Source organism: Rossellomorea vietnamensis (assembly GCF_008180615.1).
Lineage (GTDB): Bacteria > Bacillota > Bacilli > Bacillales > Bacillaceae_B > Rossellomorea > Rossellomorea vietnamensis_D.
Window position 1 is genome coordinate 1 of record NZ_VTEH01000002.1, and the last position, 230,686, is coordinate 230,686.

At 43.4% G+C, this 230,686-nt stretch carries 199 protein-coding genes, 1 tRNA gene, 1 other RNA gene, 1 riboswitch and 5 other annotated features (1 of these 207 cut by a window edge); of the genes, 27 read left to right on the top strand and 174 right to left on the bottom strand.

The features are described from left to right. Window positions 1–95 precede the first annotated feature (95 nt). From ltrA to FZC79_RS23760, 3 genes are all read right to left on the bottom strand, one after another. Window positions 96–1,925 (bottom strand): group II intron reverse transcriptase/maturase, encoded by a 1,830-nt coding sequence (ltrA, locus tag FZC79_RS03395; RefSeq protein WP_187442651.1) that lies wholly within the window; start codon window positions 1,923–1,925, stop codon window positions 96–98. A 1,953-nt stretch (window positions 1,926–3,878) separates the two neighbouring features. Continuing rightward, window positions 3,879–4,664, bottom strand: a complete 786-nt coding sequence (locus tag FZC79_RS03400) for a phosphatidylserine decarboxylase (RefSeq protein WP_148945474.1) — start codon at window positions 4,662–4,664, stop codon at window positions 3,879–3,881. Between the two features lie 378 nt (window positions 4,665–5,042). Next, a complete protein-coding gene (locus FZC79_RS23760; RefSeq protein ID WP_286365352.1) occupies window positions 5,043–5,177 on the bottom strand; it encodes a hypothetical protein in 135 nt (44 codons plus the stop codon). A 195-nt stretch (window positions 5,178–5,372) separates the two neighbouring features. On the opposite strand from FZC79_RS23760, the gene sigK reads away from it, so the two are divergent. Further along, window positions 5,373–6,089: an RNA polymerase sporulation sigma factor SigK gene (gene sigK / locus FZC79_RS03410; RefSeq protein ID WP_148945476.1), complete on the top strand. Its 717-nt coding sequence runs from the start codon at window positions 5,373–5,375 to the stop codon at window positions 6,087–6,089. Between the two features lie 982 nt (window positions 6,090–7,071). Here the strand turns inward: sigK and FZC79_RS03415 are convergent. The 5 genes from FZC79_RS03415 to mtnN all read right to left on the bottom strand — a co-directional run bounded on the left by FZC79_RS03415 (window position 7,072) and on the right by mtnN (window position 9,138). Beyond that, window positions 7,072–7,209, bottom strand: coding sequence for a YrzI family small protein (locus FZC79_RS03415; protein ID WP_148945477.1), 138 nt, complete (start codon window positions 7,207–7,209; stop codon window positions 7,072–7,074). A 44-nt stretch (window positions 7,210–7,253) separates the two neighbouring features. Continuing rightward, window positions 7,254–7,391 carry a YrzI family small protein gene (locus FZC79_RS03420; protein ID WP_148945478.1) on the bottom strand — a complete coding sequence of 46 codons (138 nt, stop codon included), beginning with the start codon at window positions 7,389–7,391 and terminating at the stop codon, window positions 7,254–7,256. 43 nt (window positions 7,392–7,434) lie between these two features. Beyond that, window positions 7,435–7,572 carry a YrzI family small protein gene (locus FZC79_RS22945; protein ID WP_187442628.1) on the bottom strand — a complete coding sequence of 46 codons (138 nt, stop codon included), beginning with the start codon at window positions 7,570–7,572 and terminating at the stop codon, window positions 7,435–7,437. Between the two features lie 498 nt (window positions 7,573–8,070). Beyond that, complete coding sequence (locus tag FZC79_RS03430; RefSeq protein ID WP_148945480.1) at window positions 8,071–8,322, bottom strand: YrhC family protein; 252 nt, start codon at window positions 8,320–8,322, stop codon at window positions 8,071–8,073. Between the two features lie 120 nt (window positions 8,323–8,442). Beyond that, a complete protein-coding gene (gene mtnN, locus FZC79_RS03435) occupies window positions 8,443–9,138 on the bottom strand; it encodes a 5'-methylthioadenosine/S-adenosylhomocysteine nucleosidase (RefSeq protein WP_148945481.1) in 696 nt (231 codons plus the stop codon). Window positions 9,139–9,462: 324 nt separating this feature from the next. Here mtnN and FZC79_RS03440 point away from each other — a divergent pair, with 324 nt between their 5' ends. Beyond that, window positions 9,463–9,666 (top strand): DUF2536 family protein, encoded by a 204-nt coding sequence (locus tag FZC79_RS03440; protein WP_148945482.1) that lies wholly within the window; start codon window positions 9,463–9,465, stop codon window positions 9,664–9,666. Window positions 9,667–10,009: 343 nt separating this feature from the next. On the opposite strand, the gene FZC79_RS03445 is transcribed toward FZC79_RS03440, so the two are convergent. Further along, window positions 10,010–10,822, bottom strand: coding sequence for a YrrS family protein (locus tag FZC79_RS03445; protein ID WP_148945483.1), 813 nt, complete (start codon window positions 10,820–10,822; stop codon window positions 10,010–10,012). 117 nt (window positions 10,823–10,939) lie between these two features. After that, window positions 10,940–12,697 (bottom strand): peptidoglycan D,D-transpeptidase FtsI family protein, encoded by a 1,758-nt coding sequence (locus FZC79_RS03450; RefSeq protein ID WP_148945484.1) that lies wholly within the window; start codon window positions 12,695–12,697, stop codon window positions 10,940–10,942. A gap of 530 nt (window positions 12,698–13,227) precedes the next feature. Between FZC79_RS03450 and yunB the strand changes: the two genes are divergently transcribed. Next, window positions 13,228–13,980, top strand: a complete 753-nt coding sequence (gene yunB / locus FZC79_RS03455; protein WP_148937756.1) for a sporulation protein YunB — start codon at window positions 13,228–13,230, stop codon at window positions 13,978–13,980. A gap of 1,141 nt (window positions 13,981–15,121) precedes the next feature. Here yunB and greA read toward each other — a convergent pair. The 16 genes from greA to cymR all read right to left on the bottom strand — a co-directional run bounded on the left by greA (window position 15,122) and on the right by cymR (window position 32,305). Continuing rightward, a complete protein-coding gene (gene greA / locus FZC79_RS03460; RefSeq protein ID WP_148937757.1) occupies window positions 15,122–15,598 on the bottom strand; it encodes a transcription elongation factor GreA in 477 nt (158 codons plus the stop codon). A gap of 251 nt (window positions 15,599–15,849) precedes the next feature. Continuing rightward, entirely contained in the window at window positions 15,850–16,485 is a 636-nt protein-coding gene (udk, locus tag FZC79_RS03465) for a uridine kinase (RefSeq protein WP_148945485.1), read from the bottom strand. Window positions 16,486–16,569: 84 nt separating this feature from the next. Beyond that, window positions 16,570–17,205 (bottom strand): O-methyltransferase, encoded by a 636-nt coding sequence (locus FZC79_RS03470; protein ID WP_148945789.1) that lies wholly within the window; start codon window positions 17,203–17,205, stop codon window positions 16,570–16,572. A 202-nt stretch (window positions 17,206–17,407) separates the two neighbouring features. Further along, the gene (gene mltG, locus FZC79_RS03475; protein WP_148945486.1) at window positions 17,408–18,541 is read right to left on the bottom strand and encodes an endolytic transglycosylase MltG; all 1,134 of its coding nucleotides are present in this window, start codon (window positions 18,539–18,541) and stop codon (window positions 17,408–17,410) included. Window positions 18,542–18,699: 158 nt separating this feature from the next. Further along, a complete protein-coding gene (locus FZC79_RS03480; protein ID WP_148945487.1) occupies window positions 18,700–18,990 on the bottom strand; it encodes a DUF1292 domain-containing protein in 291 nt (96 codons plus the stop codon). A 13-nt stretch (window positions 18,991–19,003) separates the two neighbouring features. Continuing rightward, complete coding sequence (ruvX, locus tag FZC79_RS03485) at window positions 19,004–19,420, bottom strand: Holliday junction resolvase RuvX (protein ID WP_148937760.1); 417 nt, start codon at window positions 19,418–19,420, stop codon at window positions 19,004–19,006. A gap of 3 nt (window positions 19,421–19,423) precedes the next feature. Beyond that, on the bottom strand, window positions 19,424–19,690 hold the full coding sequence (locus FZC79_RS03490) for an IreB family regulatory phosphoprotein (RefSeq protein ID WP_113927454.1): 267 nt from the start codon (window positions 19,688–19,690) through the stop codon (window positions 19,424–19,426). A gap of 80 nt (window positions 19,691–19,770) precedes the next feature. Next, window positions 19,771–22,404: an alanine--tRNA ligase gene (alaS, locus tag FZC79_RS03495; RefSeq protein WP_148945488.1), complete on the bottom strand. Its 2,634-nt coding sequence runs from the start codon at window positions 22,402–22,404 to the stop codon at window positions 19,771–19,773. A gap of 371 nt (window positions 22,405–22,775) precedes the next feature. Next, window positions 22,776–23,849, bottom strand: a complete 1,074-nt coding sequence (locus tag FZC79_RS03500) for an AI-2E family transporter (RefSeq protein WP_148945489.1) — start codon at window positions 23,847–23,849, stop codon at window positions 22,776–22,778. Window positions 23,850–24,915: 1,066 nt separating this feature from the next. Continuing rightward, window positions 24,916–25,056: a DUF3918 family protein gene (locus tag FZC79_RS03510; RefSeq protein WP_148945491.1), complete on the bottom strand. Its 141-nt coding sequence runs from the start codon at window positions 25,054–25,056 to the stop codon at window positions 24,916–24,918. Window positions 25,057–25,064: 8 nt separating this feature from the next. After that, window positions 25,065–25,253, bottom strand: coding sequence for a hypothetical protein (locus FZC79_RS03515; RefSeq protein WP_148937764.1), 189 nt, complete (start codon window positions 25,251–25,253; stop codon window positions 25,065–25,067). A gap of 215 nt (window positions 25,254–25,468) precedes the next feature. Continuing rightward, window positions 25,469–27,859: an SF1B family DNA helicase RecD2 gene (gene recD2 / locus FZC79_RS03520; protein ID WP_148945492.1), complete on the bottom strand. Its 2,391-nt coding sequence runs from the start codon at window positions 27,857–27,859 to the stop codon at window positions 25,469–25,471. Window positions 27,860–27,889: 30 nt separating this feature from the next. Continuing rightward, complete coding sequence (locus FZC79_RS03525; RefSeq protein ID WP_148937766.1) at window positions 27,890–28,549, bottom strand: tetratricopeptide repeat protein; 660 nt, start codon at window positions 28,547–28,549, stop codon at window positions 27,890–27,892. A gap of 738 nt (window positions 28,550–29,287) precedes the next feature. Then, entirely contained in the window at window positions 29,288–30,403 is a 1,116-nt protein-coding gene (gene mnmA, locus FZC79_RS03540; RefSeq protein ID WP_148945494.1) for a tRNA 2-thiouridine(34) synthase MnmA, read from the bottom strand. A 137-nt stretch (window positions 30,404–30,540) separates the two neighbouring features. Continuing rightward, the gene (locus FZC79_RS03545; RefSeq protein WP_148945495.1) at window positions 30,541–31,683 is read right to left on the bottom strand and encodes a cysteine desulfurase family protein; all 1,143 of its coding nucleotides are present in this window, start codon (window positions 31,681–31,683) and stop codon (window positions 30,541–30,543) included. 202 nt (window positions 31,684–31,885) lie between these two features. After that, a complete protein-coding gene (gene cymR, locus FZC79_RS03550) occupies window positions 31,886–32,305 on the bottom strand; it encodes a cysteine metabolism transcriptional regulator CymR (protein ID WP_113927447.1) in 420 nt (139 codons plus the stop codon). Between the two features lie 743 nt (window positions 32,306–33,048). Here cymR and FZC79_RS03555 point away from each other — a divergent pair. After that, window positions 33,049–34,320 carry a replication-associated recombination protein A gene (locus FZC79_RS03555; protein ID WP_148945496.1) on the top strand — a complete coding sequence of 424 codons (1,272 nt, stop codon included), beginning with the start codon at window positions 33,049–33,051 and terminating at the stop codon, window positions 34,318–34,320. A gap of 44 nt (window positions 34,321–34,364) precedes the next feature. Here FZC79_RS03555 and FZC79_RS22950 read toward each other — a convergent pair whose 3' ends face one another. From FZC79_RS22950 to FZC79_RS03580, 6 genes are all read right to left on the bottom strand, one after another. Then, window positions 34,365–34,523 (bottom strand): hypothetical protein, encoded by a 159-nt coding sequence (locus FZC79_RS22950; RefSeq protein WP_187442629.1) that lies wholly within the window; start codon window positions 34,521–34,523, stop codon window positions 34,365–34,367. Window positions 34,524–34,680: 157 nt separating this feature from the next. Further along, window positions 34,681–35,631, bottom strand: coding sequence for an ABC transporter permease (locus tag FZC79_RS03560; protein ID WP_148945497.1), 951 nt, complete (start codon window positions 35,629–35,631; stop codon window positions 34,681–34,683). Next, window positions 35,624–36,550, bottom strand: coding sequence for an ABC transporter ATP-binding protein (locus FZC79_RS03565; protein ID WP_148945498.1), 927 nt, complete (start codon window positions 36,548–36,550; stop codon window positions 35,624–35,626). The genes FZC79_RS03560 and FZC79_RS03565 overlap by 8 nt, the downstream gene beginning before the upstream one ends. After that, complete coding sequence (locus tag FZC79_RS03570) at window positions 36,547–37,263, bottom strand: ABC transporter ATP-binding protein (RefSeq protein ID WP_148945499.1); 717 nt, start codon at window positions 37,261–37,263, stop codon at window positions 36,547–36,549. Before FZC79_RS03570 ends, FZC79_RS03565 begins: the two co-directional genes overlap by 4 nt. Beyond that, window positions 37,260–37,640 carry a GntR family transcriptional regulator gene (locus FZC79_RS03575; protein WP_148945500.1) on the bottom strand — a complete coding sequence of 127 codons (381 nt, stop codon included), beginning with the start codon at window positions 37,638–37,640 and terminating at the stop codon, window positions 37,260–37,262. The genes FZC79_RS03570 and FZC79_RS03575 overlap by 4 nt, the downstream gene beginning before the upstream one ends. A 2-nt stretch (window positions 37,641–37,642) precedes the next feature. Next, on the bottom strand, window positions 37,643–38,407 hold the full coding sequence (locus FZC79_RS03580) for a hypothetical protein (RefSeq protein ID WP_148945501.1): 765 nt from the start codon (window positions 38,405–38,407) through the stop codon (window positions 37,643–37,645). Window positions 38,408–38,583: 176 nt separating this feature from the next. Between FZC79_RS03580 and FZC79_RS03585 the strand changes: the two genes are divergently transcribed. Next, on the top strand, window positions 38,584–39,006 hold the full coding sequence (locus tag FZC79_RS03585; RefSeq protein WP_148945502.1) for a hypothetical protein: 423 nt from the start codon (window positions 38,584–38,586) through the stop codon (window positions 39,004–39,006). A 253-nt stretch (window positions 39,007–39,259) separates the two neighbouring features. Here FZC79_RS03585 and FZC79_RS03590 read toward each other — a convergent pair whose 3' ends face one another. From FZC79_RS03590 to FZC79_RS03620, 5 genes are all read right to left on the bottom strand, one after another. Then, window positions 39,260–40,021, bottom strand: a complete 762-nt coding sequence (locus tag FZC79_RS03590; protein ID WP_148945503.1) for a tRNA threonylcarbamoyladenosine dehydratase — start codon at window positions 40,019–40,021, stop codon at window positions 39,260–39,262. A gap of 1,111 nt (window positions 40,022–41,132) precedes the next feature. Continuing rightward, window positions 41,133–41,322, bottom strand: a non-coding RNA gene (gene ssrS / locus FZC79_RS03605) — 6S RNA. Window positions 41,323–41,385: 63 nt separating this feature from the next. Next, window positions 41,386–43,152 carry an aspartate--tRNA ligase gene (gene aspS / locus FZC79_RS03610; RefSeq protein ID WP_148945505.1) on the bottom strand — a complete coding sequence of 589 codons (1,767 nt, stop codon included), beginning with the start codon at window positions 43,150–43,152 and terminating at the stop codon, window positions 41,386–41,388. Window positions 43,153–43,165: 13 nt separating this feature from the next. Further along, a complete protein-coding gene (gene hisS, locus FZC79_RS03615; RefSeq protein WP_148945506.1) occupies window positions 43,166–44,437 on the bottom strand; it encodes a histidine--tRNA ligase in 1,272 nt (423 codons plus the stop codon). Window positions 44,438–44,527: 90 nt separating this feature from the next. Further along, window positions 44,528–44,757 (bottom strand) — a binding site (T-box leader). Window positions 44,758–44,826: 69 nt separating this feature from the next. Continuing rightward, the gene (locus FZC79_RS03620; protein WP_148937779.1) at window positions 44,827–45,003 is read right to left on the bottom strand and encodes an RNA polymerase subunit sigma-70; all 177 of its coding nucleotides are present in this window, start codon (window positions 45,001–45,003) and stop codon (window positions 44,827–44,829) included. 139 nt (window positions 45,004–45,142) lie between these two features. On the opposite strand from FZC79_RS03620, the gene FZC79_RS03625 reads away from it, so the two are divergent. Continuing rightward, entirely contained in the window at window positions 45,143–46,888 is a 1,746-nt protein-coding gene (locus FZC79_RS03625) for an SH3 domain-containing protein (RefSeq protein WP_187442630.1), read from the top strand. 540 nt (window positions 46,889–47,428) lie between these two features. On the opposite strand, the gene dtd is transcribed toward FZC79_RS03625, so the two are convergent. The 8 genes from dtd to FZC79_RS03670 form a co-directional block, all read right to left on the bottom strand. Then, the gene (gene dtd / locus FZC79_RS03630; RefSeq protein WP_148937781.1) at window positions 47,429–47,869 is read right to left on the bottom strand and encodes a D-aminoacyl-tRNA deacylase; all 441 of its coding nucleotides are present in this window, start codon (window positions 47,867–47,869) and stop codon (window positions 47,429–47,431) included. 15 nt (window positions 47,870–47,884) lie between these two features. After that, window positions 47,885–50,074, bottom strand: a complete 2,190-nt coding sequence (locus FZC79_RS03635) for a RelA/SpoT family protein (RefSeq protein WP_148945508.1) — start codon at window positions 50,072–50,074, stop codon at window positions 47,885–47,887. 1,170 nt (window positions 50,075–51,244) lie between these two features. Continuing rightward, entirely contained in the window at window positions 51,245–51,757 is a 513-nt protein-coding gene (locus FZC79_RS03645) for an adenine phosphoribosyltransferase (RefSeq protein WP_148937784.1), read from the bottom strand. A gap of 15 nt (window positions 51,758–51,772) precedes the next feature. Next, window positions 51,773–54,118, bottom strand: coding sequence for a single-stranded-DNA-specific exonuclease RecJ (gene recJ, locus FZC79_RS03650; protein WP_148945510.1), 2,346 nt, complete (start codon window positions 54,116–54,118; stop codon window positions 51,773–51,775). A 353-nt stretch (window positions 54,119–54,471) separates the two neighbouring features. Beyond that, on the bottom strand, window positions 54,472–54,819 hold the full coding sequence (locus FZC79_RS03655; protein WP_148945511.1) for a LapA family protein: 348 nt from the start codon (window positions 54,817–54,819) through the stop codon (window positions 54,472–54,474). 12 nt (window positions 54,820–54,831) lie between these two features. Beyond that, window positions 54,832–55,752 (bottom strand): cation diffusion facilitator family transporter, encoded by a 921-nt coding sequence (locus tag FZC79_RS03660; protein ID WP_148945512.1) that lies wholly within the window; start codon window positions 55,750–55,752, stop codon window positions 54,832–54,834. Between the two features lie 122 nt (window positions 55,753–55,874). Then, window positions 55,875–58,145: a protein translocase subunit SecDF gene (gene secDF, locus FZC79_RS03665; protein WP_148945513.1), complete on the bottom strand. Its 2,271-nt coding sequence runs from the start codon at window positions 58,143–58,145 to the stop codon at window positions 55,875–55,877. 142 nt (window positions 58,146–58,287) lie between these two features. Next, on the bottom strand, window positions 58,288–58,647 hold the full coding sequence (locus tag FZC79_RS03670) for a post-transcriptional regulator (protein WP_252183238.1): 360 nt from the start codon (window positions 58,645–58,647) through the stop codon (window positions 58,288–58,290). A 70-nt stretch (window positions 58,648–58,717) separates the two neighbouring features. Between FZC79_RS03670 and spoVB the strand changes: the two genes are divergently transcribed. Beyond that, the gene (spoVB, locus tag FZC79_RS03675; protein WP_148945514.1) at window positions 58,718–60,268 is read left to right on the top strand and encodes a stage V sporulation protein B; all 1,551 of its coding nucleotides are present in this window, start codon (window positions 58,718–58,720) and stop codon (window positions 60,266–60,268) included. A gap of 771 nt (window positions 60,269–61,039) precedes the next feature. On the opposite strand, the gene FZC79_RS03680 is transcribed toward spoVB, so the two are convergent. Continuing rightward, a complete protein-coding gene (locus FZC79_RS03680) occupies window positions 61,040–61,687 on the bottom strand; it encodes a DUF421 domain-containing protein (RefSeq protein ID WP_148945515.1) in 648 nt (215 codons plus the stop codon). Window positions 61,688–61,809: 122 nt separating this feature from the next. Here FZC79_RS03680 and FZC79_RS23765 point away from each other — a divergent pair, with 122 nt between their 5' ends. Then, the gene (locus FZC79_RS23765; RefSeq protein ID WP_286365353.1) at window positions 61,810–61,941 is read left to right on the top strand and encodes a hypothetical protein; all 132 of its coding nucleotides are present in this window, start codon (window positions 61,810–61,812) and stop codon (window positions 61,939–61,941) included. 409 nt (window positions 61,942–62,350) lie between these two features. On the opposite strand, the gene FZC79_RS03685 is transcribed toward FZC79_RS23765, so the two are convergent. Next, window positions 62,351–63,646, bottom strand: coding sequence for an ArsB/NhaD family transporter (locus FZC79_RS03685; RefSeq protein WP_148945516.1), 1,296 nt, complete (start codon window positions 63,644–63,646; stop codon window positions 62,351–62,353). 197 nt (window positions 63,647–63,843) lie between these two features. Between FZC79_RS03685 and FZC79_RS03690 the strand changes: the two genes are divergently transcribed. Beyond that, window positions 63,844–64,209 carry a TIGR04086 family membrane protein gene (locus tag FZC79_RS03690; protein WP_148945791.1) on the top strand — a complete coding sequence of 122 codons (366 nt, stop codon included), beginning with the start codon at window positions 63,844–63,846 and terminating at the stop codon, window positions 64,207–64,209. Between the two features lie 201 nt (window positions 64,210–64,410). Here FZC79_RS03690 and yajC read toward each other — a convergent pair whose 3' ends face one another. The 10 genes from yajC to safA form a co-directional block, all read right to left on the bottom strand. Next, window positions 64,411–64,671: a preprotein translocase subunit YajC gene (gene yajC / locus FZC79_RS03695; protein ID WP_113927422.1), complete on the bottom strand. Its 261-nt coding sequence runs from the start codon at window positions 64,669–64,671 to the stop codon at window positions 64,411–64,413. Window positions 64,672–64,726: 55 nt separating this feature from the next. Then, a complete protein-coding gene (tgt, locus tag FZC79_RS03700) occupies window positions 64,727–65,866 on the bottom strand; it encodes a tRNA guanosine(34) transglycosylase Tgt (RefSeq protein WP_148945517.1) in 1,140 nt (379 codons plus the stop codon). A gap of 21 nt (window positions 65,867–65,887) precedes the next feature. Then, window positions 65,888–66,913 carry a tRNA preQ1(34) S-adenosylmethionine ribosyltransferase-isomerase QueA gene (gene queA / locus FZC79_RS03705; protein WP_148945792.1) on the bottom strand — a complete coding sequence of 342 codons (1,026 nt, stop codon included), beginning with the start codon at window positions 66,911–66,913 and terminating at the stop codon, window positions 65,888–65,890. 287 nt (window positions 66,914–67,200) lie between these two features. Next, window positions 67,201–67,407, bottom strand: a complete 207-nt coding sequence (locus FZC79_RS03710) for a DUF2905 domain-containing protein (protein ID WP_148945518.1) — start codon at window positions 67,405–67,407, stop codon at window positions 67,201–67,203. Continuing rightward, a complete protein-coding gene (gene ruvB, locus FZC79_RS03715; RefSeq protein WP_148945519.1) occupies window positions 67,404–68,405 on the bottom strand; it encodes a Holliday junction branch migration DNA helicase RuvB in 1,002 nt (333 codons plus the stop codon). Before ruvB ends, FZC79_RS03710 begins: the two co-directional genes overlap by 4 nt. Before the next feature lie 24 nt (window positions 68,406–68,429). Beyond that, window positions 68,430–69,038, bottom strand: coding sequence for a Holliday junction branch migration protein RuvA (gene ruvA / locus FZC79_RS03720; RefSeq protein ID WP_148937797.1), 609 nt, complete (start codon window positions 69,036–69,038; stop codon window positions 68,430–68,432). Between the two features lie 367 nt (window positions 69,039–69,405). Next, window positions 69,406–69,969 (bottom strand): intercompartmental signaling factor BofC, encoded by a 564-nt coding sequence (locus FZC79_RS03730; protein ID WP_187442631.1) that lies wholly within the window; start codon window positions 69,967–69,969, stop codon window positions 69,406–69,408. A 345-nt stretch (window positions 69,970–70,314) separates the two neighbouring features. Then, window positions 70,315–71,037, bottom strand: a complete 723-nt coding sequence (locus tag FZC79_RS03735; RefSeq protein WP_148945521.1) for a YhcN/YlaJ family sporulation lipoprotein — start codon at window positions 71,035–71,037, stop codon at window positions 70,315–70,317. A gap of 690 nt (window positions 71,038–71,727) precedes the next feature. Beyond that, window positions 71,728–72,696 (bottom strand): aminoglycoside phosphotransferase family protein, encoded by a 969-nt coding sequence (locus FZC79_RS03745; RefSeq protein ID WP_252183250.1) that lies wholly within the window; start codon window positions 72,694–72,696, stop codon window positions 71,728–71,730. Then, window positions 72,680–74,230 (bottom strand): SafA/ExsA family spore coat assembly protein, encoded by a 1,551-nt coding sequence (gene safA / locus FZC79_RS23770; RefSeq protein ID WP_286365354.1) that lies wholly within the window; start codon window positions 74,228–74,230, stop codon window positions 72,680–72,682. Before safA ends, FZC79_RS03745 begins: the two co-directional genes overlap by 17 nt. A gap of 911 nt (window positions 74,231–75,141) precedes the next feature. Between safA and FZC79_RS03755 the strand changes: the two genes are divergently transcribed. Then, window positions 75,142–75,618, top strand: a complete 477-nt coding sequence (locus FZC79_RS03755; RefSeq protein WP_252183239.1) for a tetratricopeptide repeat protein — start codon at window positions 75,142–75,144, stop codon at window positions 75,616–75,618. A gap of 207 nt (window positions 75,619–75,825) precedes the next feature. Here the strand turns inward: FZC79_RS03755 and nadA are convergent, their stop codons facing one another. The 3 genes from nadA to nadB are packed head-to-tail and all read right to left on the bottom strand — an operon-like array spanning window position 75,826 to window position 79,363. After that, a complete protein-coding gene (gene nadA, locus FZC79_RS03760; protein ID WP_148945524.1) occupies window positions 75,826–76,932 on the bottom strand; it encodes a quinolinate synthase NadA in 1,107 nt (368 codons plus the stop codon). 36 nt (window positions 76,933–76,968) lie between these two features. Further along, window positions 76,969–77,802, bottom strand: coding sequence for a carboxylating nicotinate-nucleotide diphosphorylase (nadC, locus tag FZC79_RS03765; protein WP_148945525.1), 834 nt, complete (start codon window positions 77,800–77,802; stop codon window positions 76,969–76,971). Continuing rightward, on the bottom strand, window positions 77,771–79,363 hold the full coding sequence (nadB, locus tag FZC79_RS03770; RefSeq protein WP_252183240.1) for an L-aspartate oxidase: 1,593 nt from the start codon (window positions 79,361–79,363) through the stop codon (window positions 77,771–77,773). Before nadB ends, nadC begins: the two co-directional genes overlap by 32 nt. A gap of 122 nt (window positions 79,364–79,485) precedes the next feature. Between nadB and FZC79_RS03775 the strand changes: the two genes are divergently transcribed. Next, window positions 79,486–80,622, top strand: a complete 1,137-nt coding sequence (locus FZC79_RS03775) for an IscS subfamily cysteine desulfurase (RefSeq protein WP_148945526.1) — start codon at window positions 79,486–79,488, stop codon at window positions 80,620–80,622. A gap of 30 nt (window positions 80,623–80,652) precedes the next feature. Further along, window positions 80,653–81,198: a transcription repressor NadR gene (locus tag FZC79_RS03780; protein ID WP_148945527.1), complete on the top strand. Its 546-nt coding sequence runs from the start codon at window positions 80,653–80,655 to the stop codon at window positions 81,196–81,198. Between the two features lie 722 nt (window positions 81,199–81,920). Here FZC79_RS03780 and FZC79_RS03785 read toward each other — a convergent pair. From FZC79_RS03785 to FZC79_RS03925, 29 genes are all read right to left on the bottom strand, one after another. After that, window positions 81,921–82,391 (bottom strand): ACT domain-containing protein, encoded by a 471-nt coding sequence (locus FZC79_RS03785; protein ID WP_148945528.1) that lies wholly within the window; start codon window positions 82,389–82,391, stop codon window positions 81,921–81,923. 13 nt (window positions 82,392–82,404) lie between these two features. Next, the gene (obgE, locus tag FZC79_RS03790; protein WP_148945529.1) at window positions 82,405–83,697 is read right to left on the bottom strand and encodes a GTPase ObgE; all 1,293 of its coding nucleotides are present in this window, start codon (window positions 83,695–83,697) and stop codon (window positions 82,405–82,407) included. 53 nt (window positions 83,698–83,750) lie between these two features. After that, window positions 83,751–84,275 (bottom strand): Spo0B C-terminal domain-containing protein, encoded by a 525-nt coding sequence (locus tag FZC79_RS03795; RefSeq protein WP_187442632.1) that lies wholly within the window; start codon window positions 84,273–84,275, stop codon window positions 83,751–83,753. Between the two features lie 173 nt (window positions 84,276–84,448). Beyond that, entirely contained in the window at window positions 84,449–84,739 is a 291-nt protein-coding gene (rpmA, locus tag FZC79_RS03800) for a 50S ribosomal protein L27 (RefSeq protein ID WP_113930151.1), read from the bottom strand. Between the two features lie 12 nt (window positions 84,740–84,751). Then, window positions 84,752–85,087, bottom strand: coding sequence for a ribosomal-processing cysteine protease Prp (locus FZC79_RS03805; RefSeq protein ID WP_148937812.1), 336 nt, complete (start codon window positions 85,085–85,087; stop codon window positions 84,752–84,754). A gap of 12 nt (window positions 85,088–85,099) precedes the next feature. Continuing rightward, a complete protein-coding gene (rplU, locus tag FZC79_RS03810) occupies window positions 85,100–85,408 on the bottom strand; it encodes a 50S ribosomal protein L21 (RefSeq protein WP_006838655.1) in 309 nt (102 codons plus the stop codon). A 13-nt stretch (window positions 85,409–85,421) separates the two neighbouring features. Further along, window positions 85,422–85,503: a sequence feature (ribosomal protein L21 leader region), on the bottom strand. Window positions 85,504–86,044: 541 nt separating this feature from the next. Next, a complete protein-coding gene (locus tag FZC79_RS03815; protein ID WP_148945531.1) occupies window positions 86,045–87,502 on the bottom strand; it encodes an Rne/Rng family ribonuclease in 1,458 nt (485 codons plus the stop codon). A gap of 96 nt (window positions 87,503–87,598) precedes the next feature. Beyond that, window positions 87,599–88,465 (bottom strand): M50 family metallopeptidase, encoded by an 867-nt coding sequence (locus FZC79_RS03820; RefSeq protein ID WP_148945532.1) that lies wholly within the window; start codon window positions 88,463–88,465, stop codon window positions 87,599–87,601. Beyond that, window positions 88,458–89,228: a M23 family metallopeptidase gene (locus FZC79_RS03825; protein WP_148945533.1), complete on the bottom strand. Its 771-nt coding sequence runs from the start codon at window positions 89,226–89,228 to the stop codon at window positions 88,458–88,460. Before FZC79_RS03825 ends, FZC79_RS03820 begins: the two co-directional genes overlap by 8 nt. A gap of 1,118 nt (window positions 89,229–90,346) precedes the next feature. Continuing rightward, window positions 90,347–91,150: a septum site-determining protein MinD gene (gene minD / locus FZC79_RS03830; protein WP_148945534.1), complete on the bottom strand. Its 804-nt coding sequence runs from the start codon at window positions 91,148–91,150 to the stop codon at window positions 90,347–90,349. A gap of 1 nt (window position 91,151) precedes the next feature. Continuing rightward, on the bottom strand, window positions 91,152–91,832 hold the full coding sequence (gene minC, locus FZC79_RS03835) for a septum site-determining protein MinC (protein WP_148937816.1): 681 nt from the start codon (window positions 91,830–91,832) through the stop codon (window positions 91,152–91,154). Window positions 91,833–92,035: 203 nt separating this feature from the next. Beyond that, the gene (gene mreD, locus FZC79_RS03840; protein WP_148945535.1) at window positions 92,036–92,554 is read right to left on the bottom strand and encodes a rod shape-determining protein MreD; all 519 of its coding nucleotides are present in this window, start codon (window positions 92,552–92,554) and stop codon (window positions 92,036–92,038) included. After that, a complete protein-coding gene (gene mreC, locus FZC79_RS03845) occupies window positions 92,551–93,429 on the bottom strand; it encodes a rod shape-determining protein MreC (RefSeq protein WP_148945536.1) in 879 nt (292 codons plus the stop codon). Before mreC ends, mreD begins: the two co-directional genes overlap by 4 nt. Window positions 93,430–93,656: 227 nt before the next feature. Further along, window positions 93,657–94,661, bottom strand: a complete 1,005-nt coding sequence (locus FZC79_RS03850) for a rod shape-determining protein (RefSeq protein ID WP_148945537.1) — start codon at window positions 94,659–94,661, stop codon at window positions 93,657–93,659. Between the two features lie 129 nt (window positions 94,662–94,790). Further along, window positions 94,791–95,462 carry a RadC family protein gene (radC, locus tag FZC79_RS03855; RefSeq protein WP_148938124.1) on the bottom strand — a complete coding sequence of 224 codons (672 nt, stop codon included), beginning with the start codon at window positions 95,460–95,462 and terminating at the stop codon, window positions 94,791–94,793. Between the two features lie 73 nt (window positions 95,463–95,535). Then, complete coding sequence (locus tag FZC79_RS03860; RefSeq protein ID WP_148945538.1) at window positions 95,536–96,102, bottom strand: Maf family protein; 567 nt, start codon at window positions 96,100–96,102, stop codon at window positions 95,536–95,538. A 203-nt stretch (window positions 96,103–96,305) separates the two neighbouring features. Further along, window positions 96,306–97,301: a hypothetical protein gene (locus FZC79_RS03865; protein ID WP_148945539.1), complete on the bottom strand. Its 996-nt coding sequence runs from the start codon at window positions 97,299–97,301 to the stop codon at window positions 96,306–96,308. A gap of 103 nt (window positions 97,302–97,404) precedes the next feature. Next, window positions 97,405–97,845 carry a prepilin-type N-terminal cleavage/methylation domain-containing protein gene (locus tag FZC79_RS03870; protein ID WP_187442633.1) on the bottom strand — a complete coding sequence of 147 codons (441 nt, stop codon included), beginning with the start codon at window positions 97,843–97,845 and terminating at the stop codon, window positions 97,405–97,407. A gap of 28 nt (window positions 97,846–97,873) precedes the next feature. After that, the gene (locus FZC79_RS03875; protein ID WP_187442634.1) at window positions 97,874–98,662 is read right to left on the bottom strand and encodes a hypothetical protein; all 789 of its coding nucleotides are present in this window, start codon (window positions 98,660–98,662) and stop codon (window positions 97,874–97,876) included. Next, window positions 98,659–99,270 carry a PilN domain-containing protein gene (locus FZC79_RS03880; protein WP_148945542.1) on the bottom strand — a complete coding sequence of 204 codons (612 nt, stop codon included), beginning with the start codon at window positions 99,268–99,270 and terminating at the stop codon, window positions 98,659–98,661. Before FZC79_RS03880 ends, FZC79_RS03875 begins: the two co-directional genes overlap by 4 nt. Next, the gene (gene pilM / locus FZC79_RS03885) at window positions 99,270–100,232 is read right to left on the bottom strand and encodes a type IV pilus biogenesis protein PilM (protein ID WP_148945543.1); all 963 of its coding nucleotides are present in this window, start codon (window positions 100,230–100,232) and stop codon (window positions 99,270–99,272) included. The genes FZC79_RS03880 and pilM overlap by 1 nt, the downstream gene beginning before the upstream one ends. A gap of 18 nt (window positions 100,233–100,250) precedes the next feature. After that, window positions 100,251–100,994 (bottom strand): prepilin peptidase, encoded by a 744-nt coding sequence (locus FZC79_RS03890; protein ID WP_148945796.1) that lies wholly within the window; start codon window positions 100,992–100,994, stop codon window positions 100,251–100,253. A 12-nt stretch (window positions 100,995–101,006) separates the two neighbouring features. Then, a complete protein-coding gene (locus FZC79_RS23775) occupies window positions 101,007–101,456 on the bottom strand; it encodes a type II secretion system protein (protein WP_148945544.1) in 450 nt (149 codons plus the stop codon). A gap of 113 nt (window positions 101,457–101,569) precedes the next feature. Further along, window positions 101,570–102,781, bottom strand: a complete 1,212-nt coding sequence (locus FZC79_RS03900; RefSeq protein WP_148945545.1) for a type II secretion system F family protein — start codon at window positions 102,779–102,781, stop codon at window positions 101,570–101,572. Next, window positions 102,782–103,825: a type IV pilus twitching motility protein PilT gene (locus FZC79_RS03905; protein ID WP_148945546.1), complete on the bottom strand. Its 1,044-nt coding sequence runs from the start codon at window positions 103,823–103,825 to the stop codon at window positions 102,782–102,784. A 9-nt stretch (window positions 103,826–103,834) separates the two neighbouring features. Next, complete coding sequence (locus FZC79_RS03910; RefSeq protein WP_148945547.1) at window positions 103,835–105,496, bottom strand: GspE/PulE family protein; 1,662 nt, start codon at window positions 105,494–105,496, stop codon at window positions 103,835–103,837. A 29-nt stretch (window positions 105,497–105,525) separates the two neighbouring features. After that, window positions 105,526–106,944: a VanW family protein gene (locus tag FZC79_RS03915; protein ID WP_148945548.1), complete on the bottom strand. Its 1,419-nt coding sequence runs from the start codon at window positions 106,942–106,944 to the stop codon at window positions 105,526–105,528. A 23-nt stretch (window positions 106,945–106,967) separates the two neighbouring features. Beyond that, window positions 106,968–107,705 carry a PRC-barrel domain-containing protein gene (locus tag FZC79_RS03920; RefSeq protein WP_148945549.1) on the bottom strand — a complete coding sequence of 246 codons (738 nt, stop codon included), beginning with the start codon at window positions 107,703–107,705 and terminating at the stop codon, window positions 106,968–106,970. A gap of 10 nt (window positions 107,706–107,715) precedes the next feature. After that, window positions 107,716–109,326 (bottom strand): hypothetical protein, encoded by a 1,611-nt coding sequence (locus FZC79_RS03925; protein ID WP_148945550.1) that lies wholly within the window; start codon window positions 109,324–109,326, stop codon window positions 107,716–107,718. Between the two features lie 114 nt (window positions 109,327–109,440). On the opposite strand from FZC79_RS03925, the gene FZC79_RS03930 reads away from it, so the two are divergent. The 3 genes from FZC79_RS03930 to FZC79_RS03940 all read left to right on the top strand — a co-directional run bounded on the left by FZC79_RS03930 (window position 109,441) and on the right by FZC79_RS03940 (window position 112,618). Then, a complete protein-coding gene (locus tag FZC79_RS03930) occupies window positions 109,441–109,947 on the top strand; it encodes a type IV pilus modification PilV family protein (RefSeq protein WP_187442635.1) in 507 nt (168 codons plus the stop codon). Beyond that, window positions 109,889–110,530: a PilW family protein gene (locus FZC79_RS03935; protein WP_148945552.1), complete on the top strand. Its 642-nt coding sequence runs from the start codon at window positions 109,889–109,891 to the stop codon at window positions 110,528–110,530. Before FZC79_RS03930 ends, FZC79_RS03935 begins: the two co-directional genes overlap by 59 nt. A gap of 99 nt (window positions 110,531–110,629) precedes the next feature. Then, the gene (locus FZC79_RS03940; RefSeq protein WP_148945553.1) at window positions 110,630–112,618 is read left to right on the top strand and encodes a hypothetical protein; all 1,989 of its coding nucleotides are present in this window, start codon (window positions 110,630–110,632) and stop codon (window positions 112,616–112,618) included. A 328-nt stretch (window positions 112,619–112,946) separates the two neighbouring features. Here the strand turns inward: FZC79_RS03940 and FZC79_RS03945 are convergent, their stop codons facing one another. Further along, window positions 112,947–115,772: a VWA domain-containing protein gene (locus FZC79_RS03945; protein WP_187442636.1), complete on the bottom strand. Its 2,826-nt coding sequence runs from the start codon at window positions 115,770–115,772 to the stop codon at window positions 112,947–112,949. A gap of 241 nt (window positions 115,773–116,013) precedes the next feature. Between FZC79_RS03945 and FZC79_RS22955 the strand changes: the two genes are divergently transcribed. After that, window positions 116,014–116,196 carry a hypothetical protein gene (locus FZC79_RS22955; protein WP_187442637.1) on the top strand — a complete coding sequence of 61 codons (183 nt, stop codon included), beginning with the start codon at window positions 116,014–116,016 and terminating at the stop codon, window positions 116,194–116,196. Between the two features lie 62 nt (window positions 116,197–116,258). Here FZC79_RS22955 and FZC79_RS03950 read toward each other — a convergent pair whose 3' ends face one another. The 3 genes from FZC79_RS03950 to FZC79_RS03960 all read right to left on the bottom strand — a co-directional run bounded on the left by FZC79_RS03950 (window position 116,259) and on the right by FZC79_RS03960 (window position 122,274). Further along, window positions 116,259–117,968 (bottom strand): sensor domain-containing diguanylate cyclase, encoded by a 1,710-nt coding sequence (locus tag FZC79_RS03950; RefSeq protein WP_148945555.1) that lies wholly within the window; start codon window positions 117,966–117,968, stop codon window positions 116,259–116,261. A 146-nt stretch (window positions 117,969–118,114) separates the two neighbouring features. After that, on the bottom strand, window positions 118,115–119,410 hold the full coding sequence (locus FZC79_RS03955; protein ID WP_148945556.1) for a bifunctional folylpolyglutamate synthase/dihydrofolate synthase: 1,296 nt from the start codon (window positions 119,408–119,410) through the stop codon (window positions 118,115–118,117). A gap of 218 nt (window positions 119,411–119,628) precedes the next feature. Then, window positions 119,629–122,274, bottom strand: coding sequence for a valine--tRNA ligase (locus FZC79_RS03960; protein WP_148945557.1), 2,646 nt, complete (start codon window positions 122,272–122,274; stop codon window positions 119,629–119,631). A gap of 67 nt (window positions 122,275–122,341) precedes the next feature. Then, window positions 122,342–122,573 (bottom strand) — a binding site (T-box leader). A 161-nt stretch (window positions 122,574–122,734) separates the two neighbouring features. Between FZC79_RS03960 and FZC79_RS03965 the strand changes: the two genes are divergently transcribed. Beyond that, window positions 122,735–122,926 (top strand): hypothetical protein, encoded by a 192-nt coding sequence (locus FZC79_RS03965; RefSeq protein ID WP_148937843.1) that lies wholly within the window; start codon window positions 122,735–122,737, stop codon window positions 122,924–122,926. Between the two features lie 202 nt (window positions 122,927–123,128). Here the strand turns inward: FZC79_RS03965 and ysxE are convergent, their stop codons facing one another. The 9 genes from ysxE to hemA all read right to left on the bottom strand — a co-directional run bounded on the left by ysxE (window position 123,129) and on the right by hemA (window position 132,773). Beyond that, window positions 123,129–124,172, bottom strand: a complete 1,044-nt coding sequence (gene ysxE, locus FZC79_RS03970; RefSeq protein ID WP_148945558.1) for a spore coat protein YsxE — start codon at window positions 124,170–124,172, stop codon at window positions 123,129–123,131. A gap of 143 nt (window positions 124,173–124,315) precedes the next feature. Next, window positions 124,316–125,482, bottom strand: coding sequence for a stage VI sporulation protein D (spoVID, locus tag FZC79_RS03975; RefSeq protein WP_148945559.1), 1,167 nt, complete (start codon window positions 125,480–125,482; stop codon window positions 124,316–124,318). Between the two features lie 141 nt (window positions 125,483–125,623). Beyond that, window positions 125,624–125,971, bottom strand: a complete 348-nt coding sequence (locus FZC79_RS03980) for a hypothetical protein (RefSeq protein WP_148945560.1) — start codon at window positions 125,969–125,971, stop codon at window positions 125,624–125,626. 454 nt (window positions 125,972–126,425) lie between these two features. Next, window positions 126,426–127,715: a glutamate-1-semialdehyde 2,1-aminomutase gene (gene hemL / locus FZC79_RS03985; RefSeq protein WP_148945561.1), complete on the bottom strand. Its 1,290-nt coding sequence runs from the start codon at window positions 127,713–127,715 to the stop codon at window positions 126,426–126,428. A 124-nt stretch (window positions 127,716–127,839) separates the two neighbouring features. Then, window positions 127,840–128,820 carry a porphobilinogen synthase gene (gene hemB / locus FZC79_RS03990; protein WP_148945562.1) on the bottom strand — a complete coding sequence of 327 codons (981 nt, stop codon included), beginning with the start codon at window positions 128,818–128,820 and terminating at the stop codon, window positions 127,840–127,842. Window positions 128,821–128,822: 2 nt separating this feature from the next. Beyond that, window positions 128,823–129,620 (bottom strand): uroporphyrinogen-III synthase, encoded by a 798-nt coding sequence (locus FZC79_RS03995; protein ID WP_148945563.1) that lies wholly within the window; start codon window positions 129,618–129,620, stop codon window positions 128,823–128,825. Then, window positions 129,620–130,552, bottom strand: a complete 933-nt coding sequence (hemC, locus tag FZC79_RS04000) for a hydroxymethylbilane synthase (RefSeq protein WP_148945564.1) — start codon at window positions 130,550–130,552, stop codon at window positions 129,620–129,622. Before hemC ends, FZC79_RS03995 begins: the two co-directional genes overlap by 1 nt. 16 nt (window positions 130,553–130,568) lie before the next feature. Beyond that, window positions 130,569–131,402 carry a cytochrome c biogenesis protein gene (locus FZC79_RS04005; RefSeq protein WP_148945565.1) on the bottom strand — a complete coding sequence of 278 codons (834 nt, stop codon included), beginning with the start codon at window positions 131,400–131,402 and terminating at the stop codon, window positions 130,569–130,571. A gap of 15 nt (window positions 131,403–131,417) precedes the next feature. Then, complete coding sequence (hemA, locus tag FZC79_RS04010) at window positions 131,418–132,773, bottom strand: glutamyl-tRNA reductase (protein WP_148945566.1); 1,356 nt, start codon at window positions 132,771–132,773, stop codon at window positions 131,418–131,420. Between the two features lie 84 nt (window positions 132,774–132,857). On the opposite strand from hemA, the gene FZC79_RS23780 reads away from it, so the two are divergent. Both FZC79_RS23780 and FZC79_RS04015 read left to right on the top strand, forming a co-directional pair. Continuing rightward, complete coding sequence (locus FZC79_RS23780) at window positions 132,858–132,980, top strand: hypothetical protein (protein WP_286365355.1); 123 nt, start codon at window positions 132,858–132,860, stop codon at window positions 132,978–132,980. Between the two features lie 690 nt (window positions 132,981–133,670). Further along, window positions 133,671–134,156, top strand: a complete 486-nt coding sequence (locus tag FZC79_RS04015; protein WP_148945567.1) for a LiaI-LiaF-like domain-containing protein — start codon at window positions 133,671–133,673, stop codon at window positions 134,154–134,156. 662 nt (window positions 134,157–134,818) lie between these two features. On the opposite strand, the gene FZC79_RS04020 is transcribed toward FZC79_RS04015, so the two are convergent. The 20 genes from FZC79_RS04020 to FZC79_RS04120 form a co-directional block, all read right to left on the bottom strand. Beyond that, window positions 134,819–135,541, bottom strand: coding sequence for an amino acid ABC transporter ATP-binding protein (locus FZC79_RS04020; RefSeq protein WP_187442654.1), 723 nt, complete (start codon window positions 135,539–135,541; stop codon window positions 134,819–134,821). A 46-nt stretch (window positions 135,542–135,587) separates the two neighbouring features. Beyond that, window positions 135,588–136,235: an amino acid ABC transporter permease gene (locus FZC79_RS04025; RefSeq protein WP_148937854.1), complete on the bottom strand. Its 648-nt coding sequence runs from the start codon at window positions 136,233–136,235 to the stop codon at window positions 135,588–135,590. A gap of 256 nt (window positions 136,236–136,491) precedes the next feature. Then, window positions 136,492–137,292 (bottom strand): transporter substrate-binding domain-containing protein, encoded by an 801-nt coding sequence (locus tag FZC79_RS04030; protein WP_148945569.1) that lies wholly within the window; start codon window positions 137,290–137,292, stop codon window positions 136,492–136,494. 624 nt (window positions 137,293–137,916) lie between these two features. Further along, window positions 137,917–138,498, bottom strand: a complete 582-nt coding sequence (yihA, locus tag FZC79_RS04035) for a ribosome biogenesis GTP-binding protein YihA/YsxC (protein ID WP_148945570.1) — start codon at window positions 138,496–138,498, stop codon at window positions 137,917–137,919. Continuing rightward, window positions 138,485–140,818 (bottom strand): endopeptidase La, encoded by a 2,334-nt coding sequence (lon, locus tag FZC79_RS04040; RefSeq protein ID WP_148945571.1) that lies wholly within the window; start codon window positions 140,816–140,818, stop codon window positions 138,485–138,487. Before lon ends, yihA begins: the two co-directional genes overlap by 14 nt. 400 nt (window positions 140,819–141,218) lie before the next feature. Then, window positions 141,219–142,880 (bottom strand): ATP-dependent protease LonB, encoded by a 1,662-nt coding sequence (gene lonB / locus FZC79_RS04045; RefSeq protein WP_148945572.1) that lies wholly within the window; start codon window positions 142,878–142,880, stop codon window positions 141,219–141,221. A 595-nt stretch (window positions 142,881–143,475) separates the two neighbouring features. Next, window positions 143,476–144,750, bottom strand: coding sequence for an ATP-dependent protease ATP-binding subunit ClpX (clpX, locus tag FZC79_RS04055; protein WP_148937859.1), 1,275 nt, complete (start codon window positions 144,748–144,750; stop codon window positions 143,476–143,478). A 375-nt stretch (window positions 144,751–145,125) separates the two neighbouring features. Next, window positions 145,126–146,412, bottom strand: coding sequence for a trigger factor (tig, locus tag FZC79_RS04060; RefSeq protein WP_148945574.1), 1,287 nt, complete (start codon window positions 146,410–146,412; stop codon window positions 145,126–145,128). Window positions 146,413–146,599: 187 nt separating this feature from the next. Continuing rightward, window positions 146,600–147,613 (bottom strand): tetratricopeptide repeat protein, encoded by a 1,014-nt coding sequence (locus tag FZC79_RS04065; protein WP_148945575.1) that lies wholly within the window; start codon window positions 147,611–147,613, stop codon window positions 146,600–146,602. A gap of 1,212 nt (window positions 147,614–148,825) precedes the next feature. Further along, window positions 148,826–148,902: transfer RNA gene (locus FZC79_RS04070), tRNA-Arg, on the bottom strand. A gap of 122 nt (window positions 148,903–149,024) precedes the next feature. Further along, window positions 149,025–149,534, bottom strand: coding sequence for a metallophosphoesterase (locus tag FZC79_RS04075; protein WP_148945576.1), 510 nt, complete (start codon window positions 149,532–149,534; stop codon window positions 149,025–149,027). Further along, window positions 149,531–150,142: an XTP/dITP diphosphatase gene (locus FZC79_RS04080; protein ID WP_435873898.1), complete on the bottom strand. Its 612-nt coding sequence runs from the start codon at window positions 150,140–150,142 to the stop codon at window positions 149,531–149,533. Before FZC79_RS04080 ends, FZC79_RS04075 begins: the two co-directional genes overlap by 4 nt. Before the next feature lie 109 nt (window positions 150,143–150,251). Beyond that, a complete protein-coding gene (locus FZC79_RS04085; protein ID WP_148945578.1) occupies window positions 150,252–151,334 on the bottom strand; it encodes a GerMN domain-containing protein in 1,083 nt (360 codons plus the stop codon). A gap of 947 nt (window positions 151,335–152,281) precedes the next feature. Then, window positions 152,282–153,082: a glutamate racemase gene (gene racE, locus FZC79_RS04090; protein WP_148945579.1), complete on the bottom strand. Its 801-nt coding sequence runs from the start codon at window positions 153,080–153,082 to the stop codon at window positions 152,282–152,284. Between the two features lie 18 nt (window positions 153,083–153,100). After that, window positions 153,101–153,541 (bottom strand): MarR family winged helix-turn-helix transcriptional regulator, encoded by a 441-nt coding sequence (locus FZC79_RS04095; protein ID WP_148945580.1) that lies wholly within the window; start codon window positions 153,539–153,541, stop codon window positions 153,101–153,103. Between the two features lie 198 nt (window positions 153,542–153,739). Then, on the bottom strand, window positions 153,740–153,964 hold the full coding sequence (locus FZC79_RS04100) for a helix-turn-helix domain-containing protein (RefSeq protein WP_113930207.1): 225 nt from the start codon (window positions 153,962–153,964) through the stop codon (window positions 153,740–153,742). 194 nt (window positions 153,965–154,158) lie between these two features. Continuing rightward, on the bottom strand, window positions 154,159–154,629 hold the full coding sequence (locus FZC79_RS04105) for an acyl-CoA thioesterase (protein WP_148945581.1): 471 nt from the start codon (window positions 154,627–154,629) through the stop codon (window positions 154,159–154,161). 568 nt (window positions 154,630–155,197) lie between these two features. Beyond that, entirely contained in the window at window positions 155,198–155,962 is a 765-nt protein-coding gene (gene sdhB / locus FZC79_RS04110) for a succinate dehydrogenase iron-sulfur subunit (protein ID WP_148937867.1), read from the bottom strand. Between the two features lie 2 nt (window positions 155,963–155,964). After that, window positions 155,965–157,725: a succinate dehydrogenase flavoprotein subunit gene (gene sdhA, locus FZC79_RS04115; protein WP_148945582.1), complete on the bottom strand. Its 1,761-nt coding sequence runs from the start codon at window positions 157,723–157,725 to the stop codon at window positions 155,965–155,967. 78 nt (window positions 157,726–157,803) lie between these two features. After that, window positions 157,804–158,412: a succinate dehydrogenase cytochrome b558 subunit gene (locus tag FZC79_RS04120; RefSeq protein ID WP_148945583.1), complete on the bottom strand. Its 609-nt coding sequence runs from the start codon at window positions 158,410–158,412 to the stop codon at window positions 157,804–157,806. Window positions 158,413–158,918: 506 nt separating this feature from the next. Here FZC79_RS04120 and FZC79_RS04125 point away from each other — a divergent pair. Continuing rightward, window positions 158,919–159,362 (top strand): YslB family protein, encoded by a 444-nt coding sequence (locus FZC79_RS04125; RefSeq protein WP_148945584.1) that lies wholly within the window; start codon window positions 158,919–158,921, stop codon window positions 159,360–159,362. Window positions 159,363–159,468: 106 nt separating this feature from the next. On the opposite strand, the gene FZC79_RS04130 is transcribed toward FZC79_RS04125, so the two are convergent. The 16 genes from FZC79_RS04130 to zapA form a co-directional block, all read right to left on the bottom strand. Further along, on the bottom strand, window positions 159,469–160,713 hold the full coding sequence (locus tag FZC79_RS04130) for an aspartate kinase (protein ID WP_148945585.1): 1,245 nt from the start codon (window positions 160,711–160,713) through the stop codon (window positions 159,469–159,471). A 142-nt stretch (window positions 160,714–160,855) separates the two neighbouring features. Further along, window positions 160,856–161,034: riboswitch (Lysine riboswitch) on the bottom strand. Window positions 161,035–161,701: 667 nt separating this feature from the next. Then, window positions 161,702–163,474, bottom strand: coding sequence for an excinuclease ABC subunit UvrC (gene uvrC, locus FZC79_RS04135; protein WP_148945586.1), 1,773 nt, complete (start codon window positions 163,472–163,474; stop codon window positions 161,702–161,704). 110 nt (window positions 163,475–163,584) lie between these two features. Beyond that, window positions 163,585–163,761, bottom strand: coding sequence for a hypothetical protein (locus tag FZC79_RS22960; protein ID WP_187442639.1), 177 nt, complete (start codon window positions 163,759–163,761; stop codon window positions 163,585–163,587). Window positions 163,762–163,955: 194 nt separating this feature from the next. Continuing rightward, window positions 163,956–164,270 (bottom strand): thioredoxin, encoded by a 315-nt coding sequence (gene trxA / locus FZC79_RS04140; protein WP_148937873.1) that lies wholly within the window; start codon window positions 164,268–164,270, stop codon window positions 163,956–163,958. A 367-nt stretch (window positions 164,271–164,637) separates the two neighbouring features. Next, window positions 164,638–166,353: a thiol reductant ABC exporter subunit CydC gene (gene cydC, locus FZC79_RS04145; RefSeq protein ID WP_148945587.1), complete on the bottom strand. Its 1,716-nt coding sequence runs from the start codon at window positions 166,351–166,353 to the stop codon at window positions 164,638–164,640. After that, entirely contained in the window at window positions 166,350–168,080 is a 1,731-nt protein-coding gene (gene cydD, locus FZC79_RS04150) for a thiol reductant ABC exporter subunit CydD (protein WP_148945588.1), read from the bottom strand. The genes cydC and cydD overlap by 4 nt, the downstream gene beginning before the upstream one ends. Before the next feature lie 479 nt (window positions 168,081–168,559). Next, window positions 168,560–169,540, bottom strand: a complete 981-nt coding sequence (locus FZC79_RS04155) for an electron transfer flavoprotein subunit alpha/FixB family protein (RefSeq protein ID WP_148945589.1) — start codon at window positions 169,538–169,540, stop codon at window positions 168,560–168,562. A gap of 94 nt (window positions 169,541–169,634) precedes the next feature. Further along, window positions 169,635–170,408 carry an electron transfer flavoprotein subunit beta/FixA family protein gene (locus tag FZC79_RS04160; RefSeq protein WP_148945590.1) on the bottom strand — a complete coding sequence of 258 codons (774 nt, stop codon included), beginning with the start codon at window positions 170,406–170,408 and terminating at the stop codon, window positions 169,635–169,637. A 106-nt stretch (window positions 170,409–170,514) separates the two neighbouring features. Continuing rightward, on the bottom strand, window positions 170,515–171,288 hold the full coding sequence (locus FZC79_RS04165) for an enoyl-CoA hydratase (protein ID WP_148945591.1): 774 nt from the start codon (window positions 171,286–171,288) through the stop codon (window positions 170,515–170,517). Between the two features lie 26 nt (window positions 171,289–171,314). Further along, window positions 171,315–171,902 carry a TetR/AcrR family transcriptional regulator gene (locus FZC79_RS04170; RefSeq protein WP_148945592.1) on the bottom strand — a complete coding sequence of 196 codons (588 nt, stop codon included), beginning with the start codon at window positions 171,900–171,902 and terminating at the stop codon, window positions 171,315–171,317. A 187-nt stretch (window positions 171,903–172,089) separates the two neighbouring features. Continuing rightward, window positions 172,090–173,787, bottom strand: coding sequence for a long-chain-fatty-acid--CoA ligase (locus FZC79_RS04175; protein ID WP_148945593.1), 1,698 nt, complete (start codon window positions 173,785–173,787; stop codon window positions 172,090–172,092). Window positions 173,788–174,037: 250 nt separating this feature from the next. Continuing rightward, the gene (locus FZC79_RS04180; RefSeq protein ID WP_148945594.1) at window positions 174,038–174,445 is read right to left on the bottom strand and encodes a DUF350 domain-containing protein; all 408 of its coding nucleotides are present in this window, start codon (window positions 174,443–174,445) and stop codon (window positions 174,038–174,040) included. Window positions 174,446–174,795: 350 nt separating this feature from the next. Next, window positions 174,796–177,150: an endonuclease MutS2 gene (locus FZC79_RS04185; protein WP_148945595.1), complete on the bottom strand. Its 2,355-nt coding sequence runs from the start codon at window positions 177,148–177,150 to the stop codon at window positions 174,796–174,798. 19 nt (window positions 177,151–177,169) lie between these two features. Then, on the bottom strand, window positions 177,170–178,891 hold the full coding sequence (polX, locus tag FZC79_RS04190; RefSeq protein ID WP_148945596.1) for a DNA polymerase/3'-5' exonuclease PolX: 1,722 nt from the start codon (window positions 178,889–178,891) through the stop codon (window positions 177,170–177,172). Window positions 178,892–179,819: 928 nt separating this feature from the next. Then, window positions 179,820–180,362 (bottom strand): CvpA family protein, encoded by a 543-nt coding sequence (locus tag FZC79_RS04195; protein ID WP_148945597.1) that lies wholly within the window; start codon window positions 180,360–180,362, stop codon window positions 179,820–179,822. A gap of 7 nt (window positions 180,363–180,369) precedes the next feature. Then, a complete protein-coding gene (zapA, locus tag FZC79_RS04200) occupies window positions 180,370–180,630 on the bottom strand; it encodes a cell division protein ZapA (protein ID WP_148945598.1) in 261 nt (86 codons plus the stop codon). Between the two features lie 181 nt (window positions 180,631–180,811). On the opposite strand from zapA, the gene rnhC reads away from it, so the two are divergent. Continuing rightward, complete coding sequence (gene rnhC, locus FZC79_RS04205; protein ID WP_148945599.1) at window positions 180,812–181,741, top strand: ribonuclease HIII; 930 nt, start codon at window positions 180,812–180,814, stop codon at window positions 181,739–181,741. A gap of 115 nt (window positions 181,742–181,856) precedes the next feature. Here rnhC and FZC79_RS04210 read toward each other — a convergent pair whose 3' ends face one another. The 4 genes from FZC79_RS04210 to FZC79_RS04225 form a co-directional block, all read right to left on the bottom strand. After that, window positions 181,857–182,822, bottom strand: coding sequence for an arsenic resistance protein (locus tag FZC79_RS04210; protein WP_148945600.1), 966 nt, complete (start codon window positions 182,820–182,822; stop codon window positions 181,857–181,859). Window positions 182,823–183,077: 255 nt separating this feature from the next. After that, window positions 183,078–185,495, bottom strand: a complete 2,418-nt coding sequence (pheT, locus tag FZC79_RS04215; protein WP_148945601.1) for a phenylalanine--tRNA ligase subunit beta — start codon at window positions 185,493–185,495, stop codon at window positions 183,078–183,080. A gap of 15 nt (window positions 185,496–185,510) precedes the next feature. Beyond that, window positions 185,511–186,548 (bottom strand): phenylalanine--tRNA ligase subunit alpha, encoded by a 1,038-nt coding sequence (pheS, locus tag FZC79_RS04220; RefSeq protein WP_148937889.1) that lies wholly within the window; start codon window positions 186,546–186,548, stop codon window positions 185,511–185,513. A gap of 62 nt (window positions 186,549–186,610) precedes the next feature. Further along, window positions 186,611–186,846 (bottom strand) — a binding site (T-box leader). Between the two features lie 56 nt (window positions 186,847–186,902). Continuing rightward, window positions 186,903–187,664: a TrmH family RNA methyltransferase gene (locus tag FZC79_RS04225; protein ID WP_148945602.1), complete on the bottom strand. Its 762-nt coding sequence runs from the start codon at window positions 187,662–187,664 to the stop codon at window positions 186,903–186,905. A 161-nt stretch (window positions 187,665–187,825) separates the two neighbouring features. On the opposite strand from FZC79_RS04225, the gene sspI reads away from it, so the two are divergent. Continuing rightward, window positions 187,826–188,035 (top strand): small acid-soluble spore protein SspI, encoded by a 210-nt coding sequence (gene sspI, locus FZC79_RS04230; RefSeq protein ID WP_148937891.1) that lies wholly within the window; start codon window positions 187,826–187,828, stop codon window positions 188,033–188,035. A gap of 110 nt (window positions 188,036–188,145) precedes the next feature. Here sspI and FZC79_RS04235 read toward each other — a convergent pair whose 3' ends face one another. From FZC79_RS04235 to FZC79_RS04245, 3 genes are all read right to left on the bottom strand, one after another. Beyond that, complete coding sequence (locus FZC79_RS04235; protein ID WP_148945603.1) at window positions 188,146–188,853, bottom strand: hypothetical protein; 708 nt, start codon at window positions 188,851–188,853, stop codon at window positions 188,146–188,148. A gap of 113 nt (window positions 188,854–188,966) precedes the next feature. After that, the gene (locus FZC79_RS04240) at window positions 188,967–190,052 is read right to left on the bottom strand and encodes a M42 family metallopeptidase (RefSeq protein ID WP_148945604.1); all 1,086 of its coding nucleotides are present in this window, start codon (window positions 190,050–190,052) and stop codon (window positions 188,967–188,969) included. 127 nt (window positions 190,053–190,179) lie between these two features. Further along, the gene (locus tag FZC79_RS04245) at window positions 190,180–190,668 is read right to left on the bottom strand and encodes a dUTP diphosphatase (protein ID WP_148945605.1); all 489 of its coding nucleotides are present in this window, start codon (window positions 190,666–190,668) and stop codon (window positions 190,180–190,182) included. Window positions 190,669–190,851: 183 nt separating this feature from the next. Between FZC79_RS04245 and FZC79_RS04250 the strand changes: the two genes are divergently transcribed. Continuing rightward, entirely contained in the window at window positions 190,852–191,253 is a 402-nt protein-coding gene (locus FZC79_RS04250; protein ID WP_187442640.1) for a sigma-w pathway protein ysdB, read from the top strand. A 48-nt stretch (window positions 191,254–191,301) separates the two neighbouring features. On the opposite strand, the gene FZC79_RS04255 is transcribed toward FZC79_RS04250, so the two are convergent. Both FZC79_RS04255 and FZC79_RS04260 read right to left on the bottom strand, forming a co-directional pair. After that, complete coding sequence (locus FZC79_RS04255; protein ID WP_148945606.1) at window positions 191,302–191,874, bottom strand: TVP38/TMEM64 family protein; 573 nt, start codon at window positions 191,872–191,874, stop codon at window positions 191,302–191,304. Between the two features lie 83 nt (window positions 191,875–191,957). Beyond that, window positions 191,958–192,245, bottom strand: a complete 288-nt coding sequence (locus FZC79_RS04260; RefSeq protein ID WP_148945607.1) for a DUF1294 domain-containing protein — start codon at window positions 192,243–192,245, stop codon at window positions 191,958–191,960. A 169-nt stretch (window positions 192,246–192,414) separates the two neighbouring features. Here FZC79_RS04260 and FZC79_RS04265 point away from each other — a divergent pair, with 169 nt between their 5' ends. Further along, window positions 192,415–193,092, top strand: coding sequence for a hypothetical protein (locus FZC79_RS04265; protein WP_252183241.1), 678 nt, complete (start codon window positions 192,415–192,417; stop codon window positions 193,090–193,092). A 771-nt stretch (window positions 193,093–193,863) separates the two neighbouring features. Here the strand turns inward: FZC79_RS04265 and rplT are convergent. Genes rplT through infC form a run of 3 tightly spaced genes read right to left on the bottom strand, consistent with a single transcriptional unit; the run spans window position 193,864 to window position 194,978 of the window. After that, complete coding sequence (rplT, locus tag FZC79_RS04275; protein ID WP_113928487.1) at window positions 193,864–194,223, bottom strand: 50S ribosomal protein L20; 360 nt, start codon at window positions 194,221–194,223, stop codon at window positions 193,864–193,866. Between the two features lie 32 nt (window positions 194,224–194,255). Further along, window positions 194,256–194,453 carry a 50S ribosomal protein L35 gene (rpmI, locus tag FZC79_RS04280; RefSeq protein ID WP_113928486.1) on the bottom strand — a complete coding sequence of 66 codons (198 nt, stop codon included), beginning with the start codon at window positions 194,451–194,453 and terminating at the stop codon, window positions 194,256–194,258. 21 nt (window positions 194,454–194,474) lie between these two features. Continuing rightward, a complete protein-coding gene (infC, locus tag FZC79_RS04285; protein WP_113928485.1) occupies window positions 194,475–194,978 on the bottom strand; it encodes a translation initiation factor IF-3 in 504 nt (167 codons plus the stop codon). 107 nt (window positions 194,979–195,085) lie between these two features. Continuing rightward, window positions 195,086–195,219, bottom strand: a sequence feature (ribosomal protein L20 leader region). A 190-nt stretch (window positions 195,220–195,409) separates the two neighbouring features. Here infC and FZC79_RS04290 point away from each other — a divergent pair. Further along, complete coding sequence (locus FZC79_RS04290; protein WP_187442641.1) at window positions 195,410–195,886, top strand: YusW family protein; 477 nt, start codon at window positions 195,410–195,412, stop codon at window positions 195,884–195,886. Window positions 195,887–195,953: 67 nt separating this feature from the next. On the opposite strand, the gene thrS is transcribed toward FZC79_RS04290, so the two are convergent. Both thrS and ytxC read right to left on the bottom strand, forming a co-directional pair. Then, on the bottom strand, window positions 195,954–197,885 hold the full coding sequence (gene thrS, locus FZC79_RS04295; protein WP_148945610.1) for a threonine--tRNA ligase: 1,932 nt from the start codon (window positions 197,883–197,885) through the stop codon (window positions 195,954–195,956). Between the two features lie 582 nt (window positions 197,886–198,467). Further along, window positions 198,468–199,328: a sporulation protein YtxC gene (gene ytxC, locus FZC79_RS04300; RefSeq protein ID WP_148945611.1), complete on the bottom strand. Its 861-nt coding sequence runs from the start codon at window positions 199,326–199,328 to the stop codon at window positions 198,468–198,470. 552 nt (window positions 199,329–199,880) lie between these two features. Between ytxC and FZC79_RS04305 the strand changes: the two genes are divergently transcribed. Then, window positions 199,881–200,312, top strand: a complete 432-nt coding sequence (locus tag FZC79_RS04305; protein ID WP_148945612.1) for a hypothetical protein — start codon at window positions 199,881–199,883, stop codon at window positions 200,310–200,312. Between the two features lie 105 nt (window positions 200,313–200,417). Here the strand turns inward: FZC79_RS04305 and dnaI are convergent, their stop codons facing one another. The 18 genes from dnaI to citZ form a co-directional block, all read right to left on the bottom strand. Continuing rightward, window positions 200,418–201,350, bottom strand: a complete 933-nt coding sequence (dnaI, locus tag FZC79_RS04310) for a primosomal protein DnaI (RefSeq protein ID WP_148945613.1) — start codon at window positions 201,348–201,350, stop codon at window positions 200,418–200,420. Window positions 201,351–201,360: 10 nt separating this feature from the next. Then, a complete protein-coding gene (locus tag FZC79_RS04315; RefSeq protein ID WP_148945614.1) occupies window positions 201,361–202,752 on the bottom strand; it encodes a replication initiation and membrane attachment family protein in 1,392 nt (463 codons plus the stop codon). 93 nt (window positions 202,753–202,845) lie between these two features. After that, window positions 202,846–203,301, bottom strand: a complete 456-nt coding sequence (gene nrdR, locus FZC79_RS04320; protein ID WP_148945615.1) for a transcriptional regulator NrdR — start codon at window positions 203,299–203,301, stop codon at window positions 202,846–202,848. A gap of 93 nt (window positions 203,302–203,394) precedes the next feature. Next, window positions 203,395–203,748, bottom strand: a complete 354-nt coding sequence (locus FZC79_RS04325; RefSeq protein ID WP_148945616.1) for a cytosolic protein — start codon at window positions 203,746–203,748, stop codon at window positions 203,395–203,397. A 797-nt stretch (window positions 203,749–204,545) separates the two neighbouring features. Next, window positions 204,546–204,926 (bottom strand): adenosylmethionine decarboxylase, encoded by a 381-nt coding sequence (gene speD, locus FZC79_RS04330; RefSeq protein WP_006837820.1) that lies wholly within the window; start codon window positions 204,924–204,926, stop codon window positions 204,546–204,548. 641 nt (window positions 204,927–205,567) lie between these two features. Continuing rightward, window positions 205,568–206,590 carry a glyceraldehyde-3-phosphate dehydrogenase gene (locus FZC79_RS04335; RefSeq protein ID WP_148945617.1) on the bottom strand — a complete coding sequence of 341 codons (1,023 nt, stop codon included), beginning with the start codon at window positions 206,588–206,590 and terminating at the stop codon, window positions 205,568–205,570. 1,095 nt (window positions 206,591–207,685) lie between these two features. Continuing rightward, window positions 207,686–208,288 carry a dephospho-CoA kinase gene (gene coaE / locus FZC79_RS04340; protein WP_148945618.1) on the bottom strand — a complete coding sequence of 201 codons (603 nt, stop codon included), beginning with the start codon at window positions 208,286–208,288 and terminating at the stop codon, window positions 207,686–207,688. Between the two features lie 22 nt (window positions 208,289–208,310). Continuing rightward, window positions 208,311–208,943 (bottom strand): sporulation membrane protein YtaF, encoded by a 633-nt coding sequence (gene ytaF, locus FZC79_RS04345; RefSeq protein WP_148945619.1) that lies wholly within the window; start codon window positions 208,941–208,943, stop codon window positions 208,311–208,313. A gap of 160 nt (window positions 208,944–209,103) precedes the next feature. After that, entirely contained in the window at window positions 209,104–209,928 is an 825-nt protein-coding gene (mutM, locus tag FZC79_RS04350) for a DNA-formamidopyrimidine glycosylase (RefSeq protein WP_148945620.1), read from the bottom strand. A gap of 21 nt (window positions 209,929–209,949) precedes the next feature. Further along, complete coding sequence (polA, locus tag FZC79_RS04355) at window positions 209,950–212,577, bottom strand: DNA polymerase I (RefSeq protein WP_148945621.1); 2,628 nt, start codon at window positions 212,575–212,577, stop codon at window positions 209,950–209,952. Window positions 212,578–212,898: 321 nt separating this feature from the next. Continuing rightward, window positions 212,899–213,834: a protease modulator HflC gene (gene hflC / locus FZC79_RS04360; RefSeq protein WP_148945798.1), complete on the bottom strand. Its 936-nt coding sequence runs from the start codon at window positions 213,832–213,834 to the stop codon at window positions 212,899–212,901. Beyond that, on the bottom strand, window positions 213,827–214,789 hold the full coding sequence (hflK, locus tag FZC79_RS04365; protein WP_252183242.1) for an FtsH protease activity modulator HflK: 963 nt from the start codon (window positions 214,787–214,789) through the stop codon (window positions 213,827–213,829). Before hflK ends, hflC begins: the two co-directional genes overlap by 8 nt. A 295-nt stretch (window positions 214,790–215,084) precedes the next feature. Next, complete coding sequence (pnpS, locus tag FZC79_RS04370; RefSeq protein ID WP_148945623.1) at window positions 215,085–216,866, bottom strand: two-component system histidine kinase PnpS; 1,782 nt, start codon at window positions 216,864–216,866, stop codon at window positions 215,085–215,087. Further along, window positions 216,863–217,582, bottom strand: a complete 720-nt coding sequence (locus FZC79_RS04375) for a response regulator transcription factor (RefSeq protein ID WP_113928465.1) — start codon at window positions 217,580–217,582, stop codon at window positions 216,863–216,865. The genes pnpS and FZC79_RS04375 overlap by 4 nt, the downstream gene beginning before the upstream one ends. 1,220 nt (window positions 217,583–218,802) lie before the next feature. Continuing rightward, entirely contained in the window at window positions 218,803–219,279 is a 477-nt protein-coding gene (locus FZC79_RS04380; protein WP_148945624.1) for a MaoC/PaaZ C-terminal domain-containing protein, read from the bottom strand. 201 nt (window positions 219,280–219,480) lie between these two features. Continuing rightward, entirely contained in the window at window positions 219,481–220,419 is a 939-nt protein-coding gene (gene mdh / locus FZC79_RS04385) for a malate dehydrogenase (RefSeq protein WP_148945625.1), read from the bottom strand. Window positions 220,420–220,666: 247 nt separating this feature from the next. Next, window positions 220,667–221,935, bottom strand: coding sequence for an NADP-dependent isocitrate dehydrogenase (gene icd, locus FZC79_RS04390; protein ID WP_148945626.1), 1,269 nt, complete (start codon window positions 221,933–221,935; stop codon window positions 220,667–220,669). Window positions 221,936–222,082: 147 nt separating this feature from the next. Beyond that, window positions 222,083–223,201, bottom strand: a complete 1,119-nt coding sequence (citZ, locus tag FZC79_RS04395; RefSeq protein WP_148937916.1) for a citrate synthase — start codon at window positions 223,199–223,201, stop codon at window positions 222,083–222,085. 655 nt (window positions 223,202–223,856) lie between these two features. Between citZ and ytvI the strand changes: the two genes are divergently transcribed. After that, window positions 223,857–224,981, top strand: a complete 1,125-nt coding sequence (gene ytvI / locus FZC79_RS04400) for a sporulation integral membrane protein YtvI (protein ID WP_148945627.1) — start codon at window positions 223,857–223,859, stop codon at window positions 224,979–224,981. A 113-nt stretch (window positions 224,982–225,094) separates the two neighbouring features. Here ytvI and FZC79_RS04405 read toward each other — a convergent pair whose 3' ends face one another. The 4 genes from FZC79_RS04405 to accA all read right to left on the bottom strand — a co-directional run. Further along, on the bottom strand, window positions 225,095–225,481 hold the full coding sequence (locus FZC79_RS04405) for an FxsA family protein (protein ID WP_148945628.1): 387 nt from the start codon (window positions 225,479–225,481) through the stop codon (window positions 225,095–225,097). 1,054 nt (window positions 225,482–226,535) lie between these two features. After that, entirely contained in the window at window positions 226,536–228,296 is a 1,761-nt protein-coding gene (gene pyk, locus FZC79_RS04410) for a pyruvate kinase (RefSeq protein WP_148945629.1), read from the bottom strand. Between the two features lie 55 nt (window positions 228,297–228,351). After that, window positions 228,352–229,311, bottom strand: coding sequence for a 6-phosphofructokinase (gene pfkA, locus FZC79_RS04415; protein ID WP_148945630.1), 960 nt, complete (start codon window positions 229,309–229,311; stop codon window positions 228,352–228,354). A gap of 451 nt (window positions 229,312–229,762) precedes the next feature. After that, window positions 229,763–230,686, bottom strand: the 3' portion of a protein-coding gene (gene accA / locus FZC79_RS04420) for an acetyl-CoA carboxylase carboxyl transferase subunit alpha (RefSeq protein ID WP_148945631.1). 57 nt of this gene lie beyond the right edge of the window; only the last 924 of its 981 coding nucleotides appear in the window; its start codon lies beyond the right edge, outside the window; the stop codon is at window positions 229,763–229,765.

A 230,686-nucleotide genomic window follows, 5' to 3' on the forward strand; every position in this document is an offset into this window, starting at 1 on the left:
TTATTCATGACAGATAGGTAAGGGTTTGAAGTTATCGCTCCCTTTTCCCCCTGCTAGCACCGTACGTGCGGCTTTCACCGCATACGGCGCCCCAACTAATCCAATTCATTCATTTCTATGTAATTAATAGAAGCACTTTGATTCCAATTTATGATTGAGTCGTTTCCGCAATGTTTTCGGAGTTCATTTACCTTTTGGATTTGTTTTTTATTTAACTCTAGAGTTTTCATTAAATCTTTCATCTTTTCAATATCCTTTAAATGAACCAGGCGGTGGACGATTTCATGCAGCACAATCAAATTTGAGTACGTGTCATCTCTGGAGAGATGATACGGGACTTTATGATGACAGTGCCAATCATGTTTGCCTAGTTCAATACCTGTAACGGCACATTTTCCATATTGGGCAATGAACTTACTTATGCGGTTATCGTTGTACTCAATTGTACGATTAGGAATGAAGTTTTTCATGATGTAACTAAGTACGCTTTTGTCAATCGCTTTTAAGTTATGGTGTATTTTATCTCTTCCTTCTGCTGTATAATTGCAGATTTCTTGAGAGAAACATAGATTTGTTTTATGCCGTTGGGCATAAATGGGGACAAAAACCATTTGTTGAATCTTATAATATTTTGGTTTATACCCTTTATAGCGTTGTTGTAGTGTACTTGTCATATCAGAGAATTTTGCTTCTTTTCTTAGATTCTTTAATCGATTGTATAAAGTCTTGTTTAACAGAGAGGTTAACTCACTTAGATTATTTGTGATGTTGGTTGCAGGAGCGTAGTAGTTTTGGATTCCCATGACAACCTTATTAAAGTGCCAGACGGTTTCGGCACAAGGGTTCTTTTGAACAGTCTTAATTGCATCTTTAATTTTAGAGAATGATTGCGATTTCGCTTTCCTCGTCATATTGGACTTCGCAACGTACCCAAACCTTGCTTTCTTTTTCCGTTGAACTTTCATAGAAAACCCCAGGAATTCTGACGAATTCTTTTTTAAGTTCACCACTTTTGACTTTTCATCGCTCGTCTCAAGGTGTAATCTTTTTTTAAGAAAGTCTTTGATAGCGTAATTCATTTTAATGGCTTGTGTCCGAGTACGGCAGACGACTTTAAAGTCGTCTGCATACCTTACAATGTAGCATTCTTTTAGGTTAGACCGTTTTTTCAGTGCTTGATATTTACTGCCAATGAACTTATATTTAAAATCACTTTCAAATGTTTCCCATTGATTACTTACCCACCAATCTAGTTCATTAAGGACAATGTTTGATAAAAGTGGAGATAAAATGCCGCCTTGAGGAACGCCTCGTGATGGCACACCTTCACCCTCGATTTCAGCTTTTAAAAGTCTTGAAATGATGGCTAATAACTTCTTATCTTTTATTCCCAATGACCAAACTTGTTTAAGCAATTTTCCATGATGAACATTGTCAAAGAAACCTTTTATATCAACATCAATACAGTGGAAGAGTCCTGTTTGGTTGATTAGAAATTCGAATCTAGCTTTCGCATCATGCGTGCTTCGATTCTGTCTAAATCCATAGCTGTGATTGTGAAATTTTGCTTCGCAAATCGGTTCAAGAACTTGTAGGATGCATTGTTGAAGGATTCTATCCCAAATGGTCGGAATTCCTAATGGTCTTACTTTGCCATTTACCTTCGGTATAAACACACGCCTTACTTTTTGTGGCTTATACATTTCAAACATACCTTGAACTTTTCCAATCACTTCTTCAACCGTCAGGTTCTTTACATTATTAATTGTTAATTTATCTGTGCCCTTTGTTTTACTCCCTGTATTTCCTTTAATGTTTCGATAAGCAAGACGTATATTTTCATTGGAACATATTAGATCCATTAAGTCATAGAAATTTTGACCATTAACACTTTGAGCATACAAGTTATCAAAGTATCTTTGCATATCATAATACTCATTGTGTCTCAGTTTCTTCCGTTTCAACAAGTCGGTGACTCCCTTAGGAGTTGAACCTCTTTTAGTCTTACAAGAACCTTATTATTCGATAAAGAACTGTCTTACATGGTTGAATGATTCTTCATTAGTCTAGTGGCTATCCCTCCAGGTTGATTAGACCGTTCATTGGTACTGTGCCACCACTTTCACTGATATAAAGAGAAGTTATACAACAACTATTATCATTATTGCTTTCCTTATCACCGTTTCATTAGGAGTAAGCCCTCCACGTTATCAGCTTACAACGTTGAATTATATCTATTATAGATTGAACTTAGGTGCTTCCTGTAAGCCTGTTAGCATTCATACGCCTGTAACGTATCATGGATTTTAATATTAATTAATCTTACTCACCCATATCTAACCTCACAATTTGGTGATATACACATTTCTATGTATCGCAGGTATAGACCCGTACATCCAGAAGTTTGTCAGCTTAACCTTTTCTTTAGGTCATTTAAGCATTCTCACCATATTCAATCAACCCAAGCATCATGATTTACACCACCCCCGCGGGTAGGCTTTCGTCAGCTCATTTTAGCTGATACGGTAAATTCTTACGCCTTTTCACCGAGCTCTTAACACTATCTTTCTTACTAAATCCAGTGCTAATCGACTAAGAGAGAACCCTTCCAAGCGTTACCTCTTCATTTGATTCTTCGATATAATCCTTCAATTCCATAAGGAATTGTCTACCTTTTACCTGAGTAATGTGTAACCACTCTCAGCTGTAGTAGAAACATTTCGCACAATTANTCAATCAACCCAAGCATCATGATTTACACCACCCCCGCGGGTAGGCTTTCGTCAGCTCATTTTAGCTGATACGGTAAATTCTTACGCCTTTTCACCGAGCTCTTAACACTATCTTTCTTACTAAATCCAGTGCTAATCGACTAAGAGAGAACCCTTCCAAGCGTTACCTCTTCATTTGATTCTTCGATATAATCCTTCAATTCCATAAGGAATTGTCTACCTTTTACCTGAGTAATGTGTAACCACTCTCAGCTGTAGTAGAAACATTTCGCACAATTAACCTGCCCTTTAATTGAACAATCCCTTTATCTATATATTAACATAAAATCCCATAAAACCTTTAAAAAATCCTCTATTATGAATAAAAAACGCACAGATAACCAATCACTGTGCGTTTTTTAGTGTGAATTTAGTGAAAATTATACAGCTATTTGGGTAGCGAATAGGGCTGTTATTTGACATTTTGTACTCCAAAACCGAACCCGTTACGTTTATCGTCTGTTTTTTTATTTGCCTGTTTTCGCAAAGATTTTGGCTTTCTTAATCATTATGGATTTCCGCTTCAGGCGGACGACTCCGCGGGGCGGGCGGTGAGCCTCATCGGCTTTGCCTGCGGGGTCTCACCTGTCCCGCTAGTCCCGCAGGAGATCGTACGCCTTCCGCTTCAATCCTCCTACGTAAAGGATGATGATGGTATAAGCGCATTCTATATCAGCAAAGTTAGCAAAGAGACTTTAAATAGACTGTATTCGCTTTTAATTGCTTTCAGCAGTATCTACCTTCGGACACTAAGATTTCTCTCTGGACCGGTGAGCCGCTCATTTCTTTTGGCTACAAGAATATAATAGCGTTATCTAACAAATTGATAATAAAACAGCAGCAAAGTTTACGAAAAGAGCCTTTTATTCAGATAGAAAAAGATGGTGGAATTCATCTGACTGATCCTTCTCTCGGAGATTGGAATTTTTGGTTTATAGACCAGTATCCACTGCTTTTGTCTTTCTCTTAGAGCATATTTTTCAGTTTACCAACCAGTAAATGCTGCTTTCCCCTTCTCATTCACGCATTCTCTGCTTATATAACACGTGTAATTTTCACGCCCTTAGTGAACAAGAAAAAAACTCCCCGAATAAGACAAGGGAGCCGTTAGTTCCTCGATATCTTTCCAATGAGACCGCCCATTTTAACTTTCACGGGGACCTTTAACTCTTCATTTAGGTGGAATTTCCCTTTTTCAAAAAGAAGGATGACGGTTGATCCGAAAGAGAAATATCCGACTTCCTCTCCCTTTTCCCATTTCTCACCCTCGTGAGTATACTCTATGGAGTTGACGAACATCGCTCCTACTTTCACAAGGCACATTCTGCCTGTCCCATGGTCTACTTCAGTCATTGACCTGAAGTTCTTTGCCAGTGTGCGGACTCCATATTTGAGGCCGAGTTCATTGACGGGGTAACTATGGCGCCCAAGATCCCATCTATCGATGACTCTGCCGCTCAGCGGGCTGTGAATGCGGTGGTAATCTGCCGGACTCAGATACAAGATCATATATTGTCCGCCTTCATAGGCTTCAGCCTTCTCGCTGCTTCCGAGCATCTCTTCAATTGAATAGTCTTTTCCTTTCACCTTCATGTTCAGCGATTTGGAAACTATTCCTGTATCAGCAAGCATGCCATCCACCGGACTGATGACATCACCTTCCGCTCCCTCGATGCTTCTCATTCCCTCTTTTAAGTTTCTGATAAAAAAGGAGTGCAGATCAGGATACGCTGCTGCCTCTTTTTCAAATTCGGCTATATTGATGTTAAAGGTTTTTATATAAGAAGGGATGAACCTTGCACTTATGCCTGATTGCACAAATCTTCTCAGCAAAAAGGATGTCCACCTTTTATTTGTCAGTTCAATAAAAGAACGATAAAAAAACTTTCTCACCATTGCAGCTCCTTCAATGTATAGTAGTACTTATTATTATACACTTGTCCCGAAACGTCCACCTTTTTTTAAAGGACTGCTTTCGTAAATATTGGGGATTTTGGAAGAAACTGATTTCCGTTCAGCATCACGATTCCTCGGGCCGGAATCCCGGCCTCCTTGGCTTGCCTGTATAAAAAGTGAAAGCGCCTTGCTCAGCATCGAACAGGCAAATGTTCTCAAGAAAAAAAGGAGCTTTTCCCTTTTATTCTCTTGAGGTTATTTGACCCCTAGGGGCTAGGCGCTGGAACTAGACGTCATCAAAAATGGAAGCCCCAGTCAGCCCGGATAGCAAAAACAAAAAAACCGGGCTGTCTTTTCACCCGGTTTAATCTCTAACTAATAGTGATAATATCGCCAGCAGCCGAAAAGGAACAGCAGAATGATCAGGACGACAGCCAGAGCCAAGTAGAACCCCCCATAACTTCTCGGTGGATATACAGGAGCATAATAGTACGGATAACCGTAGACCATTTTGGAATCCCTCCTATCTTTGTTGTTATATCTATCTTATGCGGATTGGGAAATTCGTGTATAGGCCGAAAAATTTCTCTACTCCTCCAAAAGAATCCTTTCGGAAAACAAACTAAATTGTAAGGACGTGCAAGGACAGAACATTTTAAACATATGATTCATTATAGGCTGAAGTCCTTAAATGGAGGTGAAAGTATGTCCGCGATCGCTACTGCTATTGGCTATTTTCTGAAAGAGCTTATCTTTCTTGTATCTTACGTGAAAAATAACGCTTTTCCACAACCGCTTTCATCACAAGAAGAAAAAAAATACTTAAGAAAGATGGCTGAAGGCGATGAGAATGCAAGGAATATTCTCATTGAGCACAACCTTCGTCTCGTCGCACATATTGTCAAGAAATTTGAAAACACCGGAGAGGATCCGGAAGACCTCATCTCAATCGGTACAATAGGATTAATTAAAGCCATTGAAAGCTATTCGGAAGGCAAAGGAACAAAGCTTGCGACTTATGCAGCAAGATGTATCGAGAATGAAATACTCATGCACCTGAGAGCCTTGAAAAAGACCAAGAAGGATGTTTCTCTTCATGACCCGATTGGCCAGGACAAAGAAGGCAATGAAATCAGTTTGATTGACATCCTTAAATCCGACGCAGACGACGTTATTGAAACCATCCAATTAAGCATGGAGTTAGAAAAAGTCAAAAAATATATATGCGTGCTCGACGACCGTGAAAAAGAAGTGATCATCGGCCGCTTTGGCCTGGATATGAAAGAGGAAAAGACACAAAGGGAAATTGCAAAAGAACTGGGCATCTCAAGAAGTTATGTATCACGAATTGAGAAGAGAGCATTAATGAAGATGTTTCATGAATTCTACCGTGAAGAAAAAGAGAAGAGGCAGTCCTCATAAACAAAACCTGCCGGCAATATAAAAAGCGCAAGCGGCCCTTTCAGCCCCGACAGGAAAATGTTCCCTGGAGAAAAAAAGGCGGTCTTTCCTTTTCTTCTCCGGGGAACATTTGACCCCGAGGGGCTGAGTCCGTTCCGGTGGTACGGACCCTCGGCCGCCGGATTCAGAAACGCTGACTAATTATTAATCTTAGAGCAGGCAGCCAACGAGGCTGCCTGCTCCTTTTCGTAAGATTATTATCAATTATTAAAGCGGAAGCCATATGGCTGGAGAAATGAGTAAAAAAAAGAGACCATCACAAGGATCATCTCTTCAGCACGATGGATCGCCAATATTAGTCGACGCTTACTTCAGCAGCAATGATAATTCCAATGGCAGTTGTCAGCAATAGCCCCATAATCATTGAGAACATGTTCTCCACTCCTTCGTTTTGAATTACTCTATTTCTTACTTCTATTTTATTACAAGAAACTTTCCTTCAACGGGGAGAAAGTGAACAGTTATTTACTATGCAGTGACAACTTTGTGAAATGGTTCACTCCCCTCTTAACAGGTTGTTTAAATTTATTTGGGAACACATCCACGACGCTAAGCACCGTCAGGCAGATAGTTGAAGAGAGCTTCGAGCATTTAACCAAAAGGGCTGGCGCTGAAGAGTAAATGGTTACATAGAAAAAACCTATAAAAAATGCCCGAGTAGATTAAAGTCTCATTCGGGCATTTCTTTATTTTCGCTTTTTTCTTTTTATTACCAAAGTCAAAAGGGTTACATTCAAAAACATACATTTCACCTTCCCAAAAATAGTTGTTTTGTGTTAAGTATCTTACTCTCAACAATGACAACTTCTATATTTGGTGAAGAGAAACAGAGTCTGCAGCATAGTTATGCAGAGTCTTTCTCCACCCAGATTGCATTTAGACGTTTCACCTGATAAAAAACCATATGTTTTTCTCCTCTCCATTTTTATATTTCCTTCTTTTTCTAGAATAACCGAACGGATTCTTGCTTCAATCTGTTTTTTTCATACTGCTTAGTTACCATCTGATCGTGATCATACTCATTGAACGAGGGCTTATGCTTTTTAATGGTTATGCTCATGAATAATATATTTAACGTCATACGAACACCTCCCTTTTCTTATTGATTTGCCTGACATCTTTATGTTAGTACAAACGGACCGAATCTTGCTTTAACCTGTTTTCCTGGTAGTGCCTGGATACGATTTCATCATGATCGTACTCTTCTACAGAACGATTTCGTTTCTTGACTGTTATGCTTATGAACAGAATATTCAGCGTCATATTATCACCCCCTATTTCTTTCTTGAAAAATTTGCTGCTATCCTTATAACATCTTGAAGGTTTGCTGCTTTAATTTGCACTCCTCGTATTGCTTGAATACTGCCAAGTCATGATTGCATTCTTCAACGGAACGACTTTGTTTCTTGAAGGTAACGCTCAAGAAAAAAATATTTAATGTCATCCGAACACCTCCCTCTTTTTTATAGTTCATACCATAAAAAAAGCCGCAAAGAGATACCTCCCTGCAGCAGACACAAAAAAGCCGCAGGAATGTACACACTCCCGCGGCTTGGTATGATATTGATTGTAGTTTCATTCCATTACGAAATAATCAATCCACCGGCGATCGAATGTGTAAAACAATATTCAGTTGATGAGATTGCTTTTTGCACTGCTTTGATTTTCATCATTTCATTCGACCTCCTTTTCTGAATGTTATTTCCTTACAGAGGTAAGTATATCCAATTCAACAGGAAATGTAAACCATTTTTCTGCCCTTTTTTCCAGATTTTTTTATCAGACAATTAAAAGGGATTTTGGAATGCTATACCAGATTAAATAAAAAACTCTTACATTCCTTTTCCCGGAAGCAAAGCAGGCTTGAGAGAAACGATGCACATACTTCACTAAATGGTGCACAAAAAAGACCGGAAAGGGATTTCCCTTTTCCAGTCTGGTTTCACATATTAACCTGCTCATCATCCATTTCTGTCAGCTTCTTCTTCAGCCTTGCCGCCTGGTAGAAAAAGAGTCCGGAGAACCCCAGCATGGTGACCGTTCCCCCCATGAGCATGTAAGTTTTAAATAGTGTTTTTTCTTCTACTGGGAGTACCGCGCCAAGATAAAGAAAAACACTGAGCGATATCAGCACAAACGCAAATCTTTTATAATCTATAATTTTATCATTTATATTCTTTTTGATCGTTTCCAAATAAGATCCCCTCTTTCCATTGGGATTTACAAAAAAGGTCTGTTTTCACTGTAACACAGAAAGCAGGACAATTATCCATGTAAATCACACCAAGTATGGAAAGAAGGGAAAGCCATTGGGTTATTTTAGTTTAGATACCATTTTCATGACCAGGTTGGCTGAATTAACTGCTGCGGTTTCCAGGTATTGATCAAAAGACACGTGTGATTCTTTTCCGGCAATATCAGAAAGAGATCGGATGATGACAAACGGGACATCAAACTGATGAGAAACCTGAGCAATCGCCGCTGCTTCCATTTCAACCGCCTGCAAATTATCAAACTTATCACGGATAGCTTCCACACGGGCAGGGTCATTCATGAACGAATCTCCTGTAGCAATCAGTCCTGACACTACTTTGACATCAGATGTTTCTTTCGCACTTTGGGCAGCTGTCTCTTTCAATCGTTGGTCTGCTGTGAAAGCTGCAGGCAGCTGTGGAACCTGTCCATACTCATAACCAAAGGCAGTTACATCAACATCATGATGTCTGACATCAGTGGAAATGACGACATCTCCCACATTCAGGTCCGCATCAAATCCGCCTGCAGAACCGGTATTGATCACCGCATCCGGTTTGAACCTTTCAAGAAGCACGGCAGTACTCATAGCCGCATTCACTTTCCCGATTCCAGAACGAAGCAGGACAACCTCCACATCATGCATCCTTCCTGATGTATATTGACTCCCGCCAATGACCTCTTCTTTCGCATCCTGGATGTTTTCCCTGAGCAGTCTTACTTCTTCTTCCATCGCTCCGATAATAGCAATTTTCATATTGGATACCCTCATTTCATTCACCTTATTGTATACTCATAATGTGAGTCAATTTTATAACCAGCCTTCTGACAATGTTAATAGCCTAATTAGTATTATAAAATTATTTAATGTAGCTATTCTAACCCAAGTGATGATGATTTTCCACATTTCGCTTATGGATTATACACTAGAATCCTGGCTGAAGGAAATGATGGTTTGTTCTAGGGCTGATTTCCGGGCGGCGGCTGCTAAAAGAGTTTGTTTCCACTCCAGCTGCTTTGTACAAGAGGCATGAATCTTCATAAAAAATGAAAAAATTATCAACTTTACTAGGAGGCCCATATGAATATTGAATTTGATTTGATTCAGGACAAAATTGAATTTTTTGAAGCAAGAGATCTGCAGACATTAGAGAAAAAAATCAACGAGCAGATCGGACATAATAAAAGCATCCTGCTTGCTGTCCATTCTGTTTCCCACAATGTAAGTCTTGATGAAAAAGGCCACCGCCTGTATTCTGCTGTAGTTCATTTTAAAGTTAAATAAAAAAAGCGCAAGCGCCTTGATCCGCCCCGACAGGAAAATGTTCCCTGGAGAAAAAAGGCGGGCTTTCCTTTATTCTACAGGGGTTATTTGACCCCGGGGGGATTGGAGCGGAAGGCGCACGATCTGATCTCCTGCGGGACTAGCGGGACAGGTGAGACCCCGCAGGCGAAGCCGAGGAGGTTCACCGCCCGCCCCACGGAGTCGTGCGCCTGCAGCGGAAGTCCCCTACTTTTAAACAGCTAAAATCTATACGGATACAGCTTATAAATAACATCACCATTAACTAACAGAGCCTTAAATAAAAAATGCCCTGTGCTGAAAATCAGTACAGGGCATTTTTCTATCAGTCTTTATCATTCTCAATAAGTTCCAGCATTTTTACAGGTTTCCAGCCTTTTCCGTCTACCCACTGAAGATATACACGGTAAGTCGTCGATTGGTCTTTAGGTGCTACAGTACCGATCGCTTTATCTGGTCCGCCGTTTCTTTCCAGCCACCAAACCGTCATGTTATCTTCAGAAAGACCGGTAGCATAAGAAAGAGCTTGAACCTTTTCTTGCCAATCCGCTGAATTCTCCTCATACTTTGCTACATGTTCTCCTGTTTGTTCAGTACCGATAGGCTTCCAGCTTGGATTTACAATTTCCTTTTTTACATTGGGTTCGTCACTGTTTTTGACGATTTTTTCACCATTATCAGATGATGTTTCTTTTTCATCTTCATTCTTTTTGTCTTTCTCTTCTTTCTCTTCTTTTTCTTCTTTTGGCTCTTTGCTCTCTTCATCGCTTGCTAGATCTTCACCGTCTGCGACTGGTGTCTCTCCATCGGCATTTTCAGAATCAGTATCAGATTCCTCTTCGGTTTCCGGCTCTTCAGAAGAGTTTTCGTCCTCTGATGCTTCCTCATTTTCTTCAGTGTCTTCATCGGTGGAAGCAGGTTCTTCTGTTTCCTCGTCTTCTTCTTCAGAAGCACTGCTGTCTGCTACATCAGTATCGGAAGCTGAGCTGTCTCCTGCTGCTTGTTCTGTGTCATTCCCCAGAAAAATCGTGGCACCGACCACAACGATCAGCAGCAGGACAACCCCTATCAGGCTATTTAAAATCACATTTGATTTTTTCTTCGCCCTTTTATCTAAACGTGAATTATATTTCGGCATACAAATTACACTCCTCTAAATTCATAATACCTCTATGAAGGCTCTTTTTCTCTTTTACCCATTCTATCACGCTTATAAATTCATCAAAAGAAATTTGATAAAAATAAGAATGTTTTCCTATTCGTTTTCCGCTTCCTTGGATAGATGAATCATATCTGTAACATCTTTAAACACCGGATAAATACCGCCTTCGTTTTCCATGACATCCATGTTGACAACCGCTAAAGCATATTTAGGATTATCAAACGGAAAGTATCCTGCAAACCATTTATTATATAGTTCCTTATCACCGCTATATTGGCCGGTCTGTGCTGTTCCGGTTTTCCCAGCAATCTCATAGGCAGACGTCTGCAGAAATGCAGCTGTTCCAGATTCCCCTGCTACAACATTGCGGAGATATTGCTGCATTTTCATCGCTGTGTAGGGAGAAATAGCCTGGCTGTCTTCTTTTTGTACAGGAAAGTCTATCAACTCTGTACCATTTTTATATCTTATTCCACTCACAACCCTCACGCTCTGCTTCCTGCCGCCTCTGGCAATGGTAGACATCATGTTGGCTACCCCGATTGGAGTCACACGGACTTCTCTTTGCCCAATCCCGGTTTGAGCGGCAAAATTTGCATCTTTTCGTTCATCATCATTAATGAAGACTCTTCCACTATCAATCTGGAGCTGCTGGAAGTCTTCATAATGAAAGACACTCCCTTTCCAGCCAATATCCCCTATTAAGCCAAGTTTTTCTGCATAATCGTCAAGAGTTCTCGCATTTTTTTCTGTAAGGTTTTTGGAAATTTCGGCGAAAGTGCGGTTGCAGCTGACTGCAAAGCTCTCATTGATATTGATGGTTCCATGCGGTTTATCAGCAGGCACACCATAAATATCCTCATCACAATTAAACACTTCATTTTCATTAACAAGATTAAGATCAATCGCAGCAGAAGCCACAACGGTTTTGAAGACCGAACCAGGCACGATTTCTGAAGCCATCAGGTTCTTAGCACCATCATCTTGAAAAGGTGTGCCCTTTTGAACGGATGGCCTGGAAACGCTGGCTACTATATCCCCTGTTTCTATATCCAGGAGCACAGCCCCTCCTTTTTTGATAGAGTGCCGGTCTATTAATTCTTCCATTTGTTCTTGTAAAGTGGAATCTATCGTTGTCACAATATTTAAAGGATAAAAAGGGTTTGCAGGCGCCAAGTATTTTACATCAACACCGAACAACGGCCCTCCTCTCGCATCCACATGATAAATCAACTTTGATTCCTGCTCGGCTATCAGCCACTCATCAAAGGATCTTTCCAGGCCGGAAATTCCAATTTTTTGAGTAGCACCTTTAACTCTATCAGGATATCTGGCATGAAATCTTTCTTCATTTTCGCCAGTCAACCCTATTAACTGCTCTGCAATGATTTCTTCCTTAGGGTATTTGCGCTTCAAGGCAAACACACCTTTCAGCTTTAAGTTATTAATTTCACTCATCTGGTTTTCGTTCAGTATGTATGGGGTTTTGCCTCCATATACAAACGGAGCTTTTGCCTCTTCAATCTCAGTGTGCAGTGTTTGTTTTGGAATCCCCAGGATATCTGCGACTTTAGCTGCATCCCAATCCATTCTTGCTAAAAAAGGAAATAATATGAGAACATTCTTGCTTTCATAATTGATAGATTCCCCGTTCTTGTCAAGGAATGTACCCCTGCCTTCATCTATGGTCAGCTGTTGAGTTCTTTGATTCACACTATTTTCAATTAAATTAATTTGATTTTTAGAGAAAGACTCTGCTTCCAGTAATTGAATTTGAACGAGCCTCAGCAGCAGTCCTGCCATTCCAAGCAGAACCAAACCACTGAAAAAGTATATTCGCTTCTTTTTCATCTAAGAACACCTCGTAACCATTGTTGACGATTTGAGGAGAAACATACTTCAGTTGATAAAAGCACTGCATTTTCGCATGGATCAGCAGCCAGAGTTATTGCTGCTATTTCAGCCAGGGAGGAAGAAATCTGTGCAGGGACGACCGGCTGTTTCCTAAAAGCAAGCTAAAAGAATTCCTTCTTCACGAACCGGCTATGCAGTTCTAAGATTAGCCGCATTCTTATGCAAAAAGAGCGCCGGCAGAAAGAATCTTAGTACAAAAAAACGAGCCGTTTTATAAGGCTCTTTTCCTAAACTTTGCTGCTATTGGATACTACTCCGAAGAAATATCATTACCAAGAAGGAAATATACAGTAAAAACGAAAAGAAAAGAGCTGCTCTTCACCGATAAGATATAAAACTCTTAGTATCCTGAGAAAATCCGGCTCTTGTGAATTTTTCTAAAACAACAATATATGCGAAAACAGCCTTTTATAAAGAAATAATTATGGACTTACTGCATATGTTTTGTATGAAGAGAGGTGTTTAAGTTGTACAAAAAAATAAAAAGAAAAGGTGCCGCTCCTCTGCCGCTCAGATATGTATTCCTGATATCTCTCGTTATATTTATTTTTTTAACCTCACAAAGCTTGTTTATCATTAATAAAGGAATCGAACCCGCTTTAATTGAGATCGCCGAAACGCGTACCCGGCAAATAGCAGCTCAAGCCATCAATGATGCTATTTCAAAAAAGATTGCCGAAGGAATAGATATCAATAAGTTGATTGTGAAACATGAAGCCAATGATGGAACTGCCTATAGCTTCGACCCTACTATATATAACAGGGTCATTGCAGAATCCACCGAAAGAGTTCAGCAATATTTGGATTATGTAGAAAGTGGAGAATTTGAAAAACTGCAATCATTTAAATCCGGAATTGATATTGATTATGAGGAGAGCAAGGAGAAAAAAGGAATTGTTTATTATATACCCCTCGGATTAGCAACCAATAATACTTTACTTTCGAATCTGGGCCCGCAAGTTCCCGTTCAATTTGAAATCATCGGGGATGTCCAATCCAGTGTTGCAACCGCCGCAAGAGAATTAGGAATAAATAATACTTATATGGAGGTCTACATTAACATTTCTGTTGAGATGAATGTCATTATTCCAAGACGCACCGAAACCATAGTAATAAAAAATAAAATTAAAGTCGGCGATTTATTTATTCCAGGAAAAGTACCGGAATTTTATAACGGATCAGGTGAGGGCGCTTCACCATCTATTGAATTGTCTCCTTAATGGTGAGCTATAGAAAACGTAGTATATGAAGTTGAAAAAATGAAAAAATCCTGCTGCTTAATCGCAGCCGGTTTTATTTATATGTATAGACCTACAATAGTAAGGAGGATGTATCTCGCTTACCGAGCGAGGTAGATAATCATTCGTTTTTTCCGTTTTGATGTACCCCGCTTTCCGAGCGAGGTACATTATCTTTTATTTTTTCCGTTTTGGTAGTGTACCTCGCTTCCCGAGCGAGATACATCATCTTTCGTTTTTTCCTTTTTGATGTACCTCGCTTACCGAGCGAGGTACATCATCTTTTGTTTTCCTCGGTTTGATGTACCTCGCTTACCGAGCGAAGTACATCATCTTTTGTTTTCCCTGTTTTGATGTACCTCGCCTCCCGAGCGAGATACATCATCTTTCGTTTTCCCTGGTTTGATGTATCTCGCTTCCCGTGCGAGATACATCCTCTTTCGTTTTTTCCGTTTTGATGTACCCCGCTTCCTAAGCGAGGTACATCATCTTTCGTTTTTTCCGGTTTGATGTACCTCGCTTACCGAGCGAGGTACATCATCTTTTGTTTTCCCCGTTTTGATGTACCTCGCTTCCCGAGCGAGATACATCATCTTTTGGTTTTTCCGTTTTGATGTACCTCGCTTTCCGAGCGAGGTACATTATCTTTTGTTTTCCCCGTTTTGATGTACCCCGCTTCCCTTGCGAGATACATCATCTTTTGGTTTTTCCATTTTGATGTACCTCGCTTCCCGAGCGAAGTACATCATCTTTTGTTTTCCCTGTTTTGATGTACCTCGCTTTCCGAGCGAGGTACATTATCTTTCGTTTTTTCCGGTTTGATGTTCCTCGCTTACCGAGCGAGGTACATCATCTTTTGTTTTCCCCGTTTTGATGTATCTCGCTTCCCGTGCGAGGTACATCATCTTTCGTTTTTTCCGTTTTGATGTACCTCGCTTTCCGAGCGAGGTACATCATCTTTTGTTTTCCCCATTTTGATGTTCCTCGCTTCCCGAGCAAAGTACATCATCTTTCGTTTTCCCCGTTTCGTTGCCCCTAGCCTATGATCCAGCTGGATAGTTCTTCCCACTTATAACTAAAAAAGTGGTGAAGGCAATCAAGCCCTCACCACTTTTACATGATATTAGTTAACCGCTGTAATTTTAACGCTCATATCTCCGCCTGGAGTATTGACGTTTACTTTACTCCCGACCTTATGGCCAAGAAGGCTTTTGGCAATTGGAGAATCATTCGAAATCTTTCCTTCGAATGGATCAGCCTCTGCACTTCCGACGATTGTATAAGTCTCTTCGTCACCATCTGGAAGCTCGATGAATGTAACCGTTTTACCAAGTGTTACTGTGTCGGAATTCATTTCGTCTTCTTGGATGATTTTTGCGTTGCGGATCATATTCTCAAGAGTGGAAATCCGGCCTTCAACGAATGCCTGCTCGTCTTTCGCTGCATCGTACTCGGAGTTCTCTGATAAGTCGCCAAAGCTGCGGGCAATCTTGATTCTTTCTACCACTTCTTTACGTTTAACGGACTTCAGCTGTTCTAATTCTTTTTCTAACTTTTCTTTACCTTCTGCTGTCATTGGATATACTTTTTCTGCTGCCAAAATACTTCACTCCTTATAAAAAGTATAAGAACCTCCCACCGGTCCTTTATGTACATAAGCGTGTACCTTGTGCTGGGGAATTCAGCCTCAGCTTATTCTTCTATTGCAATTCAGGGAATGGACATGAAAGGCGGGTGTCACTCCTTGTACCTTTTGTCCATTCCCTTAAAAAGAATATTTTCTTGAGGTTGATCCATGGGGATAATAAACATTTTTGAAAATCGCTGTATGTTTTTATCTATGCTATCGTATTACAAAAATGATTTTTGTTCAAGAATTGTTTGAATTTTTGTTACCATTAAATCAATTGCGACGTGGTTATGCCCGCCTTCCGGAATGATGACATCCGCATAGCGCTTTGTCGGCTCAATGAACTGATTATGCATAGGGCGTACCACATTGATGTATTGGTCAATGACTGAATCAATGGAACGTCCCCGCTCCTTAATGTCCCGAAGCATGCGGCGGATGATTCTCAAGTCAGCATCCGTATCCACATAAAGCTTGATATCCATTAAGTTACGCAATCTTTCATCTTCTAATACCAGTATTCCCTCTAAAATTATGACGTCCTTTGGTTCAACCAGTAAAGTATCGTCTGAACGAGTATGCATCTTGTAATCATAAAGCGGCTTTTCAATGCTTTCGTTTTTCAATAACTTCATGAGATGCTTGATCAACAGCTCATTATCGAAAGCCAATGGATGGTCATAATTCGTTTTCAGTCTTTCCTCGAAAGGCAGGTGGCTTTGATCTTTATAATAATAATCCTGCTGGATCATCAGGATGGAATGTTCTTGAAATGATTCATATATAGAGCGGGTTACACTTGTCTTTCCAGACCCCGATCCTCCGGCTACACCGATAACAATTGGCTTGTGTTTCATTGAATAGTGGAACTCCCTTCATCTCCGTGCTGCAGACCCGCATATGTCCAGCGGGCCATTCATTGGCGTAATTTAGTGTCTATGTTATTTTTTCCTGCTGACAGCCAGCCCGTCACCCACTGGGATGATAACCGTATGATAGTCAGGATGATTCATCAGCCAATCGTTGTAACTTTTCAGCTTTTTGACCATATTGCGGATTCGCTTATTCTCTACATTTTCCTCTGCCACCATTCCTTTAAACAGAACATTGTCAGAGTATATGACTCCGCCCTCTGCCAGGAAAGGTGAATAGAGATCAAAGAACTTCTGGTATTGTCCCTTCGCTGCATCGATGAACAAGGCATCAAACGGCCCCTTCGATTCTGCCTCCTGGACTGTTTCCAATGCGTCGCCGAAAATGATATCGAGCTGATCATTCTGTGGAGAACGTTCAATAAAATGCAACGCCTGCTTATAACGGTTCTCATCCCTTTCAATCGACACAATCGCAGCATCCGGAAGGGCTTCAGCCATTCTTAGCCCCGAGTAGCCTATTGCCGTGCCGATTTCAAGGACTCTCGCCGGTCTTTGTATTCTCAAAAGCTGGAGCAGGGTTTCAATACCCGCAAGTTCCATGATGGGTACGCCTTCTGCTTCGGCAAAAGTTTCCATCTCGCTTAACAGTTCGCTGCGGTCCTTTATTAATGACTCAATATAACCATTAACAGCATTATCCAAGATATTCACTCACTTTCCTGCTTTAGGAGGCGATTCCGCTGACTAGTCTGGCTGCCTCAGCTGTAAGCCTACATAAAAGTAGAAAGCCCGCAAGCTTTCCACCTGATTTATTAATAAAGTTTGTTATGTTTATCTAAAAAACACTTGTACTATTTTATCACATAAAAAAGAGGAAAGCGAATAACTTTCCTCTTTTGCACTATTATTCAGAAGTGATATATTCCGCCTTTTTCTCATTATGTTCATCCAGCGTTTCAGAATAATAAACTGTTCCTTCCTTGGAAGCCAGGAAGTAGAGATATTCCGTAGTATCCGGCTGAAGTGCAGCTTCAATGGATGTTAATCCTGCATTGGCGATTGGTCCAGGCGGAAGTCCTTGATTCTGATAGGTATTATAGGGAGAATCTACTTCAAGATCCTCATATAGTGTCCTGGATTTGTGTTCACCGAGAGCATAAAGAACGGTTGGATCCGTCTGCAGCGGCATTTCTTTTTCTAAACGATTATAAAACACGCTCGCTATTTTGCCGCGGTCAGCCTTTTCTGTTGCTTCTTCCTCTACCAAAGAAGACAAAGTCAGCAATTGATGGACTGAAAACTCCCTGTCTGCCCTGGATGCTTCGTATTGAGTCAGCACATCCTGTGTCTGGGAAATCATCTTTTCAATGATGGTTTCCAACGAAGGTTCTTCCTCATAGAAAGGGTAGGTAGAAGGATAGAGATAGCCCTCAAGCGGATGTTTGACATTTTCATGGAGGATATCCTCTTCTATCAACAGGTCAGGATACTTCCCGATAAGTTCTTCAATAAAACTTCTATCATCCAATTTCTTGACGATTTCTTCTGTTTCATATTGAGATTTTTCGGCAATCTTTTCAGCTATCTGCTCCAATTGGTAACCTTCTGGAACTGTAATGTTGAATTCTGCCTCCATCATGACTTTTCCTGTTTTCAAGCTGTTAATGAGTTCATCTAATGTCATTGCAGGCGTAAGATCGTAGTTTCCAGCCTGGAATCCTGACTCATTATTAAATTTGACATAGTATTTAAAGACATGGGCGTTTTTAATGATACCGTTCTCTTCTAATATATTTCCAATGGAGGTCACCCCGGAACCAATGGGGATTTCCACGTTAACGGACTTATTACTATCTTCGTCCACTGGCTTTAGCGCTGATTTAATATATAAATAGCCTCCGACAGCTGTTCCCCCAATGATGATAAACAAGGCAAGGACGATAAATCCTACAATTTTCCGTATGACTTTAGCTTCTTCTTTTCGCTCTATTAGTTTGGATAAGAGAATCTCTCTTTTTGATTTTTTATTTTCGTTCATTTCATATTTCCCCCTCTCGAGCAAAAAACGGGGTTCCCCCTTAAAATTCGACATGCATCTTTTATATTATACTACATTTTCCACCCAAAAAAAGAGGACATTCTGCAAAAAAGGAATCTTCTTCCCTTTTTCAGAATGCCCCCTTTTATGGGTGCTTCTTATTCTTCTTCTTCTTCCTCGTCAAGGAACGTCTCAAGCATTTCTTCGATCATGTCCCACTCTTCTTCTGTTTCGATCGGCTTCAATTCTCCTTCTTCGCCTTCATCTCCTGGAGAGAATGCAGAAGCATGGATTTCGATTTCTTCCTCTTCAGTCTCTTCCGCACCTAACGGATAGTAAAGTACATAGGATTTATTGAATTGATCTGATTCAAAAGTGAACAATACCTCACAAAGCTGTTCATTTCCTTCTTCGTCAATAATTGTAATTTGCTTTTCGCCATGTTCCATTTTTATACACCTCTTATTTTTGGCTGTCCAAGTACCCTTGCAGGATAAAGGCGGCAGCCATTTTATCGATTACTTTTTTGCGTTTCTTCCTGCTTACGTCTGCTTCAAGCAAAATTCTTTCCGCAGCCATAGTCGTTAAGCGTTCATCCCATAAAATTGTTGCAACACCGAGCTTGTCCTCCAGGAGTTTCGCATATTTTTGTGATGCTTCCCCCCGGGGACCTACAGTATTGTTCATATTTTTCGGGAAACCGATAACCACCTTGTCAACCTCATATTCCTTGATCAGCTCATCCACCCGCTTCAGGCCGAATTCTGATTGGTTTTCATTGATGGCTATCGTTTCGATGCCCTGGGCTGTCCAGCCCATCGCATCGCTTACTGCTACGCCGACCGTTTTCGAGCCGACGTCAAGTCCCATAACGCGCATGTTTTACCCCTCTTTGTGCTGCTTTAAATAAGATTTCACCAGCACTTCAATGATCTCATCCCGCTCTAAGCGGCGGATGATGTTACGTGCATCCTGATGTCTGGGAATGTACGCAGGATCTCCAGATAACAGATAACCTACAATTTGATTGATTGGATTATATCCTTTTTCCTGCAAAGCATTGTGAACCTGGAGCAAGACCTCGTTAACATCCTGTTCAAATGGTTCCTCCGAAAAATTAAATCGCATTGTTTTATCAAAAGAGCTCATATTTCGCACCTCTCTTTAGGCTTGGTGTATTCTGGCAAACCTGTCTTATTACCTTCATTGTACACCACTTTAGTGTCGATTTAAACGGATTTGATCCATTCTTCTACAAACTTCAGGGCTTCATCCAATTTTTCGGGATTCTTGCCGCCTGCCTGAGCCATATCCGGACGGCCTCCGCCGCCTCCGCCGCAGATTCCTGCAACTTCTTTTACAAGCTTTCCTGCATGGTATCCTTTTTCGATCAGATCTTTAGTCACCCCTGCGGTAATGCTGACTTTATCATCCTGTGAAGACCCCAGCACTACTACAGCCGACCCTAATTTTTGCTTAAGATCATCGACCATGTTTCTAAGGGTATTCATATCCCCTCCAGCGATTTTAGCTGTAAGGACATTCACTCCTTCGATTGTTTTCACCTGGTCTGTCAGACTGCCGGCTTCAATGTTGGATAACTTGCTGGAAAGTGATTCATTTTCGCGCTGCAGATCCTTCATTTCAGCAAGAAGGCTGTCGATTCGGGAGACGATATCTTTTGGTTTGGATTTAACCTTATCAGCAGCTTGTTTTAATATGCCGACTTGTTCATTGAGGAGATTATAGGCACCTTCTCCAGTCACCGCTTCAATTCTGCGTGTTCCTGCCCCTATCCCGCTTTCTGATACAATTTTGAACAGGCCGATTGCGGATGTATTGCTGACATGGCAGCCCCCGCAAAGTTCAAGACTGAAATCCCCGATAGAGACTACACGGACAGTATCCCCATATTTCTCTCCAAATAAAGCCATTGCGCCCATTTCTTTTGCTTCTTTCAGTGATTTATAATTCGTGCCTACTGAAATGCTGTTCCACACTTGTTCATTGACGATTGCTTCAATCTTTTCCATTTCCTCAGAGCTTATACTTCCGAAGTGAGAAAAATCGAAGCGGAGGCGATCCGGTTCCACTAGTGATCCAGCCTGGTTGACATGTCCGCCGAGCACGTCTTTAAGCGCTTGGTGCAATAGGTGAGTAGCTGTATGGTTCTTGATGATTTTACTGCGGGAGTCTTCATTCACCACTGCCTTTACTTCCTGGCCTTGCTTCAGTGTACCTTCTTCTACAACAGCACTGTGAAGATTCTGGCCATTAGGAGCTTTCTTGACATCCTTGACAGCAACTTTTACGCCATCAGCCAGTAGCACCCCTCTGTCTCCGATTTGCCCACCGCTTTCAGCATAAAATGGAGTCTTATCCAGGATGAACTGAATTTCAGCACCTTTTTCCGCTTTTTCAACCAGCTCATTGTTAAAGACTATTGCTTCAACTTTGGAAGCCGCTTGAAGTTCATCGTAACCAACAAATTCACTTCCAACTTTGATGTCTCCCAATACTCCGCCTTGAACCTGCATAGAACCGGTATCCTGGCGGGCAGAACGGGCACGGTCGCGCTGAAGCTCCATCTCTTTTTCAAAGCCTTCCTGGTCGATACTCATGCCTTCTTCTTCTGCGTACTCTTCTGTCAGTTCGACAGGGAATCCATATGTGTCATAAAGGCGGAAAACATCTTTTCCGGAAACAACTGTTTTCCCTTCGTCTTTTTCTTTTTTAATTACAGAAGAAAGGATGGTAAGACCTTCATTCAAGGTTTCATGGAAACGTTCTTCCTCGTTTTTGACCACTTTCTGGATGAACTCTGTTTTCTCTTTCACTTCAGGGTAGAAGTCCACCATGATTTCTGCAACAACCGGAACCAGCTCAAACATAAACGGGCGGTTGATATTGATTTGCTTTGCGAACCTTACCGCACGGCGCAGGAGCCTTCTTAGAACATAGCCGCGGCCTTCATTCGATGGAAGTGCTCCATCTCCCACAGCGAATGAAACGGTTCTGATATGATCGGCAATCACTTTGAATGCAACATCTTTCTGATCCTCGGTGCGGTATTTTTCTCCGGAAACCTTCTCTACAGCTGAAATAATCGGCATGAAAAGGTCTGTATCAAAATTAGTCGGAACTCCTTGAGCGACACATGCCATCCTTTCAAGACCCATTCCAGTATCAATGTTCTTTTTCGGCAGCGGAGTATACGTGTTATCAGGATTATGATTGAATTCAGAGAATACCAGGTTCCACACTTCAAGGTAACGGTCATTTTCGCCGCCTGGATATAATTCAGGATCCGCCGGGTCATCTCCATACTGGGGTCCGCGGTCATAAAAGATTTCGGTGTTCGGTCCGCTTGGCCCCTCTCCGATATCCCAGAAGTTACCCTCGATCCGGATAATTCTTTCAGCAGGCACGCCGATTTTATCTCTCCAGATTTCAAACGCTTCTTCATCTTCAGGATGGATTGTCACTGACAGCTTCTCGGGATCAAACCCTATCCATTTTTCATCTGTAAGGAATTCCCATGCCCATTCCATTGATTCCACTTTAAAGTAATCGCCAATGGAGAAGTTGCCAAGCATTTCAAAGAAAGTATGGTGGCGGGCTGTTTTCCCGACGTTTTCAATATCATTGGTTCTGATTGATTTTTGAGCGTTTACAATACGCGGGTTTTCAGGAACCACGCGGCCGTCAAAATATTTCTTCAATGTTGCGACACCACTGTTGATCCACAGTAAAGACGGATCTTCATGAGGAACGAGTGATGCACTCGGCTCAACCCTGTGGCCTTTTTCTTTAAAAAAGTCTAGAAACTTTCTTCTGATTTCTGCACCTGTCAATGATTTCAAGTGAATTTCCTCCTTCATTTTTTCAATTTCAACCAAAAAAGCATACAAAAAAGCCCCCATCCCTGGTCAGGGACGAGAGCTTGCTCGCGGTACCACCCTGGTTATGAATTCAACAATTGAATTCATCACTCTGGAGCCTTAACGCGGCGAACGGCAGGTTTGCTGCACTCTGGATTAGCGTTCTGTTATCCTTCATCTGGAATTTCTTTCAGCCGGGGAAATTCCTCTCTTCCGTGCGCGAAGCACTCAGATGGGCTATAACATACTCGATCTTTCGTCGATTTGGTTAATGTTTAATTGTATAAGTCGAATTATAGAAATATCACAGCCATTTGTCAATCTGAACTGCGAGAAAAATAAAAATATATTCATCACGGTGTTTCTTTTACAGAAAAATGGGTGCGGGCATGGATGACAGCCACTCTCAGCATTGCCAAAAGCGGGACGGCTACAATCAGTCCGAGCACCCCGCCTATTTCGCCGCCGACAATCAGCGCTCCCATGATGAATAAGGGATGCATATGCAGGCTTTTCCCAACGATGAGCGGGGAAAGAACATTTCCTTCAAGGAACTGCAGGACTAACACAACAACCACCACTTTGAGGATCATGTCAGTCGATATCGTACTGGCTACAATCGCTGCCGGGACTGCCCCAATTATCGGACCGAAGTAGGGGATGACATTTGTGATTCCTACAATAAGCCCCAGCAGCAGCGGATATTTCATGCCGAATAACCAAAAAGAGAGAGTGGCAAGTGCTCCTATCAAAAAGCACACTAACAACTGCCCTCTAATGTATCCCCCCAGTGATTCATCCAGGTCTTTCAGGAATTCCCCCGCGCTGCATCTCCACTTCTGCGGTGTGAGACTGGTCGCAGCTCTCTTCACTTTCGGGAAATCTTTCAGTAAGTAAAAAGAAATAAAGGGCACAATCGCAAACAGCAGCAGGCTGTTCATGACCTTTAATACTCCGGACAAAAGCAAAGCGACAATTCCATTAAGCCACGCTTCAAACCTTTCTATTCTCGATTCCAATTCATGCTGGATACCGTCCGGCCAAGTGGAAGTCTTGTTTTGTATGTACTCCAGCCAGCGCTGATACTGATCCGTGTAAAGAGGGGCATTTTCAGCCAAGTCCTTTAATTGATGAATAATGACAGGAATCCCTTTGTAAACCGCATAGCCCAGGCCGCCAAAAAAGAGAATGTAAATCAGCAGAATGGCAACTCCCCGGTGAATTCCCGCCTTGAACAGTTTCTCAACCACTGGATGCAGCAGATAGGTAATGAAGCCTCCAAGCAAGAAAGGAATCAATGCAATGACCACTACGCTTAAAACAGGCTTCCAAACCGGCTGCAGCAGATAGAAGACATAAAGCGTAATCACGGCCAAAAGGGTGATTGCCAGCCTGTACAGCCATCTGACATAGAGGCGGTTATTCATCTGTCCACTCTCCTCCCTTCTTTGGTCTGGGTTCTGTTCGTAAAATTTGCTGCCTTTTGATTTAAATTTTAAAAACTATTTGCCATGATTGAGCTGAAACAACCTGTTAAGCAAGAAAGAACAGTGCTGCTCCCCCTGTTCAAAAATAAAATTTCAGATTCCAGGGGAAAATCCGGCACTTGGTTTTTTCCGAAAGCAACACAATTTATAAGTAAACAGCCATGGTCTTTGATACTCCTTAATGTGGGCAAAAAAATGGAAACCATTCAGGTTATAGGGTGGGATATATAACGAGGAAAAATTCAAGGGATGATGTTGTACTTCTGGGTAAATTAAGATATTTTAAATTTGAAAATAGCTGGCTATGGGTATCTAGGGAGATTTTAGAGATTCGATGGCATCGATATTTGCTGGGCATGGGTCTTTTGAGCACCCTTAGAGACCTGTTGGCTTTGAGATTTGCTGGGCTTGGGTCTCTTGGGCACTTTTAGAGACCCATTGACGTAGGAAGTTCCCGCGAAGTGGTCTTTAGAACACGCTTAGAGACCCATTGGCGTTGGGATTTACAGCGAAGTGGTCTCTTGGGCTTGCTTAGAGACTCATTGGCTTTGAAATTTCCCGCGTAGTGCTCTAAGACATTCTTAGAGACCCATTAGCGTTTGAAATTGCAGCGAAGTGGTTTCTAAGACATTCTTAGAGACCCATTGGCGTTAGAAATTGCAGCGAAGTGGTCTCTAGGGGCTTGCTTAGAGACCCATTGACTTTGAAATTTCCCTCGAAGTGGTCTCTTGGGCTTGCTCAGAGACCCATTAGCGTTAGAAATTGCAGCGAAGTGGTCTCTTGGGCTCGCTTAGAGACCCATTGACGTTGATATTTCCCTCGACGTGGTCTCTAAAGCACGCTTAGAGACCCATTGGCGTTGGAACTTCCCGCGAAGTGGTCTCCAGGACAAGCTTAGAAACCCATTGCCATTAGAATATCCCGCAAAGTTGTCTCTTAAGAATACTTAACTCTCAGCAAAAAGCTGCAATCATAAAAAAACAGAGGGAAACAATCCCCTCTGCTCTTAAAACATCTTTTTCATTTGTTTGCGCATTTTTTTCATACTTTTTCCGTTCATCATGTTTGAACGGCGAGAAGCCACTGTCGCAGCTATTCCCGCTCCGAATCCAAGCATAGAGACCATTGTTTTGTTCAAGGTGCCCACCTCTTCCTTTAACTTAATTGGCGGTCTTCCTCATCAAACAAATCATCTAATGAACTTAACGTTCCATCTTCCTCGACCTGATGGGTGTGTATGACACCCTTTGTGATAGAAAGCTCAATAAAGCACTTCCAGCAGTAATACTGGTTAATGCCAATTTTGCCTATATCCTTGCTTTGACAATTTGGACATTTCATCATTCGGCCACCCCTTCAAATCCGTGGCAGAAACTGCTTTTCAGGCTTTTTGACAAACCTTGGATAAAAGTAGTTTTTTGCCCTGTTTTCCAGTAGCCATTATGCCCAAATTGTACAAAGCCTATTCAAATTCCTTTCAAACGAGGAAGAACGGCGCCAGTAGTTTCTAAAAAGCACCCGAAAGCTGCTGCTCCCGGATACTTATATAGTTTGCCTACTTAAAGAAAATCATAAGGTGTAACGTTTTCCATTCCGATCATCGGGTCGGCTTGAAGCATTTCCTCCAGCGGATTTTTCATCTGTTCTTCTTCAGACTCCAAATCCTCTGTCACTTCAGACCCTATCTCCTTAAGCTTTTGGTAAAGAGTAGTCAGTCTTTGTACGTCTTCTTCTCGTTCCACACCCATTTTCAAGGCTTGTTCCTCACCGCAGAGGACCAGCGCGTTACGGCTCCTTGTGATGGCTGTGTACAGCAGATTGCGGCGGAGCATCCTGAAGTAGCTTTTCACCACAGGCAGGATGACAATCGGAAATTCACTTCCTTGTGACTTATGTATGGAACAGCAGTAAGCCAGTGTGATTTGATTCAACTCCTGGCGGGTGTAGGTAACTTCATTTCCTTCAAAAGAAACGAGTACCATGTCCTGTTTTTCCGTATTTTCCTTGGCATAGAAGATAGAAATTACTTCACCTATATCGCCGTTAAACACATTGCTTTCCGGCTGGTTTACAAGCTGCAGGACTTTGTCGCCGATCCGGTATTTTGTGTCACCGAAAGTAATTTCCTTCCGGGTGCCGTCATTGCTGTTGAAGATTTCCTGAAGCATGACGTTAAGGTTGTCGATTCCCGCAGGACCTCTGTACATCGGGGCGAGCACTTGGATATCCTTCGCACTGTACCCTTTCGTTTTAGCATTGGTGACCACTTTTTCCACCACTTCAGCAATCTGGGCGGTCGTGCATTTGATAAACGAGCGGTCTTTCTGAGGCTGAAGCAGGTTCGTTGGCAGCCTGCCTTCCTTCATTTCATGAGCCATCTCAATGATGGAGGAGCCTTCTTCCTGACGGTAAATATCTTTTAAACGAACTGTCGGAATCACTTCTGATTTAAGGAGATCTTTTAAAACCTGCCCAGGACCGACTGAAGGCAGCTGGTCTTCATCTCCAACAAGAATGACCTGTATATCATCAGGAAGTGCCTTGAACAGCTGATTGGCAAGCCAGGTATCGACCATGGACATTTCATCGACGATCAGCAGCTTGCCTTTAATTGTACGTTCTTCATCATAATCAAAACTGTCGGTGCCATTCCAGCCCAGAAGCCTGTGAATCGTACCAGCGGGAAGGCCGGTTGACTCTGTCATTCGTTTGGCAGCCCTTCCTGTAGGGGCGGCCAGCAGGACAGGAAATGGTTCATCCTTGTATTCTTTGGGATCAAGCGAACAGCCGTGCAGTTCAGCATACAGCTCGACGATTCCTTTAATAACCGTGGTTTTCCCTGTACCGGGACCTCCAGTCAAAAGCATCATCGGGGACATTAGAGCCGTCTCGATTGCTTCTTTTTGAGTTGGTGCATACTGGACGTTCAATCTCTCTTCCAGCCCGCCGAGCGCCATCAGGAACTCAGACTGAGGGAATTGATCCGTATATTGATCTTGAGAGAGCAGCTTATCAATGTTGGTGACCAGCCCTTTTTCAGCAAAATAAAGAGAAGGAAGGTACACCCTTTGTTCTTCGCCTTTAATTTTCCCCTCTTCTTCCAGTTTGATCACTTCAGCAGAGATATCATCAAAATTGATTCGTTCACTTTGGCTCTTTTCGAGCAGAGCTTTGACGTTTTTCAACAGTGTTTCCGCTTCAAGATATACATGTCCATCCTGCAGGCAATTTTGCTCTAGCGTATAGAGGCACCCAGCTTTAATCCGGTCAGGGTGATTTCCTGTGAGACCCAGCTTGCTGCCGAGTTCATCCGCGCGCCCAAACCCGATCCCCTCAATATCCTCTACTAATTTATAAGGATTTCTCTGAAGAATTTCGAGAGTCTGTTCTTTGTATGCCTGATAAATCTTCATGGAAATCTGGGGACCAAACCCATATCCATTCAAGCTGATCAATACTCTTTCCAGCCCCTGATGTTCCACTAAGGAGTCATAAAGAGACTTGGCCTTTTCGGGAGGAAGTTTTGGAATGTCATCAAGAAGGGAGGGACATTCCAAAATCTTGCTGATGGCATTTTCACCCAGCTGCTCCACAATTTTTTCAGCTGTTTTCTTTCCAATGCCTTTGAATAATTCACCGGACAGGTAGTCAACGATCCCCTGCTTCGTCTGAGGGATCTCTTTCTTGAAACGCTGTGCGAGGAATTGCATGCCAAACTTCGGGTGGTCCTTGAATGCTCCATGAAAGACATAGGTTTCCTGTTCATGAATTTTAGGGAAATGGCCGGTGACTACGGCTTCCTTGTCTTCATATTGTGCATTCGTGGACTCCACCCTGATCCTGATGACAGAATAGAGGTTGCTTTCATTGTGGAAGATGGTGACAAGATGCTTGCCTTTAACATAGATTTCATTTTCATCGAAAAGTTCTAAGGAGTCTTGCCTGCTCATTTAGAAACCTCCTTGTTTCCAAGTTAATTCTTAACTGTTAAGCTGATCGATCATTTTTAAGCCGTACCCTGCCAGCATGTGATCCGGCTGGACTTCAAGAGCTTTCTCAAAACAGCTTCTGGCTTTTTCGGCGTCATCAGAGTAGCCGGCATGTGCAACTCCGAGGTTATAGTAAGCATCTGCATGCTCAGGATCTTGTTCAACCACTGTTTCCAGTTGTTCAATGGCTTCTTTATAGGCTTCCGTTTTCGCCAGGCACAGGCCGTATTGAAAACGTGCTTCCGTATCTTCGCCGTTCAATTCGACACTTCTCATAAGGTAAGGAAGCGCAAGTCTCGGCTGCTCCAGATTCACAAGGCTGAGGCCCAGCATGAAGAAGACATCTTCGTTCTCCAGCCCTTTTTGGACCGCTGTCTCAAAAGCCTCTTTGCTAGCATCAAAATTTTCTCCATTGAAATAAAGGTTGCCAAGAGAGTAATAAGCGGATGCAGCATTCCCATCAAGAGATATCGCTCTCTTTAAGAATTTCTCGGCCTTCTCATTTTCTCCTACTGAAAGCAGGACATTTCCAAAGTTTATGTAGGCTACCGGATCTGTTGGGTTTTCTTCAATTGCCTCTGTAAAAAATGAGACTGCCTCTTCGATTTTTCCTTCTTGAAGCAGTTCGATTCCTTTTAAATTCTTATCCATATGTAAACACCTCTGGTTTGAATTATTTGTTACCTGTTTATGTCCCTAGTATATCATAACCGCTTACTTCACTAAGAAAAGCAGTATTCAAAAAAACAAGGTTAACCAGATCAAGAATCTGATTAACCTTTTGGGCCCCTTCCAAACTTTTTTAGTTGTTTTGGAGATATTGCAGCTGTAAGGAAAAATGGATTTCCGCTCCAGCCGTCCGACTCCGCGGGGCGGGCGGCGAGCCTCCTCGGCTTCGCCTGCATATAAAGTGGAAGCGCCCTGGTCAGCCCCGACAGGCAAATGTTCTCAAGAGAAAAAAAGGCGCTTTTTCCTTTTATTCTCTTGAGGTTATTTGACCCCGAGGGGATGGGCGCTGCAACTGGATTAGGGGTCTCACCTGTCCCGCTAGTCCCGCAGAAGATCGTACGTCATCCGCTCCAATCCCTCTTCAAAGAAGGAAGAATGTAAAATGGAAATTAAACACAAGTTTTTTTAGTAAGGCTGTTTTCGCATATATTATTGCTTTCCGAAAAATCCCAAGTGCCGGATTCCCTCCCAGATACTAGGAGTTTTATCTCATTTTGAGGGAGAGTAGCTCTTTTCTTTTCGGTGATACCAGTTTTACCCTCTTAATATGTTTTTTCCGACTAAGTATCAAATAGCAACAGAGTTCACAAAAAGATCCTTTAGTAAAGAACCTCTCTTAGTACCTATTTATAAATTTAATAAATTCTTGCTTGTATGCTGTCAACCTACAAAATCAAGTTTTTTTCCATCCTTGAATATTTCATCAATTGTGCCGCCGCCCAGGCATTCGTCGCCATTGTAGAATACGACTGCTTGTCCAGGGGTTACAGCTCTTACAGGTTCTTTGAATATCACCTTGGCATTGCCGTCCTGCAGGAGCTGTACTTTGACAGCATGGTCCTCCTGGCGGTAACGGAACTTGGCTGTGCATTCAAATTCTTCCAGCTTCGCAGTATCGGATGTCCAGCTGATATCCACCGCTTGAATGCTGTCCGAATAAAGAGCAGGATGGTCAAATCCTTGCTCAACGAAGAGGATGTTACGATCAAGGTCCTTGCCGATAACAAACCAAGGGTCACCAGCTCCACCGATTCCAAGCCCCTGCCTTTGGCCGATTGTATAGTACATCAGGCCGTCATGCCTGCCTTTTACTTCACCGTCCAGCGTTTCCATATTGCCTGGCTGTGCCGGCAGGTAGTTGCTTAGAAATTCTTTGAAATTTCGTTCGCCGATAAAGCAGATGCCTGTACTGTCTTTTTTGGATGCTGTCGCAAGCTCTGCTTTCTTAGCAATTTCCCTTACTTCTTTTTTATCAATGGAACCAATCGGGAACATTACTTTTTCCAGCTGCTCCTGTCCCAGTTGATTAAGGAAATAGGTTTGGTCTTTATTGGAGTCCTTGCCGCGAAGCATTTTGTACTCTCCATCACGGTATTCGACCTGGGCGTAGTGCCCGGTAGCCAGGTAGTCGGCACCAAGCTTTAGTGCATGTTCCAGGAATGCCTTGAACTTGATTTCTTTATTGCACATAACATCAGGGTTCGGAGTGCGCCCTGCTTTATATTCATCAAGGAAGTAGGTAAACACCTTATCCCAATATTGCTTTTCAAAATTGACGGCATAGTAAGGGATGCCGATCTGGTTGCAGACCCTGATCACATCTTCGTAATCTTCAGTCGCGGTACAGACTCCGTTTTCATCGGTGTCATCCCAGTTCTTCATGAAAATGCCGATAACATCATATCCCTGTTCTTTCAATAAAAGTGCTGCGACGGAGGAATCCACGCCTCCTGACATGCCGACGACCACTCTAGTATCTTTAGGTTCCTTCTTCACAAAAGGCACCTCCTTTATCTATTATAAAGGCAAAATAATCACACGTTTATTGCCTATGTTCTTTTATGCTTTGCTTTCAAAACAATAGAAAGATTTTAATACAAAGAAAGCAGTTAGACAAGAGAATGAACTCTGCCTTATTTTCTCAGACGGTTGACAATCTTGCTGACTTCTCTTCCGGCATAGATGATATCTTCCTCGGTATTGCCGATGCCGAAGCTGAAGCGGATGGAATTCCGCAAGCGCTCAGAATCCTTGCCGAACATGGCGAGCAGTACATGAGAAGGTTCAATTGACCCGGCCGTACACGCTGAGCCGCTTGATACCGCAATCCCTGCAAGGTCCAGATTCACAAGCATCGATTCGACGTCAGTGCCCGGAAAACTCAGGTTGAGCACATGGGGAAGCGATTGTTCCAGGCTTCCATTCAGGTAAAATTCAACATTCTCTTCTTTTAGAGTATCAATCAGGATACCCTTAAACCCTATATATTCTTCTGTCTTTTTATCCATCTCTTTCTGGGAAAGCTTGATCGCTTCGGCCATTCCGACTAATGAGGGCAGATTTTCGGTTCCTGCCCGCCTTTTTCTCTCTTGTTCCCCGCCGAATGTCTTGGCCTCAAGAGGTACATTCTTTCTGGCATATAGAAATCCGACACCTTTTGGACCATTGATTTTATGTGCGGAAATGGAAAGCAGGTCGATGTTTTCCTCTTCCACATCAATTTTTTTCATACCAAAAGCCTGTACGGCATCTGTATGCAATAAACTGCCTCTGCTTCGGACCAATTTCCCGATTTCGGAGATCGGCTGTACGGTCCCCACTTCATTATTGCCATACATGATGCTGACCAGGATGGTATCCTCTCTTAAAGCAGACTCGACATCCTTGATAGAAACACGCCCTTGTTCATCCACAGGCAAATAGGTTATTTCGAACCCTTCCTTTTCCAGCTGTGCACAAGTGTGGAGAACGGCATGGTGCTCAATTGAGGAAGTAATGATATGCCTTCCTTTTTCTTTGAGAGCATGAGCAGTACCGGAAAGAGCCAGATTGTCTGCCTCCGTTCCTCCGCTGGTGAAGATGATTTCATTGAAACCGGCACCAATGCTTTTGGCGGCAGCCATGCGTGCGCTGTCAAGCTTTTGTCTGGCATCTCTTCCTGAAGCATGTATGCTGGATGGATTGCCGTACGTCCCTTTCATTGCTTCTGTCATTACATCGATTACACGGGGATCCATTGGGGAGGTTGCCGCATTATCGAGATAAATCGTCTTCATTGTCATTCCTCCCATTAAATATGGCTGTTTTCGCATAGATTGTTGCTTTCGGAAAAATTCCAAGTGCCGAAGTTTTCCCCGGATACAAAGGATTTCTTCTATAAACGGTGGATGCAGCGCTTTTTTTTCTTACCAGGATATTTCAGTGGAATTACGGCGTTGTTTTCCGAATTTCATATAAAATAATAGCAGTGAAAAGAGCTTAAATATAAAACATATAGGCATCTGACTCGCCTTCGTCCGTATAGCCTGCCAGATCTTCAATTGTTGTATTGTCCAATACTTCTTTTACAGCGTCCCTGATCCGCATCCACAGTTCACGCTTTGCCGGTTCCTCGTCTTCTATTCCTTCAACCGGGGAAATCGGGCCTTCAAGGATCCTTATAATATCTCCGGCTGTAATCTCGGAAGGTTCATGACCAAGCACGTACCCTCCATAGGCGCCTCTGATACTTTTGACCAGTCCTGCATTTCTTAATGGTGCCACGAGTTGTTCAAGGTAGTGTTCAGATAAGTTTTGAGCCTTAGCAATCGACTTCAGGGATGTTGGTCCCTCTCCATGGCGCTTTGCCAGCTCTATCATAATTGTCAAACCATAGCGTCCCTTGGTAGAAATCTTCATAGTTTTCGCCCCTCAATCTATCTTTATACAATGCTTTTTACGTAAAATGTTATATGGTTGATTTCAAAAAAAATATTCTTCTAAAGTGGCTATTAAAAACGAGTTGATCCCCTCTCCAATCAACGACATGAAAAAACAGATTGGAATAGTGAACAGCAACATTCAGTAAAGAACCTAAGAAATTCTGCATTGTGCAAAACATCTATTATACAAATGAAAGATATAAGTAATTTTCTCTTAGTAACTTTTGTCATTATAGCATAATCAACGGTTGCTGTTAAAAATCGTTTTTGATAAAGGCTTTTTTAAAAATTTGTGCTATGTCTATATAATCTCAAAAATAAGATCATAAAAATCCTGCTAAACATGGGTGAAAAGAGCTGCTTACCCCATTTAGAGAGAAGAACCTTAGTATTCAGGGTAATCCCAAAATTTGAAAACTGCATTATTAAAAGTCTGTTGCTTTTAGATACTATTTTACCTCCTCCCTTTTTGCTTAGAGAGATTGGAGCGGAAGACGTACGACCTCCTGCGGGACTAGCGGGACAGGTGAGACCCCGCAGTCGAAGACGAGGAGGCTCACCGCCCGCCCCGCGGAGTCGTGCGGCTGGAGCGGAAATCGTTTTCTTTCAAGAGCCGAATCTTTGTAAAAACAGTCGCATTAAAAGAGCCTTCATTTCAAAAAAAGCCGGCAGTATGATAAATTAGTACAATAATGAGAACGCCAGTTTGGAGAGATGAAAATGAGTATCAAACCGTTGGCCTACCGGATGAGGCCCCGTACAATCAGCGAAGTCATCGGCCAGCAGCATCTCGTTGGCGAAGGGAAAATTATTGACCGGATGGTGAAGGCCAGGCAGCTTTCTTCCATGATCCTCTATGGTCCGCCGGGCATAGGAAAGACTTCCATTGCCAGTGCCATAGCAGGCAGCACCAATTATGCCTTCAGAACACTCAATGCCGTAACGAATAATAAAAAAGATATAGCCGTAGTTGCGGAAGAAGCCAAAATGTCGGGAAAGGTCATTCTTCTATTAGATGAGGTGCATCGCCTGGATAAAGCGAAACAGGATTTCCTGCTGCCTTATCTGGAAAACGGAATGATTACCCTCATTGGAGCAACAACCAGCAACCCTTATCATGCGATTAACCCTGCAATCCGTTCACGCTGTCAGATTTTCGAATTGAAGCCGCTCTCTGTCGATGACATGAAAACAGCCTTGGAAAATGCAATTAGGGATGAAGAACGCGGACTTGGCAAGCAGAATGTTTCGGTCGGAGAGCAGGCTCTCACGCATCTTGCTCAGGCAAGCAACGGAGATGTAAGAAGTTCATTGAACGCTCTTGAATTGGCTGTACTTTCAACTCAACCTTCCGAGGATGGAAGAATTGAAGTCACAGTTGGAATCGCAGAAGAGTGCCTACAGAAAAAGAGCTTTTCTCACGATAAAGATGGAGACGCGCACTATGATGTATTAAGTGGTTTCCAGAAATCCATCAGGGGCAGTGATGTGAATGCGGCCCTCCACTATTTAGGCAGGCTTGTTGAAGCAGGAGACCTGCCGAGCATTTCAAGGAGACTCCTGGTCATCGCCTATGAAGATATCGGACTCGCAAGCCCACAGGCAGGACAGCGGACATTGGCAGCGGTAGAAACGGCTGAAAAAATCGGATTTCCTGAAGCAAGGATTCCGCTTGCCAACGCTGTCATCGAGCTATGCCTGTCTCCAAAATCCAACTCTGCCATCAGTGCCATCGATGCTGCTTTAAAAGATATCCGAAGCGGCCGTAACGGAGAGGTGCCTGCTCACTTAAAAGATGCCCATTATGCAGGTGCCAAAGAGCTTGGAAGAGGAATAGAGTATAAGTTTCCGCATGATTATCCGTCAGGCTGGGTCAAGCAGCAGTATCTTCCTGACGTTTTGAAAAATGCCCGCTATTACGAGCCAAAAGATACAGGGAAATTCGAATCAGCCATATCGCAGGTGTACAAAAAGATTATGGGACAAAAGTAATTTAGGAGGGTTCAGGCAGCCCTCCTCTTTTTTTGTTTTGTGAATTATCGGGTAAACCACCAAACGAAAAATAAAATAACTGCTGCAATGAACCAGATAAGTGCGGCAATATGTTTCCTTTCCGTTTTTTTCTTTTTAGAAAACCCAGCGGCTGCACCACTCATTAAAGCAATAGCTATTGCTGTCCAAGTCCAAAATGACATAGAACTTCCCCTTTCTTAAAATCCATAAGAATACTTGTTAAGTATCCATCCAAAAACGAGTAAGATTTGAGATAAAAACAAAACGCCCTGCACTAAATCACAGGACGTTTCAAATGTCACTTATAGGTTAGCCACTCCAAAAATGCGTCTAACTGCTTTACGCCGCCACGTCGCGCTTGTTAAAGACGATAAACGCGAGAAGATGGAAAATGACAAAGTAGATGAGCAAGACCGTAATAGAAAATCCTAAGGTCATATCTTCCACTAGTTTCGGCATAGCCCCCGTATACATTCTCATTTCAGTATTCGCAAACAAACTGTATTTTGCCCAATCGTATTTCATAGCAATAAAGCCAGTTGCGGTACTTCCCATGAACAAGAGGAACAAGGAAATACCAATGGCAAGGGAACTGCTTCTGAATACTGCCGAAATCATGAACGCCATTGTCGCCATCATCGTAATACTGATAGTACTTAGCAGATAATTTTTGATAGAGAAAAACAGCATACTTTGTTCTTGCACGGTCCCATCAATATAAACAAGATGAGGTTGACTGCCTCCTCCACCAAAAAATATTGCGCCCACAATTGCCGAAAGAACAAACAAGGTGGCTAACAGGGCCGCTCCAAAGAGCAGGACAGTAATATATTTGGATAGAAGGATTTTGGTTCTCGATATTGGTCTTATCAGCAAAAGCTTGATCGTTCCCCATGTGAATTCACCTGCAACAATCCCTGCAGCAATAATTATCGCAAATAGTCCTACAATATCGATAAAGTTGGCATTAAAGTTAACAAATGACCACATATTTTCTCCGCTTACAGGCTCGATATCATTCTCAAGTCTATATTCATTGATGGCAATTCTCTCTTCCGTCAACTGTTTGTTAAAGGCCGGCATACCTTGACTTTCTTCAAGGATCTGCTTATCACCTTCAATGTTCGCTTGAGCTTCCTGCTTCCAATCTCCTTCAGGTGCATCGGCTGCTCCAATAAATTTCATGGCGGATCCTGCACCAATGACTAACAAAACGAGGAGTCCAATCATAACATAAGTTCCAGGGCGGCTGAATATTTTAATCCACTCATTTTTAATCAGGTTAAACATTTAAGGTGTCCCCCTTTTCATTCGTAATTTCCAGGAATCGGTCTTCAAGGGTTTTGCTGACCGCCATCACGGAATAGATATCAATATTATGCTGTACCAGGGTACTGATCAGTTCAGGTACTTGCTCTTTTGCTAAAGCGACTTGCACTTTCCCCTCTGTGAGTCCGTGCTGAAGGTCCGGGTAGGCATCGGTAATTACAGCCGCAGCTTTTTCTGCTTCTCCAAGTTCAAGCTGATAAACGAGCTCAGTGCCCTGCACAAAATCCTTCACTTGCTGAACATCGACAAGTTTTCCTTTTTGTATGATCCCAATCCGGTCACACATCATTTCCATTTCAGAGAGCAAGTGGCTTGATACAATGACCGCCATACCGGTCTCCCTTGCCAGCCTGCGGATATAATCACGAATTTCGCGGATACCGGCTGGATCAAGTCCATTTGTTGGTTCGTCCAGGATCAGCAATTTAGGATTGTGAAGCAGACATTGGGCAATCCCGAGCCTCTGCCTCATTCCCAAAGAATACGTCTTCACTTTATCGTGAATACGGTCTGAAAGCCCTACGAGTTCCACCACTTCTTTTATTCTCTCGTCTGTAATGCCTTTGTGCATCCGGGCAAAATGTTTCAGATTTTTATACCCGGACAGAAATTTATACAACTCAGGGTTTTCCACGATTGCTCCAATGTCTTTTATGGCCCCTTCATAGTTGCTTTTTACACTGACTCCATTGACCGCGACATCACCCTCAGTAATCCCCATAAGGCCCACGATCATTCTGATTGTCGTCGTTTTACCGGCTCCATTCGGTCCTAGAAATCCAAACACTTCGCCTTCCAAGACGCTAAATGAAAGTGAATCAATGATTTTCTTGCCTCTGATCACCTTGGAAACGTTTTTTAGTTCTAATACTGTTTTCAATTTTCTTCCCCCTTATATTCATTGTTTGTATTTGACTTCAGCCACTCCATTACCGATATTCCTCTTTCTTCTCTTAACTCCTCAACAATGCAGTGACCTTTTACAATTCCATCCTGAAGGATATAGGCTTCATCCAGAAGAGCCTCAATTTCATTTATTTCATGAGTCGCTATGATGACTGTCTGGGTTTCAAAGTCGATAAAAGATAAAAGACTTCTGACAATCGAATCCCTGACCATTGGGTCCAAACCGGAAAATGGCTCATCAAGCAACAGAAGGTCCGTCTTTCTCGAGAGAACGAGGACAAGCTTCAGCCTTCCTCTCTTTCCTTTTGAAAGCTGCTTGATTTTCACTCTTGGCTGGAGCTCCATGTATTCCAAAAGTTGGAGAGCTTTTTCTTTGTCAAAATCGTGAAATTGGGATTCATAGAAATCAATCATATTTTCAACAGAGAAGGTATCATAAAACATATCAAGTTCTGTTAAGTATCCAACCTTTACTGCTGCTTTTCTCGTCACTGCCTCGCCATCAATCGCCACTGTGCCCGAAGAAGGATATACAAGGCCGGCCAGGAGCTTAAGCGTGCTGGACTTGCCGCTTCCATTTGGTCCAAGCAAACCGTAAATCTTGCCGGTTTCAAATGACAAATCCACATTTTTTAATGCGAAGCTGTTTCCATATTTCTTGCTTACATCAATTAATTCTGCACTCATGAGCTCTTCCCTCCTTCACCCTTTATATAAGAGGAAAGATCGTCGAGTATTTTTTCCTCCGTAATCCCCAGCTGCCGCATGCTGTCAATAAAACTGTCCATGATTTCCCGCTGGACTTTATTTTTCAACTCCTGAAAAAGTTCTTCTTGTTCTGTCACAAAGGTCCCCTGCCCCCGCTTTGTTTCCACCACTTCCATCCTCTCCAACTCACTGTAAGTTCTTTGAATTGTGTTCGGGTTGACTCCCGACTTAACAGCCATTTCCCGGACAGACGGCAGTTTCTCACCCGGAGTAAGTTCTCTTCTAACGATGCTGACGATGATTTTATCTGCAATCTGCATATAAATCGGTTTTGCTGCTTTGTATTCTTCTGTCATGACTAAACCTCTACCTTTCGTTCCAGTATCCAGCTGGCTGCCAGAAAGATCACTGCCGCCAGAATGGCATACAGCAGAAAAGGAATCACAGGAAGATGTATAAAGTCACTTCCGGTTGTAAAGTTTTCCGGTCCCACTTCAATGAAGAAGTGCCCCTTAACTTTTACAGTCCATAGATTGGTGAATTCCCTGAACCAATCCAGAGTCAAGGCGAGCGATGCAATGACTTGATACAAGGCAAAAATCAATACCAGGATAATCCAGCGGAATCTCTTCAGCAGAGGTGATTTCCCCAAACCGTAATACACAGTCCAGTAAAAGAAAACCCAGCAAGAGAAATAAATCGCGCTTGAAATGACCGCTACATTAAAAAATATGCTTTCTTTCCACGGCAGAAACAGGATATCATCGCTCTGCCATGCTAAGCTGATGACTCCCAGAAAATCAACCAGCAGAAGAGATAGAACTGTATAGCTAAAGGCGACAGTCAATTTGGAGAGCAGCAATTTCCATCCTGATTGAACTGTGTAGAGCCATAGCTGCGTTCTGCCCTCAATCATCAGCATACTTAAAAGAATCAACGGCATAAAAATAAGCTGTGATAGCCCCTCCATGAAGACAACCATTATAGAAAATTCCATGATGTGGTAATAAGCTGCAAAACTAACTCCTACTATATAGAAAAAAATAAGCAGCGCTAACCAGCCGAAGAACCAGAACCGCGATATCGAATAATCTTTCCGAAGCAATCCAATAAATGCTTTCATATTTGCCTCCTGTAGTAGTGTTCTAGTTAGATAGTACACCGATACACTATATCAAGTCAATAACAGTTTGCATTTTTTTTCAAGTTACTTCTGAAGGCTGTGAATAGCTGCCGGAATAGCTCAATTTATTTTTCACATAATAAAGGGACAGCCGCTTATGTATTGGAGGTGTTCCTATGGATAAGGCTGCAGAAAAAAAGAAAAAATGGACAGAGGAAGAAGAAAGAATTCTCTCCGATATCGTCCTTGCCTTCACTAATGATGGAAAGACACAAAGAGAGGCATTTGAAAAGGCTGCTCATACTATTGGACGAACACCGGGAGCTTGCAGTTTCAGGTGGAATAATAAATTGAAAAGTAATTTCAATACTGCCGGAGATACCAATGTATTGAAAGAACCCACATTGGCAGACTGTATTTCTTTTCTGGAAACTTTCGAGACGGATGAAGTTTTGATTGCAGAGAATACAAGGTTGAAGGAAGAGCAGGCTGAACTTAAGAAGAGGCTGCATAATGCAGAGGTAACGTTCGTTGAATTGAAAAAAAGGCATAAAGTATTGCTGTTTCAGATTGATACTCTGGATACTTCACTTCAGTAAAAAAGCTGTTTTCTCACGAATTGTTGCTTTTGGAAAAACAAGTGCCCGGATTTACCCCCATTGAAATTGAAGTTTTTCTTTCTAAGAAGGAAGATCGGCTGGAGCAGGGTGTTTTCGCTCTAATCGCATGCTAGTTACTCACTTCTTTCAGATTACAAGGTTATTTTTGCTCTATTATGGCGATCATTTCAAAATTGATATGAATGTTTACAAAAAGATTCTAAAAAAAGCTGCCAATGGCAGCTTTTTTGCATCAATCATTTACTCTTTTAATTTCGATGGAAGAAAGAAGTTCACTGATCACATGGCTGGCAGCGATCAATCCGGCCACTGAAGGAACAAATGCGTTTGAGGATGGCGGAATCTTCGCCTTCCTGATCTTAGCATCTTCTTTACCGACTTCCTGCCTGATTTCCTCTCTTATGACAATCGGGCTCTCATCTGAAAAGATAACTTTAACCCCTTTGTGGATTCCTTCTTTTCTTAATCGGGTACGGATCACTTTCGCAATTGGATCTGTATGTGTTTTGGAAATATCCTTAATCATAAAACGTGTTGGATCCGTCTTATTGGCTGCTCCCATAGAAGAGATCAAAGGGATATCCCTCTCGAGGCATTCTTTAATCAGATGGATTTTATACGAGATAGTGTCAGAGGCATCCACAACAAAATCCAAGCCATAGCTGAAGAACTCCTCATAGGTTTCTTCTGTATAGAACATTTTCAAAGAAATCACTTCACACTCAGGATTGATATCCTTTATGCGTTCTTTCATAAGATCCGCTTTAGGCTTGCCGACTGTTGAAAGCAGGGCGTGAAGCTGTCTGTTGATATTCGTTATATCCACGTCATCTTTATCTACAAGAACAAGGCGCCCTACTCCAGAACGTGCAAGAGCTTCAGCTGCGAAAGAGCCGACACCGCCGATTCCCAGAACAGCCACAGTGCTGTTCTTCATAATATCCAAGCCTTCTTTACCGATTGCTAATTCATTTCGTGAAAACTGGTGTAACAATTAAATCATCTCCGTTATAAGAAGTTTCAATGTATGATTACTGAAATAAGAATAAACGATGGTCCGCTTTAATGCAACCTATCCTATAGGAATAATGTTTCTAATGCATTTTTTTAAAAGGATGTGTTTCCAATGAATGCTACTTTAAATGAATTGATTTCCGCTCCAGTCGCACGACTCCGCGGGGCGGGCGCTGAGCCTCCTCGGCTTCGCCTACGGGGTCTCACCTGTCATCAAAAGTGGAAGCGCCTTGCTCAGCCCCGACAGGCAAATGTTCTCAAGAGAAAAAAAGGTGCTCTTCCCTTTTATTCTCTTGAGGTTATTTGACCCCGAGGGGCTAGGCGCTGGAACTAGACGTCCGCTACTCCCGCAGGAGGTCGCACGCCTTCCGTTCCAATCCTTTTCGAAAAAGCATTGGAGGGTAAAAATAACATAGAAAAGTAACAATCTTTTAGAATGAACCTCTTAAAATTAAATACGCCTATACAATAAACATATACTATACTTCCTGGCTGAATGGTATTCAGCTACAGACATATCTCATCTGGAAATACTATCTCCTGACCGAAGCGGATCGGACTTCACACACATCTCAGCGGAAAATACTCTCTCCTTACCGAAGTGGCACTGACTTCAGACATATCTCACCAGGAAATCGCCTTCTCCTGTCCTATGACGAAGAAACTACAGACACATCTCAGCGGAAAATGTTCTCTCCTGTCCGAAGTGGAACCGACTTCAGACATATCTCACCAGGAAATCGCCTTCTCCTGTCCGATGACGAAGAAACTTCAGACACATCTCAGCCGAAAATACTCTCTCCTGACCGAAGTGGAACCGACTTCAGTCATATCTCACTAGGAAATCGCCTTCTCCCGACCGATGACGAACAAACTTCAGACATATCTAAGCCAAAAATTCTATATCCTGACCGATGCCGGCCGACTTTCAAGCTTTTCTCCATTATTTCATTCACTCATATATATATCCATAAAGCAAAACCGGAAATTAACATTATTTTCACTGCACTACATCTTCATTTTACCCTCAGCAGACACAAAAAAACCCCTTGCCGAAGCAAGAGGCAGTAACATTCAATATAGTAGTTTAACAAAGTCCCGATTGTGCCGTCGCTGAGGATCTATCGTTTTGAACCCGCACTCAGCAGGTGGGTGCCTTGTTCCAAAGCTTTATTAGTCCTCCAGCCAGAGGCATTAACGCCGCTTGAAAACGTCAGGCTCCCGTAGATAGAAATGTTCGGTCAAAACTAATAGGTAAAACAACGAACACATCAGGACTTTGTTAAGCTGTTGTAAAGATAATATCACAATTATCAATTAATATCAATTTTAACCGGTTAGGTCTTATTCACCATTTTTTAGTCTTAGCCCAAGTTCGTCCAGCTGGGCTGTATCTACTTCACTTGGAGCGGCTGTCAGCAGATCACTTGCGCTCGCTGTCTTAGGGAAAGCAATTGTGTCCCTTAGATTGCTTCTGCCGGCGAGAAGCATTACCAGTCTGTCTAGTCCAAGTGCAATCCCCCCATGAGGAGGTGTCCCGTATTCAAAAGCTTCCAGCAAGAAGCCGAATTGTTCCTGAGCCTCTTCCTTAGAGAAACCAAGGACTTCAAACATTTTTTCCTGAACGTCACGCTCATAGATACGAAGTGACCCTCCGCCGAGCTCATAGCCATTCAGAACAAGGTCGTACGCTTGGGCGCGAACTTTGGCCGGCTCTGTCTCAAGCATCTCCACTTCACTTCTTACCGGCATCGTGAATGGATGATGGGCAGCATAGTAGCGGCCATCTTCTTCATCATACTCAAGCAGCGGCCAGTCTGTCACCCATAGGAAGTTGAACTTGCTTTCGTCGATTAGACCCAATTCTTTTCCCAGTTTCATTCTCAAAGCACCTAGTGCGTCTGCAACAACTGATTTTTTGTCAGCAACAAACAGCAGGAGGTCGCCTTGTTGAGCAGATGCATACTCTCTTAAAGAAGATTGTTCTTCTGAAGAGAAGAATTTTGAGATAGGTCCCTTCAGTTCCGCTTCTTCAACCTTCATCCACGCAAGGCCTTTAGCGCCGTAACGGCTCGTGAATTCAGTCAATCCATCTATGTCTTTGCGGGAGTACTTTTCAGCTCCTCCCTTAACATTAATCAATTTAACCTCTCCGCCGTTGGCAACTGTGCTGGCGAATACCTTGAACCCTGAATCTTTAACTGATTCAGAAACATCGACCAGTTCCATAGCGAAACGAGTATCCGGTTTATCTGAACCATACCGGCTCATGGCATCCTGGTAAGTCATCCGAGGAAATGCCTCAGTGATGTTCATTCCTTTTACGTCCTTCATCAGCTTCTGCATCATCTTTTCAACCAGCGCGATGATTTCCTCTTGATCCATGAAACTCATTTCGATATCAATCTGAGTGAATTCCGGCTGGCGGTCAGCACGTAAATCTTCATCGCGGAAGCAGCGGGCAATCTGGTAGTAGCGGTCGAAGCCGGAAACCATCAGCAGCTGTTTAAAAATTTGCGGCGACTGAGGGAGTGCATAAAATTCACCAGGGTGCACTCTGCTTGGCACCAGATAATCACGTGCGCCTTCCGGAGTGCTCTTAGTCAGGATCGGCGTTTCGACATCTAGGAAATCATTTTCACTTAAGAAGTCACGGAATGACTTGGTTACATTGCTTCTCATCTGGAACGTGTCCAGCATCGCTTTTCTTCTTAGATCCAGGTAGCGGTACTTTAATCGAAGTTCCTCAGAAACCTCTTTTCCATCTCCAATGACAAATGGAGGCGTCTTGGCTTCATTGATGATTTCCACTTCTTCCACATGGATTTCAATTTTGCCGGTCTTAAGATTTTCATTCACTGTTCCTTCTTCCCTTGCTGAAACAATGCCGATTACAGAAAGAACGAATTCGTTCCTGATTTTTTCAGCAGAAGCCAATGCCTCGCTTGATGTTTCCGGGTTGAAAACTATTTGAACGATGCCTTTCCGGTCCCTCAGGTCGATGAAAATCAAGCCTCCAAGATCTCTCCGTTTTTGCACCCATCCCTTTAGTGTCACTTTTTCACCGATGAATTTCTCAGTCACTTCTCCGCAATATACTGTTCTTCTCATATGCTACTCCTCCTTAACCGCGATGTTTTTTAACCTCTTCAACAAATACATCTAAATCTACCAGCTTTTGTTCACCTGTGCTCATGTCCTTCAGATTGATTTTGTTTTCTTTCAACTCATCTTCACCCAGCACAGCTACAAGCTTGGCATTCATTCTGTCGGCAGATTTGAATTGCGCTTTAACTTTGCGATCAAGATAGTCCTTCTCTCCCGATAATCCAGCCTGGCGAAGCTTATGCAGCAGTTTCACTGAATAATCCTTCGCTTCCTCGCCCATCGTGACGATGTAGCAGTCCAGTTGGGGCTGAACGGGCAATTCCACCCCTTCTGCCTCCAAGGCGGACAACAGCCTCTCGATACTGAAAGCAAATCCAATACCCGGTGTCGCAGGACCCCCAATCATTTCGACAAGACCATTATATCGGCCGCCTCCGCATAAAGTGGTGATGGCACCAAACCCTTCAGCCTTGCTCATGATTTCAAATGCTGTGTGATTATAATAATCCAGCCCCCTCACGAGTGTTGGATCCACTTCAAAAGGAATTTCCATTGCGTTCAAGTATTTTTGTACCTTCTCAAAATATTGCTTAGAATCTTCATTCAGAAAATCCAAAATAGAAGGTGCTGTTTTCATCAATTCGTGATCACGGTCTTTCTTACAATCCAAAATTCTTAATGGATTCTTCGCGAGCCGGTTCTGGCAGTCGCTGCAGAACTCGCCGATCCGCGGCTGGAAGTGAGCCATCAGGGCTTCACGGTGCGCGTTTCGGCTTTCATTATCTCCCAGTGTATTGATTACAAGCTTCAGCTCTTTCAAGCCAAGCTTACTGTAAATTTCTATTGCAACCGAAATTACTTCTGCGTCAATAGAAGGATCTTCACTGCCCAGCGCTTCAATCCCGAATTGAACAAACTGGCGGTAGCGTCCTGCCTGTGGTCTCTCATAACGGAACATCGGTCCAGTGTAGAACAGTTTAACAGGCTGGCCGGCATAGCCAAACATTTTATTCTGTACATAGGAGCGAACAACAGAAGCTGTTCCTTCAGGCCTTAAAGCAAGGCTTCTTCCACCCTGATCTTCAAAAACATACATCTCTTTCTGGACGATGTCTGTCGTATCGCCCACACCTCTCAAGAATAATTCGCTTGATTCAAAGATTGGTGTGCGGATTTCTTCATATTGATAGTTTGAACAGATATCGGCTGCTGTTTTTTCAACATACTGCCATTTGACTGAATCTGACGGCAGTATATCCTGCGTACCGCGAGGAATTTGAATAGACATAAAATGGATCCCCTTCCCTGATTAACAAAGTAATTTTCCCACACTTTGGAAAAAACCAACAAAAAAAGCCCTCCATCCCTTGTAAAATATACAAGGGACGAGAGCTTTGGATTCCCGTGGTGCCACCCTAATTGAAGCAATGAATTGCTTCCACTTAGCCAGTTAACGCCTGGTACGTTCCCGCCTTGGATATAAATCGTTCAGCAGGAATCCTCCGGAGTGTTCATTCACTGAACCAGTATGCAGAAATGCTTTCAGCCGAGGCATTTCCTCTCTTTACACCTGTTATTTCAGTTACTATGCTCCATCAACAGTATAGTTTGTATAGTTATTTTATTTCTATAATAATACGGATGGCTCACTGAGTTGTCAAGGGATTCTACAAATATTTACGACCGCTCCATTTTCTTTTTTAATTGACGGACCCCTGCCAAGGTTAACCCGAATTCTGAAGCCAATTCATAGCTGTCGGCATTCTTCTCTTTTTCCAAGAAACTATGGAAGTTGACGCCAAACAACTGATTCTCCCCGTTGAAACTGCTTAAGCCTTTTTCACTCGCTCTCATCTGGTACCCACCCTTTCCTCTTATCTTGTTACATATCATTTCCAAACCAGAGAAATTTCTTTCATCTAAAAGGATTTTTCTTATTTACGAAGAATTATTCATTAGACTATACTGGATAAATATCCCGAGAGATCAGGTGGTGTTTTTAATCAAAAAATTTCTTTACTCATTCATCATTTCATTTTTGCTGGTGAGCTCGGTTCCTGTTCTAAATACTGAAAAAGCTATTGCACAGGAAAAGGCTATCATCATCAATACTGAATCGCTGAATGTCAGGAACGGTCCGGGCCTGAGTTTTTCAGTAGCGAAACAAGTACGTAAGGGAGATGAGTTCCAAGTCATTTCCAGTGAGAAAGACTGGTACGAAATCAAGCTGAATTCCTCCAAAACAGGTTGGGTCGCCAACTGGCTGGTTACGCTTAAGGCTGGCTCAAGTGCCAAGAAAGGGACTGTCACCGAAGACGGCCTTAGAGTCAGAGATGGAGCCGGAACAAACTACTCAGTCGTTGCGACCCTGACTAATGGAGAAGAAGTCAGTATCATCGAGGAACAAGGGAACTGGTATAAAATTTCTGCAGACTTAATTGCAGGATGGGTCCACAAAGATTACATAGCAGGGGATGCTCCCGAAACAGAGGATTCTGAGACAGTGAGTAACGTGCAGCCTGATAATTGGACTGGCATATCAACCGACAATTCGTTAAATGTCCGAAATTCACCGGGACTCCATGGCAGCATCATCGGAAAATTGAACAAAGGAGATAAAGTTTCGGTCACCGGAAGTGTATCAGGATGGTTCCGCATTGAATTCGGCGGTATGGAAGGATGGGTAAGCAGCCAGTACATAGAAAAACCATCGTCAGCCAGCAAACCGCCCGCTAACCAGGTATCTTACGGAAAAGTTATAATTAACTCCTTAAACATCAGGGAAAATGCCAATTTAAATGGGAAAGTAGTCGGTTCAGTCAAACAGGGCGAGGTATATGAAATCCTTGAAGAAAAAAATAATTGGTACAAGCTTTCGCTCAAGGGTGGCAAAACAGGATGGGCTGCTGGCTGGTATATGGAAAAAACAGTTGCAGAAAAACCTCAAAAAGAACAGAGCACCAGCAAAGCGGAAGAGGTTCAAATTCTTTATAACGGAACGAATTTAAGAAGCTCAGCGTCTACTAATTCAGCAATCGTTGCCAGGGCTTCTTCAGGAGAAACTTTTCCTATCAAGAAAAAGACAGGAGAATGGTATGAGGTTTCGTTAAAAAATGGACAAACGGGATTTGTAGCAAGCTGGATTGTTTCTGTGTCTGGATCTCCGGATTCAGCGCCTGTAAACAAGCCGAAAAGTGGAGGCCTTAAAGGAAAGACCATCCTGATCGACCCGGGTCATGGCGGCCGTGACAGCGGGACCATCGGCTATAGAGGCACATTTGAGAAAGAGCTTACGCTGTCCACCTCTCAAGTACTCTATGATCTGCTGAAGAAGGCTGGTGCCGATGTAATTCTAACAAGAAATGACGATTCATACTCCTCTCTGAACACCAGGGTTGCCCTGGCACATTACCACGATAGCGATGCTTTCATCAGCATACACTATGACAGTATCAGTGATTCATCCGTTAAAGGATATACAGCCTATTATTATCATCAATATCAAAAGGAACTATCTCAAACAGTTCTGGGGAGCCTTGCCAAAAGCCTCTCATCAAGAAACAGAGGACTGAAGCAAGGAGATTATTTTGTAATAAGAGAAAACAAACAGCCTGCTGTACTATTGGAATTGGGATACCTCAGCAATCCATCAGAGGAAGCATTGACGAGGACACACAGTTTTCAGGATATGGCCGCAAGAAGTATCTATAATGGACTGGATGAGTATTTTTCTGAATAAAAAAACGCAAGCTCTAAGGTAACATACTCAGCCGGGTACGCTGAAAGTTTGAAGGGGCTTAATTTTTTTTAAACAGTAAATCAAAACCACCAGTGCGCGCATTGGTGGTTTTTTCTGCGGCTGGAGGCATCTGAATATATCGTCCTAGCAATTTATTCTCTATGATAGTTTTCGCGAAATAAGGGGAGAAATTCCGCTTATTTAAGAAATTGCACGAGAAACAGTTAAATTAAGCGGAGGAATTCCCCTTATTCTCCTAAAACATGCGAAAATGGCTCATGTCACTGTGCTTAAGGGGAAATATTCCGCTTATATACCCCAAAATCAATTATAATCCCCAGCTTAAGCGGAAAAATTCCGCTTATTTTTATAGGTTTATTCATATCCTTCACAGGCATACTTTCTGCTGAAATGAATCCCCAGGGAAACCTGCTTTAATACCTCGCTGTAAGCTATCTAGAACCCCCTGCATAGCTAGAAAGTTTTCAGGACCATAAAAAGGGATGAAGAGTATTAATCTTCATCCCTTTTTATATCATATCATGGACTCTCAATAATCAAGGTTACAGGGCCGTCATTCGTCAGCTTCACATCCATCATGCTGCCGAAGACACCTGTTTCCACCTTGACCCCTTTTCTTGTTAATTGTTCATTGAAGTAGTCATAAATCTCTTCTGCCTGCTGCGGCTTAGCCGCTCCCATGAAGTTAGGACGCCTGCCTTTTCTGCAATCACCATACAAGGTAAATTGAGAAACAGAAAGGATCTCTCCTCCCGCATCAAGAAGAGATCGATTCATTTTTCCTTCTTCATCTTCAAACACTCGGAGGTTTACAATTTTATCAGCCAGCCAGTCTGCATCTTTTTTGTCGTCTTCATGAGTGACACCAACCAGCAGCACAAAACCCGATTTGATTTCACCGCTCAATTTTCCTTCTGCAGTCACAGAGGCTTCACGGCTTCGTTGAAGTACTACTTTCATTTCATTTAAAACTCCTTAGTTCATGATCCTTCTAACAGCATAGATATCTGAAATCTGCTTGATTCTTTCTACCACTCTATGCAAGTGGGAAATATTTTGAATAGAGATTGACATATTAATCGTTGCCATTTTGTTTCGGTCCGATTTCCCGCTCACTGCAGAGATATTGGTCTTCGTTTCATTGACTGCCTGAAGCACTTCATTCAGCAAGCCTCTGCGGTCAAATCCGGAGATTTCAATATCCACGTTATATTCCTTGCGGTTTGGAAAGTCACTTTCCCATTCAACAGGTATCAATCGCTGCTCTGCATTATCAGCTGAAACGTTTGTACAGTCTGATCGATGCACCGAGACGCCGCGGCCCTTGGTTATGAATCCAATGATCTCATCTCCGGGAACTGGATTACAGCATCGGGAAAGCCTGATCAAGAGATTATCAATCCCTTTTACCTGAACTCCTGCATCCCGCTTGCGCTTAGCAGGCTGTGCTTTCAGCTCGGTAATAGTATCCTCAAGGGACTCTTCCTGGTCGCGTTTCTTTCTCAGCTTTTCTGTCAGCCTGTTCGCTATCTGAGCAGCCGTAATACCACTGTAGCCAACCGCCGCGTACATATCCTCTTCATTTGAAAAGTTGAATTTTTCCGATACACGGGAAACATTTTCCGGAGTCAGGACTTCTTTAAGGTCGAATTCAAGATTCTTGATTTCTTTTTCAACAAGCTCCCTGCCCTTTTCAATGTTTTCTTCACGCTGCTGTTTTTTGAAAAATGTTTTGATTTTGTTCTTCGCTTGTGATGTCTGCGCCAGCTTCAGCCAGTCTTTGCTCGGACCATAGGAATGCTTAGAAGTAAGAATTTCTATAATATCCCCGGTGTGTAGCTTATAATCAAGGGTTACCATTTTACCGTTCACTTTAGCCCCGATCGTCTTGTTTCCGATTTCCGAGTGAATACGATAAGCAAAGTCAATCGGTACTGAGCCGGCTGGCAGTTCAATCACGTCGCCTTTAGGGGTAAAAATAAAGACCATATCAGAAAATAAGTCGATTTTAAGGGACTCCATGAATTCTTCAGCATTGGCAGATTCATTTTGAAATTCAAGAATTTCTCTGAACCACGTGAGCTTCTTCTCCAGTGTCGCTTTCTCATCGACATTCTGTCCTTCTTTATACGCCCAGTGAGCAGCCACCCCGTATTCTGCAATCTGATGCATCTCGGATGTCCTGATCTGGACTTCAAGAGGATCGCCTTTCGGGCCAATGACCGTTGTGTGCAGGGATTGATACATATTTGGTTTTGGCATAGCGATATAATCTTTAAAGCGGCCCGGCATCGGTTTCCAGCAGGTATGGATGATACCCAGGACTGCATAACAATCCTTGATGCTGTCGACGACAACCCGAACGGCGAGTAAATCATAAATCTCATTGAACTGCTTATTCTGGAGGGCCATCTTTCTGTAGATGCTGTAAATATGCTTCGGCCTTCCTGAGATATCCGCTTCAATGTTCACTTCACTCATGCTTGTTTTCACTTCATCGATGACTTCATCAAGATACTGTTCCCGCTCTGCTCTTTTCTTCTTCATCAGATTGACAATGCGGTAGTATTGCTGTGGATTCAAGTAGCGGAGAGCCGTGTCTTCCAATTCCCACTTGATTTTTGAAATTCCGAGCCTGTGGGCCAGCGGAGCAAAGATTTCCAGCGTCTCATTGGATATCCTCCGTTGTTTTTCGCTGGGAAGATGCTTCAAGGTCCTCATATTATGAAGGCGGTCTGCCAGCTTGATCAATATGACACGGATATCCTGAGCCATGGCCACGAACATTTTCCTGTGATTTTCAGCCTGCTGCTCTTCCTGGGATTTGTACTTGATTTTCCCCAGCTTTGTGACACCGTCGACGAGCATGGCAACTTCTCTACCAAAGCTGTTTTCCATTTCTTCAAGCGTAATTCCGGTATCTTCGACTACATCATGCAAAAATCCCGCAGCTACCGTAGAAGGATCCATCTCAAGATCTGCAAGGATCCCCGCTACCTGGATCGGATGGATGATATATGGCTCGCCGGATTTGCGGAATTGCTCTTTATGGGCTTCCTTGGCAAACTCATATGCCTTTCTTACCAGTTTGACATCTTCTTCTGTCAAATATTCACTTGTGCGTTTTACGACCTCTTCAGGGGTCAATATCTGATCTTTTGCCATCAGCAAAATCACCTTTGCAATATATTAAATTCAATCTTTCATCCCGATTTTCACTTATTACAAATGTCCCGGCACGAAAAATGAACTCAGGTTCATAATAAAAAAGCGTATTGTATACTATTATCAAAAAAAATAGAAGATATGTAAAGCCTTCACCCCTAAAAAAGGCTGTTTTTGTCGAAAAATATTTACCATTTCTTAATAAAGCGCTTTCTTTCATAAAAAGTGGAAGCGCCTTGATCAGCCCCGACAGGCAAATGTTCTCAAGAGAAGAAAAGGCGTTTTCCCTTTTATTCTCTTGAGGTTATTTGACCCCGAGGAGCTGGCCGCTGCAACTGGATTGATTAAAAAATGGAAGCGCCTTGATCAGCCCCGACAGGCAAATGTTCTCAAGAGAAGAAAAGGCGGTTTTCCCTTTTATTCTCTTGAGGTTATTTGATCCCGAGGGGCTAGGCGCTGGAACTGGATTGATTAAAAAGTGGAAGCGGCCCGAACAGCTCCGACAGGCAAATGTTCTCAAGAGAAAAAAAGGCGGTTTTCCCTTTTATTCTCTTGAGGTTATTTGACCCCGAGGAGCTGGCCGCTGCAACTGGATTGATTAAAAAGTGGAAGCGCCTTGAACTGGCCCGACATGCGAACGTTCACCTTATAGTAAATTTCGATAATAACAAACTTATTCCTGCAATCCGGTAAGTATATTAGCTCTGCTGACTAACAAACCAATTTTTTTAGCTTTATCAATGGCTCCCATTATTAAGAGATATGAAAAAATTAATTTTTATCAGCAAGGAAAAGGGAAATCAGCTGGGAAATGATGCCGGTAAGCAGACCGCCCAGATTTGCATTTATCCAGCTAAGAAGTCCATATCATCAAAAAAATAGGCTCTTTTCTAAAAGATTGTTGCTTTTGATGCTATTTTATCCTCTCTTCATTTTCACCTGAAAGGATTGGAGCGGAAGGCGTGCGACCTCCTGCGGGACTAGCGGGACAGGTGAGAGGTGAGACCCCGCAGGCGAAGCCGAGGCGGCCGGGCGCCCGCCCCGCGGAGTCGCGCGCCTGGAGCGGAAATCCATTACTTTTAAAATAGCCACAATCTTAACGAAAACAGCCAAAAAATAAAAGGACTGAGCATGCCCAGTCCTTTTATGAGTGCTATTCAATTAGAAAACTTAGTATTGCATAAGTGTCATGATGTCATAGCCGTCCAGCTTATCGCGGCCATCCAGGTATGTCAGTTCGATAAGGAATGCAGTACCCGCGACGATGCCGCCTAATTCTTCAACCAGCTTGATAGTGGCTTCAATTGTTCCGCCGGTAGCCAGCAGGTCATCGGTGATGAGAACGCGCTGACCTGGCTTAATAGCATCCTTATGGATTGTCAGCGCATCTTTGCCATATTCAAGGCCGTACTCGACTTTGACCGTTTCACGAGGCAGTTTGCCCGGCTTGCGGACAGGTGCAAATCCTACTCCAAGTGAATAGGCAACCGGACAGCCGATGATGAAGCCTCTTGCCTCAGGACCGACAATCAGATCGATTTCTTTTTCTTTTGCATATTCAACGATTTTATCAGTAGCATATCTATACGCATCGCCGTTATCCATCAACGTAGTGATATCTTTGAATCTAATGCCTTCTTTCGGCCAATCCTCGACGATTGTTACGTATTGTTTTAAGTCCATGCTTAAAAATCCTCCTCATATGTTGCAGACCATTTCAGTCTTCTTATCAAACCAGTTTTTGAGTTCTTGATAAGATGAATACAACAATTCATTCTCTAGATTATATTGTTCCTGCTTTTGCCGGTAAGTAATCGATTCTTCCAAATCTCTCTTAACTTTTACAGGATTGACGGAAATTAATCCATTGTTTATTGTAACAAAATCCAGTTCAAAAAACACCTTTGACATGAATACAATTGTTTCTTTTGACCAGCCTTTATGTTGAGCAAGCTGGCCGCCATGTTTTTTGAGATCGAAAGTCTCCCTCTTTAAAAGAAATCCATAGTACCACTTAAAGTGCTCACGCTTCGGCACTGTGCTGAAAAAATGGTCTTCTTCGTGGTCAAAGTGTGCATAGATTCTTTCCGGTTCTGCTTTTCTTACCACTGCCTCCAGCCATTCTGCGGCAGGCGGCAGATCCAGCAGTACAATACTCTTTGCTGCCTGAAGATTGGCTTCTGCTTCTTCGCTTGAAGAAATCAATAGCAGGTCATCGCGGTAATCTTCAACCGGAAGGCGGTCAATCGTTCCCTGATTAAAAGCAATGATTCTTCTGTCCTGTGAAGGTACTTTTTCAAACCATCTTTTGAACGGCTTGATCCCCCTCATGTCAAAGAGCTGCCAATGAGCGACAGAGAGGTCTTTTAGAAACAACTGCGGCTTCCTGATATTATTCCATTCATTTATGGAAAGCTCACCAATAACCGATAATTCTGCAAGCGGTGAAATGTGATCGGCAAATTCACCCATTCCGAAACCAATACTGTCCAAGGTGTGGACATCTTTCTGAAGGGAAAGCTTTAAATGGTCCTGATTGCCGCCAATCTTCCTCATTCCACCTATCGAAACCCCTTCAATAAGCAGCTTAGGCTTGGGATTCCCCATGCCGAATGGAGCAAGCATCTGCAGAGACTCAATCGTCTCAATATCCACATCTTCAAGACGGATAGAAGCATCCAGCTCTGTGAGAGGAATGAAGTCTTCCTCGGTCAGCTGTTCATTGGCATATCCATTCAATCGGTTTCTCAATTCTGCTACATTCTCCAAATCCAGTGTCATTCCGGCCGCCATTGGATGGCCTCCGAAATGAGGAAGAAGCTCGCGGCATTGAGATAGATTTTTGAATAAGTCAAACCCAGCAATACTGCGGGCAGAACCTTTCGCCTGTCCTTTTTCACTATCGAAGCTTAGAACGATGACCGGCCTGTAGAATTTTTCTACAAGTCTGGAAGCAACAATACCGACAACTCCGGAGTTCCAGCCTTCTTTTCCAATGACCAGCACAGAATTGCTGGAAAGAGGAAACTCGGTTTCAACCATTTCAACGGCCTCTTGTGTCATCTCATTAACGATGTTCTGCCTTTCTTTATTGATAGCGTCGATTTCCTGCGCTATGGCCATGGACTCTTCCATATCCTGAGACAGCATCAAGTCCACTGCCGGGTCGGCATCCCCCAGTCTGCCGATTGCATTGATTCTCGGTGCAATGGCAAAGCCGACCGTTTCTTCCGTAATCTCGCTCATCTGGGCATTAGCCGTTTTACAAAGGGCTGCAATTCCAGGACGCTTGCTTGTCCGGAGCTTTGCCAGGCCTTGTTTGGCGATAGCCCTGTTTTCCCCTTTTAAAGGAACAAGATCTGCAATGGTTCCAATAGCTGCGAGATCAAGCAGATGCTCTGGGAATTTCCCGTACAGAGCATGAGCGAACTTAAACGCTACCCCTACACCAGCAAGGTCGGCAAAAGGATATGTACTGCCTTCCCTTTTTGGGTGAAGAATCGCTAATGCTTCAGGAAGCTGTGGTCCCGGCTCATGGTGATCAGTGATGATCAAGTCCATCCCCAGTTCCTTGGCAAGCCCAGCCTCTTTCACTGCAGCTATTCCGGTATCCACTGTGATAATTAAAGAGAATCCTTCCTCGGATGCCCAGCGGAAAGCATTTTCATTAGGACCGTAGCCCTCTGTGAAGCGGTTTGGTATATAAAAATGAGCTTCTGCACCTAAATCAAGAAGCGTCTGCATCATGGTGGATGTTGAACTGACACCGTCTGCATCATAATCCCCGAAAATTAAAATCGCTTCTCCATATTCAATGGCTTTTTTTACCCGTTCTACCGCTTTGTCCATATCCAGCATTAAATAAGGATCATGGAAAGGCTGCTCTCCGCCATGTAAAAAGTCCTTCGCTTCTTCTATATCATGTATCCCCCTGTTGGCCAGAAGCTTGCTGACGATAGGAGGTAAATTTAACTTTTGCTGCAATTCAGTACTGTGCGCTTCACTATGATCTTTAATTAACCAACGTGATTTTGATTTTAACATACGTTCACCCCTCAGCCTTTCCTATTATACAAAATGGGGGTATGCCTTTCAATCAGAGAAACATGGAAAGAGATACTTTAAGCTTTTAATTTATTTTTCGGCGATAATTATAGCTCTTTAAAAGAACTACATTTCTGCTTCGGCTCCGTGGGACATGATTTTCTGTTTTTCTTGAGTTCATGACCTCGCTTCGGTCCCGGAGGACATCCTCTTCATCCATTCAATCCACGTATGCTGATTATCCGCTAACCCGGCAGAGGTCTCCGCGCCATCCACTTTAACTTCAAAAAAAGAGGACAAAATCACAAATGATTTCATCCTCTTCTTTTCCCATATTTTTTTCCGAAGCAGAGTTACATCCTTGTTTCTCTTTCTTCATGGATGCTGCCGCTATCTTGCACTCCGTCTTGAGCTGCATCATTGACTGGAAGGGCTTCTTTATCTCCTGCTATCCCCTTTAGTCTGTCGTTCTCTTTTTGAAGAGCCTTAAGCTTTCGTTGTATAACGTATAAACGAAACAAACCAACGGAGCCTACAATCAGGCCTCCCATCAGAACCGAGCCGATGATGACCAAAATCAGCGGCCATTGAGCTTCACCAAAAAGATAGTTCACTCTTACTGGATCAACATTAATCACTGCAAAAATCGCCACAATCAGAGCGAATATAAGTCCTAAAATTAAATTCCATTGAATCTTCACTGCTTCCCCCCCTTACGTCAAATCTACTTTTTCATCTGCCTCATCCGCATTATATGGGTTAATGTGTATGAAAACATCTTGGACATCAGGGTCTTCCAACAATCTTTTCTTTACTTTTTTTCCTACCCGGTGGCCTTCTTCAACAGTAATATGCGGATCCACGCTGATCTTCAAATCCACTATGAGGTAATGTCCGTGCTCCCTGGCGTGAAGTTCATTAATGGCCAGCACTCCTTCTACTTCACTTACCGATTGTCTCAATTCCTGCGTATCTTCATCATGCAGGACATGATCGAGAGTATTATGAATGGATTCAGCACCCAGTTTCCATGCCATTCTCAAAACAAGAAGTGATACAAATACCCCGGCAACCGGATCTCCATATTCCAGCCAGCCAATTCCAAAAACTCCTCCCAGCATGGCAGCACCTATACCGATGAGAGCAGCAATGGATGAATAGACATCCGATCGATGCTCATATGCATTGACAATCAGGGCATCACTTTTCAGTTTTTTACCCAACTTATACTTGTACTGAAACATTATTTCCTTGACTACTATCGAAAAGATAACTGCATAGATCGCAATGGAAGTCGGCGGTTCGATTGGCTGAAAAAATGACTCAATGGAAGATTTTCCGATTTCTATTCCGACCAAAAACAAAAGAACAGCCACTATGATGGCGGCGATGGATTCGGCCTTTCCATGTCCGTATGGATGGTCTTCATCCGGCGGCTGCTTGGCTGCACGAAGACCTATGTATACTGCGAAAGAGCCTGCAACATCTGAGGCTGAATGGACCGCATCGGCAATTAGTGCTTTACTGTTTCCTGCAACCCCTGCCCACCATTTGATGCCTGCCAGCAGAATGTTCCCTACAACGCCTACCAAAGCGGCAAATTCAGCTTTCTTAAAACGATCGTCAGTACTCATGGTTGTCCCCCCTTATTCCACTTTATTGTAACCCATTTACCGCTAAACTATCTCCTGAAACGCTTAAAAGGACGAGCACCCCAGGCACAGCCGCCTGGCATACTCGTCCTTTAGCATTAGAATCAGACTTGTGGTTCGTCTGAAATTTTCTTTTTCTCTTTAAAGGTGATAATTGTCCCTTTTTTCTTCAGTTCCTTCTTCTTCAGCACAAGCCAAATTTGAGAAGCAATGAATACGGAAGAGTAGGTACCTGAGATCAACCCGACAAGCAAGGCAATTGAGAAGTTCGTGATAGACTCACTTCCGAATATCATCAAAGCGATAACCGTAAACACTACAGTAATTACAGTGCTGACAGAACGGGTAAGCGTCTGGCGTAAACTTTTGTTCACGACTTCTTCTATATCTTCCACAGTTTTCAATCTGCGCTTCTTCTGAAGGTTCTCCCTCATCCTGTCAAATGTAACAATCGTATCATTGATCGAGTAACCTACAATGGTCAGGACGGCCGCAATGAATGTTAAATCAACTTCAAGGCGTGTCAAGCTGAAGAACGCAATGATGAAGAACGCGTCATGCAGAAGGGCTGCAATCGCCCCGATGGCCATGGATAGCTCAAATCGAAGGGTAACATAAATGATAATCCCTACCGAAGCGATAGCTACAGCAAGCATAGCGTTTTTCGCAAGCAGTTCACCTATGACCGGCGAAACAGTACTGATATTTGGTTCTGCATCATACGCTTCCGTGAAGTAGTCCTTCAGTTCAGCAATTTCATCTTTATTTAAGACTTCACTGTAGCGGACAACCCCGATTTCGTTATTGTCACCTGAAATAACAACCTCATCGGATGGGTATCCTGCCTCTTCAAGCTCTTCAGTCAAACTGTCACCTGTCAATCCGGATTCAGACAGGATTTCCATTCTGGTACCAGCAGCGAAGTCAATGCCAAGGTTCAATCTGAAAATGGCCAGAATGACGAGACCAGCAGTTATCAATATCCCTGATATCGCAAAGAATTTTTTACGTTGTTTCGCAAAATCGAATTTATCATAAGCAGTAGGTAAATCCAATGTATCATAATTTTCAGCGATATCTTTAATATCTTTCGGGTTCACTCCAAGCCAGGACGGCTTCTTGTTGAATGCACCGCTGTTGACCCATAACCCAAGCAGCAGGCGTGATCCCCATACCGCTGTCAGGAAGCTTGTCAGGATACTGACAATCAGCATTGTTGCGAATCCTTTAACAGAACTTGTCCCAAAATAGAACAGGACAGCACCGGCAAGAATGGTCGTCACGTTTGCGTCCAGGATGGTCATGAAGGAAGATTTGTTCCCGGCCTGGAAGGCTGCGCGGACACTTTTTCCGACCTTCATTTCCTCTTTGATTCGCTCATACGTGATGATGTTGGCATCAACCGCCATACCGACCCCGAGAATCAAGGCCGCTATACCCGGCAGTGTCAGAACCCCGTTCATCATGTCAAATACCCATAGGATGACGAATATGTACACTGAGAGAGTAATCATGGCAATTACCCCTGGGAAACGGTAGAAAATCAGCATGAATAAGAATACAATCGCGATACCAATGATTCCGGCAGTCACGGTTTTATCCATTGCCTGTTCACCGAATTGGGCTCCTACTGATGTAGAATAGACTTCTTCCAATTTCACAGGAAGAGCACCAGCATCGAGAAGCGCCGCCAGGTCTTGGGCTTCTTCTATCGTGAAGCTTCCAGTAATTTGGACTTCATTGGAATTGATAGGTTCTGAAACTTGAGGATCTGATAAGAATTTAGGATTCTCTTTTGTCATTTCCTCTTGATAGGAGTCGACTCCCTCTTCAAAGTCAAGCCATATGACCAGCCTGTTTTCAGGAGGAGGCAGCTGGGAAAGCTCGGTTGTTAGGTCATAAAATTTACTGCGGTCTTTTAGTTCCAAAGAAACTAAAGGGTCATTATTTTGGCCGAATGCCTGCTGTGCACCGCCTGTAACCAGGTCGGAACCATCAAGCCTCACTTCATCATTAATATCCCGGAAAGTCAGATTAGCCTGAGTCGAAAGAATCTCCCTGGCCTGATTCTGATCTTCCACGCCGGCAAGCTGGACACGGATTCTGTTGCCGTCTTCAATCTGGATGTTCGGTTCACTTACCCCGAGAACGTTGATTCGTTTATCCAGTGCATCAGCCGTGTTGGCAACTGTTTCACTGGTGATTTCTTCATCATCACCATTCAATGATTGAACATCGTAGAGAACTTCAAAGCCTCCCTGCAAGTCCAATCCAAGCTTTATGTCTTTCAAAATGTTGTTCGTTGTGCCTCCGATTAATCCTCCTAGTAAAAGAACGATTATAAAAAAGGCGACAATCCTACTTCGTTTTACCATTATGTATAAGTCCTCCTTGCATATGTACAGGGCAATGCCCCTCGATATTAAATTTTCCGGTCCAAATGCCATGGGTTGTACCAATATTCCCATTATGAATTAGCAGCAATTTACTGTCAATTCAATATTATACCAATAAATATCAGGATTTCTTGTTCGGTTTCAGTAATTCTTTCAGTTCATCCTCATTCAAATCGCTGAACCAATTGGGAGAACGGTAGGCTTCCACCGTTTCAAAGCTCATATATTCCCCTGCTTTGACGCTTAAAATGTCACTTACTAATTCAAACATCCTGATTTCCTCTTTCGGTTTCTTCCATTTCTTCTTTAACAGGTATGTCCACAAGCTTTCAACAGTTGCTTTGCCATAGCCAAGTACTTCAAATTCCTCAACCTTGCTGATCAGTGCAGGCTCTACATCATCATAAAAGTGACTGTACGGATGTTTCAAAACGTTCATATATTTCCCCCGCTCCATTTCTAATTGCCAACAACTTGTCATGCTTTGTCCATCCTGTTGCATATAGATAATTGTATACGATATTACGATTTTTGAGAAGGCAGGGAATGAAATGTCCAAATTTTTGAAAGGCACGATGATTTTAATGGGTGCTGCCTTGATAACCAGGATTCTCGGATTCATCAATAGGATTGTAGTGGCGAGGTTCATAGGTGAAGAAGGTGTCGGTCTCTTCATGATGGCATTTCCGACCTTGATTCTCGTTATTACCATTACACAAATGGGACTGCCTGTTGCCATATCAAAGAGTGTCGCAGAAGCTGAAGTACAGGGAGACCTCAAGAAGGTCAAAAAAATCCTTGCCGTTTCGCTGGCCATCACTGTTTCCCTGTCCATGATCTTTACTCCTGCTTTGATCTTGCTCGCCCCATACTTATCAGAAACACTTTTTACAGATTCGAGGACCTATTACCCACTAGTCGCGATAGCTCCGATTATCCCGATCGTCGCGATTTCATCGGTCATCCGGGGCTACTTCCAGGGAAGGCAGAACATGAAGCCTGCCGCTATCTCCCAAGTCATCGAGCAGATTGTCCGAATTTCACTGATTGCTGTCATGACGAAGACATTTCTTCCTTATGGGATCGAATATGCAGCAGCTGCAGCAATGGTTGCTTCCGTCCTGGGTGAACTGGCTTCTCTTCTCTATATGTTTACAGCCTTTAAATTAAAGAAAAAGTTCAAAGTCCGCAGGAATTTTTTCGGAGCGGTCAAGTCCGGCCGTTCCACTTTAAATGAATTGATGAGTGTTGCCTTGCCGACTACAGGGAGCCGGATGATCGGGTCCATCTCCTGGTTTTTCGAGCCGATTGTAGTGGCTCACAGCCTTGCTTTAGCGGGGGTAGCCACCTCTCTCGCAACCAAGCAGTATGGATCATTGACGGGCTTCGCTCTACCATTACTATTTCTGCCGTCCTTCATCACTGTTTCACTTTCAACGTCGCTGGTGCCCGCCGTCAGTGAGGCAAATAAGCAAAACAACTTTGTCCTGATTGAGCACCGGCTGACGCAAGCATTAAGATTCTGCCTGATCACCGGCGGCGTCGCTGTCGTTTTATTATTCATATTCGCCGAGCCGCTGATGACCGTCATGTACGGCAGCAGCAGCGGTGCAGGGTTCATTATGATCATGGCGCCATTTTTTCTTTTCTATTACTATCAAGGACCTCTTCAAGCCGTGCTTCAAGCATTGGATTTGGCAAGGGCAGCGATGATTAACAGCTTGATAGGCGCAATCGTGAAAACAGCCATCATCTTTGTTCTCGCCTCCCAGCCTGCTTTCGGAATCAACGGAGCCGCATTGGGCATTGTAACAGGAATGATGCTTGTGACACTCTTGCATTTTGCAACCATCTTAAAAACCATCCCGATGACCGTCTATGTAAGAGATTATGCCAAGTTTGCAGTTGTAATGGCCTTTACCGGTTTAGGCGGCCATTATCTTAATACCAGTATCCTGCAAGGCATGCCAATTGGACTCCGCCTGCTGACAGGAGTCATCTTGACAACGATTTTGTATGTCTTTCTTTCCATTCTCTTAAAACTCATCCGGAGAGACGACATTAAAAGAATCCCCTTTATTGGGAAGCTGGTCATAAATTAAGGCTGTTTTCGTAAAGATTGTGGCTGCTTTATACGAAATGGATTTCCGCTCCAGGCGGACCACTCCGCTTCGATCCTCCTACGTAAAGGGGCGGTGAAAGTAAAATCGAATTCTAAATCAGCAGTTAATTAGAAAAAGCCTATTAAATAGACAAATCTGTTTTCGAGAAAAAGATTAACAATTGCACATCAAAAGGAATGTCAAATCGCATTGATTTTGGCACTCCTTTTTTGTTGATTCAAGGGTATTCTAATAGCAAATGACAGAACTTTTTGTTCTACAAAATTTGTGGCACAAATTCCTATACACATTCAACCCCAATATTAATACAAAGGAGAGTAGTAATTTTAAAAAATCTAGTAATGATATGATTGGAACGGAAGGTGCGTGACCTCCTGCGGGACTAGCGTGACAGGTGAGACCCCACAGGCGAAGCCGAGGAGGCTCACCGCACGCCCCGCGGAGTCACGCACCTGGAGTGGAAATCAACAGAATTGTTTTCGGCTACTAATTAGAAGTTTGTACTTCAAAACAGAACCCGTTAATTAAATAGACTGGTTTCGCATTAATTTTGCTTTAGGCAGTATTACCCTCCAGACACTAAGAGTTCTTTCTAAGCTGGGAAAAGTACATTTCTTTTGGCTTAGCAGAATATAAAGCCGTTATCTAACGAAGTTAATATAAACTAGCAACAAAGTTTACGAAAAGAGCCTAAATTTAATCAACAAAGCCATCACCTGCTTGTTCAGGTAATGGCTTTGTTGACTGATTTTATTTATCCCGAAGGTCTACATAAAATTGGCCATTTTGAAAACTGCAAAAAGAAATCTCCTCCAGGTTGTGGTATTCCTTCTCCCTCAGCCTCTTTCGCAGCCAAAATTCATTTTTGCCGATCATCTCCAGGTGATTTTGCTGAATGACACCGTCCAGGATCAATGGCAGCGTTAATGACCCCTGCCCCTTTTTATCTTCTTTTTTAATAACAGAAAGCGTCCCCGAAGGCTCCAATATGGCAAATTCCACATCCGCTACATTGCTGACATCCTTCTCTCTCAGCTGCAGAAGCAGATCGTCAAAATTGTATCTCTGCTGCCTCATCGCCTTCTCATCAATTTTTCCATGACTGATCAGGACGGTCGGCTTCCCATCGACCAGTTCCCTGAACTTTTTGCTTTTTATCGATAAGAAAGCAGTGGTAATCTGAATGAGCATCAGGACCCCCATCGGAAGCAGCGTATTCACTAATTCACTCTTCGGCTCTTCAATAGCCAAAACAGCCATTTCCGCTATCATGATGAAAACAACGAGATCGAGGAGACTCAATTCACCGATTTCCCTTTTGCCCATCACCCGAAAAATGAATAAAATGACTGCATATAAAAAGATCGTCCTTACAATGATGATCAAGTACTCCTCCACGTCCCTCTCCTCCTTCAGGTCCGTACGTTTCGCACACTTTAGTATGCTCCTGGCGAATGGAAAGATTAGAGGTAAGTTTTTCTATGGATGGTTAATGGTGCCTGAGGTGGATGAGGACAGCATTGATTTATGCTTTTGGGAATTCGATGATGGCTGTCAGGCTTTCTGGCTGCATCGATTTTTGTTTGGCGGGACTCGGAGACGGCTGCGGTGCTTTCTGGCTGCATCGATTTTTATCTGGCAGGATTCAGTGATGTCATAATTCGCTATAAGTGCATTTTTCTCATTTTTATTGAATTAATTTAGTTCAACCATTTTTGTACTGCATCATCTTCCACTTTCCGAGTATTTCATGCTGTTTAAACCGCCTTTTTACTGCATCATTTTTCACTTTCGGAGTATTTAATGCTGTTTAAATCACCGTTTTACTGCATTATCTTTTACTTTCCGAATATTTTATGCTGTTTAAATCACCGTTTTACTGCATCATCTTTCACTTTCGGAAATTCCATGCATTTAAACCGCCTTTTTACTGCATCATTTTTCTCTTTCGGGAATTTCATGTTGTATAAACTCTGTTAATCCACTCGTCACGGCACCCGCTTCTCTACCTGCTGATAGTATGCAGGCTGCCCTTCAAAGGAACACCCATCACGGATATCCTTAATGCCCCACAAACGGAATTATATACTTAAAATAAACATAAACCGTACAGACCGCCAATGAAATCAGGGTAATTGGGATCCCTATCAATAAGTAATGATAAAATTTAATTTTTACGCTTTCTTTTGAAGCAAGACCGACGATCACCAGATTTGAAGAGGATCCAAGCAGAGTCCCGTTGCCTCCGAGACAGGCTCCTAATGCGAGTGACCACCATAGAGGGTCCATATCGACCATACCGAATTCCTGAAACTCTTCGATCACAGGGATCATTGCGGCCACAAATGGAATGTTGTCGACGACTGCGGAGAGTAAACCAGTGCCCCATAAGATGACAAATGCGGTTGTCTTCATATCTCCTTCCGTCAATTTCATGATTTCCCGAGCAAGCTCGTCAATGAATCCCGCCTCTTCTATCCCGCCCACTAGCAAAAAGAGACCTATGAAGAAAAAGAGTGTTCCCCACTCCACTTCTCTTAAGATTTCTTCAGGGTCATAAATTTTCTCCAGCAACAGCATGATCAGCACGGCTCCTGCCAAAGCGACAGAAGTGACATCGAGGTGAAGCACCGGATGTAAAGAAAAGCCAGCCAGCACCAGGCCGAGCACACTGATAGCTGCTATGAGTCCATTATTTCTTTTTAAATAGGTTTTGGCATCAATGCCTCTCAATAAGAGCTTTTTATCTTCTCTTACAATCAAAATATCTTTATAGATCAGACAGATGATGGTGATGGTTATCAGCAGGATCAGTGCCGAAACAGGTAAAAGATTTTGCAGGAAAGCATTGAATGTAAAATGTTTTACCGCCTGGCCGATCATCATGTTCGGGGGGTCTCCGATCAGTGTTGCAGTCCCGCCGATATTACAGGCCAGAATCATCATCACTAAGTAAGGCAGCGGCGGCAGGTCCAGAACTTTTGTTAACGTAAACAATATCGGCACCAAAAGCATGGCGATTGTCACATTGGCTAAAAAGGCAGATCCCACAGCTGATAGGAGCGAGAACACAACGAGGAGGGCCAGTCCATTGCCATTGACCGCCTGGGCCAGCCTGATTGCCAGAAATTCAAAGAAACCAGTCTTACTTGTCACTGTGACAATCAGCATCATGGAAAACAGCAGGGCGATCGTCTTCCAGTCAATATAGGTGAATAATGCTTTTTCGATGGAAAAAGCCCCGATCAAAAGCATCGCTACTCCTCCGGCTAAGCTCGCGAGTATCCTGTTCCATTTTTCGGTGATCAATAAAATATAAACAGCAATGAATACCGCCAATATAATAAAGGGTGACATACATCCCTCTCCTTTAGGTTCTATGTATATTAAAACTGCAAAAAACAAATCGAACAGACTGCTTGTATCATTGTATGAAGCTTGGCCGCCAAAAATTATAGTCTATTTTTTTCTTTCACGAATATGCTTGTACTAGGAAAAGCTTGCAATTTTCATGTTTGAAAGGAAAGGAGAGGGAGACTATAGAAGCCAAGAAAATGGGAAGCGCGATTTTATTTGGAACTGGGACCATCTTGGTTATTGCCGCTGCTGCAAGTTTAATTTTTGCTTTGATGCTTCGTTTTACAAGCTTGGAAGAAAGTTCAATCAGCTTAGCGGTCACAATCATTTCATTTCTTGCTTTATTCGTCGGTGGATTCATGTCAGGCGGGAAGGGCAAAGAAAAAGGATTGGTGCTTGGAGGTCTTACTGGACTGTTATTTTCTGTAGGAGTTTTTTTATTTCAGTATCTGGGGTATGACTCCTTGTTTTCAGTTAAACAGTTTGTTTATCATGGCTGTTTTATCGTCACCTGTATGATGGGCGGTATATTAGGAGTGAATGTCAGCGGGGGCAAGTCTTGATGGGCGCTGCATCTAATGGATGCAGTGCTTCAGCTTGTTTTTTAAAAAGGAACGACTGAGGCTGCTGATCTTTTTTGATATAGCTTGCTGCTTTCGTCCTTCCCCTGGGTGCGCCATCTTGTTTATTAGGAATTCTCATTATTTAAATTTAAGAAAATAGCCATAGAAAAAGAGCTGCATTTTTCATTGCAGCTCTTTACATTATGCTTTGATGACTTCACGTACAGCGTTCCTGTCGTATGTAAGACGGCTTCCATCTCCACATTTCACGACGATGGCACCTTCTTCGATTGCATCGATGATTCCGTGCAAACCGCCGATCGTGATGATCTTGTCCCCTTTTTGCAGGTCATTCTGCATTTGCTGTACCGCTTTCTGGCGCTTTTGCTGCGGACGGATCAACAAGAAGTAGAACAGTACGAACATAAGCAGTAAAGGTATTAAAGTAGCAAACGTATCCATTTTTCAACCTCCTTTCGAGTGAGGATGTTTTATTCTTATGAAAGACATCCCAAAATCAGAAGTTTTTTGCATCAGGACGATTATATCCATACGCTTCAAAAAATTCTTCTCTAAAGTCCCCCAGACGATCTTCACGGATCGCTTGTCTGACTTGCTCCATTAATTTTAACAGAAAATGAAGGTTATGATAAGTCGTAAGCCTAATCCCAAAAGATTCGTCGGATTTAATTAAGTGGCGGATGTAAGCCCTGCTGTAATTGCGGCATGTGTAACAGTCACAATTTTCATCAATCGGATTAAAATCACGGGCAAATTTAGCATTCTTCACGACCAGGCGGCCCTTGCTCGTCATCAATGTGCCGTTTCTGGCAATGCGCGTTGGAAGCACACAGTCGAACATGTCAATTCCTCTGATTGCTCCGTCAATCAAGGCATCCGGTGAACCTACTCCCATTAAATATCTCGGTTTGTTATCAGGAAGCAGCGGAGTCGTAAATTCAAGGACTTTGTTCATAACATCCTTGGGCTCCCCAACAGAGAGGCCGCCGACTGCATAACCCGGGAAGTCCAGTGAAACAAGGTCCTTGGCGCTTTGACGGCGAAGGTCCTCATATTCCCCTCCCTGTACAATCCCGAACAATCCTTGATCCTGTGGACGCTGATGCGCTTCAAGACAACGCTCTGCCCATCTTGAAGTCCTCTCGACCGAGCGCTTCATGTATTCATGCTCTGCAGGGTAAGGAGGACATTCATCAAATGCCATCATGATATCTGAACCAAGCGCATTCTGGATTTCCATCGCTTTTTCCGGGCTGAGGAACAATTTGTCACCGTTTAGGTGGTTCCTGAAGTGGACTCCTTCTTCTTCAATTTTGCGGAACTCGCTTAAACTGAAGACTTGGAATCCGCCTGAATCTGTCAGGATAGCGCGGTCCCAGTTCATGAACTTATGAAGGCCGCCCGCTTCCTTGATGATTTCATGGCCGGGTCTCAGCCAAAGGTGATAGGTGTTGCTGAGAATGATCCCGGCTTCCATGGCTTTTAAATCTTCCGGGGACATTGTCTTAACCGTAGCCAGCGTTCCAACAGGCATGAATACCGGTGTATCAAAAGAGCCGTGCGGAGTATGCACTCTCCCTAAACGGGCTCCAGTTTGTTTACATGTTTTAAAATGTTCATAACGAATTGCAGTCAAATCGTCTAACTCCTTCCAATATTACAGAATCAGCATGCTGTCGCCAAAGCTGAAAAATCTGTACTTTTCCTCTACAGCCGTATTATAAGCGTTCAAAATGATTTCCCTGCTTGTAAAGGCGCTGACAAGCATGATCAACGTGGATTTCGGTAAATGAAAATTGGTGATTAACCCGTCAATAGCCTTAAATTCATAACCAGGGTAAATGAAAATATCTGTCCAGCCGCTTTCTTCCACAAACTTTCCATGCTTAGAAGCAATGGTCTCCAAAGTTCTGGTAGAGGTTGTACCGACTGTGATAATCCGGCCGCCGCTTTCTTTGACGTCATTAAGAAGGCGTGCGGTCCCTTCGGTAACTTGGTAAAACTCCGAATGCATGTCATGTTCATCAATACTGTCAACTGATACAGGACGGAAAGTCCCCAGACCGACATGCAGAGTGATAAAGGCAACATGAACGCCTTTTTTCCGGATGCTGTCAAGCAGCTCTTCAGTAAAATGAAGCCCGGCTGTCGGTGCAGCCGCAGACCCTCTTTCACGGGCAAAAACCGTTTGATAGCGGTCCTGGTCGTCAAGTTTCTCGCTTATATATGGAGGAAGAGGCATTTCCCCGAGTTCATCAAGGACTTCATAGAAAATCCCTTCATAATGGAACTCCAGAATCCGTCCTCCTTGTTCCTTCTCTTCCGTACACACGGCACTCAATTTTCCTTCTCCAAATGAGATCCTGGTCCCGACTTTCACTCTTTTAGCCGGCTTGATAAGGGTTTCCCAAGAATCACTTTCCTCTTGTTTCAGAAGAAGCACCTCTATTTTGGCGCCGGTTTCTTCTTTGACCCCGAACAATCGGGCAGGAAGGACACGAGTGTCGTTCAAAACCAGACAGTCCCCTTCTTTCAGGAAGTCTGTTACATCTTTAAATGTTTTATGCTGCAGATCTCCACTCTTGCGGTCGATGGCCATCAGTCTGCTCTCTGAACGTTTCTCAAGAGGAGTCTGGGCAATCAGTTCTTCCGGCAGATGGAAATCAAAATCTTCAACCTTCAAAATTCTCACCTTACTTTTTATAATATTCATTCATAGAAGCTCTATTCGTTGGGCTGTTGCCGCAAAGATTGTTGTAATTCAAAAAATGATTTCCGCTCAAGATGAACGACTCCGTTCCGTACTCACATGAAGGAACCTTTCTTTTTCGAGTAGCAATAGGAATTTCTCTGATTAAGCTTAGCAAAGAATGATGTCCCACAACAAAGCCGTAACTATCGGATAAAATATAAATGCTTAACTTTTTCAGCAGAGATGCGTAATATGCTATCTTCCACCTTTAATGTATCCTATCTAAACCGGCCGATAATGTAAAAAATTAATGATAATACAATACTGGCGATTATGGATGTCACCACTGGAAAATAAAATGTTGAATTTTCCTTCTTAATGATGATATCGCCCGGCAGCCTTCCCAGTTTCGTAAATGCCATTAAGAAACCAAGAATAAGCAGCACTGCACCAGCTATCATCAAGAACTTAGGAAGCCCTGTCATGCGTTGGGAACCTCCAATCCAAAATGGTCGTAAACAAGAGAGGTGACCGTTCTTCCTCTTGGTGTCCGCTGGAGAAACCCGATTTGAAGCAGATACGGTTCATAGACATCTTCAATGGTATGAGACTCTTCTCCGATACTTGCCGCTATTGTATCGAGCCCAACCGGTCCGCCTTTGAATCTTTCAATGATGCCCTTCAGTAATTTATGGTCAATATGATCAAGTCCAAGTTTATCTACCTGCAGCAGTTCAAGGGCATGATTTGCCATGTCGGCAGTGATTTCTCCATTGCCCCGTACCTGGGCGAAATCCCTGACCCTTCGCAAAAGGCGGTTGGCAATCCTGGGAGTCCCCCTTGACCTTTTTGCGAGCTCCACCGAGGCCAGGCCGTCAATTACTGTATCGAGGATTTCAGACGTCCGAATGACAATTTCACGAAGCTGTTCCTCATTATAATACTCCAGCCTGCACAATACCCCAAAACGATCTCGGAGCGGAGCGGAAAGGGCACCGGCTCTTGTCGTTGCCCCCACCAATGTAAAAGGAGGCAGGTCAAGCCGGACAGAACGGGCACTAGGACCGTTACCAATCACAATATCTAGGCAGAAATCCTCCATTGCAGGATACAGGACTTCTTCTATTGACCGCGGAAGCCTGTGAATTTCGTCTATGAAGAGGACATCCCCGGGTTCCAAAGAAGTCAGGATTGCCGCCAGATCCCCAGGACGTTCGATTGCAGGCCCTGAAGTGGTCCGTAAATTGACGCCCATTTCGTTTGCGATGACAGCCGCAAGGGTCGTTTTCCCAAGACCCGGAGGCCCATAAAGGAGTACGTGATCCAGGGTTTCCTGCCTCATCCTGGCTGCTTCAATGAAAATACCGAGGTTATTCTTTACTTTATCTTGTCCAATATATTGATTTAATGTCTGCGGCCTTAAGGAAAGTTCAAAGGAATGATCGCTTGTTTCTGCTTCTGAAGATACAACTCTCTCTTCCAACAGCTCCGCCTCCTTTCTTGATCACTATTTCAATAATAATTTCAAGGCATCCTTGATGAGCTCATCAGTCGTTTTCCCCTGAGAAGTCAGCTTCGGTGTGACCTTTTTGATTTCTCTTTCTGAATAGCCGAGTGCCTTTAATGCAAGAGCGGCTTCCTCGATCAGTTCATCATTATTTGAGACAGCCTCATGCTTCCCTTCATTAAACAGGTTAGGAAAGTAATCAGGCACAACATCCTGCAGTTTCCCTTTCAAATCAAGGATCATCTGCCTAGCTGTTTTCTTTCCAACGCCTGGAAATTTTGTCAAGAATCCCTCGTCTTCTCCTTCGATTGCCGATATGACCTGTTCAGGAGCACCACTGGCAAGGATGGCAAGAGCACCCTTCGGACCGATCCCGGATACGTTCAGCAGCTTAATGAAAAGCAGCTTTTCCTCCATTGTCAGAAAACCGTACAGCGCCAAAATATCTTCTCTCACGTGCTGATATGTATAGATCGTTTTCTCTTGATTCTCATATTTCGAAAACAGGAATGGATTGCTTGTGAAAATCTGATAACCGATACCGGCATTTTCAAGCACCACATATTCCGGCCCCACTCTTTTTACAGTTCCATTTATATATTCATACATGTGATATCTTCTCTCCCTTAATCACTTCATTGTACCATAAGAATGACGGTTTTCGGGCTTTCTGATAATTCCTATATCACCACCCGAAACATCTGTTCTTATTCTACCAAAAAAACAGGAGAAAGACATAACTTGCCCTAAAATAACTTCATTCACAAAAGCGGAAGCGCCTTGTCCAGCCCCGACAGGCAAATATTCCACAGAGAAGAAAAGGCGCTCTTCCCTTTTATTCTCTGTGGGTTATTTGACCAAGAGGGTCTAGGCGCCGGAGCTGGACGTGGATAATATAGTTAAAAGTTGTTCTCAAAGATTAATTCTAAAACTTCCTATGCAACAAAAAATAACCGGCTCAGTTATTCAGCCGGTTTTACTCAAAAGAAGCATCTTCTTTCAATGAATAAGGTTGAAAGCTTTGAATGACTTGTTCATAACTTTGCTTTGATTTCACTGGTATTCCTTTCACCAGTTCATCACGCTTTCCGCTTTCAAGCTTTTGTATATCAAGTTGAAAAAAGGATTGGATGATTTCAGACTGGCCGGGCCTTCCATTAAAGATAGAAAGCACTCCGTCATCTGAAATGCCAAAGTAGCCGTTTGATTTCAACAAGGGAGATATATCATCAACATCCTGGCGGAAAACGACTTGCTCTTCGGTCATATCAACGAGTTCCCAGGCGGCGTAGCCTGCCCAGAAATCTTCCATGGACCAAATGGTCTCAGACTTGATTTCTTCACTGACCTCGCCATCAAGATAGACACGCTCCAAGATCACATCTACCTTATGCGGATCGGGTGCTGTATCAACCTGTTCAGCCGCCTGCGGATTCTCTGCGGCTTCTTTCTCGATCTTTCCGTCATCATGAAAGAAAGTGAAATAAAACGCGCCGATCAGCAGCATTACCATAAACACGACTCGAATTTTAACCGTCATCGTGATCACCTCAAACTTGTTAGTTTATTGTCCGTGAATCAAACGGAAAATGATACATTTCTTTAATCACTGATTATAGTCTGACCATTTTTTAACAAAACTATCCCTCTTAAAGGTATATTTTTCTATAATTTCTCTGCATAAAGCAATGCTCTTCTTCATTTGTTAGAATTCCCAAAACTGTCGCAGGATTCACCGGGAATAGCTCGATAAGATGAAAGAATCCTTTGAATAGAAAAGCCCATGTGTCCAGGTATAACCACAAATAACTATCAACCCGCTAAGAAATTTCTTCATGAAATTTACATTCCAGCTGCAACACAAAAAAGCGGGGAAATCCCCGCCTTATCCTTCGCCTCTTATCGACCTTAATATATCGTGTATGTCCATTTGAATAGCTTCCCGGGGACCGCCATCCCGCAAATCGTTGTCGATGTTACGAATACGGCTGAATGTTCCTTCGTCAGACGCCACAGTGACTGTCCTGCCTTTTAAATATGGCTGTACGGCCCGCTCGATTTTTTTCTCTGTCTCATCAAACCTGTTGTCGTCTTCGAGGTCAACCGCTATCAAGACATTGGTTCCGTAGGTGACCGAGCGGACATCATTGACATTCTCAATGGAAGCAGTGACGTCTCCTATTTTTTCGGCAAGATCGCCTTCATAAGCCGTGTAGTAGGAACGCCGCGCTTCCCTTGTATTATCATCCAGATGGCCGTGATAATTGGCATCTCCATGGCTCGCTCTTTCATCCCGCAGGAAAAAGTTACGATCATCTTCTGCAAGAGGTTTGGAAGGGTTTTGCGGATTCCCATCCGTATCTCTCACATGAAGGTATCTCCTCTTTCCTTCTCTGATTGCCTGCCCTTCCTGCCCGATTGAGTGATCATACCATTCTGTTATCGGGCCGTCCCGGTCTTCGTTTTTGTCATTCCCATGTCCTTCATTGGAATAAAAACCCATAGGTTCGTAAGAATCTGCACCCTGTCCGCCTGCAGCATCATCGGCTCCGTTACAAGCTCCGAGAAGGATCGCAGATAAAGGAATCAGCAAAAGCTTTTTATGCATTGAAGCCACCCTCTTCCGCAAACTTTGAGCATAATCGCTCCTTGTTAGCTTGCGGAAACCTTTTAAGGATGATTCTGTTTTGCAGGGACAAAAAGCTGGACACGTCTCCTGAATTTGGATGGGTCCCTCCTCAAAATTTTGCTGATAAACTAGAACTAACGTTGTATGAAAAAGGGAGATTTCGGCTTGGCAAAACTATTATCTTATACACTTTAAATCGTACTTATACTGTGAGGATGACTATAATAGCTTTTTTAAAGATAGATGGTGGCGGATCTGCCTTCTTGGGAGTTTTTATAAAAGATTGTTGATTTTGAATGATTTTTCCCTCCTTCCCTTTTACGTAGGATGATTGGAGCGGAAGGCGTGCGACCTCCTGCGGGACTAGCGGGACAGGTGAGACCCCGCAGGCGAAGCCGAGGAGGCTCATCCAGCTCCAGCGGCCAGCGACTAGCAGATTTCGGTCTCTCTCCTTGCGATAAGTCATCATCGAATCGCTGTCGCTCTTCGTGATTCCTTTATCTCATGCGAGAGCCCTAAAATCTGTACGTCGCTGAACGGCCGCTTCCACTTTTGCTTCACCGCCCGCCCCGCGGAGTCGTGCGCCTGGAGCGGAAATCCCTTCGATTAGAAAAGCCACAATCTTTGCGAAAAGAACCTTTTATTTAGTCTGATTCCCACTAGCTGCCTTCACAATTTCTTTTGTATTTCCCTGCAGCACCTCATTCTTGATTGAAACTGATACAGCGTCAGGTCAATCAAGTAATACCAGACGCTTTTCTGGTAGCTGTAGTTTTCACGAAAGAACCGATTCCATTCTCTGTAGATGTCTGATGAATAAAGAATACTGTGTAAAAAGGTACTGCTTTCTTTATAGTTGGAAAGCTGCACATGTTTCCATAACAAATCCGGCGACCAGTTTATATGCGGAAAAATTCTGTTGGCAAATTGAATATAATCCACTTCGGGGGGACCTGAGGATATTAAATCCAGATCAATGATGAATAGCTTATGATTGGTATCGCGCAGAAAATTATGATGCGCTAAATCTCCATGAAGAATGCAAGGTTCTTCACTGAAACCGGATTTGACCATGCCTGCCAGAGCTTGCTCCCCCAGCAATATATAAGTATCAATGACTTCGAGCGGAACCAAAGAACTCAGCTGTTGTCTGTTTCCAACGAATTCATCCAGCCTTGCCCTCCATTTTTCCAGCAGCCTCTGGCCCTTCAATGATTTAAAGTCCTTCCTCATCAAAGCAGTGCGTGAGTTGTAATGAAATTTCTCAAGGACAGCAAGTGCTTCCTGTCTTTGGGAATATGTGTGGTATGTGAAATTGCCGCCTGTAACGATCCATTTCGTTAGACCAGCCGTTTTTCCATCTATTACAATACTGTCAGTCTGATGAAGAGGATGAAAAGAAGGAATTTTTGTAAAACCTTCTTTGCTGAGCTCTTCCATCACTTCTTTTTGCAGCTGAAATCTTCGGGAAGAAGAATAAAGCTTTAAAAACCAATTCCCCTCATCTGTTTGGACTTTCCATTTTCCTTCTTTAATCCTTTTTAGAGTGATGGTTTGGCTTCCAAGTTTGTTTTTTAATAAAAAAAGGAGACGATTTTGAAAACCGTCTCCACTTGTCATATCAATCTTCGAAGTCATCTTCAAAACGCGGCATCCCGAATGCTCCCTGACCGTACATTCCCGGATTACCGGCTCCCTGCTGCATCATTCCCGGGCCATATGGAGACATCATACCCTGCCCGTGAGGCATACCTTGCATTCCTTGCATTCCTTGCATCATCCCAGGTCCATATTGACCGGTAAGCTGTGGACCACCGCAGCCGCAGCCTCCCTGCTGCATTGGCATTCCATGCATTGGCATACCTTGCATTGGCATTCCATGCATTCCAGGTGATTCTTCCATCATGGCACCCTGTACTTGCGGCATCTGCCCATAAGGGTTTCCGTAACCTCCGCCAGGATTGCCGTATCCAGAAGGCGAAGCCATTCCTGGATTTCCAAAGCCGCCTGGACCTCCGAATCCCTGATTGCCAAAGCCAGGTCCCGGCATTACAGGAGATACAGGATAACAATCATCCGGCCCCATCATTCCTGGTCCCATCATTCCTGGATATGGACCCATTCCCTGCGGCATTCCGCCCATTGGCATCTGCCCGGCCGGGAATCCACCGTCATCTTGTACTCCGGCCACAGCTGAAGGAGAACCCATCGGCCCCATCATTCCTCCACCCATCGGAGCTCCCATCTGCTGGGGCATATAAGGCATGAAGGAAGACGATTCTTCATCATAACCCATTGGCATTTGCTGCATTCCCGGCAGTCCTTGAGGCATCATTGAAGCACCTTGCACTTGCCCCATCGGCCCCATTGGGTAGCAGCCGCCCTGCATTGGATATCCTCCATGCATCGGCTGTCCGCCGTGCATCGGTCCTAATCCGCTTCCAGGCATAATAGGTGATGCAGGTACACACCATTCCTCCATCGGCTGTGAATAAGGCATTGGCTGTCCGTATGGCATCTGCTGTCCGTATGGCATCTGCATCTGCGGACTTTCCGGACTTTCTTCATCCTGCACTCCTCCAACAGCACCCGGCATATCCTTAGGTTTTGGCAGAGTCGGTGCTTTGGATGCTTGAGGCAAAGTTTGTGGAGCTTTAGGAACTTGCGGCGCTTTTGGCGCTTGAGGTGCTTTTTGAGCCTGCGGTGCTTTAGGCATCTTTTGTGGAGCTTTTGGCGCCTGCTGCATCGGCTGAGTCTGCATTTGCATATTCGCCATATTCATCATGTAATAATTATTGATGTCGATTTCCGGAATGACCGGCTGCGGCATTTTTGGCGTATATGGTTTTTTCGGCATTTCCTTGATCGGCATTTCTTTCTTAGGCGCTGGCTTGATTGCTTCTTTCGGAGATTCCACCGGCATGGCATTCGGCTTTTGCTGGGCAAAAGGGTGCTGTGCTTTCGGCATCTCTTTCATTGGCATTTCTTTCTTCATTGCCATTTCTTTTTTTACCATCCCGCCCGATGTTGGAACTTTTATCTTCATACCAGGCATAATCATGTCGGGGTTAGACAGCTGGGCATTCATCTTTTTTAACTCTTCGAAATTCACGCCGTATTTTTTGCTGATATTCCAAAGAGTATCTCCTTTTTGTACAATATGGATTTTCACTATTTATTCCCTCCTCAGGCATAAGTCTATATATCCTATGTCGCTAAATAGGCAAAGTGCTAACAATCTACATAAATACTTATGAATTTTTGAAAATAAATATACCTCTGCAGAGCTTTCCTGCAGCTATGTTTCCATGACGCAGCTGGGTGTATTGAGGGCGAATATCTTTTTTAACAAGAAAAGATAGGCGGGTTGAATTGCTCTTTCTATTTGAGTAAACAGAAGACTCACGCAAGGACATGAGTCGGCGGTTTTCGGCAAAGATATGTACCCAGACGGCGCGGGGGAGGACATGGGTTGACGGTTTCAGGCAGAGATGTGTACCCAGAACGCGCGGGTGAGGACATGAGTCGATGGTTTTCGGCAAAGATGTGTACCCAGAACATGCGGGTGAGGACATGAGTTGGCGGGTTCCGGTAACGATATGTATCCAGAAGACTCACGTGAGGACATGAGTTGCAGGTTTCAGGCAGAGATATGTACCCAGAAGACGCTCGTGAGGACATGAGTCGGTGGTTTTCGGCAGAGATGTGTACCCAGAAGGACCGCATGAGGACATGAGTTGCAGGTTTCAGACAGAGATATGTACTCAGAAGGACCGTATGAGGACATGAGTTGCAGGTTTCAGACAGAGATATGTATCTAGAAGACTCACGTAAGGACATGAGTCGGTGGTTTCCGGCAAAGACGTATACCTAGAAGGACCGCATGAGGACATGAGTTGGACTTTTCGGAAAAAGATATGTACCAAGAGGAGAGCCTACTTCCACCCTCTCGCAAAGTATTCTTTAGTGAGTATAATTTTAAGCCGAACATCAGCGATTATACTTTTTGTTTAGCAGTGACTGAATTTTTGCTAAAATAAATGCACTACTCTTAAAACTACAGAGCCGAATGGAGGCAACCTTATGCTTAACGAGGCAATATCTAAATTGGAAAACAAAGATTACGAAGAGGCAAAGATGATACTCGAAAAACTTGTTCTGCAGTCACCGGAAGATCCAGAAGTTAATTTTCATCTTGCATCGGTGAATGACTCAATGGGATTGGAGACCAGTGCCATACCGTATTACCGCCGTGCAATCGAAAATGGAATACAGGGGGAAAGGCTTGAGGCGGCTTTTATCCAGCTTGGCAGCAGCTATAGATGCATTGGTGAATATCAATTTGCAAAAGACGTATTGAGCACAGGGATGGAAAAATTTCCAAACAATCCTGCTTTGAAAGCATTTTACGCCATGACACTCTATAATTTGGGAGAACATAAAGAATCCGTTACTCTTCTTATAAAAACACTTATCACTTCTTCTGATGATGAGTGGCTGAAGAGGTATGAAGCTGCTTTGAAGTTTTATAGTGAAGATATTGATGGGGTGTGGAATTAAAAATGTATTAAGAAGGGGTGAGCTGCCTCAAAGAGTGTGCTCTAATGAAAATGGGTATCAAGAGGAGTTTTTGAGTTTAGACTTTAAGCCAGCAAATAAAAGAACTGACCTATGCCAAAACATAGGTCAGTTTTAATGTCGTTTATACAAAAAACACCCAAAAACGGAACCTTTTAAAGTTTCACTAAGTGTATCTTGTGATAATTATTAAGCCCTTGCCAGCATCCGTTCAAGTGCAAATATAGCGTTCTGTGCTGTTTCACTGTCTACTTTGATGATATTCTCCGGTTTGTTCTCAACGATGTTCTCTAGAGACCACAGTAAATGCGGCAGGTCGATGCGGTTCATCGTCAAGCAGGGACACATATGGGGATTCAACGAAATGATATGTTTGTCACTGTGTTCATTGATCAGCCTCTTGACCAGGTTCATTTCTGTGCCAATTGCCCAGGAGGTTCCCGGTGCAGCCTTTTTGATCGTATCAATTATATACTTCGTTGAGCCGTTATCATCTGAGGCTTCAACCACTTCTCTCCGACACTCCGGATGAACGATAATATTCATTTCCGGATACTGTTCCCTCACGTCCGCTATGTTTTTCAGGGTGAAATTCTCATGGACGGAACAATGGCCTTTCCAGAGAATCACTTTAATGCGCTCGGCATCTCCTTCATGAATCAATTCATTTCTGATGGGATCCCAGACAGCCATATCATTCAGGTCGATTCCAAGGTCAGCGGCTGTATTTCTTCCCAGGTGCTGGTCAGGAAGGAATAAGATTCTTTCCTTTTGACAGAGTGCCCATTCCACCATTTTATGGGCGTTGGAGGAAGTCACTGTTGCCCCGCCATTTTTACCGACAAAAGATTTGATTGCTGCTGTTGAATTCACATAAGTCAGCGGCAGGATGGTATCCCCGAATTGATTCTGAAGCATTTCCCATGCTCTTTCTGTTTGATGAATGTCCGCCATATCGGCCATCGAACAGCCCGCTCTCATGTCTGGCAGGATGACTTTCTGGTTTTCATTTGTAAGAATGTCCGCTGTTTCTGCCATGAAATGTACACCGCAGAAAACAATGTATTCCGCTTCACTGTTCGCAGCGGATACCTGCGCCAATTGAAGCGAGTCTCCTGTTGTATCCGCGAATTGGACAACCTCATCCTTTTGATAATGGTGTCCTGGTATGAAAAGCTTCGTGCCGAGCTCTGCTTTGATTTCCCTGACTCTTGCTTCCATTTCCCCAATGGACAAATTCTTATATTTTTCCGGCAGTTCATAAGTATTCTGCTTTAATGTCTGTAAGATACCCATAGTCGATTACCCCTTTCCTCTTCCCGCTGCCCTATTTCAATCGAGCACTTTTGCGCTGATATCAAGTCCTTTTATGCTGTGTGTCAAAAAGCCCAGCGATATATAGTGAACACCAGATTTTGCATAGTCGGCTACATTCTCAATCCCAATTCCGCCGGACGCCTCTGTGATAATATGCGGCGGAACATCCCCAATCCATTCTGCGATTTCCTCAGGTGTGCGGTTATCAAACATGATGATATCCGCACCACTGTCTACAGCTTCCCGGAGCCCATCGCGGGTTTCAATTTCAACCTCCACTTTCACTGTATGGCCAAGCTTGCTTTTTACCTCTTTTACAGCAGAGGAAATCGAGCCCTTGAATGAAATGTGATTATCCTTCAGCATAACTGCATCGTAAAGGCCGCTGCGGTGATTGTAGCCTCCCCCGCATCTTACGGCGTATTTTTCGAGCATGCGCAGACCAGGAGTCGTCTTTCGGGTATCACAAATGCGGACAGGATAATCCTTCACCAGCTCCACGACCCTTGCCGTCTGTGTCGCAATCCCGCTCATCCGCTGGACCAGGTTCAGGATAACGCGTTCAGCCTGCAGGAGGTCGGCTGCAGGTCCGAAAGCTTCTGCTATCACAGTTCCGGCTTCTACTTTTTCACCGTCTTCGCTGTAAATGTTCACTAATATCTCCGGGTTCATCACTTTAAAACCGGTCAGGATTACTTCTCTGCCGCAAAATATACCGGCTTCTTTCGCAATAAAATGAAATGTACTTTGATTTTCATGTGTAAATAATGCTTGAGAACTGAGATCTCCATCCCCCAGATCCTCAAGGTAAAATTGCTCAAGCATAGATTTTAGTTTTAACTTGTTCATCCAGCCACGTCCTCATCTCTCCGTCTTCTAATGAATGCACGATCCGCCTCTTCATCCAGAAGAAATCGTCTTCTTCCTGGTAATCACTTCTGATATGCCCTCCACGGCTTTCCGTCCGTAAAAGTGCAGCTCTTGTAACAATCAAGCTGTTGATCCACATGAAATACTTTCCGATGTCTTCTGGATTCAGTTCATCCAGTTTTTCGTCCAGTCTGAATTCTATGTTCTGGAGCCAATTCAAATGTTCTTCAAGCTTCTGCCCATTCCTGATGATCCCCGCAGATTCCATCATCCGCTCTTGAAATTCCTTCACATTAAAGGGAGCAGCTGCTTTTCTGCCAGACTTCTGCTGTTCAGCGTCCTGCATTTTTTTGGGATTAATGCTAATCGATTTCTTTTGAGCGTTGATCCAATCAGCAAGTCTCTTTCCGTATACAAGCCCTTCCAAGAGAGAATTACTGGCAAGCCTGTTGGCGCCGTGGACGCCGCTGCACGCTGCCTCCCCTACTGCATAAAGCCCTTCTACATTGGTTTTTCCTGCTGAATCTATCACAATTCCGCCCATTATAAAGTGGCAGCCAGGCGAAACCGGGATCCTGCCGAGGGACAAATCGATTCCGTTCTCTTTGCACATAGCACTGATGGAAGGAAATTTCGTTTCAAACTCATTTATTAGTTTGATAGATAAATAGATATCCCTGCCCATCTGCCTCTGTTCAAAAATCCGCTGTGCCACCACATGTCTGGGAGCAAGCTCTTTAAGCGGGTGAATGCCCTCCATGATTCTTTCGCCGGCATCGTTAAAAAGGTGTGCCCCTTCTCCCCTGACAGCTTCAGATACCAGCCCTTTCGTTTTTCCGTCCACATAGAGAAGCGTAGGATGAAATTGAATGAATTCCGCATCTGCAATATAAGCTCCCGCTCTAAACGCCGCCGCCATTCCGTCACCTGTCACGGTAGGATGGTTGGAGGTGGATGAATATAATCCTCCTGCTCCACCTGCAGCCATTACAACGATTGGTGCATAATACGCATGAACGGCACCCTGCCGATTCATGGTTTTCACTCCAATACAAGCACCCTCGCTGTTCTGCAGCAATTCAAAAACCATCTCTTCTTCGACCCAGCTGATATTCCCTGAAAGGGTTTTCAAAAAATGCTCGATCAAAAATCTGCCTGTCTCATCTCCTCCACAATGAAGGATACGCTTCCTGCTGTGAGCCCCTTCCATTCCTAAGCTCAGTGTGCCATCATTGTTCCTATCGAATGGAGCTCCTTCATCAACAAGCTTCTGAACAATCCGCTGTCCCTCTGTCACGAGCGAATGAACTTCCTCCTCGATCTGATGCCCGCGCCCAGCTTCCAGTGTATCTTCAAAATGCCTGGCTATATTATCATCCTTTGCCACAACAGCAGCAATGCCGCCCTGTGCCATATACGAATTACTTCCTCTTCTTGTTCCCTTTGTGATAATCATCACATTCAATTCCGGATTTAACTCTCTTGCGGTCTGCAAGGCTGCAAGTCCGCTTCCGACTATAATTACATCTGCTTTTTTCACATTGACCCCTCCACAATATTTACAGGTGTCTTGACACATATATTTACACATATTTAAACTAATGACAAGAGTTTTTTCTTCTCTAAAATTATTTAGAAAATTCGAAAAAGGAGTTTCTGCTATTGAAATACTTTGATTATGCTGCAACGACACCCATGGAACCAGAGGCCCTGCAAGTTTACATAGAGGCTGCCACCCATTTTTACGGCAATACCTCAAGTCTCCATGACACCGGCGCCAAAGCAGCCCAGCTTCTGCAGGAATGCAGAAATACATTGGCGGGATTATTAGGGGTCGCTTCTGAGGGGATTTATTTCACATCAGGAGGAACAGAAGCCAACCACCTCGGGATTCTTTCACTTGCGCTGGAGAATAGACACCGCGGATGCCATATCATTACCGGGATGGCTGAACATTCGTCTGTCCATTCAGCCATGGGATTTTTAAAAGAACAAGGATTTGAAATCACCACCCTGCCTTTCAACAGTGACGGCATGATCTCTCTGGAAGACTTGGAAAAATCAATCAGGCATGATACGATTCTAGTTTCGATTGCGCATGCCAATGGGGAAATAGGTTCAATACAAAACCTTAAAAAGATCGCTAGCACCTGTAAAAATAAAGAAATTCTTCTTCATACCGACATGGTCCAGTCTTTTGGAAAACGAGATGTTTCAGAACTGGCACCATTGGTCGACAGTCTCGCCGTCTCTTCTCATAAAATTTATGGTCCAAAGGGAGTCGGAGCAGTTTATATTCATCCCAGGCATACAGCCAGGTCGATTTTTCCCAATCAGACGCATGAAGGAGGCCTGAGAGGCGGCACAGTGAACACGCCGGGAATCGCCGCTTTTATCAGTGCCGCTGAGAGCGCCTGCAGCGGCTTTAAGACAGCGAATTACGGAGAGCTCAGGGATTTATTCATCGAAGGCATAAAAACTCACCTGAACGAATCTGTGATGATATTAGAAGCTCCTAAAGGAAAACAGATGCCGCATGTTATTGGATTATGCTTAAAAGGGCTCCAAGGCCAGTGGGTCATGTTAGAATGTAATAGAAGAGGATTCGCCATTTCAACCGGAAGCGCATGCCAGACCGGCAAACAAGCCCTTTCCAAAACAGTAAGTGCACTAGGCCTTCCGGAAGAAGCCGGTAAAGAATTCATCCGGATATCAATGGGAAAAGATACAACGAAAGAAGATGTTACAGAGCTGGTAAAGGCTCTTGCCGATATTGCTGAAACACACTGCGAACAATAGCTTTCTGCTACGCTGGAGAGGAGAAATACAATGTCAAAAGGCAAGAAAATACTTGGAGAAGAACGAAGGAATCTTATATTATCCAAACTTCAGGAAGAAGGAATCCCAATCACCGGAGGAGACCTTGCCAAATTCACGAATGTCAGCCGGCAGGTCATCGTCAGTGACATCACCCTGCTGAAGGCCAGAGAAGAACCTATCATCGCCACAAGCCAGGGCTACCTCTACCTGCAGCCGAAACAACCTGAAGGCACTGTCGAAAAAACCATTGCCTGCAGGCACACACCGGACCGCACAGAGGAAGAACTGAACCTCCTGGTCGACCACGGAATCCTCGTCAAAGACGTCAGGATCGAGCATAAAGTTTACGGCGACCTGACCGCTTCCATCATGGTCTCCAACCGCCAGGAAGTAAAACAGTTCATGAACAAAATCAAAGAAACAAACGCCTCCTACCTATCCGAGCTGACAGACGGCATCCACCTGCACACCATCTCGGCACCGAACGAAAAAGTAATGGCCAACGCCGAAAAGGCACTGAAAGATGCTGGTTTCCTGATTGAAACTACTTCTTGATTACGAGGATGCCCCATAGAGGGTATCCTTTTTTGGTTTGTCTTTTTTTATATGGCGGGGCTAGTACTCGGATTTGGGGTAGTGGTCTTGAGATCGGGATATGCGGGGGAGTGTCAGCACTCATGCGGCTGCGGAGTTTTGCGTGGGTTCGGAGGGGATCGTTCGGCGTGCTTTGCTTCCTATCAATCGGGTTGATGTGATGGTTCTATCAATTTCATTAAGATATCCTGCTCTCACTCGGAAACACATTTTAGTCCTGTTATGCGAAGGGAAACGAGCTCTATCGATGAGTTTACCCTTTCTATCGCCGTTCTTCCTTTTAATTGCTTTGTCTTACCTGTTTATATTTTGGTATCAAGCTGCTCGCGGTCAGCGATGGCAATCTATCAACGATTTTTGCAGTTCTATCAACGAATTTAAGTATCCTATCCACGAATTTTTGTTTCTATCAACGATTTAGCGTGTTCTATTAACGAATTTGCCCTTTCTATCAACGAATGCCCTTAATCCAGCAAATCATATCCCGGTTTACATCCGTCATGCAGGACTTCATGGTGCTCTATCAGCGACTATTGCTGGTCTATCAACCAGTTCCGGGATTCTATCAACCGGTTTAGCCGTTCTATCAACCCAAAAGCGTCTTCTATCAACCGATTTAACGATTCTATCAACCATTCAGCTCTTCCTCACCGATATCAACCCAATAACAAGACAAAAAAATGCTAGGCACCTGAGCCCAGCATTTCGACTTTTTCCACAAATTCAAGTTTTCTCAAGCTGTTCAGCATTTCTTCGATATCCACCATAATATCAGCTACATTTAGGGAAAGTGTGACGTTCGCTCTTCCCTGCAGCGGAATCGTCTGGTGAATCGTTAGAATGTTGCAGCCCGTTTTGGCCACTTCGCCCAGCAGGCAGGAGAGTGTCCCTGATCGGTCTTCCAGGTGGAAGAACAAAGTGATGATCCGTTCCTTCACAATTCTGTGAAACGGAAATACAGTGTCGCGGTATTTATAAAAGGCACTCCGGCTCAGGTCGATGCTGCGGACAGCTTCCCAGACTGAACCGGCTTTACCTCTCTCAATCAGCTCTTTGGCTTGCAAGGTTTTCTTCATGGCATCAGGAAGCACGTCTTCCCTTACCAGATAAAATTTTCCGTCCTGTGCTTTTTTCTGCAAGGCTGGTTCCCCCATTACAAAGCTTCAATCAATCGACGAAGTCAAATTCAAAGTCAAGCAGTCTGACAGTGTCTCCGTCTTTTGCTCCTCTTTCTCTCAGTGCCTCGTCGACTCCCATGGTGCGCAATTGACGTGCGAACCTTTTTTGAGATTCTTCACGGCTGAAATCGGTCATTTTAAAGAGTTTCTCTATCTTAGCACCGTTGACAACGAATGTGCCATCCGGTTCTCTTGTGATAAAGAATTCAGCCTCAGCTTTTTCATGTTTATAAAGGACGCGCTGATCTTTTGTTTCTTCTTCCTCTTCTTGGAACATCGCAAACTGAGGCGTTTCTTCCAGTTTATCAGCAATGGCAAACAACAGATCACGAAGACCTTGTCTTGTCACGGCAGAGATTCCGTAGACAGGATAGTCCTCTTTCAGTTGTTCCTTGAAGTTCTTAAGGTTTTCTTCTGAATCAGGCATATCCATTTTATTCGCTACAATAATTTGCGGACGTTCTGTCAAACGAAGGTTGTAAGCTTCCAGCTCCGCATTGATTGTCTGGTAATCTTCGTAAGGATCTCTTCCCTCAAGTCCGCTCATATCAATGACGTGAACGATGACACGTGTGCGTTCGATGTGGCGGAGGAACTGATGTCCCAGACCTACACCTTCCGATGCGCCTTCGATCAATCCTGGAAGATCAGCCATAACAAAGCTGCGTCCGTCTTCCGTTTCAACCATTCCCAGGTTAGGAGCGATGGTTGTAAAGTGGTAATCCCCGATTTTCGGCTTGGCTGCTGACACGATGGACAGCAGAGTCGATTTTCCTACACTCGGAAAACCTACAAGTCCGACATCAGCAAGAAGCTTCAATTCCAGCACGATATAACGTTCCTGGCCCGGCTCCCCTTTTTCCGATAACTCTGGAGCTGGATTGGAAGGTGTCGCAAAACGGGTATTTCCTCTTCCGCCGCGTCCGCCTCTGGATATGACCGCTCTTTGACCATGCTCCGTCAAATCGGCAATCAATTCTCCTGTATCATCATCCTTGACAATGGTACCAGGCGGAACCTTGACCACCATGTCTTTTGCATTTCTTCCGTGCATATTCTTGCTCATCCCATGCTCTCCGCGCGGCGCTTTAAAGTGGCGCTGATAGCGGAAATCCATCAGTGTGCGAAGACCTTCTTCCACTTCAAATATCACGTCGGCGCCATTTCCGCCGTCACCGCCAGCCGGACCTCCGTCCGGGACGTATTTTTCACGGCGGTAAGCAACCATTCCGTTACCTCCGTCGCCGCCTTTTGTATAAATCTTGACCTGATCGACAAACATTTATTTTCACTCCTTAAAAAAAGAGGACCACAAGATGGCCTGCTCTCCATAAATTATCTATTTAGATTCAAGGATATTAGAAATCCGTTACTATCCATGGTCTCAACCGCAACACCGGGACTGTTTTTTACCAGCCAGTCCTGCAGGCTTTCTTCATCTACTATTATCCCATTAAAATCCAATTCAAACCGTGCTTCCTGCTGGCAAATCTTGATGGTTACCATCATATTGTTTTCTTCATAGGGTTTCACGCAGTTTTCAAGAACTGAAAAAAGCCCTGTGAACCAGCCAAATAACGTATCATCATTCACATCTGGTTCTTCTGCTTCCAGCACTTCGAATTCCAGCTTGATAAAATGGGTCTGCCAGTTATAGGTCAGCATCCACTCAGAAAACTTAGGCACCTTAAGATTAGAAAGCTTGGATTCATTCTGGGACTCGGCAACAATTTCTTCAATGATCTGTTTCGCCCGATCCATTCTCCCTAAATCCATATTGCCTTTGATTAATTGTAATCTATTCATCCAGTCATGGCGGGCATGCCTCAATGCCTCTACCAGGTTCCATTCATTATTCATCATAAAACTCCCTATAAAACGGACTTTTCTTATATGTAGTATATCAGAAAAGAATAGGGGAACGAAAAATTTTCCTGTTAAAAAGACAAAATTCGACTGAACTGTTAAAATTGATCTCCATAAAACAAGAAAACTCTAACCGAATATACGGCTAGAGTTTTCTTTAAAAAGCATTATGCTTCTTTAACTACAGGGTATACGCTGACTTTTTTCTTGTCACGGCCCATACGCTCGAAACGTACGATTCCGTCAACTTTAGCGAATAAAGTATCGTCACCGCCGCGTCCAACGTTAACTCCCGGGTAAATTTTAGTACCGCGTTGACGGTATAAAATAGATCCGCCAGTAACCTCTTGACCATCAGCACGTTTAGCACCAAGACGCTTTGAGATAGAGTCACGACCGTTTTTAGTCGAACCTACCCCTTTCTTCGATGCGAAAAATTGAAGATCTAATCTTAACATGTGTTCCACCTCCTACGCTTTGAAGGTTATTTTTATAAACTTGCTATATTCACGTTCTATCGTCTGTAAAGAGACAATCATCCCTTGTAAGAGAAGCTGGACCTTTTCCTCTGTTTCATCCGGCAGGCCTGCCGGGAATTCACAGTGAAGGTAACCGCCATCAGGCGACTGGTCAATCTCGGGTTGAACCCCGGTCAATGACATGATCGCATTAACGGCACCAAAGGATACAGCCGATGCTCCGGCACAAACGATATCTTGACCATTCTGCGCAAAATTTGCATGACCATCCATGGAAAAAGAAGAAATTCTTCCTCCCGGATCTTTAGTGAAGTAAACATTAATCATTTTTCAAACGCCTTACGCGTTGATTTTGTCAATCGTTACTTTAGTGTAAGGTTGACGATGACCTTGCTTACGACGATAGTTTTTCTTAGGCTTGTATTTGAAAACGACTAATTTCTTAGCGCGGCCTTGTTTTTCAACTTTAGCTGTAACAGTAGCTCCATCAACTAATGGACTTCCTACTTTTACGTTGTCGCCACCTACGAAAAGTACTTTGTCAAAAGTAACTGTTTCGCCTTCGTTTCCTGCAAGCTTTTCAATGTAGATAGATTGTCCCTCTTCTACTTTGATTTGCTTTCCGCCAGTTTCGATAATTGCGTACATGAATGGCACCTCCTTATAAACTCAGACTCGCCAAGTACAGGCGTCTTGTTTTGCAACAAAAGCTTACTGCCTGAATTGAGCGGTTGTAGCACGGGTGCTACAAAAACTATAACATAAGAATCCTATCATAAAATCAAGAATGGTGTCAATAGCTTTCATGGGAATTAAAATGATTCAGGAAATTGATTCATAAATAAAAACCAGAGTTCTTTGGTCTCCGAGGGGCGTGTACTTTGCACCAGCTGGACTGGACGTCACGCTTGTCCTGCAGGAAATCGCTTCTGCTGCTGTCCCTCTACGTAAAAAAGAACTACATGGATTAAAGTAATTTAGAAAAAGCAAAATTAAAAGTTATGTCCCGAGGAGCAAAAAAATAAGGGGAGATTTTCCCGCTAAGTTCATCTTTTACCTCTTTTAACTGGTAAATAGGGGGAACTTTTCCCCTTATTTAGAGAAAATGCCCCTGTTTTCTAGTGCTTCGAGTCTAATAAGGGGAAATTCTCCCTCTATTTCAGCTAATTTTTGACACTGCATATTAATTAAGGGGAATTTTTCCCGCTATTTCAAAAAGCGTAAAGCTCCTTGATCAACTCCGAGAGGGTGAACGCTGGAACTGGAACCATCAACAGGGTTATACTACCGGTTTTCCAATCTTTTGATTTTATAATACGGTTTGCTCTCTTTAACAACTTGGAACTCAATTTTTTTGTGAATCGTATTTTCCATCTCTTTTAGATAATGAGAATTCTCACCACGGAATGCCCGCTGTACATCTTCTGTCGCTTCGATAACTACTTTATCTTCATCTGCAGGATAGAGCTCATAAAGTTCTCTCTCAAGCCTGTAGGCCATGGATTCCGCACTAAGCACTCTGCCCTGTCCGCTGCAGGATGGGCAGGTACATGTCGTATACTCAAGCAGCGGCGGCTTTGTCTTCTTCCTCGTCAGCTGAAGGATTCCCAACTCCGTGAAGCCGACGATGGTGGTACGTTTACCATCATCGCTGAGTCCAGCCTTTAAAGCAGCGATCACTTCTGTCTCCTGCTGTTCACTCTTCATTTCAATGAAGTCTATGAGTATGATGCCTGACAGGTTCCTGATTTTCAGCTGCCTGGCGATTTCCTTTGCAGCCATTTTATTGGTTTTCAATACCGTTTGGGAAAGACCGCTTTTACCAGTGAATTTGCCAGTATTCACATCAATGACCGTCAAGGCTTCGGTAGGTTCAATGACAATAGTCGCTCCTTTTTCCAGCCAGACGACTCTTTGCATCGCTTTTTCAATTTGTGTTTCTACCCGGTAATGATTGAAAATATTCTCGTGGCCCTGGTAATGGAAAATCGGAGAAGACAGCGATACTCCGTGCTGCTGGAAATAGACCTGAAGCTCTTCTTTCCATGCAAAATCATCCGTAATGATTTCAACTTCCTTGATTTTTTTTACTTCCTCCAAGATATCATCCGCCATGACATCCTGCCCGTGAAGCAAGAATGGAGCTTTTCGATTGAGTGATGAAGCATATAAATTTTGGTACTGCTTTCTTAATGCCATGAATTCTGTCGTAATCTCTTCATTTGATTTTTGCAGGGAGGCTGTCCTGAAGAGAATGCCTTCCTGGTCCTCTTTCAGTTTCGAGCCAAAGCGGCGCCATTTTTTCTTCTGTTCTTCATCGGACGCTTTTTTCGAGACAGCCACATAGCGGCCCTGGGGCATATAGACAATGGAAGCCCCTTTCAGTTCTATCACACCTGTGAGCCTCGGCCCTTTTGTTCCTGCAGGGTCCTTTTTCACTTGAACGAGCAGCTTTTGGCCCTGGTGGAGAAGCTTGCTGATTTCTGCAGAGTTTCTTTCCGGCTCCTCCAGGGATACATACTCTGCCAGATCATCTATATGTAAAAAACCATTTTTATCTTCGCCAATATTAATAAAAGCAGCATTCAGGCCCTTTTCAACTTTATCGACACGACCCAGATAAATGTTTCCGACGATCGATTCTTTTTCAGGTTGATAGACATGAAGACTCTCCATAATTCCATCACGCAGGCGGGCCCATCTTTTTTCCCGTCCCAATGCATTTACGATAATTCTGTTCATCAAGAGCTCCTCATTTCGAGTACAAATAGAATAAGACTAACCGCAAGCCGGTCAGTCTTTTCATCATAATATGGAGAGAAACTTTACGCAAACGTTTCAATATAAATACAGAAGGTCACGGGACTTAGCCGTTGTCATCTTTTCAGTAAAATAAGCATGAAGAATTTCATTCTCGTCCAGCTTGCCGGCTTCTTTGCCATCAATATAAACAATGAGCGGATGCTTGAATCCTCTATGGAATTTCTCCAGTATAGAGTAAATGGTTTCCTCCCCATCCACCTTGAGAGGTTTTAAATCCCGGACGTCTCCGCTTTTACCGTAGTACCTTTCTAATAAAAATCGTATGAAGGTAAATTTCCTCTGCTTCCATTCTGTCCATAAAGAAAAATACAAAAAGGACAGGATGATCCAGAGATTAAGATGGAAAGGAACCGTCATAAGGACTACCGCATGAAACAGCAGAAGCGCAGCCAGTGACAGGATCAACGTCCACTGATAGGCGGTGATGAACGTGAACCTGTGCCCAAGCCCAACTGCGAGAAGTTTCCCTCCATCCAGAGGCCAAATGGGCAGCAGGTTAAACAGCAGCACCATCAAGTTCAATTGAATGAAAAGCTCGTAATGATAAGGAGGCATCAGCCCGGCGGAATAGAGAAGCTTGGCTCCCCCCATCATCCACAAATGCTGAAGCGGACCGGCTGCCACCACAATGAGTTCTTCCTTCAATGACCGGTTTCCATGCTCATCCATCTCCGCTACTCCCCCAAATGGCAGGAGGGAAATCCTCTTAATCCGCCAAGAAAAAACATGGGCCGCACCCCCATGTCCTAACTCGTGTATCAATATAATGATAAACAGCATGATCAGCTCAACGAAATGGGCGGTCAGAATCGCCAGTCCGGCCGCCGCCCACAGCAGCGGATGAATGTGAACCTTCTTCAGCAGTTTTCCGAATTCATTCAAATGTTATCACCTGGATTGGATCTATGAAAGCATCCTCTTTTTTGATGGCAAAATAAAATTCTCCAGTCGATGCATTCTCTTCGTCCGTCACAGTTCCGACCGGATCGCCTGCTTTCACTTGTGCATATTGAGTGACCTCGATTGTATTCAGATGCCCGTACCAGGACTCAGACTTATCACCATGCTGAATGATGACAGTCTGCCCGAGATCCTCTTTCTTTCCTGCAAAGGTGACCAATCCGCCTTTCATGGCTTCCACTAGGGAACCTTTCCCTGTTTCCACCATAATGCCCTGCCCATTGCTTTTAAAATTTTCAACGACCTTTGCTGAAGCAGGCAGTGCATAATCAGCTGTCTCCGTCGCTTCAGGCGGGGTGCTGTCTTTTCCCTCAGGAAGCAAAGCGAGAGGCTTCCCGAATTGATCTTCATACCATGTGGCAACCGCCGCAAACTGAAATTCCTTCGTCATTGTCTGCTGTACATATGAACGCGCTTTATCAAACCCAGGTACCTGATTCTGAAAAAGAATAGCCGTGCAAAGAACAATGACACTGGTCCCAAGGATCTTCAGAATGAACATTTCTTTGCTGAACAGGGGATGGGTTCCTTCAGAAGGTCCCCCTTCGTAAGATGAAAACCGTTCCCCGCCATACCTTTCTTCGTCCGTTGGAAGCAGCATGCCCCGGGATTCAGAAGAATGGGTGCTGCTCATCCGTTTTCTCTTAGCTATCCGCTTTCTGATTTCATCCGCTCGATTCCCCATATACCATTCCCCTTTTTGTATGCTGGAACGCGTACAGCCTGGAGTCTGTAACGATCGGCTTTCGGTGCAGACTCTTCTCCCTGTATAGTACAAGTCCCTTTTGCTATCAATGTATGACTTGTCCTTTGGAAATATGTCTGTTGAAGAGTTTGTTGAATGAAGCGGCTCCCTTGTCAGCAGAATGATGCAGTCCTTTCTCTACGAGGTGAATCATTTTTTTCCCTTTGATGTACTCCGCTCGCCCGGCGAGGTACATCATCTTCTCATTTTTCTCTTTTGATGTACTTCGCTCGCTTAGCGAAGTACATCATCTTCTCGTTTTTTTCTTTTGATGTACCCCGCTCGCTTAGCGAAGTACATTATCTCCTAGATTTTCTCTTTTGATGTACCTCGCTCGCTTAGTGAAGTACATTATCTTCTCGATTTTTTCTTTTGATGTACCTCGCTCACTTAGCGAAGTACAATATCTTCTCGATTTTCCTTTTTGATGTACCTCGCTCGCTTAGCGAAGTACATTATCTTCTCGATTTTTTCTTTTGATGTACCTAGCTCGCTTAGCGAAGTACATTATCTTCTCGATTTTCCTTTTTGATGTACCTCGCTCGCTTAGCGAAGTACATTATCTTCTCGATTTTTTCTTTTGATGTACCTCGCTCGCTTAGCGAAGTACATCATCTTCTCGTTTTTTTCTTTTGATGTACCTCGCTCGCTTAGCGAAGTACATTATCTTCTCGATTTTCCTTTTTGATGTACCTCGCACGCTAAGCGAGGTACATCATCTTCTCGGTTTTCCTTTTTAATGCCCCCCGCTCGCCCGGCAAGGTACATCATCTTCTCGGTTTTCCTTTTTAATGTACCCCGCTCGCCCGGCGAGGTACATCATCTTCTCGATTTTCCTTTCTGATGTACCCCGCTCTCCCTGCAAGGTACATCATCTATTGATTTCCCACATTTGATGTACCTCGCTAACACATCAGATGCTTCCTTCACCGTTTCTAAACTTTTTTCCACCTATCCTCCCGCCGGCAAATCTGCAGCTTATCAACTCCTTCCCCCCAACTACAGAAAAAACAAAAAAGCCGCTCTGCAAAAATGCAGGACGGCTTTCTTTGATTCTATTAAGCTTTTACACCAAAGAACTTTTTGAGCTTGGTGAATACGCCTTGTTTATCATCATCCAATGATTGAAGCGGCACGGACTCTCCAAGGATTCGGCGGGCGATGTTGCGGTAGGCTATAGATGCTTTGCTGCTTGGATCCATGGCAATCGGCTCGCCTCTGTTGGAGGATTTAATGACATTGTCATCATCCGCCACAATGCCGATCAGGTCGATGGACAAGTGAGTCGTGATTTCATCGACGTCCAGCATTTCGCCGCTTTTCATCATATGAGTCCTGATGCGGTTGATGATGAGTTTCGGAGGCTCGATATCTTCTTTTTCGAGCAGGCCGATGATGCGGTCTGCGTCCCTGACAGCGGAAATTTCAGGTGTGGTTACCACAATCGCCCTGTCAGCACCAGCAACGGCATTTTTGTAGCCTTGTTCAATTCCGGCAGGACAATCGATGATAATATAATCATAGTCCTGCTTGAGTGTTTCGATCAATTTCTTCATCTGCGGAGGAGAGACCGCCGATTTATCGCTTGTCTGTGCGGCCGGAAGCAGGAAGAGCTTATCTTCGAACCGTTTGTCTTTTACAAGGGCCTGATGGATTTTACAGCGTTCTTCCACGACATCGACCAGATCATAAATAATCCGGTTTTCAAGCCCCATAACGACATCCAGGTTCCGCAGGCCGATATCGGTATCCACCAAACAGACTTTTTTCCCTTGCAGAGCTAATGCCGTTCCAACATTCGCGGATGTAGTCGTTTTACCTACACCGCCCTTACCTGAAGTGATTACTATAGCTTCACCCACATTAGCGTCCCCCTTTAAAACTGGTTATATTTGGTCTAAGATGCTTCAAAACTTGCAATCTGTCAATCACGATTTGATTCGATTCATCTATGTAGGCGCATTCCATTTCATGTCCTTCTTCTTTATCGAAATGATCAGGAGCCCTGTTCAGGCAATCGGCTATCCGAAGCTGCGAAGGCGTCATTTGTGATGCGACTATCACCGCTTCATTGCTGCCCGTGTATCCTGCATGTGCAATCCCTTTCAGTGCACCCATTACATAAAGGTTGCCCGCGGCTTTAACGGTGCCTCCTGGGTTGACGTCTCCTACAATAAGCAAATCGCCCGGAACTTCAATTACTTGTCCTGAACGGATGACACCGGCAATTGTATGGATTTCACTTTCTTCTTTCATCTTTAACGCTTCATCGTTCGTCACGACATTAGAGGTAATCTCCTGGACTGTTAAATTGCGTTTCTCACTTACAATCTCCTGGAGTTCCTCTTTCTGACGTGAAGTCAAATATCTATTTCCCGCTTGTATTTTTACAGTTATCAGAGGAGTCCCCTCGCTCTGCCGGTATTGCGCAGACAGCTTGTCCTTCAATTCACTTTTCAATTCCTCGAGTGAGCATTGATCATTCAAATGAAGAGTCAACCCATCTTTTGTACCTTTGATCATAACGTTTTGCCTTTTTTTCATGTCGGAATAATTCACCTCAGTCATCATTTAATTCGACAAATGCATGCCTGTTTCCTTTTTTAAAACGTGCTTTTTAAAAATTATTGAGGATGGGCTGTGAGGTGAATGTAAATGTGCATTCCTGCCATTCCACCCGGCTCCTTACCTGCTGAAACAGCTGTTGCAGCAAGCTCCAGAAACAGGCAGCGGCGGAAACAGCTCATTCAGTCTTCCAGTCTCTCTTTTTCAAGCTTCAAAAGCAGTTGTTTTAAAGGATAAGAGAAGATGATGATAAAAACAGCATTCAGAACAAGTGTCGGCCATAGGCGCAAATCGGCAAATGCTGCAATATCCCAGTCCGTCTTACCTATCAGGAAATTAATTTCATAGACAATAAACTCAAGAAGTGACACATTCAGCAGGATTACTATACTGGTGACAATCCAATTGTTGTTTAAAACTTTCATGATCCGGGATGTCAAAAAGGTGACAAATGGGAAAATGAACAAGTACACACCGAGTACCTCTGTATAAAAAGAATCATAGAGAAATCCGAAGATAAAGCCGTAAAGAACGGCGGTTGTATTATGATAATAGACGCTCATCAACAAGATGAAAATAATCAGGAAGTGCGGAACCAGAACCCTGTCACTACTGATTATATCCAATGGCAGGAAGGTGACGAATACGCTGGAGCCATAAAAACAAAGCAAGGCAATCAGCGGAAGGAGAAGTCTCTTCATTCCTCATCCTCCGCTTCTTCCGGCTCCTCCAGGTCGATGCTGACTTTGCTTCTGTCCACAACGATCACATGCTCGAGATGATACAAATCTGCCGTTGGTTCGACATAGGCTGTTTGAGTCAGCCCGTATTGATCTGACTCAATTTCCTTAACTTCGCCAATCGGCAGGCCTTTTGGAAACACTCCGCCGAGGCCGGAAGTGATCACCTTGGAGCCTTCTTCTACCGGCATATCATTAGGGATTCGCTTAACAAGAAGCTGATCCCTTTCCGTGTCATATCCTTCGATGGAGCCGATGACATTTTCTTCTCCCTGGATAAGGGCAGAAATTCTGTTGTTCGGATTTTTATTGCTGAGAAGCTCGATTGTTGACGAAAACTGCTTAACGCTTTTAACTTTTCCTATTAACCCTTGGGCCGTGATGACCGCCATGTTGGATTGAACTCCCTGAACTTTTCCTTTATCAATCACAAGCAGATCTTCCCACTGCCCCGGGTTTCTGGCAATGACGGTTGCCTGGATAGGATCAAAGTCTCTCAGATTTTCTTCCTTGCCGAGTATCTCGCGCAACTCATCATTATCTTTTTCAAGGTCTTTGACCATTGTTTCCAATTTCACAAGTTCTTCAAGCCTGGACTTCAGCTTTTGATTTTCGGTGTACGTATTTTGCAGATCATTAACATTTTCAAAGAAGCCTGCAACAGCACCAACCGGTTTGGATACCAGCGACTGCCCAAATCCGACAATATCTCCTACAAACTGTTCCGGCCAGGATATGTTATCCCTTTCACGAACAGAATATCCTATCAATGCCACCAGCACGATGATGCTGACAAGAAGGATGATCAATCGTTTATTCAAAAAAAAGCGGGGCATGAAAGACACCTCTATCTTTTACACTTATTTTCTCTCCTGATGTATGCAAAATATTAACTCTTCTAGTACACTTCTTAATCTACCATTTTTCTTAAAAATGAAAAAGAGCCTTTTATGTAAAAGCTCACAGAGTCGAAAAGGATACTTTTACCATTCACAGCAAACAAGAAGGGACTGCCCACTAAACCTTTCAATGAGTGCAGCCCCATCCTGAATGTTCATCCAGATTATTTCTTATTTTTAAATAAATCGATATGGTCCAGAGCTTTTCCTGTTCCGATTGCCACACAGTCAAGCGGATTTTCCGCGATAAGGACAGGCATTTTCGTCTCATCACTGATGATTCTGTCCAGATTGCGAAGCAAAGCGCCGCCTCCTGTGAGGACGATTCCGCGATCCATGATGTCCGCAGCCAATTCCGGCGGAGTCTTCTCAAGTGTACTCTTCACGGCATCCACAATGGAGTAAACGGTGTCCCTAAGTGCAGCCGCGATTTCATCCGCTGTGATTTCAATTGTTTTTGGCAGTCCTGTCAACAGGTCACGTCCGCGGATATCAAGAGTATCAATACCTTCAGAGTCACCGGCAGAACCGATTTCAACTTTGATCGTTTCAGCTGTACGGTCCCCAATCATCAAATTGTACGTTTTGCGGATATAGTTGATGATGGCTTCATCCATTTCATCCCCTGCTACACGGATGGACTGGCTTGTCACGATTCCGCCCAGGGAAATAATCGCAACTTCCGTCGTTCCGCCTCCGATATCCACAACCATGCTTCCAGTTGGTTCCCATACTGGAAGATTTGCGCCGATAGCCGCTGCAAATGGTTCTTCGATTGTAAAAGCATCCCTCGCTCCTGCTTGCCGCGTAGCGTCAATGACAGCACGTTCTTCAACTGCGGTGATGCCCGATGGAACACAAATCATCACATATGGCTTGCGTGAGAAGGAACCTCTTCCATTCGTCGCCTGTCTTATGTAATATTTCATCATTGTAGCAGTAGTTTCGTAATCTGCGATGACACCGTCTTTCATTGGACGGAGGGCCACTACGTTCCCTGGAGTTCTTCCGATCATATTTTTAGCGTCGTTGCCGACAGCGACAATTTGCTTGGAATCCGTCTGCATTGCCACAACTGATGGCTCGCGGACGACGATTCCTTTTCCTTTTACATATACGAGCGTGTTAGCCGTTCCTAAGTCTATTCCAAGATCCTTTGTACCAAACATTGTTGTATCTCCCTTTCTAATTCGGAATGGGGTCATTCCAATCTATATAAGTTCTTTCCCTATATATCGAACTGAGCGTGCAAAAAGCATAAACAATATTATAGCTTAACCCCTACAAAAAACAAAGCCTCATAAGTAGCCTTTTTCCTTTAAGCTGACATATTTCTTTTCACCGATGATTAAGTGGTCAAGAACGTCTATCCCTATGATCTTGCCGCATTCCACCAGCCTCTTCGTCACCTCTATGTCTTCCCTGCTCGGGGTAGGGTCCCCGGAAGGATGATTGTGTATGCAGATGATGGAAGCGGCGGACCTCCGAAACGCTTCCTTAAAGACTTCGCGCGGATGAACGATAGAGGCATTCAGGCTGCCTATAAAAATCGTCTGTTTATGAAGCACCTGATTCTTGGTATTGAGATAGAGGCAGACGAAATGCTCCTGTGAAAGGAATCTCATATCATTCATCACATAATTGGCTCCATCTTCAGGTGAACGGATAGAATAACGGTCATCGAATGCAAGGTTGCTGATCCGGCGCCCGATTTCAACAGCAGCCATGATCTGCACTGCCTTAGCCAGACCAATTCCGTTAATTTCCGTAATTTCCTCAAGCGATGCTTCCTTCAACAGCCTGAACCCTTCAAATGTGGTAAGGACCCTGTTGGACAATTGGAGGACAGACTCAGATTTGGTGCCTGTCCTTAAAATGATTGCCAGCAGCTCCTGATTCGACAGGCTTGCAGCACCGCTTTGGACCATTCGTTCTCTCGGCCGTTCGTCAGTCGGGTAATCCCTGATCATCAATTTTGTCTCTGTCAAATGATTCAATACCTCCTAATTATAACGCATAGGAGGAAAAAGAGAGGAAATATGCTTATGGGTGATAACCCATTTCTTTCAAGCTGCGGTATACCTGGGAAATCGGCAGACCGACAACGGAGAAGTAATCACCCCGGATCTCCTTCACCAGGAAGGCGCCCAGTCCCTGGATGCCGTACCCTCCTGCTTTGTCGAGTGGTTCACCGGAAGCTGCATAAGTATCTATTTCCTCTTCTGTCAGCTCCCAAAACGTTACATCTGTTTTTTTGTAAAACATTTTTTCCTGTTCATCTTTTACAATGGCTACTCCGGTATAAACAGAGTGAGTACTGCCGGACAGCTTTCTTAACATATCCTTGGCATGGCTGGAATCTTCTGGTTTTCCAAGGATTTCGCCATTGTGGACAACTACTGTGTCCGAGCCGATGACAAAGGAACCTGGATGGCCTGCCGCCACCGAGGCTGCTTTTCGTTTACTCAGTTCCATGACGACTTCGTCCGGCTGAAGTTCTTGCGGGAAAGTTTCATCAGCGTGGCTGACTTCAATAGAGAAAGAAAGTTGGATTTGTTGTAGAAGTTCTTTTCTGCGGGGAGAACCTGAAGCTAAAATGAGGTTTGACAATTCATACACCTTTCCCTTCTTCCGTTTGATTGGGAGATACTAGTTCATCGTACCAAATACTTGTCTCAATCACAACTAATAACCGAAGAGTATTAGGGTGAGTTAAGGTATGTGGATAACAAAATAAAAAAGCAGAGCCAACTGATCCTGCTCTGCCACTTTATTATATATTTCCCGGAAAATATCCATTATACGAGATAAGGTTACAAATTGTGATAGGCCTCCAGGTAATTAAGAAGAGATTGCTGGGAAGCAACCAGCTTGGTGAGCTCGGAAGAAGACTTGTACTCCTGCAGGTTAAGAGCAGCTGCCTCCAGGTTTTCTCTCAGCCCTTTCATGCTTTCTCCCGTCTTAATAGCTGTGATGTCTTTCAAGAGTGTATTGATTTCAGCCAACTTTTCGTCATTCACACTTCCTGAAGTATATGCACTTGTACTTTCGGCAGCTAACTCAGTATAAAGGGCTGCAGACTTTTCAAGAAAGTCACCGTCAGCTTTCGACCCTTCAATTTTCTTTTCCGAAAGTACAATATCCTTGGCATACACTTCGACGTTTTGCTCAGTCAGCTTTTTTCCCATCGACTTGGCCGATTCCAGATCTCCTGAGGTTCCAAGGAAAAGGTACTGATTACCTTCCATCTCCATCAGCATGACCGGTAGTCCCTTTGCTTCCAGAGATGCTTTCATGGCATTTGCTGAGTCAGCAGCGGAAAACACACCTCCCTGTAATACTGAGGTATTCAAACTCTTTATTGAAATACTTCCTCCGCCTGCAGAAGGTGTGGCAGCTTCACCAGTATTTGAACTGCCGGGTTCCTGAAGCTTGATGGCAGGTGCAGACTGCTCTCCTTCCGTGATTACATTAAGAATAATAAAGCCAAAAATAAGCGAAATGGCTACTGCACCTACCAGTGTATAGATGATACGGGCAATCCCCGGAGTAATGCCTCCTCCGCTGAAAGTCCTTTTTCCTTTTTTCTTATTCTTTTGAACATAGTTGATTTTCTTGAACTCTTTAGGGACCGGATCTTCATCAGGCAGAACCCATTCAAAGGACTCATCTTCTGCCCGTTCTTCCGCAGCTGCAGATTCCTGTTCTCCTAATTTCCAATTATGTACAGGAAGATCTTCCTGGAAATCTTTTTTATCGCCATTGATTTTGATCGTGATGCCGGCATTTTTCTTTTCCCGCTTGTCCACTTTTGACCCCCTCCTTTTTGTCGTTTTTTTCATGCTATCACAGCGCATAAAAAAAAGAACAAGACTTTTGTCGTCTTGTCCAAAGAGGTTTTCGTCAATTTTTTCAATTGGATGATATCAGGCTCTCATTTAGATCTTTCATTAAAACAGGTGTAAAGTTTTCCCCGTCTTTTCCGCACAGCTTTTTGGTTTCTCCGATGAAGCAGATAGACACAATGCTTTCTTTATTTACAACAACAAATGTGCCATTATCTTCCGGATCCAAGAGGTTTTTTGTAAAAGGGTCCCGAATCTTTTCTATCATATTGTTTTCATAAAGAGTTTTATAAGAGATTTCGGTAAGTTCATTATCATGCAGCAGGGATTCTTTTGCATACAGGGTGGCTGCATCTTTTAACGTATGGGCGTTGGCTACAAATGCCTGATGCTTTGATTTTTCTATGATCTGGCCGATGGCGAGGACAGCGATCATCCCGATGATCCCCATGATGACGATCACTGCGAGCAGCTCGACCAGCGTCAATCCTTTTTGATTCAGTTTCACTATATCCAGCCCCTTTGCAGGCTATCTTTTATTCGTCGTCTTCCTCTTCCAAATCACCGTAAGAGCTGAAAGGATTCACCTTATTCGCTGGAGGCGGCGACTTCAGACCAGGCATCTCTTCTATCAATTGAATCAAGTCAGGCAGGTAGAAAGCAGCTACCACAAGTTTGTAGCTGACTTTATCGTAACTGTCTCCCTGAGATGTCGATTCTTCCGGTCCTTCGAAGGCGACTTGTTCAATTTCTGTTATTCTATCAAGATCTTCAAGTACTTCCAGGAATCTTTCCATTTCGAAATAACTTGGAGATTCTACTGACAGGGTCGCGCTGATTTTCTTCAGACCTTGAGGGAGAAGCTCCTGCGGCTGTGCTTCTGTATCAACTTCAGCCTCTGCTTCTCCATCGGTACTTTCATCGCCTTGGGCAGATGAAATATTTTCTATGTCTTCTTCTGCGCTTTGTGAAGTCAGGGGAAGTGTCACATCGCCCTCTGCAAACTGGATGCTTGATACGAAGCTGTCAGAAATCGTTTCCGCTTTTTCCAAATCAAGCAGAAGTTTTTCTGTCATAGGTTTGACAGGAACCTTTTTCTGAAGAGAGATTGAACTTTCAAAGGTTTCCTGTTCGATATTGCTTGTCTTTTCTTGGAGCAGGGAAATCAGTTTCTCTTCTGTTTCCAACTCCTGCTCACGAAGGCCGATTTCCTTTTGAATTGGGTTATACAGCAGGAAATAGACTACTGTTAAAATTAGGATTCCAAGCAGTAAAGAACCGGCGATAAGGAGCCACTCTCTTTTATCAAATTGGAGGTTCATCATTCATCCCCTCCTTCATTTTCAGCAAGCTCATTTTTGATGGCAGCCTGGTTGAGGGAGATTTCGTACTGCCCCAAGTACCTCGGCATGATTTTATCTTCAGGAAGTACAATGGTGTCCTCTGCTGTTTCGCCCTGCGATGTTTCAACAGATGTCAGCTTTGCTTCCCCTATCCACTTTGAACTTTTCAAATCATTAAGGAAGTAGGCAGCCTGTCTGCTCGTATCAAACTGGACGTTGAGGTTAATCATACCTTCTTCCGTGTAATTGAACGACTTGAAGAAACCTCTTTCCGGCAGCAGGGCTGTAAGGTGCTCAAGAACAGGCACCGTATCTATAGGATACTCTTCCGCCCACTGTACGGCCGTTTGAAGCTCCTGCAGGCCATCGGATGATTGAATGCTGTTCATGGCAGTCTCTTGCTGAAGGCGAAATTCTTTCTTCATATCAAGTTCTGTAGTCTGATTCTCTAATTTTTGTTGAGACAGATTCGTATGAATCAGCAGGAATGCTGTCCCGATGATCGTCAGAGCAATCGAAGCAATCGCAATATAAATTGGCAGCCTGCGTTTACGTTCTTTCTGTGGAAGTAAATTGATATCTATCAGCATCACAGCACCTCTTTCAGCGCAAGGCCGACAGCCAGGTCATAGTAACCCGGTACAGCCTGCCCTTTAGCATCAAGCATGGAATCCTGTGGTGCTCTATGTACAGCTGCGCTCAGTCTTTCTGTCAAACTTGTATATATTTCACTGAGATAGGGATGGTCTCCAGTCAGAATGACATTGTTGACATTGACCTCGCCCTTATTCAATGAGTATTTATAAAAACTGAACACTTTCTCAATCTCTTTGAACGTATCTTCCAAGTAAAATATCCCTCCGCGATCAAGATCTGGAGATGAGTCCGGAAAATCGACATCACCTTGGAAGGAAATCGGCCTGAGAAAGATCGGCTGATTCCTATGGAAAATGGAAATGGTCAAAAGTGTTTCATCAAACTGAAGAATCATTTCGTGGTCGGCGCTTCTCACCATATCAGTTTGATAAAAGAATCTGTAGAGAGCCAATGGTGAAATGTCAGCGGCCACCGGCTTCAGCTTCACTTCATCAAGGATATCTCTGTAGGAATGGATAACTTCTTCAGGTGAAGCGACCAGCAGGATCTCCTGCTTATCGTCTTTATTCCCAAGCTTGACGACATCGAATAGAGGATCTTCGAAAGGAAGATGAATGCTTGTGCCGATTTCCATGAACAGATACCCTTTCAATTCATCCTCTGCGATATCCCCTGGAACAAGCACTCTTTTGACTATGATGGATGTGCTGGGAACAATGAATCGGACCTGCCGTTTCTTGATCCCCCAGTCGTAGATACACTCCTCCAGGATCATGGCAAGGGAGTCATATTCAATGATCTTTCCATCTGTAATGACGCCTTGAGGAAGAAGCTTCTCTCCATAGTTCTGTACGATCAGCGGAGATCCCATCTTCAAATCTGCGTACCGGATTGCTGTATCAGTGATGACAAGATTCGCTATTCTATTGTTATTTCCAAACAATCCAAAGTTCATTGAATATAACCCCTTTACCTAAAAACCCATTAAGAGTGATAAATACAAGTCTATAATACTGTCATAATAAAAATAAGAAATTAAAGCACCTGCCGCAATGAATGGTCCAAACGGAATCGGTTTCTTTCTTTGGAAGAATCCTGCCGCCAACCCGATCATTCCGATCACAGCTCCCAAAAGTGTTGCGAGGAAAAACGCCAGCAGAAGGGGGCCCACCCCCATAACGAAGCCAATGAGCGCGTATAGTTTAATATCGCCGCCGCCCATTCCGCCTTTGCTGACGACAGCGATCAGCAGAAGCAGGCTGAATCCGATGGCACTTCCAGCCAAAGAATTCCACCACGGGTCCAATGGGATAAATAGTCGTTCTAACAAAAAAAGCCCCGAGAAAAATAACAGAACTTTATCCGGGATGATCATGTATTTTATATCAGAAACAAAGATGATGACAAAAAGCGAAACAAGTGTGAGAGCAACAATAAGTTCCGGCTCCCATCCGATGATAGAATACGAGATTAGAAATAGTATGGCGGTTGAGGCTTCCACTAAAGGATAAAGAGGAGAAATGCGCTCCCGGCAGCGGGAACACTTTCCTCCTTGAATGATGTATGACAGAACCGGAATCAATTCCAGTGCCGTCAGGGTATGACCGCATCCCGGACAAGAGGAACGCGGCTTGACGATTGATTGGTTAAGCGGTACTCGCAGGCCTACTACGTTGTAGAAGGAGCCTAGGAGGAGGCCGTAAAAAATCAGGATCATACTCACAATTTATTAAAGATCAACATCTGCTCTTGTAATAACGTCTGGATCTTCTCCATTGAGATGAGTCACCGGACTTGTATCGGCATTTCCAATCAATGTAACTGTATAAGTAAAATTACCAGAGGTTGCATTTTCTGTAATTGTAACTATACTTGTTTCATCATTATAACCAGCAGAATCAGAAGGATTGTCAAATTCCTCTAAATAACCTTGATCAATTAATGTGCTCATTTTTACAGCACCAGGGTCAGCTTGATTTCCTGCTACTGCCAACCTCGCAGCGTTAACCATCTGCTGAGCATTCGCAATATGTGCATCCTTCTTCGAGTTATTAATCAACCCACCAATACTAGGGATGGCAATAGCAGCAATAATTCCAAGGATGACAACGACAGCAAGCAGTTCGATAAGGGTTAACCCTCTTTGGTCTTTCATTTTTTGACCGATTTTCTTAAACATTCTCCGTACCTCCTATGGTTCTTTTAGATTAGGTAAATAGTATATCTGTTTTAATTATACATGACATTTTTGTCAGATAAAGAGCCATTTTGTAAAATTTTTAAAGAAATTGTTTAATAGCCCTGAACATTGTTGAAGATTTCGAACATCGGCACCATGATGGACGTGACGATGGTCCCAACCAAAGCGGCGAGGAAGACGATCATCAGCGGCTCTATTAGTGATTTTAAGCGGTCTGTGCTATTTTCGACTTCTTTCTCATAGAAGTCTGCGACTTTTCCGAGCATGGAATCCAGTGAGCCGGTTGTTTCTCCGATTGCAATCATTTGAGTGACGAGCGGCGGAAACGCCCAGTGCTTTTTCATCGGCTCTGTTAGCGATGTCCCTTTCTCCAGGGAATCTCTAGATTGGCGGAGAACTCTGGCGACCACTTCATTCTCGACGACCTTCTCGACGATAGCCAAGGCCTGCAGAATCGGAACCGAGCTGGAGAATAGCGAGCTGAGTGTCCTTGTCATTCGCGCTAATGCCGCTTTTTGGATCATGCTCCCGAAGATTGGCATTCGCAACATTGCATAGTCAAAATAATATTTCGTCTTACTGTTTCTCTTTATCGCCATGATGCCGGCTGCAAATGCTAGCATGGACGCCGTAACCAGATACCAATACTTCTGCATGAATTCACTGGAACCCAGCACGAATTGCGTGATGGCAGGAAGCTCGCCTCCGAAGTCTGAAAGCATCGTGACAAAGGTCGGTACTACGGCCACCAGCAGGAAGATGACGACCGCAATTGCGATGACTCCCACCACCGCTGGATAAGCAAGGGCGGAAACGATCTTCTGCTTTGTCATATGCTGCTTTTCATAGTGTGTGGCAAGGCTCTCAAGCGTTTCGTCCAGGCTTCCTGATGCTTCTCCGGCCCTGATCATGTTGATCAGCATCGATTCAAAGATCCTTCTGTGCTTGGCAAGTGCATCCGAGAGCGGGTTTCCGTCTTTCAATTCTGACTGCACTTCAACCAGCGCTCTGCCTAAAGGTTTGCTTTCTGTCTGCGAGGAAAGGATGTCCGTTGCGTCCACAACGGTTACCCCTGCCTGCAGAAGGGTCGCAAACTGTCTTAAAAAAATGACCATGTGCTGAAGCTTGACCGGGTTTCCGATCGCAATATCCTTGGTCAGCAAGGTTTCCGGAACTTCACTCATCTCGATGACCCGGATGCCCTGGTTCTTCAGTTTGAGCATCGCTTCCCTTGTCGAGCCTGCTGTTAATATCCCTGACTTCTTGCCCGTCCGTCCGCGCCCTGTATACTTAAAGCGCGCCATCTAGGTCGTCTGCTCCATTTCGATATAAGGAAAGGCCGATTCCCGGGAGATGATACCGGATTCATACAGGTTTCTGATGCTGGACGACATGAGATGCATCCCCAACCCTTTTGAGGTTTGCAGAATATTATCAATCTGGTGGACCTTTTCGGAGCGGATCAGGTTGGCGATCGCCGGATTATTGACGAGAAGCTCGGTTGCCGCTCTCCGCCCTTTTTTATCAACCGTCGGAAACAGCCTTTGCGACAGAATAGCAACAAGTACAGAAGCGAGCTGGATCCTGACCTGGGCCTGCTGTTCAGGAGGAAACACATCCACAATCCGCTCGATCGTTGCTGCCGAACTGGACGTATGTAAGGTAGCAAATACAAGATGCCCTGTTTCAGCAGCCGTGATCGCCGTATGAATCGTTTCCAGATCTCGCATTTCTCCAACAAGAATGATGTCCGGATCCTGGCGGAGCGCACTGCGGAGCCCTCTAGAAAAATTTTTCGTATCAAACCCGACTTCACGCTGGTCGATGATGGAACTGCCATGTTTGTGCAGATACTCGATAGGATCCTCAAGTGTAATTACATGCTTGCGCATGGTCCGGTTCACATGGTCGATCATCGACGCAAGCGTAGTCGATTTTCCGCTTCCCGTCGGACCTGTCACAAGGACAAGACCCTGCGGCTTTTCGGTGATTTTTTTCAGCACCGGAGGAAGGGATAAGTCATCAATGCTCGGGATGCTTGTCGGCACAATCCTGATGGCAAGCGAAATGCAGGAGCGCTGCTGATAAACGTTGATCCGGAAACGTGATATACCCGGAATGCCATAGGAAAAGTCAAGCTCGCCCTGATCCATAAACATCTTCCAGAGATCTTCTGGGACGATTGACTTGGCCATTCCCTCTGTGTCAGCGGGCTTCAGAATGTCTTTGCCATATTTCTTCAGGTCTCCATGAAGACGGAACACAGGAGGCGCGCCGACAGTCAAGTGTATATCGGATGCCTTTAGCTCGTATGCTGAACGCAATAAATAGTCGATTTTTTCTTTCACTTCTATCACCTATTCTGAAATGGCTACCCGAAGGATCTCTTCGGTTGTCGTCAAGCCTTGTTTTACTTTCAATAATCCATCATCGACGAGGAAGATGGTCTTGTTTTTGACTGCATGCTCACGCAGCTTGGAAAACGATTCGCCATTTAATATGACTTTTCTCATGTCTTCATTCATCACAAGGACTTCATGGATGGCCAGGCGCCCTTTATAGCCTGTCATATTGCAGGAAGAACACCCTTCGCCCCTCATGATTTTATCGATCTTCATTCCTCTTTTAGCAAAGATTTCGACTTCCCGTTTACTCGGCTCATGTTCTCGGCCGCAGTCACGGCATACTTTCCGGACAAGACGCTGAGCGACAATTCCGCTCAATGAAGAAGCGACAAGGAATGGCTCCACTCCCATGTCCAGCAGCCTTGTGACGGTTCCGAGAGAATCGTTGGTGTGAATGGTGCTAAGTACAAGGTGTCCTGTCAAAGAAGCCCTGATCGAGACTTCCACTGTTTCCTTATCACGTATTTCCCCGACCATGATGATGTTCGGATCCTGACGGAGAATGGCCCGCAAGCCCTTGGCAAATGTAAGACCGACGTTGGGGTTTACCCCAATCTGGTTGATGCCTTCGAGCTGGTACTCAACAGGATCTTCAACCGTGATGATATTGACTTCTTCACTGTTCAAGTGGTTTAAAGCCGCATAGAGTGTTGAAGACTTACCCGATCCGGTTGGACCTGTAATCAGGACAATTCCTGTCGGCTGCTTGATCATATCCATGAACCGCTTGAAATTCAGTTTGTTGAATCCAAGCTGACTGATATCATTTAATGCAGAGCTGAGATCAAGTATCCTCATGACGACCTTTTCACCGAATACGGTTGGCAGTGTGGAAACACGGAGATCGACCGGCCTGTAATCTACATTGGTTTTGATCCTGCCGTCCTGCGGGACCCTGAACTCTGTGATATCAAGGTTGGCCATGATCTTGATCCTGGCAATCAGCATGCTTTGCATATGCTTCGGCAGATTTCTTTCTGTTCTCAATACACCATCAATTCGATAACGTATCGCTACCTTCGTCTCCTGGGGATCGATATGGATATCACTTGCCTTCTGGGTCACTGCGTTCGAAAGGAGCTGATTGACAAGCTTAACGATCGGCGAATCCTGGTCGACAATTGTCTGTTCTTCTATATTGCTCTTTTCAGGTTTATCATTGACCAGTTCTTCAAAGCCTTCTTCGGTATCATAGTACTTGGTGACAGCCCTAAGGATATCATCTTTCGTTGCAATTGCTGTTTCAATTTGAAAGCCTGTCGACAGCCTTAGGTCCTCTATGGCATAGAAGTCCATGGGATCTGACATGGCGACATAAAGCTTCTCACCTTCTTTTTTCAAAGGAATCATGAGGTTCCGTTTAGCCTCTTCCTTTGGGATCAGGTGAAAAAGATTTGTATCAAAAGGATAACGGTATAAGCTGACGTGCGGGATACCCAGCTGAAACTCGAGGACCTCGATCAGCTGCTGTTCGGTAATATATCCCTTTTGCAGCAGGGCATCTCCAAGCTTTTGCCCCGGTTCTTTTTCCTGCAGGGCCATATTAAGTTTTTCTTCTGAAATTAAGCCCGCTTCCACTAAAAGATCTCCGAGCCTCTTCCTGGTCTGTACCATCCAATCACCAGCTTATCTAATTTTCTAGTTCATTTTTTTTTTTCTTCGTCTGCTTTTTCATCTTTTCCATTGGTCTCGGCTGTACCTGTATCATTTTGAGAGGAAGCTGATCCCTCGCTGGCTTTTCCGTCCGCGGAAGATCCGCCCGCATTGTCATCCTCTGATGAATTATTCTCATTAGTAGAGTCATCACTGCTTCCTGAATTCGGCGGAGGTCCGCTTGTTTCTGTGGAATCTGATTCTTCATTACTATCTGTCAAAGGAGTATCGACAATATCTTTTTCATCTACATCTTCCGGCGCTTCTTCCAGACTATGAATCTCGATTCTATGTACAGGCGGATAAAAATCTTCCGCAATCAGTTTTTCTTCCATTACTTCCCCATTTTCACCGATACTCTGGCGGAACACTTTGATCAGGACGCCTTTCCTTCCTTCTTCAGGCACCTGCACCACATTCTTCTCGAGAAATGGATTGTACTGGACGATTTTCTTTTGAGGAAATTCCTCTTTGTCCTTCAGTGATACCTTGTAGTCCGTTGCCAATGGAAAGCCGATCAGCTTGGCGTACAGCTGATTGTCGAGAAGCTCAAGGGCAATGAGGTAATCGTTATTATTTGGATTGGCAAAAACAAAATCCTGGCTGCTTGCACTATCGATTTTTGCCTCGTAGCCGAGCTCTATTTCTGCAGGCAGGTCCGGGCTGGTATTTCGTTCAATGATAGAAAAATTGGACTGCAGGACCAGCTTATAGAAAAGCGAAGTGATGACACTGAGTTCTTCACCCTTTTCATTGCCGGTAAAACCGTTTTCCTCCAAGTGACGGAGGAACGAGAATTCTGTGCCCTGCTTCACAGTAATCTGCGGAAAGGCTTCTACGAATCTCTTAATTTCGGGGGTGACCGTGATTTTTTCCGAAAGAGCTTCGGCTGTCACTTCCTCCACACTTCCCTTTTCAAAATAATCACTGAGGGAAATGACAGAGCTGCTTGGCAGCATGGACGCCTGGCCGATCAGGTCCTGCTCCAACGAAGCGGTATCCATTTCTTCAACAGACATATCGGGATAGGCTGTTTTCAATTGGTCCATAAGTGTTTCCATGTCTACAGTGACAGCCAGAGGAGTGGTTCCTCCCCCGCTGGCATTCTGCATGCTTTGATTGATATCAATGGAAAATAGAGCAAGATCTATATCCGTTTCCACTCCGGAAAGTTCGGCTGTCATGATTGCTGATGCTTTCCATTCGGCTGCCGCTAGCGCAAGGGCCTCTTTAGCCTCCTGCTGGGACTGCCCTCCTACATTGATGGAAGCCACCATTGTGGACGGCTGAAACAAATCTGCCTCTGTAAATTTATTCAGTGCAAAAGAGCCTGCATGGGAAAAACCGAAAATAAAGACGGTGGCAGAGAGTAGCGGGATGAATACTTTCTTAATTGGTCTGTTCTCCATGTCAATTTAACGCTCCTTTTACATTATTCTTGTGTATTCATCGTCAATTCAACGAATACGGACGGTCCTTCACTTTGTGCTCTGGAGATGTCCTCTTCAGTCAGGATGGTACCATTCGAGATGATGGTTTCTCCTGAAACACCCAGGATATCTTTAGTGACACGCTTTCCTTTCAACAGGCCGGCCTGCTTGTTTCTGATGTTTTTTAAATCGCTTGACGGGTTCTCTTCAAGATTCAAATCAGGCTCTTCTTGAGTTTCAGGAAGCAGTTCTTCCACAGAATCCATAAAGCGGCCTGCTGAATCTTCCTTGACGATCAAGATATCTTTTCCGTAAGTGAGGATTTGTTCGGATGACAGCACCTTTTCACTTTCTTTCATACTTACAAGAATACCGATGATATATCCTGTTTCATCATCCACAAAGTACTCTTTCGCTTCACCGATCAATTGGCCTTTTCTAGACATGACCTTTGTATCATTGATGCGGATTTTCTTGTTCACCAGCGCGTTTGCGATCGGAATTTCATTCAAGTCGATGACAGCATTCCCGTTTTCAACGGTGACTGCATATTCCCCGATGCCGATTACTTTTTTAAAAGGGATGGCTTTAACGCTTACCTGCCAATCTTCATGCTCGATCGTAAGGAAGTCGACTGATCCTTTTTCAGGATTCACAACAAGGGATTTAACACTCCCAATTTCCACTCCATCGGCGATACTGATAATCGGCAAACTTAAAATCTCTGTACTCTTCTTCATATTACTGCACCTATTCCCTTCCGTTTAACAACTCTTGTTTTATGATATTCTTCCATGCCATTTCTTTATAATCATTCAATTCACTCTTCAACAGCGGGTAAGTCATGAATCTCTCTTCCATTCCTTCTATAAAAGCTTTCATCTTCTTGAATTCCCGGGATTCATGATAGCGCTGAATCAATTGCTGTGATAGAACATAGAAATCCCGGTCATGAAGTTCAGGCTGCATATACTGCGCTGCTAATGCTTCAAACTCTTCAAGAGACATCTTGTTTCGATAGTAAGCCAGTTCTTCCGCTATGGTTTGGATGATCAAGGTCTGCAGCTGGGCGTTCTCTCGTTTCTGCTCCTGCTGAGTTTCCTCCTCAATGCCCTCCTCAGCGTGATCCTGGTGAGAATCAGCCGGCAGAATCATCATCTCGCCATCATCAGTCAGGTCTGATAAGAGAACAGGCTGGAGTTCTTCCTCCTGCTCTTCAACCACTTCCGCTGATTCGCCGGAAACCTGAATTTCATTTTGGTCTGACCTGATTTTATCTTCAGACTCTTCTATTTCTAAAAGGTCTTCGGCCAACACTGGCTCTTCTGGTTCTTCGATTTCATTCATGCTTTCTTCCAGCGGGCTGAGCACTTTCAATTGGGGTTCATCCTCAGATGGAGACGACATTAAGAATTGAGCTTCTAATTCAGTCAATTCTCCTAAATCATGCTCCTCGGCGGAAACTTCAGCTTCTTCAGCCTGTATCTCTGCTTCATCGTCAATACTGTGCTCAAAGTCCATTTCTAGTATTTCCGATTTATCTTCAGCAGGTTCTGATTCATCCGACAGCTCAATCAACAACTCGATTTCACTAAGCTCTTCATCGTCTTCCTCAACATCCACTGACTTCCACTCCTCGACAGTATCGTTAAGTTTAAGTTCATCGAGTGGCTCTTCTGCCTCCACGACTGCTTCATCGTGATTTTGATTATGTATAGGTTCTGCAAGTTCCCCTTCTTCCTGACTAATCAGCATTTCAATTTCACTTAAATTTTCATCGGATGAAGGTTGAAATGAAACCTCTTCAAGTATGCTTTCTTCTTTATCTTCAATGTCTTGTGCAGCATCTTCTTGGATTTCCGGCACGTCAGCCTCTTCCTTTATATCGTACAAAGTGCTTTCGTTTTCAGTAAGCAAAGGAATTTCTTCAAGATCTTCGTTTATGAATTCCACTCTTGTCTCGCTTTCTGCCGGGGCTTCTTCTTGAGGAGCTTCCGGTTCTTCCAGAGTGCTTTCGGCAAACCCTGGTTCTTCTTCCGCTGATGTAAAGAGAACCTTCTCAGGTCTGTCTGCAGCGGTATCAGCCTCAGCGTTATTTCTATCCTGCACACCTTCTTCTGCAAGCAAAATAGGGCCAAAACGGTTTCCAATCATAACGGAGGATACAATGACTAAAATGAATAATATAATGGCAACCAGCCCAAGTGGATATTGGTTGGAGGCAAGCAAACCCAGAAGAGAGATCAAAAGCCCTCCCCCAGCTATCCAGACCTTTCCTTTCCTGGTCATCGCACCAGGCATGAATAACAGGACAGGCAGCAATAAAACAAATGCTATTAACGCAAAAATATATTCCTCCATTTTCTCACTCCCTTCAGCATGTATTAATTTTCTATGAAATTAGTACTACTTCTACATTATTCGACTCATAGTTATTGTATAATAAACTTAGGCAATTTGAAAGAAGGTGGCGGAATGAAACTGTCAAATATCTTCAGAAATAACCAAGGTTTGACACTAATTGAGGTTTTAGTCTCAGTAACTCTATTGAGCACGGTGCTATTAGTCTTTTTAAATTTTTTCTTCCAGGCAGGTACATATACCAATATGAATCAAAAAAAGACAGTGGCCGTCAATGTTGCCAGAAACGCCTTGATGCATATGGAAAGCCAGAGTTTTCTTGAAGTTAAAAGAGAATTTTCCGAAGTCAATGAAGGCACCGCCTCTCCTGATGACCACTTATTGAATCTGAAACTATGTGATGATACTAGATATGAGACTTTCGGAAATGAAGAAAGTCCCCCTGATACTTGTGAAGATATTCCTATTAATGGAACTTCCTATAAAGTGACTATAAAATCCAAAGCTTCTCAAGAGCTGGATTACTATATACCGATCACGGCAGAAGTGAGGTGGACGGCAAATGATAAGGAATTCGATACATCGGTTGGCGGAACGGTTAAAAGCGAAGACATTCGATGAAGATGGCTTCACACTCATCGAACTGCTTCTCACATTGGCGATTTCGGCCATACTGCTTCCCGTTATATACGGCACCTTTTTGACAGGATATAAGATTTACGAAAAGGTCAGCATAGAAGGCCAGCTCAGGGAGGATGCCGACTATGTTTCGGCCATGCTGATGAATTCACTGTATTCGACTCCTTTTGACTATGTGGACGAATGCGGGGACGAGGATAACTGTCTTATTTTCGTCGACAATATTGCGACTGCTCAAAACCCCTACAATCCTGAGGTAATAGATCAGGATAAAGAGAGAGAAACAGACGACATAAAGTCCTTTAAGATACGATTAATAGAGAAGGACGGAATACAAGTATGGGAAACAAGCAGCGGAACAATTAACACCCCTTCTGATTTCCGGGACTCTGAAATCAGTTTTGCTTGTTCGAACCCTAATCAAGACGATTTTGAAGACGATGAGGACGAGGATACAAAGAAAGAAAAATGTACCAATGCCATTATTAAGCTGAACTTCTCAATAGCTCATGAGAATGAGGACCGAAATGAACAGCTCATTCTTCGAAGCCAATTCGGATTTTAGATACAAGCTGCTTCTGAAATATCATTGTCTCATAGTGTTCCGCTATAATCTTAGACACCAGCAAAGTAACCAAAACAGCCTAAAGAAAGGAGGATACTCATGGTAAACAACCAGAAGGGAAACACGCTGATCACCGTCATGATCACCTCCCTTGTCGTCATAACGATCGGCATGGCAGTTCTAACGGCATCCATCGGAGGAGCTAAAAGAACGGAGGTAAGGGAAACGGATATCGATATTACATACGACGGGCTGAGGCTGGTAGATGAAATGACGGCCGACCTATCTACCCGCCTGGTACAAGATAATTTCAAAATTGAAGACTTATCTCCGACAGATTTAAGTTCAAAGCTGACAGCATACTTTTCTTCCCAGGCAGCCTCTGCACAATTCGACGACAGCATTTCTTGTGTTAATGTTGTGGATGTGACAGGAGCAAATCCGAAGTATCTTATCCCGGGAACGGAAAATCAGTGCCTTGGCAGCGGCCTTGCGAACCTTGACACCTTTAACATCGACACTTCCCTTCAATTGGCAAGAGTCCTTGATTTTGTGGTAACGGTCAATACACCGGATGGCCAGCAGGGAGAAGTGAACAGAACGGTACGGAAAAGGGTGATTCTGTCTCCACTGCCTGGATTCCTTAAATATGCTGCAGGTGCTGGTAATCAGACCATCCTGAACGGCTCTCCAAATATTGCAGGGAACGTTTTCGGCAAAGAAATTGTCATTGACAAGAACGCTCATTACCAATTAACGAGTGGAGACCAGGAAGAAATCGAGACGCCTTTTTCTTCGATTTTTGGTGATATCTATATAAATTCTTCCGAATCAGATTATAAGGCTGTAATGGAATATCTGACTGCAGATAAGTTTTATCACCAGCAGCTGCCTCAGCTTAAGAATGACAGCCAGTTCACAGCAGTGAATTTTGATAAAACTTTCCTGGAAAGAATAAATGAGATTAGACAGGATCAGGGATTTGCTCCCACACCTGCTATACAGAATCTTTCCCAGCAATTAAAGCAGTCCATCAAGGGACAATATACATTTAGTCAGAGCGGCCTTCCAGAAGCACTGACAAGCCCGTTGAATGAAGCTGGAAGCGGGCTGGATGCACTTCTTGGACAGAACCTATACAATGAAGTAAATACTCTCGGGTATAAACTGATCGACACCAGCTTATCATCAACCATTGAAGTGCCGGGTGACCTTATCATATCCAGTATTTCTTCCGCACTCACCTTTTCTGGAAAAATTATTGCGGATGGAGACATCTACATTATTGGAAATAAAACAATCACACTAAATGATATAATCGCTACTGGAGATATACATTTGATCAATCTGGATGGAGATATCAATGTTGAGGGAAATATCCTTTCCGCAGGTGAGATTAATATCCAGACCAACAATGGGTTTTCATTTAACAATGATACTGAAACACCAGGATATATGCTGGCAGGAAAGTCTCTTACAATTGAATCCCTAGATAGCCAGTCGACCATCATCGGCAATCTTGTTGCAGGGGAAAACCTTCTCATCCAGGGAAACAGCAATGAAACCGACCTTCCGGAAGACGATGTAGTGTTATTCGACTCTGTCATTTACAGCGGGGGAGAAGCCTTTATCTCCAATTTGAATATTTTAGGAAGTGAAGATGACGATATTCAAAAACAGCTTATCCTTCTGTCTGGTGAAAATCTGACAATGACCCGGATGAACGAGTATAAAAACTTTGTTCCGAGTGGCGAAGATATTAATTATGCGGGAAAAATTTCTGATGAAACTGTACAGCCGTTAAAAGCATTCTTCTACACAAATCAGAAAGCTGAACTTTATGGTGTTGGTTCTCTATTCCATATTGATGGCGGAGTCTTCGCAAATGATACCCTTGAAATCAATGCAATTAGAGGCGATATAAACAGCATTCAGGATGCCGACCTTTATTCGACCAAAATTGATCAGGACAACCACTACTCCCGCTTTAACATTAATTACAACCGTGATATTCTTCTACAAAGAATTGATGCCCTTCCTAAAACAGAATTTTTGTCATTATTCAGTGATGAAGTGTCTGTTCAGTAAAAAAGAATGCAGGTTCTGTTGGGGAAGAACCATTAAAACAAATAATTTATTAGTAAAACCCGTTCAGATAAATTCTCTGGACGGGTTTTACTGTTGGTTTAAATGATTACTGTTTAAGCAAACCTTGATAACTATGACACTTACAAACTCCAGTCTCATTCGCACAGAATGCTCATTATTTTTTAAGGTTAACTTTGACCTCTGGTTAAATTGGATTACTAAAAAAGAAGGGCGGCGGATCATCTAAGATCCGGCCGCCCTTCTTTAATGATGTGATGCAATAGTACTTCGAAAACGATTGAGATGCCATTATATGATGGGGCTTAGTTTACCATCTTCCATCAATATACGGATTATCATCTCCGCCTTCTTCAGGCGTAACCACTTCAAATACTGCTGAATCGGTTAAGGAGTTATCTTCGTCCGCTGTGACTGTAACTGTTGTAAAGCCGAGTTCTTCTGTTCTGATATACCACTTTCCATCCTTTTCTACTGCTTCTATTGCCGGTGCAGAAGAGACTGTCTCTGCCAGCTCTTTATTAGTCGCATTAGATGGGTTGAAAATCAGGAAAGTCTCGATTGGTATGTCCTGATCATTTAATGGCAGGTTGATTTTTGCCTGCTTGAATTTTACCTCTTCAAGGGCAATAAAAGGGTCAATCACTTTGACGGGAACAATAATTCTCACTCCGGAACCATCATTCGCTTCAATGACCAGCTGATCCTCACCAGGTTCGATCCCCAGTATCCGGTGATTGCCTGATCCCTCTTCGGAATAGCTGGCGATTTTCCCATTGCTATTTAGAAGCTGGACTGTAACACTCTTATCGGTTGCATCCAGAGGCAATACTTCAATTTGGAACGAAATCGATTCTCCTGCATTAACTTCAATTGGATTAGGTGTTACATTGATTTCACTAACTTTTTCAACGATGACGATATTCTTTGAAACCGGCTGCTCATTAAGCGTGAAGCCGCCCTCGGTTTTCACCTGAATCTCTATATTGCCAATTAGATCTGTTGAAAGGGGGACCGGCTCATCTGGCTGGAATTGTTCCCATCCGCTGTCCTTTTGTCCCGATATGGTCTTGTAGTAATAAGTAACATCTTCTCCGCCTACTTTTTTACTCACTTTGAATAAGGCAGGTCCTGTGGTCTCTTCATTATTGCTCAGTACTTTTTCAGTATTGGTTTCATAAACCGCAAAGTCCGTTTTCAGGTATACGTCGTGGAACGAATCATCGTTGTAATGTACCCTGATCGTATTGCCGTCCTTCAACTCTAATCCTTTTACAGGCAAAGTCTTAGGGGTGGCTTCGGCCTTTACTTCATTAGTAGAATCTACTTTCTTTGTCAGTTTGCCAGTATGATCTCCTATATAGGTAGTATTGTCGGCCAAGCCATTCAAAATAACCTGAAGGCCGATATAACCTGAGTGTGAAGTAAGAGTATGGTTCTGGCTGCTGAAGTTTGAGTCAGTATAATGGATGGCTGCCTTTGGCATTTTCACCAATGACATGGCAAAATCGGCTTGGAGAACAGCTTTCATGTTCAACCGGGCTGGAGAGAATTGATTTCCATTATAAGTAATCGTTTTCCCCGCTTTAATCTCAAGTACCCTTTGGCCATTCTGAGTGGTTTCCCTGGCAGTGGCCCCCGCCAGTGACCCGCTTAGGTTAGTCTGGAGAGCAGAGCTCTTCAGGCTGATCCCATCAGGCAGCGGCTGGATGATTTTTATATTTTTTAAATTTCCTGACTTGTTCGCTTGCAGGACTGCGGAAGGAGTTATATCATACTCAATTGAAAACTCGTTATGTTCATTGTTCTGCATTCCCATTTTCACAAGATTTTCAGGAGCGTGATACTGATTGCCGTTAATCTTTACAGCGCTCTCGAATTTAGGCGCTGCTTCATCCACAATATTGATCGTAACGTTTTCATGAGTTACAGCCGGCAAAGTCTTGCCGTCAAAATCTTTTTGTATGAGTTTGATGTTATCAAAAACATACTGTCCCTGTTGGGTAAACTCCAGCGGCAGGCTCAGCTGAATGTTTGCCGGAGAAGGACTTTTGCCGATAGGGTAAGTGAAGTTATACTTCATGTGAACAACATTCTGGTCATCCATATAAGCATCTGAATTCGGTGCAAGCTTTACTTTTCCATTGAATTTGCTTAAGTCGATTTGTACTTCCCCTTCAATGGAAGGAGAATTGAACTCTTTCGAAATATCTGTAAATACATTGGAAAGGCTGTTTGGATTTGCCTGAATGGCTCTTCCGCCTGTTTTATTCGACATAGTTTCTAACAATTGATAGTTGACTTCGCCTGGCTGGGCAAAAGCGATGCTGAACATCGTTACATCGTTGCGGCCAAGCTTTTCAGCAGATAAGACTGCTTGATTTTGAATTACATTCTGTACACTGCTGTAAGGCTCACTTTTGTTGCCTACCTTAGCTGTACCATTCGTATACAACGTATACTCTTCACCTTGATACTTTAGAGCAGTGGGTTCTCCATCTGTAAGGAAAATAATATACCGTTTGGAATCACGCATTCCGGAAAACTTTTGAAGAGCAAATTCAAGAGATTGCGTATAATTGGTCCCGCCAACACTGAAATCATAATACTCATCAGTCCAATACTTTCCATACCACCAATGGTTTCTCTGGACACGGTATCTTTCTCCGTAATCAAGATTCTCTGCCATCGACTTAATCTGGGTTAAGCCCTCAGCAGGCTCAATTCTCTTGCCATTGAAATTCTTATAACTCACATCACTATCAAAAGGAACAAAATAATATTTATCCCCACTTTGTTTATTCTGCTCAAAAAATGCAAGAGACTGTTTCAACGCATTTTCTGCACTCGTAGCTTTTTTGGCACCGCCATATGTATCTGCCATTGATCCCGAAGTATCATGAACGAACACGACATCAATCGGCTTTCTCTCTTCATTGGTGGCTTGTCCCTTTGGGGTCAACTCAATATCGAGCCGGCCCTTGGCGTCTCCATTTTGGGGCTTAACGTATTCATTAGCGCTTGGCTGTACGGAAAATTCAATTAAAGGCTGTCCTGATGCATTTGCTAAGGAGGTTTGTATCATGAAACTGAAAATAATAGTAAAAATGACTGCTGCAGAAAACCTCTTTTTCAAATCCTTCCCTCCTCTTTTTGTCATTAATTGTCAATTTTAATTGAGAAATTACTACTTATCTACTATTATAGCAACCTATTCTCTCTTTACATAGACCAAAGTACTAGATTCGATAAAAATTTACACACTAAAAAGCGGAAAGGCCCCGCTCAGCGGCGTACGGACTGTACCAGCCCCGCATTGAGATAAAGGAATCACGAAGAACGAAGTGATTCGATGATGACTTATCGCAGAGGAGGGGATGGGCAGTACGCTAGCCGCTGGGGCCTTGGAGCTGGATTGCATAAAAAGCGGAAGCGCCCTGTTTAGCCCCGACAGGCAAATGTTCTCTGGAGAAGAAAAGGCGGTCTTTCCTTTTATTCTCCAGAGGTTATTTGACCCCGAGGGGCTGGGCGCTGGAGCTGGATTCAGAAACGCTTCCTAATATCCAATCTATAATGTTAATACTTTTTAACTAATTACAAAAACCCCGTATTAAAAACGGGGTCAGGAAGACTTCACATATTCAGCCACTCTATTTCTTCCAGCTTGTTTAGCACCTGTATAGAGAGCTCTGTCAGCATGCCTGATCAACGACATGCTGTCATCTGCATCAAGCGGGGCTGATGCCACTCCGATACTCGCGGTTACTTTAAGGTTCACTGTTTTTCTCTCGACTTCAAGATTACTGTGTAAAATAAACGGCCTGTCCGCTATTGTTCTCCGGACAATTTCAGCTATTAGAAACGCATCTTCCTTGGTCGTGTCAGGAAGCAGGATGATGAATTCCTCACCGCCATAGCGGGCAACGGTTCCTTCATCCCCAATCAGTGTTTCCAGCCGTCTTGCCAATTCAAACAGAATTTCGTTGCCGCTTTGATGGCCATAGTTATCATTAACCGATTTAAAATGGTCTATATCAAGCATAATGAGAGATAAACATGTTCTTTCTCCGTTGTGCAGCGCGCTGAATTCAGTAGACAGCAGGTTTTCAAAATATCTGTAATTGTACAGTTTGGTTAAGGCGCACCGTTCACTGCTTCTCTTGGTTGCTTCATAGTGGCGGGCATTGGCAATGGCCACCCCAAGATACGAGCAGAGAATGTCCACGATCATGAGCTGATATTTTCGATAAGCCTTTTTCTTTGAAGAAGCGAGTAGCAGGACTCCCCTTACCTTTTGATTCCGGACTATTGGAACCGAGAGTACGCTTTCCACATTGTCAGGCATATACCCCTTAGCTACCTCTGTCCAGTCTGATCTATTATGAAACAGGGCGGACTTCCCTGTTCCCCATACAAGCCCGCTGATCCCTTCATTTTTCTTCATTGGAGGCAGGTTGATTGATTTATTTTCATTGTTCTCGACTCTGCGGAGAAGGACCAGTTCATCGCCCTTTACGTCCAGTATGTATGCGTACTCTACAGGAAGAGTTTGCAGGATTTTATCAAGAAATAACTGCAGCACTTCATTTACCTGCAGGCTTTCTGTTAGCTGATGCCCGATTTCCACCGATTTTTGCAAGTATTGGTTAATCTGCTCTGATGAATTATAAAGCCTCAGTATCATCGCGCCCGATAAGAATGGCAGACCAATAAGGAAGAGCGCAATTGGACCAATATGGTATTCCAGAAAAAACAGGCCAAGGCCCATCGGAAACATGATCAGCATGGCCGAAAAGTCCCACTTGAGATCTTCACCGAAAAGTTTGATTTTTTTATTAAGAAAAACATGGAATCCTATTAAAAGCACCTGGTTCAATAGAATGGAAGATACCTGATAGACCAAAGCAGGAATAAACAAAGCTTCCACCGAGGAAAATCCGATTGTGCCTCCAATGGCATAATAGACCACCCCGCTGAAAACGGACATCAGGAAAAACATGATGGAATTCCATGGCACACGGTAAAAGTCATTCTTCCCGATACGCAGTCTGATCATAAAGGAAACGATCGCCACTTGAAGCAGGACCACTTCAAAGAAGAGGCCGAATTTCAGGAAAGCTGCAAGAGAAACCCATTGAATCAGTAATATAGGAAGTCCGTTGATGATAATCGGCATGACCGAAATGATAATGGCAAAAAGAATAAACGCCGACATACTGAGTACATCAGCGTTCACAGGAGGGAAAAATTGATAGGTAAAGTAGATCCCTGCAGGCACAAGCAATGCCCACACTATCCAGATAATCATTTCCTGAGTTCTGCTAATCCCCATCAAACTTCCCCACCTTTCCCGCCTATTGAATGATTCTTTTCTCTATTCCCGAGGAATCTTATAGCAGCACTTAGTTAAAAAGTCACAAGTTTAAGAATATTTTATCAAAGTATACCGTAAATGTCATGAAAAATTTACAAATACTTTCAGTTGCTTACAATTTCCGGTCTGACTTCTGACAAGAAATACAGCGACCCTGTTATGATCAGGATATCTTCACTGCCGGCCGTATTTATATACACTTTCAGGTACTTCTTCCACTCCTTTACCGTGTGGTGTTTATTTAATAAGAAGTACCTTTCAAGCTCTTCAGGAGATGCCGCCCTCGGAAAATCAAACGTCGTCAATGAGATGCTGGAAACCTTTTTTTCCAGTTCTCTTACCATGGTTTGCAGGTCCTTATCTTTGAGAGCTGCAAATAAAATATGCACTGATTTTTCTTTAAATCTTGTTTCAATCGTCCGGATTAATGACTGCATTCCTTCTGGATTATGTGCTCCGTCGAGATAGATTGCAGGCGTTTCACTGACCTTGTCCATCCTGCCCGGCCAATAAGCTTCAGCCAATCCACGTTCTATAGCACTCTCTTTAATTTTATAGGAATACATTTTCTCTAGTAAATCTGCAGCTTTTACCGCCAATGCCGCGTTTTCTGTTTGATGCCTTCCGATCATCCCGATTTCATACGTTCTCTTTCCGTCTGTGCCTATGTAGTCGAATATCTCTCCATCTGCTGAAGCCCCTTTATACTCCGCCTTAAAATCCCGGTTGTGCAAATAGAGGTCAGCGTTCATTTGTTCTGCTTTTGAACTAATCACTCTTTGGGCATCAGGCTGGGAGGCCGCCGATACGACCGGCTTTCCTTCTTTGATGATTCCGGCCTTTTCAAAAGCAATATCATTGATGGTATCACCTAAAATTTGAGTATGGTCTAGCCCGATGTTTGTAATAATGGACAGCATTGGATCAATGACATTTGTCGAATCGAAGCGGCCGCCAAGTCCTACTTCAAGCAGGACAATCGGGACCCGGTTCATCCGGGTAAAGTAATACAAGGCCATACAGGTAATCACTTCAAATTCGGAAGGTCCCCCTAATTCGGTTTCCTCTAGTTCCTCCGCCAATGGAATAATCACATTTACGAGTTCCAGGATCTCTTCGTCAGAAATCGGTTTGCCGTTAACAGAAATCCTTTCATTGAAAACTTCAAAATACGGCGAAGTGAACGTACCTGTATCATATCCTGACGCTTCCAATATGTTTCGCAGAATGGTTAGGGTCGACCCTTTTCCATTGGTACCGCCAATATGGACCGCTTTCAATTCTTTTTCCGGGTGGTCCAGCTTCTTCATGATCCATTCCATCCGGCTTAAACCAGGCTTGATGCCCAGCCTTAGCCGGGAATGAATCCAGTCGACTGCTTCCTCATATGTTTTAATCAACACTGTCACTCCTTTTCTAGAGGCAATTTCACATGTGTAGATGTTCTTTCAGCAACCAGAATCTCTTGATTAGAAAATGCACCTCGTACACACTGATTGCTTATCCCTGCACATTCGCCTGGATTTTATGTATATTGCATATTATTCATTTAAAAGCGGGACTGTCCCGAAGAAGTATATCCACTTCCTTCTGGACCAGTCCCGATGATGGTATTCTCTTATTGGCCTTTCAGTTCCTGTATGCGGGCTTCAACCGTGCTGCGCTTTTCGAGATAATCCGCTTCTTTGGCGCGCTCCTCATCTACTACTTTTTGCGGAGCTTTGCCGACGAACTTCTCGTTGTTCAGCTTGCCTTGTACCCTGGCTACTTCTTTGTTCCACTTCTCATACTCTTTTTCCAAACGGGCGATCTCTTCGTCGATATTGATCAGCCCCTCCAGCGGAAGATAAAGCTCCACTCCTGTTGCTACAGCTGTCATAGCTTTATCAGGTGCTTCAATATCCTTAGAAATTGTCATCTCTTCCGGGTTACAGAAACGTTCAATGTAAGCTTTGTTCTTTTCGAGTGTAGAAAGTGCTCCATCGTCCTTGGCTTTCAGAAGCAATTTAATTTGCTTGCTTAAAGGCGTATTCACTTCTGCACGAATATTGCGGACAGAACGAATGATTTCTACAAGAAGCTTCATTTCCTCGGCAGCTGCTTTGTCAGTGAACTCCTCCTTCACAGCCGGCCATGCAGCAGTCGTGATGGATTCGCCTTCATGCGGCAGGTTCTGCCATATTTCCTCGGTAATAAACGGCATAAACGGATGCAGAAGTCTCATAGTATTATCGAGAACGTAGGCAAGAATCGATCTTGTCGTCTTCTTGGCTGCTTCATCTTCTCCGTATAGAGGAAGCTTCGCCATTTCGATATACCAGTCACAGAAATCATCCCAGATGAAGTTATAAAGGATGCGGCCCACTTCGCCGAATTCATAGCGGTCAGCCAGTTTCGTTACCGTTTCGATCGTTTCGTTCAATCTGGTCAGAATCCATTTATCCGCAACAGATTTTTCACCTGTCAGGTCGATTTCTTCATATTTCATTCCGTCCATATTCATAAGAGCAAATCTTGAAGCATTCCAGATCTTGTTGGCAAAGTTCCAAACTGATTCAACTTTCTCTGTTGAATAACGAAGGTCCTGACCTGGAGAACTTCCAGTGGAAAGCATGTATCTTAAAGCATCTGCACCATATTGATTGATCACTTCCATCGGATCTACACCATTGCCAAGGGACTTACTCATCTTGCGGCCGTCCTCAGCTCTTACTAGACCGTGAATCAGAACATCTTTGAAAGGGCGTGTTCCAGTAAACTCAAGTCCTTGGAAAATCATCCTTGAAACCCAGAAGCCGATGATATCATAGCCTGTTACAAGAGCATCTGTCGGATAGTAGCGTTTGAAATCTTCCGCTTCTGTATCCGGCCAGCCCATTGTAGAGAACGGCCATAGTGCTGAACTGAACCATGTATCCAGTACATCTTCTTCCTGTCTCCAATTTTCGATGTCTGCTGGTTCTTCTTTTCCAACATGGATTTCTCCTGTTTCTTTATGGTACCAGGCCGGAATACGGTGTCCCCACCAAAGCTGACGGGAGATACACCAGTCACGAGTGTTTTCCATCCAGCGCAGATAGGAAGTTTCAAAACGGTCAGGAACGAAATTTACCTTGTCCTCAGCATTCTGCAGGTCAATCGCTTTATCTGCAAGAGGCTGCATTTTAACAAACCACTGTGTGGAAAGATAAGGTTCTACTACAGCTCCGCTTCGCTCTGAATGGCCCACTGAATGCATGTGGTCTTCAATTTTGAAGAGGACACCGGATTCTTGAAGGTCCTTCACGATCTGTTTGCGGCATGCGAAGCGGTCCATTCCCTCGTACTTTCCTGCTTTTTCATTCATGGAACCGTCTTCGTTCATAACCAGGATACGCTCGAGATCATGGCGGTTTCCGATTTCAAAGTCGTTAGGATCGTGGGCAGGTGTGATTTTAACGGCACCTGATCCAAATTCCATATCAACATAGTCATCTCCGAGAATCGGAATTTCTCGTCCGGTGATTGGAAGTGTTACCTTTTTGCCTATGAGGTGCTTGTAACGATCGTCTTCCGGATGTACCGCAACGGCCGTATCACCAAGCATTGTTTCAGGACGGGTAGTTGCGATTTCAATGTGCCCTGATCCGTCAGTCAGTTCATATCTCATATGATAGAATGCTCCTTGAACATCCTGATGGATTACTTCAATATCGGAAAGAGCCGTCTTTGTTGCCGGATCCCAGTTAATGATATATTCTCCGCGGTAAATTAAGCCTTTCTCATACAGGTTAACGAACACTTCATTAACAGCCTCTGAAAGACCTTCATCAAGAGTGAAGCGCTCCCTGCTGTAATCCAGCCCAAGCCCGAGCTTCGACCATTGCTGGCGGATGTGCTTTGCGTATTCTTCTTTCCATTTCCATGTCTCTTCAAGGAACTTTTCACGGCCAAGATCATAGCGGGTGGTCCCTTCATTGCGGAGCTTCTCTTCCACTTTAGCCTGAGTTGCGATTCCGGCGTGGTCCATCCCCGGAAGCCATAAGACATCATAGCCCTGCATCCGTTTCATTCTAGTCAGGATATCCTGCAGGGTTGTATCCCAAGCGTGGCCCAAGTGAAGTTTGCCGGTTACGTTAGGCGGCGGAATAACGATGGTGTAAGGTTCCTTCTCTTTATCATTTTTTGCTTCAAAAAACTTGCCATCGAGCCACCATTGATAACGGCCGCTTTCAATAGATTGCGGATCGTACTTGGTCGGCATGCTGATTTCATTGTTTTCCATGATTACTTCCTCCTTAGAGATAATATTATGTGTTTTTTCTCTGAAAAATAAAAAAACTCCACTCGTCTAAAAGGACGAGGGAGCTGATTCGCGGTACCACCTTTTTACACAGGCTTAAATATAGTTTCAAACCTGGCACTTCATTGAGATAACGGCTTTAAACCGGATTCCGCTACTGCTCTTCACGGAATCTGCTCAAGGGCGACTTTCCTTTGTCTTTGCCTGGGAAATCTTTCAGCAGGTTGATTTCCCTCTCTGGAGGCGAGTTTCAAAGTACTACTCCCTATCTTTGCATTTGGAACGTATATACTATTATTCAATATAGTATCGGATTTTAATTCTGTTCGTCAATCATTATCGCCCATTTTTTCAAAAATAATTCAAAAAAATTTGGACAGATGCGGAACTAAAGAAAACCTAGGCACATAGAATAATATAAATCGTATCAGGAGGAGATTCAATGCGGAAAAAATATAATCCTTATGTACTGCCTCCCTGGCTCCGTACCTGCCGGAATGTATGTAAGCAGTTCAGTATACCATTTTGCATTTTCCAAGGGATACGAACCATCCTGATCCCGACTACTTTTGATGTGTTGCTGCTGGCGGTTTTCATCGGCCTCGCCCTTGCCTTTTACTTTGAATGGCTGTAAAAGGCTTTTTCGCTTATGTTGTTACTTTCGGAAAAACCCAAGAACCGGATTTTCCCTTTTAATACTCGGTTTCTCTTTCTTAAAATGAAGAGCAGCTCTTTTCTTTTTAGTTTACCAGGAATTAATGGCCTATATTTTTTGAATTTATATTTTATAGCAGCAAGTTTTGTAAAAGAGCTTTATAAAAAGGAGCTTCTCCCCGCTATGAGGATGAAGCTCCTTCTTGTGCTTGCTGCTGGGCTTCTTTCTTGCGCTGCTCCCGCTCTTCCCACTTCATGACAATATACTCGGTATTCTTGAGAAGCCAGTAGTGCTGCTGCAATTTCCTCAAGAACTTTATTTCGTTCCGTTTGTCCTTTGGAGTATCGTGATATTTTTTTACAACTGAAATCAGTCCGCTTGGATAAGCAAGATAGCTCAGGAATAGCAGCTTTTCTTCACTTCTGAACGAAAAGTGGCTGCAGTAAGTCATCAGCCAATCAAAGCATTCATCGTATGCTTTGGGATAGGTTTTAAGAGTCCGGGACAAAAATGGAAGAAGATCATGGATCGGAGAAGCGATCCTGGTCTGTTCAAAATTTGAGAAAAACCCTGAGCCCCTGTCGTCATAAAGAAAATGCTCGGAGGAAATTTTCCCGTGAACCACTACACTACGAACTTTTTCCAAATCCTTTGACTCTTCATACCAGCTGTCGAATTTTTTCCTGGCAAACTTCAGAGCCTGAGAAGTATCAGCGTAATACATACAGTAAGACAACTGAAAAGGAGACATATACAATTCTTTCTCACACAACTCTATATATTCTTCCAGGAAGTTTTGCTCCTTCTCCCATCTTGCATTCACTGTTTCATAATGTTCTTCACGCTCTTCTTTTCCTATCTTCTGTTCTTTGGAAGATAGGGTATGAAGCCTCGCCAGCTCGCGAAAAAGGGTTTGATGCCTTTCAAACCGATTCTCTTTCACTTCATTTGTCAGCCAGGGCATAACGTAATACAGGTCGTTGTCCTGCCAAACTGCATATCTTCCATCCATGGTGGGATAAATCGGGACTATCCGGTGGTAGCCTGATTGAAAAAGATGCTGTACATTCCTTACAAAATCAACCCCCGTCCCCGCAGGAATCCTCTTTACAGCAAGTGTGCCTTTTTCTGTATACACCTTTTTCACCTTACCGAAATCCTCCGCAAAATGCGGCTGGACACCATAAGCCTTCAAGACATTCGTTAAGTTTTGGTCAATAGCCATTCCTTTCACCTGCTTTATTTTTTGCCGTAAAATCGTCTCTGTCTTAGTGAGAAAACCTAATTTCACTATGTTATCCAGAGGTGCAGAATTTCACCTTAAGAAAAAGACAGAAGAGCAAGGAAGAGACCCTTGCTCACCACAACCTAATTTTTGAAAACCGCTTCTTGAGGAATATACAAGACATGGCCTTCTGATACATCCTGATGCGCCTCCAGGTGATTGACACGAAGTAATTGCGGAATCGATAAATCATACTTATCGGCGATTAATTCAAGTGTTTCTCCTTCCTGGACGATACAGACCTTCATTTTCGCCGCTCTGCCTTCATCTTTACGGGCAAAAAAGTCGGTTAAAGAAATACTTTCATACTTTTTCTTGAATAGTGGTTTTTTCTTGGCTGCCTTTTCCTCCGGAGAACTGCTTTCGTCTTCGAACATCACGGAAGAAGATTCTTCTTCAATCTCCTGCACTTCTTCTGCAGCCACTTCTTCTTCAACCACAATTTGTTCGCCTCTTGCATACTCGAATTCTTCCTCATCATACGAAAAGACCGGATGATTCTCCTGTTTCGCTTCATAGGAGATCGGAATAACCACTTCTTCCTCTTCTACAGGAGCCTTTCTGCCCTCGACAACAAACGGTTCATAAACATCTTCTTCTTCTTCCTCAGCCCCATCATCTTCATAATGGACTTCTGTCTCTGTTTCTTCTTCGATTTCTTCTTCTCTATCATCTTCGTAGTCTAAGTCTTCCAGTTCTTCATAAGTCTCCTCTTCTGTATCCTGAAAAACTTCAGCAGCAGGAGCGGCACGATAAACCGGTTCAATCACCTGGTCTTCTGCGAGTTCAATTGGGGCATGAACCTGCTGTTCTCCATAAATGCCAGAGATTGTTAAATCGGCATTCAGCTTCAGGCAGGCATTTTCGGGAACTACATAATCAAAAGAATCGACATATACATCGATTTCATCCAGGTTGGCAATCCGGTTCTTTGGAATGGTTACATCGACAGGAAAACTATGTGTGAACTCACATTCTCCTTTTTCCCTGAATTCCACACGCTGGACGTACTTTCCGTTATGTTGGAAGTCGTACCAATTTTCCGGCTCTTCTTCAGGCTGAGAACCTGAAGGCAGATACTCTCCTGTCAAATCCAATGTTCCCCGGATCAATACATATTGTTCCTGCTCTTGGATCGTTATATGGGGATCTAAAGAGATGGAAAGTAATTCTTCTACTTCCTGTCCTTTTTTAAACCAAACAGCTTCTTCCAAAGAAAATCGCAAGCACGATTGTTGTTCTTGTGACAAAGAAAACTCCTCCTTTCAATTCCGTTACAAGGTATATCAATGTCATTATCAACTTATGAGGAGGAGTGGAAGAATATGAATTGAAATTTTAAAATGATTTTTTTTACAATACTGTTTCCACAGTGGTTGTGGGGAAGTACCTTAGTGAACCCCCTCTTCAAGCTTGTTTGGTTGAAGATGCGGCATTTCCTGTCCATTGATTCGCATTGTCATACATACCTTGAGGAAAATCAGACGATCGTGACCGAAGTAACTCGCACTTCGTACATATCTCACACAAATTACTCGGCTCCCGACCGAAGCAGCACCAGCTTCATACATATCTCCAGCAAATTCACCGGGTCCCGACCGAAGTAACACCATCCTCATACATATCTCCAGCAAAATTCTCCGGCTCCCGACCGAAGCAGCACCAGCTTCATACACATCTCCAGCAGATGCACCGGCTCCCGACCGAAGTAACACCCACTTCAGACATATCTCCAGCAAATTCTCCGGCTCCCGACCGAGATAACCCCAGCTTCATACATATCTCCAGCAAATTCTCCGGCTCCCGACCGAAGCAGCACCAGCTTCATACAYATCTCCAGCARATTCACCGGCTCCCGACCGACGTAACACCCACTTCAGACATATCTCCAGCAGATTCACCGGCTCCCGACCGACGTAACACCCACTTCAGACATATCTCCAGCAAATTCACCGGCTCCCGACCGACGTAACACCCACTTCATACATATCTCCAGCAAATTCACCGGCTCCCGACCGAAGTAACCCAATCTCAAACATTTCAAAATACCTCTGAGAATAAAAAGTAACCAGGCTTTTGTATGAGAGCTTCGTAGAAAGAGGGAACAGATTGTTTAAATAAGTATCCTGTGTAAAAATCTGATAAAAATCAAAAAAGACAAAGCCACAATTACTGGCTTTGTCTTCAATATCATTAACCCTTAATTTTCTGGAAGGCTTTCTCTGCAGCCTGGATGGTTTTCTCGATGTCTTCGTCCGTGTGAGCTGTGGAAAGGAAAAGACCTTCGAATTGTGATGGCGGGAGGAATACCCCTTCATTTGCCATTTCACGGTAATAGGATGAGAATAACTCTAAATCTGAACTCTTCGCACCTTCATAATTTTTGACTTCCTCGTTTGTGAAGAAGATGCCGATCATGGAACCAGCACGGTTGATGGTGTGCGGAATTCCAAACTTTTCAGCTGCCGCATGAAGGCCTTCTTCGAGTCGGTCGGCTTTTCGTTCAAACTCTTTATAGCTTTCTGGTGTCAGCTGGCTTAAGGTTTCAAAGCCTGCTGTCATCGCAAGCGGATTTCCTGACAGTGTACCCGCTTGGTAAATAGGACCGCTCGGGGCGATTTGTTCCATAATTTCCGCTTTACCGCCGTACGCTCCAACTGGAAGGCCGCCGCCGATAACTTTTCCAAGGCACGTCAAGTCAGGTGTAACGCCATAATATCCTTGAGCACAATTGTAGCCGACACGGAAGCCTGTCATGACTTCATCAAAAATCAGCAATGACCCGTATTTCTCTGTGATTTCACGAAGAGACTCCAGGAATCCAGGCTGAGGAGGAACAACGCCCATATTTCCTGCCACCGGTTCTACGATCAACCCAGCAATATCGTCTCCGAATTGTTCGAAAGCATATTCCAGACTTTCTAAGTCATTGTAAGGAACCGTAATTGTGTTCTCTGCCACTCCGGCAGGAACTCCTGGACTGTCCGGCAATCCCAATGTAGCCACTCCGGAACCAGCTTTGATCAGCAGAGAGTCGCCGTGGCCATGGTAACAGCCCTCGAATTTAATGATCTTGTTCCGCCCGGTATATCCTCTTGCAAGGCGGAGCGCACTCATTGTCGCTTCTGTACCGGAAGAAACCATTCTTACAATTTCAATAGAAGGTACACGCTCGATTACAAGCTCCGCAAGCTTGTTTTCAACCAGAGTCGGTGCCCCGAAACTTGTACCGAGTTCAGCCACTTCCTTAATCGATTGAACTACTCTTTCGTTGGTGTGTCCCAAAATTAATGGTCCCCAGGAAAGGACATAGTCGATATATTCATTTCCATCGATATCATAGATTTTGGAGCCTTTTCCTTTTTCCATAAAAATCGGGTCCATATCAACGGATTTAAATGCACGGACAGGGCTGTTCACTCCGCCCGGCATTACTTTTACCGCTTCTTTAAAAGCCTGTTTTGACTGGTCATATTTTCGCATGATAAGTTCCTCCGTTTTCTTTAAATTTCGTCATTTTCTTCCTTACAGAAGGGCTGGTTTTTAAAACAGCGTTTAGAAAATGTACTTATTTAATTCTTACTGAGTATGAGTCTGATCCAGGAGACTACTCACCTTTTATCCAGGCTGCTGCATCTTTGGCTGCATAAGTGATGATGAGATCAGCTCCTGCTCTCTTCATGCTTGTCAGTTTTTCCATGACCATCGCTTTCTCATCGACCCATCCGTTAGCTGCCGCCGCTTTAATCATGGAGTATTCGCCGCTGACATTATAAGCTACGACCGGTGCATTGAATTGATCTTTGACGTCACGGATGATATCCAAGTATGAAAGGGCTGGTTTAACGATCAGAAAGTCCGCTCCTTCTTCGATGTCGGATTGAGCTTCACGAAGGGCTTCTCTTCTGTTAGCAGGGTCCATTTGATACGTTCTGCGGTCTCCAAATTTCGGTGAACTGTGGGCAGCATCCCTGAATGGCCCGTAGAAGCTGGAAGAGTACTTCACGGCATAAGACATAATTGGTACATCAAGGAAACCGGCCTCATCAAGCCCTTTTCTGATGGCTGCCACAAAGCCGTCCATCATGTTGGATGGAGCAATGATATCCGCTCCTGCTTCCGCCTGGCTTACAGCTGTTTTGGCGAGCAGGTCGAGTGTCGGGTCGTTAAGGATCTTGCCGCCCTCCACAATACCGCAGTGTCCATGGCTCGTATATTGGCAAAGACATGTGTCGGCCACCACGACCATTTCAGGATAGTGTTCTTTTACATGGCGGGTTGCCTGCTGGACGATTCCGTTTGCATCATAGGCACTTTTTCCAAGCTCATCTTTTTCCGCAGGTACACCAAACAAAATGATGGAGTGAATGCCAAGTCCATTCAATTCATCCAGTTCAGCTTTCAGGTAGTCCATGGATATTTGGTAGACACCCGGCATGGATGCAACAGGGTTCTTTACATTTTCACCCTCCACAACAAAAAGCGGATAAATTAAGTCTTCCGTCCTAAGAAAGTTTTCACGGACCATCGCTCTCATGTTTTCTGACTGGCGAAGGCGGCGGTGACGGTTAAATTTCAAGTCTGTCATGCTTATTCCTCCCTTTTCTTTTTTAAAGCGAAATAGCCTGCTAACTCTTCTATCATCTCTTCAACTGTATACTTTATGGGAACAACTTGTACAGCCAGACCATTCTGATCCGCTGCCTCTTTGGTAACAGGCCCTATACAAGCGGTAATCAAGCCGTCGAGGCTATATTCAAGATGATTCTCCCTGACAATCTTCATGAAGCTCCTTACGGTCGAAGGGCTTGTAAAAGTAATAGCAGCCAGTTCTCTGTTTTCTAATAATGTAATTAAATTTTTTTCATGATCTTTTGGGAAGAAGGTTTCATAGGTGACCCATTCATCAATAGTTATACCCGTTCCCCTTAATCGAACAGCTATTGTGTCTCTTGCTAAGTTTCCTTTTGATAGAAGAATCGGTCCAGTTTCTGTGACTTTTTCAAGAAACTCTTCAGAAAAGTCAGCTGCAGAATAGAATTTCGGCACAAAATCAGCTTGAATTCCGTAACTATTAAGTGCTTTACATGTTTTTTCCCCGACTGCAGCGAATTTGGTTCCGCTTCCATTAAGGGTAAGACGGTGCTTCTTCAATTTTTCAAAAAAGAAGTGCACACCGTTTTTACTAGTAAAAAAAATCCATTCATAGGATTTCAGTTTTTCTAAATATGTACTTTCTATATCATCTTTATAAGGTCTGAATGATATAAGCGGAACTATATGGGGGATACCGCCATACTTCTTGATGGTATCCGCCATTCCTTCCGCATTCTTTGCTTCTCTTGTCACTAAGATACCACTGCCTCTTAGCGGTAAAGAGGCAACCATTACTGATCAAGCTCCTCTTTCACCTTATCAATAAGGGCTTTGGCACCTCTTTCAGTCAACAATGCTGCTGCTTCTTCACCGACCTTCACAGGATCTGTACCTGTGACTGTCTCTTTGTAAATATCTTTTCCATCCGGAGAGGCAACAAGCACCGTCAGCTCTACATCATCACTGCCTATAAGTTCGGCATAGCCTGCAATCGGCACCTGGCATCCACCCTCCATTTTATGGAGGAACGCCCGCTCAGCTGTAACTGTCTTAGTGACATCTGCAGAGGCAAATTTACTCAGCAGTCCAAGAAGTTCCTTGTCATCTTCACGGCACTCTATGGATAGAGCCCCCTGCCCCACTGCCGGCACACAGAACTCCGGCTCAAGGAATTCTGTCACGACATTGGATGTCCAGCCCATACGGGACAATCCGGCTGCCGCTAAAATAATGGCATCATAATCTTCTGTTTCAAGCTTTGAAAGACGTGTATCGATATTACCCCTGATCCACTTTATTTCCAGCTCAGGACGTTGTGCAAGGATCTGTGCTCCTCTTCTCAAGCTGCTTGTTCCTACAATCGCTCCCGCAGGAAGATCGCTCAGCTTGATGTGGTTTTTGGAAATGAAAGCATCACGGTGATCTTCTCTTTCAGGAATACAGCCGATACACAAACCTTCCGGCAGTACAGCTGGCATATCTTTCATGCTATGTACTGCCATATCGATTTCTTTATCCAGCATCGCTTGTTCGATTTCTTTTACAAAAAGACCTTTTCCTCCGACTTTGGATAGAGTGACATCCAGGATCTGATCTCCTTTTGTGACAATTTCCTTTACTTCAAACTCAAAAGAGGGATCCAATTCTCTCAACTTATTGATGACCCAATTAGTTTGTGTTAATGCAAGTTTGCTTCGACGTGATCCTACTATAATTTTTCGCATTACGAACCTCCTAAGCTTATGAATACCAGAAATGAAATGATGAAAGCCTGCTGACAAGAAGAAAGTTGATCAAGATTACTAAAAAGGCGCCGGTATTCAAAAACGCCAGACTCTTGCCATATACCTCTTTGCGAATACGTAAATATAAAAAGACGCTGTATATAATCAGTACAAAGAATGAACCGATGATCTTCGGATCGTACCAGAGAAAGTCAGGCAGTTTGATAAAGGCCCATTGAAGGCCGAGTATCAAACTCAATAACAGCATGGCCACACCTATCGCATTTAATATGTAAGCCATCTTCTCTAGTTTCGACAAATCACTGATCCTCCATAACCTGGACCCCCATTTTTTCTGTTTCAGCAGTTTATACTGCAGCAGATAGAGAAGGGAAAAAACAAAGGACAAGGAAAATGCCCCGTATGAAAGGATGGCCATGGTGATATGGATCAGCAGCAGTTCAGAGACAAGCTGCTCTGCCATCGCATTGGATTCAACCTGCACCGGCGCAAATGTATGTATGGCCATGATGATGAATCCGAGAACATTGGTGAAGAATACTGTGAAATCCACACGAAGGACTCTATTAATGGCAAGAGACAACGTGATTAGCACCCATGCATAAAAATAAAGTCCCTCAAAAATGGTGAGGACCGGAAATCTGCCTGTTTTCATCATATAAAGAAACAAAAAGATTGTTTGAAGGACCCAAACAATCGCAAGAAGCCAGAAGGCAAACAAATTTGCCTTCCGGTTTTTGTTTAAGAAATCTATGAAGTAAAACAGAATGCTTATAGCGTACAGAACAATCATCAGTTCATGCAGCCTTGTCATCGTTTGTTCAAACATAGACAACACCCTCGCTTATGATTGAAAAGAAGGCTGGAGTTTAGGTGCCGGAACTGCCTGCTTTTCTTTCCCCTTACTCTCAAGTGCATCCGCCTGGAGCTGCAGCTGTTCTTCAATATTGAAGATTTTAATGAATAGGTCAAGCTTTTCCTGTCCGTCAGGCAGTGCCGCTAATTCCTTGGCCTGAAGAATCGGGTCTTTTAAAAGCTGATTGATGATGCTCTTCGTGTGTTTATTTAGAATTTTACGTTCACGGTCAGAAAGGTTGGGCATCTTTCGCTCAATGCTTTCCATGGTCTGCCCTTGGATCGTTAAAGCTTTCTCTCTTAAAGCTGAAATTACTGGTACAACGCCAAGCATATTGAGCCATTCTTTGAAAGCCACAATTTCAGCTTCAATCATGATCCCAATCGCTTCAGCCGCTTTTTGCCTTTCAGCCATGTTCGCCTGAACGATGCCTTCCATGTCATCTATATCGTAAAGGAAGGCACTCTCAAGGTTCTCAATTTCAGGATCGATATCCCTTGGCACCGCAATATCAACCATGAACAACGGACGGCCCTTTCTCATGCGTTCCACCAAGACCATCTGATCTTTAGTAATGACATAATCCTTTGCACCTGTAGAGCTGATCAGGATATCTGCTTCTACAAGGGCACATTGAAGCTCTTGCAGAGTTTTGGCATTTCCGTTAAATTTCTCAGCCAAATCCACCGCTTTTTCAAAAGTACGATTGATAACAGTGACCTTGGTTGCCCCGCTTCCGTGCAAATTCTTGATTGCGAGCTCACCCATTTTTCCAGCCCCGAGAATCAGGACATGCTTCCCTTTTAAATTACCAAAGATCTTTTTGGCAAGTTCAACAGCCGCATAGCTGACAGAAACAGCGTTTGAACCGATTTCCGTTTCAGAATGAGCTTTCTTTGCAAGCGTTACTGCCTGCTTGAACAAGTGATTAAAAACCGTTCCCGTTGTACCGGATTCCTGTGCAGCCAGGAAGCTGGTCCTGATCTGGCCAAGGATCTGCGTCTCTCCGACAACCATGGAATTCAAACCGCACGTAACATTGAACAAGTGCTCAACAGCACCATCCTGCTCATATATGAATAAATAAGGAGAAAACTCCTCTTTATCAAGTCCAAACCATTGAGATAAAAATTCTTTAATATAATAACGACCTGTATGAAGCTGATCCACGACCGCATATACTTCCGTCCTGTTGCATGTAGAAACGATCACATTCTCAAGAATACTCTTCTTACCCTTAAGTGTATCCATCGCTGTTTGCAGGTCTGCTTCATTAAAAGATAAACGTTCACGAATCTCGACAGGGGCCGTTTTGTAATTTAAACCGACTACAATAATATGCATGATAGAAATGACACCCCCAAATTAATCATTGACTCTAGTATAACATGTACGATAAATAACCCATCAAATAAATGTGAACATAAGATGAAACCTGTGGTACCATTAAAAGTGGAGCTGGCTCGTCCAGCCCCGACAGGCGTTGGCAGGCCGGCAGATGAGGATGCACTTTATCCTCAACTGACGGTATGCAACGACCCGAGGGGCTAGCCAGCGGAACTGGATAGCGATTAAGTGTAAAGACGGCTCGTTCAGGTCCGACAGGCGCTGATTCTTTCACCAGATGAGGACGTTCTTTGTCCTCGGCTGGTGAATGAATAACGACCCGAGGACCTAGCCGCCTGCACCGGAATAGATTAAAAGTGGAGCTGGCTCGTCCAGCCCCGACAGGCGTTGGCAGGCCGGCAGATGAGGATGCACTTTATCCTCAACTGACGGTATGCAACGACCCGAGGGGCTAGCCAGCGGAACTGGATAGCGATTAAGTGTAAAGGCAGCTCGTTCAGGTCCGACAGGCGCTGGCAGGCTGACAGGTGAAGACGCTCTTTGTCCTCAACTGGCGGCATGCAGCGACCCGAGGACCTAGCTGCCTGCACCGGATAGATTAAAAGTGGAGGCGGCTCGCTCAGGTCCGACAGGCGTTGATTCCTTTCCCCAGATGAGGACGCCCTTTGTCCTCGGCTGGGGAAAGAATAACGACCCGAGGACCTAGCCGACGGAACTGGATAGCGATTAAATGTAAAGGCAGCTCGCTATAAGCCGAATCTCCTATAGGCTTTATACCCCATTCTAAGGATACTATATAATAATTTTACATAAACTTATTCTTTTCGACATACTTTCCTATGTTAGAGTAACAAATTGAACCCTATTATTCAAGTTTACAATTTGGAGGCACTCATGAAAGGACAACGACTTTTTCCAGGAATGATTCTGATAGGTTTCGGCATCTATTTCTATTTTCAACAATCCAATATTTCTATCTTCCGGGAATTTTACACGTGGCCCACTTTACTGATCATCGTCGGGATTGCCTTCTTGGCGCAAGGCTACAAAGGAAAAGACTATGAGGCTATTCTGCCAGGTACGATTCTCACCGGTTTCGGCCTTCATTTTCACATTAGCAGCCATATCGCAATCTGGCCGGACCATATCGGCGTGTTCATTCTAATCATTTCACTCGGATTTCTGCTCCGATATCAGAGAACAGGCAGCGGCTTGTTTCAAGGAGTTCTCTTCCTTATTCTAGCTATAATTCTTTTGTTTTATGATAAAGTTTTGTTGTGGCTGGGGATTCTCCAGGGAGGGGTAAATATAATAAGGGACTTTTGGCCGCTTATTATCGTTCTCATCGGTATTTATCTCTTATTCATTAAGAAAAAGTAAAAAGGAACCGAATTGTCCGTGGGCACTGAAAAAGTCCGATAAAAATCTAAAAGGCAGAATCGTTCAATTCTAAGAACGATTCTGCCTTTTTCTCGTGAGTATTGTTGGTTTCAGTTTAAGACACGGCTCCACTGGGCTTTATTGCGAAAGCGGCTGCTCATTTTCTTAATTACGTATTCAGCGGTAAAAATAAGGGGAGTTTTTCCCGCTAATTGTAATTTCTAAGGTAATATTGGAGTAAATAGAGGGAATTTTTCCCCTTATTTGTAGAATTGAACCTATTTTCTAGTGTTTGAAGTCAAATAAGGGGACTTTCTCCCGCTATTTAGGCTTTTTTACATACTTTTTAGGAAATAAGGGGAATTTTTCCCTCTATATTACTAGCCAGGTGCTGAAACTGGCTGGTCAGTACCGCTGGTCACTATTCCAGATCCTTGAATCGGTATCTATCCCGGCCCGGCTGGCGAATATTCCAAAAATCATTAAAAGACCTAAAGCTAATGAGATAAAAAGAGCAACCCATTCAATGGCTTCAAAGAAAAAAGTCAACCATTCTTCCGATTTAAGGAAGTATAGTTGACTCTTTCTTTATTAAAGAGAATTTGATATTAAATTCGGTATATTTTCAGCGCCCTCGATTGTCCGGTTCCTTTTTTTGTATGCTATAAAATGGAATCAAGAAACTCCTGAGTACGCTGCTCTTTAGGATTACCGAACAACTCATCTGGAGGACCGACTTCCACAATCCTGCCATCATGCATATAAATGACCCAATCTGCTACCTCACGAGCAAATCCCATTTCGTGAGTCACAACCACCATTGTCATCCCTTCAAGCGCCAATTCTTTCATAGTAGAGAGAACTTCTCCTACCAATTCCGGATCGAGAGCTGAAGTCGGTTCATCAAACAGCATGATATCGGGCTTCATCGCGAGTGCCCTGGCAATGGCAACACGCTGCTTCTGTCCTCCGGAAAGCTTGGAAGGATAGACATCCGCTTTGTCTTCAAGCCCGACTTTCTTTAAAAGGGCCATCGCTTCTTCCTTTGCCTTGCTTTTTTGAATCTTTTTTACTTGAATAGGTGCTTCCATGACATTTTCAATGACCGTCTTATGGGGAAAAAGAAAGAAATGCTGAAAGACCATCCCTACTTTGGCCCTGACTTTATTCAAGTCGTGAGTTCCCTTGTTCACTTCTTTCCCTTCAATGATAATCTTTCCGCTGTCTTTCATTTCAAGGAAGTTAAGGCATCTTAGCAAGGTACTTTTTCCCGAACCACTTGCACCGATAAGACAAACCACATCGCTCTCTTTTACTTTCATATCTATATCCTTCAGTACGTGCAAATCACCAAAGGACTTATTCAATTTTTCAACATTTATCATTTCCTGACTCAAATTAATCCCTCCATCTGTTTTGGAAGTCAGTTCATTAATCACTTAAAGACATACGCTTTTCGACTAGGTTGACAATCATAGAGAAGAAAAGTACCAACACAAGATAGTAAACCGCTACGATTAATAGATAGGTCATATAATCAAAGTTATTTGATCCGAGTGTAGTCGCTACACTGAAGAGTTCAAACATACCGATGAAAGATGCCAGCGAGGAATCTTTCAGGGCAATGATAAATTGGTTGCCCATTGGAGGAAGCGCTCTGCGGAAAGCCTGAGGAAGTATAATCCTTCTCATAGTCAATCCGTTGGACATACCGAGTGAGCGGCCCGCTTCCATCTGGCCCTTATCAATTGACTGGATTGTACCCCTGAAGATTTCAGCTATATAGGCACCATTGTGGAAGGCAAGACCAAGAACTACCGACCAGAAACCGGAAATATCCAATTCAGTTAAACCAAAGTAAAAGATAAAGATCTGAACAATTAAAGGTGTTCCCCGCACTATAAAAATATAAAGATCTGCGATGATTTCCAGGACTTTCACTTTGGAAATTTTCATAAAGGCAAAAAATAAACCTATGAATATGGCAATGAATACAGATACCACGGTAAGTTGAAACGTTAAAAGCATTCCTTGAAGGAACACATCGATAGTATCTATGAATGTTTCAAAAAAAGTCACCTTATTCCCTCCTATTTCTTTATTTCACTTCTAAAACCTGATTGTAGATCAGGTGATCATTTCTATATCCTGGTGATCACTTCGTCCAACCTGCCTTTTTACTTTTCAAATACTTATGTAGAAGATTGGCCAGGATTTGGGAATGAAAACTAGTCGTGAATCACGGGATGAACAAACTGCAATTTTAGAAGAATTTTTTAGATGAAAAAAGCGAATGCGCTAAAAATGTGCACATCCGCCCTAAAATTGATGGTGTTTATTCTTCTCCCTCAGGGTCAGCTGTAATGTCTTCTCCGAAATATTCTTGACTGATTTCTTCCAACGTTCCGTCTTCTCTAAGTGTTTCTAATGCTTCATTGATCGCATCCAGAAGTTCTTCATTATCCTGGGCAACGGCAATCGCCTGTTCACTGCGGCCAAGAAGTTCCCTTGCCTCAATTTCCAAACCTGCGCCGATCGCTTCTTTACCTGTGACAAAATCGGTGATGACTGCATCGTGCTTCCCTTTGCTCAGAGCTTCAAGTGCAACAACATCACTATCATACGTCTTTATATTCTCTGTTGCTTCACCCGCTGTCTCTGCATAAGTAGAGCCTTTTGATACGGCAATTTCCATTCCTTCCAGATCTGCCAATGTTTCAACATCACTATCCGGGCGTACAAAGATCTGAGGCCCTGAGTAGTAATATGGAGTAGAGAAGTCTACCTTCTCAGCACGCTCGTCTGTAATGGTATGACTCGCCACTGCTGCATCAAAACGCCCGGACTGGACACCTTCAACGATTCCGGCAAATTTAAATTTCTTTTGTTCCGGATCTAGTCCCAATTCCTCAGCAACCGCCTCAGCAACGTCAATATCAAAACCTGTCATTGTCCCATCACCGCTTGTAAAACTGAAAGGTTTGAATTCCCCGGATGCGGCGAAGGTGAATTTACCTTCATCGACTACATCCAACCCGCTGTCTGATCCACTTCCGGAACTGCTCTCGTCTGTTCCGCACCCCGTAATTAAAATGGCTGATAATGATAATGCTGCAAAACTAAATAATTTCTTCATTTCTCTAATGGCCCCCTTCAAATCTTTTTAGTCCTATGTATTATGCTAACAAACTAATGGATGATTCACAAAATTCAAAATTACTGATAACTCTGTATATAGCTGTGTATCCCTGCTTTACACCAAGTAAGCCCAGCTTTCCATTGAAATCCATAAATTTGCCGGCATATCCTTACTTTTCCTATTCCCGGCGTGAATAATTTTAAACATCTGAATAGTAATTTAATTGTTATTTTTGCAATTTTAAAGTCATTTATACCAATTTCATTCTTCCGATTGGGAAATCAGGCTGTTCCACACATTATTTGGATAGCTGATTTCTACTTCAGCCTATTATGAAACCTTGGCGCTGTATTTCCCGCTTGTCTCAGAGGAGGTCTTTCGAGTTAAGCTGGCTCACTGCTTCTTGAACAAAGTGAAGTTTGTTAGAAAGGACAAAACAGTTATAGAACATAATGTTTTTTTATATGAAGAGAGCTTTCTACGCAGCCTGCTGGTTGAGACACTCTCCTCTCTGACACTTGAACCCTTTTTCCCGAAGTGTCTTTTAGAATCCTATACGTCAACTAATAAAAGCCCATAAAAAAAGAGAATACCCGTGTGTCGGATATTCTCTCGTCTTATTTATCTTCTTGCATTAAGAGCGGCCCAAACCTGGTCTTTGCCCAAGCCTGTTTCTGATGAGAAGAGTATGACTTCATCTCCCTCTTCAATATCCAGCCCTTCTTTCGTTGCTTTTAAATGCTTCTGCCACTTTCCTTTAGGAATCTTATCGGCTTTCGTGGCAATGATTACACAAGGAATGCCGTGATGCTTTAGGAATTCATACATCATGATATCATCCTGTGTCGGCGGATGGCGCAGGTCGACAATCTGAATGACCGCTTTCAGCTGCTCACGCATTGTGATATAGGTTTCAATCATTCTTCCCCAAGCTTCACGTTCTGTTTTTGACACTTTGGCAAACCCATACCCCGGAACGTCTACAAAATAGATACTTTCTTCTATCTTGTAAAAATTAAGGGTTTGGGTCTTCCCAGGCTTGGATGATATCCTTGCCATACTCTTACGGCCGATCATCTTGTTGATAAAAGATGATTTTCCGACGTTGGAGCGGCCCGCAAGAGCAAACTCGGGAAGATAATCTCCCGGGTACTGCTCAGGCCTTACCGCACTGATTACAAGCTCAACATTATTTACTTTCACTTCTCTCACCTACTAAAGCTGTTTCTAATACTTCTTCTATATGGGAAACCAGAACGAACTTCAAATCCTTTCTGACACTTGCCGGTATATCGTCAATATCCTTTTCATTGTCTTTCGGAATGATAATTGTTCTAAGGCCCGCACGGTGCGCACTCAGGGATTTTTCCTTCAATCCGCCAATCGGGAGCACACGTCCGCGCAGGGTAATTTCCCCTGTCATGCCGACTTCACGTTTGATTTTCCGTCCTGTTAAGGCTGAAACCAAAGCTGTGGCAATCGTGATTCCGGCAGAAGGGCCGTCTTTAGGAACTGCTCCTTCTGGCACGTGGATATGAACATCATATTTCTCATGAAAATTTTCTTCTAAATTCAGATCGGCTGCTTGGGACCTTACATAACTGAATGCCGCTTGAGCCGACTCTTTCATGACATCTCCAAGCTTTCCTGTCAGGACAAGCTTACCTTTACCCGGAGACAGAGATACTTCAATCTGCAGGGTATCTCCTCCAACAGATGTATACGCCAAGCCGGTTGCAACACCAATCTGGTCTTCTGTTTCAGCCTGGCCATAACGGAATTTCTTTTTGCCTAGGAAATCTTCAATATTCTTTTCTGTGATGACGACTTTCTTTCTCTCACCGGAAACGATGACCTTTGCAGTCTTTCGGCACAATGTCGCCAGCTGGCGTTCCAAGCCCCTGACTCCCGCTTCTCTTGTATAATAACGGACCACCGCTTGTACAGCATCTTCCCTGACTTGCAGCTGTGATTTTGTTAATCCGTTTTCCGCGATTTGCTTAGGAAGCAGATGATCTTTGGCGATGTTGATTTTCTCCAACTCTGTATATCCTGCAATCGTGATGATTTCCATTCTGTCCCTTAATGGACCGGGAATAGTGGAAAGGTCATTGGCCGTTGCAAGGAACATAACCTTGGAAAGATCATAGGTTTCCTCTATATAATGGTCACTGAAATTGAAGTTTTGTTCAGGATCCAGCACTTCAAGCATTGCTGATGACGGATCTCCCCTGAAGTCGCTTGACATTTTATCGATTTCATCCAGCAGGAAGACCGGATTGATGGTACCGGCTTTTTTCATGCCTTGGATGATCCTGCCCGGCATTGCACCAACATAGGTTCGTCTATGGCCGCGGATCTCTGATTCATCACGCACCCCGCCAAGGGAAACTCGGACAAAATGCCTGCCGAGAGACTCTGCAACAGATTTGGCAAGGCTGGTTTTACCCACACCTGGAGGTCCCGCAAGACAAAGGATCGGCCCGCGAAGAGATTGAGTAAGCTTTTGAACAGCCAAATATTCAAGCACCCGCTCTTTCACTTTTTCCAGCCCAAAGTGATCTCTGTTCAGGATCTCCTCCGCCTTGATGATATCAAGGTCATCCTCTGTCTGTGCAGACCAAGGAAGGGAGACCAGCCATTCGATGTAGTTTCTGATCACAGAGCTTTCTGCTGAACTTGCAGGGACTTTCTCATAGCGGCCCAGTTCCTTCAATACTGTTTTCTCAATCGCTTCCGGCATGTCAGCTTCTGCAATCCGCTGTGTCAGCTCTTCGATTTCACCGGTTTTGCCTTCTTTATCACCCAGTTCTTTCTGGATCGCTTTCATCTGCTCTCTAAGATAGTACTCTTTTTGCGTCCTTTCCATAGAACGCTTTACTCGCTGCCCGATTTTCTTCTCCAGATTCAATACTTCTTTTTCGTTGTTGATCGTCTGGATGACAAGTTGTAATCTATCTTTAATATCGAGCGTTTCAAGAACCTTTTGTTTTTCTTTCATTTTCAGAGGAAGATGGGAGGCAACTATATCGGCCAGCCTGCCTGGTTCATCGATATCCGAAACCGTTGAATACGTCTCAGCAGAAACTTTCTTGGAAAGCTTTATGTACTGCTCGAAATAGTTCAGCAGCGTTCTCATTAACGCTTCTGTTTCAGATTCCTTTTCCTCAATGTCTTCATGTGTGGAAATGTTCACTTCGTAGAATTTCTCCTCATTCGTGAAATTACTTATTTCCGCCCTTTGGATCCCTTCCACAAGTACCCGTATTGTTCCATTGGGAAGCTTAAGCATTTGTTTTACCTTTGTCAGCGTTCCCATTTCATAAAAGTCATCGACGCCTGGTTCATCTATATTCATATCTTTTTGAGTGGTCAAAAATATATATTGGTCATCCACCATTGCCTTTTCAAGCGCCTGGACTGACCTGTCACGCCCTACATCTAAATGAAGGACCATCGTTGGATAAACAAGCAGACCTCTTAATGGAAGGAGGGGAAGAGTTAATTCTTTTTGTTTTGCCATAAATACACCTCCAAAAATTCTCGCCCTTTTGAATCTCATAAGTCTTTGTACAATTCTATCTTATTTATATATACGTGTCCATTTTAGAGTGGATGGAACCCGTTCCTATAGACCTTTGCTGGCCAGGGGTTCTCGCTTCAAGCCGGGCATTATCACTCCCAGGGAATGGCTGAGTTTATCGGCTGTCCCCCTGTCTTAAACAGGTCCCGACAATATTAATGAAGGATAGACACGTTTTAACGAAATATACTGCCGCTTTAACATTCAAGAGGGCGGGCTGAAAAAAATACCCTCCCTCTTATTGTACAGCTAAGAATGATCACATTCATGAATTATGCTTAAGATATACTTCTCGTATTCCTCTCCAGAGCAGAACTTAAACGATAAATGCATCAGCAAATCATACGCTTTTTTTGTTGTTTTCTTCATTATATGTGATTTCTTCCTCTATTTTCTCTTTATCAAGCGCAATATTGAAAACCTCTTTCAGATGTTTGACAGGATGGACCTCTATTCCTTCTATTTCCTGAAGAAGGGCACCCATATTTTCATGAGGGATCACAGCAGCACGTGCACCTGCAAGCTTTGCCGCTTTTACCTTAGGGAATACACCCCCAACTGGTTTGACGAACCCATGGATACTGATTTCACCGGTCAAGGCGATATCCGATCTGACCGGGATCCGATAAATGGCTGAATAGATTCCCGTAGCCATCGCTATGCCTGCTGAAGGGCCGTCGACAGGGATGCCCCCCGGGAAATTAACATGAATGTCAAATTGGTCGGCAGGAACGCCCATCGAGCGCAAAACTGTAAGGACATTTTCGATAGACCCTTTTGCCATACTCTTTCTTCGAATGGATTTCCCCTTATCACCGATACTTTCTTCTTCCACAATCCCAGTGACATTGATGCTTCCTTTTTCCTCTGCAGGAATGACTGTGACCTCAATTTCCAAAAGCGAGCCGGAGTTGGGGCCAGTTACCGCAAGGCCATTCACGAGGCCAATGGCGGATTTTTCGTTGATTTTCCGGTCCAGCCTTGGTGAGAGCTGACTGGACTGAATCATCCATTCTATATCTTTATCATCGATAAATTCCCTGTTCTCCGTGATGGCGAGACCTGCGACGATTTGGACCATATTAACTGCTTCTCGGCCGTTTCGGGCATATGATGCAAGAAGTTCCACCCCTTCCTTGCTGATGGAAATGTTCACTTTTTCCGAAGCATTTTCGGCCACTTTTATTACCTCTTCTTTGTTGAGTTCCCTGAAAAACACTTCCATACACCTTGACCTTATTGCAGGCGGTATCTCACTTGGCGTTCTTGTGGTAGCACCAATCAATCTGAAATCTGCCGGAAGTCCATTCTTAAAAATGTCGTGGATATGGGTAGGTATTTGTGTATTCTCTTCACTATAGTAGGCACTTTCTAAAAAAACTTTACGATCTTCCAGGACTTTCAGCAGCTTATTCATTTGAATAGGATGCAGTTCACCGATTTCATCGATAAACAAGACTCCGCCATGAGCATTTGTTACAGCACCCTGCTTTGGCTGGGGAATCCCCGCTTGTCCCATAGCTCCTGCTCCCTGATATATCGGGTCATGCACAGAGCCGATTAATGGATCCGCAATTCCTCTTTCATCAAATCTTGCCGTCGTCGCATCCAATTCCACAAAAACAGAAGACTTTTTGAAAGGGGATTGAAACTGCTCTTTAGCCTCCTGCAGGACAAGGCGTGCCGCCGCGGTCTTCCCTACACCTGGCGGACCATAGATAATAACATGCTGAGGATTTGGACCGCATAAAGCAGCCTTTAATGACTTGATCCCATCCTCCTGGCCGACAATATCCTTAAAGCTTTGCGGCCTTACCTTTTCCGAAAGTGGTTCTGAAAGGGAAATGGACCGCATTTTCCGCAGCTGCTCCATTTCTTTTTTTGATTCGCGATCAATTGAAACCTTTTGTGTACGTTGACTTTTTAATAAGTTCCAAAAATATAAACCGATGATCACCCCGAAAAACAGTTGGATGATCAGTGCTATTCCTGTCCAACTCATGCCTTTCCCTCCAGTAATAACTCGTTGTTAAAGGTTAGTATCTCCTCGAGTTTGGAGGAATAAACAAGTTTTTCTAGGATGAGACCGTCAAGGAACTTACATTAATTGTAAGAGAAGAATAGTGAGAGTCTAGAACCCTTAATCTTCAACGCTCTTTTCGCAAAAATTGTGGCTGGTGAAATGTAAAGGATTTCCGCTCCAGCCGCACGAATCTGCAGGGCGGGCGGTGAAGCAAAAGCGGAAGCGGCCGTTCAGCGGCGTACGGACTGGACTGACTCCGCATGAGATAAAGGAAACACAACGAACATAGTAAGTTGATGTTGACTTATCACCAAAAGTGGAGAGGTCCTGCTCAGGCTCTCGCATCAGATAAAGGAATCACGGAGAGCGACCGAGATTCGATGATGACTTATCGCAAGGAGAGAGTCCGAAATCTGTTAGTCGCTGGCCGCTGGAGCTGGATGAGCCTCCTCGGCATCGCCTGTATAAAAGGTGGAAGCACCTTGATCAGCTCCGAGAGGCAAATGTTCTCAAAAGAAAAAAAGACAGAAAAGATCCTCCACGGCGAACCGGGAGGACCTTGTTTAGCTTATTGTTAAGCGGAAGTCTTTTCTTCGTCATTTCCTTTGATAACCGTTCCGTCTTCCAATAGCAGCTTTGGAGCTTCACTATCGGTGACTGTGCCTGGTGTAATGATACATTTCTTGATATCTTCTCTTGAAGGAAGATCGAACATTACCTCAAGCATGATGGTTTCGATGATTGAACGAAGACCGCGGGCACCTGTTTTACGTTCGATCGCTTTATTGGCGATTTCTCTAAGTGCATCTTCTTCAAACTCTAATTCCACCTGGTCAAGTTCAAGCATTTTTTGATACTGCTTTACCAGTGCGTTCTTCGGTTTAGTCAGGATTTCCACAAGAGCATCCTCATCAAGAGGAGTCAGGCTGGAAATAACCGGAAGACGCCCGATGAATTCCGGAATCAGACCGAACTTCAATAAGTCTTCAGGAACGACCTTAGCCAGCAATGCTTTATCATTATCGACATTGACCGCTTTCGAGTCGGAACCAAAGCCGATAACTTTTTGCCCAAGGCGTCTCTTCACAATTTGCTCGATACCATCAAATGCTCCTCCACAGATGAACAGGATATTTGAAGTATCGATTTGGATGAATTCCTGATGCGGATGCTTTCTTCCACCTTGAGGAGGAACGCTCGCAACCGTACCTTCCAAGATTTTAAGCAGCGCCTGCTGAACACCTTCACCTGAAACATCGCGTGTGATTGAAGGATTCTCAGATTTTCTGGCCACTTTATCAATTTCATCGATGTAAATGATGCCGCGTTCTGCTTTTTCTACATCATAATCTGCCGACTGGATCAATTTCAACAGAATGTTCTCCACGTCTTCTCCAACATATCCGGCTTCCGTCAGTGAAGTAGCGTCCGCAATGGCAAACGGCACATTAAGTATGCGGGCCAAAGTCTGGGCTAGAAGGGTTTTACCGCTTCCTGTAGGGCCAATCATGGCAATATTACTCTTAGATAGTTCAACATCATCCACTTTGCTGTTCGAATTGATACGTTTGTAGTGGTTATAAACAGCTACCGCCAAGGACTTCTTCGCCTGCTCTTGGCCTATTACGTATTCGTCGAGGATTTCACGGATCTCCTTCGGTTTAGGAACATCCTTGAACTCAACTTCTTCTTCTGTTCCAAGCTCCTCTTCCACGATCTCGGTACAAAGCTCGATGCATTCATCACATATATAAACACCCGGTCCTGCTACAAGCTTCCGGACCTGATCTTGTGTCTTACCACAAAAAGAACATTTCAATTGTCCTTTTTCATCGTTAAATTTAAACAATGAAATTCACCCCTTATAAAAAGCTATGTCGTTTCAAAAAATTCAAGTTATGTATTGCATTTTATCATACTATATGTCCGGAAAGGAAATTAAACGATCCAACCAATTTTACGCCCGCTTATTAAGGTTTATCCAAAAAACGGTCATCCTATTCCTGTTTAGGAGATTATGTAAACGGATTGTAAATGTACTGGTTTATTCTTCTTAGAGGATTACCAGTGCAGCTTCTTTAGAAAAATGGGTTGGAACCCTTGTGATCTCAAGTCCATCCATTCTTGCTGAGTTAAGTATAAGCTTCAAAGAGACAGAGGGAAAAATTTCTTATTTTATAAAACAAGGCACGAATTAACTCGCGCCTTGTTTCTATAATTATTATTATGCAACAGTCTTGCTGTTATCCACAAGAACTTCTACTGCTTTTCGGATTTTAAGATCTGTTTTCAGGTTATCAAGACCGCCAAGAGCCTGCTTGATATTGTCTGCAGCCATATTGTACTGCTCAGCCAGTTTGTTAACTTCCTCTTCTGCTTCCTCATCAGAAATTTCAAGGTTTTCTGCTTCAGCGATTGCTTCAAGAGTCAAGTTAGTGCGTACACGCTTAGCTGCATCTTCTTTCATCTGGCCGCGAAGGTCTTCTTCTTTTTGTCCAGAGAATTGGAAGTAAAGCTCAAGGTTCATTCCCTGCATTTGCAGACGCTGTTCGAATTCCTGCATCATGCGGTCAACTTCAGTGTCAACCATTGCATCCGGGATCTCCACTTCTGTATTTTCAGAAGCTTTTTCCACTAGCGTGTCGCGAAGTGTTTGTTCTGCTTCGTTTTTCTTGGATTCTTCAAGACGCTTTTGGATTTTCTCTTTTAATTGGTCAAGAGTTTCAACTTCCTCATCTGCATCTTTAGCGAATTCATCATCAAGCTCAGGAAGCTGCTTCGCTTTGATTTCATGAAGTTTTGTTTTAAATACCGCAGGCTTGCCAGCAAGCTCGGAAGCGTGGTATTCCTCTGGGAAGTTTACTTCAACTTCTTTTTCCGCTCCAGTTTCAAGGCCGATTAATTGCTCCTCAAATCCTGGAATGAAAGAACCTGAACCAAGTTCAAGAGAATAGTTTTCAGCTGTGCCGCCTTCGAAAGCTTCCCCATCGACGAACCCTTCAAAATCGATAACGACTGTGTCGCCGTTTTCAGCTGCACCTTCTTCTTTAACAGCAAGCTCAGCTTGTTTTTCCTGAAGAGATTTCAATTCGTTCTCAACATCTTCAGAAGTAACTTCTGTTTCCATTTTCTCTACTTCAAGCCCTTTGTATTCACCAAGTTTAACTTCAGGTTTAACAGTGACTGTAGCAGTGAAAATAAGCTCTTTGCCTTTTTCCATTTGCTCGATGTCGATTTCCGGACGATCCACAGGTGAGATTCCAGTTTCTTCAACAGCTTTAGCATAAGCTTCAGGAAGAATGACATCTAACGCGTCCTGGTAAAGAGATTCTACACCAAAACGTTTTTCGAACATTCCGCGAGGCATTTTCCCTTTACGGAATCCTGGTACATTAACTTGCTTAACCACTTTCTTAAATGCAGCGTCCAAACCATTGTTCACTGTATCTGCATCTACTTCAATTGTAAGAACCCCTTGGTTCCCTTCTTGCTTTTCCCATTTAGCAGACATACTTTTCCCTCCAACAATCTATAATTGATTATAGTTAATACAAAATAAATATTTAGATAGGTTTGCCTATGTAACAAAAGCACTATCTCTTCGAATATGAAAAACTTCACATTGCAACCATTATATTATAACATATGAAATCCTTCTTTCAACTCATAGCACTAAAAACGAGTTTCCTATATTTGTTTTATAGGACCGGAGAGGTAACACCTTCCAATTTCCCGATTAACTCCCCGATGGAGTTCAGTTCACTTTCCTCATCAGCAGCTTTTTCTTCCATTCCCATTGCCGAAAGGTCTTCACCATAAAGGTCCAGTCCAAAAGCCAGGTAAGCCAGCGCAGTCTTTTCAGCCGGCCATTCCATCTCAAGAGGATACAACAGGAAGCTGTGGCGGGTGAATGTCTCGATCACCTGCTGCTGCAAAGAAGGATTTCTCTGGGCAATCAATTCATCTATTTCTTCAGTCACTTCTTTATAGTAGCTGGTCTGGAAGACATCTTCCAAGCTTGCTGGCACACAAGTGACTCTTTTCCCGAACTTACTAATTCCAACTTCTTCATGGAAACCATGCTCCCTCAGAACATTAACAATCATCGTTTGAATAAAAGGATGGGTAGCTTCTTCATCCAAGGTGGCGAGTAATTCTGTCATATATGGCCGGATATTCCGGTTAACAAGCTCTGCCAAAATAAGCGTCTGCTCCTGAAGTTCTTTTCCTTCTAAAACTTTTTCTTGAGAAGAATGACGAGTATCATCAGTTATTTCTGGGATTGGCACTTCCTTCCCTTCCAGTACCCTCTTGCTGAATGACAACAGCTTGCTGAAGTGCTCTTCCTTCTCAAGAGGCACTTCTTTCTCATCGAATAAGGCGCTTATAGTACTCACAACTTCTTTATGTTCATTCAACTGTATCAAGATCATCAAATATAATTCGACAACCTTAAAGTAGTCTCCAATTCCTTCATGCAGGAGTTCCTTGCAGATTTCCTTCGCCCGGCCGTATTGCTTGTTCTCATATAGCGCCAGAACGTATGCAGCACCGATTTCACCGTCTTCCGGATCTATTTCGTAGGCCTGCTCAAACAAACCGGCTGCCTGATCCAGCTGACTGTTCTGCAGTGCTTCCAGCCCTTTTTCAAAAAGCCTTTCCTTCAACCTGGGGAATTGAACGATTTTAGTGTCTTTCTTTCCTTTATTCATTAACGTTACCGCCCCGTTCCATTTAATGATTTCAGTTTAGCAAACCTGCGGGGAATAAACAAAGGGGAGAAGAGGAGAATTTTTAAAAGCTCATTTCCCATCAGGCCATAAGGCAGCTGTAAAATAGTTCATTCCTGGCAACGAAACACTGTCTTTGCGGATAGTGCTCTTTCTTATATGGATTATTGTTCGATTCAGAGGTTTTAGGGTATTAAAATTTTTAAAGTTAAAGTTGATATTTACTCAAGATCTTTTCAGAAATCTTACATCCTCCATTTTGGGTACCTAGAAGGTTCCTTTGTTTCCTTTTTCGGGTTCGCTCGTTTTGTTTGGGCACCTAAGCGGTTTCTTGGTTTCCTTTTTTGGCTTCGCTCGCCTTGTTTGGGCACCTAGACGGTTTCTTGGTTTCCTTTTTTGGCTCCCCTCGCCTTGTTTGGGCACCTAAGCGCTTTCTTGGTTTCCTTTTTTGGCTCCGCTTGCCTTGTTTGGGCACCTAAGCGCTTTCTTGGTTTCCTTTTTGGCTCCGCTTGCCTTGTTTGGGCACCTAAGCGCTTTCTTGGTTTCTTTTTTTGACTCCGCTCGCCTTGTTTGGGCACCTAAGCGGTTTCTTGGTTTCCTTTTTGGAGTCCGCTCGCCTTGTTTGGGCACCTAAGCGGTTTCTTGGTTTCCTTTTTGGACTCCGCTCGCTTTGTTTGGGCACCTAAGCGGTTTCTTGGTTTCCTTTTTCCGCTCTGCCCACCTTGTTTGGGCACCTAAGCGCTTTCTTGGTTTCTTTTTTTGACTCCGCTCGCTTTGTTTGGGCACCTAGAAGCCCCCTTGGTTTCCTTTTTTGGCTCTGCGCAACCTAGTTGGGCACCAATGCGTTTCCTTGGTTACCTTTTTTTGTTCTAATCACCTTGTTTGGTTACCCAGCCACCTCTTTCATTACATTTATAAAATTTCTCTCAGGCTTGGTTCCCCTCTATTAGAATAAAATGGCTATTTTCGCATATCTTGTAGCTTTCGGAAAAATCCCAAAAGCCGGATCCCCTCTCCCGGTTACTGAGCTTTCTCTCTAATCGGGATTGTTTAAGATAAATAGCAACAAAGTTTACGAAAAGAGCCTTAAAAAAGCTCTTTCCAAAACTGTCAAAACAAAAAGAAACCCCTTGATCCACTAAAGGATCAAGGGGTTTCAAACGACGGTTTTATAACCGTAATATGTAGTTTAAATGGCGTCCCAGGAGAGATTCGAACTCCCGACCGTACGCTTAGAAGGCGTATGCTCTATCCGGCTGAGCTACTGGGACTTGTTTCAGCGACAATATTTATTATATTTGAATAACAAATGAAAGTCAACACTTTTTAAAAACTTTTTTTAAAAATTTATGCCAGCTTCAAAAAAAGAAGGCGGTTGTTTTCCGCCTTCTTATTATACAAAGAACTTCTGTGATAAATCAACAATCTCTTGATGATTATGCTCGAAAAATTTTACAGAGGTTGAATCTCCTTCTGTTTCGATGAGTGCGTAAGTTCTTTCCTTTCGTCCCCTAGGCAGTAGAACGCTGCCCGGATTCACGAATAATACATCCTCTATCTTCTCTGCCCCCAGCTGATGGGAGTGACCAAAGAACACGATATCGGCGTCATTTTCTTTCGCTAAGTAATTGAGGTTCATCAAGGTCATTTTCACATTATACAGATGACCATGTGTGGCAAGGATCCTCGTACTGCCAAACTCCTCTGTCAACACTTCAGGATAGGAAGAATCCATGTCGCAATTCCCCCGGACCGCAAGATACCCTTCCATTGCCGGGTCACTTGCTTTCAGTTCTGAGTCTCCGCAATGCACAAACCCATCGACTTTCCCTTTGTACGTGCTGTATAAGTTCTTTATTTCCATGTCGGAACCGTGGCTGTCACTTACTACAATCAGCCTCATAGATAATCACCTGACAATTCTTCCAGATCATTTTCAAATTGTTTCAGTGCGTTTCCTCTGTGGCTGATCGCCGACTTTTCTTCAGAAGTCAGCTCGGCCATCGTTCTGTCTTTTTCTTCTACAAAAAAGACAGGGTCATATCCAAACCCATTCGAACCGCGTCGCTCGTCCAGGATTTTTCCTTCACAAGCCCCTGAGTAGGTCTTTGTTTCCCTGCCAGGACCTGCTATTGCCAGTACACAATAGAAACGTGCGGATCTCTCATTGTAAGGAACTCCTTCCAATTCAGAGAGCACTTTATCCATATTGTCATTGTCATCTTTTGCTTCCCCTGCATATCGTGCCGAATACACACCCGGACGGCCGTCAAGTGCATCGATGATCAACCCAGAATCATCGGCGATGACGATTTCATTCAGGACTGAAGATGCTTCCTCTGCTTTCAAAACAGCATTTTCTTCAAAAGTTTCACCCGTTTCCTCGATATCCTGGAAGTCTGGGAAATCAAGCAGCGTCAGCACCTCATATCCCTTTGGGGACAACATGCGCTCAAACTCCTTAGCTTTTCCCTTATTTTTAGTCGCGATTATTACTTTTCTTTTCATCATGAACCACCTCTTACTTTAAGTAGTCTTAATGTGCAATTATCTCTTTTAAATTCCGCAAAAAGATAAGAGGCAGTCTCAGCTGCCTCTTATCTTAATTACTTATAGTATATCAAAAACTGATTGTGTTTACATTTTCCGGACGGGTAACCGGTTCACTCAAGGTTTCCCCTTTTTCATTCACCAGTTCACCTTCCCCGTTGACCATGACGGCTACACTTTCGATGCCTTCCTGCTCTGTCAGGGACAGAACGAGCGAATTCATGAAGTGCTCAGAGACAATTTTCTCCTCAAAGCTGCCATATACCGCCTCATTGAAATTAAGCGTCACCTGACCGTCCTTCACGGAAGGTTCATCCAGCAAGGCTACTCCGGTAAAATCGCTGAGAAGATTTTTTTGATAACCAGGCCCCTCGACAAGCTGCTGGACGACCGCTTCAACCTTATTATCCACCTTATTGCTGACCCGCTTGGTTACAGGGACATAATAGGTGTTATCGCCTTTTTGAGCAACAAAGTAAACTGTTACCGGGTGGGTAGCCGTCACATCAGTAATTCCTGATGTATCCACATTAATACCCACTTTTCTGGATAATCCTTTTTCATCGACCGGAGTCCCGTTGACTGGCATCTCAGTCAACTCATATCCATTCACCCGCAGCTCAACCTTTTCAACCGACTCAAATTGCGTGAGTGTCCATGTTACCGACTGAAGGATTTTCATCTCATCTTCCGGCTGATAATTTTGGAATTCGCTTGAAAAATCTGCAACTGCTGTCCCATCTTTAATGTTTACACTAACTTGAGTGCCTGCTGGCAGCACAGGGCGGAAACCGTTAGGAAGCAGGTTTTGGACTGGTCCATCCGCTACAAGGTAATCCAGCGCCTGTTTAGCGACACTTTCCGTTTTTGGCAGAGCCAGCGTCTGTGATACGACATAGCCATCAGAATCAATTAGATACAGCTCTGTCATCACACTACTTTCAGCTGCTTCCTCAGTCGAAGTAGAAGAAGTTACTTCTCCTTCAGTATTTTCTTCAGCCACATCCACTTTCTCACCTTCTTCTAAGTACGATAAATCTGATGGCGGATCAATCTTTGCTTTCTCATCTCCACCTAATAATCCGCACCCGGAGAGGTAAATGGACGAAGTTACCACTGTAAGCACAATCGCTGCTTTCGTTTTCTTTGACATGGGGGAACCCTCCTCAGACAGTTTGTACTATATGTATACGAGCTCTTTTTTGAAAATAGACCGAAAAAAGTGATAGAAATTTACGAGGGCACTGAAAAGTCCGACAAAGACTATTAATTGTAAAACTTCCCTTTACCGCTTCAGATATTATGAAAGAGCCCTGATTTCCGTTGAAGATAACCGGCTCATCTAGGTAGGCGCTTGATGGATCAGGTCTCATTACGAAAACAGCCTGTCGTTTCATTAATGTGGTACCCAGCGTTATAATTAAGGGAACTTTTTTCTCTTATATGATAAAAAAGCACTATTTTTTAGCATTAAGTTAAATAAGGGAATTTTCTTCCCCTATCTTGGCTTTTTTCAATGTTTCTTAGTTAATAAGGGAACTTTTTTCCTCTATTTATTATTTAGAATACTGAGCCATATCGGAAAGTCCCATCGGTCACTGGCTTGAGTTAGCCTTTTTCTATGGACTAGTTAAAAAAAGCTACATTCCCGACAGGCAAATGCGCCCAAATGATTCGATACATTGCTTTCAATGAAAAAAGTCAACTTTTTCTTCCTATTTAAGGAAGGATAGTTGACTTTATCTTTGTTCATAAAAAGAAAATTTTAAAATTCCCTAGATTTTCAGTGCCCTTAAGTTTACGATGTTTTTTTTTGAGAGGGATTTGGTTGTAAATTTTTATTTAGGAAGCTGACTCTTCGCATTTCCATCCGATATACTTATCAGCTGTCTGGATTTCTAATTTCCTGCTGTTTATGCAGCCTTTCTACTTCATCGATTTATCTGGCTGCTAAAAATTCACGCTGTTTAAATCACTTTTTCACCGAACAAACACATCCGAATTCTAATCTTATGCTGTTTCAATCCACTATAAATCCAGCGATGTTAGTACCCTAATCTACAAACCTATCAACCAACAAAAAAACCATCCTTCACGGGATCAGTTCCCGAGAAGGATGGTTTTCGTGTCTATATGTTCTAGCTGCAGCCAGTCTTGAGCGATTTTGGAGAACATCCGTGATGAACCCGTAGTGAAGAATGTATGCTGCGGCTTCTTCTTCTGTTTGTTCAACATCCCTTGATAGTCCAGGATGGCACTTACTTCGCTTGCTGTTTCATCACCTGAATTGATGACCTTCACACCTTGCCCCATTGCCTTTTGGATGATTTTTTGCAGCAGCGGGTAATGCGTGCACCCGAGAATCAGGGTGTCGATTGGCTCTCCTTTTATGCCGACAAGCGTTTCATCGACAATCTCCACTGCCCATTTGCTGTCATACTCGCCACTCTCTACCAAAGGAACAAACTTAGGGCACGCAAGGGATGTCACCTGCATAGAGTCATTGATGGAATGGATCGCCTTATCGTATGCTTTGCTGTTCACGGTCCCCACAGTACCCAGCACACCGATTCTCCCATTTTGACTGTGTTTCAGGGCAGCTCTTGCACCAGGCTGGATGACGCCGACTACAGGAATTGGGAGCATATCCTGAAGCTCTTCCAGCACGACAGCTGTTGCCGTATTGCACGCAATAACCAGCATTTTGATATTGTAGTTCATGAGAAATGCCGCCATCTCCCAGGTAAACTTTTTCACTTCTTCTGCTGTCCTGGGTCCATAGGGACAGCGGGCGGTATCTCCTAGATAAAAAATCGTCTCATTAGGGAGCTGGCGCATGACTTCCCTTGCTACCGTCAATCCTCCAACACCTGAGTCAATAATTCCTATAGGTTGATTCACAAAAATTTTCCCTCATTTTTATTTCATTTCTTGATGCAATTTAGACAGATTTGCGTTAAGTGTCTTGATTTCATCACCGGAGAAGTTTTTAAGGATTTGCTGCAGGTACTGCTGTCTTTTCTCGATTACTTCTTCGATGATCCTTTCGCCTTCATGGAGGAGGTGAATTCTCACAACACGCCTGTCTTTATTATCCTTCACTCTTTCTACCAGTTCCGTTTTTTCCATTCTGTCCACTAGGTCGGTAGTGGTACTGCAAGCAAGGAACATTTTGGTGGAAAGTTCTCCGATTGTCATGTCGCCTCCTTCGAACAGCCATTGTAACGCAACAAATTGGGGAGGAGTAATCGAATATTGGCTAAGAATCTCTCTTCCTTTTTGTTTGATGATAGATGATATGTAGCGTAAATCTTTTTCAATATCTGCAAAGACTTCCATATCCTGCGGTTTGTTGTTCATTTTTGACACTCCTATCAATACCTTTTCGTACAAGTTATATACTTAGCATTGTCGCCTTTTTTCTGACTTTTTTCAAGTAACTTTTATAGGTAAATGCCGTACCGGACTATTGTTGCTGTTTTCGACAAATTTCATAAAGGCCTCAGTAAGCCCTCTCATAGTTAAAGCCGGCTGTCCTTAACGGGCAGCCGGCTAATTTTAAAGCTTGAGTTCCCCCATGCGAAGAAGCTCTACAACAGCTTGAGAACGCCCCTTCACTCCAAGCTTTTGCATGGCGTTGGAAATATGGTTCCGAACTGTCTTCTCGCTAATGAAAAGTTCACCAGCGATGTCTTTAGTCGTTTTATCTTGGACTAACAGCTCGAATACTTCTTTTTCTCTTTTGGTAAGCAACGGTTTGTGTGCAAATTCATTGTCCTTCAATTATGGTAACCCTCCTTGCCTTCGCCAGCTTTAAACCGCGGGGATGGGTATTGTCGGTCGTCACGATATCATATGTGAACCATTGGTGTGGAGTGACATAGAGAAGGCTTTAATTAGCAAAAATAGGCAAGGTTATTTTTGATATAGAGATATAGTTTTCTGCTATTCTTGACACTGTCTGCAGGCTTGATCACTCAACAGCTTTTCGATAGATGGTGAGTGTTAGATAATTTCGCCTTCATATCGTCCGTCCAAGGTACTCCCTTTCCTGTTTCCTTGGAAATCTGCACCATTGTTCCTCTGCCAGTAAAGCAAACCCTGTCACGTTCATCCATTCCCATATAATGAAGATCAACCGAGGATGATCCAATCTTATAAGCATTCACATATACCCGTATGGTTTGGTCAAAATATACCTGTCTCAAAAAATCACATTGAAGATCGGCTACAACCGGAATGGTTTCATTCTCCGATTTTACCCAGTCCTGCATAAATCCTTTACTTTTGAAAAATTCAATCCTGGCTTCTTCGAAATAAGTGAATGGAACCGTATTATTTAAATGGCCAAACATATCCGTTTCTGAGAATCTGACTTTGATCTTGTTATAAAATTCAAATTGGCCTTTCCACTGCTCCATATCTTCAATATATGTAATTCTCATAATATTGCCCCTCCTGTGATCAGGCTGTCTCTGGGAAAGAAGCGAAGCCTGAATGTTTTTAAAAATGAATGAATGTTCATTCTTTTCTTACTATTATATATTTTTCTGACCCAAGAAAAAAGATATTTGTTCTTTTTAGCTATATAAGATCTATTCCAAGATCATTTTCATTAGTTTGCAGTGAATGAGGTACATCAGCAATTAAAAGATCTAAATGATGTATTTTGATACGCCAGTGAGGTACATCTAAACCTTAAAAACTTATTGATGTCTCCGAAATTCAAGCGAGGGACATCATAACCAAAGACAAATTTCATTTACCTCACAGCAGAGTGCAGGACTTTAAAAGCGCACCATAAATGTTCTGCCCCTTCTTTGGGACTGGAGATCCTCAAAATCGAGAAACTCTTAACATCCCTATGTCCCTTCATTGGTTTAGAGCCTTCGAATGCTAACCATGCACCCTAAGGAACACTCATACACTCTGGTGTTCTTCATCCATAGAAGTTCGCCTTCTATTCAAAAACCCCCTCAAGCTCTCAGGCTGAGGGGGTTTGGGTTTAATTTAAAATCAAACCATATTGTCGCTTCCGAAGAAGTTTTTGAACATTTGGAAAGAGGTATCTCTGTTTAGTGCAGCGATGGATGTTGTCAAAGGAATTCCCTTAGGGCAAGACTGCACACAGTTCTGTGAGTTACCGCAGTTGGCAAGCCCTCCATCTCCCATGATGCTTTCCAGACGCTCGTCTTTATTCATGGCACCCGTTGGATGAGCATTGAACAGACGGACCTGAGAAAGTGGGGCTGGCCCGATGAAATCTGATTTCGAGTTCACGTTCGGACATGCCTCAAGGCAGACACCGCAAGTCATACATTTAGAAAGCTCATATGCCCATTGACGTTTTTTCTCAGGCATACGAGGTCCTGGTCCAAGGTCATATGTTCCGTCAATCGGAACCCATGCTTTGACTTTTTTCAGTGAATCGAACATTCTGCTGCGGTCCACCACAAGGTCACGAACAACCGGGAATGTTTTCATAGGAGCCAGACGGATCGGCTGCTCGAGCTTATCAACAAGTGCCGTACAAGATTGGCGCGGCTTACCGTTGATGACCATTGAACAGGCTCCGCAAACTTCCTCAAGGCAGTTCATGTCCCAGTTGACCGGAGTCGTTTTCTCGCCTTTAACATTTACAGGATTTCTGCGGATTTCCATCAGTGCAGAAATGACGTTCATGTTCGGGCGGTAGGCCAGTTCGAATTCCTCTGTATAAGAGTCAGTTTCAGGGCTGTCTTGACGAGTAACGATAAAGCGTACTGTTTTATTTTCACTCATCTTTATTTACCCCCTTTTTTCTTAGTGTAGTCGCGCTTACGCGGCGGGATCAACGATGTATCTACCTCTTCGTAATGGAATTCAGGTGAATTTGTTTCTGCGTTGTACTTAGCCATAGTGGTTTTCAGGAACTTCTCATCATTACGATCCGGGAAGTCCGGTTTGTAATGGGCACCACGGCTTTCATCACGCTGAAGGGCACCAATTGTGATGACACGTGCAAGCTGAAGCATATTGTGCAGCTGGCGGGTGAACATCGCACCTTGGTTGCTCCATTTTTGGGTATCATTGATATTGATATTTTTAAAGCGTTCCATCAGCTCTAGGATCTTATTATCTGTTTCTTTCAGTTTATCATTGTAACGAACCACTGTAACGTTATCCGTCATCCACTCACCAAGCTCTTTGTGGATCACGTAAGCATTTTCAGTTCCGTCCATGGACAGGATTTCGTTCCATTTTTCTTCTTCCTGCTGAACATGGCGCTCAAATAAGGAAGAAGGCAGTTCGTCCACACTCTTCTCCAGTCCATTCATATACTTGATTGCGTTTGGACCGGCAACCATTCCGCCAAAGATGGCAGAAAGAAGGGAGTTTGCTCCAAGACGGTTACCTCCGTGTTGTGAATAATCACATTCACCGGCAGCGAACAGTCCAGGTATATTCGTCATTTGATCGTAATCTACCCACAGGCCGCCCATTGAATAGTGAACAGCTGGGAAGATTTTCATAGGGACCTTACGAGGGTCGTCTCCCATGAATTTCTCGTAGATTTCAATGATGCCGCCCAGTTTGATATCCAGCTCTTTAGGGTCTTTATGTGAAAGATCAAGGTAAACCATGTTTTCACCGTTGATCCCAAGCTTCTGGTTAACACATACATCAAAAATCTCACGTGTTGCAATATCACGAGGCACAAGGTTTCCGTAGGCAGGATATTTTTCCTCCAGGAAGTACCAAGGCTTACCGTCTTTATATGTCCAGACACGTCCGCCTTCTCCGCGAGCGGATTCGCTCATAAGGCGGAGCTTATCGTCTCCCGGAATTGCTGTCGGGTGAATTTGAATGAATTCTCCATTTGCATAGTATGCACCCTGCTGATACACGATGGAAGCAGCAGATCCTGTGTTAATGACTGAGTTCGTGGATTTACCGAAGATGATTCCGGGACCTCCTGTAGCCATGATCACTGCATCTGCAGGGAATGATTTAATTTCCATTGTCTTAAGATCCTGTGCTACGATACCGCGGGCTGCTCCTTCGTCATCAACGATAACACCAAGGAATTCCCAGCCTTCATATTTATTGACAAGTCCAGCCACTTCATGGCGTCGAACCTGTTCATCAAGTGCATATAATAACTGCTGTCCAGTCGTCGCACCAGCGAAGGCTGTACGGTGATGCTGTGTCCCTCCGAAGCGGCGGAAGTCCAGAAGTCCTTCCGGCGTACGGTTGAACATTACGCCCATACGGTCAAGCAAGTGAATGATTCCCGGTGCAGCTTCCGTCATAGCTTTGACTGGAGGCTGGTTAGCCAGGAAATCTCCTCCGTAAACGGTGTCATCGAAATGTTCCCAAGGAGAATCTCCTTCACCTTTCGTATTTACCGCTCCGTTGATTCCGCCCTGTGCACAGACAGAGTGAGAACGCTTCACTGGCACTAATGAAAATAGATCGACCGGCGCTCCTGCTTCTGCTGCTTTTATTGTAGCCATCAAGCCGGCTAAACCGCCGCCGACCACGATGATTTTCCCTTTACTCATCTAGACTCACTCCTTCTCCTACAAAAATACCAATAACCGAGTCTCGTAAAATCTGAATCCAGTTACCTTAATAATGAATTAAACGAACGCATATAATGAGCTGATTCCCACATAGGAAAGAGCAATGAAAATCCCGATTGTAACGTAAGTAGCGATTACTTGGGAACGAGGAGAAACTGTGATTCCCCAGCTCACAAGGAAAGACCACAAACCGTTAGCAAAATGGAAGATAGTAGAGATGACGCCAACAATGTAGAAGCCCATCATAAATGGGTTGGACAAGATGTTCTCCATCATTTGAAAGTTAACTTCTGCTCCGAATGCAGCTGCAACCCTTGTTTCCCATACATGCCACGTAATGAATACCAGCGTGATGACGCCCGATATCCGCTGAAGCAGGAACATCCAGTTACGGAAATAACCGTATTTGCTTACATTGTTCTTTGCTGTGAAGGCTATATATAAACCATAAATAGCATGAAACAACAATGGAAGAAAAATAACGAATGTTTCAAGTACGTACCGGAAAGGTAAACTCTCCATAAAGTGTGCTGCATTATTAAATGCTTCTGCGCCCCGTGTGGCAAAGTTGTTGACTACTAAGTGCTGAATTAAGAATATCCCTACTGGAATAACACCTAGCAAAGAGTGAAGCCTGCGTAAATTATACTCACGATTTCCAGCCATGATATACCCCCCCTTAATGATGAAAAAATGCATAAAATAAGATATAGCCAATACTATTTAAGGTATGAACCTTCTGCAAATTTTCATATTATAACAAAAATGTGACAAGTTCATTTTACTCCCATGTTAGAGGTGCGTCAAGAAAACGTATACATAAAATTCGGTGATATCGCAAAAATATTTTTAATATATTGATAATATTACATTGCTGTTTAATCTGGCGGAATGAGTACCCCGTATAGGCTGAGCCAGGTGCGGAAAAATGAAAAAGATGATTAATCATTATGCCGGTAAAACATTCCATCTATACTATTTTTGTCTTAGCGATTTATATTTTACCCTCACCTTGTTTATAATAGATTAATAGAAGATTGTTGATGCACTGGAAATTTTTTAGAAATCGACAGAAACCTCAGGGATACTTTTACAATTCAGTGGAAAATAATCAGAAAATAACTCTCTTAACTTGAGCAGGAAGAGAGCCTTATAGAAAGAGGGGATTCGTTTTGGAAAGCAGCAATGACCAAAAAAACGGGGATATGGAAGCCGTTCCCTTGTTTGGGTACGAATTAATGAGAGATATCCTGCTGCCCGAGATTTTGGGCAAGCATACGACAGACATTCTTTACTGGGGCGGCAAAAGCCTCGCTAGGAGATTTCCTCTTGTGTCTCTGGAAGAAACCGAAGCGTTTTTCTTAGAGGCAGGCTGGGGGAAATTGACTCTTGCTGATGATAAAAAAGACGAGCAGATCTTCATTTTGTCCGGACCATTCGTTGAAAGAAGACTGTCACTCAAAACGGATATCTCCTTCAAAATGGAAGCAGGATTTTTAGCAGAACAAGTTCAGTCTAAAAAAAAGGCTGTCACCGAAGCGGCTGAAGAAATCCATAAGAGATCCAAGACAGTCAAGATAATCGTCCGGACTGATCCCAAGGATAAAATAGAATAGTACAATAAAAAGCGCAAGCGGCAACGCTGCCTATTTTCAATCCTAACATTTATACTTCCTGTCCTATTAAAAAGGCTTTCCAGGTGCGGAAAGCCTTTTTAGTGATTTATTTTACCGAAACCTTTTGCGGTTCCTGTGCTTTATCAAGATTGAATTCTGTATGAAGTACTTCCGCCGCTTTCAGCATTTGTGCTTCATCGACAACAGCGGATACCTTAATTTCTGATGTACTTACCATTTTGATTGGAATCTGATTGTTGGCCAGCGCTTCAAACATCTGGGCTGCTACACCCGGATTGGATATCATGCCTGAACCTACGATGGAGACTTTAGCCAGGCCGCTTTCATGTTCAATTGTGCTGAATCCAAGATCCTCACGATTATTCTGCAGTACCTCGATCGTATCCTCCAGGGATTCCTTCTTGATGGAGAAAGATAGATTGATCCTGCCCGTTTCTGTCTTACTCTGAATGATAATATCGACATTGATGTGATTTTTGGCAAGAGTAGTAAAAATGGAAGAAAGGCCAGTGATTTCATTTTGAAGCCCTAATACAGTCACCCTGATAATTTCTTCTTCAAATGCTACTCCTCGAACGATCAACCCTGTTTCCATTGAAACTTCCTCCTCAATCATTGTACCTTCTTGTTTTTCCATACTTGACCTTACTACCAGTGGAACTCCATGATTTTTGGCAAATTCCACTGCCCTGGGATGAAGAACACCGGCACCAAGATTAGCCAGTTCCAGCATTTCGTCATAAGCGACAGATGAAAGCTTTCGGGCATTCTTCACATATCTGGGATCAGAAGTATAAACTCCATCCACGTCTGTATATATATCGCATCGATCTGCATTCAGCGCTGCCGCAAGGGCTACAGCCGTCGTATCAGAACCGCCTCGTCCTAAGGTTGTAATCTCTCTGCTCTCTGACATTCCTTGAAATCCTGCAACTACCACAATACGGTTGTCTCTAAGGTTCTGCCGGACTCTGTCACTATTGATATTGGTGATACGGGCATTGCCATGTATGTCTTCCGTCTCAATGCCTGCCTGCCAGCCTGTCATAGAAACCGCGTCATAACCGGATTCAAGCAGCACCATCGTCAGCAGTGAGATGGTGATTTGTTCCCCTGTAGTAAGGAGCATATCCATTTCACGTTTGCTGGGTTTGGCAGACGCCTGATAAGCCAAATGGACAAGACCGTCCGTCGTTTTCCCCATAGCTGAAACCACAACCACTACTTCGTTGCCCCTGTTTTTCTCTTCGATTACACGGAGGGCGGCATTTTTGATTCTATCCATATCACCGACGGAGGTTCCTCCAAATTTCTGTACAATCAGTCCCACATTCTCGTCCTCTTTTCTTAAGTGTTTTTTTCTCTAAGTATAAGTTCAAGAATAACGGTCCATCACGAAAAACAAACCTCAATAAAAAAGGCAATGAGATAGTATCTCATTGCCTGTGAAATCGCAAAATTATGCAGGTTCCACGTGAGATAGCTCTCCAAGACTGTTAATCTTGACAATCCTGCATCTCTTAAACACAGAACCAGCGAAAACAGCCATGAGCCTATTCCCACTTCGGCGAATTTCCCTTTCAATGCCTGTCAAAAGAGCCCATACTCCTCGAGACATCTACTGATGAAAGTCCGCACCTCTATCACCACTTGTATAAAAGTGATAATTTTATAAAATTTTCATTCATTTTAACATAGAATACAAATGATGACAATCTATTTTTCTTTCTCATGGAGGGCGAGTATTCTGGAAGGAGCCAGATCCTTGGTGAATCATCTCTACCTCGAGCCAGCATTATAACTTCTTATTCTCCTGATCAGGATCGCTTCTTTTTCTACTCTCCTGACAATATTTCTCTCTATTCGGACGGGAATAGCTTCTTTTCCTACTCTCCCGGCCTATGTCGCCTTCTCTTCGGACGAGACTGACGACTTTGCTCACCTTCCCGACCGATGTCACCTTCACTTCGGACGAGACTGACGACTTTGCTCACTTTCCCGACCGATGTCGCCTTCACTTCGGACAGGACTGACGACTTTGCTCACTCTCCCGGCCTATGTCACCTTCACTTCGGACGGGACTGACGACTTTGCTCACTTTCCCGACCGATGTCGCCTTCACTTCGGACGGGACTGACGACTTTGCTCACTCTCCCGACCGATGTCGCCTTCACTTCGGACGGGAATGACGACTTTGCTCACTCTCCCGGCCGATGTCGCCTTCACTTCAAGTGAAACTCGCTTCTTTTCCTTCCGCTCTCCTTCTCCGCCAAGACAACAACATGCACCCCGCCATCTAGTAGTAGGGTGCAAGTTGTTTATTCCTTCAGTTTCTCCATCAATTCCTCGGCAGCTGCTTTTGGAAGCCCCGCTACAATCAGTTCCTCCATAGAAGCTTCTCTCATTTTCTTCATTGAGCCAAAAGTTTTCAGAAGCTGTTTTTTTCTTTTAGGACCAATGCCGCTAACTTCATCCAGCATAGAAGAAAAGGCGGTTTTACCTCTCAGCTGGCGGTGGAAGGTAATCGCAAATCTGTGCACTTCATCCTGGATTCTCTGCAGGAGATAAAATTCCTGGCTCCTTTTTTCTAGCGGAACGATTTCGAGCGGATTTCCATAAAGCAATTCAGATGTCTGATGCTTATCGTCCTTTGCCAGTCCGGCTACAGGAATATCGAGATTCAATTCCAATTCCAGCACTTCTTTTGCAGCGCCGATCTGGCCTTTCCCGCCATCAATGACGATTAAATCAGGGAGCGGTAGTCCTTCTTTCAGCACCCTGGAATACCTTCTTCTCACTACTTCACGCATAGAGTCATAATCGTCCGGCCCTTTTACAGACTTGATCTTGTACTTGCGGTACTCTTTCTTTTCCGGTTTGCCGTCAATGAAGACAATCATTGCCGAGACAGGGTCAGTACCCTGGATATTGGAGTTATCGAAGGCTTCGATTCGGTGAGGAGTATAAATGCCCATTGCCTCACCCAATTTGTCGATGGCCATGATTGTTCTTTCCTCGTCCCGCTCAATCAAGGAAAACTTTTCTTTCAGCGCAACCTCAGCATTCTTGCCTGCCAAATGGACCAGACTTTTCTTCTGTCCTCTCTTTGGCTGTGTCGTCCTGACATCCAGAAGTTCTGATACGATTGATTCGTCGATCCCTTCAGGAAGATTGATTTCCTTCGGTTTAAAATGATTGGCCTTGGTATAGAACTGGCCGATATATGTCAGGAATTCCTCTGCCGGTTCATCATAGATAGGGAACATAGAAACATCCCGCTCAATCAGTTTTCCTTGGCGGACAAAAAACACCTGAACACACATCCAGCCTTTATCAACCGCATAACCAAATATATCACGGTCTGTGAAGTCGGTCATGGTCATGGTCTGCTTTTCCATCGTCGCCTCGATATGCTGAATTTGATCGCGAAACTCTTTGGCACGTTCAAACTCGAGGTTCTCTGCAGCCGCGCCCATCTTTTCGTTAAGTTCCTTTTTAATTTCCTTATAACCGCCATTCAAGAACCGGGCAATCTCATTTGTCAGCTCTTTATACGTTTCTGATTCCACTTCATGGACACAAGGTGCGAGACACTGTCCCAGATGATAGTACAAGCATACCCGGTCAGGAAGGTTATCACATTTCCTTAGAGGATAGATCCGGTCGAGCAGCTTCTTCGTTTCATTTGCTGCCCCAGCATTAGGATATGGACCGAAATACCTGCCCTTATCTTTCTTGACATTGCGGGTGATAATCAATCGCGGATGTCTTTCTGCAGTCAGCTTGATAAACGGATAACTCTTGTCATCTTTCAGCATGACATTATATTTCGGATCATGTTTTTTAATTAAATTCAATTCAAGGATCAGCGCCTCCAAATTGGAAGACGTTATTATATATTCAAAGTCCTCGATCTCTCCGACGAGCCTTTGTGTTTTACCATCATGAGACCCTGTGAAATAGGACCTTACTCGATTCTTAAGCACTTTTGCCTTACCAACATAGATGATGGTCCCCTGTCTGTCTTTCATCAGGTAGCATCCCGGCTGATCCGGGAGCAGTGCCAGTTTGTTTGATATATTCTCGTTCATTACCCTCACCCCCTGCGGCTTACCAATAGACATAAGCTGTACCAGCTGGATACAAATGAAGATACCCTGTAAAAACAGCTTATAAATGAACGGAAATCAGTAAACTTTCTTCAATAATCATAGGCAATTAGCCCGCCAAGGTCAACTGGCGGGCTTCTGGCAAAAGAATACAATCCAGCAGGCCTGAAGGATTCTTTCTTATAGTTCACCAGGCAAGGAAGGCTGTCTGGAGCAGATCCTGTATAACATGTACCATTATCAATCATAAAAAAGGGCTGTTTTGGCATCTATTGTTGCTTTCTGAAAAATCCCATGTGCCGAATTTTTCCCCGGGGAAGAGCAGCTCTTTTCTTCTCGTAACTATCGTATTTTTTCCTTCTTGAGATCGATATTTATTCGGAATTAGTATCAAATAGCAACAAAGTTTACGAAAAGAGACTAAAAAAAGAAACGAGCCAATCGGCTCGTTTCTTCTTATTCATTAAGCATGTTTGTTCAATAATTCAGCAAGAGCTTCTTTAGGCTGGAAGCCGATGACTTTGTCAACTACTTCTCCATCTTTAAGGACAACTAGTGTCGGGATACTCATAACACCATAGTTTCCTGCAGTTTCTTGGTTTTCGTCAACGTCAACTTTGACGATTTTCACTTTATCGCCCATTTCGGAGTCAAGCTCTTCCAGAACTGGTGCAATCATTTTACAAGGTCCGCACCAAGGCGCCCAGAAATCAGCAAGTACTAAACCTGAACTTACTTCGTTTTTGAAATTTTGATCTGTTGCATTTGTGATAGCCATTTATATTCGCCTCCAATTATGTTTCAAAGTTACCGTCAGTATATCATCGTTCTTTTCATGATGCTATAAATATGCTCGCAGGTAATTTACCCTGTTTTGCCTTATTTATTCATCGTTGGCTCGAACTCAAGAGTATGGGAGTTCTGGATTTTCACTACAGCCGCTGGACCGCTGAATCCATACTCCTGAGCGCAAATCACCTGCGTTGAAGGTGATAAAGCAAGATAGCATTTCAGAAAAGGGTATCTTCAACAGATAATGACCACTATGGTACCTTTATATGGCGAAAATAGAAAATTAGTTCTTACCATATAAAGTGGAATGACTGATTTTAAGACGTCAGGAAATCCGTTCCTTCACTACTGCCTTAAGCAAATACACTTCTTTCAATCTCCTTCATAGCAAAGAAATACCCTTGCTTTGCCATCAATTCAGCAAATGTTCCGCTTTCCACAACCTGTCCTTTTTCCATCACAATAATTTGATCCATTTTCTCCAGTCCCGTTAAGCGGTGGCTGACCAGCACGAGTGTATCATCCGCTGCTTGTTTAAAAAGCTCTTCATAAATAATCTTCTCTGTCAGCGCATCTATTGAAGATGTAGGTTCGTCCAATATCCATAGACGCCCTCCCTTTAACATGGCACGGGCAATGGCAAGCCGCTGTTTTTCACCGCCTGACAAATTTTCCCCGCGTTCGAGAACTTCGCTGTCAAGATTAAAATGAGCTAACTGGACTTTTTCAAGGACTTTCATTAATTCTTCATCTGTTTTATCAGTTTGCGCCAATTTCAGGTTTTCCCGGATAGTTCCGTAAAAGAAATGGTTATCCTGCAATACTACGTTGGATTTCGACCAAAGATCGTGCTCATCCACATGAGTAAGCGGATGGTTTCCAATCCTAATCTCTCCTTCGGCAGCATGAAGCACTTTGAGCAGCATCATCAACACCGTTGATTTACCAGATCCACTGGGGCCAACAATAGCCGTTTTTGAACCCTCCGGCAACTGAAAGCTCACCTCATTCAACGCCCTGCGGCTTTCTCCTTCGAAGTGGTAAGACAACTCCTGGAATTCCACAGATAAAGATTGAGATTCTGGCAGCCTCGCGATTGGGGCAGAAGGTAAAACCGGCTCATCCTTTACTACAGAATACAAACGCCGGGAGGCTGTGCGGCTCTCTTCCAAATGGCCGGGCAGGGCTGCCATCGGAGCGGCATTTTCAAATACAGTCAAAGAGACCATAACAAGCATTGCCAAAAATACGCCTTCAAGCTGTCCTTCTGTCACGAAAAACGCACCAAGTGCAAGGACAACCCACGACACCATAAGAGATACTGCTGAATTTACAGACTGATTGAACATTAATTGAACGGATTCGCGCTCTTGCTCTTCGATATATTTTAGGGAGGAATCTTTCAACATCTCTTCTTTTTCCTCTAAACGCTGATACAATTTCAATTCCCGGAATCCATAGAAAATCTCTGCCGCTTCTGTAGAAAGGCTTCCTCTCCGCTCACGCAAACGATAATCCAGCCTGCGCTTTCTGTATGCAAATATTGCTGGCACAACCAGTGATGTCAGTATCAGCCCTATAACCATTACCAAAGCAATGTATACAGAGAAAAACATCATGAAGACTATCGTGCTTAAAAACACGATGACCAGGACAATGGGAGGGTAATACACACGCAGGAAAAAGTTTTGAAGACTCTCCACATCCCCTACAATCCTCGATAGCAAATCTCCACTCCGGTATTTTTGATAAATGCCGGGTGCCAGGGGTTCAAGCCTTTTAAAGAAATCAACTCTCAGGTTGCTTAAAATCGAAAAAGTGGCCCGATGGGAGTATAAACGTTCTCCATAACGGCTGCCAGCACGCGCCAGTCCAAAAAACTTCAATAAAGCAATCATGACAGTTAACGCATACAGAGGCGGAACGAAAGCCGCCTTGGAAATCAAGTATCCGCTGGAAGCAAAGAGGCCCACCGCTGTAATTCCCGCTAAAACCCCGAATAAAATCGAAAGCAGGATATCTTTTCTTTCACGGCCGACTTCCTTCATAACATGCATCAGATCTTTCATTCTGAATCCCCCCCCTGCTGAACTGACACCATGCTGCGATATTCCGAAACTTTTTCAATCAGTTCTTCATGTGTGCCGCTCCCTATTAACTCTCCATTTTCCATGAACAGAATCAAATCAGCATCTTTGATGGTATGCAGTCTATGAGCCACGGTGATGACCGTCGCCCTCTCTGAAAGCTCTTCGATCGATTTCTGTAAAATTCGTTCTGTTGTTAAATCCAGCCCTGTCGTCGGCTCATCAAATAAGATGACGGCAGGGTCCTTCAAGAAAGCCCTCGCAATGGCTAGACGCTGTTTCTCTCCTCCCGATAAGCCTCGGCCGCCTTCACCTACCCGGGTATCGTACCCCTGATCAAGCTCCTCAGCCATCTCTGACAATCCGGCTTTTTCAGCAGCTTTTACAATCTCCTGCCGGCTTGAGTGTTTTTTCGCTCCAATCGCAATGTTTTCTGCGATAGTACCTGAAAATACATAAGGTCTTTGGGAAATATAACTAATTTCATTCAACCAGGATTCTTCGGTATAGGTCGAAAGAGGCTGCTGATCAATTTCAATCTGTCCTTGAGAGGGAGCTGCAAGTCCGGCAAGCAAGTGAAGAAGAGTTGACTTTCCTGAACCGCTGCGCCCGACTACCGCCGTTTTTGTATAAGGTTTTATATCGGCAGAGAAGCTTTTTAATTGGAATCCCCCATCTTCATATTTAAAACCTATATCCTTTATGCTGATTGTAGGAGGAGTTGAAACCGCCAGTTCCTTCTCTCCCCATTTGACAGGGAGATCCGGTCTATCGAGCTCCTCCTTGATTTTATTTGCAGCACCCAGACTGCCTCTGCCCGTGTGAAAGGCACTGCCAAGTTCTTTGATCGCTGCATAAAACTCCGGTGCCAGGACCAGCAAAAAGAATGCAGTGAAGAATTCCACACTTTCAAAAACAACAAGCCGAAGTCCCAGTTCAAGGGCAATCAGACCGATTCCAAGCATGGAAATATACTCAAGCATCAAGGAAGAAATAAAGGCCACCTTCAGCACATCCATAGTGGCATCCCTAAAACCGTGACTGCTTTCCCGAATGGCCTCTTGTTGTCTCGCAGACTGCCCGAATAATTTCAAGGTCGTCAAGCCTTGAAGTGTGTCCAGAAACTTCCCGGAGAAAGCCGACATTTTCTCCAATTGCTCTTCTGATTTTTTCTGCGTTTTCATTCCGATAATGATAAAAAACAAGGGAATGAACGGGGCTGTAATCATCATCAGCAGCCCTGTTGAAATATGCTGGGTGAACGCGGCAGCAAGAATTATAAGCGGAATAATCGAGGTCTGGATGACCTGAGGTATGTAACGGCTGAAATAGCTGTCAATCTCATCCACTGCATCCAGAATAACGCTCACCTTTCGACCGGACTGGCCTTGAAGAGAAGCCTGAATTGGATTCCTAGTGAATTTAGCCAGCAGCCTCTGCCGAAAGCTGTCTTTCACCTTAGAAGCCATCCTTGCACCTGCTCGTCCGCTGCCAAAGTTCAGCAAGACCCTGACCAGCAGCACAAGCGCTAGCCAGCCCAAAAAAGGAACTACATCCGTGAATGTTTGTCCTTGAAGGAAGACCCGGTCAACCACAGTCACAATTAAATATGCCTGAGTGATGATACTTAACCCTGTAAGGATTGCTGTGATTCCCAAAAATATTAATGTTCTTCTATGGTGTTTCAAAAATGGGTTTAATATATTCATATTTTAAAAATCTCCTATCTTAAAAGAAGAATCTGCTTAGAATGTTTGTGAATATATTCACAATTTTATAATGTCATTATACATAATTATCAGGAGAAATTCATCTGAGAGGGTTTGAGCGACTAGATTCTTCGCTATGTACCTTTTAATATTGGATGTATTGTTAGTCTTCATTGTACAATGCCAGCTTGCTCTTATTGCCAGCCGTTATCTCGGCACTTCCTCTTCCTTAATAGGCGGTATACTCCCTAAAATAATATATAAAAACAGAATTTTTTTACACGACTATTATATTTGTCTTTGAGCCGCTCATTCTTAGAAACCAGTACAGAGCTCTACTTCTCTCTATTCCTTAAAAAAACAATATAGAAACCCCAGAAACACACAAAAAAGCACCCGTCACTTTCACGGATGCTTTCTCTATTTTAATTAAAATCATTTTTCAAAATGAATTTCAAAGTCAGCTTACAGACTGTTGATTAAGAAGAAGAAACCTTTAATTTCTTGAATTCTTCCGTCAACATCGGTACCACTTCGAACAAGTCTCCCACGATTCCGTAGTCTGCTACATTGAAGATGCTTGCTTCAGGATCTTTGTTGATGGCAACAATCACCTTGGAGTTGGACATACCGGCCAAATGCTGAATGGCACCTGAGATACCGCAGGCAATATACAAGTCAGGAGTAACAACCTTACCCGTCTGCCCGATTTGCAGTGAGTAATCGCAATAGTCCGCATCACATGCACCACGAGAAGCCCCAACAGCTCCGCCTAATACATCGGCAAGCTCTTTTAGCGGGCCGAAGCCATCTGTGCTTTTCACCCCGCGCCCTCCTGCGATGACGACTTTCGCTTCAGACAGATCTACACCATCCGTTGCTTTTCGGACAACATCTTTGATGATTGCACGAAGGTCCTTGATATCCACAGAAACAGAACTTACATCACCACTTCTGGATTCATCTTTTTCAAGTGGATCAATATTGTTCGGGCGGATTGTCGCGAAAATCAATCCGTCTGTTACAATTTTCTTTTCAAATGCTTTACCGGAAAAGATCGGGCGTGTGAATACTAGGTTTCCGCCTGCCTCTTCAAGAGAAGTGGCATCGGAAATCAGACCTGAACCTAATTTGCTCGCAATCTTAGGAGCAAGATCTTTTCCAAGTGCTGTGTGGCCAAAAATGATTCCCTCTGGGCTTTCCTGATCAAGGACAGCCATCAATGCTTGAGAATAACCATCGGAAGTATACTGCTCCAGCTTTTCATCCTCAACCACGATTACGCGGTCAGCTCCATATTGAATCAATTCATTTCCTAAAGCGCTTACAGAACTGCCTAATAAAACTCCAACTACTTCTCCGCCCTCAGCAATTGTCTTACCTGCAGCAATTGCTTCGAAAGAAACGTTTCTCAATGCGTTGTCACGCGCTTCTCCAAGTACCAATACTTTTCTTGCCATGTCCGATTACCTCCTGAGTGAATGATCTGTTGATTGTATTTTAGGATCGTTCGCTTATAGCTGCTTTTAGCAGGTCAGCGGCTTTTCCCTTGTATTAAACGACTTTGGCTTGTGTGTGAAGCAGTCCGACCAGTTCTTTCACTTGGTCTTCAAGCTCACCTTCAAGGATTTTACCCGCTTCCTTCTCAGGCGGCAGGAAGATTTCAATCGTTTTTGTCTTTGCCTCAACATCTTCTTCTTCAAGATCTAAATCATCGATTTCAATTTCATCTAATGGTTTCTTCTTTGCTTTCATGATACCAGGCAAAGAAGGGTATCTCGGTTCATTCAGCCCCTGCTGTGCTGTTACGAGTAAAGGAAGTGATGTTTCGATTGTTTCGGAATCGCCTTCTACGTCGCGGACAACCGTTACAGTTCCTCCGTTGATTTCAAGGCTTGTGATAGTGGTTACATAAGGGATATCCAGTTGTTCCGCTACTCGTGGTCCAACCTGGCCTGATCCGCCATCAATGGCAACATTTCCGGCAAGGATTAAATCTGCTTCCTTGTCTTTTAAGTATTCGGCAAGGATTTTGGCTGTAGTGAATTGATCGCCGTTTTCCACATCATCTTCTGTGTTGATGAGTACCGCTTTATCAGCTCCCATTGCCAGAGCAGTACGAAGCTGTTTCTCACCTTCTTCACCGCCGACAGTGACAACTGTGATTTCTCCGCCGTGCTCGTCACGGACCTGGATTGCTTCCTCTATCGCATATTCATCGTAAGGATTGATGATGAATTCCGCACCATCTTCACTGATTTGGCCATTTGAAATACTGATTTTTTCTTCAGTATCGAAAGTTCTTTTCATTAATACGTAGATGTTCATTTCTAGTTCCCTCCTAAAATTTCAAACTTTCAATCGGTTAAAAAGATTGAAAATATTTAAAGTAAAAATTTTTACCTGTGATTCAAGGAAAAGCCGGGAGCCCGGCTTATCTGCCCTTGAATTCAGGTGTACGCTTTTCAATGAATGCCTTGATGCCTTCCTGGCCATCCTCGGAAACGAATACATCTCCGAATAACTCCGCTTCCCGTCTGACACCCTCATAAAAGCGTTCATGTTTGGAAAAGCTCAGAAGTTCCAAAGCAGCTTTCATTGCCACAGGGCTCTTCTTCGCAATACTGAACGCCATTTCTTTCGCATGCTGAAGGACTTCATCATCCGGGTATGCTCTATTGGCCAATCCCCATTGAACCGCTTCCTTTCCGGAAATTGGTTCACTTGTGAGCAGCATCTCCGCGGCCTTCGCAGATCCGACAAACTTAGCAAGGCGCTGAGACCCGGCAAATCCGGGAACAAGCCCTAACTGCAGCTCAGGAAGCCCCAGTTTCGCATTTTCACCGACAAGGCGGATATGGCAGCCCATCGCCAGTTCAAGGCCCCCTCCCAATGCAGCACCATGAATGGCGGCAATGATTGGTTTAGGGAAATTTTCCATGCGTTCAAAAAGGTCCTGGCCTCTTTTGGAAAGCTTCGAGAAATCCTCTCCGCTTTCCACTTTTGTGAACTCTTTAATATCTGCTCCTGCAGAAAAGAATCTGCCTTCACCATGCAGCAGGATGACTCTTGCTTCTTCATTCTTCTCCAGCTCATCCATCAGTTCGTCCAGTTCGATAATTAAGTCACTGGCAAGAGCATTTGCAGGAGGACGCTGAATTGTAACGAACGCTGCCTGATTTTCAATCTTGAAACTTAGATACTGCATCTAGTCTTCCTCCCTTACACAATACTTCAGTTCCTTGAACCGCAGCCGTTCAGCAGCAGTTTATGTATCGCAGGAACTTGTGCTGCCAGGTCATATTTTTGTTCATTCATGACCCAATTGGTAAGCATTTCATCGATAGTGCCGAAAATCATCTGTCGTGCAAGGCGTATATCGAGATCTTTCGAAAATTCCCCTGACTGGATGCCTTCTATCAAAATCTTGTCTATGACGGTCAGGTAGCCTTTAAGGACCTCATTGATTTTCAAACGTATGTCCTTGTTGGACTGCCTCAGCTCCAGCTGGGTGACGATTGCCAGATGGTGGTCTTCCGACAAAATCTTACAATGATTTTCTATCATCACTAATAACTTCTCCGCTGCTGTGCGTTTTCCTGCTATAACTTCTTCAATTTTTTCGACAAACATTCCCATCTTTTCACGAAAAAGTGAAATCAGGATATCTTCTTTATTTTTGAAGTAAAGATATATGGTTCCATCCGCTACCCCGGCCTGTTTTGCTATCCTTGAAACCTGGGCCTGGTGGTATCCATTTTCAGCAATCACTATTACAGCGGCATCAATAATTTGTTTGTACTTCGGTTTGTCTCTTTTCATATCATGCCCTGCCTCTAAGAAATAATGAATGACTATTCATTCATAAATTCATCATAAAATGCGAGAGAAAAAAAGTCAAGAAGAATATCCTTGTCCACATCTCTTTTAAAAAGAAAGGCCTGGTGGCCGCCTCAATGATTTTTCCATTACCTATTCTAGTATGAAGTTGTGTATTTTCCAAATGAAATTAACCGAGTTTTTCATCGTTCTCTTTTAATTTGTTTTTTTCCTCATCGACCAAGGCCCTTCGCAGGATTTTACCTACAGCCGTTTTCGGAAGTTCATCACGGAATTCATAAATTCTTGGTACTTTGTAAGCAGCAAGATGCTTCCTTGCAAATGAATCCAGATCTTCCTCCGTCAGTTTGGAATTCTCCTTAAGGACAATGTATGCCTTTACGGTTTCACCTCGGTAAGGATCGGGAATCCCCGCTGCGACAACCTCTTGAACGTCAGGGTGTTCATACAGTACTTCTTCAATTTCCCTTGGATAAATGTTGAAGCCTCCGGCAATGATCATATCTTTCTTCCGGTCCACTACGTAGAAATAGCCTCGTTCATCCATATATCCCAGGTCACCTGTAAGCAGCCATCCATCTTTCAGAGTCATTTCTGTTTCTTCCGGACGGTTCCAATAGCCTTTCATGACTTGCGGACCTTTCACGCAAATTTCGCCGATTTCATTCGGAGGAAGCTTTTCGCCGGTTTCCATTGAAAAAACAGCTGCATCTGTATCAGGCCAAGGTATGCCTATGCTTCCTTTCACCCTTTCCCTGTCCCACAGGAAGTTGGAGTGAGTGACAGGCGACGATTCAGTCAGTCCGTAGCCTTCCACTAATTTTCCGCCGGTTACTTCTTCAAATTTCTGCTGTACTTCCACAGGAAGCGGGGCAGAGCCGCTGATACAAGAGTCAATGGAAGATAAGTCGTACTTCTTCAAATTAGGATGATTCAATAACCCAATGTAAATGGTCGGTGCACCAGGAAACAAAGTAGGCTTTTGCTTCTGGATTGTTTTCAGCGTGGTTTCTGCATCAAATTTAGGAAGCAGCACCATTTTGTATCCCTGCATGACAGAAAGGATCATGACGGTGGTCATACCATATACATGAAAGAATGGGAGAATGCCGAGAACAATTTCTTCTCCTTTTTTACACTTGTAAAGCCAGGTGTCGCACATCATGGCATTGGAAACAAGATTTTTATGAGTCAGCATGACTCCTTTGGGAAATCCTGTTGTTCCTCCCGTATATTGAAGCAGTGCCAGGTCTTCTTCAAAATCAAGTGGAATATCAATAGGAGTGCTATCCGCCGTTTTCATGATATCTGTAAAAAGATGATTCTTCTCAGATGGCTCTACCTTCACGACAATGTTATACTGCTTCTTTTGAATAAAAGGATAAATCAAATTCTTAGGAAACGGCAGATAGTCTTTGATAGCGGTTACAATTACATGCTGCAAAGAAGTCTCTTTCATTACTTTTGTCACCTTTGGAAAAAGGATATCCATTGTAAGGATGACTTTGGCACCTGAATCCTTCATCTGATACTCGATTTCCCTCTCCATATAGAGCGGATTAGTTTGAACGACGACTCCTCCTGCGTAAAGGACTCCATAATAGCCAATGACTGATTGCGGGGTGTTAGGCAGCATGATTGCCACCCGGTCCCCTTTTTCAACTCCCAGAGTTTTGAGGTAATTGGCAAACTTCAATGCGGAATTATAAAGGTCCCGGTAGTTGATTTCCTTTCCCATGAAGTGGATAGCGGACTTATCGGGATAAAGTTCTGCTGCTTTCGTCAGATAGTCCTGCAGCGGCTTAGGTGTATAATCCAGTTCTTTCTTGATTTCTTCCGGATATAATTCCAGCCATGGTTTTTCCATAATGTTTCCCCCCTTTTTAATTTTTAGAAAATTTTAATTCTTTATGCTATTATAGTATATCTTTACTATTGATACAATTTCAATTCCTTTAATAAACCATGTATATTTCAAAAATATGAAAAAGAGAACGGCAGCAGCCGCTCTCCTTTTTGCCCTTTACACGAAGAAAACCATGTAAAGGATACCCACAATTATAAACACGGCACAAAGTCCCAATAATACTTTTGCTAATGTTTCCATTTCTCTCTCCTTATGAGATGCCCGCTCCTATGACATAAGACAGGCCGACTGAAATGACAAGGGAAATAAACCCTACTGCCCGATTGTCTTTCTCTATTTCTTCATCAATTTTAAACTTAGGTGTCATAAATTCATAAATGAAGTACCCGGTTAAAAGCAGGAAGAAACCAAAAACTCCCCACCCGATGGTTGTAATCAAAGTATCGTTTTCAGCAATCGAATGCCTGAAGATATTGGCGATACCAAAAATCTTTCCGCCTGTAGCCATAGCCACCGCTATGTTTCCTTTTTTTATTTCTTCCCAATTGTTGTACTTCGTAACAAGTTCGAAAATGGAAAGGAACAGCACAAGAAACAGTACGACAACACTGTAATAACCAGCCGTCTGAATAAATTCATTTTCCCAAAAGTTTTCCATCCCTAAACACCCTTAAATGATTTAATGTATAAAAAGTGAAAGCGGCCTGATCAGCCCCGACAGGCAAATGTTCTCAAGGGAATAAAAGGCGGTTTTTCCTTTTATTCTCTTGAGGTTATTTGACCCCGAGGGGCTAGGCGCTGGAACTAGATTGCATAAAAAGTGAAAGCGGCCTGATCAGCCCCGACAGGCAAATGTTCCAAAGAGAAAAAAAGGCGGTTTTTCCTTTTATTCTCTCCGTGTTATTTGACCCTGGGGGGGCTAAGTCCGTTCCAGTGGGTACGGGCCCTCGGCCGCTGAACTGGAATGCATAAACAGCGGAAGCTCCCGCCAGCTCAAGGCCCGCTTCTCTACTTAAATTCCACTACACTGACACCGGTTCCGCCTTCGCCCGCTTCGCCAAGACGGACCCTTTTGACAGAGCGGTGGTTTTTCAAGTATTCCTGCACTCCCTGCCTGAGAGCGCCGGTTCCTTTACCATGGATGATGGAAACACGGGGATATCCTGCCAATAAGGCATCATCGATATACTTTTCGACTCTGGACAGGGCATTTTCAAATCTTTCTCCCCTAAGATCCAGTTCCAAGCCTACGTGAAAATCTTTTCCTTTGACAGTAGCCAGCGGTTTGGTTTCAACCTTTTTCTCTGCCTGGATGAACTCAAGATCGGATTCTTTTACCTTCATCTTCATGATTCCCATTTGAACCTGCCACTCTTTTGAGGATACTTTTTCAACCAGATGCCCTTTTTGGTCGAACGTAAGGACCTTCACTTCGTCTCCCGGTTTTAGCTCCCGTTGGCTCGAAGCGGCTTTTTTCGGTTTGCTTCTGTCCAGGTTCGGCGCAGCGCCTTCAATTCTTTTCCTGGCATCGATCAGCTCATGCTCTTTAACATCAGCGCTTTTTTCCAGCCTCATTTTCCTGAGGTCCCTGATAACGCCTTCTGCTTCTTCTTTTGCTTTCTCAACGACTTGAGAGGCTTTCACCTCGGCTTTTTCATATAAGCTGTCACGCTTATCATAAAACTCCATCATTTGTTTCTGCATGTCTTTATGCATCTTATCCGCTTGCTTTAGAAGTTCATGTGCTTCATCATAATCAGCTTCAGCATCTTTCCTGCTTTTCTCGAGAGAAGCAATCATATTTTCAATTTCTTTGCTGTCTGTTCCGATGTGTGATTTGGCGCGGTGAATGACCCTGTCGGCCAATCCAAGCCGCTTGGAGATCTCAAACGCATTGCTTCGGCCCGGGACTCCGATCAGAAGCTTATAGGTTGGACTCAGGGATTCTACATCAAATTCCACACTGGCATTGATGACACCTTCCCGGTTATAGCCATAAGCCTTCAGTTCAGGATAGTGGGTAGTAGCAACGACTTTCGCACCTCTTTGATGTACTTCATCCAGGATGGAAATCGCCAGCGCCGCCCCTTCCTGCGGATCTGTTCCAGCACCAAGCTCATCGAAAAGAACCAGGCTTTCGTGGTCGACTTTGTTTAGGATATCCACAATATTCACCATATGTGAAGAGAAGGTACTCAAACTTTGCTCTATCGACTGTTCATCACCGATATCAGCGTAGACATTTTGAAAAACACCGAGCTCGGAGCCGTCCAAAGCAGGAATCTGCAGTCCCGCCTGCCCCATCAATGTCAGCAGCCCGACAGTTTTCAATGTCACTGTTTTACCACCAGTATTCGGGCCGGTGATGACTATCGAACTGAAGTCTTTGCCTAATTCAATATCATTGGCGACTGCTTCCTCAATCGTGAGCATCGGATGCCGCGCCCTGTTCAATTTCAGTACTTGTTCGCCATTAATCTCAGGCTTAGTACCTTTAATGGACTTTCCGTACTTTGCTTTAGTAAACATAAAATCTATATCGGCCAGTGTGGCGACAATCGTTAATAAATCCTCAGAATATCCGCTGACCTCTACCGTCAATTCGGTAAGGATTCTTTCGATTTCGAGCCCTTCTTTCAGCTTTAATTCACGCAATGCGTTATTAAGCGTCACAATAACCTCAGGCTCAATGAAAAGGGTCTGGCCTGAAGATGACTGGTCATGAATGATGCCTCCATAATTTCCGCGGTATTCCTGCTTTACCGGGATAACATACCGGTCATTCCTTATTGTGATGATCGCGTCAGAAAGCATTTTCTGCGCATTGCTGGATCGGATCATTCTTTCAAGTTTTTCTCTTATCCGGCCCTCATTTGCCCTGATCTGCGAGCGGATCTGCCTTAAGGAATCACTGGCAGAATCCAGAATTCCCCCATTTTCGTCGACGACCGCTCTGATTTTATGTTCAAGAGGGGTTAAAACCGTCATCTCGCTGACTTTTTCAGAAAGGATCGGAAGCTCTATTTCTTCCTCTCTCAGATCCTCCATGAAAAGCCTGATCTGCCTGCTGGCATAAATGGTGCTCGCTACCTGCACAAATTCCTGAGGGCTGAGCATGCCGCCGATTGTAGCGCGTTTCACAGCAGGACGGATATCAAAGATCCCTCCCAGCGGTGCATGGCCTTTTAGTCTCAGAATGCTGGCCGCTTCATCTGTCTCTTCCTGTATTCTGATTACTTCTTCCAGTGTTGTGGAAGGCTGAAGAGCTTCTGCCTTTTCTCTTCCAAGTGCAGAAGCGGCAAAGCCTGAAAGAAGTTCTTTTACCTTATTAAATTCCAACGTCCTTAATACTTTATCATTCATGGAGTATACTCCTCCCTAACTATCCATCATTTCTATTTAAGAATTTCAACAGGTCATCACTCTCATAGGTGTTGATGACCGAACTTGATTTTACCCAGCCTCTTCTTGCTGCACCGACGCCAACTTCCATGAATTGAAGATGGTCCATGCTGTGGGCATCTGTATTGATGACAATCTTGACGCCGGCTTCCTCTGCCTTTTTGATATTTTCAGAAGACAAGTCCAGACGGTTTGGATTAGCATTAAGTTCAAGCGCAGTGCCAGTCTCTTTTGCCAGTTCGATCAGCATATCCACATCCACATCATAACCTTCCCTCCTGCCGATGATCCTTCCAGTCGGGTGGGCGATGATATCGACATGAGCACTCTTAAGAGCTGTCTTCAGACGATCCATTATTTTATCACGTGACTGTGTAAAACTGGAGTGTATGGAAGCAATCACGAGATCCATCTGTTGGAGCACTTCATCTTCGTAATCCAGTGTACCGTCCGGGAGAATATCCATTTCGATACCTGAAAGGATTGTAATATCATCATATTTATCATTTAATTGGCTGATTTCTTCCCGTTGTTTCAATAGTCTTTCGGCAGTCAGTCCGTTCGCTACTTTAAGATACTGCGAGTGATCAGTGAATGCCATATATTTATACCCTTTTTCTCTGCAAGCCTCAACCATTTCCTCCAATGAATGGGCGCCATCTGTCCAGGTGGAGTGCATATGAAGGTCGCCTTGGATGTCCTTCAATTCAACCAGCCCATAGTCTTTGGTATAGCGGTCGATTTCTCTGCCATCTTCCCTCAGTTCAGGCGGAATCCACGGCAGGCCGAAATGGCTGAAGAATTCCTCTTCAGAACGGAATGTCGCAATGCCACCCGTTTCAGCATTTTCGACTCCGTACTCACTGATCTTTTCGCCTCTTTCCTTCGCGATCTGCCTCATTCGGACATTATGATCCTTTGAGCCAGTAAAGTGATGGAGAGCAGTTGCAAACTCTTCCGGTTTTACAAGTCTGAAATCCACGGATACTTCCCATTCGTATAGAAAAGTAAGCGAGATTTTTGTATCTCCCGCTGCCGCAGAATCTTTTATATCCGGAAGACTCATAATCTGTTCCTTCACTGTCTGGACATCATCCACGGCAATGATGAAATCCAAGTCTTTGACAGTTTCCCTCATCCGTCTTAAACTTCCAGCTCGTGAAAATTCTTTAACTCCCTTCATTCCTGAAAGAGTCTGTTCGATTTTCTCAGCAATCGGAAGCATATAAGCAATCGGAAGACGGTCCGGCTGCGAGCCAGCACTTTCAATCGCCTGAAGGATTTTTTCTTCCGTCTTCTTGCCGAAACCGGACAAGGCCGAAACTTTGCCCGCCTCGCAGACATCCTTCAAATCCTCTATGTTCGTGACGTTCAGCTCCTGATAGAGCTTGGCAATCTTCTTCCCGCCAAGGCCAGGCAGTTTCAACAGGGGAACAAGGCCTTCTGGAACTTCTTTCTGAAGGTCCTCCAGAACATTTGATTTCTCATCAGTGATGTATTCTTCAATGACAGCTGCTGTTCCTTTTCCAATTCCATTTATCTCTGTGAATGATTGGATTTCACTCAAGCTTCTGTCGTCCGTTTCAAGCGCATTGGCCGCTTTTCTGAATGCAGATACCTTAAACGTGTTCTCGCCTTTCAATTCCATATATATAGCAATTGTTTCAAGTAGTTTTATAATATTCTTTTTGTTGACAGCCATTCGATCACCCTCTTATTAAAATTTGTCAGAGTAATGTCTATTTCTTTTGAGACTCTATTTTCAGACTCCAATACTAATACTATCAGAATACGGTCACAAAGGGAAAAAGAGATACCTTGGATGAGAGAGAATGGTTTGATGGGTGAAGGGTCTGGGGTGATATGGGGTAGTATATTTTATTGATTGAATTACGGAGAGTTGTACTTAGATTTAGGGTTCTGCTATTTCAGGGTCGGTTGCGGGCTGGATATGCTGTCTTTTTCAGATTACATAGGACTATATTTTGGGAAACGTGCCGTTTTTTTTTTTTGGGGGGTGGCATTTTAGGTGCATTCCCGAAGTAAACACCAATAAGTCAGGGATTTCATCTTTTAGTATGTTGTTTAGCTCTTAATCACACTACTAACTCATGGATTTACCCTTTAAGTATAGTGTTTAGCTCTTAATCACACTACTAACTCATGGGTTCCCCCCTTTTAGTATAGTGTTTAGCTCTTAATCACACTACTAACTCCTGGATTTACCCTTTTAGTATGGTGTTTAGCTCTTAATCACACTACTAACTCATGGGTTCCCCCCTTTTAGTATAGTGTTTAGCTCTTAATCACACTACTAACTCATGGGTCCCCCCCTTTTAGTATAGTGTTTAGCTCTTAGTCACACTACTAACTCCTGGGTTCCCCCGATTAGAATTCAACCTCTAATCCCTATATTAATTCCAAGATTCCACCTTTTAATTTCCCTGCTAAGCATGCTCCTCAGCCCTTAATCGCCTATCAACTTACAGTATGTCACCTTTTCAGCCGCATTACTTAGCTCTTTTTCAGGTGTTTTCATATTCCTCCAAAATGTTATCACACTAATTTCAGCACCGGAAAGACACAAAGAAGGACCAGCCGGGTCAAGCCGGCCAGCCCTAAAGAAAGAATTATTCTGATACGTAATGGATCCACCATTCCTGAACCTGGTCGGATAAAAACGGTGTATTGGTTATCATGAATTCAGCAAGTACAGAATCATTCAACAGTGTCTGAATCATGGAAATCGGCAGCAATGCCGCGATGTATAATAAAATAAAAACAACAATATAGGTTTCTATGAAACCCAATATTCCCCCGCCCAAAACATTCAATTGTTTCAGGATCGGCAGGTGTGCAACAAAATCAAGCATGGATCCGAGGATTTGAAATACAATCCGGACAGCAAAAAATATAATAGCAAAGGCAATGACCCGATAATAAGACTGGTCCAGATTCGTTGCTTCAAAAAGCATATTTAATGTAGATTCTTCATCCAGCACCGGAAAGGGAATCCATAACGTTAATTTTGGTGCCAGCTGATCGTAGTAGATATAAGCAATGATAAATGAAATGATAAAACCTGTCATATGTACAAGCTGAAGGATAAACCCTCTCCTCAATCCGACAAAGAATCCGAAAACGAGGATAATCAATAGTGCTAAATCAAGCATAATATTTTCAATCCTTTAATTTTTTTAATTCTTCTTCCAGACTTTCGCAGTACTCTTTCAGCTTAAGGTTGTCATGAAGCGTGTTCACCGCAGTGAGTACGGCAAGCTTGCTCTTATCCAGGGAAGAATTCATGGAGCTGATCTCTCTCATTTTTTCGTCGACCAAGGAAGCCACCTGACGGATATGGCTGGTAGATTCAGTACCGACAATAACATATTGCGTCCCATATATATCCACAGTTGTACGGTTTTTTTGTTCTTGAGACAACATGAAAGCCCCCCATCATAAGAATCCTAAACATTATCATAACATGAATGTAATAAATATGGGAAAGAAAATGTCATTTTACGTCTAATTTTGTTCGCAATTCTAAAAGCAGCCAAAGTTTGATATGATTTAAGTTCAACCTTACATATGAAACACTTTTATGGAGAAGGGAATGGGCTACGTGGCAAACACAGTTTTACAATGCTCCACATCAAAGATCAATGAAATGAAAACTTATTATAAAAACAATCTGCAAAGCAAACTGCCCCCCGGGTCGGTTTTTACTGCAAAAGTACCTGGATGCACTATCACAGCTTACCGGTCTGGGAAAGTTCTTTTTCAAGGCGGAAGCGGCCAGGAAGAAGCAGGCAGATGGGGCTCAACGGAAGCAGCATCCCCTGCCAAAAGCGGCAGACCAAAAACGAATCCTAAGCTTCCAGCCAATATCGCGGACATGTCGATTCTTGGTTCGGATGAAGTAGGAACAGGCGACTTCTTCGGCCCTATCACGGTCGTTGCTGCTTATGTAAAAAAAGAACAAATACCACTCTTGAAGGAGCTTGGCGTCCGGGACTCCAAAAACCTGACCGATGACAAAATCATAGCCATTGCAAAAGATCTGCTTTCTGTCATTCCATACAGCCTTCTCATTTGTCATAACGAAAAATATAATGACCTCCAGGAGAAGGGAATGTCTCAGGGAAAAATCAAAGCACTGCTTCACAACAGGGCGATCCTTAACCTGCTTCAAAAAATAGAGCCGGAGAAGCCTGAAGCTATTTTGATAGACCAGTTTGCAGAAGAAAACACTTATTACAAATACCTTGCTGGCCAAAAGGAAATCCACAGGGAAAATGTACTCTTCAGTACAAAAGGTGAAAGCATTCACCTATCCGTAGCCGCTGCTTCCATACTGGCTCGATATGCCTTTGTGAAAGAGATGGATAAACTCAGCGCAGCTGCAGGATTCCAAATTCCAAAGGGTGCTGGAAAGCAAGTTGATGTCACTGCCGCCAGAATCATCCGCCAATCCGGTGCTGACGAACTGAAAAAAATCACAAAGTGGCATTTCGCCAATAGTGATAAGGCGCAAAAGCTTGCGAGGCATTGAGGCCATTGCTACTTAGACAGTAAAATATAATGGGAATCAATAAAAAACACAACTGCAAGCAGTCCAATCAGAATAGATTGGACTGCTTTTTATACTAAAAATTTCAGTTAGATGCTTAAAGACTTTGTGTTCCTTTACTATTCCGCCCCAACAACAATAATACTTGTGCTGCGACTGCCAGGATTGGCAATTCTAATAACGGACCGATTACTAAAGTCAATGCGATTAACGGTTCGTCCGGGAAGGCGGTCATCGCAATCGCTAAAGCAATAGGCGAGTTTCTAGCTAAGGTCGTCAAGCTTAAGCTGATTCTGTCAGAGGAAGAGAATCCCATAACTCTTCCAATTTTTTGTCCCGCAAAAAAATTAATAATAAAGAATAACATAACCGGAATGAAAATTTTCCATATTAAACTTAAATTATCCAGAAGCAGTCCCCCTTTTGATGCAAACATAGCAGTAATGGCCAAACTCAAGAAGAGCACCGGAAATACGGCCAGTTTAGTTATAAGATTTTCCCTCCATTCTTGTCTGTTTTTCAAAAGGTAATTAGTTAAAACTGCTAAAAATAAAGGAAGAATTAAAACCAGAAGAATGCTCTCCACTAGAAATTGCATCTCGATGACACCGGTGGTTCCCTCAAAAATAAGAAGATAAATCGGCAGCAGCAGTACCTGCAGGATCAAATTCAATGGCAGGATGGCAGCAGAGAGTGCTACATTGCCTTTTGCAATACCCGTAAAAATTAAATACCAATCCGTACAGGGTGTGACCATCAGCATAATGAAGCCTATGTATAAAGGAGTCTGCCCATCTAAAAAGACCAACGCCAGTATCCACGCCAGCAAAGGGGTCCAGACAAAATTGATGAGTAGTGATGTATAGGTAAACTTTCTATTTTTAAAAGCTTTCTTTATCTCCTCTAAAGGAATTTGCAAGAAAGTGATATAGAGCATGACAACTAACAAAGGAACGATGAAACTTCCTGCATAAGCCCTTACAAACTCCACTTGCCCTATTACTATGCCAATGATCACTGCTGAGAAAATAATGATGGTATACAATTTTTCAAATAAGTTCATAGTGAATCACAACCCAACCTGCTGTAAAATTTTTTTAAATTATAACACAGCGTCAATTTGAATAGATGCTCCATGATTCATCCAAGGAGACCGCTCAACTTAATTTTAACACAAAAATTGCAAGTTATTTTTTACATAGGGTTGAAAGCCCCCAGTATATAAGATAAGAGAAAAACGCTCCGAGGCTTCACACTCGGAGCGTTTCTCTATGGCAGCAGTAACAATACTGAACCTATTCAATTCTGCCCTGGCTTACTAGCCTCTCAGCTCAGCCCCGGCTTTTTCTTTAACAGCATCCAAAACTTTGTTGTGCGCTTTAACGACTTCATCGTCAGTCAATGTTCGGGATGGATCAAAGTATTTCAGTGAATACGCAAGAGATTTCTTGCCAGGTTCCATATGCTCACCTTGATACAAGTCAAAGACGGAAACTTCTTTCAGCAGCTTGCCGCCCGCTTCTTTGATGATGGACTGCAGCTCACCTGCTTTGATATCCTGCTGAACTACAAGAGCAATATCTCTTGAAATCGATGGGTATCTAGGAATCGGTGAATACTGTAATGCCGGCAAATTAAAGTTGTATAGAGGTGCCGCTTCGATTTCGAATACATAGGTTTCATTCAAATCCATATCTTTTTGGACCTGAGGATGCACCTGTCCAACGAACCCGATAACCTTTTCGTCTAAAAGGATTTCCGCTGTACGTCCAGGATGCATGCCATCCAGTTCTTCCGCTTGGCGGAATCTGATATGCTCAGAAACACCCAATTCTTCAAAGAGGCCTTGAAGAATTCCTTTTACAACGAAGAAATCAACAGGCTTCTTTTCACCCTGCCATGGATGGCTGTTCCATAATCCAGTGACAGCACCGGCAATATGCTCATGTTCAGAAGGAAGCTCCTGTCCCTCTTCTTTCAGGAATACAGATCCTGTTTCATAAAAAGCAAGACTGTCATTTTGGCGGGCTGTATTGTAAGACAGCACTTCAAGCAATTGCGGGATGATACTCAGACGCAGGTTGCTGCGCTCTTCACTCATAGGCATGATCAGGCGGATCGGTTCGCGCTTATCGATGGCATACTGACCTGCTTTTGCATCATTAGTCAGAGAGTAAGTGATAGCTTGCTGCAGGCCGGAGCCTTCCAGGTTGCTGCGTGTAGCTCGGCGTTTGATTTGGAATGGAGTCAGGCTTCCTGCTGTCGCATCTCCTTCAGGGAGAGTCAATGGCAGGTTATCGTATCCATACAATCTTGCCACTTCTTCAAGCAGATCTTCAGGAATTGTGATATCCCCTCTTCGGGTCGGAACTGTTACCTGAAATTCTTCCCCGTTAACAGCTGTTTCAAATCCAAGGCGGGTAAAGATATTTTCCACTTCCCCGGCACTGATTTCGGTTCCAAGCACTGAGTTGATTTTATCCAGGGTAATCGTTACAACTGCCGGCTCCACCTTCAGATTATCTACTGTGACGGAGCCTTCCAGTACGTCTCCGCCTGCATATTCTGCCATCAATGAAACAGCTCTTTCCGCCGCTTCTCTAACACGGTTTGGATCGACTCCCTTTTCATAGCGCGTGCTCGCTTCGCTTCTAAGACCGTGGTCTTTCGAAGCAGTCCTCACCGTTCCGCCTGCAAAGTAAGCAGATTCTAGTAATACAGTCGTTGTTTCCTGGCCCACTTCAGAGTTCGCGCCGCCCATTACACCGGCTAGTGCGATTGGCTCTGTTCCATTGGTGATCACTAAGTGGTTTTCATTCAGCTTTCTTTCTTCATCATCCAAAGTGACAATCACTTCATCCTGTTTCGCTTTTCGTACAAGGATTTCCTTGGAACCAAGACGGTCATAATCAAACGCATGAAGCGGCTGGCCGTATTCCAGCAGAATGTAGTTAGTGATGTCGACCACATTGTTATGAGGACGGATACCTGAAGCAATCAGACGGTTTTGCATCCACATTGGAGACGGACCGATTTTGATATTTTTAACCATTTTCGCTACATAGAGAGGGTTATCTTCTGCTGCTTCAACATTCAACGTAATATAATCTTCTGCTTTTTCAGATGATACCGAAGTATCAATTTCAGGCTTTTTCACAGAACGGCTTAGGATTGCGGCTACCTCATAAGCTACACCCAGCATACTTAATGCATCTGATCTATTTGGCGTTAAACCCAGTTCAAGAATCGCATCATCCAAGTTCAGCTCTGAAACAGCATCTGCTCCGACTTCTGTTTCCTGTGAGAAAACATAAATCCCTTCAGCTTGTTCTTTTGGTACAAGCTTGCCTTCGACACCAAGCTCTTGCAGTGAACAGATCATTCCGTTAGACTGCTGCCCGCGGAGCTTCGCTTTTTTGATTTTAAAATTGCCTGGCAGCACAGCTCCCACTTTCGCTACAGGTACCTTCTGGCCTTTCGCCACATTAGGTGCGCCACAGATGATTTGAACGGGCTCTTCTTCACCGACATCTACCTGGCATCTGTTTAATTTATCTGCATCCGGATGAGGCTCGCATTCCAATACATGCCCAACCACGACATTCTTGATCTCTTTTCCGATGACCTCGACACCCTCGACTTCAATTCCGCTGCGGGTGATTTTTTCAGCCAGTTCTTCAGGGGTAACGCCGGAAAGATCGACATAATCCTGCAGCCATTTATATGAAACAAACATTTTCCTGCCTCCTTATTATTCCTGGGTTTGAAATTGTTTTAAGAAACGAACATCGTCTGTATAGAAGTGACGGATATCATCAATTCCATATTTCAGCATCGCAATACGCTCTGGCCCCATACCAAAAGCGAATCCTGTGTACTTCTTAGAATCGAATCCGGACATCTCGAGTACGTTCGGATGCACCATTCCGCCTCCAAGAATTTCAATCCAGCCAGTGCCTTTACATACACTGCAGCCTTTGCCGCCGCAAATCTTACACGTGATATCCATTTCTACAGAAGGCTCTGTGAAAGGGAAAAAGCTTGGACGAAGACGGATTTCCCTGTCTTCACCGAACATTTTTTTCGCAAACACCTGCAGAGTTCCTTTCAGGTCGCTCATACGGATGTTTTCACCGATAACAAGTCCTTCAATCTGCATGAATTGATGAGAGTGCGTCGCGTCATCATTATCGCGGCGGTACACTTTCCCGGGGCAGATAACTTTAACAGGGCCTTTTCCTTCATGCTTCTCCATCGTTCTTGCCTGTACAGGTGAAGTGTGGGTCCTAAGTAAAGTTTCCTCCGTTATATAGAAAGAGTCCTGCATATCTCTTGCCGGATGTCCTTTAGGAAGATTCAACGCTTCGAAATTGTAAAAGTCGGTTTCAACTTCCGGTCCTTCTGCAATGCTGTAACCCATTCCGATGAACAGATCCTCGATTTCCTCCACAATTTTCGTCAGCGGATGTTTGCTTCCTTTTTTGACAGGTCTGCCAGGCAGGGTGACATCAATCGTTTCTGATGCGAGCTTTTTATTGACAGCCTCTTTTTCAAGTTTTTCATTTTTCTCTTCCAGGCGTTCTGTGATGGCCGCTCGAACATCATTGGCGAGGGCTCCCATTTTCGGGCGTTCCTCAGCAGACAGCTTGCCCATCCCTCTTAAGACCTCGGTAATAGGTCCTTTTTTTCCAAGATAAGCAACACGGATATCGTTGAGCTCTTTAAGCCCTTCTGCTGCTTCGATTTGTTGAAGAGCTTCGTCTTGCAACTGCTTTAGTTTTGCTTCCATGCAAATGGCCTCCTTAGCTGATTTTGGCATTTTATTTAAACAACAAAAAAACCTCTTCCCAATCAAGGGACGAGGTTATCGTCGCGGTACCACCCTTATTAACACACAGCAAACCTGTGTTCTCTTCATTGGGATAACGGCTTTTCGCCGGGGCATCTTTCGGTTTCCTGAAGAAACGGTCCCGATGCCAACTCAAGAGGTGAACGTTCGCGGTGGTGTCCATAAGAGCACTTTCAGTCACGGTACTCTTTCCCTGAAATGGTTACAACACGCTACTTTTCTCTATCATTGTTTTTTACATATGTGCATTCATTATAGAAAACATTCCAGCTTATTTCAAACCTTTTTCAAAAATCACTGCGCCTTTTTTAAGTGATACATTAGAATCCCGGCAGCAATTGCCACATTCAATGATTCGCTCTTGCCGTAAATCGGCACATAAAGGTTCTGGTCCGTAGAACCCAGAATGGATGGGGATACGCCATTGCCTTCATTCCCCAGGATAAGGGCGAATGACTCTTCACTGGATACTTTATGGTATTCCACACTGTTCTCTAATGCGGTTCCATAAACCGGAACTCCCTCATTTTTCAACCTCTCTATCCAGTCCGGCAATTCCCCTTTTACAATCGGAAGATGAAAGTGGCTTCCCTGCGCTGAACGAAGAACTTTCGGATTATACAGGTCGGCAGTACCTTCACCAAGAATAATCATATCAATACCGGCTGCGTCTGCAGTGCGGATGATGGTGCCGAGATTACCTGGATCCTGTACTTCATCAAGCATCAAGAATGTTCTGCCTTTCAACTCGCCTTCCTGGGTTTCAGGCTGATAGCACACCGCAAAAACTCCCTGACTGGTTTCAGTAGCCGAGACTGCTTTGGCAGCATCTTCAGACAGCTGTGTGACCGAAACAGAGTCAAGATTCCAAGCGGAGGGAAGATCAATTCCTTCTTTCACCAGTACCTCTTGAACAACTTCATTATATTTAAGGGCTTCCTCAACCAGATGGAAACCTTCAACCATATATGTACCTGAGCGGTCGCGCTCTTTCTTTGTATGCAGCTTCTTCCACTGCTTCACTTGTGGATTTTTAGCAGATTGAACATATTTCACAGTTTGTGTCTCCTTGTGAACAGTTTGGCGGCTGATCTGTGTACATTATCTTTATGCCGCTTTCGAATTTACATTATACCTCACATTTCGTACATAATAAACGGGAAGTGGGAGAAGATAACCAAGAAAGCACTAATTTCAGGGTAAAGGAGCGTTTTAAAATGGGATTGAACTTAAGAAATGCGATCATCCATAATGTTTCAGGAAATAATCAGGATCAGTTAAAAGACACGATTGTTGACGCCATTCAGGGCGGAGAGGAAAAAACTCTTCCTGGTCTTGGCGTTCTGATGGAAGTATTTTGGAATACGGCAGATCCACAAGAGCAGAAAATGCTGCTGGAAACAATTGAAGAAGGCTTGAAGGGTTGATTAAGGCGGATGCATTGTGCATCCGTTTTTCATTTGCCTTGGCTGGGGTATTTTCGGGTAAGCTTGATTGAATACAGAGGGCCAGTGTGACGTCCGTTTTATATGATGGATTAGGATGAGATTTGCGGGACATTGAGATTCATTTTTTTGATAGTTAACGGCCCAGGAGCAGGATTTACGGGCCATTGAGATTTGCTTTTTGTACGGATAACGGCTCGGAAACGGGATTTGCGGGCCATTGAGATTTGCTTCTTTGATGGATAACGGCCCGGTAACCGTATTTGCTGGCCATTGAGATTTGCTTTTTGTACGGATAACGGCCCGGAAACGGGATTTACGGGCCATTGAGATTTGCTTTTTGTACGGATAACGGCCCGGAAACGGGATTTGCGGGCCATTGAGATTTGCTTCTTTGATGGATAACGGCCCGGTAACCGTATTTGCGGGCCATTGAGATTTGCTTTTTGTACGGATAACGGCCCGGTAACCGTATTTGCTGGCCGTTGAGATTTGCTTTTTGTACGGATAACGGCCCGGAAACGGGATTTGCGGGCGATTGAGATTTGCTTTTTGTACGGATAACGGCCCGGAAACGGGATTTGCGGGCCATTGAGATTCACTTTTTGTACGGATAACGGCCCAGAAACGGGATTTGCGGGCCATTGAGATTCACTTTTTGTACGGATAACGGCCCGGAAACGGGATTTGCGGGCCATTGAGATTTGCTTTTTTACGGTTAACGGCCTGGAAGAGGAATTCCCGGGCCGAAACCGAGAAAGCTCTATCGCCAACGTAAATTCAAACCTCTCATCTATCATTTATTATTCATCCCTGCATTAATGCCGATTTGTCCCATACCTCAGCAGCCTCAGTAAATCAATTAGAAGCACAACAAAAAAAGAGACCCTCAAAAGGTCTCTTTTTCAACAAATCAATCAAACGTAATTTTAGCAACAGTGTCTTTATCAAGACGCTTGATGACTTCCGTGATTAGTTTCACTGCATTTTCGTAGTCATCACGGTGAAGCATCGCTGCATGAGAGTGAATGTAGCGTGTTGCAATCGTGATGGAAAGTGCGGGGACACCATTTGCCGTCAAATGGATAGCGCCTGAATCGGTTCCGCCGCCTGCAATCGCATCGAACTGGTAAGGGATGTTGTTTTCATCTGCAATATCCGTAACAAAGTCACGAAGGCCTTTGTGTGAAACCATGGATGCATCATAAAGAATGATCTGCGGGCCTTCACCCATTTTGCTTTGTGCTTCTTTTTCAGAAACACCAGGAGTATCGCCGGCGATTCCGACATCGACACCAAATGCGATGTCCGGCTTGATTTTAGAAGCAGAAGTTCTTGCGCCGCGAAGGCCGACTTCTTCTTGGACGGTTCCAACACCGTATACGACGTTTGGATGGTTTTCGCCTTTTAATCCTTTTAGGACATCGATGGCAATCGCACAGCCGATACGGTTATCCCAAGCTTTGGCTAAAAGCATTTTATCATTGTTCATTACAGTGAATTCGAAGTAAGGAACAACCATGTCACCAGGCTTAACGCCCCACTCTTGTGCTTCGTCACGGCTTGAAGCTCCGATATCGATGAACATGTCTTTGATATCAACCGGCTTTTTGCGTGCTTCCGGAGGCAGGATGTGAGGCGGCTTTGAACCGATTACCCCTGTGATATCTCCTTTGTTTGTTACGATTGTCACACGCTGGGCCAGCATCACCTGCGACCACCAGCCGCCGACTGTTTGGAAACGAAGGAAGCCTTTGTCATCAATTTGAGTAATCATGAATCCGACTTCATCAAGATGGCCGGCTACCATGATTTTTGGACCGTTTTCATCGCCGACTTTCTTAGCTATCAAGCTTCCAAGATTATCAGTTGTGATTTCATCTGCGAAAGGTTCTATGTATTTCTTCATTACTTCTCTTGCTTCGCGCTCATTACCTGGCACACCTTTAGCATCTGTCAAATCTTTCAGCATGCTTAGTGTTTCGTCTAGTTTCGCCATTATTTCGACCCCCTAATGATTTTATGTACCACTGAATATAATAACAAATTATCAGAATTTATTCAAAAAATTTGCATATAACACAGCAGCTACCGTTAGATTTCCTCTATCAGCAAATAATATCCTGTCAGTACCCTTGTTCCTGGCGCCTGTAGTTCACTTCATTTTTCTGCTTATAAGCCTGTACTACTTCCTCATGTGAAAAACCAAGAGACTCCCCTAAATAAAAGTATTGATGCACAAGCTGGTCATACTCGGTCACTGACCTTTTGGACGTAAAATCATTGATGGATTGATACACCTTCAGGAACTGCTCTGTAAGACCGGCATCCCTGTAGCTCGCATCCCTCAGCTTGAAATTTTTGATGCCAAGCTCAATTCCCAAAGATAAAATGAAATGGACGCCATCTACAAATTCTTCAAGAATGACATCCTTTTCTGAAGAAGATTTCTTGCTCCAAAATTTAAAACACCTTGTTTCATTGGCCAGCTCCCCGATCTCCACCAGCAGAGCCAGCGTTTTCTCCTGAAACAGGTCCTCTTCTTCCAGCCCATGTTCCTTTTCAATATATGTATCCAGTGCTTTCTGCATTTGAAATAACTCATTAATATTCATGATTATCCTCTTCCTTTCTAAAAGTACCCTCATAAAATCCTTCTTCAGCCCCGAACACTATACCATACTGTGCAGTCTGCTGAAAAAAATAATTTTTTTTCAATTTAAATGAAACTTTTTTCCGGCTCAATCGTAGAGAGAAATGGATGTACTATGCAGTGTGATTGTCTGGAGGGTTAAACGATGCTGATACTGATTAGGATTTTGGTCTTTTTACTTATTATTTATCTATTATACCGCGCCTTTAAATACGTTGTGAATCCAAAGCGCAAGTTGGAATTAGCTTCAGAACAGAAGAAATTCTACTTCCTCGACGATCAAGAAAATGTCAGGAAAAACTTCCTGGTCACTTATAAAGGTGTTTTATTTCAGGGAGAGAAGTACCTGGGTACTACAGAACGCGCCTTTGAGGTTGTTTCTATTTTTGTTTGGGTTGAAAATGCCAACCTATTAAAAGGAATCAGCTATGAAGACCTGAAATATGTAGAAACAGAAATATTGGAGAGGTACCCCAATGCCTCGATTGACTGGAAAAGTCCTTTAAAAGAGTTTATTAACAAAAAACAGGAACCGGAAATGGAATGACCATTCCCCCGGCTCCTGTTTTTTAGGCTCTTCTCTAAAACTATAATTTTATGACGGCTGATGAAAGAACTCCCGCCACTTAATCACTTTCACTTTTTCCCTCAAGGTATAAAACAGCAGACACAACCCCAATAGAATCATCGCGATAATCCCAGGGGTAAAATCGGAAATGAATTCACCAAACACGGTATAAAAGAACGCCAGGGGCAGGTTTGCCAGAAAAGAACTTTTCAAATAGTCCCCCAGTGCTGGCCTTCTTTCCATCAAACAAACATTCAAAAGTTGATAATGAACAAAAGGCACAAGCCTCAAAACCGCAATCTGCCCGACTGTCAGAACCGCCCCCTGCCCAAACCACTTTTGTTTAAGATTTAACAGCTTTTGATTCAGACCGGGAAACATTTTTAATATAAAATAAGAGCCTGCTGACAGCAATGTTAATCCAGCCAGAGAATACAAAGTGCCAAAAACACTGCCAAATAGAATGCCCCCGACTATACAAACCAGGACCACGGGTATAAAAATAAATTGCCTGACGATATGAAATAAAATGAATGCGAGGGGAGCCAGCCATCCGCTTGCTTCAATAAAAGTAAACACAAAGGCATATCTATCATCCATGCCCCCACCTCTTTTCTACATGTTACTACAGCATATACAATGGTACGAGCTGTTAGAACAAGACATCCTATCTCAGCACATTTCTATCCTTGATAAAAGACAAACGCAAGGGCTGAATAACTGATCAGCTGCCCAACTGACAATGCCGGAAGACCATATTTAAAAACATTATGTTTCGTCTTATGCCTGAACACTCTCATCCCGGCGAAACAGCCGGCTGCTCCCCCAAGAAACGCTGCCTTCCAAATCGAACTTTCTTTTATCCTGTATTTTTGCTTCTTCGCCCTGGTTTTATCATTAGCCATGATCATATAACCCATTAGGTTCATAATAATAAAATACGTGATTAATAGTATTAGTGCTGTGTTCATTAGCTAATGCCTCTTTTCAAGTTTATCGTGACTATAAAATTTAAACCTTCATTACTTTAATTATAAAGGAAGAATGCCATGCCGCAACAACTGAATATTTACCTGTTCTTCTCATTTTTAAGCTAATTAATATCACTCATTTAGGAATACTATTCTTGAGGTGTTATCCATGATTAGATTCATAATTCCGTTAGTAACAATCCTTTTATTAGTTCCTCCTATAATGGCAGATGCAGCCATGCCAGGGTATTCTGTTGCTGCTCAACATGAAGAAGAAAATATCGTTTTATACGGCAAGGAAATGAATGACTTATATTATGACTTTAAAGTTGATTTCAAAGGGGCTGTCTTTTCAAGACCTTTCTGGATCAATGTTACTAATCCTGCATATGCTCCAAAAATTTACTATCATGATATAAATAGGGATAACAGGAACGAATTAATCATCATTTTAACAAGAGGGTATGGTACCGGTGTTCTAGACCAGGAAGTTTATGTTTTTCACCTAGGCACTAAGCGGTTCAAGGAGGTTTTGGTAGACTCGCCGCTAGCCATTGTCAACAAAAATATAAGAACCAGTCTTTCCCCCTCCAAAGCAGAAATCAGTATCGGAAATAAACATTATTCATTCAATGTTAAAAAATTGAATCTGCTTCCTGAGACCTTGTTTGAAGAGATAAATCTTGTCAGCATTATTAACTATGAGGTGAAAGATCACAAATTGACTGCCACGCTGCATCCCCAGTTTTCGCCTGGTGCTTTTGTTGGAAATATAATAATTACTTATGAGTTTCGTGACAATATGTACCAAGCGGAAAAAATTGAATTTAAGTTAGAGAATGAATGAGTTGAGCAGCGTTGGTCGAATAGGCCAACGCTTTATCTGATAGCTGGCAAAAATGAATTACTTTATCTATTCATAAACAAACTTAGCCGAATCTTTCTGTGTTGGGAAAAGGGACATTATCAACTAGTCAATGACTTCGTGCTCATTAATAGCGGGAAAAATTCCCCTTAATTTAATGATAGCACCGAAAAACAGCTTGAATAGAGGGAGAAATTCCCCTTATTTCACTCAAAACACTAGAAAACAAGTGCTTTTTTGTTAATAAGGGGAAATACTCCCCTTATTTACCAATAAACTGTACTCAAAGCTATGATTAATGGGAAAAATTCCCCTTAAATAAAGAATAGAACCGAAAATAGTTAAACTAGAGGAAAAAATTTCTCTTAAAGCACTATTGCATTTCTCCCCCTTCACGTAAAGGGATTGGAACGGAATGCGTGCGACCTCCTGCGGGACTAGCGGGACAGGTGAGACCCCGCAGGCAAAGCCGAGGAGGCTCACCGCCCGCCCCGCGGAGTCGTGCGGCTGGAGTGGAAATCCATCACTTTTCCATAGCCACAATCTTTACGAAAACAGCCTTTTAATAATAAGGGAAAAATTCCCTTATTCACTAACAAAAGGAGCTCCAATTTACAATTAACGGTAAAATCTTCCCTTATTTCTCTCCTTACGAATGCAGCTGCAAAACCTCAACGCTAATAGAGCCTTCCACTTTTTATAGATACATACAAAAAAGCCATCCTCCAAGGAGAATGGCTTTTATAAAGTGAATTACTTGTTGTTTTGAGATTTTGCAGCTTCTGCTAATTGAGCAAATGCTTTTTCGTCGTTAACAGCAAGCTCAGCAAGCATTTTGCGGTTCACTTCGATACCTGCAAGTTTAAGACCATGCATCATGCGGCTGTAAGAAAGACCATTCATGCGTGCAGCTGCATTGATACGAGTGATCCAAAGCTTACGGAAGTCGCGCTTTTTCTGGCGACGATCGCGGTAAGCATACATATAAGATTTCATAACCTGCTGGTTAGCTACTTTGTATAATGTATGTTTTGAACCGTAAAAACCTTTTGCTAATTTAAGAACTCTTTTGCGACGTCTGCGTGTTACTGTACCGCCTTTTACACGTGGCATATAATTTCCCTCCTAGTGTTAAATCTTCGATATTATAAGTTGTCAAGCATGTGACGAATGCGTTTGAAATCACCTTTAGAAACTACAGCGCCTTTACGTAGCTTACGCTTTTGCTTCGTAGATTTGTTAGCGAATAAATGGCTTGTATAAGCATGAGAGCGTTTCAATTTTCCAGAACCTGTCTTCTTAAAACGCTTAGCTGAGCCGCGGTGAGTTTTCATTTTTGGCATGTGAAATTCCTCCTCGATCCATTACTTTTCATTAATAGGTGCTAAAACTAAGAACATACTGCGTCCTTCCATCTTTGGCTTCGATTCTACTGTAGAAAGATCTTTACATGCTTCAGAGAAACGATCCAGTACGCGTTGGCCGATTTCTTTATGAGTAATGGCACGGCCTTTAAAGCGGATAGAAGCTTTTACTTTATCTCCTTTTTCAAGGAACTTGCGAGCATTGCGAAGCTTAGTGTTAAAATCATGTTCTTCGATACCAGGGCTCAGACGAACCTCTTTCAAATTGATGATTTTCTGGTTTTTGCGAGCTTCTTTCTCTTTCTTCTGCTGCTCGAACTTATACTTGCCATGGTCCATGATACGGCCCACTGGCGGTTTTGCATTCGGAGCAACCAATACAAGATCAAGGTTCACACGTCCAGCGATTTCTAATGCTTCATTTTTGGATTTAATTCCAAGCTGCTCTCCATTTTGGTCAATCAAACGGATTTCACGAGCGCGTATGCCTTCGTTAACGAACATGTCTTTGCTAATAGTCAGCCACCTCCAAGGTTAATTAAGAATACTGTGTTTGGGTCAAGATCAGCATTGAGCAAATAGCTGCAGGGCAAGAATGTATGTTGGTTTTAAGCCATAAAAAAATGCCGGTGGCAAAAGCACACCCGCATTATAAGACGTAAACGTCATAAAGTACATTTCGTAAAACCTGCCAACTGCCTAGTGCGTCAATCAGGTGAGAAGCGGGTAGCTCCTTCTTTACCGCAAACTGTATTCAATTACCTTAGTTACTATATCATAATCAGTCTTACACTGTCAAATGATCGCTTTCTTTTGCAACAAGATTTATCTTATCAAAAGTCTGCCCAGAACGCAATAGCTTTTCTGCAAAAATGTTTGAAAAGTCATTTTTGGGGCTAAAGAATAGTAGCAGAAATTTCAAAGGAGTGTTTTTTATGAAAAAATTATTCACCGTCGGTACGGCACTTTCAATAACACTCATGCTCGGCGCCTGCCAGGATTCAGAAGAAGGGCAAAATGAGAGCCAGGAGGAAGTACAAAATCCCGAAGAAGGCCAAGATGCTGATACAGTGATTGCGTACGACTATTTTGATATGAAAGTTGATTATCAAGACCTTGAAAATGCTTATGCAGTTGAATACGAAAAAGAAGGAGAAGGCCAGGACGTCGATATTACTGATAACATTAACAATAAAGAATACGATACCACAGATGACAGCGTAGCGTTTGGAGACATCCAGCCTGCTTTCAGCGAGTTGGAATTTGATGAAGATACTCCTGATGAAGAAGTAGCTCAACAGCTTGTTGATGCATTTGGACTGAGAGAAGACTATGAAAGAATCGAACTCGAGGTCGACTTTACCGAGGGCGGAGAGAAAAACTTCACGATCGAAAACCCATCGAATTCTTAATCAATAATCTATAAATGATGTATTTTAAAAAGGCCGTTCCTTTATGGAAACGGCCTCTTTGCTGATGTTATCTATTCACTTCATCCGTTACTTTCGCGATGAAATCTGAAAGTGAGATGGTTTCTGAGTTTTGCTCGCCATACTTACGAACATTGACGGCTTCCTCTTTAATTTCATTATCACCGACTACAAGCATATATGGAGTCTTGCTCATTTGCGCTTCACGGATCTTGTAGCCGATTTTTTCATCACGGCTGTCAAGTTCTACACGCAGCCCTTTTGCCTGCAGGTCTTCCTGTACTTTTTTTGCATAATCGAAATGCACATCTGGAGAAACAGGGATGACCTGAACCTGCACTGGTGCCAGCCAAGTCGGGAAAGCTCCCTTGTATTCTTCAATCAAGAACGCGACAAATCGTTCCATTGTTGAAACAACTCCGCGGTGGATAACAACCGGACGATGGTGCTTGCCATCTTCTCCGATATAAGTTAAGTCAAAGCGCTCAGGTAGCAAGAAGTCCAGCTGAACAGTTGAAAGAGTTTCCTCTTTGCCCAAAGCTGTCTTCACCTGCACATCCAATTTTGGGCCGTAGAATGCTGCTTCGCCCTCTGCTTCGAAATAATCGATTTCCATTTCATCCATTGCTTCTTTCAGCATGGCTTGCGCTCTCTCCCACATTTGATCATCGTCAAAATACTTTTCTGTATCCTGAGGATCACGGTAGGATAGTCTGAAGGAGTAATCGTTAAGATCGAAATCCTTATAGACCTCAAGGACCAGACGGACAACGCGCTTGAACTCTTCTTTGATTTGATCTGGACGCACGAATAGATGGGCATCATTCAGAGTCATTCCTCTTACACGCTGCAATCCAGATAGAGCTCCGGACATTTCATATCGGTGCATTGTTCCGAGTTCAGCGATACGAATCGGAAGCTCACGGTAGCTGTGGATGCTGTTTTTGTAAATCATCATGTGATGCGGGCAGTTCATCGGACGAAGAACCAATTGTTCATTATCCATATCCATGACAGGGAACATATTTTCCTGATAATGATCCCAGTGTCCGCTTGTTTTATACAGATCTACACTGCCCATCACTGGGGTATACACATGGTCATAGCCAAGTTTTTCTTCTTTATCGACGATATAGCGCTCGATGATGCGGCGGATTGTCGCACCTTTTGGCAGCCACATTGGAAGGCCTTGTCCGACTTTCTGTGAGTTCATGAACAAATTAAGTTCTTTACCGATTTTACGGTGGTCACGTTCCTTTGCTTCCTCTAGCAGGCGCAAGTGCTCTTTTAAATCTTCTTTTTTGAAGAAAGCAGTACCGTAAATACGCTGCAGCATTTTGTTATCACTGTTTCCGCGCCAATAAGCCCCTGCCACACTAAGCAGTTTGAATTCTTTGATTTTGCCTGTTGATGGAACATGGATTCCTCGGCACAGGTCAAAAAAGTCGCCTTGCTCATAGATGGAAACCTGCTCTCCTTGAGGAATTGCCTCGAGAAGTTCAAGCTTATATTCATCCCCGATATCTTCGTACATTTTCTGAGCTTCATCACGGCTGACATCTTTTCTGACAACCTCAATATTGGATTCAGAAATCTTTTTCATCTCTTTTTCAATTTTCGGAAGGTCCTCAGATGTAATGCTGTGCTCTGAATCGATATCATAGTAGAAGCCGCCTTCTATAACAGGACCAATCGCAAGTTTAGCATCTGGATATAACCTTTTCACCGCCTGTGCCATCAAGTGCGCTGAACTGTGGCGCAGCACTTCAAGAGCATCGTCATGATCAGGTGTAACGATTTCAATCGGTCCATCCTCTGTAATCGGTGTTCTTAGATCGATCAGGTTTCCATTGATTTTTCCTGCCAGTGCTTTTTTCTTTAAACCTGAGCTGATGGATGATGCAATTTCTTCAGTTGTCGTTCCTCGGGGAAACTCCTTTACTGCTCCATCAGGAAATGTAATTTTTAATGACTCTGACATAATGTTGTTCCTCCTTATTTGCATTGTTTGGTGCTCTGGGGGCTTTTAAAAAAACTTTAAAAACACAAAAAACCCCATCCCTTCAAAAATGAAGGGACGAGGTTTGTTAGTTTCATCTCGTGGTTCCACCCAACTTCTCATTTGTATTTTCAAAAAAATGAAATACAAATGACTCCGGATCATATAACGGCTGCTGCCGTCAACCAATACTGACGAACGATAAGCGGCGAATTTCTGCGTCGATTTCACTCGCTCGGATCCTCACGTATTAAGATACGCTCCGGTCCTCTCTCCCTCATCTCCTTGAACTTCTTGCTTCTCGTTCGTCAGGGACGGGGATTGCGGCGAATTTCTGCGTCGATTTCGCTATTTCTGCATTGTTTTCGCTCGATCGTGTTCATGGTTGAAGTTCAGAGGCGGTCAGTGCTTCAATCGTGTTGGGAAGTTCCAGCCTAAGCTTCCCTCTCTGTGAACCGTGTTTGAATACTGTTGTCCTCATCAAAACCTTGATATATGAAGTTAATATGTAGGTTATTATAGTCGGTTAGATGAGGAAAATCAAGCATATGACAGCAATTTGGGCTATTCATTTGCAGCATCGGGAATCTCGGGTTGGACACTGCCTGAAAATGCGGATAGCGGCAGAATCCTTACACGCTCCTCGAATATGTTTTGAATGGTTCGAATGAGCTTGATTTCGGAATCGGTGCAATACACATTGATCTGTTTGGGTGCCATGGACAGCAATGGGGCAATGGTATAGGAATCCACATATACAGGATGATTGGTCAAGAGGCGCTTGTCCACGAGACTGAACAATTCATTTCGTTTCAACTCTTTCAGGTCTGCATTGAAAAACAGCAGATCATAATTAGAAAAATAAAGATGAATGCACTCCTCCTGGTTGTTTTTTCCTGCCAGGTAGTCTCTCAGCATTTGGACGAACATCTGATAGTCCTGTTCGAGTTTATATTCATCGATCGCCCTTTCTACATACAAAACCGTTCTTTCATAAAGAGCTTTCAATCGGAACTTTACAAAAGAATCAAAGTGGACAGGTTCCTCTGCTTCCAATAAAGGCTCCAGATTACTTATTAGAAAACCGGTTTCATCCCACTCCTCGATCAGGCTGGTTAATTCGTCCCTTTCGCCTGAGAGCATTTCATCAATGACCATCAGGATTTGTTCCTGCTCATGCTGATCTTTGTAAAGGTAGTATTCCGACAACATAAAGGCTGACCAATCAAGCCTTTTTGTTTTCATAATAAAATGGAACAGACCACCCAGGATGGCTTGATGATCCTTCTGCTTATCCACTGACACAATATAATGCACTTGATTTTGAAAAAGAGTTTCGTGAATCAGCGAGCTGCACGACTCTTTTTCAAAGAACTTTTGGAGATTCTTAGCGTCTCCGTTTTGTTTGAAGATAATCTCAAACAATCCGCTCCCCCCTTTAAAGCCAAATCCCTGCTTTATATATTATGGGGAGCTGGGACAAATTAGAAGTCTTCATATTTACTTTCAATCAAATCAAGAAATATTTTTGTATCACCAAAAATTTTCCCTACTAGGGATGCGGCTGTTTAAGAAACTGGATTTCCGCTCCAGCCGAGCGACTCCGCGGGGCGGGCGGTGAGCCTCCTCGGCTTCGCCTGTGGGGTCTCACCTGTCCCGCTAGTCCCGCAGGAGGTCGCACGTCTTCCACTCCAATCCTTCTTGCCAAAAGGGAAAGGTAGGTAAAATAGTATGTAAAAGCAAATATCTTTTAGAAAATAGTCTTAATGTATATTACTGTGAATACCCACTTAAAAGCGTTTGAAAGGTATATAGACTTTAGTTCGATAATTAAATTAGATGCATTCTCTTCATTATCCCTTTCCTAAATAAATTCAGAGCAAGAATACTGTTAAAATATTCCGAAACTTAAAGTGGTAAGCTTTCGTCTAATCACTAATGGGTTTCTTAGGTATTATTAAAGGGGAGGATGTAAAAATGTCATCGTTAAAACGGATTTTGTTTTATACCGTCTACATTTTAATTATCTTGATTACTCTTTATTACGGATTGAATTATCAAAATACACTCATTGAACAATCGAAAAATATATATGAGAAGCCAAATGCCCTTCATTATTATTCAATCGTTTACTCTATTTTTATAGGTAGTCTTTTTGCTTTACCCCATATAATTGGGTTTCTTAATAAAACCGGAGTCTGGAAATATGATTGGATAAGAAGTCTAATGGTTGGTCTCCCTACACTTTTTGTTACTTTCTTGCCAGTTCTTTACTGGACTATACCTGAATATATTCAATTCCTCCCCACTCAGCTTTTACACTTAGCAGGTCCAACTTTAATACTTCCAACGATTTGCGGAGTATTGTTTGGCTATACATTAGTGTCCAGTTTCAAGAAAGTATTTTAGTTATCTTATCTAAAAAAGGATACTAATTCACATCATGTGAATTAGTATCCCTATGCAGTTTTAATTTATTTTTTCTTTTACGGCTCTGAACCTCACCAGCCCCTTCTACTGTCTTCGATTAATTCCATCAAGAAGGACCGGCTTGGTTAAGTACTTGATTCTCTCCATGATTCTCGCAGCCTTCATTTTTTCCTCTTCCCCGCGTTGTGAATACGTAAGGTGATGTTTCAGGCCTTCGTAATCAAAGTTTGAAGTGAAGAAGGTTGGAAGGTTTTCCAGCATTCGGAATTGCAGGATGGTTCCCAGAATTTCGTCCCTCACCCAGCTCGACATGGTTTCTGCACCGATGTCATCAAGCATGAGGATAGGAGCCTTCTTGACGGCATCCAGTTTTTCATCCATGGAATGATCATTGAGGGACTGCTTCATCTCCCGCACAAACTCCGGCATGTAAACCAGCAGGGAGGAGATTTTCTTATCCGCAAGCTGATTAGCTATGGCACCGAGGAGATATGATTTCCCCACCCCGAACTTACCATGAAAATATAAACCCTTCTGGCTTCTGCCCGCTTCATAACTTTCAACAAATTCATTAGCGAGGTCCACCGCTTCCAGTCTTCCTGGCGAATCCAGATCGATGGTCGAGAAAGACGCCTGAAGAATATCCCTGGGTACATAAAGGCTCTTAATCAGCTTCTCAGACTTCCTCTTCTCATCATCCATTTCCTTGCGCGGGCAGACATGATACTCAATATCGATGAGTTCTCCTCTTATGACTAAATGGGGATCATACCCTTTCATCATATTCTTACATTCGGAGAGGCTTGGACAATCCACACACTGTTTGCTCTGCGAGATATATTCATAGAGCTTCATCATGCTGTTATCCACCATTGTTTTAGTGACTTTGCCTTGGTTCTTTTCAATAAAATGCTTTACATAATCGTCTTGCATGATCTCCTGCCTCATTTTTTCATATCTTTCTTTAAAGGTTTGGGAGCCCGCAAGCTTTTTCAGGGAATTTTGGATCGAATCCACTCTTCTTCACCTACTTTCGGTATTTCTTCAGTTTTTCTTCCAATTTTCGTTTCTGCTCTTCAAAATTAGAGCTGTTTTGATCAGGCTTCTTATCTGCTGTGTCTGCAGGTTTTTCGTCAAACCAATCAGGCAGCTTCTCAGTCCTGACTGGTTTTTTATAATTTCTCTTATTATCTTTTTTGCCTTCAGCCCATGACAGGTATTCCTTGTGCTCTTTCTTAGCCAATTCCATCGCTTCCTGGGCAGTAGAGACCTTCTTCCGCACCCATTGAGAAGCAATCTTCTCCACATATCCCTTCGTGAGCTTCATATCTGTTTTTAAAAGGACGTATTGTAAAAGGACATTGGCCACACCGGTGGAAAGTTTCTTGGATATCATCACTTCTTCAATGGCCTGCAAATCGCTTTTTGCCGGCTCAATCCCTCCGGAAATATCCTTAAGAACTTCTTTGGGAGAAGTCGTTTCAAGATACTCTATTAACTCTTCTTCTTTTGTAGCAGGAGTTTTCCTGGATGCTTCAGCAGTTTGTTCCGTCTTGGTCTTCAAATCCGGAAGCGGGTCCCCCGCATTATGGAGCTGATACCAATCCCTTGCCGCTTTACGTAATTCCTCGATATTAATTTCCTCGTCTTCCGTCAAAGCACTCAGCACGACATTCTTCATTTGCAGCGGGTCTATGCTGTATAAACAGCTTAGCTTAGCAACTGTTTCTTTTACATTAGGAGTGAAAGCCCGCCTCGGAACCATGTTCTGAGAAAGTCCGGCAAGCAGCAAGTCAAAATCGAAATCTATGGTGTCAACTGGTACACCGGGCGAACTTTGCGGCTCCGTAAACCTTTCTCCTTCAGATAGCGAGCTTGCTTTTTCGGCTTCATCATCGAGCAGGTTAATCGATTGGCTTGAAGTATAAATATCCTGAAATGACCTAGTGACTTCCCTATACTTTGAAAAGTCCTTTTCTTCATCGCAAAAGAATTTCTTTAAACGATTGAAATGGGTCTTTCCGATTTTCCTGAAGAGGTATACATTCAGCATTCCGTCAGAAAAGAATTGCTGAGGAGACAACGGAGGCTGGACTTCATAAATGAATTCCCTTGGATCTCCACCTTGTTTCTCATACGTCTTCAATAATCCGATGCCCTCCAACTTCATTCTCGCCTCGTAAACATCAGGCAGGTTGGAAGAAAGAAAATTCATCAAGTGATAATGAGTCGATTGTTCGGAATTCAACCTGTTCGCCTCTACCTCATTTAACAGGGTCATATACAGGCTGTAGCATATCGGCCCTATCAACGGCTGATATAGGAATGTGACAGCTTTCCTTTCATATTCCTGAATGACTCCGTTTAGACATACCGTATATCTGTCGACAGGCTGAATTTTATTCCAGTGATTCTTCATTAGATCTCCTTACCTTTCCAAATACGACGACTTGCGGAGGGTGCCCTGTAACAAAGAGAAAAAGAGCCAAGAAGTACCTCAGCTCAAACACAGTCAGTCTTTTTTAATCAAATCTTTTAACTCATCTATAAACACATTAATATCTTTGAACTGGCGGTAAACAGACGCAAAGCGGACATAGGCAACTTCATCCACTTTCGCAAGGCGGTCCATAACAAGTTCACCGATTTTTTCCGATTGAACTTCCGATGACCCTTCATTCCTCAATTCTTTTTCAATATCTCCCGTGATGCTGTCGAGAGTATCCAAGGAGACAGGGCGCTTTTCACACGCTTTTATAAGGCCTCGCAGCATCTTCTCGCGGCTGAACTCTTCACGGATCCCTTCCTTTTTGACAACGATGAGAGGATACTCCTCCACTTTTTCAAAAGTTGTGAATCTGTAAGAGCAAACTTCGCATTCCCGTCTTCTTCTGATCGACCGGCCTTCGTCAACCGGACGGGAGTCAACCACTCTCGTTCCATTATATTTACACGATGGACATTTCATAATATCAGCTCCGAATCTTTGTCACAGTCGGACTACGCTTTTGTTTATCTACTTAAATAATATATAACCGGACGCTCAACCACAAGATGGAATTTATGCCCTTTTCAATCTGCTGTCCAAGATTTTATAAAAAGAAGCGATTTCCTGCTTCATCTTCGGATACAAGCCCGGCACCTTTTTCTCTGCACTGATTTTAAAATCGACTGCAAATTCAAATGGTGCAACATTTATGGCCGTTACAACGATGAAATAACCGGGAAATCCGCCTTTCTCCACTGTAATTTCCCCGCGTTCCCTCGACTCGGCAATCACTTTATACCCCCCTGATGCAAACAAGTCCAAAACTGCCTGAAAAACCTTATCCTGAGCAGATTTATAGTAATGGGTCTGAATTGCTTTATCCTGAGTGCTGTCAGATGTTTCAATATCCGATTTAAATATTGTCATGATCGATGTAAATACTCCCAAGTTTCTTCCCTCGCTATCTTCATTCAAATATCCCGCAGGTTTCCCCGTCAAGACCTTTTAGTTTCCGAAAAATATATTCCTGCTCTTATTGTACCGAAATTCTTCACTTAAAAAAAGCATTCCCCACCCAAAGTCATGGACTTTGACAAATACTTGCATCCCAGAGGTGGAAACAGCTAAAAGAATGACCAAAAGCACAAGTGCCCTTTTAAGTCCGGACAGAACATTTTTGGTCTAGAAGGATGCATTTTCGCTGTGATATGTATGGAGGTTGGTGGCGCTTCGGTCGGGAGGGATGGATTTCAGCTGTGATGTGTATGAAGTTGGCGCTGCCTCGGTCGGGAGGGATGGATTTCGACTGTGATATGTATGAGGTTGGCGCTGCCTCGGTCGGGAGTGGTGGATTTCGACTGTGATATGTATGAGGTTGGCGCTGCCTCGGTCGGGAGTGGTGGATTTTTGCTGAGATATGTATGAGGTTGGGGGCGCTACGGTCGGGAGTGGTGGATTTTTGCTGAGATATGTATTCGGCTGGAGGGGCTTCGGACGTGATGGGCGTTTTTCTTTTAGACATTTATCAAGTAATAACTTCCAGTAGTGAAGATATGACGGGATTAGTCAGAACCAGTAGGCACCGACCCTAGTACTCTTAACTGAAAACATTAATACACGCAGGCGCCTAGTTTAGCTCTAATATGAAAAGTCCTCAACCTGAAAAAGGGAGTCTTGCTCACAAAAAAAGAGCCATTCTAAGAATTAGAAGGCTCCGTGATTTTTTATAATGCGTTCACTTTTGATTGTTTCACTTGTACAGGACCCATGCCGCGCGGTAATTCGATATTCTCGCGTGTTTGTGCATTTAGGGCTTCAGCTATATAATCAGCAGCGATATTAGGATCAAGATCACCGCATGTATATACATCAATGCTCGCATAACCATGTTCAGGAAAGCTGTGAATCGTCAAGTGAGACTCTGAAATGATCACCACTCCGCTTACACCTTGAGGAGCAAACTTGTGAAAGGCCACCTCGCGAACTTCTGCACCTGATTTCAATGCAGCATCTACAAACGTTCTTTCAATCTCATTTACATCGTTTAACTTGTCAAAATCGCAACCCCATAATTCAGAGATTACATGTCTACCCATTGTTTCCATTTGTTGTTTCCCCCTTTGACATAATTTTTTTCGTCAAAATGAACCTATCCTTCGGCAACATAATAACTACCACGGGGGAAAGTTAGTCCGAAGAGGTCCTAACCCTTTAAGTAGTTAACAATATTTACAATTGCGTTCAAGAAGTTCACGAAAAATAGTATACTTTGTTTAAATCAGATTTGCAATAAAAAAGTTAAATATTTTCATTGATTGATTTTTGGGTGAAGCGAGACTAGTTAAGGTTCATATTGAAAGGCTTTTCAGATATTTTACATCACCGGACAAAATGATCTAAGCTTTCCCTCGTTTTGACTTCAGCCCTTACTATGTGTTTTCCCGCTAGTCCGGTATTTTACTCATACACTAGTGAGGGTTCTATTACTGATCGCGAGGAGCTCTAGAGTTACTTTATTGTTGATGATTTGCGAAGGACTTCGTATGGACATAATCACCCTGTTATAATTCGAATTTCCTCTGTAGCAGGGAGTTTACGCATTAAACACCCTTTTATTTCGAGTCGCTCTCTCTTGAGCAGCGCATTTCTCGGTTTTCCATTTTAAAAAGTGAGCCTCGAAAGCCCGATCCTTCTCTTTGTAAAACACAAAAAAGCCGGGAAAAGATTCCCGGCTTCTCGAAAGCTTTTATACATTCACACTAGATTTCAGCTGCTGCGCAACATACTTTGCCAAGTCCACTACCCTGCAGGAATAGCCCCACTCATTGTCATACCATGCGAGTACCTTCACTTTGCGGTCACCGATGACCATAGTGGATAAGCCGTCGATAATCGCGGAATGAGGATTTGTATTGAAATCAATAGATACCAATGGTTCTGTTGTGAACTGCAGGATTCCTTCCAGCGACCCTTGAGAAGCTGTAATCAGCGCCTCGTTGATTTCTTCCGCTGTAACCTCTCTTTTTACATCCACAACCAGGTCGACTAGCGATACATTCGGTGTAGGAACACGTAAAGCCATTCCGTGAAGCTTGCCCTTCAGCTGAGGAAGCACCAATGATAATGCTTTCGCAGCACCCGTCGTTGTAGGGATGATCGATTGACCGCAAGCTCTTGCTCTTCTCAAATCTTTATGAGGATTATCGATATTCTTCTGATCATTTGTGTAGGCGTGAACTGTTGTCATCAAGCCATTTTCAATACCAAACTGCTCATCCAGCACTTTTGCTACAGGTGCAAGACAGTTTGTAGTGCAGGAAGCATTTGAAATGATGCTATGCTCTTCAATTTTTAGAGCGCTTTCATTTACGCCCATCACAATTGTCACATCTTCGTTTTTCCCTGGTGCTGTAAGAATTACTTTTTTAGCACCGGCTTCTAGATGCAGGCTTGCTTTTTCTTTCGAATTGAATTTCCCTGTTGCTTCTATTACGATATCAATCTCAAGATCTTTCCATGGAAGTTCTCTTGGATCGCGATTGCTGATTAGTTGAACGCGTTTGTCATTCACAATGATGGCATTTTCTTCAGTTGTTACTTCTGCGTTGAATGTGCCATGATTTGTGTCATACTTAATTAAATGAGCCAGTGTTTCTGGAGGATAGCTCGCATTGATTGCTACTATATCAATATTCTCATCTAATATCGCTTTTCTGAATACCATTCTCCCAATACGCCCAAAACCGTTGATTGCCAATTTCGCCTTCATTAATCCGGCTCCCCTCTATATAAACGTTATACTTTATGTGTGTTTCAATTAGCATTAGTATAACATATTTACCAAAAAACTGAATGATTAATTTGCATATTTTAAATGATTAATTATTCCGAATTTTCACTTCACAGTACTCTTAACGCTTTTTCACGAGCACAAAGTTCATTAAGGTTTTTTTGACCCAGGCTTGCCTGAAATTGTCTGGCTGTAAAGCTGCCTTATTAAAATATGAGTGATCTATTCATGAAATTCCTCATTCTCTTTTAAAATCATAAAAGAACAGCATTTAGACCAGTAAATGTGCTAAAAGGAAAAATAGTGGTCTTTCATTTTCGCTCTATTCACAAAAATTGTAGCTGGTTCTTCAAATTACCATGCCAGTATCTTCATAGCTCCTTGACTTAATGGTACGTTTCCAAGCTAATCATGCCAGTATCTTCTTAGCTCTTTGACTTAATGGTACGTTTCCAGACTAATCATGCCAGTATCTTCTTAGCTCTTTGACTTAATGGTACGTTTCCAGACTAATCACGCCAGTATCTTCTTAGCTCTTTGACTTAATGGTACGCTTCCAAACTAATCATGCCAGTATGTTCTTAGCTCTTTGACTTAATGGTACGTTTCCAGACTAATCATGCCAGTATCTTCTTAGCTCTTTGACTTAATGGTACGTTTCCAGACTAATCATGCCAGTATCTTCTTGGCTCCTTGACTTAATGGTACGTTTCCAAGCTAATCATGCCAGTATCTTCTTAGCTCTTTGACTTATTGGTAGGTTTCCAGACTAATCATGCCAGTATCTTCTTGGCTCCTTGACTTAATGGTACGCTTCCAGACTAATCATGCCAGTATCTTCTTGGCTCCATGAGTTATTGGTACGTTTCTCTCCTATTTCCTCATTTTTATAAGGGTATCTCTAAAACTACTAGCAAAGTTTTTATAAAAGAGCTTTTCTTTTATTCTCAGGCTTTTATTGACCCAGATGGACCAGCCTGAAACTCGATTAAAGCTATCCTGGGAGGTTAAAAATATAACCTCCTAAATACAATCAAACAAAAAAGAAGCTGAATGTTCAGCTTCCTTACAAAATTACGGTGTTAAGTTCCATCGGCCAAGAAGATCATCCAATTGAACGCCCGTTTCACTGATAGTTCCTCTGTTATCCAATATGGCATCTGCCAGATTTCTTTTCTCGTCCAGACTCATCTGGGAATTCACCCTGGCTTCTGCTTCTTCCTCTGTCAATCCGTTTCTCAACATAAGCCTGGATAATTGGGTGTCTCTATCTACATAGACAACAACTGTTTTCTCAACCATCCAGGTTAGATTGCTTTCAAAAAGCAATGGAATATCCATCACGACAGTCTGCTTTCCATCTTCAAAGGCTTTCTCTTTTTCAGCCAGCATCTCAGCTCTTACTGCGGGATGCACAATCCCGTTCAGCTCTTTCCTGCGCTCTTCATTATGGAAAATGATGCTTCCGAGAGCGGCGCGGTCCAGAGTTCCTTCCTTATTCAGAATGTCCTGACCGAATGTCTCGACTATTTTTAAATAAGCTGGCTCTCCAGGTTCCACGACCTTTCGTGCAGCTAAATCTGCATCCACCACTGTGAACCCTTTTTGGGCAAGAAGGCTGGATACTGTACTTTTTCCGCTGGCGATCCCGCCAGTCAGGCCGATAATTGATGTCATTAGCAGTCATCCTTTCTTCCATTCAGAAACGCAGCACGCCAATCAGTATTAAAAGCACTCCCGGCAGAAAAGATAATTGCTTCACCCATCCCATATGGGCACAGCTCTTTCCGATTCTCAAGCCCGCCGACAGGAACACGATACTCATCATCATGACTGAAAAAGCGAGAAGCAAAGGAGAATAGCCCAATAAAGCCGCTCCTATACCTGCACCGAATGCATCAAGAGAAAGGGCGAGGCCCAGCATGATCGCTTCTACGCCTGTTATTGTTCCTGACCGGTCAAAGTCTGCCGCCATCGGCCTTTTAAGAATATTGATTACGAGCCCGATTGATTCTATTTCGAAATTAAATAAGATTTTCTCTTCGTCTACAACTGAATCTTTTCTGGATGTGAAGAATTGCAGAAGCACGAAAGCACCGATCGCAATAAGAATGAGCCCGCCGATCCTATCAGCAGCTCCTTCTGACAGGAAACCTTCCGCTGAGCTTCCTATCGACATCGCCGCCAGCAGTGAGCCGGCTGAACATACAGAAATAATCACAATGGACCTCAACGGCATCCCCATTTTCCTTAGGCCGTAAGTCAGCCCGGTGCTGAAGCTGTCAAGGCTTACGGCGAACGCAAGCATGAATAATAAAAGTGTTCCACCCATGTTGTAAAGCTCCTCCTCCTTTAATAAATCAAGAGGATGGCAACCAGGATTGCTGGTGTCTGGTTTCCTCCATACGCTCATAGCTACGTTAGTATATGGAGAGAGCTTATCAGGTGTTAAGTACTTTTTATTCTGCTCAGATTAATAAAATCCCCAGCCCTTACTTCTGGCAGTTTGGACAGAAGTGTGTGCCTCTTCCTGCCGTTACATTTTTTTCAATGCTTTTGCCGCATGTTCTGCATTCTTCGTTCTTTCGACCGTAAACGAACAGCTGCTGCTGGAACATTCCGATTTGTCCTTGTGAATTCACATAGGAGCGGATGGTGCTGCCTCCCTGCTCAACCGCCTCACTTAACGTATCGATGATTTCCTTATGCAGCTTTTTCATTTCAGTTTTTTTGATGCTCTTTGCCTTTCTCGCCGGGTGTATCCCGCTTCTGAAGAGGGCCTCGTCTACATAGATATTCCCCAACCCGACCAACACGGTTTGATCCAGAAGGACCGCCTTAACTGCACGCTCCGTCTTGGCCAGTTTCTCAGTGAGATGCTCTATTGTAAAATCCGATGAAAAAGGTTCTGGTCCCAGCTGTGACAACGGCAGATGCAGGGATTCTTCTCCCTTTGGAAATAAGTGCATCGTCCCGAATTTCCTGACATCCTTATATCTTAATTCTGTGCCGTCTTCAAAATGGAAAATGACATGGGTGTGCTTATCGACAGGTTCTTCCCCTGGGAAAACACCATATCGGCCTTCCATCCTCAAGTGTGATACCAGTGAATGGTGGTCTGTCTGCAGGATGAGAAATTTCCCCCTGCGGTCGACTCCCTGAATGGTTTCACCTTGCAGAGACATCTTAAATTCTTCCACTTCGTCAGGAAGCTTGACCATTTTAGGCCAAAAAACTGAAACTGAATGAATTCTTTTTCCTGTAACCAATTCAGCCAGTGTTCTTCTGACGGTTTCCACTTCTGGCAGTTCCGGCAAATCAGTTCACCCGCCTCATCATTATTTTGCGTCGTACCATGTCGGGCCGTAAGAATAGTCCACTTTTAATGGAACCTCCAGCTCAATGGCATTTTCCATGACTTCCGGTACGATTACCTTTAACCTTTCAATTTCATCTTCTGGTGCTTCAAAAATCAATTCATCGTGCACTTGCAGAAGCAGGCGTGTTTGAAGTTTCTCTTTCTCCAGTCTTTCCGCCATCTCGATCATCGCTTTTTTGATAATATCCGCTGCACTTCCCTGTATTGGCGTATTCATTGCTGTCCTCTCTGCAAAGCTGCGCAGGTTGAAGTTACGGCTGGTGATTTCAGGAATATATCTGCGTCTTTGGAGCAGTGTTTTAACAAAGCCATTCTGCTTCGCCTCGCCGATAATGTCATCCATATATTCCTTAACACCCGGGTAGCTGTCCAGGTACCTTTGAATAAATTCTCCTGCTTCTTTTCTTGTAATGCCCAGACTTTGGGATAGACCAAAGTCACTGATTCCATAGACAATGCCGAAGTTGACGGCTTTGGCATGTCTTCTCATGTTGGAGGTCACACTGTCTGCCCCTACATGGAATACATCCATCGCTGTTTTTGTATGGATATCCATCCCTTCCCGGAATGCATGAATCAGTTTTTCATCGCCTGCGATATGAGCCAGCACCCTCAATTCAATTTGAGAGTAGTCCGCGGCGAACATGAGCCACCCTTTGTCAGAAGGAACAAAAGCCTGTCTGATTTTCCGGCCTTCTTCCAGTCTGATCGGAATATTCTGCAGGTTTGGATCTGTTGAACTGAGTCTTCCCGTTTGGGTCAGTGCTTGATTGAATCGGGTGTGCACTTTATTTGTATCCTCATGGATGACCTTCAGCAGACCTTCTAAGTAAGTTGATTGCAGCTTTCCAAGCTGACGGTAGTGAAGGATATGATCTACAATTTCATGCTTGGATTGCAGTTTTTCCAGTACATCTGCTGAAGTAGAGTAGCCGGTCTTGGTTTTTTTGACCACGGGCAGTTCTAATTTTTCAAATAAGATGACTCCGAGCTGTTTCGGGGAATTGATATTGAATTCCTCTCCAGCCAGTTCATGAATTTTCTTTTCGAGTGTATCGAGCCTTTCAGCCAGCTCTGACTTCATTTCTCTCAATCGCTCCGTATCCACAGCAACCCCTGTGTATTCCATTTCAGCAAGAATGATGGCAAGCGGAAGTTCCAAATCGGTAAATAACTGATATTGGTCATTCTTCTCCAAAGCTTCTTCGCATGTACTTTTCAATTCAAAAACCACGTTAGCTTTTCTTGCCAGATGCTCTGCCAGTCTACTTTCTTCAGGAACCTTTCTTTTTGCCCCTTTTCCGTAGACAGCTTCATCGGACTCAATAGCAGAAGCACCATGTTTTCTCGCCACACCAGCAAAATCATCGGCAGATTCAGCCGGGTTTAAAATGTAGGAAGCAATCAGCAGATCAAATTCAACACCATTCAGTTCGATTCCCTGTCTTCTCAAGGAAACGATGGATCTCTTGGCATCAAAGACAGACTTCTTATTGTTTTCATCTCCCGCCCATTCCTTAAAAACATCTGATTCAAGGGCCGTTTTCAATGTAAAAAAGTAATTTCCCTGGCTGTTTCTCATGGTAATTCCAACGATATCACCATTAAAATAGTTATCTTCCATTACTTCAACGTATAAGGAAGACTCCTCTTTAAGGTGCTCGTCCTTAATTTCGGATAAAATTTCAAAAGAAACATCCAGCAGATCCTGCTCCTCTTCCACTGTTTCTCCCATTTTTTCCAAAAGTGAATTGAAACCCAGCTCCTTAAAAAATTCCTTTAACTTTTTGTCGTCGCTTCCTTCATAGTTCAATTCCTCTAGAGAAACCTCTATCGGCGCTTCACGAAGGATCGTGGCTAGTTCTTTACTCATCACAGCCTGGTCCTTATTCTCTTCAAGCTTTTCTTTCAGCTTTTTACCGCTGACTTCATCAATGGACTCCAATAGCTTCTCAAGGGTCCCGAATTGCTTTAATAACTTAATGGCTGTTTTCTCGCCAACGCCGGGTACTCCGGGAATGTTATCGGAACTGTCCCCCATCAAGCCTTTCATATCAATGATTCTGTCAGGTGTGATTTCCCATTTCTCCATGATATGTTCCGGAGTGTATATCTCGATATCCGTGATGCCTTTTCGGGTAATGCCGACTGTCGTGGTTTCAGAGCTAAGCTGCGTCAAGTCTTTATCTCCGGAAATGATTTTCACTTCGTATCCATCTTTTTCCGCTTGAAGGGAAAGAGTCCCTATAATATCATCCGCTTCATAATTCTCCAGCTCATACCTTGGAATTTGATAAGCGTCCAGCAGTTCTCTTATATAAGGAAATTGTTCAGACAGTTCTGGCGGTGTTTTCTGTCTGCCGCCTTTATACTCGCCAAAAGTTTTATGCCTGAAGGTCGTCTTTCCGGCATCAAATGCAACCAGAATATGAGACGGGTTTTCTTCTGACATTATTTTTTGCAGCATGGTGGTAAAACCGTAGACCGCATTCGTATGTACCCCTTTTTCATTGTTCAATAAGGGCAGGGCAAAAAAGGCGCGATAAGCTATACTGTTACCGTCGATCAACACTAACTTTTTCTTCATGAATGAACCTCCCGGGTCAAGGATTATGTTTATTTCATTTAAGCAGCAAATGGCAGAAGAAGCTCTGTGCAAAACATAAGCACATGGATAAATAACCTTTTCTCCTCCGGCTGCATTACATATGTTTTCTTAAAGATTGGTTCTCAAAATGTTCCCGCTTGTATGCAGGGGTGATTTAGCGGAAATTAACTGTCTTATTCAAAACCAACTACAAAACGACAAAAAACCGCTATCTTTCCTTCATTCTATCATGTTCAGAATAGAAAGGAAAAATAACGGTACCGGCCGCAGCGGGCGCCGGCTTTCTTATAAAATTACGTTTTACTCAGTATAACCGCTTAATAATTGTGCATATGGAGAGTTAGAAGGAAGTACCAGAACAGTCTCTCCATCGACTGTCTTCTTATAGGACTCTAAGGTTCTGAATAACTGATAGAAATCAGGGTCCTTTGAAAAAGACTTGTTATAGATCTTAGCTGCCTCGGATTCTCCTTCTGCTCTGATTACATTGGCATCCGCCTTCGCAGTAGCAAGCAGTTCAGTGACTTCTCTGTCTGTATCTGCCATGATTCTCTGCTTTTGAGCGTCACCCATGGACAAGTATTCCTGCGCTGTCTTTTCCCTCTCCGAAATCATAGCTGTGTATACAGCTTTTTCATTTGTTTCCGGTAAGTCGGTTCTCTTCATTCTTATATCCTTTACAGTGATGCCAAAGTTACCATTATCAAGTAGTTCATTTACTCTTTCGGTAACTTTATCGTTGAGGCTGCCTCGATTTGATTTTTCATCATTGATAATCTCGACATAATTCAATTTCCCCAATTCAGCCCGGACAACAGAATAAATGAATTCTTCCATTCTGGCTTCCGCATTAATGACGTTTCTCGCATTGGAAATCATCTTTTTGGGATCTTCTATTCTCCAGACGGCATAGTTATCGATCATCATTCTTTTTTTGTCTTTCGTATTGATTTCTGCTTCTGAGACATCATAGGTCATTTGATATTTAGGAAGAGTAGAGACTGACTGGATGAATGGAATTTTATAACTAAGGCCAGGCTCTTCTTCAATCCTTACTACCTCACCAAATTGGCGTATTACCCGGTATTCTCCTTCTTTAACAATAAAAACATTTAGGATAATAAGAAGCAGGACTGCAATTGCCGCTATTAAAAAAATTCCCAGCTTCGTATACTTTCTCCACTGTATTTCAGGTTTTTTCATATCATTCAAGTTGGTAATATTGGAATCACTCATTACCAGCATTCCCTTCTTGACCTTGAACAGGCTTTTCTTTTTCTAAAGGACGAATCGGAAAGTACTTCATTGTGTTTCCATCATCGTTCATGATATAAACTTCGGCATCAGGCAACACCTGCTCAAGCGTTTCCAAGATGAGACGCTGCTCGGTAATCTCCGGATTTCCTTCATATTCTGCATATAATTTATCAAAAACAGCTACATCTCCACGTGCCTGCTCAATTCTGGCTGCTTTATCTCCTGTAGCTCTGGAAAGGATTGCATCCTTCTCACCTTTTGATTCGTTCAATCTTTGATTTTGGTACTTTTCGGCTTCATGGATCTTGGTATTCATCATTTCCCTTGCATCCGTTACATCTGTGAAAGCTTTTCGGACATCCTCATTCGGCAGCTCGACATCCTGGAGCTTTACTCCGATGACAGATATGCCAATATCATATTTATCAATCAGTGTAACAAGCAAATCTCTGACCTCGGCTTCGATTTCTGCTTTACCGGAAGTTAACGCCTCATCAATTTCCGTGCTTCCGATGATACTTCTTAATGAAGAGGAAGTCGAATCATATAAAATTTCTTTAGGATCTTCGGCATTGAATAAATATTTTTCAGGGTTCGTAATTTTCCACTGAACGACCATATCAGCCAGGACAATGTATTCATCCCCTGTGATCATCTTAGTTTCTTTAGGGAACTCAACAATCTCCCCATCTTTTTCTTCATAGCCGAACTGAAGACTGAATGTTTCTTTAGACAATTTCTCAACTGTCTGAATCGGCCACGGCATTTTGAATTTAAGGCCGGACTCTGTTATCGGCTCCCCTGCTTCTCCGAACGTCAGAACGATTGCCTGGTCGGACTCATCCACTGTGTACCAGGTTGTAAAAAGAACAACGATCAAAACGAGGGCCCCCGCTATCATACCGGCAACCTTATAAATTTGCTTCAGGCTCATTTCCATACCCCTCTCTATCTCAATACCTTACATACGGTTAAATAACAAAAAAGTTTCAGGGGCATTACAAAAAATTAAATTATTAACAATTTGAATTGGTAAAGGGTGGGGGAAAAAGAAGAAAAGTATGATGATAGAAACATTTGAATTAAAAATAGAAAAGGTGAGAACGGGGTCAGTTCTCACCTTTTCAGGGCTCCTTGGATGAAGGGGTTTTCACTTAGTATACTAACAGCCTATTATTAAGCTACGTTGAAAATAATGTAAAGACTGTGTAAAGTTAGTATTTTTTTAACTATTCCTTTTCAGAATCTTCCTGAAGGAATTTTTTAAATAGAGTCACTTTAAATGTTGTTCCTTCGTTCACTTTACTTTCAACCCCGATCTGCCCTCCATGAGCCTCTATCAAATGCTTTACAATGGCGAGCCCAAGCCCTGTTCCTCCCGAATCACGGCTCCTTGCCTTGTCAACACGGTAGAATCTTTCAAAAATGCGGGGAATCTCTTCTTCATCAATTCCTATTCCGCTGTCCTTAATCTCTATCACCACTGTGGACTCTGTTTGACTTACCGAAACCGTAACCTTGCCTTCAGCGGGAGTATAGGTGATGGCATTGCCGATCAAATTGATGAACACCTGCTTCATTCGCATTGAATCCACTTCTGCCACAGCAGGTTCATCCGCAAGCAGAGTAAGCTGAATTTCTTTTTTCTCCGGCTTTTTCTCCAGGATTGCAACCACTTCCTGTAAAATCACACTGATATCAGCATTATGTACATGCAGTTGGAAGCCTTGCTTTTCCATTTTGGATAAGTCCAGTAAATCCGTGATTAAAGACTGCAGCCTGTCGCTCTCATTGAGAATAATGTTCAAAAATGCTTTGGTTGTCTCTTTATCATTCATTGCTCCATCCAGTAACGTTTCACTGAACCCTTTTATTGAAGTAATGGGTGTCCGAAGCTCATGAGAAACATTTGCTACAAAATCCTTCCGCATCTGTTCAAGCTTTTTCAATTCCGTTATATCGTGGAAAACCAGGACGATGCCCTTCCATTCTTCTTTCGTCCCTATTATAGGAGCTCCATAAACCTCAAAGTGTTTCCGTTCGATCTGTAAAGGGAGCAGTAATTGCTTTCTCACCTTTTGCTCCGTCATGAAAATTTCTTCCACTAATTTATTGACTTCTGGAAACTTGATCACATCATAATAACGCTCATTGACAAAACGTTCTGAAGTGATAGAGAAGAATTCCTTGAAAGCCTTGTTCGTCATGATTGCATATCCTCTATGGTCAATCAGAAGCAATCCGCTTCCCATATTTTCGATCAAGGTAGTCAATCGATTCTGCTGAATTTCCTGAGACGATGTCATTTCCTGCAGATTCCGGGCAAGTATATTGATGGATGTACTTAACATACTGGTTTCATCCATCCTGTCCTCATATGTCCTGGCCCGGTAGTTTCCTTTAGCTAATTCCATCGCTACACCAGTTGCTGAATCAATCGGCTTTGTATAACGTGAAGTGATCCTTGATCCAAGCATGATGATGACCACCAGCGCCATGCCGAGGGAGATCGACAGAACAGCCCAAATCTGTTTATAGCCTGCTACCAGGATGTCAACACGGGAACTCAGGATTAATAATGAAGACTCCTCTCCATCACCTATCGGCTGCCAGTAGTTCACAACATCATTCTCATTTTTCAACAATTCCGCCTGCTGCAGACCGCTGTTCCACTGTTCCGCGATTTCATAAATAGCTTCATTTTGAACCTCTGGATCAATTTCCGCAAAAGGACCGCTGTCTTTCAAGATATTTCCATCCGAACCGGTGATTGTGACACGGATATCAAGCAGGCTGCTGATCTCTTCTATCTGTTCGTCAGCAATGGATTGCGGCTCTTGGTTACTGATCACCTCATTGACAATCAGCTTGGCCTCTTTCTCAATTCTATGATTAAAAGATTGAAGATAATAGCTCTTGAAAATCTGGCCTAACAGCAAGCCAAGCCCAATAAGTACCACAATGATCAACATGATCAAAGCAAATAGGAGGCGTGACCTGAACTTAATCATGAACCTTTTTGCTCTTCCAGCTTGTACCCAAGACCGCGGATGGTTTTGATATAAACCGGCTTCTTGGTATTCGTTTCAATCTTGTCTCTTAAATGGCTGATGTGTACATCGACAATTCTTGTATCTCCGGCAAAGTCATAATTCCACACAGCACTCAGCAGCTGATCGCGGGTCAAGACCCTGCCCCTGTTCTCCGTCAAGTAGAGAAGAAGCTCAAATTCCTTGGGAGTCAGCTCCAGAAGAGTGCTTCCAAAATAGGCTTCATATTGTTCTGGATACACCTTCAATTCCCCAACTTGCAGGTAATCCTTTTGTTCTGCACGCAAATGTTCTGCGGCATCTATGACAGCCTGGCTTCTTCGCAGGATGGCCTTCACCCTCGCCATGACTTCCCTCGGGCTGAATGGTTTGGTCATATAATCATCTGCACCAAGCTCAAGGCCCAGCACTTTATCAAACTCATCATCCTTAGCAGTCAGCATAAGAATCGGGATCATCACTTTCTGCTGTCTTATCTGCTTGCAGACTTCGATTCCGTCAATCTTTGGAAGCATCAAGTCAAGGATCATTAAATCAGGAACCTGCTCTAATGCCAAATCTCTTCCTTCCTCTCCGTCATTCGCCGTGATGACGGTATATCCGGCCTGCTCCAAGTTGTACTTCAGCAGGGTGACAATCGATTGCTCATCGTCTACTACAAGAATCTTTTTGCTCATTAATGTGTTCCTCCGTATACCTGTATTAAAAACCCCATCATCCAAAAATTATTTAGTTATAACTTCATTATAATATAAAAACAAGGGAGATTCCCATGTCTATCGCAGATTTCCTATTGTCAACCCTTTCCCTTGTAAAAAAATTACGTGTATTAGTCATTATTTCGCTTTTTTATAGCTGTTTCTTAACTTGCATGAATGATTGTTGATTTATGTACGTGTCGGTCTTGCGGGGCACATTAAGAATGGGTTTTCTTGAGTTGATGTATCTCACTCGGACTGCGAGGTACATCAAATGGGGATTTTACTGGTTTGATGTATCCCGCTCGCACAGCGAGGTACATCAAATGAGGATTTTCTTGTTTTCATGTATCTCGCTCGGACTGCCAGGTACATCAAATGGGGATTTTCCTGTTTTGATGTATCCCGCTCGGACTGCCAGGTACATCAAATGGGAATTTTCTTGTTTTGATTTATCCCGCTCGCACAGCGAGGTATATAAAATGGGGATTTTCTTGTTTTGATGTATTTCGCTCGGCTGGTGGTGTTCATCAACTATCACGAAAATCCTTAATTGCTCTTACTCTCTAACAAGCCGTCAATTTTGAAATTCGCAGGTTAACTTAAGGCTCAACATGATAGCTTTTTCTCACAGTACAGATTAGCCGGCTGCTTTATCAATTCCATATAGGGGAAGAACTTTATCTCTACAACACCATTTATCCCTTTGGCTAAAATTCATGCCCCTTAAACACCCTTTATACAGCATCATATTTCCCTTTGGCTAAAATTCATGCCCCTTAAACACCCTTTATACAGCATCATATTTCCCTTTGACTAAACTTCATGTCCCTTAAACACCTTTTATACAGCATCATATTTCCCTTTGACTATACTTCATGCCCCATAAACACCTTTTATACAGCATCATATTTCCCTTTGACTATACTTCATGCCCCATAAACACCTTTTATACAGCATCATATTTCCCTTTGACTATACTTCATGCCCCATAAGCACCTTTTATACAGCATCATATTTCCCTTTGACTAAACTTCATGCCCCTTAAATACCTTTTATACAGCATCACTACCACATAGTGAAGGGAGAATTTTTTATACCACACTATAAGCTCTGGCCCTCCGGCATAGCCAGGGGTTATCAAGACTATCAAAAAAACTGCCCGGCTTCACAAGCCGGGGCAGTCTCCTAATACTTCTTTAAAAATTTTCTAATGCATGTCCATTCATTTTCTCTAATTTATGCGGAGGACAAACATCCACTGATCCTTTGATAACCGTCTCTTCCTGCTCATTTGTGGCAATCACATCAATTGTAACCAAGTGGCTGCTGCTGTCTATATTCTTTACTTCGAAAAGAAATTGGATCGTCTCATAATGGTATACAGGTTTCGGAAACTCTAGTTCCTGTTTCATGATATGTGAGCCTGGGCCCGGCAGATACTTTGATACTGCTGAGTTAATGATTCCTGTCAGCATGATAGCAGGTACCAGCGGCTTCTTGAATGGAGTCTGTGATGCATAGTCATGCTGGATATACAAAGGATTCGCATCATTTGTCAAACCTAAATATAGAAGGAGATCTTTATCTTCAATCTTCTCTGTGAGTGTCAGCTTCTCTCCTACTGAAATATCATCAATCTTCCTACCCGGCTTACGTTTTTTACCTAATAACATAGCTGGCGCACCTCCGTTGTAACCGTTTACAATTAAGAATAAAAGAAATACTCTTTATTGTCTGTCTATTTATATTTTACCACTAATAGTATAACCTTACAAAGGAGATTTTTTCAGGAAAGTTAAATTATTGTTATTCTGACATTATTGACAGCAAAAAAAAACCGAATCCAGCAACCAGGATCCGGTTTTTTCGTGTGATTATTTTAATACATCCATAACATTGCGTACAGAATCCGCAGACTTTGAAAGTGCTGCTTTTTCGTCTTCTTCCAATTCCAGTTCGATGATCTCCTCCAACCCATTTCCGCCTAGAATCGTTGGTACACCAAGGTAGATACCATTGAATCCATACTCGCCTTCAAGGTAGGCTATGGCAGGAATAACTCTTCGCTGGTCCTTAAGAATGGCTTCTGTCATTTGAACAAGTGAGGCAGCGGGAGCGTAATAGGCACTTCCGTTACCCAATAGGCCAACGATTTCTCCGCCGCCTTTTCGTGTCCGTTCCACTATGGCATCCAAACGTTCCTTAGATATCAATTTCTCAAGAGGAATTCCGCCGGCATAGGAATACCGCACAAGCGGAACCATGTCGTCTCCATGGCCGCCCAATACAAATCCAGTTATATCTTTCACAGACAGGTTCAATTCTTGAGCAACAAAAGTACGGAAGCGGGCTGTATCAAGCACTCCGGATTGACCGATGACACGGTTCTTAGGGAATCCGGACTCTTTGAATACTGTATAAGTCATGGCATCGACTGGATTCGTCAGCACGATGATGATGCTCTCAGGAGAATACTTAACGATTTCCTGCGTTACCGATTTCATGATCTTTTGGTTCGTCTGCACAAGATCATCCCGGCTCATTCCCGGTTTTCGGGCAATTCCCGCAGTGATTACTACGATATCAGATTCCTTCGTATCTTCGTAATTCGATGTACCGGTGATTTTGGCATCGAATCCTTGGACAGGGCTTGCTTCTTCCATGTCCAAAGCTTTTCCTTTAGTCGGATCTTCCATTTGAGGAATATCTACGAGTACTACATCTCCGAGTTCTTTCTGGGCAAGCATCAATGCTGTTGTTGCCCCGGTGAATCCGCCGCCGATCACTGAAATTTTCTTGCGTCTGATTGCCATAAGAATCTCCTCCAATTTCAAGATATAAGTACAAAAGCGCAAGCTCCTTGTGCAGCCTTTACAGACAAATGTACCGGATAGATAATTTGGGTTATTTGAGCCTGAATGGCCGGACATTGGAGCTGAACGTGAATAGTATAGTCAAAGGTGATCTGCAAAGGTAGTTAAATTTATTCATAAATAATGATAGAGTTGGCTTGCATTAAACAAGCCAACTCTGTTTTCATCAAATGAAATAGATATGATATTACATGTTTTCGATTAAAGCAGTACCGAACTCAGAACATTTAACTTCTGTAGCGCCGTCCATCAGGCGGGCAAAGTCGTAAGTAACAACTTTAGAAGCAATTGTTTTTTCCATTGATTTAGTAATCATTGTTGCAGCCTCAGTCCAGCCAAGGTGTTCAAGCATCAACACTCCGGAAAGGATGACTGAAGATGGGTTAACCTTATCCTGGCCTGCATATTTAGGTGCTGTACCATGAGTTGCTTCAAAGATCGCATGTCCTGTATCGTAGTTGATGTTTGCTCCAGGAGCGATTCCGATTCCGCCTACTTGTGCAGCAAGAGCATCAGAGATATAGTCACCGTTAAGGTTCATTGTAGCTACAACATCAAACTCAGCCGGACGAGTAAGGATTTGCTGCAAGAAGATATCAGCAATTGCATCTTTAACAATGATTTTGCCAGCAGCTTCTGCATCAGATTGAGCTTGGTTCGCTGCATCCAGACCTTTATCATCTTTGATACGGTCATATTCAGCCCAAGTAAATACTTTCTCGCCGAATTCTTTTTCAGCAAGCTCGTAACCCCAGTTTTTGAAGGCACCTTCAGTGAACTTCATGATATTGCCTTTATGTACAAGGGTAACCGACTTGCGGCCTTCTGTGATGGCATAGTTGATCGCCGCGCGCACAAGGCGTTGTGTGCCTTCTTCAGATACAGGCTTGATTCCAAGACCGGAAGTTTCAGGGAAACGGATTTTGTTTACGCCCATTTCATCTTGAAGGAAAGAGATCAACTTTTTCACTTCATCCGAACCTTTAGCATATTCAATGCCTGCATAAATGTCTTCAGTGTTTTCACGGAAGATGACCATATCTGTATCTTCCGGACGTTTTACAGGAGAAGGAACACCTTCAAAGTAACGTACCGGACGAAGACAAGTGAACAAATCAAGTTCCTGGCGAAGTGCTACGTTCAATGAACGGATTCCGCCGCCGATTGGCGTTGTAAGAGGTCCTTTGATTGCGATGAAGTATTCACGGACTGCATCAAGAGTTTCACTTGGGAGCCACTCGCCAGTTTGGTTATAAGCTTTTTCCCCCGCTAAAACTTCTTTCCACACAAGCTTGCGCTCGCCGTTATATGCTTTTTCAACCGCCGCATCCAGTACGCGGGAAGCAGACGCCCAGATATCAGGACCTGTTCCGTCCCCTTCAATAAAAGGAACGATTGGGTTATTTGGTACATTCAAGCTACCATTTTCAACAGTAATTTTTTGACCTTCAGACATACTATTACCTCCATCTTCATATTAAAGGGACTGATGCAAGGCTTGAACACCTTGGAACCAGACCCGCTTTATTGTTGACGGAAAAGGCTGCACAAGTGAAGCCTTTTCCATTGTCATTACACCAGATATTAAGCTTTTTGTAAAATATTAACCGCGCTGCTCAACCGGAACGTATTCCTGTTTTCCAGGACCAGTATAATCGGCACGAGGACGGATCAGGCGGTTATTGGAATACTGCTCAAGGATGTGAGCCAGCCAGCCGGAAACCCTGCTGACAGCGAAGATCGGTGTGAACAGATCGTGATCGATGCCAAGGCTGTGGTAAACAGATGCAGAATAGAAGTCTACATTCGGCGGCAGTCCTTTTTCGGAAGTCACGATGTCTTCGATCTTCGTGGACATCTCATAATATTTGCTTTCGCCTCTCAGCTCAGTCAGCTTTTTGGACATTTCCTTCAAATGCTTAGCTCTTGGATCTCCCTGCTGATAGACACGATGGCCGAAGCCCATGATTTTTTCTTTGTTATTCAGCTTTTCACGGATGACTGATTCAACATTATCCACTGAATCAATTTCTGTCAGCATTTTCATTACTTGTTCATTGGCACCGCCGTGAAGTGGTCCCTTCAAAGCACCGATTGCCGCAGTGACACCAGAATAAACATCTGAAAGAGTCGCAACGCAGACACGCGCTGTGAACGTAGAGGCATTCAATTCGTGATCGGCATGAAGAACAAGAGCTTTATTGAACGCTTCTACTTCAATATCTTCAGGGTCATTACCCGTCAGCATATATAAGAAGTTTGCAGCAAATCCAAGATCTGTTCTTGGTGCGATTGGTTCTTTTCCGCTTCTGATTCGAGCAAATGAAGTAACGATGGTCGGGATTTTAGCTTGCAGACGGACTGCCTTGCGGAAGTTAGCTTCCTCTTCCATCACATCCGATTCCTCATCATATAATCCAAGAAGTGATACAGCTGACCTTAGGGCAGCCATTGGATGGACATCCTTGATTGGATACATCTTGAAGTGCTCTAGTACTTCCTTAGGAAGAGCTGCGTTCTCAGCCAAATCTTTTTTCAGCTGATCAAGCTCTGAAGCTGTAGGCAATTTAAGATTCCATAATAGATAGATTATTTCTTCGAAGCTGGCATTGTTTGTTAAATCATCGATGTTATATCCAACGTATGTAAGAGTATCATCAATGATTGAACTGATTGAAGACGTAGTTGCTACAACACCTTCTAATCCACGGGTTGCTGTCATAAAAAAACCTCTCCTTTATCTGAATAATTGCCAGTAGTCCATTGGTGAAATGGACAATATTTTCAAGAGTGATATAGTCTCTTAAAATGGCTTGTTTCTAAAGGTAAATATAATTGTTTAAGACCTACGCTATCGAGCGCTCGCTCAACACAGTACCACACCATCACCATGTCAAAAAATCAGATTCCTCCATGGGATGCGCTTTCATTTTCTATTATAAACAATTATCTGACTTTTGTGAATGAAAACGGATTAATTTCTGCAAGAATTATTTTAGTAGAAAAACATACTGCCTCTTTTCTATCTATATCCTAACATAATATTCCGCTTTACCCTAATCTGCCTAAAATCCCTCCATCTCTATTAACTATAGAAGTAAAATCATGAGAATGGCAGTCTTCTTTAGAAATGCAGACCACACATATTTTCTTTAATAGATGAAATTTTAAATTTTGATAGTATATGAAAAAACTTTTTTCACTATTGAATTCCCAGAGATTTTCCCAGTGAAGGTACCCCCCGGCATTCTGAATAGAACATCTTTCTTTCAGAAAGTCTACCATTCTCTTAAATATTTCAACTTTCTTTCATTTTCTTCCTCGACTAAAATATACTTATACTATTAAACAGAATTTTTTATCAGGGGGGTCTGTAAATGAATTGGGAATTTCTTTACCGCTGGTTGCGTTTTCTATTTGTTGTGGCGGTAGTGGTTCTGACAGGAATAGCAATTTACTATATATCAAAGGTAACCTATCCTTTCATCATTGCTTTGGTTATCGCCCTTTTAATCAACCCGGTGGTAAACCTCCTCGAGAAAAAGGCTAAAATGCCGCGCGGGCTTGCCGTGGCTTTGGCTCTATTCTTGATCATCGCCCTCTTCATAGGATTGATTACATTGCTGATAACAGAAATCGTTTCTGGTGCAAATTATCTGGCTGATGTTGTCCCTCAGCATGTGAACACGCTCGTGGAGTACTTTGAAAATTTCATTGCAGGCCAGGTTATTCCCTTTTACCATCAAATCAGTGGTTTGTTTAAAAATTTGGAGGCAGGGCAGCAAGGGGCAATTCTTGAAAATATTCAGGCTGCCGGAGAAAGAATCGCCTCATCCGCTGGTGAGTTCATCCAAAACTTCTTTCAGAAGCTGCCGAATATCGTTTCCTGGATCCCTAATGCGGCAACAGTATTAATCTTCTCTGCGCTGGCAACATTCTTCATCAGCAAAGATTGGTACCATCTTTCAGACAGACTCTCCAAGTATATTCCCGTTAAGGCTGCGGCAAGCGGGAGAAGGGTTTTCGTGGATTTAAAGAAAGCTTTGCTCGGTTTCGTCCGGGCACAATTCACTTTAATATCCATCACAGCTGTAATCGTCCTTATCGGCCTGTTGATTCTCCGGGTCGATTATGCCATAACCATTGCCCTGGTAATCGGGCTTGTGGACATCCTTCCCTATCTGGGAACAGGTGCAGTATTTGTTCCGTGGATCATTTATGAATTGATTACGGGGAATATTGGATTAGGTCTTGGTCTTGGAGTCCTTTATCTCGTGGTCGTCGTCCAAAGGCAGATCATGGAGCCAAAGATTTTATCCTCGAGTATCGGACTTGATCCTCTGGCAACACTTATCGCCCTGTTTGTCGGCTTCAAGCTGGTTGGATTCCTCGGCCTGATCCTCGGTCCCGTGACTCTGGTTATTTTATCTACCCTGAGAAATGCCGGGGTTTTCCAGGATCTCTGGGATTTCATTACTGGCAAACCGGAGATAAGAGAATAAGAAGAACAAAAGCTGCAGCGCCTGCAGCTAGACTTGGATCCTTAAAGATTGATTTTATAGTTTCCTCAGCAACCATAAAAAAGATCCGTTCTCAATGAACGGATCTTTTTTTATTAACGGTATATTATAACGTTGCCATTGTTAATCCATCTTCTAAACAATCTTAAAAGAAACGGCTTGATCATTTTTCTAGTTTGCGGAAATAACAACAGAAATCCTATTGCATCTGTTATGAATCCAGGAGTTAGAAGAACGACTCCTCCTACCAGGACACAAAGGCCGTCAACTATCGCATCGCCGGGAACCTGCCCGAACTTGATTTGGTCCTGTACATTCCTTATTGCCTGGAGACCTTGTTTCTTTGCTAGGTAAGCGCCCAGGACACCTGTAGCAATAATCATCAGAATTGTCGCGGGTACTCCGAATGTCTGCCCTGAAAGAATTAACAAACCTATCTCAAGTGCAGGCACTACTATTAAAAATAACATCATATATCTCATTATCTTAATTCCCCCATTTTTTTGGACAACCTGGTTCTATTATAACATATTCACAAAAACTAGACTGATGCCCGCTTGCGACAACTTTTCAACAGTTTTTATATAAAGCGCAAGCGGCCCGATCAGCCCCGACAGGCAAATGTTCCCCGGAGAAAAAAAGGCGGTCTTCCCTTTTATTCTCCGGGGGTTATTTGACCCCGAGGGGCTGGCCGCTGGAGCTGGATTGATATAAAGCGGAAAGGCCCCGTTCAGCGGCGTACGGACTGTACCAGCCCCGCATGAGATAAAGGAATCACGAAGAACGAAGTGATTCGATGATGACTTATCTTATAAAGTGGAGAGGTCCCACTTAGCGGCGTACAGATTGTAGGGCTCTCGTATGAGATAAAGGAATCACAACGAACAAAGTGAGTTGATGATGACTTATCGCAAGGAGAGAGACCGAAATCTGCTAGCCGTTGGGACCTCGGAACTGGATTCGCAAGGAGGGGATGGGCAGTACGCTAGCCGCTGGGGCCTTGTAGCTGGATTGATATAAAGCGGAAGCGGCCCGATCAGCAACGACAGGCAAATGTTCCCTAGAGAAAAAAGCCGGTCTCCCCTTTTATTCTCTAGGGGTTATTTAACCCCGAGGGGCTGGCCGCTGGAGCTGGATAGATAAAAAGCGGAAAGGCCCCGCTCAGCGGCGTACAGATTGTAGGGCTCTCGTATTAGATAAAGGAAATACAACGAACAAAGTAAGTTGATGATGACTTATCGCAAGGAGAGAGACCGAAATCTGCTAGCAGCTGGGGCCTTGATGCATATAACTCTAGAATGCGATTTCACCTCCCCCCTTTACACAGGAGGATTGTAGCGGAAGGCGTATGATCTCCTGCGGGACTAGCGGGACAGGTGAGACCCCGCAGGCGCAGCCGAGGAGGCTCACCGCCCGCCCCGCGGAGTCGTACGCCTAAAGCGGAAATCCCTTACTTTATAACAGCCAAAATCTTTGCGAAAAGAACATAACTTAAAAATGGTGCCTCCCAAAGGAGACACCACTTTTAAAAATCATTTATAGTACACTTGCATGTCCGTCGTAAATGACACCTCTTGAAGAATCAACGGTGATTTCCTGTCCATCTTGAAGAAGGGACATGGCATTATCCACACCTACAATGACAGGGATCCCGATATTTATGCCGACAACAGCCGCATGGCTTGTCAGGCCGCCCTCTTCTGTAATCAAAGCTGCACACTTCTCAAGTGCAGGGACCATATCTTTGTCACTGCCAACCGTCACAAGGATAGAACCAGGCTGAACCTTTTCGTTTGCTTCTGCTGCATTTTTAGCCAGAACAGCTTTTCCGAATGCCGTCTTGCGTCCGATACCTTGTCCTTTTGCAAGAATATCGCCGACCACATGGATTTTCATCAGATTGGTTGTACCGGATTCACCGATTGGCACACCAGCTGTAATGATGATGCGGTCTCCATGAGTAATCAATCCTGAATTCACGCTTTCTTCCACAGCCATTTCAAGCATTTCATCTGTTGTGGAAACTCTTCTGCCCATTTGAGGGTATACACCCCAAGCCAATGCCAGCTTGCGGGAAACAGAATCGTTAGCCGTTACCGCGATGATTGGTGCTTTTGGACGGTATTTTGAAATCATCTTCGCTGTATGTCCGCTTTCTGTCGGAGCAACAATTGCGTTGACAGAAAGGTTGATAGCAGTATGTGCAACAGACTGTCCAATAGCGTCTGTCATATTATGTCCGCTGTCCTTGCTGCGAATGGAAAGGATATCTTCAAAGTCAAGTGCTGTTTCTGCGCGAGAAGCAATGTTATGCATTGTCTGCACAGATTCAACAGGATAAGCCCCCGCTGCCGTTTCCCCTGAAAGCATGATCGCATCGGTTCCGTCAAAGATGGCATTTGCCACGTCACTTGCTTCTGCCCTAGTCGGACGAGGATTGCGCTGCATAGAATCCAGCATTTGCGTTGCAGTGATAACCGGTTTCCCCAGGACATTACATTTCTTGATTAAGGCTTTTTGTACAAGCGGAACCTCTTCTGCCGGTATCTCTACGCCAAGGTCCCCACGTGCTACCATCAAACCGTCGGAAACTTCCAGTATTTCATCAATGTTGTCGACACCTTCCTGGTTCTCGATCTTCGGAATGATTTGGATGTTTCCTGCATTATGATCTTCAAGCAATTGGTGGATTTCCAGTACATCAGAAGCACGGCGGACGAATGAAGCTGCGATGAAGTCCACGCCCTGCTCGATACCAAATTTAATGTCATTGGCATCCTTCTCGGTGATCCCGGGCAGGTTTACGGATACACCTGGAACATTGACACCTTTTTTGTTCTTCAAAGTTCCTGAGTTAAGGACCTTTGTCTTGATCTCGCCCGCAGACTTATCAAGAGAAATGACTTCAAGACCGATCAGTCCGTCATCTAATAGAATTTTGGAGCCTTCATGTACATCGTCAATCAAGCTTTCATATGTCACTGAGAATTTTTCTGTAGTTCCAAGCACTTCTGTCATGGAAACAATCACTTCAGATCCTTTTTCAAGTTCGAGCGAGCCATTCTCCATATTATTAGTACGGATTTCCGGACCTTTTGTATCCAAAAGAATTCCCACCGTTTTACCTGTTTTTTCAGCAGCGGTTCTAATATTCTGGATCCTGGCACCATGCTCTTCATGGTCTCCATGCGAGAAGTTCAAACGGGCTACATTCATTCCTGCTTCGATTAACTGTGTTAATTGTTCAACTGATTCACTTGCCGGTCCTATCGTACATACTATTTTGGTTTTTCTCATTACGTAACGCCCTCCTGGATAGTTCCTGTCATTTTAAATCCAATTGCGATGTTAATTAGATGGACAACTCTTTTGAGAGTTTGTACATATTTAAATCTAAGACATGCTCTTTAGCCAATGCTTCAATGATATCATAATCAACCAGCTGGTTTTTCTCGATTCCGACTGCTCTTCCTCCCTTGCCCTCTGCAAGAAGGTCTACCGCACGTGATCCGAGGCGGCTTGCCAGCACACGGTCCGAGGCAGTAGGCGAGCCTCCGCGCTGCATGTGCCCAAGAACAGATACTCGAGTTTCCAGATTTGTTGCTTCCTGTAGTTTAGCAGCAAATTCCTCACCGCCCATTACACCTTCGGCAACAATGATGATACTATGCTTCTTACCGCGCTCCTGCCCTTTTTTAAGGCGGCGGGCCACATCATCCATATCATGTTTATCTTCCGGGATCAGAATTGTCTCCGCTCCGCCTGCAAGTCCGGACCAAAGAGCCAGATCTCCTGCATTTCGGCCCATTACTTCAATGATGAATGTTCTTTCATGAGACGTAGCTGTGTCACGGATTTTATCAATTGCATCGATGACCGTATTCAAAGCTGTATCAAAGCCGATCGTGTATTCTGTTCCAGGGATATCATTATCGATTGTTCCCGGTACACCCACACAAGGGTATCCAAGCTCAGTCAGCGCTTTCGCACCGCGGTAAGAGCCGTCTCCGCCGATTACTACAAGCCCTTCTATTCCATGCTTCTTCAGCTGTTCAATTCCCTTTTGCTGGCCTTCTTTGGTCTTGAACTCTTCACAGCGCGCCGTATACAACATTGTTCCTCCGCGATGGATGATGTCCCCTACAGAACCCAGTTCAAGCTTTTGGATGTTTCCATTGATCAATCCATTATACCCTTGATAGACCCCATATACTTCCATGTTTTGATAGATGGCCTGCCTGACAACCGCCCTCACGGCTGCATTCATACCAGGAGAATCTCCTCCGCTTGTCAATACACCTATTCTTTTCATTCACAATCACCTCTTATTAAGTCTTTATGTATAGTTAATTATGTTATTGTTCTTTTGGGGGACAAAAAGAAGATAGTCGGGGATACAATTTTAACACTTACTAGTATAGGCAAAAAGCCCAGGGATTATTTATAAAATAACATGAAGAATGCCAGCCCACAACGAATATAGAGCCGAATCCCCTAAAGACGAAATTATCAAAATACTGAAAGCGTTTCACTGTAAAAATTTGTGCTTTCGTGATCTTTCCCGGCTTTAAATTCATTTTCCAATTAACACTCTAGCTTTGCTGCTATTTTATAAGAATACCAAACAATCATGATGATTATTCACCTAGCATACTGTTTAATAAAAAGGAAAAAGCTGCTCTCTCCGTTCAGAAATAACCTCCTTACTATCCAGGTGAAAACCGTTTCAAATAAATAGAAAAAGCGTGAAAAAGTATCCACGCTTAAGAATTTACCCTTGAAAATTCATCTAAAACTGTATATTCACCCATAATTTTATATTTATTATAACGGCCTTTAATCAATTGATCCGAGGTTTGGGGCACCAGCTCTTCCAAAGATGCTTTCAGTACTTTGCCGATGCTCTCGGCCTGGGCCTTGACATCCTTATGGGCTCCGCCTCTTACTTCAGGAATGATTTCATCAATCACACCAAGTTCTTTCAAATCTGGTGCCGTAATCTTCATGCTTTCGGCAGCTCTTTTTGCCTGACTGGAGTCTTTCCATAGAAGGGCAGCTGCTCCCTCTGGGGAAATAACCGAATAGGTGGAATTCTCCAGCATATGAATATGATTTCCTACGCCTAATGCCAGGGCTCCGCCGCTTCCTCCTTCTCCAATGACAATGCAAATGACCGGCACACTCAAGCCTGCCATCTCAAAAAGGTTGCGCGCGATTGCTTCACTTTGGCCGCGCTCTTCAGCCGCTTTCCCGGGATAAGCACCCTTGGTATCGATAAAACAGATGATCGGCCTGCCAAACTTGTCGGCCTGCTTCATCAGCCTTAGTGCTTTACGGTATCCCTCAGGATGGGGCATCCCGAAGTTCCGGCGGATATTTTCTTTCGTGTCTTTCCCCCGCTGATGGCCGATGACGGTTACAGGAAGGCCCTGGAATTTCGCAATTCCCGCAACAATCGCTTCATCCTCTCCATAGAGGCGGTCGCCGTGCATTTCATGAAACTTAGTAAACAGAAGACTGATATAATCCAGAGTGGTCGGTCTGTTTTGGTGTCTGGCAACTTGAACCCTTTCCCATGGTTTCATATTTTCATATAGGTCATTTTCTAGTTTTTCCAGTCGTTTTTCAAGCTTGTCGATTTCAGAGGAAAGGTCCACTTCGGACTTCTGAGTGAATTCCTTTAACTC

Coding starts and splice junctions, on each gene's coding strand:
- FZC79_RS03585 (WP_148945502.1), top strand. CDS start 38,584: ATGGATAAGGCTGCAGAAAAAAAGAAAAAATGGACAGAGGAAGAAGAA.
- pilM (WP_148945543.1), bottom strand. CDS start 100,232: ATGAACTTTGGATTGTTTGGAAATAACAATAGAATAGCGAATCTTGTC.
- nadA (WP_148945524.1), bottom strand. CDS start 76,932: ATGGGTATCTTACAGACATTAAAGCAGAATACTTATGAACTGCCGGAA.
- FZC79_RS23775 (WP_148945544.1), bottom strand. CDS start 101,456: ATGTTTAAGAAAATCGGTCAAAAAATGAAAGACCAAAGAGGGTTAACC.
- FZC79_RS04170 (WP_148945592.1), bottom strand. CDS start 171,902: ATGAAAAGAGACAAACCGAAGTACAAACAAATTATTGATGCCGCTGTA.
- lon (WP_148945571.1), bottom strand. CDS start 140,818: ATGGCAAAACAAAAAGAATTAACTCTTCCCCTCCTTCCATTAAGAGGT.
- ytvI (WP_148945627.1), top strand. CDS start 223,857: ATGAATTGGGAATTTCTTTACCGCTGGTTGCGTTTTCTATTTGTTGTG.
- FZC79_RS03940 (WP_148945553.1), top strand. CDS start 110,630: ATGGTAAACAACCAGAAGGGAAACACGCTGATCACCGTCATGATCACC.
- infC (WP_113928485.1), bottom strand. CDS start 194,978: ATGTTCGTTAACGAAGGCATACGCGCTCGTGAAATCCGTTTGATTGAC.
- FZC79_RS04305 (WP_148945612.1), top strand. CDS start 199,881: ATGTCATCGTTAAAACGGATTTTGTTTTATACCGTCTACATTTTAATT.
- ysxE (WP_148945558.1), bottom strand. CDS start 124,172: ATGGCTATTGACCAAAACTTAACGAATGTCTTGAAGGCTTATGGTGTC.
- radC (WP_148938124.1), bottom strand. CDS start 95,462: ATGATCAGGGATTACCCGACTGACGAACGGCCGAGAGAACGAATGGTC.
- rplT (WP_113928487.1), bottom strand. CDS start 194,223: ATGCCACGTGTAAAAGGCGGTACAGTAACACGCAGACGTCGCAAAAGA.
- uvrC (WP_148945586.1), bottom strand. CDS start 163,474: ATGAACGAGAATATATCAAACAAACTGGCACTGCTCCCGGATCAGCCG.
- recJ (WP_148945510.1), bottom strand. CDS start 54,118: ATGTTAAAATCAAAATCACGTTGGTTAATTAAAGATCATAGTGAAGCG.
- FZC79_RS03710 (WP_148945518.1), bottom strand. CDS start 67,407: ATGACAGGGCTTCCTAAGTTCTTGATGATAGCTGGTGCAGTGCTGCTT.
- FZC79_RS03925 (WP_148945550.1), bottom strand. CDS start 109,326: ATGGAGGAATATATTTTTGCGTTAATAGCATTTGTTTTATTGCTGCCT.
- hemB (WP_148945562.1), bottom strand. CDS start 128,820: ATGACAGACTTGAAATTTAACCGTCACCGCCGCCTTCGCCAGTCAGAA.
- FZC79_RS03785 (WP_148945528.1), bottom strand. CDS start 82,391: ATGGGGGAACCAGCCTTGCAGAAAAAAGCACAGGACGGAAAATTTTAT.
- FZC79_RS22955 (WP_187442637.1), top strand. CDS start 116,014: ATGGGCAGTACGCTAGCCGCTGGGGCCTTGGAGCTGGATTGCATAAAA.
- FZC79_RS04195 (WP_148945597.1), bottom strand. CDS start 180,362: ATGCTTGATTTAGCACTATTGATTATCCTCGTTTTCGGATTCTTTGTC.
- rpmI (WP_113928486.1), bottom strand. CDS start 194,453: ATGCCAAAAATGAAAACTCACCGCGGCTCAGCTAAGCGTTTTAAGAAG.
- FZC79_RS03875 (WP_187442634.1), bottom strand. CDS start 98,662: ATGATGAACCTCCAATTTGATAAAAGAGAGTGGCTCCTTATCGCCGGT.
- yajC (WP_113927422.1), bottom strand. CDS start 64,671: ATGGATACGTTTGCTACTTTAATACCTTTACTGCTTATGTTCGTACTG.
- FZC79_RS04255 (WP_148945606.1), bottom strand. CDS start 191,874: ATGGATGATAGATATGCCTTTGTGTTTACTTTTATTGAAGCAAGCGGA.
- FZC79_RS04380 (WP_148945624.1), bottom strand. CDS start 219,279: ATGTTATTAGGTAAAAAACGTAAGCCGGGTAGGAAGATTGATGATATT.
- FZC79_RS03755 (WP_252183239.1), top strand. CDS start 75,142: ATGCTTAACGAGGCAATATCTAAATTGGAAAACAAAGATTACGAAGAG.
- FZC79_RS03950 (WP_148945555.1), bottom strand. CDS start 117,968: ATGGGGATTAGCAGAACTCAGGAAATGATTATCTGGATAGTGTGGGCA.
- cymR (WP_113927447.1), bottom strand. CDS start 32,305: ATGAAGATTTCTACCAAGGGACGCTATGGTTTGACAATTATGATAGAG.
- spoVB (WP_148945514.1), top strand. CDS start 58,718: ATGTCCAAATTTTTGAAAGGCACGATGATTTTAATGGGTGCTGCCTTG.
- FZC79_RS03480 (WP_148945487.1), bottom strand. CDS start 18,990: ATGGAACATGGCGAAAAGCAAATTACAATTATTGACGAAGAAGGAAAT.
- FZC79_RS03920 (WP_148945549.1), bottom strand. CDS start 107,705: ATGAAGAAGAGTACAGAGATTTTAAGTTTGCCGATTATCAGTATCGCC.
- FZC79_RS03545 (WP_148945495.1), bottom strand. CDS start 31,683: ATGAAGACGATTTATCTCGATAATGCGGCAACCTCCCCAATGGATCCC.
- FZC79_RS03850 (WP_148945537.1), bottom strand. CDS start 94,661: ATGTTTGGTACAAAGGATCTTGGAATAGACTTAGGAACGGCTAACACG.
- icd (WP_148945626.1), bottom strand. CDS start 221,935: ATGTCTGAAGGTCAAAAAATTACTGTTGAAAATGGTAGCTTGAATGTA.
- FZC79_RS04020 (WP_187442654.1), bottom strand. CDS start 135,541: ATGATAAATGTTGAAAAATTGAATAAGTCCTTTGGTGATTTGCACGTA.
- coaE (WP_148945618.1), bottom strand. CDS start 208,288: ATGACATCAATTATCGGCCTGACTGGCGGGATCGCCAGCGGAAAAAGT.
- trxA (WP_148937873.1), bottom strand. CDS start 164,270: ATGGCTATCACAAATGCAACAGATCAAAATTTCAAAAACGAAGTAAGT.
- FZC79_RS03735 (WP_148945521.1), bottom strand. CDS start 71,037: ATGCATAAAAAGCTTTTGCTGATTCCTTTATCTGCGATCCTTCTCGGA.
- speD (WP_006837820.1), bottom strand. CDS start 204,926: ATGGAAACAATGGGTAGACATGTAATCTCTGAATTATGGGGTTGCGAT.
- FZC79_RS03745 (WP_252183250.1), bottom strand. CDS start 72,696: ATGACTTCGAAGATTGATATGACAAGTGGAGACGGTTTTCAAAATCGT.
- thrS (WP_148945610.1), bottom strand. CDS start 197,885: ATGTCAGAGTCATTAAAAATTACATTTCCTGATGGAGCAGTAAAGGAG.
- FZC79_RS03580 (WP_148945501.1), bottom strand. CDS start 38,407: ATGAAAGCATTTATTGGATTGCTTCGGAAAGATTATTCGATATCGCGG.
- FZC79_RS03910 (WP_148945547.1), bottom strand. CDS start 105,496: ATGGTACAGACCAGGAAGAGGCTCGGAGATCTTTTAGTGGAAGCGGGC.
- FZC79_RS22950 (WP_187442629.1), bottom strand. CDS start 34,523: ATGTCATTTTGGACTTGGACAGCAATAGCTATTGCTTTAATGAGTGGT.
- minC (WP_148937816.1), bottom strand. CDS start 91,832: ATGAAAAAAAGGCAAAACGTTATGATCAAAGGTACAAAAGATGGGTTG.
- FZC79_RS03915 (WP_148945548.1), bottom strand. CDS start 106,944: ATGGAGAACAGACCAATTAAGAAAGTATTCATCCCGCTACTCTCTGCC.
- FZC79_RS03490 (WP_113927454.1), bottom strand. CDS start 19,690: ATGAGCTCTTTTGATAAAACAATGCGATTTAATTTTTCGGAGGAACCA.
- FZC79_RS04095 (WP_148945580.1), bottom strand. CDS start 153,541: ATGAACAACAAACCGCAGGATATGGAAGTCTTTGCAGATATTGAAAAA.
- citZ (WP_148937916.1), bottom strand. CDS start 223,201: ATGACAGCAACCCGTGGATTAGAAGGTGTTGTAGCAACTACGTCTTCA.
- FZC79_RS03515 (WP_148937764.1), bottom strand. CDS start 25,253: ATGATGAAATGTCCAAATTGTCAAAGCAAGGATATAGGCAAAATTGGC.
- FZC79_RS04065 (WP_148945575.1), bottom strand. CDS start 147,613: ATGAATAAAGGAAAGAAAGACACTAAAATCGTTCAATTCCCCAGGTTG.
- udk (WP_148945485.1), bottom strand. CDS start 16,485: ATGAAACACAAGCCAATTGTTATCGGTGTAGCCGGAGGATCGGGGTCT.
- FZC79_RS04165 (WP_148945591.1), bottom strand. CDS start 171,288: ATGCAGTATCTAAGTTTCAAGATTGAAAATCAGGCAGCGTTCGTTACA.
- pfkA (WP_148945630.1), bottom strand. CDS start 229,311: ATGAAAAGAATAGGTGTATTGACAAGCGGAGGAGATTCTCCTGGTATG.
- hemL (WP_148945561.1), bottom strand. CDS start 127,715: ATGCGAAAATATGACCAGTCAAAACAGGCTTTTAAAGAAGCGGTAAAA.
- obgE (WP_148945529.1), bottom strand. CDS start 83,697: ATGTTTGTCGATCAGGTCAAGATTTATACAAAAGGCGGCGACGGAGGT.
- FZC79_RS04210 (WP_148945600.1), bottom strand. CDS start 182,822: ATGAACTTATTTGAAAAATTGTATACCATCATTATTTTCTCAGCAGTG.
- FZC79_RS03440 (WP_148945482.1), top strand. CDS start 9,463: ATGAATATTGAATTTGATTTGATTCAGGACAAAATTGAATTTTTTGAA.
- FZC79_RS03900 (WP_148945545.1), bottom strand. CDS start 102,781: ATGGCGCGCTTTAAGTATACAGGGCGCGGACGGACGGGCAAGAAGTCA.
- pheT (WP_148945601.1), bottom strand. CDS start 185,495: ATGTTTGTTTCATATAAATGGCTGCAGGATTATGTCGATCTTTCCGGC.
- lonB (WP_148945572.1), bottom strand. CDS start 142,880: ATGAGTTGGACAGGAATAGCACTGATCATCCAACTGTTTTTCGGGGTG.
- hflK (WP_252183242.1), bottom strand. CDS start 214,789: ATGAGCCTGAAGCAAATTTATAAGGTTGCCGGTATGATAGCGGGGGCC.
- aspS (WP_148945505.1), bottom strand. CDS start 43,152: ATGAGAAGAACAGTATATTGCGGAGAAGTGACTGAGAAATTCATCGGT.
- FZC79_RS04160 (WP_148945590.1), bottom strand. CDS start 170,408: ATGAACATCTACGTATTAATGAAAAGAACTTTCGATACTGAAGAAAAA.
- mtnN (WP_148945481.1), bottom strand. CDS start 9,138: ATGAAAATTGCTATTATCGGAGCGATGGAAGAAGAAGTAAGACTGCTC.
- FZC79_RS04375 (WP_113928465.1), bottom strand. CDS start 217,582: ATGAGCAAAAAGATTCTTGTAGTAGACGATGAGCAATCGATTGTCACC.
- FZC79_RS03415 (WP_148945477.1), bottom strand. CDS start 7,209: ATGACGTTAAATATATTATTCATGAGCATAACCATTAAAAAGCATAAG.
- FZC79_RS04315 (WP_148945614.1), bottom strand. CDS start 202,752: ATGAAGAATCACTGGAATAAAATTCAGCCTGTCGACAGATATACGGTA.
- FZC79_RS04235 (WP_148945603.1), bottom strand. CDS start 188,853: ATGATAGATGAGAGGTTTGAATTTACGTTGGCGATAGAGCTTTCTCGG.
- nadC (WP_148945525.1), bottom strand. CDS start 77,802: ATGAACAAGTTAAAACTAAAATCTATGCTTGAGCAATTTTACCTTGAG.
- FZC79_RS04290 (WP_187442641.1), top strand. CDS start 195,410: ATGAAAAAATTATTCACCGTCGGTACGGCACTTTCAATAACACTCATG.
- dtd (WP_148937781.1), bottom strand. CDS start 47,869: ATGAAAGTAGTACTTCAACGAAGCCGTGAAGCCTCTGTGACTGCAGAA.
- FZC79_RS03500 (WP_148945489.1), bottom strand. CDS start 23,849: ATGAATAACCGCCTCTATGTCAGATGGCTGTACAGGCTGGCAATCACC.
- FZC79_RS03995 (WP_148945563.1), bottom strand. CDS start 129,620: ATGGTTGCCTCTTTACCGCTAAGAGGCAGTGGTATCTTAGTGACAAGA.
- recD2 (WP_148945492.1), bottom strand. CDS start 27,859: ATGAGCAGGCAAGACTCCTTAGAACTTTTCGATGAAAATGAAATCTAT.
- cydC (WP_148945587.1), bottom strand. CDS start 166,353: ATGAAAGATCTGATGCATGTTATGAAGGAAGTCGGCCGTGAAAGAAAA.
- FZC79_RS03620 (WP_148937779.1), bottom strand. CDS start 45,003: ATGAGAGCGAGTGAAAAAGGCTTAAGCAGTTTCAACGGGGAGAATCAG.
- sdhB (WP_148937867.1), bottom strand. CDS start 155,962: ATGAGTGAAAATAAAACAGTACGCTTTATCGTTACTCGTCAAGACAGC.
- FZC79_RS04080 (WP_435873898.1), bottom strand. CDS start 150,142: ATGATGAAAAGAAAAGTAATAATCGCGACTAAAAATAAGGGAAAAGCT.
- FZC79_RS04250 (WP_187442640.1), top strand. CDS start 190,852: ATGCTGATACTGATTAGGATTTTGGTCTTTTTACTTATTATTTATCTA.
- FZC79_RS03645 (WP_148937784.1), bottom strand. CDS start 51,757: ATGGACTTAAAACAATACGTAACAATCGTCGAGGATTGGCCGAAAGAA.
- FZC79_RS04120 (WP_148945583.1), bottom strand. CDS start 158,412: ATGGCTGGAAATCGTGAGTATAATTTACGCAGGCTTCACTCTTTGCTA.
- FZC79_RS03635 (WP_148945508.1), bottom strand. CDS start 50,074: ATGGCAAAAGATCAGATATTGACCCCTGAAGAGGTCGTAAAACGCACA.
- mreC (WP_148945536.1), bottom strand. CDS start 93,429: ATGCCCCGCTTTTTTTTGAATAAACGATTGATCATCCTTCTTGTCAGC.
- nrdR (WP_148945615.1), bottom strand. CDS start 203,301: ATGAAATGTCCATCGTGTAAATATAATGGAACGAGAGTGGTTGACTCC.
- FZC79_RS03880 (WP_148945542.1), bottom strand. CDS start 99,270: ATGCTGATAGATATCAATTTACTTCCACAGAAAGAACGTAAACGCAGG.
- FZC79_RS04005 (WP_148945565.1), bottom strand. CDS start 131,402: ATGTTTGAACAAACGATGACAAGGCTGCATGAACTGATGATTGTTCTG.
- FZC79_RS04265 (WP_252183241.1), top strand. CDS start 192,415: ATGATTAGATTCATAATTCCGTTAGTAACAATCCTTTTATTAGTTCCT.
- FZC79_RS03815 (WP_148945531.1), bottom strand. CDS start 87,502: ATGAACAGAATTATCGTAAATGCATTGGGACGGGAAAAAAGATGGGCC.
- FZC79_RS03525 (WP_148937766.1), bottom strand. CDS start 28,549: ATGGATAAGAATTTAAAAGGAATCGAACTGCTTCAAGAAGGAAAAATC.
- FZC79_RS23760 (WP_286365352.1), bottom strand. CDS start 5,177: ATGGTCTACGGTTATCCGTACTATTATGCTCCTGTATATCCACCGAGA.
- hemA (WP_148945566.1), bottom strand. CDS start 132,773: ATGCATATTATTGTAGTCGGTTTAAATTACAAAACGGCCCCTGTCGAG.
- rplU (WP_006838655.1), bottom strand. CDS start 85,408: ATGTACGCAATTATCGAAACTGGCGGAAAGCAAATCAAAGTAGAAGAG.
- cydD (WP_148945588.1), bottom strand. CDS start 168,080: ATGAATATATTAAACCCATTTTTGAAACACCATAGAAGAACATTAATA.
- FZC79_RS04175 (WP_148945593.1), bottom strand. CDS start 173,787: ATGGAAAAACCATGGCTGGAATTATATCCGGAAGAAATCAAGAAAGAA.
- FZC79_RS04075 (WP_148945576.1), bottom strand. CDS start 149,534: ATGAGGCTGATTGTAGTAAGTGACAGCCACGGTTCCGACATGGAAATA.
- FZC79_RS03685 (WP_148945516.1), bottom strand. CDS start 63,646: ATGTCACCCTTTATTATATTGGCGGTATTCATTGCTGTTTATATTTTA.
- FZC79_RS03780 (WP_148945527.1), top strand. CDS start 80,653: ATGTCAAAAGGCAAGAAAATACTTGGAGAAGAACGAAGGAATCTTATA.
- sigK (WP_148945476.1), top strand. CDS start 5,373: ATGTCCGCGATCGCTACTGCTATTGGCTATTTTCTGAAAGAGCTTATC.
- FZC79_RS03560 (WP_148945497.1), bottom strand. CDS start 35,631: ATGTTTAACCTGATTAAAAATGAGTGGATTAAAATATTCAGCCGCCCT.
- secDF (WP_148945513.1), bottom strand. CDS start 58,145: ATGGTAAAACGAAGTAGGATTGTCGCCTTTTTTATAATCGTTCTTTTA.
- FZC79_RS03795 (WP_187442632.1), bottom strand. CDS start 84,275: ATGAATAATGAATGGAACCTGGTAGAGGCATTGAGGCATGCCCGCCAT.
- FZC79_RS04240 (WP_148945604.1), bottom strand. CDS start 190,052: ATGGCGAAACTAGACGAAACACTAAGCATGCTGAAAGATTTGACAGAT.
- polX (WP_148945596.1), bottom strand. CDS start 178,891: ATGGCTGTCAACAAAAAGAATATTATAAAACTACTTGAAACAATTGCT.
- rpmA (WP_113930151.1), bottom strand. CDS start 84,739: ATGTTAAGATTAGATCTTCAATTTTTCGCATCGAAGAAAGGGGTAGGT.
- FZC79_RS03690 (WP_148945791.1), top strand. CDS start 63,844: ATGGGAAGCGCGATTTTATTTGGAACTGGGACCATCTTGGTTATTGCC.
- FZC79_RS03420 (WP_148945478.1), bottom strand. CDS start 7,391: ATGACGCTGAATATTCTGTTCATAAGCATAACAGTCAAGAAACGAAAT.
- ruvA (WP_148937797.1), bottom strand. CDS start 69,038: ATGTATGAATATATAAATGGAACTGTAAAAAGAGTGGGGCCGGAATAT.
- FZC79_RS03555 (WP_148945496.1), top strand. CDS start 33,049: ATGAGTATCAAACCGTTGGCCTACCGGATGAGGCCCCGTACAATCAGC.
- mdh (WP_148945625.1), bottom strand. CDS start 220,419: ATGGCAATCAGACGCAAGAAAATTTCAGTGATCGGCGGCGGATTCACC.
- FZC79_RS03960 (WP_148945557.1), bottom strand. CDS start 122,274: ATGGAAAACAATGAAATCAGCATGCCGACCAAGTACGATCCGCAATCT.
- FZC79_RS04030 (WP_148945569.1), bottom strand. CDS start 137,292: ATGAAGAAATTATTTAGTTTTGCAGCATTATCATTATCAGCCATTTTA.
- hemC (WP_148945564.1), bottom strand. CDS start 130,552: ATGCGAAAAATTATAGTAGGATCACGTCGAAGCAAACTTGCATTAACA.
- FZC79_RS03575 (WP_148945500.1), bottom strand. CDS start 37,640: ATGACAGAAGAATACAAAGCAGCAAAACCGATTTATATGCAGATTGCA.
- FZC79_RS04405 (WP_148945628.1), bottom strand. CDS start 225,481: ATGAGATATATGATGTTATTTTTAATAGTAGTGCCTGCACTTGAGATA.
- pheS (WP_148937889.1), bottom strand. CDS start 186,548: ATGGAAGCAAAACTAAAGCAGTTGCAAGACGAAGCTCTTCAACAAATC.
- FZC79_RS23780 (WP_286365355.1), top strand. CDS start 132,858: ATGAAACCTGTGGTACCATTAAAAGTGGAGCTGGCTCGTCCAGCCCCG.
- FZC79_RS03670 (WP_252183238.1), bottom strand. CDS start 58,647: ATGACAAGTTGTTGGCAATTAGAAATGGAGCGGGGGAAATATATGAAC.
- pyk (WP_148945629.1), bottom strand. CDS start 228,296: ATGAGAAAAACCAAAATAGTATGTACGATAGGACCGGCAAGTGAATCA.
- FZC79_RS03730 (WP_187442631.1), bottom strand. CDS start 69,969: ATGACGGTTAAAATTCGAGTCGTGTTTATGGTAATGCTGCTGATCGGC.
- FZC79_RS04260 (WP_148945607.1), bottom strand. CDS start 192,245: ATGAACACAGCACTAATACTATTAATCACGTATTTTATTATTATGAAC.
- FZC79_RS04155 (WP_148945589.1), bottom strand. CDS start 169,540: ATGGCAAGAAAAGTATTGGTACTTGGAGAAGCGCGTGACAACGCATTG.
- FZC79_RS03570 (WP_148945499.1), bottom strand. CDS start 37,263: ATGAGTGCAGAATTAATTGATGTAAGCAAGAAATATGGAAACAGCTTC.
- FZC79_RS04245 (WP_148945605.1), bottom strand. CDS start 190,668: ATGAATATTAATGAGTTATTTCAAATGCAGAAAGCACTGGATACATAT.
- FZC79_RS03450 (WP_148945484.1), bottom strand. CDS start 12,697: ATGAAAAAGAAGCGAATATACTTTTTCAGTGGTTTGGTTCTGCTTGGA.
- hflC (WP_148945798.1), bottom strand. CDS start 213,834: ATGAGTGATTCCAATATTACCAACTTGAATGATATGAAAAAACCTGAA.
- FZC79_RS04180 (WP_148945594.1), bottom strand. CDS start 174,445: ATGGAAAACTTTTGGGAAAATGAATTTATTCAGACGGCTGGTTATTAC.
- FZC79_RS04185 (WP_148945595.1), bottom strand. CDS start 177,150: ATGAATGATAAAGTATTAAGGACGTTGGAATTTAATAAGGTAAAAGAA.
- FZC79_RS04325 (WP_148945616.1), bottom strand. CDS start 203,748: ATGACAATATTTAAATCGGATATTGAAACATCTGACAGCACTCAGGAT.
- FZC79_RS03825 (WP_148945533.1), bottom strand. CDS start 89,228: ATGGGGAATCGAGCGGATGAAATCAGAAAGCGGATAGCTAAGAGAAAA.
- pnpS (WP_148945623.1), bottom strand. CDS start 216,866: ATGATTAAGTTCAGGTCACGCCTCCTATTTGCTTTGATCATGTTGATC.
- FZC79_RS04335 (WP_148945617.1), bottom strand. CDS start 206,590: ATGAAGGCGAAATTGGCAATCAACGGTTTTGGGCGTATTGGGAGAATG.
- FZC79_RS03805 (WP_148937812.1), bottom strand. CDS start 85,087: ATGATTAATGTTTACTTCACTAAAGATCCGGGAGGAAGAATTTCTTCT.
- mltG (WP_148945486.1), bottom strand. CDS start 18,541: ATGAACGAAAATAAAAAATCAAAAAGAGAGATTCTCTTATCCAAACTA.
- mreD (WP_148945535.1), bottom strand. CDS start 92,554: ATGAAGAGACTTCTCCTTCCGCTGATTGCCTTGCTTTGTTTTTATGGC.
- FZC79_RS04015 (WP_148945567.1), top strand. CDS start 133,671: ATGAAAGGACAACGACTTTTTCCAGGAATGATTCTGATAGGTTTCGGC.
- FZC79_RS03890 (WP_148945796.1), bottom strand. CDS start 100,994: ATGATCCTGATTTTTTACGGCCTCCTCCTAGGCTCCTTCTACAACGTA.
- polA (WP_148945621.1), bottom strand. CDS start 212,577: ATGAAGAAAAAGTTAGTGTTGATCGACGGTAACAGTATAGCTTATCGC.
- FZC79_RS03660 (WP_148945512.1), bottom strand. CDS start 55,752: ATGAGTACTGACGATCGTTTTAAGAAAGCTGAATTTGCCGCTTTGGTA.
- FZC79_RS03965 (WP_148937843.1), top strand. CDS start 122,735: ATGCGGAAAAAATATAATCCTTATGTACTGCCTCCCTGGCTCCGTACC.
- FZC79_RS03935 (WP_148945552.1), top strand. CDS start 109,889: ATGATAAGGAATTCGATACATCGGTTGGCGGAACGGTTAAAAGCGAAG.
- tig (WP_148945574.1), bottom strand. CDS start 146,412: ATGTCTGCTAAATGGGAAAAGCAAGAAGGGAACCAAGGGGTTCTTACA.
- ltrA (WP_187442651.1), bottom strand. CDS start 1,925: ATGCAAAGATACTTTGATAACTTGTATGCTCAAAGTGTTAATGGTCAA.
- ruvX (WP_148937760.1), bottom strand. CDS start 19,420: ATGCGCGTTATGGGACTTGACGTCGGCTCGAAAACGGTCGGCGTAGCA.
- FZC79_RS03445 (WP_148945483.1), bottom strand. CDS start 10,822: ATGCCGAAATATAATTCACGTTTAGATAAAAGGGCGAAGAAAAAATCA.
- sdhA (WP_148945582.1), bottom strand. CDS start 157,725: ATGAGTAAAGGGAAAATCATCGTGGTCGGCGGCGGTTTAGCCGGCTTG.
- ytaF (WP_148945619.1), bottom strand. CDS start 208,943: ATGGGTGGAACACTTTTATTATTCATGCTTGCGTTCGCCGTAAGCCTT.
- FZC79_RS22945 (WP_187442628.1), bottom strand. CDS start 7,572: ATGACATTAAATATTTTTTTCTTGAGCGTTACCTTCAAGAAACAAAGT.
- FZC79_RS22960 (WP_187442639.1), bottom strand. CDS start 163,761: ATGCCAAAACAGCCCTTTTTTATGATTGATAATGGTACATGTTATACA.
- FZC79_RS03930 (WP_187442635.1), top strand. CDS start 109,441: ATGAAACTGTCAAATATCTTCAGAAATAACCAAGGTTTGACACTAATT.
- FZC79_RS04085 (WP_148945578.1), bottom strand. CDS start 151,334: ATGTCAAAGAAAACGAAAGCAGCGATTGTGCTTACAGTGGTAACTTCG.
- sspI (WP_148937891.1), top strand. CDS start 187,826: ATGGGATTGAACTTAAGAAATGCGATCATCCATAATGTTTCAGGAAAT.
- hisS (WP_148945506.1), bottom strand. CDS start 44,437: ATGTCTATTCAAATTCCTCGCGGTACGCAGGATATACTGCCGTCAGAT.